Source organism: Streptomyces sp. NPDC005963 (genome assembly GCF_040638655.1).
Classification (GTDB): domain Bacteria; phylum Actinomycetota; class Actinomycetes; order Streptomycetales; family Streptomycetaceae; genus Streptomyces.
In genome coordinates, this window is the sequence record NZ_JBEXVD010000001.1 from 1 (window position 1) to 230,686 (window position 230,686).

Genomic DNA, 230,686 nt, shown 5'->3' on the forward strand with positions numbered 1-230,686 from the left:
CCGAAGGGCTCCAACATCCTGCCGACGCGTGTGGGCGCGTACGGCAACACCGTCTCCCCACGGGCCGCGCCCTCCCGTAGGAAGGCGTCCTGACTTCCGACCACTCCCCTGTGTTGTGACACTCCCCCGCTCATGGCCGTCCGGCTGCGCGAGCGGTCGCCCGGGCAGGCGGTGCGCGACAGGGATCCCTCGGTGGTGGTGTGTTCCCGGCGGTACGGCTCACTGCTCGTAGGGGTGGAAGCCACGGCCGGTCTTCTTGCCGAGCGCCCCTTCCTCGACCAGGCGCAGCAGCATCGGCGGAGGTGCGTACTGCGGCTCGTCGAACTCCCGGTGCAACGCTTCGGCCACCGCCTTGACGACGTCGAGTCCGATCAGATCGGCGAGCCGCAGCGGTCCCACCGGATGGGCGCACCCGAGGGTCATCCCCTGGTCGACCACATCGGCCGTCACCCGGCCCGACTCGACCAGGCGCATGGCGCTGAGCAGATAGGGGACCAGTAGTCCGTTGACGACGAATCCCGCTCGGTCGGGGGCGTCGATGGGGGTCTTGCCGAGGGTGTCCGTCAACAGCGCGGCGGTCCGGCACCGGGTCGACTCGCTGGTGTGGCGGGCGCTGATCAACTCGACGAGGGGCATGGCGGGCACCGGGCTGAAGAAGTGCACGCCGATGAACCGGTCCGGGTGGTGGGTCGCCCGGGCGAGGCGACCGATGGGGATGGAGGAGGTGTTGGTGGCGAGGACGGCGGTGTCGTCCTTGAGGAGCCCGTCGATCCGGGTGAGCAGGGCCATCTTGCGGTCCTCGTCCTCGGGTATCGCCTCGATCACGAATGCACGGTCGGCGAGCCGTTCGACGTCCGCGGTGACCTCGATGCGCTCCAGTGCGGCGTCCCGGTCCGCCTCGCCGAGCCTGCCCCTGCGGACGTCCTGCTCCAGGGAGCGGCGGATGCGGTCGAAGCCGCTCGGTATTCCGGTGGGGTTGGACACCACCACGCGGACGTCGAGACCGGCTGCTGCGGCGATGTGGGCGATGCCCGCCCCCATCACTCCGCAGCCGACCACGCCCAGGCGGGTCATCGGTTCTTGGTTCATGAAGACTCCTGCCAGCGCATCAGTGTCGCTCCGACCGACATGCCGCCGCCGAATCCGGCCAGGAGCGTCAGGTCTCCGTCGTGGATCCGCCCGGTTCGGCAGGCGTCGTCCAGTGCCACCGGCACGGATGCGCTGCCGACGTTTCCGTACCGTTCGAGGGTTCGATGGGTGTGGGCGCGGGTGATTCCGGTGCGCTCGACCAGGCGGCGCAGCAGTACCCCGTTGGGTTGGTGCGGGACGAGGTGGTCGATGTCGTCGGCCCGAACCCCGGCACGCTGCATCAGTCGGTCGAGGACCGGAGGGACGTTGTCCATCACGAAGTCCCGGACCGCACGGCCGTCCATGCGGAAGAAGTGGCCGCCGTCGGCGAGGGTCCGCGCGGTGCTGGGGTTGCGGCTGCCTCCGGCCTCGACACGAATGAGGTGGTGTGCGGCACCGTCGCTGGACAGTTCGGTGCCGAGGAAGCCGTAGCCCTCGGCGACGGGGCCGACCACGGCTGCGCCGGCGCCGTCGCCGAGGAGGGCCGCGGTGCGGTGGTCGCCGTGGTCGAGGATGCGGGAGTAGATGTCGGCGCCGATGACCAGCGCATGGCCGCGGGGGCGTCCGGCGAGGAGGCTCCGGGCCACTTCGAGGCCGTACACGAAGCCGCTGCACACCACGTTGATGTCGAAGCAGGCCGCGCGGGAGGCACCGATGGCGTTCTGGACCAGATAGGCGGTAGGGGGTTGGGGTGCGTCACCGGTGGAGGTGGAGACGATCAGGTAGTCGAGTTGGTCCGCCGTGATGTCGGCCGCTCGCAGGGCCCGGGTGGCGGCGCGCGCGGCGAGGTCGGATGTGGCTTCGTCGGGCGCGGCGTACCGCCGGGTGAGGATCTCGGTGCGTTCCTCGATCCATTCGGCGGTCACACCGCACCATTCGGCGACCTCCTTGTTGCTGACCTCCCGGTCCGGCAGATGGGAACCGGTGCCGACGATGCCCAGGCCACTCATCGTCCCGCCCCGGCGGGACCGGTCGCGTACTGCCGCCAGGCGGTCAGCCGGTCTTCGCCGATGTGTGCGCGCGCTGCCGGATCGGTGATGCCCAGACCGTCGGACGGCGCCAGGCACAGCACGCCGACCTTGCCGATGTGCTGGTTCTCCTGGACGAGGCGTGCGGCGTCCGCGACCCTCTCCAGCGGGAATGTCCTGCTGAGGATCGGCACGATCCTGCCCTGGTCGAAGAGGCGCATGCACGCGGTCTGTTCCTGGAGGTTGGCGATGTGACTGCCGACGACCCGCTTCAGGTTCATCCATAGGTAGCGGTTGTCGTAGGTGTGTTGGTATCCGGTGCTGGATCCGCAGGTGACCACGGTGCCACCGCGTCTCACGACGTGCACCGAGGTGCCGAAGGTGGCTCGGCCGACGTAGTCGAAGGCGATGCTCGGGTCCTCGCCGATTTCGGCACGGATGCGTCGGCCCAGGCGTCGGCCCAGTTCGATGGCGTCCGCCTCGGGATCCAGGACGTCTCCCATGCCGATCTCCCGGCGGTCGATCACCACGTCGCATCCCTGTTGCCGCAGGATCTCTGCCTTGGCCGTGGAGCTCACCACTCCGACGGCCACACCGCCCCCGTTGCGGACCATCTGCACCGCGTTCGCCCCCAGCCCACCGGTAGCGCCCCAGATCAGGACGACGTCGCCCTGTTTCATCCGGGCGCCCCGGTCACTGACCAACATGCGGTACGCCGTACCCGCGCACAGGGGGATCGTGGCCGCTTCCTCCCAGCTCAGATGGGCTGGTTTGGGCAGCAGTTGGCTGGCTCGGACCACGGTGTAGTGGGCCAGTCCGCCGAAGTTCGTCTCATAGCCCCAGGCGCGCATGTGCTCGCCCATCACTCCGTCGTCGTGGGAACCCGGGTCCTGGTCGTCGACGTAGGCGGGGCTCACCACCACGTGGTCGCCGACCCGCCAGTGCCGCACTCCTGCACCGGCACGCACCACGACGCCGGAGGCGTCCGAGCCGATGACCTGGTACGGGAGGTCGTGCCGGGTGGTGTATCCGCCCTGTCGGGCGAAGCGGCGCAGGGCGGAGAAGGTGGAGATCGGCTCGAACATGGCCGACCAGACCGTGTTGTAGTTGATCGAGCTGGCCATGACGGCGACGACGACCTCGTCGGGGGCCAGCTCGGGCATCGGCACCGTACCCACGCGGATGGTCCGTCGTACGTCCTTGTCGACCGCGTCGGTGAAGGATGCGGCGTCGGCGGCCCGCAGATGACCGGCGAGGAACTCATCGGGCAGGGGCAGGCGTTCCAGTTCCTCGGGAGGCGCGCCGTTGATGGCCGCTTTGCTGAGCAGGTCCATGGTCTTCCTCGCGATCGACGTCGAGATGCTGCCGGCTGGCGCCGACGGGCGGTGCTGGGGGCGGGGTGCGCCGGCGCGGTCGGTGTCCACCGGGCCCCTCCTCGCTGCCGACGACAGCCGAGTCAGCCCGGTCGGCGCGCCGGGGGATCCAGGTGGATCGCCGAGCCGGGGCAGTAGTCGGCGGCCTCTTCCGCTGCTTCCCGCAGATGGGCGGGCGGCCGGGCGTTCTTGAGCACCACCTTGCCGTCGTCGCCCTGGTCGAAGAGGTCGGGTGCGACCAGGGAGCAGGCGCCGGAGCGGTAGCAGGACGCGTGGTCCACCTGGAGGAGCAGCGGTTCCGGACCTTCGGACGCGCTCACGCGGGTGCCCCCGGGCGCGGCTCACCCCAGGTGACCGGTAGGTCGATGGTGCCGAAGACCAGGGTCTCGTAGCGGAAGGGCACTTCGGACTCGGGCACGGCGAGGCGCAGATCGGGCAGGCGGGTGAGCAGGCGCTCGAAGGCGATCTGGAGTTCGATGCGGGCCAGGCTGTGGCCCACGCACAGGTGCGGACCGTGACCGAAGCTCAGATGGGGGCGGCTACGACGGCGTACGTCGAGGACGTGCGGGTCCTCGTAGACGCCTTCGTCCCGGTTGCCCAGCAGCGGTGAGACGACGATGCCCTCGCCCGCGGCCACGGTCTGGTCCCCGACCCTGATGTCTTCGGTGGCGATGCGGGTGATGCCGAACTGGAAGATGCTCAGGTAGCGCAGGAGTTCCTCCACTGCGCCCCGCAGCAGGTGTGGTTCGTCGCGCACGGCCGCGAACTGTTCCGGATGCATCAGCAGGGCCGCGGTGCCGGTGGTGATCATGCTGGCGGTGGTCTCGTGTCCCGCCGCGAGCAGCAGATAGCAGGTGAGGAGCAATTCCGGCCGGTCCACCTTGCCGGGTACCAGGTAGTCGGCGACGAGCCGGCTGATCATGTCGTCGCCGGGCTCCTTCTGTTTGCGTGTGAAGAGTTCGTCGAGGTAGCCGCTGAGTGCGACCTTGCTGCTGGCGATGCGTTCCGGTGCGCCGGCCCGGTGCGGGTCGAACAGCGCTTCCAGATGGGTGGTGAAGAAGTCGGCGTCCTCGTAGGGCACGCCGAGCAGTCGGCAGATCGAACTGGATGACACCGGAACGCCGTACGCCTCGTGCAGATTGGTCGGCGGCCCCTGGCGCACCATCTCGTCCAGGAGGTGGTCACACGCCTGCTCGATCTCCGGGCGCATCGCGGCGACCCGTTTGACCGAGAACTCCCCGGCGAGCATGGTCCGGTAGAAGGCGTGGTCGTCGCCGTCCATCCGCATGAACGAGCCCTTGAGCACGGGGCGCATCTTCTGCCGGTATAGCGTGGGGAAGCCCTCCCTGCCCATGTCCGAACTGGTCCGCGGGTCGTCGAGCAGGGCCCGGGCCGCGTCGTAGCTCGTCACCAACCATGCTGGTCCGGTGGGTAGTTGGACGCGAACCAGGGGTGCCTGCTGCTGGAGCGCCAACAGTCCGGCGGGTGGTTCATAGGGACAGGTGCGGTCGGTCATCGGGTACGTGGGCAGTTGGTCAACCACTGCGATCCTCTTTCCTGCTCGGACGGCAAGATCCGGAACCCCCGCGGGCACGGACCGAGGTTGGCACAGTGCTCCACCCCCGAGACGCTCAATCGTGAGCGGGCGGTGTGGATCGGTGCGCCTATCGTCGCCGTGGACTCCCCTGTGGCGCCAACGACCCTGGAGGTCGCGGTGACGATGTACGACCACGTCGGTGGCGAGGGCCCGCTGCGGCGCCTGGCCGAGGCGTTCCACCGAACCGCGGTGGCCGACCCGTTGATCGGGCGCATGTTCCGCTACACCGGTGATGCGCACGTGCACCGTCTGACCGCCTATCTCGTCGAGGTCTTCGGGCACGGCAGTGCCTTCACCGATGAGACCGGCGGCTTCGAACACGTCAAGAAGATGCATGCCGATCTACAGATCACCGATGAGCAACAGGACCGGTTCGTGGAACTGATGCTGGCCGCCGCGGACGAGGCGGGGTTGCCCGAGGACGAGAGGTTCCGCACCCGGTTCGAGCAGGAGGTGCGCCGGGCGGCTGCGATCACCACCCGGGCGTCCCGGCTGAGTCGGGACGAGCTCGCCACCCGGCACGGCCGACTCGGAAGGTGGACCTGGTGATGCGGATGCATCCGAGTCCTGTCGACGCGGTGATCGCCGCGGTCCGTGACGTGTGCGACGGGCGGGCGCCGGCGGTGGACGATCCGGTGTTGCCTTCCGGTGCGGATTCGATGACGGCGGTACGCCTGGCACTGGCCCTGGAGGACCGGCTCGGAGTGCCGGTCCCGCTGAGTTGGCTGCGCGCGGGACACAACGCGAAGGCACTGGCTGCGCTGGCCGCCGGGGCCCGGGGTGCGACCTCGTCCGGACTGCGGCTGACGGCCCGATCCGGGCCCGCAGGCGATGACGGGCCTTTCTCTCCGACGGCGTTGCAGCAGGCGTATCTGGTCGGGAAGGAGGACGACCTGGTCCCGGACGCGGTCGGCTGCCACCATTACCGGGAGTTCGTCCTGACCGGGCTGGACGTGGAGCGGCTGCGGCGGGCGTGGGATGCGGTGCAGGTGCGGCACGCGATGTTGCGTTGTGCGCTCACGGCTGGCGGCAAGCTCCGGATCCGTCCCGCACAGGGACGGCCGCTGCCCGTGCACCCTGTGGGCCATGACCCGGGCGCAGTGCGCGAACGGCTCTCGCGACTCCGGTACTCCACGGACGACTGGCCCCTGCACGACCTGGAAGTCACCCCGCTCGGACGCGACGAGTGGGTGGTGCACCTCGCCGTTGACGGTCTGATCTGCGACGGCAGGAGCCTGCGGATCGTGTTGCGGGACCTGTGGTACGCGTACGAGGGGTTCGCCGCGGCAGAACCGTCCGGCTCCGATGCGGCCTCTTTCCGGGACTTCGCGCTCGCCGTGGCCGAGGAGGCCACGTCGGATCGGTACGCCGATGACCTGCGGTACTGGCGGGAGCGGCTGGCAGAGCTGCCGGCGGGGCCCGACGTCGTGCGCGCTCCCGCCCGGGAGCCCTTCGATGTCGGCGGCGGACCGGACAGACAGCCGCTGACCGGATCGCTCGACGCGGTCGAGTGGGCCCGGCTGCGCGAGGTGGCGGTTCAGCGGGGGGTGACCGCGACCGCGTTGCTCCTGGGCGCCTTCTCGGACACGCTCGTTGCGTCCGGAGCGACCCTGCCCTTCAGCATCGTCCTGACCACCGGCGACCGGGCCCGGATGCGGAACACCGACGACACCGTGGGCACCTTCACTTCGACGATGGTGCTGCCGGTGTGCGATACGGATGCCGCGGTGTTGCACCGTCATCTCGCGGAGGGTCTGGAGCACGGGACGGTGCCCGGGGTCGCCGCGCTCAGACAGCTCCGCGGGCGGGTGCCGGAGCTGCCCGTCGTGTTCACCAGCATGCTCGACGAGCCGGAGCCGACGGGTGGCTTCGCCGCGGCCGAGCGCCATGCCGTGGGCCGTACCGCCGGGGTCTCCCTCGACCATCAGGTGTGGGAGGCGGACGGCGGGCTGCGCGTTCGGTGGGACGTGGTTGAGCGCGCCTTTGCCGCACCGGGCGCGCGGACCCTGTTCGACGCCTACCTCGATCGGCTGCGGACGCTCGCCCGGGGTGCGGAGCCTGCGGTGCGTCCGCTCAACGACCTCCAGCAGTCGTATCTGGTGGCCCGGGAGTTGGGTCCGGCCGATGCGGGTGGCTGTCGGCTCCAGGTCGGCTATGCGGTGGCGGACGTGGACCACGACCGGTTGACGCGGGCTGTGGAGCGCCTGGTGGCCCGGCATCCGGTGCTGGCGGCGGAGGTCGACGCCGGGCATGGTCTGCGGCTACCGCACAGGGCATCGGCACCTCCCGTACCCGATGTCCCCCTGACACCCGAGATCGGCCGGGAGGTACTGCGCCGCCCGTTCCCGTTGGGCGAAGGGCATCTGGACATCCGGGTGGGCCGCGGTGCGGGCGGCAGTGACCTGGTGTTGCTCACGGTCGATCTCGCCCTGATCGACGCGCGCAGCATCCATCTGGTCGGGCGGGAGTTGATGGACCTCTATGCGGCCGACGGCGAGGACGCCGATGTACGCCCGTTCCCCTGGCTGAAGCCGCGCCCGGCGGCGCTGGACGAGTCGGCGGCCCGCGAGCACTGGCGGCAGCGGGTGGCGGCGCTGCCACGGGGCCCTCGGCTGCCGGTGGTGCCCGACGACGGCGTACGCAGACGGATGTGCGGCAGCCTGCCGCAGTGGCATGTGGTGGCGGCTGCCGCCGAGGAGCACGGTGTGTCGCCCGACGGGCTGCTGCTTGCGGCGTTCACCCGGGCGGTCTCCCCCGGGCTCGGCGATGTGTTCGCGCTCCCGGTGGTGCGCTGGTCGACTGACAGCGACGCGGCACGACCGGCCGAAATGACCGCGTTGAGTTGGGTGACGGTGACGGCTGACGGATGTCCGTTGCTCGATCTGGCCCGGCGCTATGACGCCGTACTGGGCGAAGACCGGGAGGCCGACGCGGTGCGCGGCCTGGCGGAGCTCCGCCGTTCCCGTCGCAGTGAATCCGCCATGCCCGTCGTCTACACCAGCATTTTCGACCTGACGGAGCATCCGCTCCCCGACGGCATCACCGCCGGCGCCTGGGCGACGAGCACACCGGGGGTGGCACTGGACTGCGTGGCCACCCTGGACGGGGACGTGTTGGAGTTCGCGTGGGACGCGTCGGAGGACCAGTTGCCCGGCGGGTGGCTCGACGAGGCGTTCCGGCGCTTCACCGCCGAGGTGGAGGGCCTGGCAACCCTCGCGAAGGAGCCGCTCGACGAACCCGGTTCGCCTCCGCAGCGATGGAACGACACCGCCCGGCCGTTCCCCGCTGATCTCCCGGTCCAGTGTCTGATCGAAGACCAGGCGCGGATCAGACCGTCCGACGTGGCGGTGCGTTGGGCCGGGGGCACACTGACCTACGCGGAATTGGAGCGGCGGGCCAACCGGTTGGCCTGGACCCTGCGCGAGGCCGGTGTGGGCCGGGGCGACGTGGTCGGGGTGTCGGTGCATCGGGGGCCGGACATGGTGGTTGCGGTCCTCGGCATCCTCAAGGCGGGCGGCGCCTATCTGCCGGTCCTGCCGTCACTGCCGCGCGATCGTGCCGCGGTGATGCTCGGGGACGCAGCGGCCGGCGTTCTGCTGCGGGATTCGGCGTGTGCCTGGGCGACGGAACTACCGGGCGTACGGCCCATCGATCTGGACGCGGTGCTCGCCCGGCCCCACGAGCGGGAGGAGACCGCGCCGGAGCCGGTCAACGACGTGGACGACCTGGCGTACGTGATCTTCACTTCGGGCAGCACGGGCCGGCCCAAGGGGGTCGCGGTCACCCATCGTCCGATGCTCAACCTGTTCGAGTGGTGTCAGCGCACCTTCGGCTTCGGGCCCGGGGACCTCGGTCTCAGCGTCACCTCGCTCGGCTTCGACCTGTCGGTCTTCGACATCTTCGGACTGCTCAGCATGGGCGCGGCGCTCTACGTCGCCGACGAGGAGGAGCAGCGCGATCCACAGTTGCTGCTGCGGGTGCTGCTGACCGAGCCGGTGACCTTCTGGAACTCCGCGCCGACGACCCTCGCGCATCTGGCGCCGGAGTTCGCGGCGGTCACCGACCGGCACACCGAGGACACCCTGCGTCTGGTGTTCCTCAGCGGCGACTACACCCCGTTGTGGTTGCCGGACCAGCTTCGGGCGGCCTTCCCCCGTGCAACGCTGATCAGTCTGGGCGGGGCGACCGAGGCCACCGTGTGGTCCAACTACTTCGTCGTGGACCGGGTGGATCCCGAGTGGCGCAGCATCCCGTACGGGCGGCCCATCGACAACTCCCGCTACCACGTGCTGGACGATGTGCGCAGACCGGTACCGATCGGGGTCGAGGGCGATCTGTACATCGCGGGGGCATGTCTGGCCAGCGGCTACTACCTCCAGCCGGCACTGACCGCGGAGCGCTTCGTCACCGGCGAGTTCCCGGGTGTGCCCGAGACACGGATGTACGCCACCGGGGACCGGGCCCGCTACGGCCCGGACGGTGTGCTGCACTTCTTGGGCCGTCGCGACGGCCAGGTCAAGGTGCGTGGTTTCCGGGTGGAGTTGCCGGAGATCGAACACCGGCTGCGGACACATCCCGGTGTGGAGGACGCGGTGGTGTTGTTGCGGACGAGCAGGTCGGGCGAGGAGCGGTTGGTGGCGTACGTGCTGCCGGACGGTCCGCCACCGGGTGCGGAGGAGGTGCGTGCCCACGCCGCTGCGGCGCTGCCCGACTACATGGTGCCGGGTGTGGTGGCCTTCGTCGCCGCCTGGCCGGCGACCGCCAACGGCAAGTTGGACCGGGACGCCCTGCCCTGGCCGATCACCGCCGCGGAGCCCCTCGGCGACGGTGGCGACCATATCGCTGTCCCCACGGCCGTTGCCGCCCCTGCCGTCGAGGTCACGGAACCGATCGCGGCGATGTTCGGCGAACTGCTCGACCTGCCGCCGGTCGACCCTGCGGCCGACCTCTGGGACCTGGGCGCGACCTCGTTCACCATGGTCAGGGCCAGTCGCATGTTGCGTGACCGGTACGGGCGTGAGGTGCCGGTGGCCGTGCTGCTGGCCGAACCGACGGTCGCGGCCATCGCCCGGCACATGTCCGGCACGCCGAAGGCCGCTGTCGTCCCGAGCACCTCGGCCGCCCCGCCTCCCGGGGAGCCCGGGCAGGTCAACTTCTTCGCGGAGGACGAACGCCGCCGTTTCAAGGAGGGCGACTTCGGTCGGCGGCGGGGGTCCGGGCGGGCGCGTCCACTGGCCCTGGCCGGCGATCGGCCGACGGAGGCGCAACGGCGCTGGCGTTCCAGCCGCCGTCCGATCGACGAACGGGCCCTGGACGCGACGCAGCTGGGCCATCTGCTGAAGGTGCTGGCCCGTACGGGCGCGGAGACCGGCGCTGGCTCGCTCTACCCGTCCGCGGGTGAAACCTGCTCGGTGCAGGTGTACGTGCTGGTCCGCAAGGGTGCGGTGAACGGGTTGGAGGAGGGCTCCTACTACTACTGTCCGCGCGAGCACGCGCTCGAACCGCTCGATACGGGCGTCGACGTGCCGGTGAACGCGCACGTCTTCTACAACAGGCCCTTCGCGGCCCTGGCCGGAGCCGAAATCTACCTGGTGGGCGAGTTGCAGGGCATCGAGCCCCTGTACGGTGCCCAGGCGCCGCGCTATCTGGCGCTGGAAGCCGGACACATGGCCCAGTTGTTGATGCAACAGCAGGTGCCGTCCGGTGTCGCCCTGTGCCCCGTCGGCGATCTACGGCAGAGCGATCTGGCCGACGCGTTGGGGCTCGGGGAGTCCCAGGTGTTCCAGCTGGGACTCCTGTGCGCGCCTCTGGACGCGACGGGTGACGAGGACCCCGGTGAACCGCTGTGGACCACGGCGAGCTCCCCCCGGCGGCAGGGCTCAGCCGACATCGCCGTCGTCGGCATGGCGGGCCGGTTCCCCGGCGCCGCGAGCCCGGACGCACTGTGGCGGCTGCTCCACGAGGGCCGCAGTGCCATCGGGCCGATGGCACCCGAGCGGGTGGCGGCGCTGGGTTGGACCGGGCCGCCTCCGGTCGGTGGGTTCCTGGAGGCACCGGGAGCTGTGGACCTACGCCCCTTCCGTATCTCCCCGGCCGAGACCGACGCCCTCGACCCCCAACTGCGGCTGCTCTTGCCGGCCGTCTGGGAGTGTCTGGAGCGTGCGGGCCACACGCCACGTTCCCTCACCGAAGACGGCTCCCGCGTCGGGGTGTTCGTGGCGTCCATGTGGGACGATCACCTCGCCGCCGCCGGGGACGGGTGGGAGCGCAACGGCGCGGTGGACGTCGTCACCACCCGGGCCACGGTGCCGAACCGACTCTCACACGCCTTCGGTTGGCGGGGGCCGAGCCTGGCGGTGGACACCTCGTGTTCGTCGTCGTTGACGGCGCTGCACCTCGCGATCAACGCGCTGCGCGCCGGTGACTGCGACAGCGCCGTCGTCGCGGGCGTCAATCTGGTGACCCACCGCCGTCATGTGGGGCTGCTGTCCGCGCTGGGGCTGCTCGCCGACCGGGAGACCCATCGGGAGACCGACCGACCCGGCCTCGCCTATGACGGCGGGACACCCGGTTGGTGCCTCGGTGAGGCGGTGGGGGTGCTGCTGTTGCGTCGCGCGGACACCGCGGCTCGGGATGGCGACCAGGTGCTCGGTGTGCTGGAGGGCTCGTGGTGCGGCCACGCCGGCGGCGACGGCAGGTTCGGAGCCCCGGGCCCGGCGCCGCTCACAACCTCACTGGGTCAGTTGTTGCGGTCGACAGGGGTGGACCCGGCGGACGTGTCCTACGTGGAGAGTGCTGCGGCCGGCGCCAGCCTCACCGATGCCGCCGAGGTCGCCGCCTTCCGTGACCTGTTCGGCGACGGCTCGCACCCGGTCCCGATGGGCACGGTGAAGCCGAACATCGGCCACGCCGAGGCGGCGGCCGGCATTGCACAGTTGATGAAGGTGATGTTGCAACTGCGGCACGGGCGCATCGCGCCCACCCTGGTCTCCGACCGACCGAACCCACTGGTCGAATGGGACGGTGGGGCGGTGTACGCACCACGACAGGCACTGGATTGGGATGCGGGAGCAGGGCCGCGCCGGGCGATCGTCAATGCCGTCGGCTCCGGTGGCTCGTACGGACACGTCGTGGTGCGTGAGGCCGGAGGTTCGCGATGAGTTCCCTGTGGACCGTCGGAACGCGCGAACCGGCCGCATCCGTGCGCATGATCTGCTTTGCGCACGCCGGTGGCGGCAGCGCCCTGTTCCTCCCCTGGCGCCGGATGTTGGCACCGCACGTCGACGTCTGCCCAATCGTGCTGCCCGGGCGGGAGCGACGTATCCACGAGCCGCCGCACACCCGGATGGACGACCTGGTCGAGGAGCTCGTACCCGCCGTCGAACCGCTGTTGGACAGGCCGTACGTCCTGTTCGGCCACAGCATGGGTGCGATGGTGGCGTACGAGGTGGCGAGGCGGTTGCGGCCGGCGCCGGCGATGGTGTTCGTCTCCGGCAGACGTGTCCCGGGCGTGACCGGCGTACGCCATCTGCTCGACGACGACGCCTTCCTCAAGGTGTTGAAGGGGCTCGGCGGCACTCCTTCGACGGTGCTCGACTCCCAGGATCTGGCCAAGCTGTTCCTGCCTGCCCTGCGGGCCGACTACCGCTTGGTGGAGACCTATCGTCCGGCGGTCACCCCGCCGTTGTCGTGCCCGTTGGTCGCCCTCACCGGCGATGCGGACCCCGAGGTCACCCCGGCTCAGATGGCGCGCTGGGGCGACCTGACCACCGATGGTTTTGGTCTCCACGTCTTTCCGGGTGACCACTTCTACCTCAAGGGGCTGCCCGAGGTGCTGCGGCGCACCCTGTTGGACGCGATGGGCCCGCTCACGGGCAGGACCGCCATACGAGGGCGGAGTTGAATCCGCCGAATCCGAAGGCGTTGGACACCGCGCAGCGCAGCGGCGCATCGACGGCGGCGGCTCCCACCAGTCGGGGCGCGCCGTCGATCGGGTCGCGAACCCACGGGTTGGGGTGCACGAAGCCGTCACGCAGTTGTACGGCGACGGCGGCCGCGGTCAGTGTGCCCGCCGCGGTGAGCGCGTGTCCGGCCAATCCCTTGGGCGCGTTGACCCACGGCTGGGTGTCGCCGAACACCCGGGCGATGGCCGCCGCCTCCACGCGGTCGCCCAGGGGCGAGCCCGTACCGTGGGCGCTGATCAGATCCACCTCTCCCGGTGACACACCGGCGTCAGCCAATGCCCTGGACAGGACGTCGGCTTCCCCGTCCACCGTTGGATCGGGTTGGCTGTTGGCGTCCAACCCGGCTGCGTAGCCCGCCAGTTCGGCGATGGGTCGCACATCGCGGCGGCGGGCCGAACCAGCGGATTCCAGCACCATGGCAACGGCTGCGGGCCCATGGACGAAACCTCGGTGGGAGCGGTCGAAGGGGCCCCCGGGGCCATCGCCCGCGGTAGGGACCATGGCGCCCAGATTGAGGAAGCTGCGCAACTCGGCCGGTGCCGGTTCGGCCAGCGCACCCACCACCAGACAGACGTCGGCCACGCCCCAGGACACCAGTCGGGCGCCTTGGATCAGCGCCAGCTGGCCGCTGGCCGACGCACCTCCCACGGTCATCCCCTCACCGCGGATGGAGAACGTCTCGCTCAGCGTCCCCACCTGGTCGGTGTCCTGGAACTGTAGGGCGAGCCTGGGCGGCACCAGCATCGGATCGCGTTGGAGGCGCCCGGTGGCGGCTGCGCTCTGGGCACCGTTGAGGTTGTGTCCCCCGACGACCACGCTGAGCCGTCGGGGGTCGAGGTCCGCATGGTGCAGTCGGGCCGCCCGCCATGCCTGACCGGCGACGGCCAGCGATGCCCGCACCGGCCGGGATGCACGGCGAAACGCCGTGGGTGGAAGATCGGATACGGCAGCCCCCTCGGCGACTGCCGCGTCCGACAGTTCGGCCCGATAGGGCACGGTGTCTTCGGGTCCGGTGCGGGCGATCGCGGTGCGACCCGCCCGTAGGGCCGCGGTGAAGCGGGACACGTCCGGCCCGAGCGGCGAGAGGACGCCGATCCCGGTGGTCACCACCCGTACGCGGGAGGCTGTCACCGGTAGCGCTCGAACAGGTGGACGAGATCGGCGACGGGCATGGCCTGGCGGAACTCGGTGATGGGCACGAGGACGTCCAGGTCGTCCATCACATTGGTGACGACCTCGCTGCGGTCCACGCTGTTGAGGCCGAGTTCGGCGAGGGTGACGCCGGGCAGGAAGTCTCCGGGCCCCAACTCGGGCAGGATCGCGATGGCATGACGGCGGATGGCGGCCAGCACGGCCCCGTCGAGGTGATGCAAGGTGTCCTCGCGGTTCATGGTGTTCCCTTCGGTGTCAGATCCACTCGTAGCGGCGGTGGTAGTTCTCGATGCCTTGCAGTGCGAGCAGCGGCGTCCCGGTGGTGTCGGGCCGCCATGCGGCGTGGGACTCGACCTTCAGGTGCTGCCGGGGCACGAGACAGTCCCGGCCCAGCGGCAGGAGATCGCGGTACTCCGCGAAGGTGAGCCGACGACGGGCGGCCAGTCGCGCTTCGATCCCCCGGGCGGACACCACCCGTTGGGCGTCCTCGCCCACCGTGCCGCTGAGGAACTCCGACGAACAGCCCGAGCCGTAGGAGAAGAGGCCGACGCGAGCCCCATCGGTCCCCGCAGGGAGCCGGTCGACGAGGCTGCTCAACGCCAGGTAGAGCGAGCCGGAGAAGAGATTGCCGACCTGCGCCGGGTAGTGGAGGCTCGGCTCCACGCGCCGGCTGAAGTCGGCTGCGACGGCTGCCGGATCCAGTCCGGTGAATTCGCGCATCGCCCGTCGGTGTGCGGCCCTCACCATGCCGGCGAACGGCGTGTGGAAGGCCAGGAAGTCAAAGGTCTCCACCAAGGACACATCGGCCACCCGCCGGCAGTAGTCGGCGAAGCTGCGGACCGTGCACTCCAGATAGGCGACCAGCGACAGGTCGGCGTCGGCGAGTTCGATCTCAGGGCCGGGTCGCGCCGTGTCCATGGTTTCGAAGCTGTGCAGACCGAACGCGCCCAGATCCAGTTCCAGCACACGCGGGTGCTCGCTCAGCAGCAGGGCGACCGCACCGCTGCCGGTGGCCAGTTCGGCGTACTCGGCGCGCTCGTCGACCAGCCCGACATCGGTCGCGATCAGCAGCACCCGGGCATCGGGCGAGGCACCCGACGCCAGGTAGCCTGCCGCCAGTTGCAGGGCGCCCGTCGCCGCGTAACAAGCCTGTTTGACCTCCAGCAGTCGGCATTCGGGGCCGAGGTCGAGATGGCGGTGGACGTACGAGGAGATCGACTTGCTGTAGTCCACACCGGACTCGGTCGCCACGAGGACGAGTTCGATCCGGGCGCGGACCGCGGGTTCCAGATCGTCGAGCAGACCCTTGGCGGCGTTCACCGCATGGGTGACGGGGTCTTCGAAGGGCAGGGCGACGGATCGTCCTGCCAGCATCAGATTGGTGACCCTGGCCGGATCCAGCTGACGGCCGGCGGCAAGATCGGCGGCGCTGATCCAGGCGCTGCCGGCGTAGACGTCGAGCGCCTCGATGCCCACCGTCACCCGCGGTGACTCGGTCATGATGTCTCCTCGGTGGTCCGGGGGTCGGCGAACTGGGGGCCGGTGGACTGAAGGGCGGTGGGCCGGGGGGCGGTGGCGGCCGTCGCGATGACCTCGCGCAGCAGTCGGGTGATCTCGTCGGCGTGCGTCACGCAGGGGAAGTGGCCGGCGTCGGGCAGTTCCTCGTAACGGGCGTCGGGAATCGCTCCGGCGAGGCGCCGCGCGGTCTCCAGCGGCACCACGGTGTCCAGTCGGCCCTGGATCACCAGGGCCGGCAGCCGCAGCTCCGGCAGCCGGCGCAGCAGATCGGGTTCGCCGACGAACAGGTCCAGATAGGACAGTCCGACGTAGGCGTCCATGCTTTCGCAGCACAGCAGGTCGGCAGCCAACGCCGGCCTCGGTCCGTCGTCACCGGTGGCCGCCGCCACGGCGGCCAGGTCCTCCGCCACGACGACCTCCAGCCGGTTCACCTCCCCCACCCGATTGGCGTACCGGTAGGAGCCGCCGATGGTGGTCAGCGAGGCCGCGCGTTCGGGGTGGCGCAGGGCGAACGTCTGGGCCACCAGCGAGCCCCAGGACGCACCGACCAGATGGAAGGGGCCTTCGATGCCGAGTTCGGCGAGGGCGGCGGTGTGGAGGTCGACGATGTGGTCCAGGGACATGGTCCCCCGGGTGCGGGTGGCGCCGACCCCGGGGTGGTGGAGGACCACGAGGCGGTGGTCGGCTCCGAGGGCGGCGAACTGGTCGGCGAACATTCCCGCCCCGATGTTGAAGGGGTGCATGAGCAGCAGGGTCGGGCCCGTGTCCCCGTGGACGAACGCCTCGACCGTGGCGGTCCCCAACTCGACGAGGTGACGGCGGACGGTCGGTGCGCGTCGGGTGAGGACCGCCAGGTTGTCACCCGTCCGCTCGTACCCGGCGGCAACCGCGGCCCGTACATCGTCGGGAACCCGGTCCACCGGTTCGAACCGGGCCCTGGCCAGGGCCATCGGCGAATCCGCCGGTTGCATCGGCATCAGGTCCACCACGTCGGTGCGGTCGCCGAAGCGGTCGGCCAACCGGTCGGCGAGTGCTTCGGCCTCGGTGTCGGACAGTCCCAGCGGTAGTGCCAGCCGGATCAGTCCGGCCGGGTCGTCGCCGACGTGCGGGCCGCCGCGGACCCCGGTGCCGCGGTAGAGCCAGGCGAGCAGGGCGGGTCCGGGTTGCGTCAGATCGCCGAACGCGGGATCGCGCCCCGGGTCGAGGAGCAGACAGTGGGTTCCGGGTGCGCCGTGCAGGGGAGCTCCGGCCTTCGTGAGGCGCCCGTGCAGCAGTCGGACCTGTTGGGCCCGGCGGTGGATCAGTGCACCGACGAATGTCGTGTCCCCGAGTGCGGCGGTGAGGAGCGCCTGCTGCTGGAGCCCGAGTTGTCTGCCGTAGGCGTCCTCGTCCTCGGCCAAGCGCTCGGCCAGGTCGGCGCGGCGCGTGGCGACCATGCCGCCCGTGGCGAGGGCGAAGTTCTTCGACAGGCTCAGTGTCACCGCGTCGGCGCTCTCCAGCAGGTCCCGGACGGTCTGCCACACATCGGCACCCGGTTCGGTGATCGCCCATGCGTTGTCCACCACGCGGGTGGCGTCCAGGACCAGCGGCACCCCGCGGGTGCGCAGGAGAGCGGCCGTCTCCCGGAGGGCCTCCAGGGACAGGGGGAGACCTCCGGCGGCGTTGGTGCTCAGTTCCAGACAGACGAACGACACGTCGGAGCCGTGTTCGTCGAGCAGGGCGGCGAGCCCGGCGAGCCGGTCGTCACCACCCGGTGCGGCTCCCTCGGAACGCGGCAGTCGCACCGCCCGCAGCCCGGCTTCGGCCAGCGCGAACTGCCAGGTCGGGAAGAGGTCGTTGTGGAGCACCACTCCGCGACGCCCGGGCCATGAACGGCAGAGCCGGAGCTCGGCCGCCCGTCCGGACGTCGTCCAGGACACCTGTCGCTGCGGCAGCCAGGCGGGCAGTTCCTGCGCGGTGTGGCCCGTGTCGGCGACCCGGGTGGCCAGGGCCGCCATCCGGTCGGTGACGAAGGGGTCGAAGCGCTCGAACCACGAGTCGGTGAGGAGGTCGGTCTCCACGTCCGTGTGGTCGAGCAGGATCGGATTGTGTCCGGCGCGGGTCAGGAAGGCGTCCCGGCCGGGTGCGGCCGCTTCGAGTTCGTCTGCTTCGGGTTCGTCTGCTTCGGGTTCGACCTGCGGCGGGTCGGTCTGACCGCCGGTCTCCGCGGCGTTGGCGATCATCATGATGAGGTCGATGGCGTCGGTCCGGCCGGAGACCGGCTGACACACGTAGAGCGGCACCTCGGCCGGTCGGAACTTCTTCTTGAACCGGTAGTTGCCCTCATCGAAGATGCCGACGGAACGCAGTTCGGCCAGTGCCTGCCGGACGTCCTCGGCCGGATTGGGCGTGGCGGCCACTTCGACCCCGAAGCTACCGCCGAAGCTGAGCACTTCGGCGCCTTCTGCGGCGAGCCGGCCGATGATCTCGACCAGGGAGTATTCGAGGCCGCCCAACGGCATGTCGCGCGGATAGAACTCCACGTCCAGCAGCTGGCCGTTCTCGGCCGGCAGCGCGGTCAGCACGATGGCGCTCAGGAGCCTGTCGTCCCGGTGGGTCAGGAAGATCCGGTGTCGATCGGTCAGCCGGCCGGCCCGGATCTGCTCGCGGACCTCGGCGACGTACGCGTTCACCATCTGCTTGCCCTCGGACCAGCGGTCGACCAGATCGGCGATCGCCGCGTCGGTGGCCGGGTGGGAGCCGCTGGTGTACTCCTCGACTCGGTTGTCGCCCTCACGACCGAACCTGCGCACCAGATAGCGCAGTTTGCTGCGATGGCCGCCGTCGAGCGAGAAGGAACCGAGGTCATCGAGCCGCTGGACGACGCCGAAGGCGGTCGCCAGCATCGGGGTGCCGCCCAGTTCGGTGAGCGGTTCGGTGGACAGGAGGTTGAGCCGCAGTCCGTTGCGGGTGCAGTGGACCAGCAGTTCGCCGGCCGCGGCCCGGAATCGTTCGGGCGCCCCTGTGTACCGCCACACCAGTACGGAGTCCTCGCGGCGGCCGATCGCCAGATAGCCGTCGCGGGTGGACGGGAAGAACAGCAGCGGGGCGATGCTCAGCCCGGCGAGACCGGATTCCAGGCCGTAGCGGCGTTCGACATCCTGCACCAGGTGGAGCAGCTCGGGGTGGTCGGGAAGGTCGGCCCGCGGGACGACGAGGGCGCTCGGTCCGGAAGGGGGAGCCTCGTGACCGGTGTCGGTGGTCCGTTCCCGCGTGATGGCAGGTACGGACGTGCCGTCGGCGAGCCGAGCCACGGCGGGTTCGCCGAAGCGTTCCACCAGATGAGCGGTCAGGGCGGGGCAGTCGGGGTGGTCGAACAACAGGGTCTTGGGCAGGGTGCCGAGCGTGGTTTCCAGGGAGCGCACCGCACGCAGCATGTCGAGGGAGCTGAGACCGCCCTCGGTGAACCGGCCTTCGGGGCCGAGTTCGGCTTGGGCGGAGCGTTCGACGGCCGCGCGCACCACGGCGACGAGGTCCGGACGGCGGCTCTGCTCAGGCTCCCGATCCAGTTCCAGTTCCAGTTCCGGTTCCGGTTCCGGTTTCAGTTCCGGTTCGGCGGCAGGAGCGGCGGCAGGAGCAGGGGCACTCGGCTGTGGCTCGGGGGCCGTGGCGGTGACCGTGTGGACATGGCCGGCGAGTTCGGCGAGCGTGTCGTGCTCATAGAGCTCGCTCGCCGGCACGGTGAGACCGTACGACGCCTGCAACCAGCGGACCAGTTCCACCCGCATGATCGAATCGAGGCCGAGCCGGGTCAGCGAATCCCGGTCGCCGATCACATCGGCGGGCAGGCCGAGCGCGATCGCCACCCGGTCACGGAGCACCTCGGCGCTGATCCCACCGACGACCTTGGGGACGTCGGACACCACCGCAACCGGGGGTGTCGATGGGACCGCGTGCTCCGGCGCGGTCGTGGACGACTCCCCCACGGGAGGGGCCGGGAGGACCATCGGTGTGGATTCCACCGGCGGCCGTGGGGTGGACTGCGCAGGGGTGCGTCGACGTACGGGGGCCAATCGGACCGGTTCGCGGGTCGTTGGCCGGTCCGTCTCCACCTGGGTGGACGCGGGCCCTGCTTGGTCAGTGGGGGGAGCGGGGCGCGGGAACCAGTGGGCCGTCCCGGTGAACCCGGGCCCGGGCAGCGGCACCCGACCGGGGGCCGTGGGCCAGAGGCACGACCAGTCGACGGCACGGCCGGCACACCAGGCGGCGGCGATCTCCTGGGCGGTGTACCGCTCGGTGCCGAGGGGGGTGCGGGCGACTGAGTCCGGGACGACACCGCGCTGCACCTCGCCGCTCCCACCGCGCAGCAGTGCGATGAGCTCCGTGCGGTCGGTGACGACCAGGGCCAGCCGGTGCGGTAGTTCGTCCCTGCCCGACTGAAGTGTGTGGGCGACGCGCTCCACATCGAGCTCCGGAGTGCGGTCGAGTGCGTCGGCGAGCTGTTCGCAGTAGTCGGCGAGCCCTCGTTCGTCGCGCGCCGACACCGGTACCACCATCGGAACGCCCCTGGTGAGCCGTGCGGCCGGTGGCGTACCAGCGCTCTGCAACACCACGTGTGCGTTGGTTCCGCCGAAGCCGAACGAACTGACGCCCGCCCGTCGCACCGGCTGCCCGGCCTCGTCCAGGACCGGTTCCCACTCCCGGGCCCGGTCCGCGAGGTACAGGGGGGTGCCGGACAGACGGAGATAGCGGTTGGGTTCGCGCAGACGCGGGTGGGGCGGGATCGCTCCGTTCTGCATCGCCAGTACGGTGGCCAACAGACCGGCGATCCCGGCCGCCGCCTCCAGATGGCCGATGTTGGTCTTCACCGATCCCACGGCGATATGCGGTTCGACGGCGTCGGGAAGATCCCAGTCCTCGTACAACCGGGCGTACGCCTGCTTGAGTCCTTCGATCTCGACCGGGTCACCCAGTGCGGTGCCGGTGCCGTGGGCCTGGACGAAGCCGATGGTCCGCGGGTCCACGCCCGCCTTGCGTACCGCATCGACGATCACCTGCGCCTGGGCCTGTGGATTGGGCGCGGTGAGCGACGGTGAACGACCGCTGTGGTTGACCGCCGTGCCGAGCACCACGGCATGGACGTGGTCGCCGTCGGCCAGCGCACGGTCCAGCGGCTTGAGCACGACGACTCCCGTGCCTTCGCCGCGCACATAGCCGTCGGCGGAGTCGTCGAAGCTGGCACAACGGCCGCGGGGGCTGAGCATTCCGGCCCGCTCGAAGGTGGCGAAGAGGGCCGGGCTCAAGGTCAGGTTGACGCCGCCTGCAATGGCCAGGTCGCAGTCACCGTGTTGGAGCGCACGGACGGCGTGGTGGACGGCCACCAGCGAGCTGGAGCACGCGGTGTCCAACGCCTCGCTGGGGCCGTGGAGATCGAGCAGGTGCGAGACCCGGTTGGCCAGGACGGCATGGGCGACCCCGGTCGCCATATGGGCTTCGGGGGTGCCTCCGTGCGCCGCCATCAGTTCGTTGTAGTCGCCCGTTGCCACACCGACGAACACACCGGTCGCGGAGCCGGCGAGTTCGCTCGGGCGGCGGCCCGCGTCGTACAGGGCCTGCCAGGTCACTTCCAGCAGATGTCGTTGTTGTGGGTCCATGAAGCCGGCCTCTCGCGGGGAGATGCCGAAGGCCGCTGCGTCGAAGTCGGCGACCCGCTGCACGAAGCCGGCCCGCACCCGGTCCATCCGGGGGTCGGCGGCCAGATCGGTTCGATCCGCGGGGACGGGGCCGACCTGATCGGCTCCGGTCGACACGATCCGCCAGAGCGCGGTCAGATCGTCGGCGCCGGGGAACCGGCCGGCCATGCCCACGACGGCGACGGGCATCCCGGTTCGGTCAGCGGGCCCGGAATCCGCGACGCCAGGGAACTGCACAACGGCCGCGGTCTCCCGTACCGTCACCGGCGGCGCCTGCTGAACACCCCGGGGTCCGCTGTCAGGGGCCGCGGCCAGCGACAGCGGTCGGTTGACCAGCGTCTCCGCTGCCGGGTGGAGTGGGGTGCACTCCACCGCCGGCGGTGGTTCGACTGTGGCCCGGTGTCCGAGCTGTGGATGGTCGCGGACCAGGCGTTCGGCCAGGGCCCGCAGGGTGGGCGTCTCGAACAGCACCGTGGGCAGCAGGTCGAGCCCGTGGCGGGTGTTGACCTGGGTGATCAGCTCGGTCAGGGAGATCGAGTCGAAACCCAGCTCCATCAGGTCCGTTTCGGTGTCCACGTCCTCATCGGCCACCATCAGGAATCCGGCCGCGATGGTGCGCAGCCCCCGTTCGACGGTGTCCGGGTGAACGGTCGGTGGCTGCGCATACTGGGGGGTGCCCGCCGATTGGCGCGATGCGGTCGTGTACGCGATCAGCCCCGGTCGTGTCTCCGTACCGTTCATGACGGCGTCGAAGGCGCGGAGTGCGTGCGGCGTGGACAGTGGGACCATTCCGCCGTACTGCTCCATCAGCGTGCGGCTGGCCTCGTGGACCGGCATTCCGCCGTCCTCCCACAGCGGCCAGCCGATCGAGATCGTGCGCCCCTGGCGCAGTCCGGCGGTGTGCAGGGCGGCCCGTTCCTCGGCGAAGGAGTCGAGGAAGGCATTCGCGAAGGTGTAGTCGGCCTGGCCGAGGTTGCCCGTCGTGGCCGCGACGGACGAGAACAGCGCCAGGAACTCGAGTGGCTCGTCGCGCGTGGCCTCGTCCAGGTGGACAACGCCCCACACCTTGGGCGCGAGCACATCGGCGATCTCGTCCGCGCTCTTGTGCACCGCGCGGGAGTCACGGGTGACACCGGCGGAGTGCACGATCCCGTGGAGTGTGCCGAACCGTCGTCGGACCGCCCGGAGCAGTTCGTCGACCTGCTGGCGGTCGCTGACGTCGGCCGGGTGGTACATCACCTCCGCACCGGTCGCGGACAGTTTCGTCAGGGCAGCCGCAACCGTGGCATCGAGCTGTCTCCGCCCGGACAGCACGAGGTTGACCGGGCCGTTCGCGGCCAGGTGGCCGGCGATGTTCACACCGATGCGGCCCGCGCCGCCCGTGATCAGATAGGTGCGCCCGGGGCCGCCGACCGGGCCGGGTCCTGCCGACGGTTCGTACTCCTCGTACGTCAGTGTGTGCCGCTCGTCCGCGGCGGTCAGCCGGACGTCCCCTTCGGTGCTGCCGAGCAGTTCGTCGACCAGCAGTCGGGCGATGGGGACGGTGGGTGCGTCGATGTGCACATGGACGCCGGAGTAGTCGGTGTGCTCCAGTGAGAGCGTGCGCAGCAGGGAACCGAGGGCAGCGTATGCGGGTCGTGGCCGCCCGGTGTGTTGGTCGCTGTGGTGGGCGACCAGCATCCGCAGGGGTCCGCCGGTGGTGAGCGTGTCCGTGGCGAGCCGTAGTGCGGTCGAGAACCCCTCCCGGAGTTGGGTGTTGAGGTCTCCTTCGTCCGGGGGGCATACCTGGAGGACCGCGTCCAACGGAGCACCGGCGGTGGTGGTGTCCCAGTCGATGCCGCGGCGGGCGAGTTCGCCGGCCAACTCGGCACGCAGAGCGGGGTCCGAGCAGTGCACCAGGACGCGCTTCGGTTCGCGCTGGGGTTGCGCGGGGCCGGCCGGTTGCCAGCGGGGGCGCCGGTGTCGTACCTCGACCTCGGCGGCCTGCGGTGCGGGCGCGGGCATTGCGGTGGGCATTGCGGCGGGTGTTGCAGCGGGTGTTGTTGCGTCCGATGCAGCAGGTGTCGTGGTCCGGGTGTGGACGGCGGTCAGCCGTAGTCCCTTGAGGGCGAGGACCCGTTCGTCACCGTCGTAGACGTCCACGTCGACCGTGCGGACATCGGATGCGGTGGCAGATGTGACGTCGCGGGCGTGGACGCGGCAGCGGGCGGGGAGCGGACGGCTGCTGATCAACTCGGCTAGGGAGGTGGGGAGGTATCCGGTGGTGTCGTCGAGCACAGCGAGTGCTTGGAGGGCCCCGTCGAGCACGGTGGGATCGATCCGGTGGCCGGATGCGGGCGATGCCGCCAGGTCGGCCAGGCACTCTCCCGGTCCTGCCCACAGTGCTTGGAGCACTTGGAGGCCGCTGCCGTGGTGGACGCCGCCCGCGGTGAGGCGGGCGTAAACCACGGCGGGCGCAACGGGTGGGCCCACCTGCTCGGGGGTGGGCGCGGTGGCAGTCGAGAGGTCCGCGCTGCGCAGGGATTCGACCGCTCCCTGCGCATGGACGACACCGCTGGTGGAGGTGAGGGTGAAGGGGATCGACCGTCCCGGGCCGTGTTCGCCAGGGACCACCCGTGCCTCGTCGGAGGCGTCGAGGTCGAGGGGCCGCAGCCAGGTGAGATCGGTGAAGCGCAGGGGCCCGGACGGATCGGGAAGTGCGGATGCCAGGGCGGTGTGGACCAGTTCGGGCACGGCGGCACCGGGCAGGATGCGGCGCCCTCCGACGTGGTGCTGTCGTACGGCCTCGCCGAGTGCCCGTACGGTCACGGCGACCGGTTCGTGCGATGTCGAGGCAGCCGGTGCAGGTGTGGGAAGTGCCGCAGCCGGCTGCCACCAGGTCCTGCGTCGCTGCTGCGGGTGCCCGGGGAAGGCGGCCACCCGTGGCGGACTGGGCCAGCGAGCCGCCCAGTCGACGTTCGCCCCACCGACCCACTGACGGGCCGCCTCTGCCCACTCCCCCGCCTGTGTGGGTACGGAGGTGGCGCGGCCGGGACCGGCGGTGTCGCGCCACACTCCCGGAGCATCGTCTCCCCTGGCGGCGCCCGTCAGCCGGGTGACCAGTTCCGGCACGCTGCCGCAGAGCACGGCGAGCCGTTCGCGGAACGCGGGCCGTCCCCGCTGACTGGTGTGGGCGAGTTCACGCAGCCCGGTCCCCGGGGGCAGTGGCTCGGCGAGGGCGGTGGCGACGTCGGACGCGTACTGGGTGAGCAGTTGCGGGGAGCGGGCCGAGAGCACGAACAGGTGGTCCTCGCCGACCGGGGAAGGTTGTTGGGCGAGGGGCGAGCGGTACTCCTCGATCACCACATGGGCGTTGGCACCGCCCGCGCCGAACGAGCTGACACCGGCCCGCCGCAGCGTCGGGCCCGCCTCCCAACGCCGCAGTTCGCGTGGCAGGTCGAGCCGTGCGCCGAGGTCGATGCGGGGGTTGACCTCGTTCAGATGTGCGCACGGGACGATCGCCCCGTGGCGGAGTTGGAGCAGTACCTTGGTGAGCCCGGCGATGCCCGCAGCCGCCTCCAGATGGCCGACGTTCGCTTTGACGGAACCGACCGCCACTCGTCCCGTAGCTGGGTCGACCTGGTCGAAGACCTGTCGAAGCCCTGCGATTTCGATCGGATCGCCGAGTGCGGTACCGGTGCCGTGGGCTTCCACATAGCCGATCGTGCCCGGCTCGACGCCGGCCCGGTCGAGGGCCTGACGCATCACGGCGGCCTGTGCGTTCGGATTGGGCACGGTGTAGCCGGAGGTCCGTCCGCCCGCGTTGACCGCGCTGCCCTTGACCACGGCCCAGATGTCGTCGCCGTCCTCGATCGCACGGCCCAGCGGTTTCAGCAGGACCGCACCGACTCCTTCGCCGGGGACGAATCCATCGGCTTCGGCGTCGAACACCTTGCACAGACCGTGCGGTGACAACATGGTCAGCGAACACAACGCGACGAAGTGCGCGGGATGGATGATCACATTCACCCCACCGGCGATGGCGGTGTCACACTCTCCGCGCCGCAGGCTCTCGCAGGCCAGGTGCAGCGCCGTCAGCGAGGACGAGCAGGCGGAGTCCACGGCGTAGCTGGGCCCCGACAGGTCCAGCAGGTACGAGACCCGGTTGGCGATGGACCAGTAGGACGAGTGCGCGCCCGTGAGCTCGCCCTGTGGCCAGGCGGTCGCCCCGAGTTGACCGTACGTTCCGTACATGGCGCCGGCGAAGACCCCGGTCCGGGCGACGGCTCGGTCGCCGAGGTTGCCGGTCTGTTCCAGCAGGTCCCAGCAGGTTTCCAGGAACAGCCGCTCCTGCGGGTCGATGGTGACGGCATCGCGGGCGAGGATGCCGAAGAAGGCGGGGTCGAACCGGTCGACACCGTCGATGAAGCCGCCGTCCGCGGTGTAGAGCCGGTTCGCGGTGCCCGGGCGCGGATCGTAGTGTTCGCGCCAGGAGAACCGGTCGTCGGGGACCTCGGAAATGGCGTCCTTGCCGGAGGCGAGGAGGTGCCAGAACGCTTCGAGGTCCGGCGCGCCCGGATAGCGACCGCTGACGCCGATGATGGCGATGTCGTCCGGGGCTGCCGACTGCGGGCGTGGGGGCGTTGGGACGGCTGCTGCCACCGGGTCGGCTGTTTCGGTGCCGAGTGGTGTGGGTTCGTCCGCGCCCTCGTGGATCGCCGCGGTCAGCCGGGGCTCCTGGTGGCGGTGCAGATGGTCCGCGAGTGCGGCGATGGTGAGGTGTTCGAACAGCAGCGTCGAGGGCAAGGGGCCGAGGTCCGCTTCGAATCGGGCGATGATGCTGAGGCTGACCAGCGAATCGATGCCGAACTCGTCGAACGCGGCACCGTCGGCGAGGTCGTCGGGGTGGTGCTTGAGCACCTCGGCGAAGACCGTCCTGACGTAGTGGCGGACGGCCTCCGGTGTGACCGTGCCGGCCGGCTCCTGGGCGGGGGCCCGGCCGACGATCGCACAGGGGCCGGCGTGCCCGCCGACCGAACCGTCGTGCACCTCGACCTCGGTGAGCCCTGCCCGTTCGGCGACCGTTCGCCAGGAGTCGGCCGACAGCAGTGGTGAGTTCGGTAGGCGGAGGGAGTGGTCCTGATGGCGCCACCACCCCTCGGTCAGTCCGAAGGTGAGCGTCAGGAAGTCGGAGTGGCCCGTGGTCTCCTGGACGAGTAGCAGCCCGCCAGGGCGCAGCAGTCGGGCCGCGTTGCGCAGTGCCGCGGTGGCGTCGGACGTGGCGTGCAGTACGCCGGCGACGACCACGGCGTCGTGGTCGGCGCTCCGGCCCTGCGCAGCGGGATCGACCTCGGCGTCGAACCTCTCGTACCGCAGGGTGACGCCGTCGGGCACGAGGGCCCGTAGCGATTCCTCGCCCTGGCGCAGGAAGGCCGGCGACAGGTCGGTGAAGCAGTATTCGACCGCGCGCGCACCGGACAGTGCGTTGAGCATCACACGGGTGGTGGCGCCGGTGCCGGCGCCGATCTCCAGCACCCGTGCGCCCGGCCCGCGCGCATCAATGTGGCGGCGCAGTCGGTCGGCGAGGTCGGTTGCGGTGGCGCGTTCGGCCGTGCCACCGCCGTAGAACCGGGCCACCATGGCGGTGGAGCCGCCGGGGAAGAGGACCTCCAGCGGGTTGCGGCGTCCGGCGAGCACCTCGGGGAGCGCTTGGACACAACGCCGGAGAAGGCTCTCCTGCTCCGGTGGTACGACACGGTTCGGGGCGTCGACCGGGCGGGCGAGGCCGATGAGGTGGTCCTCGTCGCGGCGTACGGCACCGGCTCGTTCCAGGATCGGGGGCAGGGCGTCGAACAGCCTGCGATGTGTGGGTGTCACTCCGAGCCGGTCGGCCATGGCATCGACTGAGCGTCGCTCACCGGGCCGGGGCAGCACCTCCGCGGCGGCCAGTTCGGCGACCAGTAGGGCGCCGGCCAGCGCTTCGAGGGCGTCATCGACGGAATCCGTCATGGTCACTCCGAGTCTGTGCAGCGCCTCGGGCGCGGCACGGGAGACGAGGGCCTGCGGTACGCGGGCCGCCAGGAGCCGCCCGAGTGCGGCGAATCCGTCGGTCGGTTCGATGGAACCCACCCCGGCATCGGCCATGGCCCGGGCCCGCTCGGGATCGGCGACCGCGCCCACGGTGCCCCAGTACCCCCAGTTGACGACGGTCACCGGGAACGGCCCTGCCGTGTGCAGTGCCTGGCCCAGGGCGTCCTCAGCGGCGCTGGCAGCCGCATAGGCGGCCTGGCCGGGCGAGTCGATGAAGGACGCGGCCGACGAGAAGAGGACGAAGTGGTCGAGGCGTTCGTTGCGCACCGCCTCGTGGAGCACCCGGACACCGCGAGCCTTGGGGCGCAGAGCGATGGACAGATCGTCTGCGTCGGCGAACGCCAACGCCCGGTCGCGCAGCTCCATGGCTGCGTGGATGACGCAGGTGACCGGTCCGAACTCGGTACGGGCGACGGTGAGGGCGGCCTTGACGTCGCCCGGTTCGGCGACATCGCCCCGTACGTACCGAGCCCGTCCGCCGGCTGCTTCGACCGCGGCCAGCCGGGCCGTGACGGTGGCGTCCGCCGGGCGGCGGCCGAGCCAGACCAGATCGGCGGAAGTGTGGCGGGCGAGATGGAGGCTCAGGGCGAAGCCGATGCCGCCTGCGCCGCCCGGGACCAGATACACACCGCGGTCCCGCCATGGTGTCGGGAGTTGCTCGGCGCCGAACGGAGCGAAGGGTTGAAATGCCCGGGTGAGCCACTGTCCGTGCCGCCGGGCGAGTAGCGGGTGGCCCGCGGGTGCGCTCAGCACCGGTTCCACCCCGGCGTCACCGATATCGAGGCCGCTGACCTGCCAGTGGGGGTGCTCGGCGCCCGCAGCGCGCAGGATGCCGAGCACCGCGGCCCGGGCCGGGCACACGACGTCACCGTCGACCGCGGGCACCACCGTGTCCAAAACGGCGGTCAGGTTCACCCTCCGGCGGGCCAAGGGCCCCCGCGCCAGGGCGCGAACGCAGTCGAACACCCCGGCGACAGCGGTGTCCGTGTCCGCATCGTTGACCGTGGTGCCCGTCGCCACGAGGAAGACGGTGTCGACGTCGCCCGCTGTCAGCCGCCCGGGGCCGCCGGCCAGGGGAAGCACCTCGCCGGCGCACCGCGAGGCGAGGTCGTGTGCCAGCGGCTCGGCCCCGACGGCGTACAGCACCACGGTCCGTCCGGGTGCGGTGGGCGTGGCGCGCTCCCCGTCGACCGGCGTCCAGTGGGGCGTCAGGACGGAGAGTTCCGGTTCCTGCTGCGCGGCGGCGCGGGCCGGGCGTGCCACCAGGCCCTCGATACGGGCGTACTCACGCCCGTCCGCATCCGCCAACCGCACGGTGATGCCGGTGTGGGAGCGGCTGACGTGCGCCCAGGTCGGTGCTTGAGCGCCGGGTCGGACCACGATCCGGGCCGCTGCGAACGGCAGGAGCAACTCGCCCTCACCGGCCAGGACGGATGCCACCTGGATTGCGCCGTCCAGTGCGGTCACATCGACGAGGGCGCTCCAGGTGCCTGCGGGTCGCTCGGTGGTGGTCAGCTTTCCGAGCGCCTCGCCATCGCCCACCCATACCTCGCCGACCACCCGGAAGGCGGGACCGTAGTGGAGTCCTGCCGAGGCGAACCGGGCGTAGAGGTCGGTGCCCGATCGGTGGTCGGGGCAGCGCCGGCTGATCTCGTCGACGGGCAGTGGTACGGGTACTTCCCCCGTCGGCCGGACCGTGCCGGTGGCGATCTCCTCCTCGGCGCAGTGGAGCGTGAAGCGAGGACCGTTCCGTTCGACCCGGACTTCCTTCGTATCGTCGGCGTGCAGCGGCCGGAGCCAGCGCACGCCCGTGAACTCCAGCGGGCCTTCGTCCCCCGCCGCGGCTGCGACCAGGGCCAGGGCGCCGGTGCCCGGAAGCACCGGGGTGCCGGCCACCCGATGGTCCGCGACCTGCCAGACGTCAGGGCCGATCCACCAGGTGACAGCAGGCGCGGACCCCCGTCCGGTGGTCGGCTCCGACCAGTGCCGCACGCCACGGAGCGGGTGCGGCGGCAGCGGGGTGCGCCGGGGTTCGACCCCGTGGAACTGGGCGGAGAAGTCGGGGCGAGCGCCGGCCGTGTACTCCTCGACGAGGTGGAGTTGGGCGGGCGTGGCGCCCGCGAGGGACGGCCCGGTGTCCGCACGGACGGCCCTCAGCCGGGCGGCGAGGTCGTCGACGGAGTGGGCGACGACCGCTGTGCGCACCTGGTGGTGGCGACGGCCTGCGCACAGCGTGTACGCGACATCGGCGAGTTGCCGCTCCCCCGTCCCCACCGCGTCGGCCAGGGCGTCGAGGTGGGTGTTGAGGTCCTCGGGAGTGCGGGCGGATACCGGGACGACGAAGGCCCTCGCGTCGATGTGTCTCGGTCGGTCCGGTGCCTCGGAGACGACCAGATGACAGTTGGTACCACTGACTCCGAAGCTGCTCACCGTGGCGATCCGCGACCCGTCGGGGCCAACGGGCCAGGGCGCGGCCTCGGTGACGACATGGAACGGGCTGGCGTCGAGGTCGAGCCGTGGATTGGGCGCGCTGAAGCCCGCGGTCGGCGGCAACTCACGGTGCTTGAGCGCCAGCAGCACCTTGAGGAAGCTGGCTACGCCGGCGGCCATGGTGGTGTGGCCGATGTTGCCCTTCACCGAGCCGATCGCGCAGGAGGCGGACCCCGCACCGCCACGGGCGAACGCTTCGGTGAGCGCCTTGGCTTCGATCGGGTCGCCGAGGGGGGTGCCGGTGCCGTGCGCCTCCACCAGCCCGATCTGACCCGGGGTGATACCGGCACGCGCCCAGACGCGGGTGAGCAGATCGGTCTGCGCCCGACCGTTGGGAGCGGCGATGCCGTTGCTGCGGCCGTCGCCGTTGGTGCCGCTGGCACGGATGACTCCGTGGATGTGGTCGCCGTCGGCGAGGGCCTTCGCCAGGGGCTTCAACACCACGGCGCCCACGCCCTCGCCGAGCACGATGCCATCCGCGGTCGCGTCGAAGGGAGCGCTGCGCCCGGTCGGCGACAGGATGCCAGCGGCGCTGGTCTGGACGTGGATGTCGGGGCCGAGCATCAGCGCGACCCCACCGGCGACGGCCAGGTCGCAGTCGCCGCCGAGGATGCTCTGACAGGCCAGGTGCACCGCCAGCAGGGACGAGGAACAGGCACTGTCCACGGCGGCGGTGGGGCCGGTCAGATTGAGGAAGTAGGAGATGCGCGCGGCGAGCACCGAGGGGGCGCCGCCGAGGAAGCTGTGTGCGGTGTCGTGCCGGCCGGCGTCATGACGGATGCGCCGGTAGTCGCTTTGGGTGCAGCCCACGAAGACGCCGCAGGCCAGTGCCTCATCGGGACCCACCGCATAGCCTGCGTCCTCCAGCGCACGCCAGGACTCGGTGAGGAACAGCCGCTGCTCGGGGTCCATGTCCTCGGCTTCGAGCGGGGACACCCGGAAGAACGGCGCATCGAACCGGTCGATGTCGGAGAGGGAGGACGCCCATTTGCTCACGGTCGTGCCGGGGCGTCCCGACGGGTCATAGGAGGCGTCGACGTCCCAACGGTCCGGTCGGACCTCCTCGGTGTGTTGGGTGCCCGCCGCGAGATTGCGCCAGAAGTCATCGAGGGTGGGCGCATCCGGGAACTGACCGGACATGCCGATGACCGCGATCGCGTGCGTGTTCGCATCGTTGGCGTTGCTTGCGCTCTTGGGGTTGTGCGCGGTCTCGGGGGCGCTCGCCCGGTTTGCGGCGGGCTCGGTGTGCTCGATGGGCATTGCAGGCTGATGCAGTTCGGGGGCGGCCAAGAGGGGTGCGGGAGTGGTGAGGGTCAGCGGGGTCGTACCGCTCCCCTTCTCACGCGTGGTCGCACCGCGCAGTACGAGCGGCGGCACCCCAGGTGACTGCGCTGCGGCCTGGTCGGGTGATGTGTCAGGACGTACGCCGGAAGCAGCCGACGGCACTGACAGCAGTCCTGACCCCGGCAGCGCCACCGACACCTCTGCTGGCCCCGGGGGCGGATCGGATGCTTCCAGGGCTGGCGCGGTGGCCGTGGCGGCCTCGGCCACCCGGTGCTTATGCCGTACGGCCGCGGCCACGGCATCGGCGAGTTCGGGTACGGTCGGCCGGTCGTACACCAACACCGATTCCAACGGGACGCCGAACCGGGTGCCCAGGAGGTTGGTCACCTCGACGGCCCCGATCGAGTCGAGCCCCATGTCCGAGAACGTCTGGCGCAGATCGACTTCGTGCGGCTTCAGATACAGCTGCCCGGCCACCACCTCGACGACCGCGTCCCGCAGCTCCTCACCCGTCGGTCCGGCAGGCGGGGGCGGCAGCGGCCGTACGGGGGCGACCGAGGACGGCATCGTCGCAGGAGGTACGGGAGGCGGCGGCGAAGGTACCGGAGGTGGGACCGGTGCCGGGGTTTCGGCCGCCGGAGTCGCATCACGGATCAACCGGCTCTGCACCCGTTCAACCGCTTCGCCGCCCAGCACGCGATCGTGCATGTGCAGTTCCCGTTCGATCACATCGGCCAGCGCGGTGAGCGTACGGCCCGCCAGTTCCCGCTTGAGTTCGGCCGTCGCGGTGCGGGACTGCCGGGTGACCGACTGGGCGTGGCCCAGTGCGGCGTCCAGCACTTCCACCCGCGGTCTGATGTCGACCGACGCCCCGCGCTCGCGCAGTTCCGCACCTGTCAGCGTGCCCCCGGTGTAGAAGAGCTGTTCGGCGACCGCCGTGCCCAGCTTGCGCTCCAGGAAGAAGGTGGACCCGGCGCCAGGAGTGAACCCGTAGGTGAGGAAAGGTGCGCCGTAGCTCGCCTCCTGAGCCATCACGACCACATCGGCGTAGAGCCCGAACACCAGACCACCGCCGCGGGCATGGCCCTGAATCGCACTGATCACCGGTTTGTCGCAGCGGAGGATCAGTTCATGGAGGAAGGACACCTGAGCGAACGTGCCCTCTTTCGCGGCGAGTTGGGCCATCGCCTCCGGCGTGGCACCCATGCTGAACACTTCACCACTGCCGGTGATCACCACACAGCTCACCGAGTCGTCCTCGGTGGCTGACGTCAGGGCGTCGTGGAACCCGGCCAACAGCTCATCGGTGAACGTGTGGCGGCCGAGGGTGATCAAGAGGATGCCGTCCGGCAGTCGGCGCACCTCGCAGGCCGGCCGATCCATCTCCGCCACCGGGTCCGGGCTCAGCGCGGGCACGAGCACCTCCTTGGTGAGGGTGGTGGTGTCGGTCGTGTTGTTCGTCTCGTGCCACAGTCCCGGCCAACAGCGTTCCCCGCGGAAGGGGTACGGCGGCAGCGAGACCCTTCGCCCGCCCTGGGGGTGGCACAGGTCCCAGGGCACGTCCGCCCCGGCCGCCCAGGCTGCGGCAAGGTGTTCCCAGCGCCGTTCACGGGCAGCCTCGACCAGATCCCCGTACTCGGTCGGTTCCGTCGTCCGTCCCCAGTGGGCTCCGGGTGGTGGGGCCTGCCTGTCGAGGTACGCGCCCAGGGCACGGCGGGCGGCATCGACGTCCGCACAGACGACGGCCAGCCTGTGTTCGCGCGGGGCCCGGCCGACCTGCAAGGTGTACGCGATGTCGGCGAGGAGCTCGGGGCGACCGCCCGGAGCCAGTTCATCGAGGGTGCGGTGGGCGAGCCCGTCGGTGCGCAGTCCGACCGCGGTCGCGAGCAGATCGAGGTCCACCCGTCCCAAGCCCAGTTCGTTCAGCGGCACGGTGGTGGGCACGTCGTCGGGCTGCACCCCCAGCAGCCGGGCCACCTCGCAACGCGCCACGTCCCCGCCACGGTCGAGCAGGGCCAGCAGTTCGGCGGCGAGACGGGCCAGTTGTCCCTCGTCTTCAGCTGACAACACCACAACGGTGGGACCCTCCACCGCGGGCACCGCGGCAGGCGGTGGGGCTTCCTCCAGTACGAGATGGGCGTTGGAGCCACCCGCGCCGAACGAGCTGACACCGGCCCGCAGTACTCCGGCGGACCCCGGCTCCCACGGCTCGACGGTCCGCTGGAGCCGGAAGGGGCCGTCGTCGATGGACAGTGCCGGATTCGGCTCGTCGCAGTGCAGGGTCGGGACGAGTGTCCTGTGCCGCATCTGCAACAGGACCTTGGTCACCGCGGCCACCCCGGCAGCGCTCTCCAAGTGGCCGATGACGGACTTGACCGAACCGAGCGCGCACGTGGTTTCCACTCCTGCGTACGCTTCGCGCAGCCCTCGTACCTCGATCGGATCCCCGAGGGAGGTGCCGGTGCCGTGCGCCTCGATGTAGGTGACGGTGTCCGGGGCGATGCCGGCCGCGGCCATCGCGCCGGCCACCACCTCCGTCTGCGCACCCGGGCTCGGCACGGTGAAACCGCTGGCCCGACCGCCGTGGTTGAGGCAGGAGCCGCGGATCACACCATGGATGTGATCGCCGTCGGCCAGCGCGCGGGCGAGCGGTTTAAGCAGCAGTGCCCCCACGCCTTCGCCGGGTACATATCCGCTGCCGCCCGCACCGAAGCTGCGACATCGACCGTCGTTCGACAACCACTGTCCAGCGGCGAGTTGCAGATACTTCTGCGGGTGCGGCATCAGATTGACACCGCCGGCCAGCGCCCAGGTGCACTCGCCGGCCCTGATGGACTGCACGGCGAGGTGGATTGCGGTCAGCGACGACGAGCAGGCGGTGTCGACCGCCATGCTGGGCCCGCGCAGATCCATCCGGTACGAAACCCGGTTGGCCACGGAGGAGTGAAGAGCCAGGGGCAGTGTGTCGTCGGGTGCGCCTTCCACAAGTTGGAAGTGGGAGGACATCACACCGACGAACACCCCGAGCCGGCGGTCGGCGAGTCGGTCGGGGCGGTAGCCCGCGTCCTCCAACGTCTGCCAGGCGGTGGTCAGGAACAGCCGTTCCTGTGGATCCATGCGTTCGGCCTCCCGGCGGGAGATGCCGAAGAAGGCGCGGTCGAACCGGTCGATCCCGTCGAGGAAGCCACCCCATTTGCCGTAGGTGCGCCCCGGGGTGCCGGGCTGGGGGTCGAAGAGCTCTTCGTGGGGCCACCGTTCGGGCGGGACCTCGGTGATCGCATCGCGCCCGGCCCGTAGATTGCGCCAGAACGCATCGAGGTCGTCGGCCTGTGGGTAGCGTCCGGCGACGCCGACGACCGCGATCGCATCCGGGTCGCAGTGCGCGCCCGCGTCCGGCTCGGCGCCAGGAGCGGCGGCGCACGGCTGTTCCGCGTCGGGTGCGGGGCGAAGTGCGGTCCGCAGTCGATCCGGTGCGCCGTAGCCGATGAGGAGGTGGGATTCCCCGGAGGTCCTGGCGTGGGCGAGCGCGCTGCGGAGGGCCTCGATGCCAGCGGTGGTGGGCATCGGTTCCAGTCCGTGCGACTCCCGGTCGTACCGGACGGATGCGGGCGGCGCGCTCATGCCGCCGTCCGCCCAGAACGGCCACTCCAACGCGAGACCGACGCCCGGCCCGGTGCGTCGGCGCAGCAGTTCGGGCAGTGCCGCGTTGGCGTAGGCGTAGTCGCACTGACCGGGGCTCGGCAAGGTGGCGGCGAGCGAGGAGAACGCAACGAAGAGATCGAGGTCGTCGTCGGCGGTGGCCCGATCGAGGAGGGTGACCGCATCGATCTTCGCGGACAGGACGGCGGCCGACTGCTCGGGCCGCTTGCGGAAGAACACGGCGTCGTCGACCACACCGGCACAGTGGAACACACCGTTCAAGCGTCCGTGTTCGCGCCGGACGGCATCGGTCAGACGGGTCACGTCGGCGGGCAGGGAGAGGTCGGCGGCCACGTACCGGGCGCGCACTCCGAGCCGGCGCCACTCGGCGAGGCACCGGATTACCTCGGGGGGTTCGGTGCGGCGACCGGTGAGCGTGAGATCGGCCCGGTGGTGGCGCACCAGCCAGTCGGCGATGTGCAGTCCGATCCGACCAGCTCCCGCGATGAGGTACGAGCCTCCGGTGCGCAAGAGGGAGTCGTCCGCAGGGGGCAGGGGTACGGACCGGTGGCGGCGCACCAGCCGCTCGCCCGCCTTCAGACGTACTTCCGGTTCGCTGCGGGGATCCTCGGCTTCGGCGAGTACGGCCACGGGATCCGGGGGTCCGGCCGGCAGGGTCAGCATCCGGCAGCGCAGTGCGGGCAGTTCCGCGCTGATGGTGCGCAGCAGTGCGCCCAGTGCGTGGTGCTCGGCATCGGCTTCGGGTCCGTGCGCGACGAGCAGGCTGTGCGGTCCGGGTCTGCGGCTGTCGACGATCGCGCAGGCGAGCGCCCACAGCCGTGCGTAGGGCGCGGGTGCCGGCCACAGGGCGTCGATGTACACGGCCGGCGCGATCCCGTCGGCTGTCATCCGGTGCAGCAGATCGGTGAGGGCGGTCCGGTCGTACCGGTCGACGCGGTATCCGCCGAGGGGTACGGGGCCGTCGTGGACCACGGGGACGATGCGGCGGCCGGGTCGGGCGGCGCGCAGGGCTTCGGCGAACGTGGCGCCGAACACCACGATGTCGCCTTCGTCCCCTCCGCGTGCGGGTGGTCCGGCCGCTGTCCAGACCGGTGTGAAGGCGCTGAGCTCGCCCGTCGGAAGTGTCTCGGCGGGTATGGCACTGCCGTCGGCAACGGTGCCGGCAGCGGGGTGATGGCACGCGGTGTCTTGGGACACGGTTCCTGGGGGCGCGGCTTCGTGGCTCGCGGCTTCGCGGCTCGCGGTTTCCCGGGGGGCGGCTTCGCGGGGCGCGGCGGCCTCGGTCCGGGCGGCTTCGGGATCGACGCCGTCCGGCTCGGTGGCAGGGCCGGTGCTGCCGGGTGCGTCGCTGTGTTGTGTGGCGAGGAAGGTGACCACGGAGTCCACCGTCGTGTGCTCGAAGAGGAGCGTGGGGTAGAGGGTCGAGCCGACCAGCTGTTCCAGTTGTTCGGTGATCCGCAGTACGTCGACCGAGTTGAGGCCGAGTTCGTAGAACCCCACGGCGGTGGGCACTTCGGCGGCCGGTCGGCCCAGGTGTTCGGCGATCAGCGCGCGCACGCGGTCCCTCAGTCCACCGTTTACCGGTGCCGTACGGCTGATGTCCTGTGGGCGGATGCGTGGCGCGGTCGGAGGCGTCCGGTCCGACGGGGCGGCCGGAGCGGAGACCTGGGCGCCGGGCCGCAGTCGCTTGGACGCGAACCCGACGATTTCCGCGATGGGCTCGCCACCGCGTCCGTAGACGCGCACATCGTTGGTGAGGAGCTCACCCGACTCGGTGAGCCGTTCCGCTGTCGGCACGTGCACCAGGGCGGGCCCGCGCAGGGGCCGTACCGCACGGAAGCGGCTGACGAACATGGGGACGAACGGATCCGCCAACGGTGGTACTTGGCAGAAGCCCAGCAGGGTGGCGGCATCCAGTCGGGCGGGGTGGAGGTGGAAGTCCTGCGTTGCGTCGCCGGCGTCGAGGTCGATGTCGGCGAGCAGACCATGGGCCCCGCGCCGCACGGTGCCGACACAGCTCATCCGGGGCCCGTGGTGAACGTCCTGGGCGCGAGCCCTCCCGTACACGGCGTCCATGTTCCCAGCGTTCCCAGCGTTATCGGCGTGATCGCTGTTGCCGATGACGGCTGCGATGCCGGTCGCCAACGGGGGTAGTTCGTCGTCGGTCCAACTGAGTTCGGCGCGGAGGTTCTCCTCCCAGCCCGCGTCCGGGACCTGCGCGCCGACCGGGCGACTGGTGGCGCGGACGTGTACCGCACCCGTGTCGTCCGCCGCGACGACGACGCGGATCTCACGGCCGATCCCCGGGGCCGTGGTGACCGGCTCCGAGAACAGCACGTCCGTGAGCACCGCCCGGGTCGGATCGAGATCGCGGGCGTGCAGGAGCCGCCAGATCACATCGAAGAACGCACTGCCCGGCAGCAGGCACACATCGCGCAACCGGTGTTCGTGGACGACGAAATCGGTCGGCTCCAGTGCTATTTCTGCCTCGACGCGGGAACCCGGACTGAGCATGACTACCTCCCGTGCGCGATCCGGTGTGGCCCGGACCGGCTCAGCATGATCGGCGGCTGCGCTGGTGCCCGCTCAGTTCTGAGCGGCTCGGTGTCACGAAGACTGCATGGACGCCAGCCGTCGTTCGGCGACTCGGCACAGGTACGGTCGGTCGACCTTGCCGTTGGCGTTGAGGATCGGCTGTGGCACCCACCAGAGCAGGCGCGGCAGCATGTACGCGGGGAGGTGGCGGGCGGCCCTGCGCAGGACTTCGGCCTGTGAAACGGGAGGCCCGCCCATGAGGCAGGCGACCAGGTGCGGACCGTTGTCGCCGGGGACCGCGAGGACGGCGACCTCCGCGCCGGGTGCCGCCGCGCGCAGGGCGTTGCCCACCTCCGCCGTCTCGACCCGGTAACCCTGGATCTTGAGCTGGGTGTCGGTACGGCCGAGGTGGATCAGCCCCCGCGGTCCCCTGCGTACCAGGTCTCCGGTGCGGTACCAACGGTGTCCGCCGTGGTCGAGGAAGCGACCCTCGTCCTCGATGGCGTCCAGATATCCGCTGAACACCTGCTCACCGCTGACGCAGAGTTCACCGGTGCCGGCCGGTGCGCCGGCGTCGTCGACGACGAGGGTGCGGACGCCCGGCAGCGGCTCTCCGATCGGGACGACGGTGTCATCGGGCTCGTCGTCATCACCGTCCCAGATGTGCCCGGTGCACGCCACGCTCGCTTCGGTCGGGCCGTACAGATTGTCCACGAGGGAGTGGGGGGCGGCTCGCTGCCAAGCGCGGGCTGTGCCGGTGGTGAGGGGTTCGCCGCAGAAGATCGTCGTTCGGACGTCGGGGAGGCAGCCGGGGAGCAGCCGGCCGGCGATGCGCAGTGAGGCGGCGAGGCTCGGGGTGGCGTGCCAGACGGTGATCCGCTGGCCCGCCAGCCGGGCGGGGGCGAGTGCCTGCAACCGGTTGAGTGCGCACAGACAGCCGCCGGAGCCCCAGGCGAGGAAGAGTTCGCTCATCGACAGGTCGAAGGTGAGTTCGTAGATCTGGCTGAACCGGTTGCCGGGCCGTAGGGGGTGGCGTGCGAGTGCGGCGCCGACGTAGGCGCTGATGTTGCGGTGGCGGATCGGCACCCCCTTGGGGACTCCGGTGCTGCCCGAGGTGAACATCAGATACGCCAGGTCGTCCGCGCTGCGCAGGGGGGTGCTCAGTGGGTCGGGCGGTCCGGGCCTGCGGACGGGCACCCCCGGGGGCAGGTCGGTGAGGTCGGTGGCGACGATCGCATCGGGAGGGAGCGTCGGCAGCAGTGCGGCCAGGGCGGTGCTGCCCGTGGCGTCGACCACGAGTGCATCGAGACGTGCGGCTTCCGCCACGGCCCTGAGCCGGTCGGGTGGTGCGTCGGGGGCAAGGGGTACGGCGCAGGCACCGGCCCGCAGGGCGGCGAGGAATCCGGCGTACGCCGTCACGCTCTTGGCGGCCAGGACGCCAACCCTGCGTCGCCCCTCGGCGAGGAGCGGCCCCGCCAGAGCCGTTGTCTCATGGTCCAGTTCGCGATAGGTGAGGGTCCGCCCTCCCACGCTGAGTGCCGGCCCGTCGGGAACCAACGCGCGCCCCCGGTCGAACCACTGGTCGAGCAGTGTCGGGTCGGCGGGCACCGGGTCAGCCACGGGACAACCGGCCGAGGACCGCCCAGAGCGCGCCCGGGGTGTCGAAGGTGGTGGGGGCGATGTCCTCGTCGGGAAAGGTCACACCGAGGATGTCCTCCAGGGTGTCCATGAGGACGACCGACCCGACCGAGTCCAATCCCACGGTGGCCAGCGGCAGGTCTTTGGGGACCACCTCTTCGTGTTCCAGCGCCGGGAGTTGGGCGCGCAGGATCTGTTCCAGGGTCTCGTACGTGATCATTCTTACGACGCCCTTCCACTCGATGACACGCCCAGCGAAGCGGCGCGCGCCGACCGGCGCCGCTCACTACTGAGCAGCAGGGGTGCGGCGGCCGGATCATGCTCGTGACCGACCGTTGGAGGAACATGCCCGAGAGCATCGAGTCGTTCCTGTCCGCCGTGCACCGAACGTTCGCGGAGGTGACGCGCCGGGCGCCCGACTACTTCACCACGCGTCCGCTGCGGGCGAGTGCACCCCCGGTGGGCGCGGAGACAGCTGTGGCCACGGCGTTCGGGGTGCGGTTGTCGACCACGGGGGCCGATGAGTTCACCGCGGTCGACGACCTGTTGGACCGCAGGCGGTGTGCCCTGCCCGGGTCGGTTGCCGTCGGTGAACCGGCCGTTGGTTGGTCCCGTTGGCGGCTCGCGCAGGACCGGCGCGCCGCGCTGCGCACCGCGCGGGCCGCGCATCTGGCCCGGTCGTTGGGCCGCCGTACCGCCCGGCACGCGGGGCGCAGTGTGCACTACCGGGTCGGCGGGCAGGGTCCGCTGTTGGTGCTGCTGACCGCGTTGGGACACACCGATGAGGTGTGGTACCCACTTGTGGAGCGGATGCTTCGGGGTCGACGGGTGGTGATGTGGGACGCCGGGCAGCTCGACCCGTACGGACGGCCCTGGACGCTGGCGGGCCAGCTGTCCGACATCGACGCCGTCGTAGGGGCCGAAGGGGCGCCCGCGTGCGATGTCATCGGGTGGTGTTCGGGTGCTCAGCTGGCGTGGGAGTACGCGTACGGGCGGCCCGGTCTCGTTCGTGCGGCGGTGTTGTTGAACGGGTCGTACCCGCGGTCGGATTCGGATGTGGCCTCCCGCTACGAAAGGGATCTGGCCGCGGTGTGCGCGTCCGTCGTCGCCCGGCCGGAGCGCGCGTCCCGGGCGCTGCGGATGCTCACCGGTGAGGCGGTGGTCGCCGCGCTCCCCGCCGACGAGCAGTTGGCGGCCGTCGAAGTGTTGGCCCGGACGCCGCCGGGTCTGGCGCACGAGTTGCGACGCCCCTTCCGGGACCCGAATGCACTGGTCAACTACAGCCGTCAGTTGTCCGAGTTGTGGCAACGCCCACTGCCGACGCCCGGGGCGGGTGCACCACCGCTGTTGTCGCTGGTGGCTCAGCTGGACCGGGTCGCCGCCCCCGAGCCGCCGCGGGCTCTGCTGCCGTTGCTGTGCGGGCGGCACGGCGAACTCGTCGGCGCGACGCACTACAGCATGGTCGATCGTCCGGAGGTGGTCGCGTCGGTGTGTGCGGCCTTCTTCGGCGATCCGACCGGTGGCCTGCCCACCGGTCCGCAGGAGATCGTCTGGGGAGCTCCGGCCCTGGCCGTCTCCCCCGCAGTCGTCCAGGAACCCGTCCACGAGGGAGTGACTCCATGACCCAGTCGGTGAAGTTCGACAAGCTCGCCGCGACCTATGACGCGGCCCGCGGGGGTGAGGGGCGCGGCCATATGACCGCCGCCACGATCTCGCCGCACCTCGCTCCCGGCTCGGTGCTCGAAGTGGGGGTGGGCACCGGTGTGGTGGCAGCCGGGCTGGCCGCCATCGGACACACCGTGCGGGGTGTGGACGTCTCCGAGCCGATGTTGGAGGTCGCGGCCACGCGCTTCGACGGCGAACTTCTGCTGGGCGATGGGATGGCGCTTCCGTTCGAGGACGCATCGCAGGACAACGTCGTGTACGTGCACGCGTTGCATCTGATGCCTGACATGTCCGCCGCCCTGGCCGAGGCGGCTCGGGTGCTGCGGCCCGGGGGGCGCGTGGTGGTGCGGCACGGAGATCCGGTGGCCGAGGCCGATGATCTGGTGTTGATTCTGCGTCAGGTGCAGGGGATGCAGCCGGCCCGCCCAGACGAGCCGGCCGCGGTGCGGGCCGCGGCCGAGGCGGCGGGGCTACTGATGCGCCAACAGGGTCTGGAGCCCGAGTACGAGAGTGGAATGAGCCCCGAGACCTTCATCGCACTGATCGCCAACCGTCAGGTGCCCTTCCTTCAGCGCCTCGCACCGGACCGTGCGGCGGCGGTCGTCGAACCGATCCTGAAGCAGCTGCACGCCTTGCCGGAGCCGGGGCGGGTGCGCCGGCAGGCGTGGTCGTGCTGGTTGACGGTGGCACAGAAGCAGGCGTGAGGCCACCGTGCGGGCGGTGGCCCCGAGCGGGTCCGATCAGCAGGGGATCATCTCGAAGGCCACCGCCGGCACACCGCCGAAGCGGGCACCGATCGCCTGTGCCTGTCCGCTGACCGCGGGTCGCACGGCTTCCTGGCTGTAACCCAGCGCCTGGAGATAGGTCTTGTGCGCCTCCAGCGAGGCGACCGCGGCGTCCAGACCGGTGGAGATGTCCACGGCATGGGTGGGCTGGGGGGCGTTCGCTACGGCGATGTACTGCACCGACCAGGGCTCACCCGCCGACGGCAGGATCCATCGGTTCCCGGCGTCCATCACCGCGTCCAGTGCGCATTGGCCGAACTCCCGGTGGTCGGGGGCGTTCCAGCGCCCGGTGCCGGTGCGTTGGTGGTGGTTGAAGACGACGACCAGTTGTGGACGGCGGCGGCGGATCGCGGCCACGAGATCGCTTCGCAGCGCTTCGCCGGCGCGCACGGCGCCGTCCGGGTGGTCGAGGAACTCGACGTCGCTGACGCCCACCCGGGCAGCTGCCTCCCGTTGTTCGGCCTCCCGAACCTCCGCCGCCTGCGCGGGCGGCAGGGTGTCGATCCCGGCCTCACCGCGGGTGGCCAGCAGATAGGAGACGGTGTGGCCCTTGCGGGTCCACACCGCGACCGCTCCGGCGGAACCGAACTCGACGTCGTCCGGGTGGGCTGCGAGGACGAGCGCGCTGGTCCAGTCCTCGGGCATCCGTTCCAAATTCTCACTCATGATCCGACGGTACGGCCGGGAATTGGTGACGGCCGCTCAATAGTGCGCTGCCGTGGCGGCGATGCGGAGCAAATCGTGGAGCTGCCCACTCCATATCGTCACCTGTGAAAGACTGTGCGTGGGCCTAACCGCCCAGAAATCCCTTTCCTGAAAGGTGGATCATGGCAGCGATTGCCGAGCCCGGGGCCGTGACGTTAAATTGCCCCGACCCAGAATCACTGGCGGAGTTCTATGCCCGGGCGACCGGGTGGCAGAAGATCTTCAGCAGCGAGTCTGCGGCCTATCTGGCCGGCCAGAACGGCATGCGTCTCGGATTCGTCAAGAGTGACGGATTCGAGGCCCCGACATGGCCGAACGCGACGAGCCGCGTGCACATCGACTTCAGCGTCGCGGACCTCGACAAGGCCGAGGCCGAACTGGTGGCGCTCGGCGCCAGCAAGCCGGAGGTCCAGCCCGGCGCGGGAAAGTGGACGGTCCTCCTCGACCCGTCCGGCTATCCGTTCTGCATCACCACGATGGGCTGACCCACGTCTGACGACCGCGTCCCCCGTTCACCGCAGGTGCGGCCGGGGGGCGCGGTCGTCGTGTGACGGTCGGTCAGACGAACAGTCGGGGCACCAGGAGGCTGTCGACCGTGCTGTCCTGGACGACGATCTTGTCCCAGGTCCCGCCGCCGCGCTCGGGTGAGATCCACTCCTGGATGTAGGACGCCCGGGGCGCACTCGGGTCCGGGCTGGCGTCCAGGGCCATCAACTCCTGGTACGCCGTGATGTCGGCCATGTGGATGAAGAAGTGGAGCCGGTCCATCTGACCGAACGCCTCCTCGAACAGCAGGACCGTTGTCCTGCCCTTCGCATTGAGGTTGTACGTCTCGGCGAGGGTGCGCGCGAGCACCCGGGCCTCCGCGCGATAGGCGTAGTTCAGCCGGGTGGTGCGGTGCATGAGCAGTCCCGCCGAGCCGCTGGTGATGAGGTCGGCGGCCGGTAGTGACGTCTGCTGGGCGGCCGGCAGCAACTGGAACCGGGCCCGGCCGTCGACCCTCTCGACCGGGCTCAGCTCCGGCTTCGCCATCGCCTCGGTCGCGGTGCCGAAGATGCCCCATCGGTGGGGCAGCAGCACCGTCTCGCGCACGCTGCCCGCCTCGAACAGCTCCTCCCAACCGTCGTCCTCGCCGGCAGCACGTCCGAAGACGCCGCTGCCGCGGTCGGCGCCGCGCTGCGTCAGCGCGGTGTAGTCCTGGAAGGAGCGCAGGTGGATCAGCCAGTGCAGCTGACCCCGGGTGCCGAATCCGTCCTCGTAGCTGAACGCGGTGGCGACCCCCTCGTACCGCTCGTTGAAGTCGTCCGCGAGGGCCCGGGTCTGTGCTCGGGCGCGGGGGCCGTGGCCGGCCCGGATCTGGGCGGTGCGCCACAGGACGACCTCGGCGGACGCCGTGTCGAGGGTCTTGTCCGAGGGAGTGCGCACCTGGTGCTGGGCTGTGGTCGCAGTGGGCAGGGAGTCGTCCATGGTCTTCTTCCCTTGGTCCGGTGGTGTGTCGGTCAGCGGGTGCCGGCCGCAGCGAGGACTTCGGCGGCGCCGGTCATCAACAGGTCCGCGATGGCGTCGACGTCACGCCGCCGCCAGGACTCCAGTGCGGTTCCCTCCACCAGTCGGTTGAAGGCTCCCATCGCGGGCCCGCAGTGGATCTGTGCGTTGGCGGCGTTCTCCTTGACGCCCTCCCGGGCCGACCGGGTCGATTCGGCGAAGTACCACTTGAAGACGAGCGCCATCTTCCGTTTCGGCTCGCGCTCGGCGTCGCGGACGGTCTCCGGTCGACCGGTGTCGCGGTAGTGCCGCGCCACCTGCTCCCACACCCGCGGCAACGGCTGGCGGAAGCAGGTGCGTTCGATCGTGGCGAGGGTCTTGCGGTCGATGTGCTCCAGGCCGGGGTGACGTCGGTACAGATCGTGGAGCTGGTTGGCGCGGGCGGCGAACATCGTGCCCCGTCGTACGACCTGGACGCGGGAGCCGATCTCGAACAGATCGCCGGCCGGTGCGTAGGTGACGTCCTGGACGTCGAGGTCCGCGAGCAGGTCCTTGACCTGATCGGACGTGCCCGCCTGTGGGCTGCACTGGTTGATGCTGCCGGTCAGCACGAAGTCGGCGCCGAGCAGGACACAGGCGGCGACCGCCTCCGGGGTGCCGATGCCGCCGGCGGCACCGACCCGTACCGGTTCTCCGCGCAGAAGGGGGGACATCCGCTCCCGCAACCGGAGCATCGTCGGCAGCAGTGCGAGTGCGACCCCTCCGTCAGTGTGGCCGCCCGAGTCGGACTCCACACAGAGGTCCGACGCGACGGACAGTTCCGCCGCGATGGCCGCCTCCTCGGCGGTCAACGCGCCCTCGGCGACCAGTTGGGCGAGGAGTTCCGGGGGCGGCGGGGCGAGGAACTGCCGCGCCACCTCCGGCCGGGACACCTTGGCGAGCACCTGGTGCGCCGCCATCGGTCGGCCGTCCGCACCGCGGTGAGCACCCTTGGCCCGGAACAGCACCAGCGGCGCGGTGACCCGGGTGAAGGCTGCGGCCTCCACGAACTGCACCCCGCGCTGGAGATAGAGCTCGACGGTGGCCCGTTCCAGCGCTCCGTCACTCATGTCGTGGAGGAGGTTCATCCCGTACGCGGCACCGGTCGGCAGCCGTGCTTCGATGTCGTCGAGCGCGGCGCGCACCTCGGTGAGGGAGAGTCCACCGGTGCCGAAGAAGCCGAAGAGGCCCGCTCCGGCCAGTTGGAGCACCATGTCGGTGGAGGCGATGCCCTGGTACATGGACCCGGCCACATAGGCGTGGCGGGTGCGGTAGACCTGCCGGAACCGGGCCGAGCCGAGGTCGGTACCGGACCGCCCGGCCGGAGGCGGCACCGGGGCCGCCCCCACCGGGACGGCCGGTGGTCGACGCGTTGCCGTGGGTTCCGCGCGGGCGGCGACCGCCTCGCGCCAGAACCCGGTCAGCGTTCGCCCCCGTCCGATCTCCCAGATCTCGTCCACGCCGGACTCCAGCAGATGGTCCATGGACTCGGCCCAGCGCACCCGGGAGCGGATCTGGCGGCCCAGGAGCGCCGCCATCGGCTCCCCTGCGGGATAGGGCCGGGCCGTCACGTTCGCGATCACCGGGAGCCGTGGTGGAGCCAGCGGCACTCGGGCGAGCAGCGCCGCGAACCGCTCCGCGGCCGGCGCCATGTCCGGGGAGTGGAACGCGGCGCTGACCGGGAGTGGCACACATCTGATCGTGGGGTCGCCCGCGGTCAACAGGCCGGTGATCGTCGACACGCCGACGGGCGTGCCGGAGATCACCACCTGGGTCGGCGAGTTGTCGTTGGCGATCTCCACGTCGTCTCGACCGGCTGCGGCGAGGACGCGTGCCACGTCGGTGACGCCGAGGCCGATGACCGCGGCCATGGCCCCGCCGTCGGCTTCGCCCATGAGGCGTGCCCGTTCGGCGACCAGGCGCAGTCCGGTGGCGAAGTCCAGTACGCCGGCGACCACCAGCGCGTTGAGTTCGCCCAGGCTGTGCCCGGCGACCACATCGGGCTCCGGGCGGTCGGCGCGCTGTGCCAGATGGGTGAGGGCGTGGACGGTGAACAGGGCGGGCTGTGCGTACCGGGTCTGTCGAAGTCGACCTCCCTCGTCGTGGAGGCACAGGTCCCTGATCGAGTAGCCGAGGATGTCGTCGGCGAGGGCGCAGTGCTCGGGGAAGGCGTCGAAGACTTCGGCTCCCATGCCCCGGCGCTGACTGCCCTGCCCGGCGAAGAGCAGCGCGCGCACGACGTCAGAGCTGGCGCGGGACGAGGAGGGTGTCGGTAACTCCGCCGGGCACGAAGGCCGCCGCCCCGGTGCCGCCGCCCTTCTCCGGGGCGATCATCTCGCGCTCCAGGAGCTTGCGGAACTGCGGGTCGCGGTGCGGCAGATTGCGCAGTTCCTCCCATGCCTCGTACGAGGCGAGGTGGATCAGCATGTGCAGCCGGTCCATGGCGCCGAAGGTCTCCTCGTACAGGTACGCGGTGACCTTGCCCTTCAGGTTCTCGTTGACGTAGTTCTGCCAGGCGAAGGCGTAGTACCGGGCTTCCTTGCGGGTGGGGTACCGGGCCTGAGCGACGCGGTGGACCATCAGCGGGGCGTTGGCGGAGTTGAGCTGTTCCTCCGGGGCGACCGAGGTCTGGCGCCACGCCTCGGGAACCCATGCCTCGTGGGTGTGGTCCTCGCCGTAGTCCAACCCGTGCTGGGGCACCAGGATGTGTTCGGTGATGCTGCCCTGGACGACTGCTTTGCCCCAGCTGCCGAAGCCGCGGTCGTCGGCGACGACGTCGTCCTCCAGCAGGATCTTGGTGGTCTCGTCGTGGTCGACCATCTCCAGGCTGGCGGCGTAGTCGGCCGGGCTCTTCATGTTGATGAACCAGTGGTGCTTGGCCTGGTCGCCGAACGCCTTTTGGAAGAAGAAGAACGTCATTCCGTTGAGGTCGGCCTTGTTCATATGCTTGAGGACCTCGGAAACGAAATTCAGACCCTCTTGTTCATGCCCGGGCTTGAAATGTGCGTAACGCGAGATGATGAAACCGGCATTGCCCGAGTGCAGTAGTTCACTTTCGGGCCTGTCGACCTGGTGGCTGGCCGGTTGCATAATGTCGTTCACCGCGACCTCCGCTCCTCATGGGCTGTGATGAGCCGACACTAGGAGGAGCGGGGATCGCGGCGACGCACAGTTTTGCGCAGTTGCCCGAATTACTCTTCTTCGGAAACCTTTTCCTTGTCGTCGGGGCTCTCTTCGGCGCTTTCTTCCGCCGTCTCGGGCGGCGATGTCTCCGGCATGAGCAGGCCGAGCACGAGCGCGATGACGGCGAAGACCACGACGGTGAGGAACACCGCGGCGAGGGCCTCTCCGTACGCGCCCACGACGACGTCCCGCTGCGCGGTGGGAAGGTCACGGATGGCGTCGATGCTGCCCAGTGACTTCTCGTCCAGACCGCTGCCGGTGGCGCCCTTCTCGCTCAGCAGATCGCTGAACCGACTGTTGAGGATGGCCCCCAGCAGGGCCACGCCGATCGCCGAACCGAGCCGTTGGAAGAAGCTGACGGCTGCGGTGGCGGCTCCGATGTCCGTCTGCGGCACGACGCCCTGTACGGCGGTGATGACCGGCTGGAGGCTGAAGCCCGCGCCGATGCCGAAGACGACGCCCAACAGGATGACCAGCCAACTGGGCGTGTCCGCGCTGATGAAGCCGAGCGGCAGCAGTGTCAACCCCAGCAGGGCTGCGCCGAGGATGGGGAAGATACGGAAGCGGCCGGTGGCGCTCATCCGGTTGCCGGCGTAGATCGAGGCGAAGCCGACACCGACCATGGTGGGCACCATGGCCAGGCCGGCGGTGAACGCCGACATGCCCTTGACCGCCTGGAAGAACACCGGAAGGAAGACGATCCCGGTGAATAGCGCCATGCCGGCCACGAGGCTGTAGACGGACCCGAGGGCGAACAGTCTGAGCCGGAACAGGGGGATCGGCATGACCGGTTCGGCGGCGCGCCGCTCCACCAGGACCAGGGCGACGGACAGCACGAGGGAGGCGGCGAGGAGTCCGAGCGACAGGGGGTCGGTCCAACCGCGCTCGCTGCCCGCCCAGCTCAAGTACAACAACAGCGGGGTGGTGGCGGCGATGACGAGGGTGGCGCCCAGATAGTCCACCGAGTGGCTGCGGCGTTCCGTGGGGATGTTGAGCGCGGAGACCGTGACGAGCAGCGAGAGCAGTCCCAGCGGCACGTTGATCAGGAAGATCCACCGCCAGCCGATCGCGTCCACGAGACCGCCGCCGACGAGGGGGCCGGCCAGGGTGGCGATGCCGAAGACCCCCGCCACCATGCCTTGGTAGCGGCCCCGGTCGCGGACGGGCACGACATCCGCGATCACGGCCAGTGCGAGGGCGTAGAGCGCACCGGCGCCCAAACCCTGCACCGCGCGGGCGGCGATCAACTGGGTGATCTCCTGGGCGATGCCGCACAGCGCGGATCCCACGATGAAGACGCTCGTGGCGACGATGAACACGCTGCGGCGCCCGAACTGGTCGGAGACCTTGCCCCAGACGGGGGTGCTCGCCATCGACGTCAACAGATACGCCGTGATCACCCAGGCGAGGTTCTCCAGACCGCCCACGTCGCTGACGATGCTGGGCAGTGCCGTGCTGACGACCGTCTGGTCCAGCGCGGAGAGCAGCAGGCCCGTCATCACACCGATGATGGCGCGGTTGATCTGCCGCTGGCTCAATTCGGGTTTGGCTAAGTCCTGCGGTTGCGACGTTGCCATGGGTAGTCAGGGCCCGGTTCCCGAAGGCCCGGAACCCATCCCCCTTTCCATTCCGCGCCTACGGATTCTCCGCATGCGGCATACCGATGATCTTCTGGACGTGGTTGCGGACACGGATGCTCCGCCGTCCCCGGTGACTGACTGACCGTGCAGTCCCGGGATCCCGCGCCGGCGCGGGATACTACCGGCCCTGAGGGGGGTTCGGCAGGATCTCGCCGGCATCCGGCCACGTCCGCGAGTCGGAACACGGGGCGATCATCGGAAGACCAGGCGCAAGGCAGATGACTGAGCGGGGGCGGGCGCTGCCCCACCCGGACGCTCCAGCCACAGGCGTCGGCGCTCGAAGGCGATGGGGGGCCGACTCGCCCGACGCGCCCGGTCAGCGGGAGGCGCCTGCGCCACCACCACATGGGCGTTGGTACCGCCGAAGCCGAACGAGCTCACCCCGGCGGTTCGGCACCCGGCCAGGGGCCACTGCTGCGCCGCGGTGGCCAGGGCGAACGGTGAGTCGTCGAGTTGCAGCCGGGGGTTGGGGGTTTCGCAGTTGAGGGTCGGCGGGACGATGCCGTGCTCGACGGCCAGGAGTGCTTTGAGGAGGCCGACCGCTCCTGCCGCGTGCAGGAGGTGGCCCACGTTGGTCTTGGCCGAGCCGATCAGGCACCGTTCGACTCGCAGGGACCCGTCCTCGTCGAACACGGTCCGCAGGGCCCGGAATTCCAGCGGGTCACCGATCGCGGTGCCGGTGCCATGTGTCTCGATCATGCCGATCTCGGCGGGTGTGCGTCGGGCCGCACGGAGGGCGCGGCGCACCGCGGCGGCCTGTGCGGTGGGATTCGGGGTGGTCAGGCCCATGGTCCGGCCGTCGTTGGTCACGGCTGACCCTTCGATGACGCCGCGGACCGGGTCGCCGTCGCGCAAGGCTGCGTGGAGCGGCTTGAGCAGCAGCACGACACTCCCTTCCCCCGGCACGAATCCATCGGCGCGGCGGTCGAACGCGGCACAGCGGCCGGTCGGCGACAGGGCGCCGGCGGCCGAGAACTCCAGGAAGGGCGCCTCGTCGAGCAGTACGCTGCTGCCGCCTGCGACGGCCAGGTCGATCTCCCCGCTGCGCAGGCTCTGACAGGCCAGGTGGACGGCCACCAGGGACGATGAGCAGGCACTGTCCACGACGAGGTGCGGGCCTCGGAGGTCGAAGTGCTGTCCGACGTGGGAGGCGACGAAGTTGGGGTCCGACTCGGGGACTTCGGCGCGGATGCCGCCACGGGAGGCGTAGCCGCTGCCGCGGGCGCCCGCGAAGACCCCGACGTCCCGTCCCGCGAGTTCGGGTCCCTCCAGACCGGCGTCGCGGAAGCAGTCGGCCGTGGTCTCCAGGAAGAGCCGGATGGTCGGGTCGAGATGGCGGGCCTGGTCGTCCGTCAGACCGAAGTGTCCGGGGTCGAACTCCTCGATCCCTCGGACGAAGCCGCCCCACTTGCCGACCGTGTGGCCCGGCCCGGGGGTGGACCGGTGGAATCGGGAGGCCTCCCAGCGCTCCGGCGGCACTTCCTCGATGGCGAGGTGTCCCGCCAGGAGATTGCGCCAGAAGGTTGCCACGTCGGGCGCGCCGGGGAGTCGGCAGGCCATGCCGATCACCGCGATGGCGTCGCGTTCCCGTTCTGCTCCCGGTCCCGGTCCCGGTTCCGGTTCTCTTCTGGGTTCTGGTCCCGGTTCCGGTGAGCTGGTTGTCCGTGCATGGCTCGGCTGCGGCTCCGCTGCCGGCCGGGGCCGGGGAGCAGCCGGTGCGGGCGGTCGCTGGTCCGTCTCGGTCCGGGACTCGGCAGCCGGTGCGGGTTCCGATGGCAGGTCGGTCGACGGCACGATGTCGTGCAATCGGTCCGCGAGGGCTCGCAGGGTGCTGTGCTCCAGCAGGAGCACCGGATCGAGGGGCGTGCCGACCTGTTGTTCGATCGCATCCAGCAGTTCGCCGAGCATCACCGATTCGACGCCCAGTTCGGCGAACTCGGCGGTCGCGTCGAAGTCGGTGGCGGGGATGCCGACCACCCGGGCGAAGATGTCGTACAGCCAGTCCGGCACGGGACGGCGGCCGTTCGCACGGGGTGCGGACCGGACGGCGGGGAGTGCGGCAGGGGGTGCGTCGGCGGCAACGCCTGGCAGCTTCAGGAGGTCGCTGGGGTCTGCGTCGCCCAGGGTGCGCAAGGCCACCACCGGACCGCCGCTCCCCGAGGAGATGATCCGGTCGAGTGCGTGCAGTGCCTCCGCGTCCCCGGCCGAGTCGAGACCGAACCGGGCTCCCGGGTTGCCCGAACCCGACCGTGCCCCGCTGTCGCGCCACATGGGCCAGGCGACCGAGTGCACCCACGGGGTGACGGTCGCCAACTGTTCGGTCAGATCGTCGACGAACGCATTGGCCGCCGCGTACTCCAGTACCCCGGAAGCCACCGGTGGTACCACCGCGGCCAGCGAGGAGAAGGCCACCAGGAAGTCGGGACGGTCCGGTAGGCACACCTGGTAGAGGACTTCCAGCGCGTCCGCCTTGGGTTCGAGCACGCGTTGCAGTTCGAGCCCGGTACGCCCGGCGAACGGGCCCACGGGAGGGGTCACCGCCGCGCAGTGGACGGCTCCGCGCACCGGTCCGCCGACCTCGCGGACCTGGTGGAGGAACTCCTCAAGCCCTCCCCGGTCCAGCAGGGGCCCGCGGTGGACGTGCACCCGTGCGCCGGCGGCTTCCAACGCCCGTACGGTGTCCACCGCGGCGCGTGACTCGATGCTCAGGTCCGGATCGTCGAACCGTGCCGGCTCGGGGAGCGAGCGGGCACCCAGCAGGGCCAGATGACGGGCGCCGCGTGCCACGAGGTGCCGGGCGACACGGGCTCCGATGCCCCGGGTGGCCCCGGTGAGCAGATAGACGCCGTAGTGGTCCAGGCGGGTAGCGGACGGGTGGGCGTCGGTGATCGGGACCAGAGCGGGTGCGTACGTGCGTCCGCCCCGGTGGACGGACTCGCCGTACGCATTCCCCGGCAGCGCGGCCAGCAGTTCACCGGCTTGTTCGTCGAGCGTCCGGCCGGTCTCGTCCAGGTCGACCGTGACACCGGTGAGATGGCCGGTCTCGGCACCGAGGAGGCGTATGAATCCGGCCATGCGCGCTCCGGTGTTCCGTACCTCGTCATTGACGATCGCGCGACGACCGCGGGTGGCGTGGAGGACATTGACCGGCCGGGTGCGACCGGCAGCTCGGCGGGCGGGTCCGGTGGCGATCAGCCGTTGCAGCAGGGCGATGCGCGTGAGCCACGGCCCGGCGTCGTCGGTGGGGCGGTCGACGTCGGTGAGGTCGATGACGGCGGCCAGATCGGGATGTGCGGCGAGGGCGTGATCCACGATGTCCGCTCCGTGCGCACCGGTGAGGGATGCGTGCGCATCGCCGTCGTGGGAGCCCTCCTGCACCAGATGGACCCGTTCGCTGCCGACCCGCGCCACGAGGGCACGGGCCAGGGCACGGCTGCCCGGACCGTAGAGGCACAGCAGACTTCCGCGCGGGGCCATCGGTGTGCCCACCGGTCCGGTCGGCTGCCAGGTCTTGCGGTACAGGGGCAGTTCGTCGACCCCGCCCCCACCACGGGACGCGGCAGGTGCAGCGGTGGGAGTCGGCTCGGGCAGCCAGCACCGCATTCGGGCGAACGGGTAAGCGGGCAGTGTCACGACGGTCGGCCGGTGTCCTGCCGGCCATGCGATGCGGACCGGCCGTCCGGCGACCCACTGTTGTGCGAGCACCTCCGGTCCACCGGCGCTCACCGGTTCGCCGGGCTGTCGGTTCGACGGTGCCCGGCCGCGGAGGAGCGCGGTCGCGTCCCCGTCCAGGTGGCGGCGGAGTCGGTGGGCCAGTTCGTCGATGTCGGCCACCACCACGGCGGCCCGCTCCCGTAGGTGATGGCGGCCCTCGGCGAGGGTGAAGGCCAGATCGGTGAGGTCGATGGTCGGGTGGTCGCGCAGATGCTCCAGCAGTCGGGTGATCACCTCGCGCAGACGGTCTTCGTCGTAGCCCGACAGCATGATCGGTGTGGGTGCAGGTGCGGACGGGGCGGGTGGCTGTGCGGGCACGATCGGGTGAGCGGGCGGCTCCGCAAGGATGACGTGGGCCAGGGTGCCCCCGGCGCCGAACGAGCTGATCCCCGCCCGGCGCGGCGTCCCCTCGGGTGCAGTCCACGGTTGCAGGGTGCGTTGGACCCGCAGGGGGGAGGTGTTCCAGTCGATGTCGGGATTGAGTTCCTCGGCGTGCAGGGACGGCACCAGCGTCCGATGGGTGAGCTGGAGCACGGTTTTGGCGATCCCGGCCAGGCCCGCGGATGCCTCGGCGTGTCCGATGTTGGACTTCACCGATCCGATCGGCAGGGTGGCGCGGCCCATCGCCTCCGGTGCGAAGACCCGGTGCAGCCCCTCGACTTCGATCGGGTCCCCGAGTGCGGTACCGGCGCCGTGCGCCTCCAGGTATCCGATGTCCAGGGGGTCCAGCCCGGCATCGGACAGTGCCTGTCGGACCACCTCGGCCTGGGCGGTGGGGCTCGGTACGATCCACCCGTTGGTGCGTCCCGCATTGACCACGGCGGTGCCGGCCACGACGGCGTGCACCCGGTCGCCTGCCGCCCGGGCGGCCGACAGCGGTTTGACGATCAGTGCGCAGACCGTCTCGGCGGGGACCATTCCGTCGCCGCCGCGCCCGAAGCTGCGGCACAGACCGTCGCTGGAAGCGCCGCCCAGCCGCTCGATCTGGCGGAACTTGTTCGGGTGGAGCGACAGATTGGTGGCAGCGACGACGGCGGCCTCGCAGTCTCCTGCGCGCAGGGCACGGGCTGCCAGGTGCAGGGCGACGAGGGAGGCGGAGCACATGGTGTCGACGGTCATGCTGGGGCCGTGCAGATCGAAGGCGTACGAGATGCGGTTGGCGATCCCCGCCACCGTGGACCCGCTGTCGGCGACCGTGCCGCGCAGGCTGTGCTCCACTCCGAAGTACGGGTACTCGTTGTACATGGATCCGACGTAGACCCCGACCTTGGAGCGGTGTGCGGCGCGGAGCCGGGGAGCGGGATAGCCGGCGTCGTCGAGGGCTTCCCAGACGGTTTGTAGACAGAGCCGTTCCTGTGGGTCCATCAGCTCCGCGTGCCGCGGGGAGATGCCGAACAGCAGCGGGTCGAACCGGTCGACGTCACCGAGGTAGCCGCCGTGCATCAGGGAGGCGGGCCAGCCCGGTTGCACCCGGTCCGCGGGCATCGGACCCACCGTGCAGGTCCCCGCGCGCAGCAGCTCCCAGAACTCCGCGAGCGAGTCGGCACCGGGGAACCGGCCGGCGATGCCCACGATGGCCAGGGGGTCGGGCCCGATCGGTGTGCCGAGGGGTTCGCCTACCGGGGTGCTGGGGGTGGGGGCCGCGGGTGCGTCGTGTCGGGTGGCCAGCACGGCGGCGATGTCGGCGAGGGTGCCGTGCTGGAAGAACAGTGTCTTGTTCCGCTCCCCCAGGTCGTGTTCGAGACGGGAGTTGAGTCGGGTGATCAGAAAGGAACTGAGACCCAACTCCTCCAGGGAGGTGTGCGGATGGACTTCATCGACGGGCAGACCGGCAACGTCCGCGAAGAGTCGGCACAGGTAGTCGAGAGCCCAACCGCTGTCGGTGGAATCGGCCGGTTCGGGGGTCGACGGCTCGGGTGACGGGTCGCGTGATGGGTCGCGTGATGGGTCGGGGATGTCGAAGGGGTAGGACGGCAGCGGAATACGTCGGGCGGGCACCGTCCACAGGGGGCGCCAGTCCACGTCCTGTCCGGCCAGCCACGCCGCCACCGCCTCCTGCCGGTCGGCAGCCACCGTCGGTTTCCCCCCGGGGGAAGGTGGTACGTGCACCACGGAGCGCCGCACCGCCGACGACGAGCGGGCCCGCACCACGTCGTCGAGCGCCGTCCGCAACTGCTGGACCGTGTCACACCGCACGGCGAGCCGGTGGCCGAGCGGCACCCGACCGTTCTGACTGGTGAACGCGATGTCAGCCAGTTCAGGCGGCTCCGCGGTGTCGGCCGCGGCATCGAGGAAGTCCCGGTAGAGCCGGGCCAGGTGCACCAGCCGCTCCTCGTCGGCCGCCGAGAGGAGAACCCATTGTTCCTGCTCGCTGTACACCACGCTCACCCCTGTCATCCAGCGTTCGGTGTTCCGCACTGCACGCTAGAGGCGTACGGGCTCTCGCCCCGCTCACTCCTGAGCGTTGTGACGGGTCCGCCGGTCTCGGCCTCCGCGGTGCAGGCCGTCCACAGGCGCGGCAGCAGACTGCCGGTGCCGGCCTGGTGAAGCCGGCTGACTCCGACGCTCCGGAGGTAGACCATGCTCTCCGACCAGCGCACCGGCCGGTACAGGTGTTGGGCGAGCAGTTCGGGCAGCCGGTCGAGGCGGTGGGGTTGGGCCGTCACATTGGAGATCACCGGAATGCGGGGTGGGGCGAAGGTGACGGTGGCGAGCACTTCGGCGAAGCCGGCGGCTGCATCGGCCATGTACCGGGAGTGGCCGGGGTTGGGGGCGTCGATCAGGGTCGCCTTGGCGACGCCCTCCGCGCGAATCACCGCGCCGAGTGCACGGAGCGACCCGGTGGGACCGGCCAGTACCGTCTGGTCCGGTGCGTTGAGGTTGGCGATGTCGATGTCGGCGAACCCCTCGGTCGCCATCACCGCCGTCAACTCCTCGACCCCGATACCGGTGACCGCCATCATCCCGCCGGGCACCGGACAGGTGGAGATCAGCCGGGCCCGGGTGTGCACCAGCCGCAGTGCAGTGGGGAAGTCGATGCAGCCGGCGTGACACAACGCGGTGAGCTCGCCCATGCTGTGTCCGGCCAGGTAGGACGGGTCGGGTGCGGTGAGCGCGGCCAGTCGGGTGATGACGAACAGCGTCGGTTGCACCCGGGAGAGTTCACGCCAGGTGCTGCCGGACTCGGCCGTGAGCACCGGCCGTAGCGGATGGCCGAGGACGTCTTCGGCCTGTGCGGTCAGCTCGGGATGCCGGTCGAGCAGATCGGCGCCGTTCTGCCCGCGCAGGGCGCCTTGGCCGGCGAAGGCGAGGACGGTCAGCACGGGCCTATCCCTCCCACGGCATCCGCTGGTGGTGGACGTAGTTGCCGATCCGGGTGCGCACGGCCGGTGTGGCGAGCAGTTGTGCGAACACCTCTCCCGCGTGGGCACGCGCCGTGGCGGGGATCGGTGCGAGGCCGGCGCAGTACGCCTTCGCCGCGGCGGTGGTCGCCCGGTCTATCTTGGTGACGCGGCCCAGCAGTCTGCGCAGTTGCTGCCCGTGTTCGCCTTCCACCTCGTCGACCAGCCCGAAGGCCCGGGCGTCGGACGCGGTGATCGGTGCGGTCGACAGGGTCATGGCGTACGCCCGTTGGAAGCCGACCCTGCGCATCAGAAACGGCAGGATGTTGCAGGGCAGCAGGCCCCAGAGGGCTTCGGGCAGGGCGAAGGAGCTGCGGTCGGTGGCGATCACGAGATCGCAGGCCGCCGCCAGTCCCACGCCGCCGCCCGCTGCCTGGCCGTCGACCTTCGCCAGCACGGTCACCGGGACCTCGGTGAGGCGGCGGAGCAGGTCGAAGAAGTCACCGCCTCCGGTGTCGCCCTCGTCGGTGGAGAGCTCGGCGAGGTCCATGCCCGTGCACAGAGTGCCACCGCTGCCTTCGAGGACCACGGCACGGGTCTGCGGATCTGCGGCGGCCGACTCCAGTGCGTCGCGCAGCAGGGCGACGTCGTCGGGCGTCAGACTATTGCGCCGGTGCGGTCGGTTGATCGTGAGGCGGGTGACCGGGCCGTCCCGATCGGCGAGCACGGCCGGCCCGGTGGTGTGCGTGGTCATCAGGTCCACCTGTAGGTGCGGTGGTACGCCTCGATGCGGTCCAGTACGAGCAGTCCCCGTCCGGTGAACTCCTTGCCGAGGTCACCGTGCTCGTCGAGGTCGAAGTGTGCGTCGCGCACTCCGAACTGCGCACGGTCGCCCTGCGCTGCGACCTCGTCGTACTCGGCGATGGTCAGGGGTCTGCGGGACGCCAGCGCCTCTTCGACACCGAGCGCGGCCAGGTCGTCGACCGCCCGGGGGTGGACGACTCCGCTGAAGAACTCCGATGCGCAGCCGGACCCGTACGAGAACAGTCCGATCCTTCGGGGTTGCGGAAAGCTGCCGTGCCGGATCAGTGAACACAACGCCAGATAGAGCGAGGCGGAGAAGATGTTGCCGACCTCCGCACCGTACGTCTGGGACTGGCTCACGCGCTGCCCGTAGTCGGTGTCCACCCCCTGTTGGTCGAAGTGGCGCTGCTGACGCAGGAGCCTTCGGTGTGCGCCGCGCACCATGCCCACGAAGGGTGTGTGAAAGCCCAGGTAGGTGAAGCTGTCGACGATGTCGGCGCCTTCGACCCGGGCGCGGTAGGCGTCGAAGCTCTGTTGTGCGCATTCGAGGTAGGCCAGCATAGAGACGTCCTGGTTGACCACGTCGATGCCGGGGCCGGGGCGGAACGTGTCCATCACTTCGAAGGTGTGGCAACCGCTGGCGCCGAGGTCGATCTCCAGGGCGGTGGCATCACGGCCGATGAGCATGGCGACCGCTCCGGCGCCTTCGGCGCCCTCCCATTGTTCGCCGAGCGCCGGCACTCCGGCTGCGTCGGCGGCGATGACCAGGGCGAGCGCGTCGTCGTAGGGGCTCGCGTGCACCATGCCCACGGCGGAGTGCAGTGCGGCGGTGCCTCCGTAGCAGGCCTGTTTGACCTCGAAGGAGCGGCAGCGGGGGCCGAGTTCGAGGTAGTGGTGGACGTAGGTGCTGATGGACTTGCCGAGGTCGACACCGGACTCGGTGGCCACCACGACGGCCTCGATCCGCTCGCGTTCGGCCGGGGTGAGCCCCCGCACCAGCGGTAGTGCGGCGTTGACCGCATTGGTCACCGCGTCCTCGAACGGCAGGTTGACCGACTTGCGACGCATCATCAGATTGCCGAAGCGGCTCATATCGTGGCCCCGTGTCTCGTACAGGGTCCTGATGTCGACGCAGGTCCGTCCCACGTACGGATGGATGGCTCTGATCCCGACGCCCATGCGGCTCTCCCGTCTGCCGGAGCGCGCCGGCGTCCGTCTGACCGGCGCCGAGCATGACGCGGACGAGGGATCGGTGACTGCACACTATTGCGCAGTCCGGGGATCCTCTTGCGTACCACGCTAACCTCACACAGCTGTGTCAGGAACATGAACATTCGCCCCGGTCGCCCGAAGGGAGCCGGACGCCTTCACCCAGACGGCAAGCGGGCCTGATCAACGACGGTGCGGAGGGAAGGAGGTCGAGCGTCGATCACTCGGACGCCACCAAAGGGCTCCTTAAGGCGGAGCTGCTAGAAGTGCCCCAGTGCAAAATCAGTCCCAAATGCTCCGACGTGGCCACGAGGAGGCGCAGGGCCGATGCAATACTCCGGAACGGTGGCGCACGTGTGGTGCCGGGAGGTCGTCGACGAGACGACAACCAGCTCCGACTTGGGCGTTGCCGACGTCGAGTGGGCACTGTCCGACACCGAACGGACCAGCCGGGACGCGTTGCGCCGCGCACAGGATCGCGCTGTGTACGGTGCGGCATGGGGTCTCGTCCGGCACGCCCTGAGCACCGTTGAACCCCGGGTGTGCCCGGACGAGTGGCGCTTTCTCCGTTCCAGCCTCGGCCGTCCCGAGGTGCACCAGCCGACCTGGGCTCGCGCCCTGCGGTTCAATCTGTCCCACACGGACGGCATGGTGGCCTGTGTGACAACCCATGGTGCGCGTTGTGGTGTTGATGTGGAGCGCCCGGTTCGGGTGTTGCCGTTGCACCGGCTCACCAAGGTCGTGCTCTCGGAACGCGAGCAGCGCGAGTTCGATCTGGCCCCGCCGGGCCGGCGCCAGGAACTGTTCTTTCGCTACTGGACGGTGAAGGAGGCATACCTCAAGGCGATCGGCTCGGGCATGAGGTTTCCCATGACCGCGTGCGAGTTCGAGGTCGGCACCGCTCGGCCTGCACTGCGGTCCCTCGCCGCAGGTCCGGAGCACGCCCGGTACACCTTCAGGCAGTGGCCGGTACAGCGCGGTGGACTGCTCGCCGTAGCGGTGCAGGGCAACGCCACCATCGAGCAGGAGAGCGAAGTCACGGTCAGGTTTCACCTGTCCGGCACCGACGACGAACGCCCGCGGACCGCACGGTTCTGATTGGATCGAAGGATGAGCGAATCGATCATCTTTTTCGAGGAACAACGACGGTGGGAGCAGTGGCTGGAGGAGAACCACAACACTGTTCCCGGTGTGTGGGTGAAGATCGCGAAGAAGGCCAGCGGATTGCAGAGCATCACCTATGCGGAGGCACTCGACAGCGCCATCTGCTTCGGGTGGATCGACAGCCAGCGCGACAAGGTCGACGACCTCTACTGGCGGCAGCGCTTCACCCCGCGGACCAAGAAGAGCCCCTGGTCCCAGGCCAACCGGGAGCGGGTGGAGCGACTGACCGGGGCTGGCAGCATCCGCCCGGCGGGCCAACGCGAGATCGATGCGGCGAAGGCCGATGGGCGTTGGGAGGCCGCCTACGCCTCCCAGAGCAAGATGACCGTGCCGGACGACTGGCAGTCCGCACTCGTCGAGGACCCCGAAGCGGCGGACTTCTTCGCCACGCTGGACAGCAAGAACCGGTACGCCATTCTGTATCGCATCCAGAGCGCCAAGAAGCCTGAGACCCGCGCCCAACGCATCGAGAAGTTCATCGCGATGATGTCGAACAAAGAGAAGCTATATCCGTAATGATTCGATGGTTCGAGGTCCGGCCAGCCCGGACCTCGAACACGAATCCTCCAGGGCGGCATATAAACAATGGGGAGGCATTTCGGTGCAGCACGCTCGATTCGGCAAGTCTGCCTTCTATTTACATCTGCTGCAGAACATGGACGAGTACAAGATCTCACTGACCCCCATCAACTTGGAGCGTGGCTACAACCTCTACACCTGCGGCGACAGCATTGATAACCTCTTCCTCGTCATCCATGGCGGAATCAAACTCACCACCAGTGCCCACAGCGGAAAGGAGTGTATTCTCGACATCTGTCGACGCGGCGACATCCTGGGTGCTCTTTCACTGAGACCTTCCGTGCACGAAGAATCCGCCACCGCAATGTTGGACAGTCATGTACTGCGCATCAACCGCCGAGACTTCGTCCGCATGTTGCGCAGTGATCCTGATCTGTTCCAGAAGTGGAGCCAGCACCTGGCCCAGCGCATTCGTGAGCGTGAGAGCACGATCAAGCATCTGGTCACCATGAAGTGCGAGTACCGACTCGCGGCGATCCTGTTGCACCTGTCCCACAGATTCGCGGGCCGGGGCTCGCAGTGGCAACACATCGACGCCCGCATCACCCACGACGAACTCGCCGCCATGGTGGGAACGACCCGGTCGCGCATCGGGTTCTTCCTCAAGAACTTCACCTGCCGAGGACTGGTGAAGCGGCTGCCGGACGGCACCCTGCTCGTCAACTGCGACACGGTCTCGGACTACCTCGCATCGGATCCCAACGAGGAGGCGCCCGAGCTGCAACACACGGCGTAGCAGACGCCATGGGCTCGCCGGCAGGGGAGGCCGGCGAGCCGGAACGTCCACGGACGGCATGCAACCGAAGGCGATGCCGTTCGGGCCGCCGACCTCCTTCAGCGCACGGGCCCGGCGCGGACCCCGGCGCGTCCCGGTCGCTGGGGCCGCCTACGATCAGCCGGTCCGAGCTGCCAGAAGGAGCCCCGCCCGTGACCGCCCTCGTTCCACCGCCCCACACCCGTGCCCGTCCGTTGCCCGTGCAGTGTCTGGCACGCACCGAGGACGGCGAACGGCTGCACGCCCTGCTGTGGTCCCCCGGCCCCGGCTGGCGGATGATCAGCAGCACGGTCCTCGGCGGCGGCATCGCCGAGCGCGCATGGGTCCTCAATGCGCAGGTGTCCCACGGCTACCGACGCACCGATCCCGCACAACACCTCACCGAATTGGCCCGGGCTGCCCGTGCCAGGGGCGATGGAGTGGGCATGTTGACGGCCGCCGACGTCTCCGCCCACGCCCACGGGCACGACGCGGGTGCGGCAGCCGTGGTGACCGCGGGCATCGGTGTACGGGGCTGGGCCGCCTCCTGGCCGGAGAGCGCCCCTCGTGAGGCGCTGCCCGGGACGATCAACATCATCGCTGCCCTCCCGGTGCCGATGACCGACGCCGCTCTCGTCAACGCGGTGTCCACCGCCACCGAGGCCAAGGTCCAGGCGCTGTTGGACGCCGGATACGACTGCTCGGGCACCCCCACCGACGCCGTGTGCATCGCCGCCCGCCGTCCGCACCCGGGCGCCGAGACCCATGCCTTCGCCGGCCCACGGTCGCTGTGGGGGGGCGCGCCTGGCCCGTGCCGTGCACCAGGCGGTATGCGCCGCGTTGCCCAGCGGGCGCAGTCGTTGACGACCGGAGAGTGCAGCGTTCGCCCTCGGGTCAGTGCTTCGCGGCCGACGCGTGCGCATCGCGCTGGTTGAGCACCCGGGCCAGCGCACCCCCGGGCCGCGCCACGAGGGCGTTCCACGGGCCCTCCTCCACGACGCGGCCGTTCGCGAGGACCGCGATCCGGTCGGCGCGCCGAAGGGTGGCCGGTCGGTGGGCGATCACGATCGTGGTCCTACCTGCGCCCGAAGAGAGAAGCGCGTTCGCGATGTGCTCATCGCCCTCCGCATCGAGGTGGGCGGTGGTCTCGTCCAGAACCAGGAGCCGGGGATTCGCCAACAGGGCACGGGCCAGCGCGATACGGGCCCGCTGACCGCCCGAGAGGGTGGCACCCCGCTCCCCCACCGCACTCCGGTATCCGTGCGGCAACCCCGCAGCGATGCGGTCCACCCCGCACAGGGCCGCCACTTCCCTCAGCTGTCCGTCCGACGCGTCCGGCTCGGCCAATCGGAGGTTCTCGGCCAAGCTGCCGCGGAACAGCGGAGCGTCCTGACCCACGACGGCCACCGAACGGCGCACGTCTGCTTCCGTGAGGTCGCGCAGATCCACCGGTTCCCCGTCGAGGGGCAGCAGTTCCACCGCACCCTCGGACGGGTCCCAGAACCGGGCGAGCAGATGCGCACAGGTCGACTTGCCGGCTCCGGACACTCCGGCCAGGGCGAGCGTCTCGCCGGCGCGCACGGTCAGCTCGATGCCATCGAGCACCCGGGCACCTCCGTAGTCGAAGCGAACGCCCCGCAGCCGCACCCCCAGGGGTCCGAGGGGCAGGGCCATCGGGCTGGCGGGCTCGGGAGCGCCGGCGGGAGCGTGTACCGCGGCGCCGACGCGAGCGGCGGCGGCACGCAGTCCCCCCGCCTGTCCGAGCGCGGCGGCCGAGTCGGCCACGGGCGCCAACACGCCGAGGGCGAGCGCCATGGCCGCCGGTGCCCAGGCGCCGTCCAGTCGACCGGCGGAGACCGCCAGCCCGACGACGGCCACCACGGCCACCACCGCCCCCACGACCAGGAGGTCCCGCATCGCGCCCGCACCCGCCTCCCAGAGGTGTTCGGCGCGCTGGGCGTCACCGAGCCGCCGGCCGCGCAGACGCAGTCGCTCCCTGCGCTCGTCCAACGCGCCGAAGGCGAGCAGTTCGGGCAGCCCGTCCACGGTCTCCACGGCGTCGGCGGAGAGTTCGGCGGATGCCGTCCTCGTCCTGGTGCCGCGCTCGGTGCGACCCCGTCCGTCCAGGAGAGGGGTGAGGGCGAGCAGCGCGGCCAGTGGCAGGACCACGACCAGGAGCCAGGGTTCCACTGCGGTGAGCACGGCGGCTCCGCTGCCGAAAACCACTACGGAGGAGGCCAGTTGGGCGACGGCGTGGGCGTAGAAGAACTCCAGGGCTTCGACGTCCGAGAGCGCGGCGGCGGCGAGGTCCCCGCTGCGGCGCCCGTCGATCCGGGCCGGGGCGCTGCGGGCCAGCCCGTCGAAGACGCGTACCCGCAGTTCGGCCAGCACCCGGTAGGCGAGGTCGTGGGAGAGGTCCATCTCCCGCCAGGTGGCCAGTGCTCGCACCACGACGAGAACGACCAGCGCTCCGATGGTGGAGGGGCCCGGGAGGGTGTCGGCCACGACGGCGGTGCCGAGCGTGTGCGCGGCGAGCGCGACCAGGGTGACCAGGGCGGCCTGGTCGACGAGGGCGGCGGCGAACGTGCGCACGGTCATGGCCCGGTGGGCGGCGAGGACCGGCAACAGCGCCCGCAGGGCGCCCGGCCGGGGATGGTCAAGGGTGGACGGGGTCATGCGGCGTCTCCCTGGTGGACGGGCTGGGGGACGGAAGCGGGGCACAGGGACTCGACGCCGTGGGCGTCATCGGCGGTGACCAGCCGTGCGTACAGCCCGCTGGCAGCCAGGAGTTCTTCGTGCGTGCCGATCGCCTCCACCCGGCCTTCGTGGAGGAGCACGATGCGATCGGCGTGCCGTACGGTCGCGAGGCGGTGGGCGACGACCAGGCAGGTGCGCCCCCGTGCGGCGTTGCGCAGAGCGTGTCCGATCCGTGCTTGCCGGTTCTCGTCGACGGCGCTGGTGGCTTCGTCCAGAACGAGCACGGACGTGTCGGCGAGGAGTGCCCGGGCCAGTGCAAGGCGTTGGCGTTGACCGCCGGAGAGGGTGTCGCCGCGCTCACCGACGACGGTGTCGTATCCGTGGGGCAACCGTCGTATCTCGTCGTGGATGCCGGCTGCGCGTGCCGCTTGGTGGAGATCCTGATCGAGGGCGTCGGGGCGGGCGACCCTGAGGTTCTCCGCGACCGTGCCGTGGAAGAGATAGGTCTCCTGCGCGACAACGGCGATGCCGCGGCGCAGCGAGACGAGCGTGAGCTCGCGGGTGTCGACGTCGTTGACGAGGACCGCGCCGCTGTCGGGGTCGTGGTGGCGCAGGAGCGCACCGAGCAGGGTGGACTTGCCGGCGCCCGACGGACCGACGATCGCGGTGGTGCGACCGGCTTCGGCGGTGAAGGTGACGGCGGTCAGCGCCGGTTGCGCGGCACCGGGGTGGCGGTAGGAGACGTTGTGGAAGGCGATCTCGGGTGCGATCGGCCAGTCGGGGCTTCTGGTGCCGGTGTCGGGGACCCCTGCGGTGGCGGTGCGCAGCCGGGCGATGCCGTCTGCGGCGGACACGCCCAGGTAGCCGGCGTGCCATTCGCGGGAGAGGTCGCGCACGGGCCGGAAGCACTCGGACGCCAGCATCAGCAGGAGGTAGGTGCCGGTGGCGGTGGCCCGACCGGTGCCGGCGGACCAACAGGCGACCAGGACGGCGGCGACGGTGCCGCCCTGGACGGCGAGGTCGGTGATCCCGGTGTCCACCAGGGACACGCGCAGTTTGGCGACGGTGGCCCGGTGCAGTGCCGCCGATCGTCGCACGAGGGTGGCGCGGGTGCGTCCGACGGCACCGGCGGCCCGGAGCACGTGCATGGACTGGAGGGCTTCGAGGTAGTCGGCGGCGAGGTCTTCGTACGCTCCCCAGTGCTGCTCGCCGCGCCGCTTCAACAATCGGTCCCACCAGCGGGGCACCAGGACGGCGAGGAGCAGCGCGGGCACCAGTGCGAGGGCGGCGCGTGGTTCCCGGGCGGTGATGAAGACGAGGAGTACGGGAGGAATGCAGCAGGTCACCAGAGCTTGGGGCAGATAGCGCGACACATAGGCGTCGACGCCCTCGACGCCGTCGACAAGGGTGGCCCGCAGGGCTCCGGCGCGGGCTGGTTCCCCGGGCGCTCCGGTTCCTGCGATGCCGCCGAGACGCCCGAGGCGTTCCAGGAGGGCGTCTCTCAGATGCACGCGGACCCGTGTTCCCGCGCGTACGGCGAGGTCCCGCTGCACCAGGACGAGGACGGCTCGTAGGGCGACCACGGCGAGGATCACGCCGAGGAGCACCACGAGTCGGTGCGTGTGTCCGTGGGCGATGTCGGCGAGGGCGAGGGCGAGCAGGACCGCCTGTGCCACCTGGGTGAGGGTGACCGCGATCAGGAGGCCGGTCGCGGCGAGGAGCGGCCCGCGTGCGACGCGGGCCGCGCGCAGCAGTTCGGGGTGGAGCATCATGAGGGGTCGTCGTCTCCTTCGTGGCGTTCGTCGGGTCGGCGGCCGATGGCGAGGCCGTGCAGCACCCAGTCGCGGCCGGGCTCCCGGCCGATGGCCGCCCCGAGGTCGGCGCGCTGCCAGGAGCCGATCGGTCGGGACGGCAGGCCGAGCGTGGCAGCGGTCAGTTGGGCGAATCCCACGGCGTAGCCGGCGGTGTGGTGGAGGGCGCGCACCCGTTCGGGTGGTGCGTCGTCGGGGCAGCCGTGGGCAAGCAGTACGGCGCCGGTCGTGGCGATCCACTCCTGATGGGCGGCCCAGATGGCAAGGGTGGGGCGGGCGTCACCGCTGGCGAGGAGGTCGAGGCGACCGTGGTCGCCGAGGCGCAGGAGTGCGGGTCGGGTGCCGCCCGTGGCGACGCACCAGGACGGACCGCGGGGATGACCTGCTGCCGCCGCGGTGAGCAGCGCGATCAACTGCCGTTCGTCGGGGGTGCCGAGGAGGAGGTCCGGACGTGCGCTGCGTCGGGTGAGCAGCACGGTGTCGGGGGCGTCGACGGGTGGGGTCGGATGCCAGTGGTGTCGGGTGCCGGCCGCAGGGCCGAGCGCGGCCAGCAGCCGTCGGGTGGTCGCGGATTCGGCTGTGTCGGGGGTTCCCGAATCGAGGGTCGAAGGTCCGGTGGGACCGGTCGGGGGCGCACCGTGGGCTGGGTCGGGGGCTGCCCACTGCGTCAGGGCGTCGGGTGGACAGTCGGCCGTCATACGTACGGCGGCCAGCGGGAGTCCGTCGGCTCCGTCCAGTCGTGCGGCGGCGGCGAGCAGGTCGCCGGGGGCGTCCAGACATGCGGCCGGGCTGCCGGCGAGCGCGAGCGCAGCCGCCGCGTGTCCGATGTCGAGGAGCAGCAGCGGCCAAGCGCGGTGCCCGTAGTGCGCGACGGTCGGCCCGACGGTGGCGGTGAGGACGGCGAGCGTGCCGGCCGGTACGGGGGAAGGTGCAGGGCCGCGTCGATGGATGCGGTGGGTGAGCGGGTGGTACGCGTATCTGCCGGCCGGTAGGGCGCTGCCCGGTCCGACGAGGAGGTGTGCGTCGACGGGGTGCAGTGCCCCGGCGGACGGTACGGGTCGCAGTCGTCCGTCGGGGCGGTCGGGGCCGGCGGCGAGGGAGAGTCGCAGGATGCGGTCGAGGTCGGGTGGAAGCGGGGCGCTCGGGCCGGGCGGCCGGGGTCGCTGACTGAGCTGGCTGGCCTGGCTGCATGGTGGCCCCGCGGTGGGTTGCTCGGCGGAGCGCGCCCGGGCGAGGGCTGCGGTGACGGGATGGGTGGGGTCGGTGTGGGGCACGGCGGTCACATGTGCGGGGGCGGCGCGAGGGTGAAGTCGTCCGGACCGGTCGGGGCCGCGGTGCGCCAGCCCCGGGTGAGCGCGACGTCGGCGAAGCGGTCGCAGCCCAGATAGGCGAAGGCCGCGGGGGCGTTGGGAACGAGCCCGGAGACCAGCACGCGGGCCACGCGCAGGGAGGTTTCGGCGATGTCCTCCGTGGTGAGGTCGACGGTGACGACGCGGTGGCCGCGTTCGGCGATTCGGGTGTCGAGTGCGGTACGCGTACCGCGTGGGACGTCTCCGACGTCGACCGTGCCCAGGGCTGGGGCGGTGAACCGGCTGGCCAACGGGGCCATCCGAGGGTCGAGCCACACCTGGACATGGGCGCCCAGATCACGTATCCGCTCGAACTGCGCCCCGCAGTCGTCGAGGTAGAGGCGGTCCGCGCGGTGGTCGAGGTAAAGGCCGCGGGCGAGCATTCCGGCGTCGATGGCGCGGAACACCCAGCCGTCCGCTTCCCTGGCGCCTTGGGTGAAGACCCAGGTGTGTACGGCTTCCAGGACGGCTTTGACGGCGGCTTCCGCCGGGTCGTAACGGCAGGCGAAGCCCGCTGCGTGGATGCCGCGTCGGCGGTCGTGGACGAGGGCGGCCATGCAGGGCGCGAACTCGGAGGGCATCTCCACGATCCATACGTCCAGCGGGCAGCCGGCCAGGGCTCGGTCGAGACCGGGGACGCTCGCGGGGTCGATCCCGCGCACGGGTCCGTCGAGGTGCCACCACAGTTCGAGGGCGTCGCGTTCGACGACCTCAAGCAGTCCGCGTTCGGCCGCGTCGTCGAGTCCCTGACCGGTGGCGATGCCCGCGTAGTTCAGATGGTGGGTGCGCGGCAGGGAGCGCAGTGCGCCCTGCCGCCAGTTGAGGTGGGTGAGGGCGACGGGCGCCCAGCACTCCCGTCCCCCTTCGTCGCCGCGGACCCAGAGCGCCGGGGTGTGGGTGTCGAACCGCTGGTAGGGGAAGCCGGGGCGGTCGTACTGCCAGGCGGCGTAGGTGGGCAGGTCACCGGGTCCGTACAGGTTCAGTCCTTCGGCGGCCAGTTCGGCGGCGGTGGCCCGGCGGGGGGCGTCGGGATGGCCGGTGGGCGGCAGCCGGTTGCCGCAGTAGCGTTCGACCGCCTCGGCGACGGCGGCGAGTTCGGCACCGGCCCGGTCGCCGAAGGTGGTGCCGAGCGACACCCGGTCGGCGGGCCAGGCGCCGAGACGGCGGGCGTCGCTGATGTCGGCGGTGACGGCGGTGTAGAGGAGGGGCGCGCCAGCGGGGTGTTCGACGGGTGCGACGGCTCGCACGATTCCGCACACGGGGTCGACGAGTGCGTCCAGTGGTAGCGGCGGGGTGTTCAACGACAGATCTCCTGTACGGGGTCGACGCCTCGGCCGCGGCCCGCGGTGAGCACGAGGGCGCTCCCGTCGGGTCGTACGGTCCGGTGCGAGGCGAGCAGACGGGTGGCGGTCACCGGGTCCTCACCGGTGTGGGGCTGGCGAACGTGGGCGGGGAAGTGGTGGCCCGCGATCTCGATGCGCAGTCGGGTACGGGTGGGAAGCCGACGGGCCAGATTCCCGAGGGGCACGGTGAACTCGGCCGCGGTGCCTGCCGGGTCGGTGCGGCGGACGACGGCCGTGGCGAGCCGGTCGGCGGTGCCCTCGGGGTCCAGGGTGACGATCCGCACCGCCCAGTCCGCCGGTGATGCGTCGGCGGTGGCGGTCAGTCGCAGCTCAGCCGGCCCGAGGAGGTCGAGCGGGCGGGAGAGGGGCGCGGTCAGGAGCAGACAGCGGTCCGGGGTGCCTGTGTCCGGCACGTCCAGCCGGTCCGAACGCACGGGGCGCACGGGATCGGCGACGAACGACGTCCCCCGCAGGGGTCTCGGCCCGTCGTGGCTGCCGAAGTCCCGGATGAGGGTCGCGTGAGGGGCGTCGGTGGCCGGGCACCAGAGTGCGCTCCCGCCGAGGGCGAGGGCACCTCTTCGTCCCTGCCCCAGTGTTCCTGCGAGGGCGGCGCGCGCCCACTGCACGTACAGCCGGCCGAGGTTGAGTCGGTGACCTCGGTGCGCCTCGGGGCCGGGGTCGGCTGTGAGGCCGTGGCCCCAGGGGCCGATCAGGAGGCGCACGGGCCCGCCCCACTGTGCCCAGAGTCGGTGGGTGTCCCGGACGAACGGATCCCTGGTGCCGCCGACGGCGAGCAGGGGCACCCGGGCCGTGCGGAGGTCTTCGGGGGTGAGCGGGTCGGGGTGTTCGTCGCTCCACACACCGCGCCAGGACGGCAGGGGACGCCCGAGGTGTTCGGGGAGCGCGGAGACGGGGAGGTGCTCCAGCAGTCGGGGTTCGGCGGCGAGTGCACGGTCGAGGGCGTCGGGGTCGGAGTCGGGGCGGTCGCCGTGGGCGGCCCACCAACCGGCGCGGGAGAACAGCCTTTCCGGGCCGAGGGGTTCGCGAGCGGTTGCGGTGGCCCCGAGCGCGGGCACGGCGGCGATGACGGCATCGGCGCGTCCGGTCGGGTCGCCGTCGAGCGCGGCGGTGAGGGCGCAGTGAGCGGCGTACGAACTGCCGACGGCGACGACGGGGCCGCTGCTCCAGCTCTGTGAGCGGAGCCAGCGCAGGGTCGCGGCGCCGTCGGCGGACTCGTGGTGGTAGGGGCGCCAGTCACCGTCGGATTCATGTCGGCCGCGGACGTCCTGGGCGACGGCGGCGAAGCCGTGAGCGGTCCACGCCCGCAACTCCGCGTGGTGGTGGTGTCGTCCGTAGGGAGTGCGCAGGACGACGGCGGGGCGAGGTCCTGCGCCGGCATTCGGTAGGCAGACATCGGTCGCGAGGGCGGCGCCGTCGTCCATCGGGATCCGGACGGTCGTGATCACGGCCCGGTCCTCGCCGGGAGGGATGCCACGTCGGGGACCGGGAGGACGGGGTGTTGGGTCACGGTGAGGTCGCGCAGGTCGAGCCGGCGTAGTCGGCGCCGTACGGGCAGTGGACCGGCTCCGGGGTCGCCGGCGGCCCAGGCGATGAGGTCGCCGGTCAGCAGTGCGGCGATCAGGGCTGCGGAGGTGGCCGTGCTCGGAGAACCGCTCTCGGGGGTCCGCAGCCCTCGCCAGTAGGCGTCCAGTTCGCGGTGGGCGGGCGTCGCGGCGAGACGACGCAGTCTGACGTGGGCCGCGGTGACATCGCCCGGACGGTCGGCCAGCGGCTCCAACCAGACCTGGGCGCCCTCACGGTGACAGCGCAGCCAGGCGGTTCCTCGGCCGGGCAGGCGGTCGGCCTCGTCCCACAATCCGGGCGGCACGGGAGCGTCGAGACACCAGACGACGGCGGTTCGAGGACGCCGGGGGCCGTGGCACAGTGCCGCGAGTTCGGCGGGGGCCGCGGATCGGGGTCGGCCGCCTTCGGCCCGGACGAACCGGTCGAGCGGGGCGAGGAGTTGGGGATCCCCCAGAAGGAGGACGGTACGGTCGGCAAGCCTTCCGGTGGGTTCCGCTTCGGGCCGCCGGAGGTATCCGGCCTGGTCGAAAGCGCCGATGAGCCGGGCGAGTTCGGGATCGGGATCGGACGCGCCGCAGGTGAGCGCCTCCGTCAACGTCTGCGGGTCGACGCTTGCGGTGTCGACCTGAAGGAACTCGCCATCGGGGGTGCGGACGACCAGACCCCGTCCGGGGACCGTGACGAGGGTGGCTCCGGGGGTGAGTCGTGGTGCAGTGGCCACGGTGTGTCTCCTGTGTGGAACCTGTGTGGAAGGGGACGGAACGGGCCCGCCCGGTCTGTGTTCCGGACGGGCCCGCTCACGGGACCTACTGGTCGGCGTCGGCCTGGACGGCGTCCATGGCCATCTCGTCGAACGGGTTCTCCACGAGGGCGTTGGAGTGGGTGGCCGACTGGTGGGCCAGCTGGCCCGGCTCTGCGATCGGGGTGAACACCTGGTACTGCTCCATGGTTTGAGCCTCCGATTCATCGGTGTTGGCGGCAACGTTCGTTGCCATGTCGAACACCCTAGTGAAAATGATTGTCATTTTGCAAGACTGAATGCTCGGACCGGAGTGGGTGATCCGGGTAACACACCGGCCAACCCCCCACGGGGTCGGTTCCCACGCGCCCCGCCACACCCAGCGCATCGGCCAACAGCCCCGGTGTCACCACGGACCGCGGGGGACCGTCCGCCACCACGAGCCCCTCCCGCAACGCAACGATCCGGTCGGCGTAGCGGGCCGCATGGCCGAGGTCGTGCAGGACCATGACCACGGTCAGACCGCGCTCCTCGCGAAGCCGGACCACCATGTCCATCACCTCCAACTGGTGCCGGAGGTCGAGATACGTCGTCGGCTCGTCGAGCAGCAACACCCCGGTGTCCTGCGCCAGCGCCATCGCCAACCGCACCCGTTGCCGCTCACCGCCGGACAGGGCATCCACCGGCCGATCGGCCCAGGAGGTCACCCCCATGTCGGCCATGGCGCGCACGCACACCGCGTCGTCCGCATCGCGCAACATGCCGAGCGGACCACGGGCCGCATATCGCCCCTGGCTCACGAGCTGACGCACCGTCATGCCGGGGACCGACGGTGCGGACTGGTGCAGCAGGGCCACCCGGCGCGCCGTGGCCCGACGGGAGAGCCGACCCACGTCCGCGCCATCGATCAGCACCGACCCCGACCGGGGACGCAACAGCCCTGCACACAACCGCAGCAGCGTGCTCTTGCCACAGCCGTTGAGGCCGATCAGGGCCACCAGTTCGCCGGCCGTGACATCGAGGTCGACGCCGCGCAACACATCCCGGCCGGGGAACCCGAAGTGCAGACCTTCGACCAGCACCCGGCCCGCATCGATCACCTCCGGTGCACCGTCCCGTACCGCATCCATGTCCTTCGTCGTCATGACGTCCTCCTCACCCGGCTGCCGGGTCGCTGTCTTCGGCTCGCTCGTGTTCCCCTGCGCCCGTCGGCGCTCCGGTGGTGGGATCACTCCTGCACACCTCCGGTGCGACGGGCGACGGCGAGGAGCAGAGCCGCTCCGACGGCCGTGGTCAGGGCACCCACGGGAATGGTCAGACGGTCCGAACCCAGCACCTCGGCCAGAGCACGGGAGAGCCATTGGGCTCCCGCGTCCGCACCCCCGACCACCAGCGCGCCCAGCAGTGCCGCGCCGGGGAGTGCGATGCGCAGATCGGCTCCGAACAGGGCGAACGCAAGGTGAGGGACGAGGAGTCCGACGAATCCGAGCGCGCCCACGGCAGGCACCGCGCCGGCGGTCAACGCCACCGCCACCACCAGGGCGGCGGCCCGGGCCCCGGTGGTGGCGAGTCCCGCCGCCGCGGCCTGTTCCTCACCGCAGCGCAGCAGGGTGAGTGGGGCCGCGAGCGCCAGGGCGCACGCGCCCCACAGGAGGGTCCAGGGCCACAACAGGTGCCAGTGTTCCCACACCCGCCCTTCGGTCGATCCGACCAGCCACTGCACGATGCTGCCCAACTCGCCGGGTGCCACCAGCAGGACCATCGCCGTGAGCCCGGAGAGCACCGCCGAGGCCAGGACGCCGTACACCGCCGTACGGACCGGGTCGCCCTGTTCCCGACCTGCGAGCAGCCAGAGCAACCCGGCGCCGGCGAAGCCGCCGATGCAAGCGGCGACCACCACCCCGGCCGGATCCTCCCAGCCGGCGAGCCCGAGGCCGGTGGCAGCGACCGCACCGAGCACCGCGCCCGGGGTGACACCGGTGACCTCAGGACCGGCCAGTGGGTTGCGCAACGCGGACTGGAGCACGGCGCCCGCCAGCCCGAGCGCCGCACCGGCGCCCAGGGCCACGAGTGCGCGCGGCAGCCTGAGTTGGAGGACGACGTGTCGGGCGGTGGCATCTCCACCGCCCGTCAGCACCTCCCCCACCGCGGGGAGGCCGACGGCCCGGCCGGAGACCAGGCCGGCCAATCCGGCGGCGACGACGAGCAGGCCGAGGACCGACAGCACGATGAAGGCCGGAGGCCGGCCGGCGAGGACGGGGCGTATCGAAGGCGGCATCGGCTTCATCGGCCGGCCTCCGCGATCCTGTGCCCCTTGCGCAGCAGCACCACTCCCAGCGGCACGCCCAGCAGTGCGGTCCAGGCACCCACCGGGGTCTCCACGGGGGCGAGGGCGAGCCGTGCCGGCAGATCGGCGAGCACCACGGTGACCGCGCCGAGCAGCGCGGACCACGGCAACCAACCGACGGACGTGGTGTGCGGCGACAGCCGGCGGGCGAGGTGGGGGGCGAGGAAGCCCACCCAGGCGACGGGCCCGCAGACGGCGACCACGGGTGCGATGAGGAGGATGGAGATGGCGAGGGCCGCGAGCCGCGCCCGTCGTACGCGTACGCCGAGGGCACGCGCCTCGTCGTCGCCGAGGCGCAGGACGGACAGCACGGGCGCACACAGGACGAGGGCGGGTACCGCCACGACCAGCCAGGGCCACAGCCCGACGACGTCGTCCCAGGTGCGCGACGCCAGACTGCCCAGCAGATAGCGGTAGATGAGTTGGAGGTCGAGTTGGTCGGCGAGCACCATCAGGACGAGCAGTCCGGCCTGGAGTGCGGCGGTCACGGCTGCGCCGGTCAGCAACACCGCCGAGGGACTGCGACCGAATCCGCCGGCCACCAACGTCAGCACCCCGCCCACCACCGCGCCGGCCAGTGCGAGGAGCGGCTCGACGGCGACCGGTACCGCCACGGCGAGGACCAGCGGAGCAGCCACGCCGAGGGCCGCCCCGGAGGACACACCCAACATCTCCGGTACAGCGAGCGGATTGCGCAACGCCTCCTGGAGCACCAGCCCGGCCACCCCGAGGCAGGCTCCGGCGGCGACGGCCAGGACCAGCCGGGGCAGCCTGAGTTCGGTGAGGACCACTCCCGCGAGATCGTCTCCGCCGAACGCAGTGGGAAGTGCGACGGGCGACACGCGGGGGGTGCCCAGGGACAGGGAGCCCAGCGCCGCTGCCAGGAGCAACCCGACCAGGAGCAGGGGGCGGAGGACGCCCCGGGGCGAGGACCGTCGCGCCGTCACCGCAGTGCGGCCGTGGCCTCGTCGAGGACAATGCCCAACGACCGCGTGCCACGGCCCTTGGCCCACACCTCGGGGTCGACCTCGATGACCTTGCCGTTCTTCACCGCGGGGATCCGCGACCAGAGGGGGTTCTGTGCCAGCTTGTCGGACAGTCGTTCCCCGGCTTTGGCGGGGCCGCCGAAGGACAGGGTTTCGACGAACAGGACGTCGACGTCCTTGGCGAGGATCTCCTCCAGGCTGTAGGTCCCTTCGACGCCGCGGCTCTGCCACGGGTATCGGGCGATCTTCGGGAAGAGCCCTGCGGTGACGTCGGTGCCGGCCGTGGCGACGCCGAAGTTCTCGTCGTTGCCGTACATCACGAGGGCGGTCTTCTCACTGGGTTCGGCCTCCGCGGTGGCGAGCCGCTGCCGGAAGATGCCCTCGGCCTTCTCCCCTTGGGCGGTACGTCCCGTGAGTGCGGCCAGATCGCGCAGATAGCCCACGCTGTGCTGCCAGGTCTCGGGCTGCACCGGCCAGAACACGGTGGCGCCCTTGAGCGCGGGGGCGAGTTTGCCGTGGGTGTCCTTCAAGCCAATGACGAGGTCTGGCTTGAAGGAGAGGATCGCCTCCACCTCGGGGCTGAGGAATCCGCCGGGCACCACGGGTACGCGGGCGGCTTCGGCGGGGCCGAGGAAGGCGTCGTGTGCGAGGAGTTGGGAGTTGGTGGCGGTGGGCGTCATGCCCAACTCGGTCAGCATGTCATCACAGAGTGCGACGAGGCAGACGATGCGTCGGGGTGGCTCGGGCGTGGCCACGGTGACGCCACGCGCGTCGGTCACGCTCCGGGCGGCTTCGATGGGTTGGACGGTGACATCGGTCGTGGGACCGCCACCGGCCTTGCCCTCGGCGGCACTGTCGGTGGTGCTGTCGGTGGTGGTGCAGCCCGCGAGTGCGATGGCCGCGACAGCAGCCAGTGCGATTCGGCGCACGGTGAGTGAAGTTCTACGAAGCATGGGTCCCCCCGGATCTTCTTGTCGATGGGTGCGATAGTGCCACATGATAATCATTACCAAAAAGCCATCATGGAGGTTTTGCCGTGCCCCTGTCGCCGCTTCTGGTCGTCGCCGACCAGATCGCCGGATCGTTGAGAGTTCTCAACCTGCCCTCAGGGCAGGTGAGTTCGACCATCGAACGACGTCACATCGCCGAACACGCGGGATTCCTCGCCCTGCCTCGAAGCCGTACGGCGTTCGTCGACGACCGGGCGGGCGAACTGGTCGTCCTGGACCCGTACGGGCCGGCCAACGGCCGCCCGCTGATCGAGATGACGGCACCGGTCGCCGTGCCCGCCGAGCATCTCGCCGCGGATCCCACCGGCACGCGCCTCGCCGTCACCACCGGGCTCGGTCACCACGAGGAGGCATGGTCGGACCTGGTGACAGCGATCGACCTGGAGGCACCGGACTCACCGGACACCGTGCGCTTTCGCGCCCGCACGGGCGAGCCCGGTGTCACCCTCACCGGCTCCGAAGACCCGCTCGTCGTGTTGCGCCATCGAGAGCCGGGACTCCTGGCCGCATACCGTCACACCGATCTGCTGAGCACCGCGCCGGGGTGCCCACGCCCCCGGCCCCGATCCACACTGCCGTTGCCGGACGACGGGCACGGCGACGCCCACGACCCGCACACCCGACGCCTGTTCGCGGCAACGGGCTCCGGAGTGCACCGGGCCCGCTACGAGGGAGCGGACCTGGTGCCGGAAGCCGCGATCCCTTGGATCGGCCCCGGGCGCGGGTACTATCTGCGGCTCGATCCCGTCAGACGACTGCTCTGGTCAGGCGTCCGCAGCGGCCCGCCCGAGCCGGACCAATGGCACCGATGGAACAACGACGCCTGGTGGCACCACCTCGACTCGGGCCGCACGGGTCGACTGCCGCTCGGCCCCGGACTGGTCTTCCGCCTGGCGGTCGCAGCACGGCACATCGCGTACGCCCGCGTCCACCCCGACGGCGACGACGTGGTCCTGGTCGAACCGGGGCCGTCCCCGCGGATCGCGGCACGCATACCCCTACCACCGATGACGGGCGCCCCACAACGGGGCGCAACCCCCTGGGACGGGGTCCAGCGCCGGGCCATCGCCGCCTCCCCCGCCGGTCCGCTCGTCGCCGTCACCCGAGGGGGTCATGGCGAGATCGAACTCCTGGACGCGGACCGCCCCGACCGACGCACCACCCTGACGGTCCCGACACCGCTGGACGAGGGCGGTCGCATCACCCTGCTCTACCCGGACGACCCGGCCCACGCGGATGCAGTGGGGCGCTGACCGAGGGAGGTACCGATTCGGTGTGCCGTGATGTCGGACCCTCGTGGCGCGCACCGAGCACACCGAACGGCAGCGCCCGGGCACGAGCCGTGGAACCATCGGAACCGTCCGACACACGTCTCAACGGACGGCGGTCCATGCACGACGACGGGCTATCGCGCGTCATTGCGCATCCCGAGGACATAGGTCGCCGTGAGGGCAACAACACGGTCCTCGTCGCGCGACAGTTCCGTGAGGGCGCGTGCCGCCTCGCTTCCTGGGATGTCTGCGAGGGCCTGCGTCAGTCGTCGGCGCTCAGCCGCACCGGCAGTGTCGTGGGCGAGGCGGTCAACGAGCGCGGTGGTGATCTGATCCGCCAAGGCGGGGCGACTCGCCAGCGCGCTCAGCGCATCGGCCGCATCGACGTCGTTCGCCTCGTTGACGACCATGTCGATGAGGGTCGGGACCGCTTCGGCCACACCACGTGCGCCGAGCGCCAGGGCCGCACATCTGCGGACCACGACGTCGGAGTGTACGAGGGCGTCCTGCAAGACGGCCGTCGCCTCACCGCCCGTCATCTCGGCGATGGAGTGGACGGCCCGCTTGCGCACCTCGGCCACCGGGGATTCGAGGCCCTCGGCCAGCAGCGCCACCCCGCTGTCGCCCGCTTGCGCCAGGGCCCAGCGCAAGGCTCCGGCAACATGGGGGTCGGACTCGCCGAGCACGGCTTCGACCAGCGCTTCCACCGGCAACACCAACTCGTCGACCGAGGACAAGGCCGCACGCTGGCGTTTCCCGGCGCTCTTGGACGCCAAGGCCTGGAGGAGTCCGACGACCTGGAGGACGTCCTCCCAGCGGGCGGGCTCCACGGCGTCGATCCGGCTCAGCCGGGTGAGTAGCTCCGTCTCACGTGCAATGCGTTCGCGCGTCTGGCGGATGAGGTCGTCGACGAGCTCCGAGGGCGTGAAGGCGGGATCGTCGAGCGCCCGCTTGACGTCACGCAGCGACAACCCCAGCGACCGCAGGCTCTCGATGTGGAAGATCCGTCGGATGTCGTCGCTGGAGTACTCGCGATATCCACCGTCGGTGCGCCCCGTGGGCTGCACCAGCCCCAGCGACTCATAGTGTCTGAGCATCCGAGCGCTGACCCCGGACCGTCGTGCCACATCGCCGATCAACACCGTCCGTCATCCCTCCTGGCCCGGGGTTCCCCCGAGGGCCACGATCCGCTTCGCCTCCTCGACGGCGAACTCGAATCCGGTGTCCGGGTCGCGCAACAGCCGTTCCGTGGCCAGTGCGTGCGCCCGTACCTGTGGATCGAGATCGTTCATCGCCACCCGGAGAGCCGGCATGATCACCTCACCGAGTGTGATCAGCGCCCTGCTGAGGCTCAGCTGCATCTCACGCGCGCCCCGCCCGAGCCGTGTCGACAACACGGCGGCCAACTCGGGCTCCTCACCGTCCGGCACCACGACGACCGCTGCCCGCCAAGCGCTCCGTGCCACTTCGTCATCGGCATCGGTGAGCAGCGCCGGTGTGATCGCCGACCAGGCCCGCCGGTCGCCGATCTTGGAGAGCGTGTGCAGGGCCTGGCTCCGTGCCTGCGCACCTCCCGAGCGGACTTCCCGGAGCAGTTCGGGGACCGTGAGCGACGGCGAGTGACGGGTGAGTGCCCAGGTGAGCATCTCACGCACGGAGAAGTCCGGTTCGATCGCACACCGTTCGACGAGTCCCCCAATGAATCGCTCGTCGGGGCTGGTACCGATGGCCAACGCCGCGCGCAGCCGTACCGACGGATGGTCATCCGCCAATCCCTGGAGCGCTCGAACGGCGTCCGTGTCCCGTACTGACCTGGTGATCGCCACCACCTCCTGCACACAGTGAAGACGTTGTCATCGTGTCAAGGTCAAGCGGGGTCACCCGATGGAATCAGCGGACACCGTCGCTTCACCTCCGTGGGTGCCCGTCGCTTCGGTCGCGACGGTGGACGACGCGCGGCCGCGGGGGCACCGGATATGTCGGACGCACAAGGGCGATCCCCGACCATTGACACCGCTGGGGGCGGTCACTACCGTCTGCCGGAACGTTCCGGCACAGCAGAGAGGGACCATCCCATGAGCGCATCCGCTGCCGACTGGTGCGTAGGGCCGACGCCCGAGTTCACCGACGAAGCCGTAGAGGACGTGTTGGCGAAGCGGTTCGGCATCATCGGGACGGTCCGGGACCTGGGCAGCCAGCAGGACCGCAACTTCCGGGTGCGGACGGACTCCGGTGCGAGCCGCGTGCTGAAGGTGTCGAATCCCGCCACCGGTCCCGACGCCTTGCGGGCCCAATGCCGGGCCGTCCACCACCTGGCGTCGACCGCCCCGGACCTGCGGTTGCCCCGCGCTCGGCGCGGCACGGACGGGGAGTACCTCCAGCCGCTGCGGACGCGGAACGGCACGTTGAACTGTCGGCTGTTCGACTATGTCGATGGCGAGCCGATCATGGACAGCCGCTATCTCGCACCCCACGTCATCGCACGGTTGGGCGAGTTGTCCGGACGAATCGCAGCCGGACTGGCCGACTTCAGCCCCCAGGGGCCCCTTCCCGCGACGATGTGGGACCTGCGCAACGCCCTCGACGTGGTGGAGTCACTGGCACCGCACATGAGCGAGGCGAAGGACGCCGAACGGGTGCTCCTGGCCGCCCGCGCGGCTCATCGAGCGGTCATGGCGGTGGCGGACCGCCTGCCCGAGCAGGTGATCCACGGCGATGTCACCGACAACAACGTGGTGTGTGACCGCCAGACGGACGGTCGACCACTCCCCCAGGGAGTGATCGACTTCGGTGATCTCTCGCACGGTTGGACCGTGGCCGAACTCGCCGTCACCTGCACCTCGATCCTCCACCACCACGGCGCATCCCCGGCATCCGTGCTCCCCGCCGTACGGGCCTTCCACGCCGTCCGACCGCTCGGCCCCGACGAGGCGGCGGCATTGTGGCCCCTGATCGTCCTGCGGGCGGGTGTGCTCGTGGTGAGCGGTCGGTACGACGTACAGCACGACCCGGGCAATGCGTACGCCGCTGCCGCGCTGGAACGCGAGTGGGCGATGTTCGAGATGGCCACCTCCCAACCGGTCGAGGTGATGACCGCGCAGGTGCGTCATGCGCTCGGACGGACCGCGGCAGAGCAGTGCCCGAGCAATCTGCACCCGTTGCTGACCGGGTCGGACGACCGCTCCCCGGGTCACGAAGCCACCTCGGCCCGTATCCCGGTGGTGAATCTGTCGGTGCACAACGACGCGCTCCACTCCGGCCGGTGGCTCGTGGACGGCATCGAGTCCAGGCTCGTGGCACACGCGCTGGTCGAACACCCTACGGCCGGCGCCGTTCGCACGGTCCACGGTGAGCACCGGCTCACCCGGGCCCGCACCGACCTCACCAGCAGCGCGGCCACCCTCGCACTCGGCATCGAGGTGCACCCCCGGTCGACCACGACCGTGCACGCTCCCTGGGCGGGTACGGTCACACCGGGTGCCGGGCGTGGTCTGACACTCACGCGGGACGACGGCCAGGTGCTGTTCCTATACGGGTTGGAATTCGTCGCCGAAGGCGGTCCTGTCATCGCGGGCCAGCCGTTGGGGACGGTCCCCGGTGCAGATGAGGGAGACGGCCTCTGGATCCAGCTGTCGCGACTGACGGCCGACGTCGAACCCCCGCGGTTCGTCGATGCGGACCTTGCTGCGGGGTGGCTGGCCGTGTGCCCCGACCCGACGCCCCTGCTCACAGCGGACCCGGCCCCGGAACCGGTTCAAGCAGGGGCGCCCGCGACGGCGGTACCGGGCGAATCCGCTGCGGAGCTACTGGCCCGCCGGGACGTTGCGTTCGCCAGGGTTCAGGAGCACTACTACCTCGAACCGCCCCGGATCGAGCGCGGTTGGCGGCACCACCTGGTGGACACCGAGGCCCGCACCTATCTGGACATGCTCAACAACGTCACGGTGCTCGGCCACGGCCATCCCGCCCTCAGTGACGCGGTGCACCGACAGTGGCAGCGGCTGAACACCAACTCCCGCTTCCACTACGCGTCCGTCGTGGAACTGTCCGAACGCCTCACCGAGTTGCTGCCGCCCGGGTTGGACACGGTGTTCCTGGTCAACAGCGGCTCCGAGGCCGTCGATCTCGCACTGCGGCTCGCCTGGGCCGCCACCGGGCGCCAGGACGTCGTCGCGGTCGGCGAGGCGTACCACGGCTGGACCTACGCCAGTGATGCCGTCTCCACGTCCATCGCGGACAATCCCAACGCCCTCACCTCGCGGCCCTCCTGGGTGCACACGGTGCCGGCTCCCAACTCCTACCGCGGCCGGTACCGAGGAGTGGAGGCTCCTCGCTACGGACCGGAGGCAGCCGCGGCCATCGCCGAACTCGCGCGCTCCGGACGGGCTCCGGCCGCGTTCCTGGCCGAGGCGTACTACGGCAACGCCGGGGGCATGGCACTCCCGGACGGCTATCTGGAGCAGGTGTACGCGGCGACACGTGCCGCCGGCGGCCTGTGCATAGCGGACGAGGTGCAGGTCGGCTACGGACGGCTCGGCAGGTGGTTCTGGGGGTTCGAGCAGCAGGGCGTGGTTCCCGACATCGTGACGATCGCCAAGTCGATGGGCAACGGGCATCCGCTCGGTGCGGTGATCACCCGGCGCGAGATCGCGGACGCCTATCGTTCGCAGGGCTACTTCTTCGCCTCGGCGGGCGGGAGCCCGGTCAGTTCCACGGTCGGCCTGACCGTGTTGGACATCCTGCGCGACGAGGGGCTCCGGGAGAACGCCGGCGCGGTGGGCGCTCACCTCAAAGCCGGCATGGAGGCGCTCGCCGAACGGCATCGGCTGATCGGTGCCGTCCACGGCAGTGGTCTGTATCTGGGACTGGAGTTCGTCCGCGACCGCGACACCCTGGAACCGGCGACCGAGGAGACCGCGGCCATCTGCGAACGGCTGCGCGAGCTGGGAGTGATCGTGCAACCGACCTCGGACCGCCAGTGCGTCCTGAAGATCAAACCACCGATGTGTCTGACCACCCGGAGCGCGGATGTGTTCCTGTCCGCACTCGACGACGTACTGTCCCATGGCTGGTGACCCCGACGGTCCGACGGCCGTGCAGATCCCCTCGACAGCGCGGGCCCGGGGCCGGGGCCGTACGCCGTGCTCCGATGTGTGGAGGGCGGTCGCTCATGGCCTCTAGGATTCCGCTCATGCCGAGCGCAGAAGACTCCCCAGCGGCCCCGACGATCGCCGATGTCGCGCGGGCGGCGTCCGTGTCCAAGACGACCGCGTCCGATGCGCTGCGCGGGCACGGCAGGGTGTCGGGCGCGACCCGGGAGGCGGTGTTGGCAGCCGCCCGGCGGCTCGGATACGCACCGAACCGCAATGCGCGCTCGCTGCGGACCTCGGTGACCGAGACCATCGCGCTGCACATCCCCGAGTTCCTGACGAGCGCCGAGTACTACATGGCCTTCGTCTTCGGAGTGGCCGAGCAGGCTGCACGGGCGGGGCTGAACGTCACCCTGATCTCTTCCGGCCATCTCCCCCAACACAGCACGATTCCGCAGGTGGACGGGCTGCTGTTGTGTGACCCCGTGGCGGGTGACCCCGTCGTCGACCAATTGATGAACGCGAATCTGCCCGTGGTGACGGCCGAGCGGTACGTGGGTGAGGTGCAACCGACCGGCGTCATCTGGTCCGACCACGAGCAGCTCATCACCCAACTGCTCGATCACCTCAGGGATGCGGGAGCGCGCCAGCCCGCCTTCCTCGCCTCCGATACGACGTCCGACTGGGCCACCACCCTGTTCGACACCCATGCCCGGTGGTGTGCGGCCAACGATGTGCCGGTCCTCGTGGGCAAGGCTCCCTTCGGTGCGTCCCCTGATGTGCTCCAGCGGACCGTGCGCGACATGTTGACCCGCTTTCCCGAGATCGATGCCCTGGTCTGCGGCGCCGACGGGGCCGCGGCAGCGGTGCTCCCGGAGATCCGTGCGGCTGGTCGGACGGTGGGACAGGACATTCTGCTCGCCTCGTGCGTCGATAGTTCTGCCATGCGCATGGCAGAGCCACCGATTACGTCCATTGATCTTCGACCGCGGGTGATGGGCGCCGAATGCGCGCGTCTGCTCGTTGAAATCCTGACTGGGGAAGCGAAACCGGGTACCACGCGTTCCCTGCCGATCGAGATGAACATCAGGGACTCCACCCGCTGGTAGAGACTTCCTATCAACCGGGCGGGCCAGCAGGCCCGTCCGGCCCTTTCGCATGTCCGAATTCCGGGCCCCTTATTTCCTTCGCATTACCCCTCGATTTTCCTTGCACAACCCGTTGACACGCCATTTCGGGGGGACTAATTTTCCCCCATGCCGGAACGATCCGGCTCTTCCTTTTCGGAAAGGAGGCGGCCCTATGCGGAGAACACTCGTCACCCTAGGATGCACCGCCGCCCTGTCGGCCCTCATCACCTCTTGCTCTGCGCCCGCCGCAACCGAGGCCAAGAAGTCCCCGAAGAAGGCAGGATTCCTCGCCGTGGCGGACAAGTCCGCCACCGGGCGCGGCCCGCTCACCGTCCAACTCGACTACGACTCGGTGGAGGCGGGTGGTCTGGACCCCCAGACCGCCGAGACCGCCCGCTCCTGGTCACTCGGCTCCCTGGTCTACGAACCCCTGGTGACCGTCGGCCCCGACTTCGCCATCAAGCCGCTCCTCGCCAGCTCTTGGACCCAGCCCGACGCGACGACCTACGTCTTCACCCTGCGCAAGGGCGTCACCTTCTCCAATGGGCGCGCCCTCACCACGGCCGACGTGGTCGGCAGTCTCCAGCGCCTGCTGAAGTCGACCACTCCGTACGGCCGTCAGCTCGGCCCCGTCACCTCGGTGACCGCGACCGGCCCCGCCCAGGTGACGGTGAAGCTCAGCAGCGCGTACACCCCCTTCCTCGCCGCCCTCGCGAACACGCCGGCCGCCATCCTCCCCATGAAGGAGGTGAACGACGGTTCGGTGGACCTGAAGAAGGAAATGCTGGGCACGGGTCCATTCACCGTGAAGGAACACAAGCAGGACCAGCACTGGGTCTTCGCGCCGAGCACCAGCTACCGCGAAGCGGCACGACTGAAGATCTCCGAACTCAAAGTCAAAATCGTCCCCCAGGAGACCACACGACTCGCCGCCCTCCGAAACGGCAGTGCCGACTTCGTGTTCTTCAACAACATCGACACCCTTGACCAGTTGAGCGGAACACGGAATGCGAAAGCCGTCAGCCAGCGCAATAGCGACTTCTACTATCTGATCCAGAACGAGAAGGACAAGAGCTCGCCCCTGGCACACCCGAAAGTGCGATTCGCCCTGAACAGCGCGCTGGACCGGGAACAGATCGCGACCGTCGCCTTCGGCGGCAAGACCCAACCCACCGGAGTGACTCCCACCGTGCTGCCGGGCGCGTGCGACCCGGCGGAGCTCCCCGGTGCGAAGGCCGGCACCTCATCCGCCAAACAAGCCCTGCAAGCCGCCCTCAAGGAAGCGGGCTTCAAGGACCTCACGCTCCGACTCGCGGTGTACAACTCGGAACCCGCCAACGGCCAGATCGCCCAGGTGATCCAGCAGCAGTACGCCAAGGCCGGTGTGACAGTGAAGATCCTCAAGTACGACACCAGCACGTTCGTCTCCAAGGTCTACGGCGCGAAGCCCGACTTCGACCTCGCCATCAGCTGGTTCGCCGGCTATGTGGACCCGGCGATGGTCACCCGCTGGTGGAACCCCGAGGTCGCCGGTTTCTCGGCCACGTTCCTCAACAACGACGTCGAGCTGAACAAACTGATCGACAAGGCCGGCGGAGAGCCCGCGGGCAGCACCCGCAACACCACCCTCACCCAGCTGTGCGAACGTGTCGACACCAACGCGGCCATGCTTCCCCTGGTCACCCGTCCGGCAGTCATCGGCTATCGCACCGACAAGGTGAGTCCGACCCTCCACAGCAACGAGGGATACGGAAACATCCTCCGGAACATCGTCGAATTCACCCTCCCGTCGGCGAAGTAGCCAGCGATGCCGAACCTCACCCTCACAGCGGGCGCATCGCCCGCCGCACCCTGGGACGGCGTCCGCAGGGCGCTGCGCCCACTCCAACGGTTCGTCCAACGCGTCGGGGTGGCGGCCCTCACCATGCTCGGCGTCTCAGTGTTGATCTTCGCAGCCGTCCGGGCCATGCCAGGCAGCTATGCCGACCTCGTGCTCGGCCCCCTCGCCACCCCCGAGGCGAAGGAGGCCGCCACGGAGAAGTTCGGGCTCGACGGTCCCATCGTGGAACAGTACGGACACTGGCTGCTGAACTCCGTCCAGGGCGACTTCGGTACATCATTGGCCAGTGGCACGCCGGTCGGCGACGAACTCGCCGTCCGCCTTCCGGTGACGGTCCTCCTCACCGCACTGGCCCTGGTGCTCATCCTCCTCATTGGCATCCCCCTCGGTGTGATCACCGGAATCCGGGGTGCCGGCAGCGGTGGCGGCGCGATCGTGGGACGGTTGGTCAGCAGCCTGGGCATGAGCGTGCCCGAGTTCGTCCTCGGCACCCTGGTGCTGTTCCTCTTCACCCGGTACAGCCTCGGACTCACCGTCGGCGAGCACGTCCCCTGGTCCCAGGATCCTGCCGGCTCGATCACCTCGATGCTCCTGCCGGCAGCCGTCCTCTCGGTGTTCTGCGTCGCCGTGACCGCCCGCACCGCACGGGACGCGGTCATGGGCGTCCTGGTGGAACCCCATGTCGCCGCTGCGGTCGCCCGAGGCGAGTCGAAGGGGTTCATCGTGCGCCACCACATCCTCCGCAACGCCGCCATCCCCGTACTGACCCTCGTCGGCACGCTGACCGCATATCTGTTGGGCGGCACGGTGATCGTGGAGCGCCTCTTCAACCTGCCCGGTCTCGGCTCCTACCTCGTGGACGGACTCGACCGCCGCGACTACGCGATCGTGCAGGCCGGAGTGCTCCTCGCCGCTGCCGTCTTCATCGTTATGAACCTCCTGGTCGACCTGGTCAGCGGATGGATCGATCCCCGCATCGACACCACGGCCGGAAGGGACGGAGCATGAGTACCGAAACCCAACGCCCATCCCAACCCCGAGGCGCGGTACGCCGACTGCTGGCCATGGGCGGATTCGATCCGCTGTTCCGCGGGGCGGTGTGGCTGCTGGTCCTGCTGATCGGTGTGACCCTGGCCGGCCAACTCGCCGGAGTGGGCGGCGCACCCGATGCCACCGTGGGGCAACGGCTGTCACCTCCGAGCGGCGAACTCCCGCTGGGCACCGACAACCTCGGACGGTCCGTACTGCCCCGGCTGCTCCAGGGCGTGGGAACCACCCTGTTGCTGTCGTCCGCGGCGGTCCTGTGCACCGCGCTCATCAGTACGGCCCTGGGCATCGTGGCCGGCTACCGCGGCGGACGCACGGCCGGGCTCATCATGAGGCTGGGCGAAGTGCTCTACTCCTTCCCGGCGATCGTGCTGGCCGTCCTGGTCGCGGCGGTGATCGGCCCCGGGAGGATCGCCGCCCTCGCCAGCATCGTCCTGGTGACCGTGCCGCTGATGACGCGCATGGTCGGAACGGCGGCCCGCTCGGTCGCCCAACGCGACTTCGTGGTCGCGGCCAGGATCAGCGGCGTACCGACGACAACGATCATGCGACGGCACGTCCTCTCCAATGTGTCCGGCACCATCGCCGTCCACGGGACCTACGCCCTGTCGGTGGGAATCCTCGTCGAGGGCGGACTGAGCTTCCTCGGCTACGGAGTCCAACTCCCCGACGCTTCCCTCGGCCTCCTGATCCAGGAAGGCAGTCTGTACATGGTCAACGCACCCTGGCTGATCGTGGCGCCCGGTGTCGTACTGGTCGCGGCGATCGTCTCGATCAACCTCATCGGTGACAGCCTGCGTGACCGATTCGAACCGCGAGAGACGAGGTCGCTGACATGACCGCCGGTACACCACCTCCCGACGCTCCGGCGGAGACCGGCACGAATGCGTCCCAGACCGGAACGGGCGTACCCCTGCTGGCCGTTGAGGACCTCGTCGCCGAGTACCGCACCCCACAACGCACCGTGCGGGCCCTCGACGGTGTCGACCTGGTGGTCGACCGCGGCGAACGCGTCGGCGTCGTCGGCGAGAGCGGTTCGGGCAAGTCCACCCTGGGACTCGTGGTCGGTCGGCTGCTGCCCGCCGCCACCCGGTATCCACGGGGTCGAGTGCTCGTGGAGGGCGAATCCGTACTGGAACTGCCACCCGAACGCATCGCGCTGTTGCGCCGCGAAAGGCTGGGGCTGATCGCCCAGGATCCCGTCGGCGCGCTCAACCCCACGCTCCGCATCGGCCGTCAGCTGCGGCTCGCGCTGCGCTCCGGCCGCAGAACCGCCCGCAAGCCGGGCGACGGCGAACTGAGCGCCATGCTCGACAGGGTGCTGATCCGCGACCCGGAACGGGTGCTGCGGCTCTACCCGCACGAGATCTCCGGCGGCATGGCGCAACGTGTGGCCGTCGCCATGGTCATGGCCCGCGAACCCGATCTGCTGATCGCCGACGAACCGACCGCCGCCCTCGACAGTCAGGTGCGGACGGAGGTGTTGCGGCTGATCTTCTCCCTCGCCTCCGAACACCGCACCACCGTGCTGTGGCTCAGCCACGACCTGGCCGGCGTGACCCGCTGGTGCGAACGGACCGTGGTCATGTACGGCGGTCGCGTGGTCGAGGACGGTCCGGCCGGTGATGTGCTCACCGCACCCCAACACCCCTACACCGCGGCCCTGTCGGACACCGATCCGGCCAGGGCGACCTCGGGCGAGCGGCTGCGTACCATCAGGGGCGGACCGCCGGCGCCCGACGCCCACACCGACGGCTGTGTCTTCGCCCCGAGGTGTGAGCGCGTCACGGAACTGTGCCGGACCGACCGCCCCGAACCCCGGGTCGTCACCGGTCGTACGGTCGCATGCCACCATCCCGGCGCACTACCGCCCGGGGTCACCGACCCCCTCGTGGCCGGATCGGTCCAGCAGGCGGAGGCCACGCGATGAGCACTCCACGAACCACACCTCGGCCGGTGCTCGAACTCGACGGGGTCAGTGTGGTGTTCTCCTCGGGGCGGGGCCGCTCCAGGTGCTCCGTGACCGCGATGGACTCGGTCACCTTCTCCATCCACGCAGGTGAGACGCTCGGCCTCGTCGGCGAGTCCGGTTCGGGCAAGACCACCACCGGCTCGATCGCGCTCGGCCTGCGACGGCCCGACTCGGGCACGGTCCGATTCCTCGGTGGCGCGTTCGGCTCTCCCCGGTCCCGCGCCGGTGCGATCCAAGCAGTGCTCCAGAACCCCCAGTGGTCCCTCAACCCCCGTTTGACGGTCGGTGACTCGGTGGCCGAGCCGCTGACCGCCACCGAGGGGGGACGGCTGCGCTCCCACCGGGCCGCGGTCCTCCAGATGCTGGAAGACGTCGGCCTCGGCGGCGGGTTCGCCGAGCGACTGCCGCACGAACTCAGCGGTGGGCAACGCCAACGGGTCGCCATCGCCCGTTCGCTCGTCACCCGCCCCCGGTTCATCGTCTTCGACGAGGCCGTCAGCGCCCTGGACGTGTCCGTCCAGGCACAGATCCTCAATCTGATCCACGACCTCCAGGCCGAACACGGTTTCGGTGCGCTGTTCATCTCGCACGACCTCGCGGCGGTCCGCTATCTGGCCCACCGCATCGCGGTCATGCAGCACGGCCGGGTGGTCGAACTCGCCGACACCGAACGGTTCTACGACACACCCCAACACCCCTACTCACAACAACTCTTGGAGACGCTGTGACCACGGATCCCACCACCACCGCCGCATCGCTGCACCCGATCGGCCCCCGTCTGGTGCCCGCCGACACCCGCGACCGCGCACAGCGGGGCAACGGGGACTTCGGCGCACCCCTGGTCCCCCAGCCCAGCCCGGGGCGCGACACCGTGAAGTTCGACTTCCCAGGGGTCGAGGTCGGCACCGCCGAGTACGCCGAGGGCCCCACAGGCGCCACCGTCATCCATGTGCCCGCAGGGGCCCGGATGCACATCGACGAGCGCGGCGGCGCCATCGGTCTGCTCTCCAGCGACAAGCAGTACACCCATGCCGTGTGCCTGGCCGGCGGTTCCCTCTACGGACTGGCCGCCACCGCAGGTGTCAACGAGGAGTTGCTCCGGCGCAACGAGAACCGTGTCGGCTGGAACGACCTCAAACTCGCCAGCGGCGCGATCGTCTACGACTTCGCCGCCCGTGACAACTCCGTCCACCCCGATGCGGCCCTCGGCGCCGCGGCACTGCGCAACGCCGTCCACGGCGCGTTCCCCGTCGGCCGTTGCGGCGGTGGGGCCACCGCGTCCGTCGGCAAGATCGAGCACGGCCGATGTGAGTTCGCCGGGCAGGGCGCCGCCTTCCGCCAGGTCGGTGACGTCAAGATCCTCGCTGCGACCGTCGTCAATGCCGTCGGTGTCATCGTGGACCGGGACGGCACGGTCGTCCGGGGCAACTACGACAGCGCCACCGGCACCCGTCGACTGCCCTCGATCGACTACGAGGCCGCCTTCGCCGAGTCCGGAGCTGCCCCCGCCACCCTGTCCGGAAACACCACCATCTCCATCGTCATCACCAATGTCCGGCTCGGCGACAAGGAGCTGCGGATGTTCGGCCGTCAGGTACACAGCTCCATGCACCGCGGCATCCAGCCCTTCCACACCAATCTCGACGGTGACACCCTCTTCACCCTCACCACCGACGAGATCGACCTTCCCAGCACTCCGTCGCGGCTGGGGGAACACGCCCTCACCTCCGTCGGGCTCGGTGCGGTGGCCTCCGAGGTCATGTGGGACGCGATCTTGAGCAGCGCCCTGTGATCCCTGCCGGAACCGAGTGCCCCGAGCTCCCGCTGTCCATCGCCCACGTCCGCATCGACGACGTCGACCGGGAGCGCCGGGGGCTCGCGGTGGGTGCAGCCGTGCGCAGGGGCGTCCACACGGCCGTCGCCGGATACGACGCGTTGTTCGCCGCGGTCGGGGTGGAGCCTTCCGATCTGCGCGCGCACGGCGAACGGGCACTGGCGGCGATCGAGGGCTGGGCCCCTGGGCTGCATCGCGAGCTCATGGCGGTGGCGGCAGGATCGGAGGTCCCGCCGTGGCGGATCGGGATGCTCAACGCCCGTACGGAGATCCTCGCCACGGTGGGCGCGACCGCCGAGGGCGAGTGCTCGACCGCCGTGTACGTGGGCGACCCGGGGGCGCCGCACACCATACAGACGTGGGACTGGCACCGTGAGTTCGCCGCGTCCAGGACGCTCGTCCACTTCCCGTCGGCCGGGGGCGGACGTACGGTGAGCACCTTCACCGAAGCGGGCATCCTCGCCAAGATCGGTGTCAATTCCAGTGGGCTGGGGGTCCACTTCAACATCCTCAGCCATCGCACCGACGGCACCGGGATCGGGGTTCCCGTCCATGCCGTGGCCCGTCGGGTCCTGGAGGAGGCGACCAGCATCGCGGAGGCACGGGACATCGCGGCATCGGCCCCCGTCTCCGCATCGACCGTGCTGACCGTGGTCACCCATGGCGGTCGGGAGAGCGATGCGGCCTGTATCGAGCTCTGTCCGGCGGGAACAGCGGTCGTCCGGCCGGACCGCGACGGAGTGCTGCTGCACACCAACCACTTCCTCGATCCGGGTCTGGCCGAGGGGGACCAGGCAGCGCCCCAGGCCAGTACCCACCCCCGTCTCGCCCACCTCAGCGCCCATCGCGAACTGCTCATGTCCAGCGACAGGGCGCACTGGACGCAGCTGCTGTGTGCGCACGAGGTGGACGGGGCGCCGATCTGCTGTCATCCACAGCCGGACCTACCCTCCCACCAGCAGTGGAGCACCTTGCTCACCGTCAGTTTGGACCTGGCCGCGGGTAACCTGCGGTATCACGACGGTGGTCCTTGCACGGCGGGCGCATCGGCCTGGCAGCATTTCTGACCATGACCACCTCGTGATCGCGAAAGGACGTCCCCTCATGGCCCCGGCCCGGCTCACGGAGATCGCCCGCTATCCGGTGAAAGGATTCCCCGGGCATTCCCTGTCCGCGGTGACCCTGACCCCCGGCAGCGGGCTACCCATGGACCGTGTCTGCGGTCTGCTCAACGGTGAGGTCGCGGCCACGGTCGAGGACGGCTGGATCGCGAGCTCGGCGTTCCTGCGTCTCGTACGGAACGCGGAGCTCGCCCGCTACCGGGTCGCGCTGGTGGAGGAGGGCCCCGCGGGAGCCGGCTCGCTGTGCATCAGCGCGCCGGACGGCCGGTCGGTGGAGATCCGCACCGGGCTGGACGGCAGCCCCGACGCCACCGAACTCAAGAAGGCCAATGCCGAGCTGGCCGAGTGGTTCTCCGCCGGCCAGCTCGGCCCCGTGCAGCTCACCCGGCCCAAGGCACCCGTGTGGGACTGGCCGTACGCGGCGCTGTCCCTCATCAATCTGGACAGCCTGGATGACATGGCGACCGTTTCGGGGGTCGCCGTCGATCCGCGCAGGTTCCGTGCCAACCTCTATGTCTCCGGGCTCGGGGCCTGGCGGGAGTTCGCGCTCGTCGGGCATCGGATTCGGATCGGCGAAGCGGAGTTGGAGGTCGTCCAGACCACCGATCGTTGTCGGGCCACCACCGTGGACCCGAACACCGGGCGCAGAAACCTCAATGTGCCGGTGTTGCTCGCCTCCCGCTACGGCCACATGTGCTGTGGTGTGTATGCGCGGGTCGTGCGCGGCGGCACGATCGCCCCTGGTGACGCGCTGACCGATCTGGGCCCGCTCGTCGACCCGGCCACACTGCCGGCGCCTGATCCGAGTTGGCCCCGCAACGCCACGTTGGTCGCCCGCACCCCGCAGAGCCCCACCGTCACGAGTCTGACCTTCAGCGACCCCGCGGGCGCCGGCTGCCGCCCCGGCCAGCATCTACGGGTCCACCTCAGAGACGGGCGAGGTGCGCCGCTGTGGCGCTCCTACACCATCACCGACGCCACACCGACCACCATCCGGATCAGCGTCAAGCGGGTCGACGACGGCCGGGGGTCACCCCTGTTGCACTCCCTCGCCACGGATTCCCAGGTGATGATTTCCGGCCCGCACGGGGACGAGCTCATCACCTCCGGCCATCGACGCCCCCTGCTGCTGGCCTGTGCGGGAATCGGCATCACACCGGTACTGCCGGTACTGCGCCAGCTGATCGACGAGAACCCGACACGGGCGGTGACCGTCCTCAATGTCGTCCGCACCCTCGACGAGGTGCCCCTCTGGGAGGAGGCGCTGGCACTGATGGCCCGGCTGCCTCACGCCTCCCACCGTCTCTTCGTGACCGCACACGGCGCCGGTGACGCCCTGCCCGATGGCGCCACCGCCGGTCGCCCGTCCGAAGAGGACCTCCGGGAACTGGCGGCCGACGGCGACGTCGAGGCCTACCTCTGCGGCCCTGACGGCTTCGTGCGGAGCGTACGCAACGCGCTGGTGCGCGCCGGGGTGTCCGACGACGCCATCGCGGACGAGTTGTTCCACTCCCCCGGGGACGTACCCCTGGAGGAGCGGCCACCGCCCGCACCCGGTCCTTTCGACGTCCACTTCGCCGGGTCGGACATCCGTACCCGCTGGTCAGAGGATGACGGCACCCTCCTTGACGTCGCCGAGGCCGCAGGGCTCACCCCTCCATCGGCCTGCCGGTCGGGGGGCTGCGGAACCTGCCGCCAACGCGTCACCGGCGCCGTACACCACCTCATCACCCCGTCCGTACCGCTGGACCCGGGTCAGGTGCTCCTGTGCTGTGCGGTGCCGACGGGCAGTGTGACGGTGCAGATCTAGGGAGCTTCCTGTGCGGGGTACCACTCCTCGGGAGCGGTCACTTTCGCCAGAACAAGTGGTGCCTCACCCCGCTCGGGCTGGGGACGACCTCCAGGTGGAACCGGTCGAGCAGTTCGTCCGGGGACTCCCAGAGGCGAACCCCGGACCCGAGATCCATAGGCGACACAGCGACGTGCAGGGTGTCGACGAGGTCGGCATCGAGGAACTGTCGAATGGTGGTGGCCCCGCCGCCGAGTCGGACGTCCTTGCCCTGGGCGGCTTCCCGGGCCTGTGCAAGGACCGTGGCAGGGTCACCGTCGACGAAGTGGAACGTGGTGTCGGAGAGCGTGAACGAAGGACGCTCGTAGTGGGTCATGACGAACACGGGCGTGTGGAAGGGGGGCTCGTCGCCCCACCAGCCGCGCCACTCGTCGTCGTGCCAGGGCCCGCGCTGGGGACCGAACTTGTTTCGGCCCATGATCTCGGCACCGATGTTGCGGGCGTAATCCCGGGTGAAGTAGTCGTCGAGGCCCCGGCTGCCCCCGGGGTCGGTACGCCGGGGCCAACTCGCCGTGGCACCTGCCCAGGCGAACAGGCGCTCGGGGTCGACATGGCCGAACGGTCGCTCAAGGGTCTGGTCCTCACCGGCCCCGATGCCGTCGTTCGAAACGTTGAAGTTCTGGACTCTCAGCAGCTGAGCCACGTGCTCCTCCTGTGATGGCGATGACGGTGGTGAGACTCTCCCGGACGGGCGAACTCATCGCCCGCCCGCGATCGGCCGGAGGCAAGGCCGCTCCCAGCCCAGTCCAGCCAGTTCCAGCCAGTTCCGGCCCTTCGCCGGTCGACGCCCGAACACTGCCGTTCGACATGGGCGAAGTCCATCACCGCCCGCGGCGAATCCTGGCCGCGCCGCGCTACACGCCCCGCTCCGACGCGTCTTCGGCGAACAGATCGAGCTCGCGCCAGATGCCGGACACATGCCGCACCGCGGTACGGCTCCCCGGCGCATCGGACGCCATCAGCTCGGCGAGGAGGCCGTACGCAACACTGGTCGCGGCCGTCATCGACTGGATGCTCGCCACTCCCTCGGTGGGAACGACCAGGACGTGTTCGGCCTCGCGGGCCGGAGGAGAGTACAGGGTGTCCGTGATGACGCAGGTCACCGCGCCTGCGGCACGCGCGATCCGGACCGCGGCGACCGTCTGCCGATAGTGCTGCCAGAAGCTCCACGCCACCAGGCAGTCGCCCTCACCCAGTCGTCCCAGTGCATTGGCGAGTTGAGGTCCGCCCCGATCCTCGTAACTGACCGGGAAGCCCCGGCTGGCAGCGACCATGGCCAGGGCGCTCGCCGGGATGGCGTGGGTGCCCGAAGCGACGACGACCGTGCGCCGTGCCGCTCGGACCGCGCTCACCACAAGCCGGGCGGTCTCGTAGTCGAAGGACCGCTCCAATGCCTTCAGGTTCTGTGCGTCCCGGGCGAACGCGGTCGCCAGTAGTCCTCCGTCGCTGCCGGCCGGGTGCCCGCTGTCGAACCGCTGGTCGAGGTAGACGGCCCGCAACCCGGCCTGGAGCTGGGGCCAGCCCGGATAGCCGAGGAGCTGCGCGAACCGCACCACGGTCGCCGGATTGACGTCGGCGCGGGCGGCCACCTCGGCAGCCGTGGCGTACGAGCAGTAGGTGGGCTGTGTCGTCAGCACGTCGCGGACGTGCGCGGCCTTGGGGCCCAAGGAGACCTCGGTCAGTAACCCTTCGAGCCACTCCGCGACCGTGCCCCCGCCTTCGTGGGGGTGTGCCCCCGGATCCATGTCGTCAGCAAAGCTGTCATCGGTCACGGAACCATTCTCTCTGTGCCGGCTCCGGATGTGAGTCGGCTGGCCGGGGCGCGATATGGGCGGGGGCAGGAACACCTCACCCGTAGGAACCGCCGGTCGTGACTCAGGGGTGGAGGGTGCCCGCAGGTGGTGCCGGAACGGGTGTGGACCGGATGAACTCGCCGATCAGCGTGGCGGTGAGCTCGGGTTGGTCGCGCATGACCCAGGTACGGCTGTTCGGGACGGTCTCCAGTCGAGCGCGGGGCATCAACTCCGCTATGCGCTCGCCGTGCTCGAACGGGAAGAGCCGGTCGTCGGGGGCGAACGCGATCAGGGTAGGTCGGTCGAAGGTGCCGAGCCTGTCAACGGCGTCCAGCAGCACGGTCGGGCCGAATCCCCGAGTGACCTTGGCACAGTCTCGACGGACTCCGGCTGCGCCGAAGAACGCCTGGATCCAGTCGTCGATGAGGTCGTGGGGCAAGGGGCGCTCGGTCAGCAGACCGTACGCAGACGGCAGCCGGCGAGCGGCTCGCAGTCGTAGGGGCTGGAGAGTCAAGTGGAGCAGTCCGGGCACCTTGGAGATCGGAACGAGCGGTTTGAACCAGTTCGGCGGGCAGTTGTCGAAGCACTCGCCGTCGGTGAGGACCAGTCGGCCTATCCGCTCGGGATGGTCGGCTGCCACGAGTTGGGCGATGGCGGTGCCGAGGTCGTTGCCGACCAGCGTCACCTGGCGCAGGTCCAGGGCGACGAGGAGGTCGGCGACCAGTCGGGCGATCCCGGGGAGGCTGAGATCCGCGTCGGGATCCATGGGGGTTCGATGGGCGCCGAGGGGCAGGTCGGGGGTGATGCACCGGAAGTCCGGAGCCAGCCGGTCGACGACCGGTGCCCAGAGGCGACCGTCCATCAGGTAGCCGTGGAGGAAGACCGTCGGCTCTCCGTTTCCGATGTCCTGGTAGTGCACGGTCCCCTGGTCGAGCGTGATCTGCGGCATGGCGTGGCCTCTCGTCGAATTACATACAGACTGTATGTACGTAGAGTGCATGCAGACTGTATGAAACTCAAGGGGGCAGAATGGAATCGGCCAGCAGCAAGCACGCCCAGCGTTCGCAGGCCACGCGCGCCAAACTGGTGGGCGCCGCCCGGCAACTGTTCGCCGAGCGCGGTTACGCGGGGGTGGGGACCGAGGAGATCGTCAAGGCCGCGGGCGTGACCCGGGGAGCGCTCTACCACCAGTTCCGTGACAAGACCGACCTGTTCGACGCCACGGTGCAGGCGGTCGAGGCCGACATCACCCGACACATCACCACCGAGGTCCTGGCGACCGCCTCCGACCCGGTCCAAGCCCTCAAGGACGGGGCGCGCGCCTTCCTCGACGCCTTCACCGAACCGGACGCGGAACGGATCCTCCTCCTGGACGCTCCCGGAGTCCTCGGCTGGCGACGCTGGCGCGAGATCGGCCAGGACCACGGTCTGGGGGCGATCACCGCGGCCCTGGAGGCGGCGATGGCGGCCGGAGCGTTCACGCCCCGACCCGTTCCCCCGCTGGCCCACGTCCTCCTCGGCGCGCTGAACGAGGCAGCGCTCACCGTGGCCCACGCCGACGATCCCCGTGCTACCCGCACCGAGATGGCGGAGGCCCTGGAACACCTACTGGACGGGCTGCTCGACCAGAAACGGCCTTGATCCGGCGCCGGCCCCGGCCACCGTTCCCGACGGTCTGCTCGGTGATTCAGGCTCCCCCAGGACGAACGGCAGGAGGGGGCACGGTCAGACGAGATCCCACAGACGGGCCGACCGGTCGTGACCGCCACTGGCCAAGATGGTGCCATCGGGACTGAACGCCAGGGCGATCACCGAATCCTTGTGCCCGGTGATGGTGGCGCTGTGGGCGTGCGTGGCCGTGTCCCAGAGCCGGACCGACTTGTCCTCACTCGCCGTGGCCAGGGTCTTGCCGTCCGGACTGAAGGCCACGGCGTTGACCTCGGACGTGTGGGCGACGTCCAGTTCGACGATCAGTTTGCGGGTGGCGACGTCCCACAAGGAGGCGGTGGCGTAGTCAGCTCCGGGGATGGTCATCGTCTTCCCGTCCGGGCTGAACGCCAACGACTTCGTGGTGCCCGCATTCGTCGCGAGGTCCCGGGACTTCTTGGACGCCACGTCCCACAGGCGCACCGCGGGCCCGAACCCGGCGGTGGCGGCCAGGGTCTTCCCGTCCGGGCTGAAGGACAGCGCGTGCACGGCCTCCCCCGGAATCGGGAGCACCGCGGTACGGCGTCGATCCGCCACGTTCCACAGCCGGACCGTGTTGTCCTGCCCACCCGTGGCGAGCGTCTTGCCCGAGGGCGTGAACGCCACCGAACGGATCCGCCCCTTGTGACCGTTGAGGACGGCGATGCGTCGACGGGTGCGGAGGTCCCAGAGCAACACCGAGGAGTCGGCACTCGCGGTGGCCAGGGTCTTGCCGTCCGGACTGAACGTCACGGAGAACACCATGTCCGTGTGGGCGGTGAGCGTGTCCAGGAGTTCCCTCTTCGGCACGTCCCAGAGCCGTACGGTGCTGTCGTCGCTCGCGGTCGCCAGCATCCTGCCGTCCGGACTGAAGGCGAGTGCGTTGACCATGTAGTCATGGCCGGTGAGGGTGGCGATGCCGGGTCGGTCCGATGCGTCGGCGGAGTCGGGCTTCCAGAACCACACCGCACCGGCGGTGGCCGCGGCTGCGGCGGTACCGGCGAACAGGACCTTGCGGCGACTGACCCTGTGGGGCACTGCTGTGGTGGACCCGGTCGTGTTGGACCCCGTCGTGGTGGAGCCGGCCGCCGGGGGCCTCGGCGCCGTCGCAGGTGTGGTTGCAGGTGCCGTCGCGGCGCGGGGCGGTGTGGACGCGTGGGCCGTCGGCGGATGGGGCGTGCTGGGGCGCGGACGGACCGGTGCGGTCACGGTCGGCTGGTGTTGCGGGGGCGGCGGCTGATTGTCGAGTTGGGTGCGGGGGTGCGCCAGCGCGGCGAGGCGGTTGGTCACCGTGGCGGCGGCCGGGCGTTGGTCAGGGCTCTTGGCGAGAAGGTCGCGCAGGACGGGGGCGAGCGGTCCCGCGTGCGAGGGCGGAGGCATGGGCTGCGAGAGGATCGCGTGGAAGAGCGCCATGAGGGTGGGCGCGTCAAAGGGTGCGTCCCCCTCCACGGCCGCGTAGAGGGTGGCACCGAGTGACCAGAGATCCCCGGCGGCGGTGGCGTCCGCACCTTCCAACTGTTCCGGAGGCATGTAGTGCGGAGTGCCGACCACGGTTCCCGTGCGGGTCAGTCGGGTGCCCGCCGAGCCGTCGAGGACACGGGCGATGCCGAAGTCCGTGAGGATCGTACGTCGGCCGTGGATCAGGACGTTGTCAGGCTTGAGATCGCGGTGGACCACTCCGGCCGCATGGGCGTGGGCCAGTGCATCGGCCACCTCCGCGCCGATCACGGCCACCCGGTCCCAGGGGAGTCTGCCGCTCTGCGTGATCAGATCGCCGAGGGAGCGTCCGGGTATGAACTCCATGACGATCCAGGGAGCGTCGTCGTCCTCGACCACGTCATGGACGGTGATGATCCCCGGGTGGCTGAGTTTGGCGGCCACCTGGGCTTCTCGCAGGGTCCGTTGGAGCAACTGTTCGCGCTCGTCGGACGGAAGACCCGCGGGCAACACGACCTCCTTGACCGCGACGCTGCGGTCGAGGGTCTCATCGTGACCCCGCCAAACCCGGCCCATACCGCCCTGGCCCACGAGTTCGGCCAAACGGTACCGTCCGCCTACGAGACGTCCTGCTGCCCCCACCATGGCGGTCACTGTAGGGCAAGCCGCCAACTCCGCGCCAAACCAACCCGTCTTGCCCTACTCGAAGGCTCAGCGAGGCCCCGGCAGGCAAGGTCGGAGCACATGGCCGTCGACGTTGTGCCCGGTCCGACAGCGGCTGGAGACACTGCGCAGAGGGCCAGCGGGGACGTCGACCTCGACGGCGCCGAGCGGGGAGGAGCGGCCATCGATGTCGCGCCCTGAACCGAACCGACCTGACCCGAACCGATCCGAACCGATCTCATTCGTCGCAATGCTCCCGGTACCGGACTAGGCTGGAGGGCAGACTCGGGGCCTTCCCGCCGGGAGGCGGTTGATCATGGCTGGACTGGAGATCCGGGGTTTCGACTCCGCTGATGAGACAAGACCCTTCCCCGACGGCAAGGGCAGGCTGGACCTCATCGAAACGGCCGGCGGACCGGTCGGTCGAGCGGTCTTCGAACCCGGTTGGCGCTGGTCGGAACACATCAAACCGTTGGCGGGCACCGATACCTGCCAGGAGGCCCACACCGGGTACGTGGTGAGCGGGCGCATCAAGGTCGTCATGGACAACGGCGAAAGCGCCGAAGCCGGTCCCGGTGACTTCCTCCAGATCGCGCCCGGGCATGACGCCTGGGTGGTGGGCGATGAACCCTGCGTAGCCGTGGACTGGACCGGGTACGGCAACTACGCCAAGCCCGCATCCGCGTAGGCGCCGCTGACGTAGGCCTCAGAGCGACTACGAGCATGGAGATCGGCACCCAGCGCACCCACCGCCGCACCGGGGCCCGGTAGCGCAGCACCTCGCCCCACCAACCGAGCCAGGGCGATCAGGCCCGCGACGAACACAATGGACGCACCGACCGGTATGAGTGCGTTCCGAACCAGCGACTCGGTGGTCGGGAACTGGCTTTCCGAACTGCTGGTGTCGACGCCGGTCAAAAGTCCGACGCCCTGAATGATCGCCGCGTACACGACGACTGCCACCAGGAATCACGGCCACGAGAACTCCCGGCCCGTCGCGCCGTCCCGGGGTGGCTCTTCCACGTGTTCGTGCACTGCGCCGTCCTTCGTCGGGTGGCGACGGTTCCACCACCCCGTGGGGACACTGGATGTGGCCTCATGCCACCGGGGCCTGCTGCCAGCGAGGAATTCTCCCACCCCACTTCAGACAAAAGACATGGCCCCCCAGCAATCGGGCGCCATGGCAGTTTCGTCCCGGACCAGGACCGGTTGTGATCCCGCTTGGGAGCCGTCCCCACGAGGGCGTGAGAGCTCTCTCATCGTGATCTCACGGCTGACTCATGGCACGGGCGCATGCTTCCGGGCGCAGGACATCCCCCGGGTGTGTCTCCCGTTCCGGCCTGCCGAGCTGGCTCTTGGAGGAGTGTGACCGTGCAGCGGCTGCTGGGCAACGCGCGCGACTTCTGGCATCGCGCGGCGCCCTGAGGCAGTTCGCTCCGTCGGTTCGTGTCGACGCCGGCGCCGGAGCCCCAACGCTCACCGGTGCCGGCTGCCGTACGTGCCCCGTGAGGGGTCTCCCGTGCCCCGTCCGCGGAGACGTACTTTCCGCGCGCAGCGCTCCCGGCGATGTGACACCCGGATTCATCTCCCCCCTACGTGCCCGTCGGCCGGTGTGAGCTCCTTCTTGCCCGTCGACCGATGGACGCGGTGAAAGGATCACTGTGTCGTCTCAACGAACACGTCCCGGTACGGGCCGACATGCGAAGAGGAGCGCTGGCGGCCCGGCGAAGAAGTCCCCGCCCTCCCCCGCTCTCACCAGTTCCATCGGTACCGATCTCGTCGCCTCCGTCGTCGTCTTCCTGGTGGCCCTGCCCCTCTGCATCGGCGTGGCGGCTGCATCGGGCGTCTCGGTGTCCCTGGGGATCATCTCCGGCATCGTCGGCGGCCTGATCGTCGGGTTCCTTCCCGGGAGTACGTTCCAGGTCTCCGGGCCGGCCGCCGGACTCGCCGTCCTCGTGCTGGAGTTCACCACCGAACACGGCGTCGAACTGCTCGGCCCGGTCGTCCTGATCTCCGGTCTGCTCCAAATGGTCCTGGGAATGCTGAAGATGGGCAGGCTCTTCCAGTCCATCTCCCTCGCAGTGGTACAGGGAATGCTCGCCGGGATCGGTCTGCCACTGATCCTCAGCCAGACCTACGCACTCGTGGACTCCAAGCAACTCGGCGCCGCTCTGAAGAACCTCGCGGGTCTACCGAACCTGGCGAACGATGTCCTCTCCGACGGGCAGAAGGGGGGCGCACTGCTCCTCGGCGGACTGACCGTGGCGCTCTGCTTCCTGTGGAAGAAGGTCCCCGCTCCCCTGGGTCGGGTGCCCGCCCCGCTGGTCGCCGTGGTGTTGGGGTCCCTCGCCGCTTCCCTGCCCGTGTTCGATGTGAAGAAGGTCGTCGTCGACGACATGCTGGATGCGATCGACGTCGTCGGCCCGACCGATCTCGGTGGTCTCCTCGACCCGGCCGTACTGATGATGGTCGTCACCTTCACCATCATCGCCTCGGCCGAGAGCCTGTTCAGTGCCGCGGCAGTCGACCGGATGCACACCGGAGCCCGCACCCAGTACAACAAGGAACTGTTCTCACAAGGGGTCGGCAACACGGTGTGCGGGCTCCTGGGTGCACTGCCGATGACCGCCGTCATCGTCCGCAGCGCCGTCAACGTCCAGGCGGGCGGCAAGACGAAGACCTCACGCGTGCTGCACGGGGCCTGGCTGCTCGGCTTCGGTCTGCTGCTCCCCGGCCTGCTCGGCCTCATCCCCGTCACGGTCCTCGCCGGCATCCTGCTGCACGCCGGCTGGAAGTTGTTCAATCCGCCCGCGTTCGTCGACATGTGGAAGGCCGACCGCGGTGAAGGCATCGTCATGTTCATCACCACCCTCGCGATCGTGGTCGCCAATCTGCTCGAAGGCGTGCTCGCCGGGCTGGCGGTCGCGATCGTCCTGACCGTGCTGCGCATGTCGACCATGACGATCCGCAAGAGCACCGAAGGTGACTTCGCCCGGCTCGAACTGCGCGGCAACGCCACATTCCTCCGACTGACCCGTCTCATCGACGCGTTGGAGTCCGTGTCCGGTGCCTCCCGGGTCGAGATCGACGCCCGCGGCATCGTCCATCTGGACATGGCCTGCCTCAGCGAGATCGAAGGATGGGCCGAGCAGCGCCGCAAGGCAGGCGCCGAACACGTCGCCGTCATGCTGCGGGGCGATCAGTCGGCCAGAGAGGCTGCCGAGGCCGCGGCGGAAGAGTCGCAGCTCGATGCCGACCCGTCGCTGACTGCACCGTCCGAGTCGGCCATCGCGCACCCGTACGGTACGGAGCCGACCCCGCACCTGACAGCCTCGGGGCATGGCCACGGCGCTGCGCATCAGAGTTCTCCCGTGCGGCGGCACGATCAGCACGGAAACCATCCGCACGCGCAGTGGGGATACGACGTCCAGGGCGAGTCCACCGAGATCGGCGACGAGTACGCCGGCGAACTGTCCCCGTCACCACCGATGTTCGACCAACCCGCCCACTACCAACCCTGGTACCCGCAGCCGGCTGTCGACCCCCGGCGCTGGGAGACGAGCGGCGACGCCTCCCTCCACCCCTACGACGAGGGGCATTTCCGCTAGCCCTTCGCTCCTTTTCGCATGGGCATGAATTGCAGAAATATGCAATTGGCCAGATGCGATGATGTCGCTCTTTGCAGTTGCCGGGGATGCTCGGGCGCCCCGGCAACTGCGTCGGATGAAGGGTGGATCAGAGCGCTGCGACGGTGGGAAGCCGCCGGGTGGTGGAATCGGTCCTCCACCACGGCCGCCGTCGGGCATGACACGGCGACTTCAGCGAGCGGAAGCGCCTCACGTGTTGGTGGCAATGGGGTCGATCGCTTCCGTCGCCGGTCCGGCAGACGGCGCCGGAGGGGCGGGAGGCGCCGGACGACGAGTGAGGCGACGGGCCACGGGCTCGGTCCAGCGAGCGGCGAGGGGACCGAGGATGACCAGGATCAAGACGTAGGCGGTGGCGAGTGGGCCGATGCGCGGGTCGAGGCCGACCGCCAGGCCCGCGATGACGATGGAGAACTCGCCCCGTGCGACGAGGGTGCCTCCGGCCCGCCAACGACCCGCCGTCCTGATGCCGGCTCGGCGGGCGGCATACCAGCCCGTCGCGATCTTCGTGAGGGTGGTGATCGCGGCGAGAATCAGTGCGGGAACCAGCACCGGCGGGATGTCCGCGGGGTCGGTTGAGAGCCCGAAGAAGACGAAGAACACCGCGGCGAACAGGTCGCGCAGAGGGGTGAGCAGGCTACGGGCCCCTTCGGCGACCTCCCCGGACAGGGCGATCCCGACGAGGAACGCGCCGACGGCCGCGGACACCTGGAGTTCCTGCGCGATTCCGGCGACGAGGAGCGTCAGACCCAGAACGACCAGCAGCAGCATCTCGGCACTGTCGGAGGAGACGGCCTTGCTGATCAGCCGACCGTGCCGGAGGGCGAGGTAGAGCACTGCTCCCACGGTGCCGAGGGAGATCAGCAGCGTGGTCGCGCCACCCGCCAGGCTCACCCCGGCGAGCAGGGCCGTGAGGATCGGTAGGTACACGGCCATGGCCAGGTCCTCGATCACCAACACCCCCAGGATCACCGGTGTCTCCCGGTTCCCGAGACGGCCGAGGTCGCCGAGGACCTTGGCGATGACTCCGGAAGAGGAGATCCACGTGACGCCGGCGAGGACGACCGCGGCCACCGGACCCCACCCGAGGATCAGCGCTGCCGCGGCCCCCGGAGCGGCATTCAGGACGAAGTCGACGATGCCGGAGGGGTACTGGGATTTGAGATTGGTGACGAGTTCGGAGGCGCTGTACTCCAGGCCGAGGAGGAGCAGGAGGAGAATGACACCGATCTCGGCGCCCGTTGCGGTGAACTCCTCGCTGGCCTGGAGCGGCAGGATGCCTCCGTGACCGAAGGCGAGCCCGGCAAGGAGGTAGAGGGGAATGGGGGAGAACCCCACCCGCCCGGCGAGGCGCCCCAGCAAGCCGAGGACAAGGATGATCGCCCCGAGTTCGATGAGCAGTTCAGTGGTGTTGTGCACGGGCCTCTATCCTCCGGAGTTCAGTTCGACCACGGCGTCCCTGCCTCCGCCGTCGCCGCCCACCAGGAGATCGGCGACGACACGGCGGTACGAGGGGCGAGGCGAGGGAACGCCCGTGGTGCGGTGCAGTGCTGCGACGGGCGATGGTGAGCGGCCCGCCTCGGTTTCGAGGTGGTGGCGGATGCCGACTCCTGTCAGTGCGGAGGGTCGGCGGGCGTGCGACTCCATGGCGTTCTCCCGGGCGCGACAGCGGACGTGCGGACATCACCTGCCGGCACGGGAGACCTGGGGTCCGGGCGCTACCGGTGGTGAGGGGCTCTGCATCAGCCGCGACGATCGACCAGGGGTGCCAACGGCCGGGGCGAACCCCCGTTCCACGGCTGGCGAACGAGGCGATGGACCTCAGACGGCGAGAAGGGTCAACCGGGCTGGTGACGGAGAGTGGCGGCCAACTCGGCTGATATCCGGCACGCTGTCGCGAGCGGGAGTCTCGACGCGCACGGCCCAAGGAGTGGGCGGGAACGGAAAGCGACAGCGCGCGAGGCCGGTCACGGAGAGGCGCAGGGCACATGTGCGTCGAGCCATGTCGTCCCCTCCCCCGATGGTCCGGTATGCCTGGCCGAAAGCCCCAACGCTTGGATGAACACCCACCCGTTGTATGGAGCATGTGCTTCGGTGAGGAATTCTAGCGCAGGGCAAAGTGCAGCAAATTAACCTAACATCACCATAGGGTGAGAAAAGTGAGTGAGCCTTGCTGCGCAGAGGGTGAAATCGGGTGAAGGTTCGGGACACCCCGGCCCCAACCGATCGGACACCGGCACCAGCTGAGGTGACATCCGACACTCGGCGCCGCATCGGAGGGCAACTCCACCGATTTACAGGCCAGTTGACGACCTATGGCTCGATGAGTCCGGCGCGAATGGCGTAGCGGGCTAGCTCCAACCGGTCCTTGAGACCGAGCTTGTGCAACAGATTGGCCCGATGCCGCTCGACCGTCTTCACACTGATGACGAGGATGCCGGCGATCTCCTTGGAAGTGTGTCCCTCCGCGACAAGCTTGAGGATCTCCTCCTCGCGGTCGGTGATGGCCTTCGCCGGGAGTGCACCGCCTTCCCTGGCGTGGTTGAGGTAGCTGCGGATCAGGGTGTTGATGGCACCGGGGTAGAGGAACGGCTCGTCGCGCATGGCTGCGCGGCAGGCTTCGACGAGGTCCCGATCGGCGACGGACTTCAACACATAACCCGCCGCGCCGGCCTTGAGCGCCTCGAAGAGGTACTGCTCGTTGTCGTACATGGTCAAGATGAGAATGCGCAGCTCCGGTTGGAGGCGGGAGAGTTCACGTGCGGTCTGGAGGCCGGTCAGACGCGGCATGGCGATGTCGAGGATGGCGAGGTCGGGGCGGTGTTCGCGCGCCATGACGATGGCTTCGGCGCCATCGCTCGCCTCGGCGACGACGGTCAGATCGGGTTCGTTGTCGAGGATGAGGCGTACACCACGGCGTACGAGCGCGTGATCGTCGGCGAGCAGGATGCGGGTTCTGGACTCGCCGGCTGTGGTGGCTTCGGGCCTGATGTCCTTGGGCTCTGTGTTCTCGGGCGTTGTGTCCTCGGGCATGGTCAGTCGCTTCCGTTTCCTCCGTCGACGACGGGCACGACGAGGCGCACGTCCGTCCCCCCGCCGGGGCCGGCGTCAAGGTGCAACTCCGCCCCGATGAGCAGGGCCCGCTCGCGCATCCCGCGGATGCCCGCGCCTTCCGGAGCGCCCTGGAGCCCACGTCCGTCATCGCGGATCCGTAGTTCCACTCCGGCTCGGATCCGACGGAGGGCGAGCTCGACCTGGGAGGCGTGCGCATGACGGACCGTATTGGTGAGGCTCTCCTGGGCAACCCGGTACAGCACCAGTTCGACGTCCCTCTCCAGCTCAGGCAGGTCCGTCCCAAGCCGGCGCCGCACCGTGAGGCCGCCATGGGACGGAACCTCATTGACCAGCGATCTGAGTGCGCTGACCAGGCCGAGCTCATCGAGGACACCGGGGCGCAGCCTGCGGGCGATCCGCCGGATCTCGTCCAGGCTGCCCCGCGTTGTCTCCTGGACGTGGAGCAGTTCGGTCCGCACGCCGTCCGGGGCCTGGTCGGCGACCCTCTTCAGTTCGAGCAGTACTGCGGTGAGCGTCTGACCCACCTCGTCGTGCAGTTCCTGAGCAATGCGTCGACGCTCCGCTTCCTGTGCGGACAGGGCACGGGCGCTGCTGGTGGCCCGTTCCGCTTCCAGCCGGTCGAGCATGCTGTTGAAGGTGGTGATCAGATCGGCGATCTCCCCGTGCCCGACGGCGGCCGGCCGGGGGCCGGGTCGCAGCAGATCGAGCGTGGCCATGGTCCGGGCGAGGCGCTGGAGCGGGGAGAGCCCGAGCCGCAACAGCGCTGCGTTGGCGATGAGCATGATGGCCAGACCGGCACTTAGGATCACTGCTTCCGCGAGGACGACCGGTGTGGAGACGGTGACGGGTCCCAGCAGCAGGAGTGCCGTGGCCAGGGTGAGCACTGCGGCGTTCAACAGGAAGATCCGCCAGAACAAGGACACGGCTGTGCCCCCTCCTCTCCATCTCGTTGTCTCCACTATGGCCCCTACCTGCGGCGACGGCTCCCCCGCCCCCTGGTGTGACCTCCTTGGGCCACCCGCCCAGCCTGGTGGCGGGCGTGTTCTTCGTCCATCCGTGCCACCACCCATCCCGCCCGCCGTCCGGTGTGCCTTCTACATGGTTGCCGCCGCGAAGATGGGTGGTGGCACGGATGGTGTCGAGAGCCGGCCTCGGAGATCGTGGGAGCCAGCGGACGACCGACACCCAGCGGGTGCGGCCCCGTGGGCAGCACAGACGGTGCCCGGTGTCGTGGCCGGGGGCGCAGGACGCTGCCCGCAGGTGTAGGTACCGCCGACGTCCCAGGGAGGAGGCGCCATGGCCAGGAGCGGGAACGACCCCCTCCATGACCTCGCACATCGCATGAGGACCGAGGACCCGCGGTTCGCCCGTGCAATGGAACGCGGAGAGCCCTGCCGTCCGAGGGAGTACCGGCGCCGGTCGGCGTGGTTGCTGCTGGCTGCAGCGATCGCACTGTTCGGAGTCGGAGTGGTTATCGCAGACGGGCTGCTGATCGCCTCGGGTCTGGTGGTGGCGGGGGCCGCCGGCCATCTCTTCGACCCCCAGCGCGATCGTCCCGGTCGGCGATGACGCTTCCGGTCCGCGCCACCGTACTGAGGGTCTCGTGCGGCACAGGATGAGAGCGCCGGCGGCTTTGCCTCAACACACTCAGGGGCGGTGTTCGTGGTGCAGGACGGCGAACGGTCCGTGAGCACGGGTGCCGTCCGGCAGTTGCCAGGGGCCCGTGACACTGCCGTTCGCCTCGTGCGTCGGCGACGACGGGCCGTCGGTGACGGGTCGTAGGATCCGGTGCAGGCGGAGGGTCCTGCCCGACTGCCAGGACAGCTCGGTCCCGGCGTCGTCGTCGGAAACCGTGGCGTTGGGGCCCTCGGAGACGGGGTTCTCAGAGACAAGGTCTTGGGAGGCGGGGTCTTGGGAGACGGGGTCTTCGGCCGTACAGGAGTGGACGACGAGTTCACGGTCGAGGGTGTCGCTGATGTTCTGGTCCTGCGCCTGGACGCTGCCCTCGATCAGGGCGAGCAGTTGGGTCACGGCCACCGGGTCGTGACAGCCGTCGTAGGCCCAGCGCCGTCCCAGGACCCCGTGCTCCATGGTCCCGACGAGCGCATCCTCCGCCCCTTCGAGTGGCGCTCCGCGGTAGGTGAGCGGGACCAGATAGCTGGTCGGCTGGAGGCCTGATGTGTCAGTGACCACCATGAACTCGATGCCGACCTCACCCTTCGGGTCGTCCAATCGGAAGCCACCGGCTTTGGCCAGCTTCATTTCATCGGAGTTGCCTCGGTACCACGGGCGGGAGGGCAGCCAGTGGGCGAGCAGTTCCAACTTGGTCGGCTCAAGGACGGTGTGGTGAATGACGGCCATGAGGGCTCTCTCTTCCGTCGAGCGGATGGGGTGCTCGTACACCCTCCCATCCGGGTGACGGATTCCGGCGGACGCCCCCGTCAGCAGGGAGGCGCAGTGCGGGTGGGCCATCGGTCACGCTCCCTGGGGTACGACGGCGGCCCGCCGAAGACCCGAGAGCCGGGTTCCAGCGGGCCGCCACTGTGCCGTGGAGTGGTGCGGTGGGAACTACTTGCCGAAGAAGGCGTCGTGGACGGTCACCTGGTGGGAGCCGCCCTGCTTGTCGGTGACCTTGGCCCGCAGGGTGACCGACTTGCCCTTGGCCGGGTTCGTCACCTTCGCCTTGTTGTTGGTCACCGTGAGCTTCCGCCAGGTCTTGCCGCCGTCGTACGACGCGTGCGCGGTGAGGGACTTGACGTTGCCGTTCGCCGCCGCGCCCTGGATCTGGAGCGGAATGCTCTGGGTGGCACCCGCCGGGGCAGTGCTGTCCAGGCCGACCCGGGCGTCGGTGAAGCGAACGGTCGAGACCGGGAGGGCCACCTCCTGGTCCGTGGGCGATGCGTCCGCGTGGAACGTCCATTCGGCATCGACCCGACTGCTCGCCCGGGCAATCGTGGCATTGCGCAGGGCGGATGTGGTGAGCTTGAACTCACCGGCCTCCCGGCCGATGGGGAGGACCGTTCCGCTGGTCAGTTCATCGGCGCTCTCGCCGATCTTCACACCGTTGCGGTACAACGTGGTCCGGGCGGACTCGATCGCGGAGGAGCCGGTGTTGCCCTGACCGTCCGCGAACTGGGGCATGGCGGCGAACAACTGACCGCCGAAGCGCCAGAAGCCCGACCGCGTGTCCATCTTCGGTCCGAGTACCGCGGTGTTGAAGTTCTCCCGGTGGGTCTTGCCCACGGCATAGGTCTTGGGCTGGGAGCTCAGCATGACGTCGATCTGGTACGAGCCGTTCGGATCAACTTCGGAGTTCTGGCCGACGTAGAAGTTCCACTTCGCCTTGTCACCGGTGGAGACGTACATCGTGCGAGTGTCGGGCAGGGGCCGCGGAATGCTGAAGCCGGCCATTCCCCAGTGGCTGCCCGGGAAGTCTGCGGTCGGCTCGACGGTGCCCGTCTTACCCTTGGCCGAAGCGCCGATGCCGACCTTCACCGTGGCGAACTCCGCAGCCTTGAAGTCGCGCTGATAGCCGGTGGCCATCTCCTTCACCACACCGCCGGAAGCGGCGTTGTACTCGGTGACGGAGTTCTTGCGCCAGTTGCCGGCCCATACCTGGTGCAGCGACCCGTCCGTGATCTGCGGGCCGATGTGGGCGACGCGCAACGTGTCGAACGAGTCGACGAGGTAGTACCCGCCGACGCCTCCGACCGGGCTGGTCCGCGTGTACTCCATCATGCCGGCTCCCAGAGGTGCCTTCTTGTCCGGCACGGTGAGCTTCACGGGCTTGGTGCGACGGGCGTCGAGCGTGACCGTCAGCGCCTTGGCGACCATCAGCTTGGGTTGAAGCAACACATCGAGCCCCTTGAGGGGGTTCGTGGCGTCGATCGGAGTCCGCGTGTCCACCACGTACTCGCCCTTGGGCAGCCGGACGGTGACGTCCCCGGACGAGGAGTCGAAGAAGTGCGGTGCCGCGTAGGTGGTTGTCAACGAATGGACTCCGGACACGAAGGTCCTGCTGGGCTTTCCGTCCCGTCCGATGTGCTTGAAGGTGACGTCGTACGATTCGACCTCACGTTCGACGGCCGCGGTGGACCGAACCGTCTGGCCGCCCCCGGACGCCACGATCACGGCTGCGTAGTGACCGTCAACGCTGCCCTGCCGGGTGTCGGCGGTGAGATCGACCGAGGCCCTGCCCCCGGCCGGTACCGTGACACGGCTTGTGCCGAGGGTGAAGAGACCGGCGGGTACGGGCTGGTTCTGGGGACCGTGGGCGGTGACCGCCAAGTCGAGGGAGACGTCCGTCGTACCGTCGTTGCGATAGGTGATCTTCTTGGTGACGGGGACGTCGTCGGTGTGCGGCCACAACTGCTTGCCGAGGTTGAGGGAGACCTCCTCGGAGACCACGGTCTGGGCGACCGCGCGGTCCACGGCGATCCGACCGGTGCCCTGCTCGTGCGGAACGTGTCCGACATCCTTGGCGGAGGAGGAGAGCGCGCTCTTCAACTCCTTCGCCTTCCACCCCGGATGCTGCTGCTTGAGCAGGGCCGCTGCGCCGGCGACGTGTGGGGTCGCCATCGACGTACCGGAACTGGTTGCATACCCGGTGCCGTCCGCGGTGGTCCCGGAAGCAGCGGCTGCCGAGATGTCCACTCCCGGGGCTGTCACATCGGGTTTGATCGTGCCACCACCGACCCGTGGGCCGACGCTGGAGAAGGAGGCGAGTGTGTCGTTGCGGTCCACTGCACCGACGGTGAAGGCCTCGTCGGCGCTGCCCGGCGAATCGATGCCGAGCCTGCCCGTGTTGCCTGCCGCCACAGCGAAAAGCACACCCGTCTCGGCCGAGACCTTGTTGATGTGGGCTTCCAGCGGGTCGATGTCCGAGGTGTCCCGCCCGCCGAGGCTGAGGTTGACGATGTCCGCGCCCTGCGCCACCGCCCACTCCATGCCCGCGAGGACGCCGGAGTCACTGCCACCGCCGTGGTCGCTGAGCACCTTGCCGTTGAGGATCTCAGCCTCGGGTGCGACACCGCGGTGGGTTCCGTTCGACCGGGCTCCACTGCCCGCGGCCGTGGAGGCGACGTGAGTGCCGTGGCCGACGCGGTCCTTGGTGTCCGGGGACTCGCTGAAGTTCTGGGCGGCCACCACCCGGCCCTTGAGATCGGGATGGTCCGCATCGACACCGGTGTCGAGGACGGCGATCTTCACGCCCTTGCCCCGGAGCCCGGACTGCCACGCCTTCGGTGCGCCGATCTGCCCGGTGCTCTTCTCCAACGTGGCCTTGCGCACACCATCGAGCCAGATCCGGCTGATCCCGGATGCAGCGGTGCGCGCCTTGCCCTCCGTGTCCTTCGTGAGGGTGTCCCAGAGCTCGGGCGTGCTGGTCACCGCATCCGCGTTGAGGGTCTTCAGCGAACGGTTGAGCTCAGTGCCGTCGACAGCCCGGACGGCCTTGCGGGCGCTGGAGCCGACGGATCCGCCGTACGCCACGATCAGTCGCAGCCCGTCCCGATGTGCCGTGCGGCTCTCCGGCCGGCTCAGTTCGGTCACGTCGAAGAGCCGTCGGTCCAGCTTGCCTTCGGCGACCAGTCGACGGGCGTCATGGGGCACCACATAGGTGTGACCGCGGTCGGTGTACCTCTGCACCGGTATGCCGGCCCGGCCTTCGGCGTGCTGGAAGCCGGTGACCTTGCCCTTGGCGTCGACCCGGACACGGTCGCCCGTGATCAGCGTGACCCAGCCCGATCCGCCGGCAGCCGGCCGCGCCTCTGTTGCACTTCCGCCCGGTGGCGGGGAAGCAGTGGCAGCGCCGGCCCCGGTCATCCCGGCCACCAACGCCAGGGCGACCGCGGCGGTGAGCGCCGCGCCAGCGGCGCGTTGCTGTCTGTTGAACACATGCCCTCCAGTGGGGAGTTGAGCGTGCCGATGCGGCCTCGCTCACCCAGGGAGAAGCGGGATTCACGTGATTCGGGTTGGCCGAGTGTTCGTCAATGTCCGAAAGGGATCGGCCAAGGATCGCATTCGGGCCGAAGTCCTCAACCCGATGAACGAACTGAGTTCCCTTGTTGTCTCTGTCCAACGGGGACCTATGGAATCTATGAGATGGCAGTGTGCAACCTGAGACCCCCGAATTTCGTACTCCGGAGGTGACCGGCACCGGGTACCGCATCGCCAGGGAGGCGTCGACGAACGTCAGGGCAGGGCCGCGCTCCGGGTCCGCGAGCCGCCTGCCCCACCCGGCGGCGCCCGCACCGCGTCCGCCCGCTGGCGGATCCGGCACCCGCTGAGTCGAGCCCGCATCCACCGGTACGGGTGTACCCATTCGGGGGCTCCGAGGCGCGGCATCCGCGGCCGAGTGGCATGGCTCGGTCATGCTGGGGCGCCCGGGATGCCGTGCCCATGTGATCGAAGGAGAACAGGATGCCCAATGACTCCGTCACGCGATTCCTCGCCGCCCTGAGCCCGGAGGACCGGGAAGCGGTCGGCAAGCGGCCGGACGCCGAGCGGGAGAAGCTGGCCGCCGCCTGGGAGGCCGAGTTGGCCAGGGATGACCTCGACACCTTGGACGAGTTGTCGCCTCCGGCCGCCGAGAGCGAGGCAGCGCGGCGGGTGGTGGCCGGAACGACACCGGAAGCCGAGGGGGGCGGCGGTTGAGCGGGGCCGGTCACCGTCCGTCCTTCCGGTTTCCGCGCGCGTCAGGCGTCAGACACCGCAAGGCTCCGGCCGGTGCGGTGCCGCTCACCCGTGCGTACACCCGATGAGCACACCGCGTGCGTACACCGATGCCCCGGAGGGGGTGGGTCGCACCATCGTGGGGAAGCAGTCGCGGGCGGGCGGCTGATGCCCGCCCGGCAAGGCGCGCGAGAACGACGGGTCAACTCGGCTTGGGCGCGGCGGTGTCGAACAGCTCGGGGTGTTGTGCGAGGGCCAGCCGGGTCCTGCGGATGTGCCCCCGCATGACGAGGCCGGCCTGGTCGTCATCACCTTCCCTCAGGGCACGCACCAACATGCGGTGTTCGTCGTGGACGATCGCGCTGCCGTGCTCCTCGAACAGGCGCACGAAGGCCAGTCGGTACTGCTGGGTCATGTTCCACAGCCGACAGACGAAGTCGGCCAGCACGACCGTCTCGGCACCGGAGTACGACAGGTCGTGGAACTCCCGGTCCAGGTGCAAGAACTCCTCGGGAGTCGCCGCCCGTTCCATCTGGGACGCGAGGGCGTCCATCCGGTCGAGCTTGTCGGCCGTCAGACCGGGCCTGCTGGCCCGGAGCAAGAGCGGTTCGATCTGCTCCCTCAATTGGTACGCCTCTTCGCACTCGGCGAGGTTCAGCTGTGCGACCCAGGCCCCGGCGTTCGCCACGAGGGTCACCAGGCCGTCGGACTGCAGGATGTTCAGGGCGCCACGCACCGGAATGCGGCTGGCTCCGTAGTTCGCGGCGACTTCCTCCTGGCGGATCCGGGTTCCGGGAGGCAGCTCCCCGGACAGGATCGCAGCGCGCAGGCCGTCGGCGATGCGGCGGCTGGCGTTGCCGTGCCGGCCTGTGCCCGCCCCGCTCTCCCCAGGGAGGGCGAGGCGGGCGTCCTCGGGCGTGCTCGGGGTGGACGTGGCGTTGTCGCTCACGGTGCGGGGCCTCCTCAGTCTGCCGGGCGCGTCGGGTTCCACAATGTCACTGGTGCCCCCGCTTCATATGCCTTGCCCTGGGGAAAGCTGACCAGCTCCAGCTGCATGCCCCAGGGAGCGAGGAAGTAGACCCAGCGCTGCCCCGCGCTGGCGTTGGAGCTCGCGACCGGTTCACCGAGCACCCTGACGTTCCGCGACTTCAAGTACGCAACGGCGGCATCGAGGTCGTCGACGTAGAACGCGAGATGGTGTCCGCCGATGTCGCTGTTGCGGGGCTGGGGAAGCTGGCCGTCGGCGGCCTCCCACTGGAAGACCTCGAAGTTCGGTCCGGTGCCACAGCGGTAGAAGTACAGCTTGCGCATGATCGACCGCGGGTGCACGTTCAGCTGCTCGCTCATCCATTCCCCCTGTTCGTGCACGAATGGGCCGAGTTCGTAAATGCGCTCGCAGCCGATCACATCGGTGAAGAAGGCATCGGCCTCCTCCAGGTCAGGAACCGTGAATCCGATGTGCTCGGTACCTCTGAAGCCGGGCAGGGCCATATGTCTTCCTCTCTCAAGCCTACGAAGCCCCACCGTAACATTGGATACAATGAGCGACCAGACTCCGGCAAATTCCGACACTTAACCCAGCACGCTATTGCGATTGGATCCTATTAGGTCTACTTTTGCCGCAGCTTCGATGGCGCGACGACGCGCCGTCGCGCTCGATCGCCACGGAGGAGCCTTGCCGCGCCAACGACGTTTGGAACCGATTCGTCCCTGGGTGGAGTTCACCGCCACACAGGCCGACTGGGGGAAAGCCGACCCCGACCTGCTGCGCGGCATGTTCGCCCAGCTACACCTCATCCGAGCCTTCGAGGAGACGGTGCTCGATCTCGCCGGTGAGGGGCTGGTGCACGGCCCCGCGCACTCCAGCATCGGCCAGGAAGGCGGCGCCGTCGGCTCGGCGATCGGACTGCGCACGTCCGACGGCATCAACGGCTCGCACCGCAGCCACCACCAGTTCCTCTCCAAGGCCCTCACGCATGTGACCAAGGGCTCGGTCGACCTCGGGAACCTCGTGGACGACGGGGTGCGCACGGTGCTGCGCCGGACGCTTGCGGAGATCCTCGGACTCGCCCAGGGGTTCACCAAGGGACGCGGCGGTTCGATCCACCTCCAGTGGCTCGAAGCCGGCGCCCTGGGCAGCAATGCGATCGTCGGAGGCGGGGTTCCGCTTGCCGCCGGCAACGCCTGGGCACAGCGCCACTCGAACACCGATGACGTGACCGTCACCTACTTCGGCGACGGCGCGGTCAACATCGGATCCGTCCTGGAGACGCTGAACCTCGCGGCGGCCTGGGACCTGCCCCTGTGCTTCTTCATCGAGAACAACCTCTACGCCGTCTCGACCCGGGTCGGCGAGGTCACCCGCGAGGAACGGCTCTCGGGGCGCGGGCTCGGATTCGGCATCCCCTCCTGGCGCGTGGACGGGATGGACCCCCTCGCCGTACACCTCGCCATGGTCCAGGCCGAGGAGGTCATGCGCAGCGGTGGAGGCCCGTGCATCATCGAGGCCGACGTGTACCGCTACTTCCACCAGAACGGCGGGTACACGGGCAGCGCCTTCGGCTACCGCAGCAAGGAGGAAGAGGCCGCCTGGCGCGAGCGCGACCCCCTGCTGAAGACCGAGCGCGAGATGTCCCGGCTGGGGCTGCTCGACGAGGCCACGGCTGCCGGGGTCCGCGAGCAGGCGCGGGAAGCGATGCGGCAGCTCACGGAGGAGCTCGTCGAAGCCGATCCCGACGCCCGGGGCAAGCGGCGGATCGTGCCCGCGCTCTGGCCAGACCCCGCGACGGCCGACGACGGTCTGCGCGGCGACGCCAGCGAGTTGGCGGGCGCCCGCACCCTGGACCCGGCGCAGTACGAGGGACCTGCCGAGCAGAAACGATTCGTTACGGCGGCTTCCGATGTTCTCGGCCGCCGGATGGCCGAGGACCCGCGGGTCGTCGTCCTCGGCGAGGACGTGCACCGCCTCGGCGGCGGGACCAACGGCGTGACCAAGCGGGCGCTCCAGGTCGCACCCGATCGCGTCCTGGGTACTCCCATCAGCGAGAACGCCTTCGCCGGTCTGGGCGCGGGAATGGCACTGGACGGCCGGTTCCGGCCCGTCATCGAGTTCATGTACCCCGACTTCCTCTGGGTCGCGGCCGACCAGGTGTTCAACCAGATCGGCAAGGCCCGCCACATGTTCGGCGGCGACAGCGCCGTCCCCCTCGTCCTGCGCACCAAGGTGGCGATGGGGTCCGGTTACGGCTCGCAACACCTCATGGACCCGGCCGGAATCTTCGCGACCAGCCCGGGTTGGCGCATCGTGGCCCCGTCCACCGCGGCCGACTACATCGGTCTCTTCAACACCGCCATGGCCCTCTCGGACCCGGTCCTCGTGATCGAGCACGTCGACCTGTACGGGGTGTCACAGGACGTGCCCGAGGGCGATCTCGACTACCAGCTCCCCCTCGGGGTGGCGGCCCTGCGCCGTACCGGCTCGGACATCACCGTCATCAGCTATCTGTCGATGGTGCACAAGGCGCTCGAAGCGATCGAGCAGACCGGCGCGGACGCGGACCTGATCGACCTGCGCTGGCTGGATCGGGCGTCGATCGACTGGGACACGATCGGTGCGAGCATCCGCAAGACGAATGCGGTGCTCATCGTCGAGCAGGGCGCACAGGGGACCTCCTACGGCGGCTGGCTCGCCGACGAGATCCAGCGCCGCTACTTCGACTGGCTCGACCAGCCGATCGAGCGGGTGACCGGCGGCGAGGCGAGCCCCAGCATCTCCCGGGTGCTCGAAGCCGCGTCCATCGCCCAGGTCGATGACATCGCCGCCGCGCTCCGGCGCAGCCTGGCCGCCATGGGAGGCAACTGATGGCCGTTGTCATTCGGATGCCGGAAGTGCTGACCGGGATGGCCGAGGCCATCGTGCTCGCCTGGCACGTCTCACCGGGCCAGGAAGTGTCGGTCGGACAGGCGATCGCGGAGATCGAGACCGAGAAGGCCGCGGTCGACTACGAGGCCGAGCAGGCCGGTACGGTCGCGGGATTCCTCGTCGAGCTCGGCTCCCCCGTCACGGTCGGTACCCCGATGCTCGTGTTGGCGGAAGCCGGTGAAACGGCCGAGCAGGCGATGGCCGAGGCATCCGGCGCGCCAGGTGCCGCATCCGATGGCGAGGGCGACGTCACCGCCCCGGCCGAGAGCCCCACGGCTCCCGACACGGCACCCGCTGCCCGCCAGGAGGGCCAGTCACAGGAGCCCGCCGAGAACCCGGTGCCGGTGGCGGAGCTGCCGTCCCGGGAGCGTCTGTTCGCCAGCCCGCTCGTACGGCGGCTCGCCCGCGATCGGAACGTTGACCTCACCACGGTGGTCGGCACGGGACCCGGCGGACGCATCGTCCGTCGCGACCTCGACCGCTTCAAGGCCGACGAGGCACAACAACACGTCGCATCGACCCCGGCCCAGCCGGCTGCACCGGCGGTCCGGACCGAGGCCGTACCGTCACCGGCGGCCGGCGAGGCGAGCCGACCCGTTCCGCGCGTCGACGACGGCGAGTTCACGGATGTACCGCACACCGGTATGCGCCGTGCGATCGCCCGGCGGCTCACCGAGAGCAAGAGCACCGTTCCTCACTTCTACATGGACATCGACTGCCGCGTCGACGCACTGTTGGAGCTGCGTCGGACGATGAAGGCCGACAACGCCGCGGACACGCCGACCCCGTCCGTCAACGACTTCGTCGTGAAGGCGGTCGCCGGGGCGCTGAGGGACGTGCCCGAGGCCAATGCGATCTGGACCCCGGATGCGATCCGCAGGTTCTCGTCGGTCTCGATCGCGGTCGCGGTCGCCATCGAAGGCGGCCTGGTGACCCCGGTCGTACGCAACGTCGACACCCGATCGATCGGCGACATCGGCCGCACCGTCGCCGATCTGGCTGGACGGGCCAGGGAGGGCAGGCTGAACCAGTCCGAACTCGAAGGAGGCTCGTTCACCGTGTCGAACCTCGGGATGTACGGGATCGAACGGTTCGGGGCGATCATCAATCCGCCCCATGCGGGAATCCTCGCGGTGGGCGCCGCCCGACGTCGCGCGGTCGTCGACGACGACGGTGGCATCACGTCCGCCACGATGATGACCGTCACCCTGTCCGGCGATCATCGGGTGCTGGACGGAGCGCTGGCAGCGCAATGGCTGGGCGCGTTCAAGGCACGCATCGAACACCCGATGCGCATCCTGCTCTGAGCCTGTTCGGAGCGCGCGGCACCACTGAGGGAGCCGACGCGGTGCCGCCTCGCACGGGAGATCCCCGTGGAAGGCGCCCGCGTCGGCTCCCTCAGTACCAGGCGGCATGTCGAGTCGCCCGACCCCCGTGCACCCCGCCCGTCCGCTGCTCGTCGGCGGGCGGGCGCACACGGTTCACCCCAACGCGGGCTCCCCGACTCCCCCGCCGCGTGTGAAACGGCCTCCCCCGAGCAATGGATGTGTCGGAGTGCGATGAGTTCCGAACGGCCGGACGGTCCACAGAGAGAAAGCCGAAAGAACCGCACCACGACGACAAGGGGAATGCGATGCCCGTCCTGACGCCCAATCTCTGGTTCGACACCCAAGGTGAGGAGGCGGCGCAGTTCTACGTCTCGGTCTTCCCGAACTCGAAGATCACGAACGTCTCGCACTACGGCGAGGCCGGCCCGCGCCCCGCCGGCACCGTGCTGACGGTCGACTTCGTCCTCGACGGCCAGCCGTACACGGCGATCAACGGCGGCCCGGAGTTCACCTTCAGCGAGGCGATCTCGCTCCTGATCAACTGCGCCGATCAGGAAGAGGTCGACCACTACTGGACGAAACTCTCCGACGGCGGCCAGGAAGGGCCCTGCGGCTGGCTCAAGGACAAGTACGGACTGTCCTGGCAGGTCGTCCCGGCCGCACTCGGTGAGCTGATCAGCGACCCCGACCAGGACCGGGCCCAGCGCGCCATGAAGGCGATGCTCGGCATGAAGAAGATCGATGTGGCGGAGCTCCACAGGGCGGCGGACGCGACGGTGTAGTGGGCCCGCGGACCGCCACGGCACCGAACGGTCGCGGGACCCGCCTCCGGGCGATGCCTCACTGAGTGGAGCGCCTCGCCCGGCGCCACTCCCGCAGCACCTCGTTCACGTCGAGGCGCTTGATCCCCAGCGGCGGCCCGGGAGGAGGCATCAGCAGAAGGTCCATGATCTTCTTGTTGAGATCGGCCACCCGCTGCCGCACCTCGGACTCGCTCGTGACCTTCGCGAGGGATGCGGGTAGGTCCTCGGCTTGCTTGCGGCACTCGATGACCGGGGAGAGGTAGGAAACGCCTTCCCGTGCCATCTTGGCCTTGATCCACCACATCTCGTCGTAGGGAGCGTTGTCATTCGGCAAGGGCTTTCCGAAGCCGGGAAGGCTCGCGAACTCGCCGCGCTTCTCCGCCTCGTGGATCTGGTGGTCGACCCAGCCCTCGAAAGAGACACCGGGCGGCTTCCGTTGCGTCATGACACCCATGATGGCAAACCGCAACGGCCTTCGGTACGGCGGTTCCTCCGGGGCGGTGCGGACCCACGCCGACAAGACCCGGTGTGAGGACTGTTGGTCCCTCACGTACGCCGAAGGGTGACGGCCGTGGTCCGCCCGTCCGGTCGAACGACTCCGACTGAGCACCCCGAACAGATGGGCGGTCGCCACCTGCTCGGCCGAGGTTCGTTAGGGATGGTGTACCCCGTCCTTGTCCCTGCCAGCGCCTCTCGTGGCGGACCCTGTGAGAAGCGGCGGGCAGGTCGATGTCGGGATGCGATGGTCGCCGACCGCGGACCGTCCGTTGAACCGTTGAACCGCTGGGGAGGAAAGCGTGGTCGTGTCGAAGACCGTGAAGGTAGCGATCATGGCGTGCGCGGGGGCGGCGATCGCCTCGACGCCCCTGTACTGGCTCCTCGACGGCCCAGGCAGCGGCCGTCTGGTCGCCGCTTCCGTTCAGGGCGCCACAGGAGTCGTCACCCTGGCATGGAGCCTGCTCACCACTCCCGGCACTGCCGAGCCCCCTCCCGTAACGAAGGTCGTCGATGTGGTGACCGACACGGGTAGTGCGAGCGCGAGCGCCGGTGGTACGGCGGTCAGCGGCGGGCTAAAGGGGAGCGGCGCCGGAAGCGTGTCGATCCGGGTACGGAACTCCGGGGACGCCACGGCGGAAGGTCCCGGCAGCCTCGCCTGCTCGGGTGTGTACACCGCCGACGGGCGAACGACCTGACGAGGGGTTACGCGGGAAGGTCCCGGATGGTCGCGCAGGAGGACCAGCCCGACGAATGTCGTCCCGTACCCCTGGGTCGCGATGCGGCCCGGTCGGGTGATGTGTCTGCGGACCCCTCAGGGATTCAGCCGCTGAACGGGACAGCGGCGCTCCACGCCACGGATACGGGGAGCGCGTACGCGGGCCCCGGGGGCTTCGCCAACACCGGCATCGTCCAACTGGTGATGGACGCCAACGCGGCCGAGCACTTCAGTACGGCCTTGGTGTGGAGGCTGCTGAAGGCCATCGATTCGCTGGAGTCCCATCTCCGACGACTCGATGACGGGCCCCTGGCGCCCACACGGGACATACGGACGGTCCAAGCCGAGCGGACCCGGCTCCGAAAGCGGCTAAGACTGGCGGAAGCGCAGCTCAGGCGGGCGAAAGCCGACAAGAAGCGGGCCAACCAGTTGCGGAAATCCGCCGAGCAGCGGGCCGAGAAGTGGGCTCTTCGGCACGCCCGGACGGGGCAGGTTCCTCAAGCCCCGGCCCACCGGCAGCGACTCATCGAGCCGGCGCCATCACCCCGTGTCCAAGGGGATGACCACGGAGAGTTGTTGCGGGACATCGCCCACGACCTCGACCGCAACGCACGGGAACTCGGCCGTCTGCGCGGACTCCTACGGGCAGGCCGACGCAATCGTCCTGTCACAGTCTTGATCGCAGTAGTGGTCGTGCTGCTGGTCGCCGTCGTCCTGAAGACGTCCTCCACTCCGGGGTCGGGCGCGCCGGAAGTGCACGACTCCAAGAGGAGGGCGGCGGACGGGCTCACTGCGTCGCCGTTCCACTCGGTGCCACCGGCGCCTTCACGAGAGGCGCGGATGTCGCCCTCCGCCACCCCGGACGCCCCGGACGCCCCGGACGCTCAGGTGAGAAGGACCAGCCCCGCGCCGAGACCATCGTCGTCACCGGTCGCGTCGTCGAACAAGTCCGCTCCCCGGCCGTCGACACCGCGGAAGGCCGCCCCTCCGCCGGCGCCGGCGAGCCGGGCAACCGGCCAGATCTTCATCGTCCGGGGACACCGCAACGAGATGAACGTGAATCTGACCGGTTTCGAGCCGGACGAAGACGTCATGATCTACGCGTACACGGATGCGGACTCCACCGACGGTCCGTTCGACCAGAGGATCCACACCGTCGATGCCGACGGCAACCGTGAGTTCGGCGCCTTCCCCATGGAGGCACCCGGCCGCTATTGGGTCGTCGCGTCGGGCGTCAAGTCGAATGTCATCACCTGGTCCGGGTGACAACGGCCGGCACCTGCTCGGGGCCCGGGCTATAGCCCGGGCCCTGGGGCATGTCGTCGACCGCTCGTCTCGGATGCACGACCAGGCTGTCGACGGCCCGTCCCGAGGCGTTCCGGGGCGTTCCGTCGGGCGCACGACCGGGCCTCGACGACACTCCCTCGCGCTGTTCCGCTACTCGGCGTTGCCGACGGTGGCGTGGGCCGCCTTGCGGATCTGGTCGGCGACAAGGTCCGGGTGGGACATCATCGCCACGTGGGAGGAGTCGACCTCCACGGTGTGGGAGTTGGCCCTCTTGGCCTCGAAGCGCTCCAGGTCGGGGGCGATGGCCTTGTCGTTCTTCGCGACGATGAACCACGACGGGATCGTCCGCCACGCGGCGGCGGTCGCGTTCTGTGCGAAGCCGGCCTGGGCGACCGGGCGCTGCTCCACCGCCATGACGCGCGTCTGCGCCTCGGGGAGGTCGGCGGCGAACACGGCGTGGAACTTCTCGTTCTGGATGTACAGGTCGGTGCCGCTGTTGGTGCCGTCGGTATAGGGAACCGGGCGCAGTGCGGTACCGAGGTCGCTGCCGGCGAACTTCGTGGACAGTGCGGCCGGGTTCTCGCCCACGTCCGGCATGAAGGCCGATACGTACACCAGGGCCTTCACGTTCTCGTTTCCGGCCGCTGCCTGGCTGATGACCGCCCCACCGTACGAGTGCCCGGCGAGCACGATCGGGCCCTTGATGCTCTTGAGGACGGAAGCGACGTAGGCGGAGTCGCTGAGGACGCCGCGGAGCTGGTTCGGTGGGGCCACCACCGGATATCCGCGGTGCTGTAGCCGCTCGACCACCTCGTTCCATCCGGACGCGTCCGCGAACGCACCGTGGACCAGGACCACGGTCGGCTTGACTCCCTGTCCCGTGGGCTCCGGGTTGCCGGCGCCGGAGGGGTCACCGCCGGCCATCGCGGGGCCGGTCGCGAAGACCGCCGCCGTCAGCGCGGCCGACAGGGCGGTCACGCGGACTATGCGCCGCCGCGCACGGGAGGAGGAGGGTGGTACAGCCATGGGAGGTCTCTCTTCTGCTAGGGGAAGGGCTGTCGCCCCACCCTTCAGTCGCTGCCGCCCTTCCCGCTCTCCCAGACAGGCGGGAGAGTGAAGCCCCCGGCCGTCCGGGTGACGCCCCTTCGGCGCAGTCGCCTCCGACGTCGGGTCGGGGGCCGTCGGGGTGACCGCACGGCGGCCCGACCCGTATCTGGCCGGTGGCGGACCTGTCCCGGCGGCGAGGCGTTCCGGCGGCTGGGGGCCGGCGAGAACGGGAGGCGCCGCGGGCGATATCCGTCTCTCAGTACGACACCGAGCGAGATACGCAACTGATTTCGTATCAGAAGCCCTATGGAACAACGAATTTAGTTATTACAAAGCGGGTTATGTGCGGTATAGCATCCGCAACTAGCAATCCAGGTCCGGAATCCGCACATCTCTCATAGGGGTTGGGTATGCCCAGATTCAGCGATCGCGAGCTAGGAATGTCCCGGAAAATCACCCGCAGGGACTTCCTGGACGGTGTGGCCGTCACCACCGCCGGTGTGGCAGCCGCGGTGGCACTGCCCGGCGTCGCCCAAGCAGCCCCGGGCCCTCGCCCTGACAAGGGCCACGGTCATGGACACGGGCACGGGCACGGGCACGGTGGACACGCCCCGTACCCGCCCACCGAGACGGGTCTCAAGGGCCAGGGCGCCGGTTCTTTCGAGGTGGCTCACGCGGTACGGGACGGCAAGTTCACCCCCGGCTCCGTCAAGGACACGCGCGAGTCCTACGACCTCGTCGTCGTCGGCGCAGGACTCAGCGGACTGGCAGCGGCTCACTTCTACCGCAAGGCCGTCGGATCGCGCGCCCGCATCCTCATCGTCGACGCCCTCGACGACTTCGGCGGACACGCTCGGCGCAACGAGTTCCGCGTGGGCCGCCACACGCTGCTCTCCCACGGCGGAACCGTGAACATGGACACCCCCAGCACCTGGTCCCGCGAGGCGTACAGGCTGGTGACCAGGGATCTCGGTGTCGATCTGAAGGCACTCGAAGCCACGGTGAAGTCCGATGCGTACCAGCAGTACGGACTGCGCAGCGGGACGCTCTTCAACTCGGAGCGTTGGGGCAAGGACCGACTGGTGATCCGGGAGTCCGGCGAGTCCTGGGCGTCGTACGTCACCAAGCTCCCGATGAGCGATGCGAGCAGAGCGGCTCTCGTCCGGCTCTACACCACCACCGAGGACTTCTTTCCGGGCCTGACGGACGCCCAGAAGAAGGCGGCGCTGGCTCGTACCCCGTATGAAACCTATCTGCGCGAGAAGATCGGGATGGACACCGACGCTCTGGCGATCATGAGACGCGGTACCAACGGGCTGTGGGGCGTCGATGTCGACCGTGTGGCCGCGGCCGACGCATGGGCGACCGGGCAGCCCGGCTTCAACGGTCTCAACCTGGCGAACACGCCCTGGCCGGGTGCCGGATTCACACCCCTGATGCAGCTCGCGGCGACCGAGGGCGACGGTAACTACTACTTCCCCGAAGGCAACGCCACCCTGGCACGGCTGCTCGTCAGCAAGTTGGTGCCGGACGCGTTCAAGGACCGCCGCCTCGACTGGACCGAGGCGCCCACGGCGACCGCCCGCTACGGCAACCTCGACGACTCCGACTCTCCCGTCCGCATCCGGCTCTCCAGTACGGTCTTCCAGGTGCGCAACGAGGGCCGCCACGGTGCGACCGTCAGCTACTCGAAGAACGGACGCAGCTACCGGGTGCGCACCAAGGGCGTGGTGATGGCCTGCTGGAACTCGGTGGCTTCCTACATCGTTCCCGAGCTGCCCGCCGAGCAGGTCCAGGCGATGCGCTACGGCGTGAAGGTGCCGCTCGTGTACGCACGAGTGGCCCTGCGGGACTGGCGGGCCTTCGCCAACGCGCGAGTATCGCGGGTGAGTACCCCGTCGATGTACTTCAGCAGTTTCGGGCTTCCGACGGTGACCGAGATCGGCGACTTCACGATGCCGCACCGCCCCGAACTGCCGACGGTCATCGCCCTGTCCGCAACCCCGAACCAGCCCGGCCTCGGCGCCTGCCGCGAACAGCACAAGGCGGGTCGGCGCGCCCTGACCAGGATGCAGTTCGAGCACTTCGAGCGGGAGATCCGGGACTCCATGGCCCGCTCCCTGAGCGACCACGGGTTCGATCCGGGCAAGGACATCACCGCCATCACCGTGAACCGCTGGGCACACGGCTACTCCTACGAGTACAACTCGCTCGACGACCCCGCGCTGTTCGGGCCCGAGAGGCAGCGGCCGTACGTCTTGGCTCGCCGTCCCGTCGGCCGGATAGCCATCGCCAACTCCGACGCCGAAGCCTTCGGCTACACCCACGCGGCCTTCGATGCCGCCTACCGTGCCGTGTCACACCTGGTGTGAGGAGAGCAGGACCGTACGGCGAGTGTTGGGCCCGGACATGGGGAGCGGAGTCGATGACCGTATCCCCGGCTGGGCCTTCCACAACACGGTGACCGACGCGGGTCACGTCCCGTGTGCTGCTTCGCCTCCGCAGCCCGCCCCGGCCCGTCGACACGGGCCGGGGCCCACTCACCCGAGGGTCCGATCTTCCGTCGCCTGCCAGGTCATGGCCCGGCACGGTAGCGGCAGGGCAGATCGAGCGGTGGCGCGGCCGAGTCAGCGACCGTGGCGGCGGCGTGCCCTCCGCCTCAGGACGAGGAAGACACACGCCAGAACGAACACCGTGAGCAGAGTCGGCAGCCACCGAACCGCCCCGGACACGACTTCACCGGGGAATTCATCCCCACCGTCCGACGCATCAGGCCCCCTGCCCACTGCACCGCTGGGCGCGCCCCCGCCCAGCCACACCTGCCCCTGTCGGGCGTCCGTGACGGGCCGTGCCAACGACTGGGCCACATCCCGGGCCAGCGTGGGCCAGCGTTCCTCCAAGCGGTCGGCCGACAAGGAGGTGTAGCGGACGTTGGTGAAGTCGACACCGCCGTAGATATACGTCCTGGTGTACTCGGTGTTGCCCTCACGGGTGCGGTGCGTCACCTTGAACTCGCCCTTGGTGTACGAGCGTACGTACCGGTCGAAGGTGTCGCGCGGCTTCCAGCTCTTCGTGGTGGTGTACGCACTGATGTCACCCTTGTCGATCATCCCGGCGTACGTCGTCTCGGTGCGGGCGCTCAGTTGGCGGTACCACTCGGCCGCGACCCGGCTGAGGTACACGCGCCGCAACTCGGCGTACTCCGGTGCCTTGTTCACGGCGTCGACCACCTTGGGCAGGATCATCCGCCGAAACACGGTCTCATTGTGTTCCTGCACCGAGGTCGACTGCTCCGGGCAGGACATCGCCGCCCTGGCGCCGCGGGACTTCAGGTACTGCGTTTCCATCTGCACGTCCAAGGGAGCATCGAGGATGTGCAGTTCGTCGCCCTTCTCGTGCACGGTGGCCGGCGAGGGCACGATCCAGGTGCGGAACGACATGCAGTTGCCGGAGAGTGCTTCCCAGTAGTCGGCGCCGAGTTCGGTGTCCGGATGGATAAAGGTACCGGTCGTCTTCTTCAGCAACAGATCCGCCTCCAACAGCACCCGCCCCGCATCGGTCCGCCCCAGTTGCGAGTCGACGATCCGATCGGGCTCGTTGGGGTTGAGGTTGACCCAGAACGTCGAAGGATCCAGCTCCAACCAGACGAAGAAGGCGTCGGACGAAGCCTCGGCGCCGGCCAGCCCCACGGATCCGCCTCCCCCGCCCGAAGCGGACAGGGGAGCCTTGAAGGCGTAACGCAGACCGCCCCGCCCCGCACCGGGATCACTGAGGTAGCGCAGTTCGAGACGGGAGAAGTCGATGCCGCCGGGCGCCTGGTGCGGCGCTGTCAGGCCCTGTACCAGACCGCCCCTGATCTGCTCGTCCACGGCGTCACAGCCGGCGATCCGCCGTGTCGAGTGGACCGCGAACCGGAAGGCGGAGGTGCCGGTGGCCGCGTGGCCCTGCGCCTGTGGCCTGGGACAGTTCGGAGGGACCGCGGCGAAGAGGGACCTGGCGGCGGTGTCGGCCTGGCGCGCAGCGCCGATGTCCTTGCGGAGGTTTCCGCGGGCCGTGGCGGCACGAACGGTCTCGATGTCCCTGTAACGTTCGGTGATCCGCTGCTTGGCGGCCTCCGCGGCCTCGCGGCGAACAGCCACCGCCTCCAGTTCCTTCTTGATCACCTTCCGTTCGTTCGCACGCTCTCCCGCAGGGAGCTTGGTCGCCTTCTGTGCCCGTGCGACGAGTTCCTTCTGACGGTTCGCGACCTTTCGAAGCTCGGCATCGGCCTTCTTCAGCTCGGCGTCGCGCTGCGCCCGCTCCTTCCGGCTCAGGCCGTACTCCTGGGCGTGGTAGGTGGGTGTTCCGTCCTCGATGACCTCCTCGTCGCAGTTCTCGCACGGGCCCCGATCCGTGTACCAGGACAGGGGTTTCAGAGCTGCCGCGCCCGTCCTGTTCTCTTGCAGCACGTTCTTGATCAGCTTTTCGGAGTGCAGGCCCGTCTTCTTCCGTCCTTCGCGTACACCGGGAAAACTCATCGCCCGCACCATCAGCAGGTTCTGCACGCCCTGCTCATGCAGTTCCCTGTGATCATCGGGGCGCAGATAGCGCTTCCACATGTCCAGGGGCACCAGCTTGAAGTCGTACGCGGGGGCCTCTTCGGGGCGCCCCGTACCCATCAGGGACTCAAGTTCCCCGGCGGTCCGTCCACGAGGATCGACGAGCGCAACGGCGACGTTGGCGAACTCGCTGTAGCCGTTGGCGTACTGACCCGACTCACTGATGTAAGCCCCTCTGTACTCGGTGCCCAGCCGGTCCCGGAAGTCGAATCCCTCCTGGCTGAACTGATCCTCGTAGTACGGGACGAGTCCCCCGGCGCCGTCCTCGACGGACCGGGTCGCCGCCCGTGCACTGGAGACGACATCGCCGTCTCCGGGGCCGAGCAGCGAAGCCGCCGCGAACCCCGCCAGACAGCAGACGGCCATCCACCGTCGCCAGCCCGGCGCACGTGCCCGGAGCCGTTTCCCCGTGTTCTCGCGCATGGTCGAGTGCACCCCCGCTTGTGCGCCTGTGAGTCACCGGAGAACGTAGCCCGAGGGCCGAGGATCCGGCGCTCGTACAGTGCCCGTTACCCCCGAAAGAGCTGCGTCCGGACGGTGGACGGGTGTCGACGCACCGCACGGAAGGGGCTGATGCAGATACCGGGGGAGAGCGTTCACTCGGCTGCGGGCGTCCGGGTTGCGGTCACAACCTGTCCGCAACTCCTGCGATGGTTGGACCGTGGCAGAGACGAGAGTCAGGGGGAACGTCCTGAGAGGGACCGTCCCTGCTCAGGCCGCCGTTGGCAGGGGGACAGCAGGTCCGGATCTGGAGACATGCGCACCATCGAGGGGAACGGCATCACCGTGACAGCACACCAGCAGGCACAGACCCACCGCCCGATCGGCCCGTGCCATCCGACCACGAGGGCCACCCGTCGGAGGAGGAACGGCTCCCCCATCACCGGGCCTCAGGCGCTGACCGCCGGTGGACCGGCGTTTCAGGACCCCATCCGATGAGCGTCCTCGACTCCCGGGCACTGAACCGTGCCACGCTCGCCCGACAGTTGTTGCTCGATCGCGCCGACCTCACCGTCGTCGACGCCGTCGCACACCTCGGCGGTCTGCAAGCGCAGGAACCACAGGAGCCGTTCGTCGGGCTCTGGTCCCGGCTGACGCCCTTCGACCCGGCCTCGCTCTCGAACCTGCTGGTCGAACGGCACGTGGTGCGGACTCACCTCATGCGCCGTACCGTCCATCTCGTCACCGCGGACGACGTCCTGGCCTGGCGGGCACGGCACGACGGCATGTTGCGCCAGCGGGTGCTCGGCACCTACCGACGCGAACTCGACGGGGTGGATCTCGAAGAACTCGCCGCGGCCGGTGCGGAGCTTATGTCCGACGGCGAGCCGCGCTCGATGTCCCAGCTCGCCCGGGCGCTCGCGGACCGCTGGCCGGATCCGGGACCGCGCCCTCTGGGAGAGGTCCTGATCGCCGCGCTCCTCCCGACGACGCAACTGCCGCCGCGCGGACTCTGGCGCACCAAGGCGGGAGCACGGTACGCGCTGCTCTCCTCCTGGCTGGGCCGTGACGTCGACCCACCCGCCCCCCAGGGCACCGATCCGGTCGGTGAAGCACTGGTACGGCGCTATCTGGCCGCGTTCGGCCCCGCAGCATCGGCCGATCTCCGCGCCTGGTGCGGCCTGGCGGGACTGCCGAAGGCGGTCGCAGCGGTGCGCGAAGAACTGGTGGCCTTCCGCGACGAGCGGGGTCGTGAACTGCTGGACCTCCCCGACGCCCCGCGCCCCGACCCCGACACCCCTGCCCCGGTCCGCTTTCTGCCCGCCTTCGACAATGTGATCCTCGGTTACCACGATCGCAGCCGCATCATCGACGACGCTCATCGCGGCCTGTCGGTCGCCGGCGAGCGCGTCGTCCTGCTCGACGGCAGGGTCGCCGCCACCTGGACCGTCGCTGCGGACACCGTGGTCGTCACCCCGTTGTGCCGCTTCTCACCGGCGGACCGGACCGCCGTCGCCGAACAGGGAAGCGCACTGGCGTCGTTCCTGTCGGACGGCGCCAGCCAACGCGTACAGATCGCCGCCGCTCCTCGGTGAGCCACGGCCGCGAGGTGGTTCGTCATGATCATGGGCAATGCCCGGTCCGTCCTTCCCCAGGTGCTCCGCGCATGGGCCGCCCCGCTGGGGTTGGCGGTTGCCTCCGTGGCGTACCGACTGGCCCCACGGGCGCAGTATCCCGAACCGATCGAGGACTGCTACGCCGGCTTCGACTGGGTGGCGGCCCACGCGGCTGAACCCGTCATCGTGGGCGGGACGAGTGCGGGCGGTGGGCTGGCCGCCGCACTCGCCTCCGCGATCACACCGCCAGATACCCTCCGTCGACGGGGATCGCCGCGCCGGTGACGAAGGACGAACTGTCCGACAGGAGCCAGGCCACTGCCTCGCCCACCTCGTGGGGCTTGGCGAACCGGCCGAGCAGGTGTCGCTGTCGGAGGGTGTCGAAGACGCCGGAGAAGGTGGGCTCCTCCGCGATCCGAGCGACCATCGCGGTCTCCACGATGCCGGGCAGTACGGCGTTGACCCGGATGCCGTGCTGTCCGTAGTCCGCCGCGGCGGCGCGGGTGAGTCCGATGACGCCGTGTTTGGCAGCCACGTACTCACTCGCGTTGGGGACGGCGACCTGGCCGAGGGCAGATGCGGTGTTGACGATTGACCCACGGGTGCCGGATTCCAGCATCGCCGTGATCTGGTACTTCAGGGAGTAGAAGACGCCGGTGAGATCGACCCGGATGGCCCGGTCCCACTGCGCCCCGGTGAGCTGGTGCAGGGGGGTGGCGGCCTGCTCCACACCGGCGTTGTTGAACGCGCCGTCGAGTCTGCCGTAGCGGTCGAGGGTCCTCGCCACCAGGGCCTCTGCCTCCTCCTCCACGGTGATGTCCGCCCGGAGGAATGCGGCGTCCCCGCCGGCCAGGCGGATGGCCTCGGCGACCTCCTCACCGCTCTCGCTGATGTCCGTAACCACGACCTTCGCACCTCGGCTACCTAGCAGCCGCGCTGTCTCCGCACCGATCCCGCCGCCCCCACCGGTCACGATGACCACCCGGTCCTTGATGTCCATGGCTCTGCGCTCCTCACACACTGTTAGAGATCTGTCTGTCGAACACCCTGCAGAAACGTTCACTACGAGGAATCGTTTCTGCGTTGGGCTGTCCTGCGCTGCCCTCCCCCGGGCGCCTCCCTGACCGGCGGCGCCCGGTGGCCCTGCTCCCGGTCCCCAAACGAGGGGCACGGGTTGATTTCACAGGCTCACTTGCGCAGCCCGAAGGTCTCGGCGAAGCGACCGACCATCAGATCCGCGCCCTTGTACTGAGCGGTCACCTCGGGGCCGAGCAGTTCGCCGCCGGGCAGTTCCGTGGCACCTCCGGCGGGGCCCAGCGGCAGGAGGATGGCCGCAGGACCGGGCTCGTACGAGGTCAGCTCCCTACCGCCCTGGATGAGGGAGGTGATGTTCCCCGCGATCACTTCGGCGTGCTGCATGGCTGCGCCCGCCCGCTTGGCTTCGGCCACGTCCGTGATGTCACCGAGGGCGAACACCGTGGTCTGGCCCTTCACCTGAAGACTGGGAAGCACCGCGACATGGCCGTTGCCCAACCGCGCCGGAGCGAGTGCGCCCGCGAGATAGTCACTGGCGGGTGTGACCCCGTAGGCCCGGAACCACACCTGGGCGCTCACTTCGGCGCCTGATCGAGTGCTGACGGTGAACGCCCCCGCGGTCCCGACCTCGGTCGGCGGGTCTTGGACGAGCGAGTCCCCGAGCAACAGTTCAACACCGAGGTCGTCGAGCTGACGCAGGATCTCCTCGCGGAACGGATCGGAGTAGTCGCTCAGGATGCTCGGGGCCGGGTCGATGATGACGACCTGCTTCTGCGGCCACTGCGCCTTGATCTCCCCCGCGAACTCCAGGCCGACCGGCCCCGCTCCGAGCAGGAGCACCCGGTCCGCGGCGGTGAGCTGCTTCTGCGTGGCGCCGAACTTCTCCAAGGAGGCCGAGGAGTCGTCGAGGTCGCTCTTGGCCGGGAAGGGGTAGCCGGAGCCGGTGGCCAGCACGATGTAGTCGGCTTTCAACACCGTGCCCGAGGCGAGCGCCACCGTGCCGGGCTCGACGCGGACGGCGCGATCGCGCACCACACGGCCCCGGCTGAGCAGATGGTCGTAGGGCAGGAAGATCTGTGGCGCGAAGTCCGCGTCGACGGCGGCACGCAGTGCGCCGACGTTGTGCAGGAAGGCGTCCTTGGGTTCGACGAGGGTCACATCGGCGATGGCGTCGAGGGCCTTGGCAGCGGCGCTACCGCCGTATCCGCCACCGACGATTACAACTGTGGGGTGCATGGTTTCTCCAGTACGAGCATGGGGAGCGGTGTGGAATCGGAGTGATCCACAGGCCCTATTGACCGGATGGCGCGAGGGCGCACACGCGTGTCACCGTGCGGCGTCGGCCGCGCTCGGACAGCGACCGGAGCAGGGTGGGAACGGGTGGGCAGCAGGCCGGGTCCGTGGCGGCCGGAGGGACCGGGGCTGTGGTACCGCATCAGGTGGCACAAGGACTCCAGGAGCAGGGGCCTGTCGTTACGACTCCTGGAAACTGTACAACCGTCTACTTTTATTCCCCGGGTGGAGCGGCCGACTGCGAACGCGCCCGATCCCGCTCGGGTGCCGGCGGACATGCGGGTCGGGGCAGATACCTGCGCCCGGACCGGTGCACACCATCGGTGCGCGGTGGGGGCTGCCGCAGGCATCGGAGTTCAGCAGGGCGTTCCGCGCCGCGTACGGCGTGTCCCCCCGGGACTACCGTCACCTCGCACTCGGCGCACCGGGTGTGCCCTCTCGGGGCGGGCGGCAAGGCGCGCTCCCACCGTTCGGCCGGGGTGCCGTCCCCCCGATCGATTCGGCTGACGGTGGGGCGTGTTAACGTCCGCCGATCGGTTGATTGATGGGGGTAGCTTTGCGAAAGCTTGTGGGAACCGGTGTGGTGGCTGCGCTGCTGGTCACCGGTGGTGTTGTGGGTGCGGGGACGGCCGTGGCGGCCGGGGATCCGACGTTCTACTTCGACCCGGTCCGGGACATGGCCTTGGAGCCCGGTGTGGGGTGGGAGGAGTTGTCGCCGCCGGCGACCGGGGGTCAGCACAGCGGTGAGGGGGACGGCACGTACGTCTACGCCCTGAGCAAGAAGCCGCTCACGGATGCGCGCTGGTCCAGCGGTGGGGCGCCGAGCGGGTTGAAGGTGGACCCGACGGGCGGCTGCAAGGCCAAGGCCGGGATCGCCGGCGTGTATCTGTGCGATGTGAAGGGCTGGAACAGCCCGGGGCCCGAGGTTTCGGCGACACGCACTGCGGCGAACGGTACGACCCTCTACTACGGTCTGGTCTACGTGCCGCGTGGGAAGAGTGTCGACGCGGGCATCAAGGAAGCGCAGACCGCGGGCTCGAAGGCCATCGGTCCGCGTCGGGCGCACGCGACGGTCACGGCGAAGACCAGGGCCCACGTCGCACGGAACACCATGACGCTGTCGACGCCGACGCTGCCGGCCGGCGGCTCGGTGCAGCACACGGTGAAGCTGCACGCGGTTGACAAGGGCGAACTCCAACTGAGCCTGTCCCAGGCACCGGGCTTTCGGAGTTGGGACGAGGGCGAGCTGAAGGTCAGCGTCGACGGTGTGGCCGCGGGCGGTGCCACCGGTGCCGAGTGCGATCACTCGCTCGGGGAGCTCGGTTGGGGCAACGACATTCGTTGCACCGTCAAGAAGTCAGGCGACTACACGATCACCTACCGGTTGAAGGCAGCGGCGACCGCTCCGGCGTGGCGACTGCGGAACACAGCGGTCTACGAGGTGTACACCTTCGGCACCGGAAACCCGCAGAAGACATCGGACTTCGCGGTCAGCAGCTCGATCCCGGTGATCGAACGCTTCCGGGTCGTGGGCCGCGCCGCTGACGGCGACCTCTACGACTACAGCGGCACGGGCAAGGGCTCGAAGCCCTTCGCTTCGGTCGAGTCGGTCGGGCGCAGCGTGAACTGGAACCAGTACTCGGCGCTGACCCGACTGGGTCCGTTGACCGTGCAGAGCTCCGGTCCGGGCGCGGTGGCACGGGACAAGAGCGGTGTGTTGTGGTTCTACCGGACGTCCGGTGACGGCGGCATCTTCAAGAGTCGGCTGAGGGTCGGCGGGGGTTGGAACACCTTCACCTCCCTGACCGGTGCATCGGATCTGACGGGCGACAGGAAGGCCGATCTGCTGGCGCGGGACAGCGCGGGCGCAATGTGGCTGTACCCGGGCACGGGCAGCACCACGGCCCCCCTCGGCGCCAGGACGAAGGTCGGTACCGGCTGGAACATCTACAACGCGCTCGTGGGCGGCACGGACGTGACCGGTGACGGCAAGGCCGATCTGCTCGCTCGGGATTCCGCGGGCAAGTTGTGGCTGTACCGGGGCACGGGTGCGGCGGCGAAGCCGCTCAGCGGTCGGGTGCAGGTCAGCGCCGGCTGGCAGGTCTACAACGCGTTGGTGGCACCGGGCGACCTGAACTCGGACCGCAAGGCGGACCTGATCGCCCGGGACGCCTCTGGTGCGATCTGGTACTACCAGGGCACGGGTGACGCGGCGAAGCCGTACGCGTCCCGAGTGAAGGTCGGCACCGGCTGGAAGAAGTACAACCTGCTGTTCTGACGTCCCGGAAGGGCCGTGACGGCCTCCGTCCCTCGTGGGCGGGGGCCGTTGCTCTGCCGGGACGCGCCGGTCCGTGGACCGTCCGGGACACGAGTTGGGCGCTCCGGCGGCACACCATCACCTCCTTCAGGTGAACCGGACGGCCTCCGGGCGTATCCGGCTGCTCAGGGACAAGGATCGTGTGGGCGGGTGATCCACTCTCCCTTCCGTACGTCGGGTTCCGAGGAGAGGGCTGCACCAATGTTCACGAGAAGAATCCATGTGCCCGCCTGGGCGGTCACGGCCGTGGTGCTGCTCGGTAGTGCGGGCGCGCCGACGGTGGTGTCGGCGCCTCCGGCCGCCGCTCAGACGCGGACCGTTTCCGCGGTGCCGCCGCAGCAGAACATTCCCGAGCTGGAGGCGGGCGGCCCGGCCAAGAGAGTGGTCATTCCGCCGGACCGTCAGGTACGCCGCGGCCCCGGCTATCTCGACGTCGAGGCGCCGCCGTACACCAGGATCGTCGCGCTGAACATCAACTGCGACGCCCCGGGATGCACTTCACGAGTCGCTCCCGACGGGTTGAGTGCGAGCGGCTACTTCCCGGGGAACCGGGTCACCTTCGCCCGTCCCGTGACCGTGGATCTCGCCGCCGACTACGACGCACCCTACGAAGGCGGCTACTTCTACGGCTCCTTCACGTTTCTCGGCGAGACCCAGACGTTGACGGTCAGGATCCTGCCGGAGCCCGAGGACTTCTGAGCGGGCTGATCCCCAACGGCAGGGAAGTTTGCCCTTCGAACCCCGGCCCGGTCGGGGTTGTATGGCGAGGAGCGCCACTCCGCAGCCACGACCCGCCCGGATGCCCAACGAAGCCCGACGCGGACGGACCACTCTTCCATCGGTGAAGCGGCACACGTCTCAGCGCGCCACGAGCATCACCCACACCGGCCCGTTCGCGACGTTCAATGCATCACCGTCAGGCGTGGTGAAGGTGGTTCCACCACGGGCCGATGCGCGCTTCCACTCCCCCGCATACGCCCGTCCGTCGCGCAGGACTTCGGCGCTGCCGGACCCGATGGTCACGGTCAGCGGGGAATTGTTGCCCATGAAGTCCTGGAACTGGGACTCCTTGATCTCCACCCGCTGGACGACGACGGTGGCAGCGGTCAGCGCCTTACCGTCCGGTTCGGCTGCCCGGCGGCCGTCCATCGCGATCTGCCAACGGTCCTGTTCGGAGGACCAGGTGAAGGTGAACCGGGCGCTGGGGAAACGGACGGTGCGTTCGGCGACCGGTTCGCCGCCGTCCGGCGGCGGACCCGTACGGAATCCGGCCCGCTCCAGGGCCTTCGCACCGGCCGTGTCGTCCTGCACCCGCTGCGGCCGTACGTACAGGTTGTACGGAGCAGTGCGTTCCGGCTCGCGGACGAAGGCGCCGGCCGGGGCACTACCCGGAGTCACGGGCCGCAAGGGCGCCGCTTCGATCAGCGGGAGGAGTTTCGACTGTGCGCCGGAGAACACCAGCGTCGGGTTGGGGAACTGGGCCAGGAGTTCAAGGTCGGACTCCCGGGCGCTGCGCACCGGTCCCACGGTGTCCGGGAGCCGGGTCGCATACAGGGCCATCAGCCGGCTCAACCCCGCCTCGACCTGCTCCGCGTACACGACGTCCGCCGCGTTCAGCCCGGTCTGCGGACGGGCCTGTGGAGCGTTGTCGATCTTCACCGCGAGCACCGGCCCCGGTCCCGTGGACAGGGTGGCCGATTCTTCGGGTGAGGTCCCCGAATCGTCGGAGCACCCGCTCAGCAGGGTGGCGAGCACCACGGCGAGTACGGAGCCGAGTGCCGCGTGCCGCGTTCTGGCCGACCGTTCCATCTGACTGCACCCCCGGAGACGAGCGTGGGTCCCACCGTACGTCCGCCGGGGAGGTCCGACCTCCCGGGTGGTTCCTTCGGGTCAGCCGGTGCGGCGGCGGGCGGCGTCTGTGGTCCGCACGGCCCGGATCCCGCCTGAGCCGTACCGTCCGTTCAGGCCGACTGTTCGAACACGCAATCGTGTGGTGACCGAGTTGGTCCGGTGGCCGATGGCCCCACACGGCCTGTCAGGACGACGGCAGGTGTCGGGAGAAGAACGTGAGCAGTTCGTGACGCACCGCCGGCACCGACCGCGCCGGATCGATCGGCCCGACCAGCTTGTTCCGATCGTCGGCGGTCATCAGTCCGGCCGCCTCCAACTGGGGCGCCATGGTGCCGTAGTCGGTGAACACCCAGTGCATGGCGTCGTTGAGCTCTCGCCTCCGCGTGCTGCGTCCGGAGCGCGCGAGCAAGGCCGACCAGGAGCGATCCAACCGTGGATCGCGGAAGCCGTCGGTCCCGAAGAGCAGCAAGGGCCGGTCCACACCGTGTCGGGCGACCGGGAGCAGTTCACCGTCCCGGCCGGGTCCGCGCGACGGATGGTCCAGATGCCCCTCAAGGTTGACCGCCGCGGTGATGCGACCGTCCTCGTACATCGTCTGGGCGGCTGTCGTCCCACCCGCCGAGTGGCCGTACATCCCCACACCTCGCAGATCCAGGGCACGGCCGAGGTGTTCGGGCAGCGGGCGGGCGTGCGCATCGGGGTTCCGGCCGGCCGCCAGAACCGTCAGCTGGTCCAGTACGAACCGTGCGTCCGCAACACGCGTTTCGATCATCGTGCGGAAGATCTGCGGGTCCTCGGGAGTTCCCGGCATTTCGTACGTCCGTACCCTCCCGTCGGGAAACTCGACCGCACCGGTTTCGCCGGGGTGATCGATGGTCACCACCATGTGTCCGCGGCTGGCCAGCTCTTCGGCCGTGCCCGTGCCGGTGGTACGCGGGTCACCGCCGCCGGGGGTGTACAGCAGAACCGGGCGACCGGCCGGGTGCGCCGCTGCTCCCTGGTGCGCGTGGGTAGGAGCACACCACCGGCGAACTCGCCCGACTCCTGGGCGTCAGCAACGCCACCGTCTCGGCCCATACCGGCGCGCTGCGCAGCGCCGGTCTGATCACCACGGTCCGCGCCGGGCGGGCGGTCCTGCACCGGCGAACTGCTCTGGGAGGTCTGTTGGTCCAAGGAGGGCCTAGGTAAGGATATGACTCCCGGCTGGACGCACCGGGGTTCGCCGATCGTTCTCACCCGAGAACCCTCCAGGAGTGAGCGAGTGGGACGGTGACGCTCTCTGCTACCCCGACAACGACCGCTACTCAGGGCTGATCCGGAAGGAGTCTTCATGACGACACCAGAGCAGATGGACGAAGAGGTGCTGGTCGGTGGCGGGGTGAACCACGTCGTGCGGGTCGGCTCGACGGTTCGACGGCCTGTGGGAGCGTGGACCGGAGCGGTCCACGCGCTGCTCGACCATCTGTGGGCAGCGGGCTTCACCGGTGCCCCACGAGCCCACGGCTACGATGCAGACGGCCGGGAAGTCCTCGACTTCATCCCGGGTGGTGTCGCCGACCACCCGCTGTCGGACCGTGTGCGATCGGACGCGACCTTGCATGCCGTGGCCGTGATGTTGCGCGAGTACCATGACGCCACCGTCTCCTTCACACCCGCGGCGGACGCCAGCTGGTACTTTCCGGTCCGCGAGCCGGCCGAGGTGATCTGCCACGGCGATGTCGCTCCCTACAACTGCGTCTTTCTCGACGGACGTCCGGTGGCGTTCATCGACTTCGACACCGCTCACCCCGGCCCGCGCATCTGGGACCTCGCCCATGCCGCCTATCGGTTCGTTCCCCTGACGGATCCGGCCAACGGCGACCTCACCCTGCCCGTCGAGGAACAGGCCCGTCGACTGGGACTCTTCGCGGACGCCTATCGGCTCGACGACGGGGGTCGCGTTGCGCTGACCGATGCGGTGCAGGAGCGTCTGGCACATCTGGTCCGCCATATGCACACACAGGCGGACGCCGGCTCCACCGCGTTCGCCGGACACATCGCTGCCGGGCACGACTCCCTTTACCGTACCGACGCGGCGCACATCGCCCGTCATGCGACGACCTTCACGGCGGTGTTGGTGCGAACCCCTCCGTCACAGTGATCCGGCGGTGTTCGGTCCGTGACCATTATGACCAGCAACGCCGGACACCGCCCCTCCGGAACGGTACGAACCACCAGGAGAGCGCTTCTCGTCGTTGGAGCACGCTCGTCCAGCTCAAAGAGCGTTGTCAGGGTTGCGTGAGTCAACACCCGTGCACCTACCGGGCGGGCGGCGCGGTTATGCGTCCCTCGTTCGCGCGGGTCGCCCCTTCTTGCCTTGCTCGGGGTGTAGCTGCACGTACAACGCTGAGGACTCGAAGGGAAACTCGACATAGGCGTCTCCGGCGAAACACTGGGTCGCATGTCGGCGCATCCGGGGCCCGTATGTCCCGTGGTCGATCAACTCCGTGTAGCTCTCCGTCTCGACCCGGTCCAGGAGACCAACCATGTCGGCGAGATGGACGTCGAGGCCCGGATACATCAGCCCCAGGTACGGCATGTCGTCGACATCGAGGGCCAACACGGGGTATTCGCCTTCCGTGTCCGGCTCGGTGACGGCCAGGATCCGTCTGGAGTCCGACCCGCCGGGCAGAAGAAAACACTCGGAGAGGTGCTCCGCCAACCACGCGAACTCCGCGCCCCACACCTCCCCCATCTCGTCCCCCACCAACTCATCGAGCGGCCGTGGCGCGAAATCGCCGTCCGGGGTGAACCACTCGTGGCGCTCCAACAGGCTGGTGTCGAAGGCCAGCCAGGCCCGCAGACTGGGCGGAAGCGGGCGCCCGGAGGGGAACACGGCCTTGGCGAGCGCGTCTTCCGCCATGGGTCTGGCGCGGGCGCCCTCCACCCAGGGGATATCCCGGTAGGACAGCACGGACGCACCAGGATCTCGCCGCACCATCTCGATGACTCGTTCCGTCAACGCCACTCCGTGCACGGAGCTTCCCGCCCCCTCGATCGTCATGGCCCGGACGTTAGCAATCCCCACTGACAGTCGATGGCCCCGGTTGCCGAAGGCGTGGACAGCACCGCGCCGTTGGGGAGGGCAGTTGCCCGGAACCGGGGTCGCCCCCACGGGCGCGCCTATCGATTTTCGGACAATCGCCGCCACCCGCCGAGGCATGCCTCCCTCCGCTCATTCCTCCTCCTATGCTTCTACAGTCGTGTAGAAATGAGCGAGGGCGGGTTGTTCGCAGCCGCCCCCGATGGTGTGACGCGCGCCCCGGGCCGCACCCTCTCCAGGGGGCGGCGGCGGGCATCAGTTGCACGCCTCCATCCGTCCGTGTGCCCTGGGAGGGCTTCGTGGCTTCGATCGATCTGGACAAAGTGCTGGACAAGGCGTGGGCGGACAAAGGTCTGCCAGAGATTCTCGGCGCCCCCGTCTCCGCCCTGCGAGGGGTCTCCGACCGGGACGGAGACCTACTCCTAGAGGCGTTCGGCGTGCGGACCGTCGCCGATCTGGCCGATCTGAAGTACGCGCGATGGGCGCAGGCCCTCGCCGCGCTCGACACAACCGTCAAGTAGCCACCGCGTCGGGACGGTGCCCGCGGGACAGCGGGCACCGTCCCGACGCGCGGACATCGCATCGCACAGTTGGATCGCACAGATAGGGAGTGGACTCCACAATGGTGTTCAAACGACTGCTCGGCTCGCTCGGCGTGGGCGGCCCCACCGTCGACACGGTGTTGGATTCCGGTACTCCGGTGCCCGGGGGCAGCCTGACCGGTCAGGTTCACCTCAAGGGTGGAAACGCCGACACCACGATCGAGAGGATCGCCCTGGAGTTGGTGGCCCAGGTCGAGGCCGAGGCGGACGGCGAAGAGCACGAAGGGGCGGTGACCTTCGAGCGGTTCCCCGTGAGTGGTGGCTTCCGCCTCACTGCGGGGCAGCAGCTCGACCTGCCCTTCCGGGTGGCGCTGCCGTGGGAGACCCCGGTCACCACGCTCCATGGTCAGAGCCTCGGCATCGTGCTCGGCGTGCGTACCGAGTTGGCCGTGTCGGGGGCCAAGGACAGGGGCGATCTGGATCCGCTGGCGGTGGGGCCCCTACCTGCGCAGCAGGCCATTCTGGAAGCGTTGGGACGGCTCGGATTCGGATTCGCGTCGGCGGACCTGGAGTACGGACGCATCGGCGGCACGGGGCAACGGCTGCCCTTCTACCAGGAGATCGAGTTGACCCCGGCTCCGCAGTACGCGTACGCCATGCAGGAGCTCGAAGTGACCTTCCTGGCCCATCCGGGCGGTATGGAGGTCGTCCTGGAGGCCGACAAACCGGCAGGGCTCTTCTCCTCGGGTCATGAGGCCCTCACCCGCTTCGAGGTCAGCCACAGGGAGAGCTCCGGACGGGACTTGACCGCCGAGGTCGACGGCTGGATCCGTCAGTTGGTCGCATCCCTCGGCACCAGAACCGGTCGCACGGCATACGCATCGGCGGACTCCGTGGACGGGCGCCCGCACGGGGTGGTTCACCAGGGATATGGGGAGCGCCGTACGGGGCCAGGAGCGGGAACCGCCGTCGCAGCGGGGGCCGCCGGACTGGCGGTCGGGGTCGCGGGCGGACTGGTGGCCGCCGAAGTCATCGACGAGGTGGGCGACTTCTTCGAGGGAGACGGAGAGAGCTCCGAGGAGGGCTGACCACGGCTCGGCAAGTCGCCTCCTCGGCATCACCCGCGGCAGGACACGTGCGCCTCAGCCCGGTCGAGCCGGCTCGGGCCCTCATCGTCGCGCTTCGACCGCTGTCGGTTCAGCGGGCGCATCGCGTAGCCCGAGTCTCAGGTGCTCCACGTGATAGAGGGCCTGGTCGAGGAGTTCGGCGACGTGGTGGTCGTAGAGGGCGTAGACGATCGAACGGCCGCGACGTTCGCCGGTGACCAGGCCGAGGTTGCGCAAGAGGCGGAGTTGGTGGGAGCAGGCGGAGTGTTCCATGCCGACCGCGTCGGCGAGATCACCGACCGAGCAGGGGCCTTCCTGGAGGCGAGCCAGGATGTAGAGGCGGGAGGGCGTCGCCAACGCCTGGAGCGTGGCGGCCACGTCCGACACGCCCGCTGCGTCGAGGCGCTCGCGGGCGGTGGCAGTGCTCTTGTCGGCGGCTCCATGACCCATGGTGTCCATCTTACCGACAACACATGAAGACATATTCATGTGTACATGTATTCTGAGTTGTGTCGCCGCCCTCCTGCCCCGAAGGGTTCCTCCGTCATGCCCTCTGCCGTGGCCCAACGCCCCGAAAACCCCGCACCAACCGCAGCACCGGGACCGTCCGTACGCCGTACGCGAGTGTTCGCACTGGCGGAGGCACGTTGGGCCGCAGCCGCTCTCGCCCTCTTCCTCCTCGCCCTGCCGTTGCAACTGACAGGAGCCCCGGCGTGGATCTGGGGGCCGCTGTACGGACTCGCGTACATCGCAGGCGGCTGGGAGCCCGCATGGTCGGGAGTGTGCGCGCTCAAACAGAAGACGCTCGATGTCGATCTGCTGATGATCGTGGCCGCCCTGGGTGCGGTCGCAATCGGACAGGTCATGGACGGCGCACTGCTCATCGTCATCTTCGCGACCTCCGGCGCACTGGAGGCGCTGGCCACCGCGCGCACCCAGGACTCGGTGCTCGGCCTGCTCGACCTCGCCCCCAGTAGCGCGACCCGGATCCTCGACGACGGCAGCGGCGAGGAGAGGGTGCCGACCACGGACTTGAGGGTCGGGGACCGCGTTCTGGTCCGGCCCGGAGAGCGGGTCGGCGCGGACGGCCGGGTGGTTGCGGGGACCAGCGAGGTGAACCAGGCGACCATCACCGGAGAGCCGCTCCCCGCGCCGAAGCAGGCGGGTGACGAGGTCTTCGCCGGCACGTTGAACGGTACGGGCTCCTTGCGGGTGAGGGTTGAACGCAGCGCCGGCGAGTTCGTCATCGCCCGGATCGTGGCCATGGTCGCGGAGGCTTCCCGGACAAAGGCACCCACCCAGTTGTTCATCGAGAAGGTCGAACAGCGTTACTCGATGGGCATCGTGGTGGCGACACTGGCCGTGTTCGGGATTCCGCTGGCGTTCGGCGAGGATCCCGCGGACTCCCTGTTGCGGGCCATGACCTTCATGATCGTCGCTTCGCCCTGCGCGGTGGTGTTGGCCACGATGCCGCCGCTCCTGTCGGCCATCGCCACTGCGGGGAGGCACGGAGTGCTGGTGAAGTCGGCCGTCGTGATGGAGCGCCTCGGCCAGGTGGACACGGTTGCACTCGACAAGACCGGCACCCTGACCGAAGGCACTCCGCGCGTGGCCGTGGTCCATGCCCTGGAGGGCAGCGGTCTCGATGAGGACGGGCTGCTGGCTCTGGCTGCCGCCGTCGAACACCCCAGCGAGCATCCCTTGGCGCGGGCCGTCGTCGACGCCGCGCGCGAACGTCGTCTTGCCATCGCCGACGTGGACCGCTTCGCGTCGGCCCCCGGTGTGGGCGTGCGCGGATTCGTCGACGGCCTTCCGATCTCCGTCGGAACCCCTGCCCGGTTGCTGGGCTCGTCGACGCCGGCCCACGCCGCCGCGCTGGGCGTGGCCGAGGCGTGGGAGGACGAAGGCCGGACCGCGGTCGTCGTTCTGCGGGACGGAATCCCGATCGGGGTGTTGGGTGTCTCCGACCGATTGCGCCCGGACGCGGCTGCCACGGTCGCTTCCCTGACCGCGCTGACCGGCACCGCGCCGATCCTGTTGACCGGTGACAATCCACGAGCCGCTGCGCGGCTGGCCAAGGAGGCCGGCATCCACGACGTTCGTGCCGGTCTGCTGCCCGAGGACAAGGTCGCCGTCGTCCGGGAGCGGGAAGCAGCCGGCGGGCGGGTGTTGATCGTCGGCGACGGCGTCAACGACGCCCCCGCGCTGGCTGCTGCCCATACCGGCATCGCCATGGGTCGCGCCGGATCGGATCTCGCGCTGGAGACGGCCGACGCGGTCATCGTCCGCGATGAACTCGCCACGGTCCCGGCCGTGATCGCACTGTCCCGCGCCGCGCACAGACTGGTCGTGCAGAATCTGGTGATCGCGGGGGCGTTCATCTCGGTCCTGGTCCTCTGGGACCTCATCGGTCATCTGCCCTTGCCGCTGGGAGTGCTCGGGCACGAGGGCTCGACCGTCGTCGTCGGCCTCAACGGCCTGCGGTTGCTCCGGGATTCGGCCTGGCGCCGAGCCCTCTCGTCCGCGTGAGCACTGGGGGCGACCCAGCTTCGAGGTGCCGCGGGCACAACCCGTACGGGCTGCCCCTGCGCGGGTGTGGGCTCCGGTCACCGGCCGGGCACGACGACGGACGAGTCGCCCCTCCCCCTCGCATCGGGCTAAGTACCCGTGCGCGTGGACGCACCCGTGACCGGCGAACCGCCTACGATGTGGGCATGAGCACAGGCATGCACCTAGCAGGTGCGCATCATTCGCAGCAGCCGGACGAACGGCTTGACGTCGCCGCTTCCGTCCTGGCCCTGCTTGCCGACCGCACCCGGCTGGCCCTGCTGGAACGGCTCGGCCGGGGCGAAGCGGACGTCACCACGCTCACCCAGACCTGCGGTGCGGCGCGGCCGTCCGTGAGCCAGCACTTGGCCAAACTGCGTCTCGCCGGCCTGGTCACCGCACGCAAGGACGGACGCCATGTCGTCTACGCCCTGCGGCACGGGCATCTGCGCCGACTCGTGGACGAAGCGCTGAACGTCGCCGAACACCAGATCAGCGCCCTACCACCGCACGACTGACGGCCCAGGCGCAGCGTGGTGCCCGTAGCCCGCCCTTCTCCAATAGGTGCATAGGTGCGCACGCATTGGCTACGATAAGAGCGTCGCGCACCACACCGCCTCAGGGGACGGAAACGGAATCGATGCTGTCCGTGCTGCGCAATCGCACCTACCGCCATCTGTTCACCGCCCAGGTCATCGCCCTGGCGGGCACGGGTCTCGCCACCGTCGCCCTGGCACTGTTGGCGTACGACATCGCCGGGGCCGACGCCTCGGCGGTCCTCGGCACCGCGTTGGCGATCAAGATGGTCGCGTACGTGACGATCGCGCCTGTGGCGGGCGCTTTTGCCGACCGGGTGCCGCGGCGGGCCCTGTTGGTCTCGATGGACCTCGCTCGCGCCGGTGTAGCGTTGGTGCTGCCGTTCGTCATCGAGGTCTGGCAGATCCATCTGCTGGTGTTCCTTCTCCAATCGGCCTCGGCCGTCTTCACCCCGACCTTCCAGGCCACCATCCCCGAAGTGCTGCCCGACGAAGGCGACTACACCCGGGCCCTGTCGATGTCCCGGCTCGCCTATGACCTGGAGAGCCTGTTCAGCCCGGCGCTGGCCGCGGCCCTGCTGACGCTCGTCTCGTACAACTGGCTGTTCGCCGGTACCGGTGTCGCTCTGGCCGCCTCCGCCGCCCTCGTCGTCTCCGTCGTGCTGCCCGGGCCGCGTACCGTCGAGCGGACGGGCAAGGTCCATGCGAAGGCGGCCTTCGGGACCCGGTTGTTCCGGGCAACTCCCCGTCTGCGGGCGCTCCTCGCCCTCGATCTCGCGGTCGCCGCCGCCGGAGCCATCGTCTTCATCAACACCGTCGTCCTGGTGCGCGACCACTTCCAGCGCCCCGCCACCGCGGTCTCCCTCACCCTGGGCGCCTACGGCACGGGCTCCGTCCTGGCCGCCCTGGTCCTGCCACGGGTCCTGGGGCGCTTCAGCGACCGTACGGTGATGGTCACAGCGGCCTTCGTCCTCCCCGCTGCCCTCACGGCCGTGGTACCGATCGTCGCCATGGCGCCCGGCGGCTGGTCCTGGCCCGCGCTGCTCGCCACCTGGGCCGCGATCGGCGCAGCCTGCTCGGCCGTGCTGACCCCCGCAGGCCGGGTGATCCGTCGCTCGACGGCAGCCGCGGACCTGCCCGCGGCCTTCGCCGCACAGTTCTCGCTCTCCCACGGCTGTTGGCTGCTGACCTATCCCCTCGCCGGTTGGCTCGCCGCACACGCCGGCCTCCCGGTCACCGCCCTGGTCCTCGGGGTCATCGCGCTGGGTGGCGCAGCCGCCGCCGCCTCGCTCTGGCCCGTCCGTGACCCCGCCGAGCTCGAACACGTCCATCCCGATCTACCGGAGGACCATCCGCATCTCGTCAACGCACGTCCGTGTGACGGTGGTTGGCGACACGACCACCCCTATGTGATCGACCAACACCACCACCGCTGGCCCGGCAGGAGGACGACCGGTACCGCCGGCCGCTGATCCCCAGACGGTCCGTACTGCTACATGGGGGTCGCGGCCTTCAGGATGAAGAAGAGCGTGAAGGCCGAGTTCGCGGAGGACAGGGCGGAGGCCGTGGTGCCCACCGCAGCCGCCCAGGCGGCCAGGCCCGCCAGGGTGAAGACGGGCGGCCAGAGGCGCACCGCGGGGGCCGGCCTCAGCAGGGCGGCCACCCGGCGCGGAACCGGCCCTGCGGTGGCGAACCCCGCGATCGTGGCGAAGGGGGCTTCGCGCGTGACGAGGGCCGCCTTGCCGACGGCCCGCGCCACCGTGCGGCGGCTCCCGACGGCTTCGGCGGCGCTCTCGTCCGCCCACCGCTCGGCGGTGTAGGCAACGGCGGTGCGCAGGGGCCTCAGAAACGGGTTGGCACGGGCGGCGAGCCACACGACGAGGAGAAACCGGTGGTGCCGAGCGGCCAGATGGGCGCCCTCGTGTGCCAGGAGCGCGCGGCGCTCGGCTGGGGTGAGTTCGGCCAGCATCCCCGAGCTCACCACGATCCGGCCGGGTCGGCCCGGTAGCGCGTACGCATAGGGGGCGTCGTCGGGGAGCACCACGACCGGGTCCGGGCCGGGGGGAAGTTCGGCCAGCACCCGCTCCGCACGACGGCGCACACGATGGTGACGCCACCCCGTCCTCGTACAGGCGATGATCAGGGCCAGGAGTGCGGGGATGGAAGCCTTCCCCGCCAACTCGTCGTAGGGCACCGCGGCGCGGACCTCGGGGTCGGACCAGCCGTCCGGCAGTGGGTTGCCGGGGAGTTGGGCGGTCCCCACGACGACGAGCAGTGCGAGGCACAGGGTGCTGCAGACTGCCAGGACGCCCGCCACACCGGTCAGCAACCGGGTCGCGACGCGCGGGTGGAGGTGCTGTTCGGCCAGGCGTGCGATGGGCCAGGCGGTGAGCGGCAGCACCAGCGGCAGGAAGACGAAGACCCCCATGGGTTCAGTCTTCCTCTTCCCCTGCGCTCTGTGCCAGCAGGTCCCGCAGCAACCGTTCGTCGCCGGGTGAGAGCGCGGTGACGAAACTCGCCAGGACCGCTTCGCGGTCTCCCTCTTCGTCCAGCACGCGACGCATCCGCAAGGCGGCGAGTCCGGCTTCGTCCGTCGCCGGTGTCCATTGGAACGAGCGTCCGGCCCGGGCCCGGTTGACCACGCCCTTCGCGTGCAGCCGCGTCAGGATGGTGATCACCGTCGTGTACGCGAGGTCCCCGCCGAGGCTCTCTTGGACCCAGGCACCGTTCACCGGTTCGGTGGCCCGCCGCAGTGCGGTGAGGACCTGGGCTTCCAACTCGCCCTGGCCGCGTCGACGGGGGTGCTGATCGGCACCGCCGTTGTTCTGGTCCGTCATGCCCGTCAACCTCCCGCCTTGGAAACCCGCCGTGCGTTCCGCCTTCGGAACCTGCTGTGCGTTGGGGTGGGGCCATCGTACTGACGCACGGCATGGGAGTGCGTCACCCGCTCGGCCCTCCTTCCGGACGTCTCCAGTCGGCACGGCCCCGGGACGCGCAGACGCCGAGCACGAGGCAGAGCGCCGCCGCTCCCCAGTAGATGCCCGAGTAGCGGCCCGCCTCGGCGAGTTCGCCGACCGACACCGTACCCACCGCGCTGCCGAGGAAGAGAGCGCCCGCGAACAGCGAAACCACCAGGGAACGGGCCTCCGGCAACACCTCGGTGGCCCACGTCTGCAACGACGAGTGCATCGCCGCCCATGCGACTCCGAGCAGTGCTGCACCGGCGACGGCCACCGCGGGGGTACGGGAAACGGCGACCAGCACGCAGGCCAGGGTCGCCGCGACGGCACCGAGCACGATGAGGTGCGAGGTGGGGGTGCGGCGGGACAGCCGACCCACCAGCGGAGCCGCCAGAAGCACCGCGACGCCGTAGGCCGCCGTCACCGCGCCGGCCACGGTGGTGCTCGCTCCGGCCGCCTCGACCGCCGGCGGAATCAGGGTGAAGGCGCCGAGCAGGGCCGCTCCCTCGACGAACACCAGGAGCAGAACGAGACGGGCCGGCCTCGACCGCCACACCCTGCCCCACGAGACGCTCACGGGCTGTCCGGCCCGTGAGCGGGGTGGTTCGGGCAACCGGCGGAGGGCGATGGCGAGGAGCACCGCCATGGCGCCCGTCACCAGGAACGGGACCTTCCACGAGGTGTACTGCGCCAAGACCCCTGCGGATGCCGAGGCGAGCGCGGTGCCCACGGCGACGCCCGTCATCAGCCCGGCGATCTCCCGTTGGCGCAGCGGGGCCGGCACGGTGTCACCGAGGTAGATCAGTGCCGCGGGAATGGCCGCGCTGAAGCAGGCACCCGTCAGTCCGCGGGCCACGCCCCACGACCACGGGGACGTTGCGAACGTCCCCGCGACCGTGGCGACCGCGGCCAGCAGCAGCGTCAACCGCATCGTCCGCACCAATCCGATGCGATCGGACGCCAGCCCCCACACCGGTTGCATCAGACCGTAGGCCAGGAAGTAGACGCCCGCGGCGTTGACCACGGACACCAGCGAGGCGTCGAACTCGACGGCGATGGCGACCAGCATCGGTGGCATCGCAAACCGGTCGAAGGTGCTGACGAAGGCGGCGCTCCGCAACAACGACCCCGCACGGGCCGAGCGCGGCACCCGGCCGGTCACCCGGGAACCGCAGTGCCGACCGGCGTGCCCGCGGTCATCGATGCGGACCGGACGTCGAAGCCCCCGACGGCGGGCGGGTGATGCACCCGAGGGCCCGGCACTCCCCGTGGAGAAGGGCTGTTCATCAGGGGTGTTCCGCAGCCGGGCTCCCGGGCCCCTGAGCGCCGGTGGTCTCCGTCGTGGTGCCGGTGCCCCCGAAGTACATCCGTGCGAGGTCGGCGTCGGCGAGCAGTTCCCGGGTGGGGCGTTGGGCGACGACACGGCCGCTCTCCATGACGATGCCGTCGGTCGCCATCCGCATCCCGAAGCGGACGTTCTGTTCGACGATCAGGATCGTCTTGCCGCTGTCCCGCAGCAGGGTCACGGAGTCGTGGATGATTTGCAGCGCCTTGGGGTCGAGCCCGACGGACGGTTCGTCGAGCAGCAGGAGCACCGGATCGAGCATCAGGGACCGCGCGAATTCCACCAGTCGGCGTTGACCGCCGGACAGGTTGCCCGCCTTGTCCCCCGCCCGGTCGGCGACGATCGGAAAGAGCTCGGCCACCTGCTGGTAGCGCTTGCGGACCAGTGTGCGGTCCCGGCGGATGATGTATCCGCCGAGGAGGACGTTCTCTCGTACGGTCAGGTTGGGGAAGAGCGCATTGGCCTGCGGGACCTGGGAGACCCCGCAGCGCAGGATCTCCCCGGGGGCCGACTGGTCGATGCGTTTGTCCTGGAGGGTGACCTCGCCGAGCCGTGGGGTGAGCAGTCCGCTGACCGTTCGCAGCACGGTCGACTTGCCCGCCCCGTTGGGCCCGACGATGCAGGCCACGGCTCCCTTCTCGACGACGATGTCCACGCCTTGCAACACATCGCCCCCGCCGTACCCGGCCACCACGCCGCGCAATCGCAACATCACCGCACTCCTTCGGGTTCGGGCTGGTAGTCGTCGCCGAGGTACGCCTCAAGGACGGCCGGGTCGCGTTGGATCTCGTCGGGCGTTCCGGTCGCCATGGTGGCACCGCGCGCCAGGACGTGGACGGGGTCGCACAGGCCCATGATGAAGGGCATGTTGTGCTCGACGATGAGGAACGTCTTCCCGTAGGAATTGAGTTCGCGGATCATCTCCCCGATGCGCTCGATGAGTACGGGGTTGATACCGCCCGCCGGTTCGTCGAGCATGATCAACTTAGGGTCGAGCATCAGGATCTGCGCGAGTTCGACGAGCTTCTGCTGACCGTACGAGAGGGCTGCGGCCGGTTGGTCCTTGAAGGCGCGCATGCCGACGAACTCCAGGAGTTCTTCCGCGGCCTTGGCTTCGGGGCCACTGACCGCGATGCGACCGAGACCCCTGAGCGAGTGCGACCGCTGGGGGGCGACCACGTTCTCCAACACGGTCATGGCGGGGAAGAGCCGGGTGATCTGGAAGGTGCGTCCCAGGCCGCGGTGGGCCCGCTCCCAGGAGGGGAGCCCCTCGATGGGTGCGCCGTCGAAGAGGATCTGTCCGGCGTCGGGCGGGATGGTGTTGTCGATGAGGTTGAAGACCGTGGTCTTGCCCGAGCCGTTGGGGCCGATGAGTGCGGTGATCGAGCCCTCGGGGACGGAGAACGAGCATCCGTCCACGGCCTTGACGCCGCCGAAGTGTTTGACGAGTCCGCGCACCTCCAGCAGGGGCCGGGGGGTCTGTGCTCGGACGGTGGGCGTCCGGCTCGCGGTCAGGGAGGCCGGCAGGGTGCCACCGGCGGCGATGCGCGCTCCGACCAGTCCCGCCGTGCCGGCCTTGCGTCGCTTGTCCAGCAGCGACTTGAGGGAGGGGAGGATGCCCTGGGGCAGGAACATGACGACGAGCACCAGCAGCCCTCCGAAGAGCAGGAGTCGACTGTTGCCGCCGCCGAAGTCGTTGTTGGCCATCTCGTTGAGGGGTTCGACGATGAAGGCGCCGAGCACCGGTCCCCACAGGGTCGCCTTGCCGCCGATCAGGAGCGAGAGGACGATCTGGACGCTGATCAGGATGTTGAACATGCCGAGGGGGTCGATGAAGGTCAGGTAGTAGCCGTACACGGCCCCGGCCATGCCGACGAGCACGCTGCTGGCGGCGAACGCCAGGACCTTCTGCACCGGCAGGTTGATCCCGATGGTGGCGGCCCTGGTCTCGTCCTCCCGGATCGCGATGAGTCCCATGCCGAGTTTGGTGCGCCTGATCCACCAGGTCATCAGCAGTTGTACGGCGAGGATCGCCAGGAGGGCGTAGTAGAAGGGCCAGTTGATCAGGTCGGGGTCCCAGTCGGGCAGGGGCAGGGTGAGTCCGGCGGTGCTGTTGGTGAGGCTGCCCCAGTTGATCGCGACCACTTGGACGAGCGAGAGGAAGGCGACGGTAATGATCACGAACGACGGCCCGCGGGAGCGGAGGGACACCAGCCCGAGGAGTACCGCGACGGCCGCGGCGACCAGACCGGCGACGGGCACCCAGACCCAGGGCGTCACCGATTCGACCCTGGTCGCCAACACGCCGATTGTGTATCCGCCGAGCCCGATGAACGCGCCCTGGCCGAGGGACACGTAGCCGGCGAATCCGGTGATGAGGTTGAGCCCGCTCGCACCGACGGCGAAGACCAGCGACAAGATGATCATGTTCTGGTAATAGGCGTCGTCGGACAGGACGGGGAACAGCAGCAGTGCCAGACCCGCGATCGCGGGCAGCAGCCGCGCGATCCACACGGTGTACGCGGGCGGGGAAGTCGGCGTGGTCATGCGGTGCTCACATCCTGACGGAGGCGGGAACCCAGAAGGCCCTGGGGCCTGACGAGCAAGATGGCGAAGACGACGGCGTAGGGCACGGCGGTGGCCCAGGAGGTGGAGACGTAGGACGCGGTGAAGGTTTCCGCGAGCCCGAAGAGCACCGCACCGATCATGGCTCCGTTGAGACTGCCCATCCCGCCCAGTACCACGATGGCCAGGAGCCGGGCGATCCACGCGTAGTGGGAGCCGGCAACGAAGGGGTACAGCACTCCGGTGATCGCACCGCCGGCGCCCGCGGCAGAGATGCCCAACGCGAAGACGAGTGCGGCGACCGAGGCCACCTTGATCCCCACCAGCTCCGCGCCCGATGGGTTGACCGCGGCTGCGCGGATCGCACGGCCGAGCCAGGTCTTGGTGAGGATCAGTCCGAGTGCGGTGAGGACACCGACCGCGACCAGCCCCCCGTACAGCAGGGTCTTGGGCAGGAAGACGGAGCCGACGGTGAAGGACTCATCGGCGTAGCCGGGCCTGATCGCCATCGAGTTGTTGCCCCACACCATGCCCATGACGGCTTCGATGACGAGGGCGAGGCCGAAGGTCAGCAGTACGGTGGACGCCATGGGGGCGGTGCGGATCGGCCGGACGGTGACGGTGTAGGTGACCCAGCCGATCGCGAAGATCACCGGGGTGGTGATCAGGATGCCCAGCAGCGGATCGATGCCCAGTTCCGACCAGAGGGTGTAGGTCAGGAAGCCCGCGAGCACCAGAAACGCGCCGTGGGCGATGTTGATGACCCGCATGACCCCGAAGATGAGCGTGAGACCACTGGCGGTGAGGGCGTAGACACCGCCGAGGAGGGTGCCGAGGGCCAGGTTCTGGAGGAGTTCCGTCATCGTCCTGCACCTCCCGGTCGCCAGCCTTCGACGATGCGGTCGCTGGTGGCGACCTCCTTGGGCAGCACGACCTCGGTCTTGCCGTTCTGCCACTGCCCCACCAGGAACTCGCCCTTGGGGCTGCCGTCGGCGTTCCAGGAGAGCTCGCCCAGGATCGTCTCGACGGTGTTCTTGCGCAGCCAGTCGGCCAGTGCCAGTTGGTCGTCCATGCTGCCCATGCCTTGGGCGGCGGCTTCGAGGACCTGGCCTGCGGCGAAGGCGTCCGCGGCGTCTTCGGTCGGCTCCTGGCCGAACATGTCCTGGTACTCGGCGACGAACTCCGCGTTGCCCGGGGTCTTCGCCGCGGGGACGTGGCTGATCGCGTAGAGGATGCCTTCGGTGTTCTCGGCGCCGATGCCCTCGGCGTACTGGTGGCCCATCGAGGGGGCGGTGGTCTGGTAGAACCAGGGCGTGGTGACGTTCGCCTTGCGCATCGAGCGCACCAGTCCGACACCGTCCTCGAAGACGGCCCCCTGCACCACGAGATCGGGTTCTGCGGCCTTGATCCGGGTGACGATCGTGTCGAAGTTCTTGGTGTCGGGCGCATAGGTGGTCGAGTACACGGTTTTGATGCCCGCCTTCTCCAGGATCTTCCGGATGCCCTGGACATTGGGTTTGGCGAAGGGGTCGTCCAACACCGGGTAGGCCGCCGTCTCGGGGCGCTTGCCCTCGGGAAGACCGGCGATCCACTCCGCGAACGCGACGCCTTGCCGGTCGGCGGTTCCCTGCTGGCTGTAGATCAGGTACTTGAATCCCCGGTCGAACATCTCGGGCGACCCGCCGGCCGGCTCGACGAAGAGCATCTTGTTCCGTTCGGCCACCACCGACGCGGGCAGGTTCAACAGCGAGGAGAAGCTGCCCAGCAGGAGATCGACCTTGTCCCGGCTGATGAGGGCGTTGTAGTCGGCGACCACGGTGTTCTGGTTGGAGGAGTCGTCCTTGACGACGAGCTTCACCTGGCGCCCCAAGAGGCCGCCCCGTTCGTTCACCGTTGCCTGCCAGACCTCGTACCCGCGCTTGGCTTCGGTACCGGGCTGGGAGAACTGGCCGGTCAGCGGCAGGGAGGTGCCCACCAGGAGCGGCGAGTCACCGTCCTGTGCGGAGGGGCCACCACCGCAAGCGCTGGCGACCAGTGTGACGGCGGCGGCGAGCGCGACCGTGGTCCATCGGATTCTTCGTGGGTTCCGCCTCATGGGGCCTCCCGGATCACCATGGTGTGCATCGGTGCGGTATGTCCTGTCACGGGGGTGGGAGGGGGGAAGGAGCGGCTCAATGCCCCACCACCGGTGGGTTTCGCTGGGTATCTGCGGCTCGAACAGCGAAGGGGGCTGCTGGGCTGGCAGGGCCCTGGCCGTATCGCCGGACTACGGACGGGCCGGGGCCTGCGAGCGCCTCCGCGGTGCGGGGCGGGACGTTCTGGCGCTTGGCTGCGGCAACGGCGGTCGGCGGCGTGCGCCGGCTCACCGACCTCGGGCGATGAGGCCGGTGGCATGCCCGTGGGAGGTGTGGCTCAACTCGTGCGGTACGTAGGGTACGTACGGTTCCTGTGGCTCGTGCGCGGGCGGTCAGTCGAAGGGGGTGCGGCGGCCCTCCCGTACGTAGTTGCCGGTGCCCGAGATGTGTTCGTTGCTGTGTACCGCCTTGCCCTTGGCGAGGTGGCCGAACATCTGGATGCCGAACCCGCCGTCGAGGTCGTCCAGGATGCGCTTCTTCCAGGGGCGGCGGACGATCTGGGTGGTCAGACGGCGAATGGTGCGCGGCTGGGTCATGATGTGGTCGGCGATGGTGTAGGCACGGTCGACGAGTTGGTCGGCCGGGAGGACCTCATTGACCATCCCGTACTCCAGTGCGGTGCGGGCGTCGAAGGATTCACCGGTGAGCAGGGCGTACGCCGCGCGTTTGACGCCGAGGAGTTCCTGGAAGGCGTTGTGGATCCCGTCGCCCGGTACCGAGCTGATGCCGTAGTGCAGATCGTAGATGTGCGCGTCCTCGGCCATCAGCGTCAGATCGCACATCAGGAGCACCTCGGAGTGGTACCCGTCGCCGTTGAACAGACCGATGGTGGGTATCTCAAGGTCGTTCACCATGGCGCTGACGTTGATGCGGCCGTCCTTGTAGGCGTACTCGTAGGCCCAGTACTCCAGGTCCTCCTCCTCCAACTCGAAGCCCGTGGGGTCCGAACCCATCATCCAGTCGCGGCCGGTCCCGGTCAGGATGAGCACTTCGTTCTGCGGGTCGGCGCCCACGGTCTTGAGGAACTGACCGAGGGCCCGATGGTTCTGTACGTTGAGTTGGACCGAGTCCCCCCGGGTGTGGGCTCGTGCCAGGAGCACGCCGTCCTCTCGACGGTCGAGGGTGAAGAAGTCCTTGAAGAAATCCTTGTACTCGTCGAACTGTGGCGTGGGCAGGAACTCCTGCAACGACATGTCGCTACCTCCGTTGCACATGCGGGTGGTGGTTCGGTACGTGGATTGGGAAACGGTCCGGGGTGGACCGGGCACGAGGAGGGTGTGGCCGGGCAGACGACTACCGAGCTCCGGGTTCTCAACCGAACTCGGTGGTGATCACGCACGACGCACGGCCGCTGCGGGCGGAATGGGGTGGGACGGCCACGGAGGAGAGCGGTGCACCGACTCCGCAGTGCGGAATCCGCGCGGACTCGGCGGGCCGGGCGTCGGGTTGCGATGCCGGTGCGGTCCGGGCAGCAGCCGCCAGTATGGAATCTGACCGGTGAACCATGAAGTGATCCCTCTCCGCTGCTTGAGCGGCACGTTCAGCGAACGCTAATCGTTGGATCCATTCGACGCAATACCCAGCGAAATTTCAGGATCAATGGCCTTATTTAAGCCACGATCGGATACAACTTAAAGATCTGATGCCCCAGCAACTCGACCGTCATGTACGCACGAGTGAGCCGTCCCACGCATTGAGACGACCAGGACCCATGGATCGGAGACCGAATGTGACTGCTCGCGAACGCCCGTCCCCACCGCTGCGGGAGCAACGAAACGGAACCCCGGGCCCGCCAGCTGACCGCCACCGTGCCGGGCGGACGAGTCGACCCCGAGGCGGACGGAGGCCGTCGCGAGCTTCGCGGCCGCTGTTCACGGGGATCACGGCGAGGGACCCGCGGCCCGCATCGAACACGGTCCGCCAGGACGTCGGACGTACAGGCCGAAGGGGTGCCCGGTGGAACCGCGGATGCTGATCGATCAGTTGGTGCACAACGTGCTGTTCACCGATGTGCCCAGGAGTGTCGCCGCCGACCTGACCGCCCGGGGAACCTTGCGGCGCAGTGCCCGCAGTGAGGTGATCTTCGAGGAGGGACAGCCGGGCGGCAGTGTGTTCTGCCTCGTCGAAGGCAAGGTCAAACTCACCCGGGCGGGCGTCACCGGCCAACAGGAGATCTACATCGTCGTGGGTCCCGGCGATGTGTTCGGCAACCTCAGCCCCTTCGGGGCGCAGGTCCGACTGGGCTCGGCGGTCGCGATGACGCCGTCACTCGCCGTGGAGTTCGACCGCGAATCCCTGCGGTGGTGGATCACCACCCACCACACGGCGGCGATAGGGGTGTTCCAAATCGCCGTGGACCGGGCCAACACCCTCCTGGAAGTCATGGAGGACCTACTGGCCCCCGAGATCAGCAATCGGGTCGCCCGGGTGCTCCTGCGCCACGCCGAGCGGTTCGGTCGGGTCACGAGCGAAGGGGTGCGCGTCACCCTCGACATGAGCCAGCACGAACTGGCCCAGCACGTCGGCGCTTCCCGCGAGCGCGTAAACCGTGCACTCAGCGGCTTCGCACGGCGGGGCTGGGTCACCCGGGACGGCTCCGACTACGTGATCTACGACATCGACAGCCTCAGCCGTCACACCCGCAGAGCCGATGCCTCCCGCACCCGTCATGGACCCCAGTGACCGGCCGACCGGTCACGACGGCGGACGGCGGGACGAAGCTGAACCGGACGGCGTGTCCGACCGGGCCCGTCGGCACCGCGACGCCCGGCAGCTGGTCCATGACACTCCCGTCGTCAGCCCGAACGGGTTCACCGGGCGCCCGGCGGATCATCCGGCTCCGGCCAACCCGCGTAACTGCGCCGGAAGTACAACAGCGGACGCATGGCCTCCGTGCTGACGGCGCCGTCGAGGACGAGTCCCACCACGATCACATGGTCGCCGGCCTCCATCAGGTCGTACAGCGTGCACTCGGCATGGGCCACGGTGTCCCGGTGCAGGACCGGCAGTCCGCGGGCCGTCGTCGTCCACTCCAACCCCTCGAACCGGTCGACCCCGGGGCGGGCGAACAGATCGGAGACCCCGGCGGACTCGGCGCGCAGGATGTTCACCGTGAACGCCCCCCGTTCCCGAAGGGCCGACAGGGTGGACGACTCGCGCTTGATGCAGCTCAACAGGAGCGGAGGCTCTGCCGAAACGCTGCACACGGCCCCCGACGTCATCCCCAACGGTTCGCCGTGCGCGCCGGTGGTGGCCACCACGGTGACCCCGGTGGGAAGCGCGCCGGCGATCTGCTTCAGCAGGTCAGCCGGGACTCCATACCCTGCCAACGCGATGTCGCCCAGCTTGCGCCCCTTCGGCGCCCCACGGACGTGATCAAGCGTGAACGATGCGTTCATGACGCCTCCTGGTGTCGGCACGAGTGAACAGACCATGACCCCGGCAGCGCATCGAAGTACACCGGTTGTGCCGTACGGCACCCCTCCGGGCCGATGGCTATGCCGTATGGCACAGGTCGTTGAGGAGCGGGACCTGGCCCTGCCACCGTCAAGCAACCCGCTGCTCGACCTCGTTGGAACCCGGAGACGCCCCATGCGCTTTTCGATCTACCTCAACGCCCAGTCGCCGAGCCCCGGCCACGACCGGGACGTCATCAAGGCGGTCACCGAACAAGCCGTCATCGCCGACCGGGCCGGCTTCTCGGGGATCTGTCTCACCGACCACCACTTCACCGGATACAACACCTACGGCAATCCGTTCACCTTCGGTGCCTATCTGTATCCCCAACTGTCCAACTCCACCATCGTGCTGTCCGTCGCGGTCCCCGCCCTGTCGAACCCGCTGAACTTCGCCGAACAGTGCAATCTGCTCGACATGCTCACCCAGGGCAACTGTGTGATCGGCATCGGGTCGGGAGGATCGCCCCTGGAGTACCTCGGTCTGGGGCGCGACGCACAGCGTCGGGGCGCCCTGACCGAGGAGGTGATGGCCGTGGTCGACGCCGCCTTGGACAAGAAGCTCGACGACCCGGACCTCCAGTACCGCACCGAGCACGCGCAGGGCACGCTGCGCCTGCGGATCATGCCGACCTCCTGGAACCGCCGTCCGCGGTTCGCCCGCGCAGCCCTGACCGAGGAGGGCGCCCTCCAAGCGGCCAAGCGCGGTTGGCCCCTGATGACCGGCCGGATGCTGCCCGACGAGATCGGCACGCGGTACGCGCTGTACCACTCCGCCCTCGACTCCGCCGGCCATGACGCCGCGACCCTCGCGTATGCACGGAAGTGGTCCTTCACCCAGAAGATGGTGTTCGTTGCGGACAGCGACGCAGCCGCCGCGGCGGCCGTCGAGGGGCCGCTGGACTATCTGACCACGATGACCCGCAATCTCTTCAGCAGTTCTCCGGGCACACCCGGCTTCAAGAACAGTGTGGTGGGCGTGTCTCCGGAAGACCGGGCGGGCTTCGTCGAGAAGTCAATGATCATCGGCAGCCCCGACACCGTCGCCAAGCAGATCAGCGAGTACGAGGCGGTGGGACTCGACCACATGAGTCTCGTCTTCCTGTACGGCCAGATGGACCCGGCCGTGGCCCGGCGGTCGCTGCGGCTGTTCATCGACGAGGTGATGCCCCGGTACGCATCGGCCACCACGGGCGAGCCGGCCGCACAGCGGTGACCCGCACCCGTACCGGCCCCCTGCCGACAGACACCGAAACGAGGCACCACCGATGACGTATGAGAACCAGACCGTGGCGACGCAGGCCACGGAGCTCCCCGTGCCGCCCGGGGTGTGGGAGGTGGACGCCGCGCACAGCCGGGTCGCCTTCTCCGTACGGCACATGACTATCGCCACCGTCTACGGTCGTTTCGGCGAGGTGACCGGTTGGGTGACCGTCCCGGCCGACCCGACGGTCGAGTCCACCGTCGAGGCGACCATCGCCGTGGCCAGTGTGTCCTCGGGGCACCCCAAGCGAGACGAACTGATCCGCTCGCCCGAGTTCCTCGATGTGCAGGCGTTCCCCCATATGACCTTCAGCGGGTCCTCGATCAGCGGGTCCACCCCGAACCGTCCGTACGCCGTGGACGGCGAGCTGACGATCAAGGGCACCTCCCGGCCGGTCCGTCTGGACATTGATTTCGGCGGGTTCGTCACCCACAGGGGCGCAACGCGCGCCGGTTTCCACGCCACGACCTCGATCAATCGCCGTGACTTCGGCCTCACGTTCGGAGCCTTGTTGGACGCCGGCGGCGCCGTGGTGTCGGACCGCGTCGACATCACCCTGGACATCGAACTCGTCCTCTCGGACGCCCGATGACGGGGCGACTCCCCCTACCGCAGGGTTCGGTCGCCACGCTCGTCACCGACCGCTCGGAACCGCGCCACACTCAGCAGGAACGCGACAACCTCGATCTCATCCGCCGCTACCGTTCCGCGGTCTTCGCCGAACGGGCCTCGTTTCTGAAGCCGGGCGCCACGGTGACGCGGATCGGCATGAAGACGCTCAGTGAGACGTCCGGACTGGGCAGACACGGCTATCTCGCCGATTCACTCTCCGACCGCCGGGACGAGATCACCGACATCATCGCCAAGGGTGACATGGTGTGGGCGGTGTGGACCCTTCGGGCCCGTCACACCGGTGTGCTGTTCGGAATGCCACCGACGGGCCGCAGCATCGCGATCGTGGAGATGGCGATGTGGCGCATCGAGGACCACCGCATCGCCGAGCACTGGTACTTCGCGGACGAACTCGATCTGCTGCGACAACTGGGCGCTCTTCCCCGTGGCGCCGCTCTGCTCCCACCGCCGGCCTCCCAGGAGAGATGACATGTCAAGGAAGTCCGTCAACCGTCGACGCGTGACTCCGATCATCACCGGCGTACTGATCCTCGCCGTCGCGGGGTGCGGTGGCAACGCCTCCGACAGCGGGGCCGACGGTCCGATCCGCGTGGGCTCCTCGCTCCCCCTGACGGGCACGCTCTCCCAGCCCGGCAAGGCGGCCAAGGAGGGGTACGAGGTCTGGCAGAAGATGGTCAACGACGCCGGCGGTCTGCTCGGTCGGAAGGTCGAGTTGGTCATCAAGGACGACGCCTCCAACCAGAACACCATCGTCTCCGACTACAACGCGCTGATCAGCAAGGACAAGGTGGATCTGCTGATCGGCAGCTACTCGTCCCTCCTGAACCTCCCGGCGTCCGCCGTGGCGGAACGCAACAAGAAACTCTTCGTCGAGCCCGCCGGCGGCTCGCCCGAGATGTTCAACCGCGGGTTCGAGTACCTGTTCTTCACCCAACAGGCCACCGCCGACAAGAGCGGACTGACCCTCGCGAAGTGGATGGCCGCCCTGCCCGAGGCCGAACGCCCCAAGACCGCCGCTTATCCCACGGTTGACGACCCGTTCGCCGCCCCCGCGGTGAAGACCATGAAGGAGGTCCTGGAGAAGGCCGGAGTCAAGACCGTCTACGAGACTTCCTACCCCGCGGACACCAAGAACTTCGACACGATCATCGCCCGGGTGAAAGCCGCCAAGCCGGAAGTGGTCATCAACGGTTCGGGGTTCGAGGACGGGGTGGGAATCGTCCGCTCCCTGCTGAAGGCGGACTTCACCCCGGGCTGGCTCTACCAGATCGTGGCACCGTCGCTCGGAGAGCAGTACGCGCAGGCCATCGGGGCGGAGAACACCGAGGGCGTGATGTTCAGCATCAGCCATGCGCCCCAGGCCAAGACACCGGGCAACGCCGAGTTCGTCGCCGCCTACCGGTCGATGTTCGGCGGGCTACCACCGGAGGACGCGGCCGACGCCTTCGCATCCGGTCAAGTGCTCCAAGCAGCAGTGGAGGGCGTGGGCGGCGTGGATGACCAGGAGGCCCTGGCCGACTGGTTGCGCAGCAACAGCGTCCAGACGGTCCTGGGTGATTTGAGCTGGAACAAGGACGGCAGCCCCCGCGGCGAGTACCTCATCGGGCAGTGGCAGAACGGCAAGATCGAATACGTCCTGCCCAACGAGATCGCGACCAGCGGTCACATCGTGAAGGGATGGAAGCCGGGTAGCAAGGGCTGACGCCGCACGGACGGTGCCGAAGCCGCCCGTGCCCATCCTCTCGACACACTCCGATCCCGGCCGGGGCCCATGGCTCCGGCCGGGATCGGTGCGCAGCAACCCCGCGACGGTCAGGGCAGTGTCGCCCTGGCGTGATTGACGAGACGGGTGAGGTTCGAACCACCCGCAACCCAGTTGTAGTCGGAGGTCTCCGCACTGACGACACCCACGACGTACGGGCCGTCGGACCAGAATCCGAAGACCGGACTTCCCGACATTCCCTTCACGAAGTCCCCCGTATTGGTTTCGAGCAGCCTTCCGCCTCCGAGGTCGAGTTCATCCTCGTCGAGGAAGAATCCCGTCTGGAAGTTGGCGGACGGCGGGAAGAACTGAGAGGTGTAGGCGATGTTCCACCAGCTGGAGATCTCGTCGTCCCAAGCGGCGTCGTAGGTCCGACATCCCAACATGCCCAGACCGTCGCCCAGCCTGGAGTTGAGCACGAGGATGGCGTAGTCGTCGTCCGCATTGGTGTAGGTGACGTTGACGACCTTGTCGAAGGCGATGAGGTGCGTTGCGGCGGCGCTTCCGATCACTCCGCCCTGGTTCAACGTCACGGACGCGGTGAGTGCGTTCCAGTCGATGACGTGACTGGCGGTCAGCACGTGTCGTCCACCGATCAGAACGCCACTTCCCACGTTCCTCGGCCCGGAAGACACCCTGCATGCGCATCTCCAAGGGAAAGTGCGGTCGTTGTAGGTCTTTCGGCCATCGGGATTGAAGACGCGCAGGGGGTCCGCCTCCTGTCCGGCGAAGACGACACGTGCAGGCTGGGCATCGGGGAGCGGCTGCGGTGCAAACCTGATCTCCGTGTCCTTGCTCGGTCTTGAGGGCGTGGCCGCAGCCATGGACAGGCTTGCTTCGGTGGACGAACTGTCGATCTCGACGATGGTGAACTTCGGCGGTTCTTCGGGTGCGAACGACACCGAGACTTCCGTCTCGTGCTGAGGTACGTGAAGTCCCGACTTGCGCAATTGCGGTGGGGTGAGCGGACCGGTTTGAGGATTCCCTGTCTGTGGCATGGCGATGCGCTCCACTGAGAATCGGATGGTGCGGTTGCGGAGCAAGGCGTAGCTCCGCTAGGAGGCCCGGAATTGGATCCGGACGGCCTCAACTATCGTGCTCCTGAACGGCGGCGGGTTGGATGCCGCTCCTCCTTTTATGAAACGCCACGGAGGCTGAGCCCGCAACCGCAGCCGTTCCACGAGCGGTTCAGTCGGTCGACGGTGATGACCATCGATTCGGGTTGGGCTCCAGTGCGGTGGATGGTGCCCGTTCCTCCTGCGCCATCCGCCCGTTGACCTGCCCCGGGGGCCCGCGCCGGATGGACCGGCGGTGTCAACGACGGGGCTGGCGGCTCGCATCGCGGAAGCCGGGTGGGGCCGTCAAGCAGCAGAGGGGTGTGGTTGCCTCAGTGCTGGATCAGGCCGCCGACCGGGACGGGAGCGACGTGGCCGGTGGCCGGAAGGGTTCGAGCCAGGGCGAGGCCGATGTCGACCAGCGACGATCGGCGCAGTGCGGAGACATCGGCCACCGGCGTCCAGATCGACTCGGTGATCTCGCCGTTGGGTTCAGGTCGGAGACGGCCACCGGTGATACGCATCTGATAGAAGATGCCGACGTTCTGGTGCTCCGATCCGCCGGGAACGGCGCGTTCGGCTGCGGGAATGATCCTTGAGTCCACACCGAGGAGGCGTTCGACCACCGTCTGCAAGCCGGTCTCCTCCGCGACTTCCCGGACGACCGCATCGAACGGGTCCTCCGCTTGTTCGACCCTGCCACCCGGAAGGGTCCAGTTGGCCCCGCCCTTCGGTGCCGTGTGACACGCGAGCAGTACTCGTCCGCCCTCGATGCACACTCCGTACGCCGCCAGCCGAAAACTCATCCACGACCTCCCACACCGGACGCTATCCCAACGACGTACGCACTCCGGTCGGGACCCCCTACAGGGTCGCGTCGATCGAACGGGCGGGCACTCCACAACCGACCACGGAGGCTGTTGCTGGCACTACCACAACCCTGGCGAGACGCAGTTGCCCGAGCCGCGGACGTTCTCGATGTTCAGCCCTCGTCGGGGTGCAGGGCGTCGAGGATGAGGGAGAGTCCGAATTCGAACTCCTCGGCGTAGTCGTACCCGGACCTGAGGGACTGTTCGGTGATGAGTTGCGCGAGGTGAGGATGGGTGTCGGTCGGCAGTTCGCGCAGGATGCCTCCTGCCACGTCGTCGAGCTCGTCGTCACCGGTGAAGGGCAGGCTCAGTTCCTGGAGGATGAAGCCGTAGACATAGCTGTCGATCACCGTGACGGCGCGCGCAGCCATCGTGATGGAGAAGCCTCCCGCGCGCAGGACGCCGAGGACGGCATCGTGGTGACGCAGGGTCGCAGGACCGGGCCGGCTGCGGGAATCCATCAGGCCGACGGCCCAGGAGTGGGCCCGGAGCACCGTCCGGGCTGATCGGGCACGGTCACGGACGGCCGTCTTCCAGTCCGTTGTGGTGGCCGGCAGATCGATCCGGCCGAACACCGCATCGACCATCCCGTCGAGGATGTCGTCCCGACTGCGCACGTGGTTGTAGAGCGACATCGCTTCGACGCCCAGTTGAGCGGCGAGGGCCCTCATCGTGACCCCGGCCTCGCCCTTCTCGTCGGCCAACGCGATCGCGGCGGTGACCACCCGTTCCCGACTGAGCCCCGCCCTCTTCGGTTTGGTGCGCCTACCGGTGCCGTGCTCGCTCATGGGCGTCCTCCGTTGCCACCTTGCTCAACGTACGGCGTAAGTGTACCGTCACTTACATCGTAAGTTTCACTGATCGGGCGAGGGTGGGAGCTGAGGGATGAGCAGGGAACAGATACGGAAGGTCTGCATCGTCGGCGCTTCGGGGAAGCTGGGGCAGTACATGGTTCGCCATGCGCTGGACCGCGGTTACGAGGTGGTCGGCGTGTGTCGCGAACGCAGTGTCAGCAAACTCGCGGCACTCGCGGACCGGATCACGATCGTCCCCGGGCCGACGAACGACCGCGAGGTGATCCGACGCGCCGTCGCCGGGTGCGACGGCGTGCTGACCGTGCTCGTCCCCTGGGGCACGGGGCACTACTCGTCGGGCACCGCGCAGGCGGTACTCGATCACGCGGACGCCGACGCACGCCTCGTCTTCTCCTGCGGTTGGCATGTCCCCCGGGACGATCGGGACCGGTACTCGCGGACGTTCACGGCCTCCGCCCGAATCGCCACGTGGCTGGGACGGACCCTTCGCATCATCGACATCGACGACCAGGTGGAGGCAGCGCGCCGGATCTTCGCCAGCGACCGGCGATGGACCCTGGCCCGCGGCAGCGACCTGGAGGAGGGCGAGAGCCAGGGGCTGCCCGTGTGGAGCCGGCACGTCGGTGCCCCGCTCCTCGCGAGCAACATGACGCGACGCGTGGACTTCGCACTCTTCATGGTCGCAGCACTCACCGACGACGCGCTCGTCCACGAGGCCCCGGCGATCGTCGGGCGCCTCACCCCCAGCGCGCTCGCCCACGCCAGCGACGGTTGACCCTCCTCGTCACCCCGCAAGAACCGCACGAACAGCACGAACAGCACGAACAGCACGACGAAAGGCAGGACCGCACATGACCGCGCCAATCACCACCACGCGTCTCGCAACGATCACCGAACTCGACGAGGTGGCGGCGTTGTGCACCGCCGCATTCGCCGACGAAGCCGTGATGGCCTGGGTCCTGCCGGACCCAGGCACCCGACTCCAGCACATGCGCAGCATGTTCGGCAGCTCCCTGGGTGCCGCGGTCGAAGCAGACGCGCTGCTCCTCGCGGTGGCCGCCGGCGAATCCGTCGGTGCCTCGATCTGGATGCCCCGATCGGGCCGGCCGCAACCGATGCGACTGCCGGCCGAAGACGATCCCGTATCGCGCCGTCTGCTGTCCGTTCAGACGGAGACCGACGCCCGATGCCCCGACGATCCCCACCTCTACCTCCAGTCCATGGCGGTCCGACCGGAACGCCGCGGCCAGGGTGCGGGGAGTGCGATGCTCACGTCCGGACTGACCCGGGCGAGGGAACTCGATCTACCTGTCTACTTGGAGGCATCCACACCCAACAACCGCCGGCTGTACGAACGCCACGGGTTCCGTGACCACGGTCGGCCGATCCACCTCTCGGATGACGGTCCCTCACTGCAACCGATGTGGCTGGACGTCTGACGCACGTCACCGCCCCGGGCGCCAGGGGCGCTGGTGTCGGCGGACGGGCCACCGCATGAACGCGTACGCCAGGCATCCAGCAGCCCGGACCGCTGCGCCTGCGAGGCGTGGCCTGCGCCCGCCGCTCGACTTTCTCAGGCGAACCCCGCCGCCTGCACGCCGTAGGCACTGTTCTCGATGAACGCACACCGTCCAGGAGTCCACTCCCATGGCGCGGGCGGCGTGCAGAAAGAGATCGGGTGCAGGCTTGCCACGAGTGACGTCGGCCGCACTGGAGATGCGGTCCTCGGAGTGGTCGATCAGATCAACGGTCTCCAGGCTCCGTCTGATCCCGGAATGGTCGCCGTTCGACACAACGCAGAACGCAGTCGCGAGTCGGTGCAGTACGTCCGCGTTGCCTTCGACAGCGGTGAGTTCGGCCTCGAACACAGGTCCCGTACAGATGCTCGTACTTACGAGTCCCACGGCGCACGGGTGCGTCGGTAGCCGGTCACACGGAAATCCTTGGCCTCATGAGTATCGGCATCGGCGATTCGGCCACTGCGTGCTCTGCTGCCGTCCCGGGCCTGGTGCGGGTCGGTGGCCCGTACAGACTCCCGTTTTCGCTCTTTCATGCGGTTCTCGCTCCGTCTCAAACACATGTGTTCGATCGGACGGGTCGGATCGTTGTCCTTGATACCAGCCAACCGCCCTGCCGACAGTGCCAGCTGTCGGCATCGAGCTCGGTCGTTGCCGACCCCGGTGGGCTGGTCGTCCCGCGCGCTGGGCGCGGTGACGGGAAAGGAGAACGCCCATGGATTGTGCGAGCTGTACCGGAGCTCCTCCGGTTGCCCGGGGCAGGCTTGCCCGGCCGTACCGCGCCCTCGAAACGGTGGCCTTGGTGGGGAGGCGCGGATGAGCGGGGCTGAGGGTCAGGCAGGACCCGCCGGGAGGAAGGTCCCGCCGCCACGGGACGCACGGGTACTGGGGTTGCCCCCGGCATCGGTGCCGGCCGGGCCCGCCGAAGGCGATGACATCACCGACACCCTGGAGGTGGCGTACTGGGCGGTCCATGACGGAGCGTCGGCGAAGGCGAGCGTGCGGGAGATCCTGGACGGTCTGCCCCGGATCGTTCGACAGATCGGTGCCCTCGCGTGGCAGGCAGACCGACGCAACACGATCGCGGTCGTGGTCCTCCAGCTCGCGTCGGCGGCGATGAGTGCGTTCGGCCTGGTGGCATCCGTCGCCGTTCTGCACGAGCTGTTCGGGTCCGGACCCACTCCGGACAAGGTCCGCGCCGCTCTTCCCCAACTGCTGTTGGTGGTCGTGCTGCTGTCACTGCGGGCGGTCCTCGAAGCCGCGGTGGAGTCGGCCCAGGCGAGACTGACGCCGAAGATCAGGACCGCTTTGGAGTCGGAGTTCTACCATCTGGCGGCGCACGTGCGCCTGGAAGCGGTCGACGACGCCGACTGGCACGACGACATCCACCGGGCCAGCGACCGGGGGCTGTTCTACGCCCGCCAGATCGTCGGACAGATCGTCGCGCTCGCCGCCGCGGCCCTGGACATCCTCGGCACCGTCGGAGTACTCGGCCTCCTGCATCCACTGCTGATCCTCATGCTGCCGCTGTCCGTCCTCCCGGTCGGCACCGCCGCCGTCCGCGCAGCCCGGGACCGCTTCCACTCCTACATGCGGTGGAACGCCCTCCAGCGTCGGGTGCGCGTCTTCTCCTGGCTGCTGCTCGACCAGGACTCAGCTGCCGAGATCCGCTCCAGTACCGCACAGAACGCACTGCTGTCCGAACACCGGAGGCTGGCCGCCCGGATCGCACAGGAAGACACCCGGCTCGGGGTGCGCGCGGCCAGGATCGCCCTCGCGGGGCGAGCCACGGGCGGGGCCGGCACCGGCATCACGTACGCCGCACTGTGCGCGATGTTGATCGGCGGTTGGATCCCACTCGCCGTCGGGGCTGGAGCGGTTCTCGCGATCCAGTCGAGTCACCGCTCCCTGACCACCTTCGTGAACGTGTCACACATGGTGTACGAGCACGCCCTGTGGGTGGGGGATCTGTTGTCGGTGCAGGCCCGCTGCAAGGGGTTGCTGCCCCGCGGGGGCGGGCAGCCCGCTCCGGAGGAGGTCGAGGAGATCCGTCTCACCGACGTTTCCTACACCTATCCGGACAAGGACACCCCGGCGCTCGACCGGATCAGTCTGACCCTGCGAGCCGGGGAGACCGTGGCGTTCGTCGGCGTCAACGGATCCGGAAAGTCGACCTGCTCCAAGCTGATCGCGGGTCTGTACGACGCGGCGTCCGGCACCGTTTCTTGGAACGGCACCGACGCTCGGCAGTTGGACGGTGTCTCACTTCAGCAGCGCGTCGCCATGGTGCTCCAGGACCCCGTCCACTACCCCTTCACGGCCCTGGCGAACATCGCCGTCTCCCGTGGGTCGATCACCGAAGCCGACCCCCAGGCCGCGCATGACGCGGCGGTCGCTGCCGGCGCTGACCAGGTCATCGGCGCACTCCCCGGTACCTGGGAAGCCTTGTTGTCGAAGCGGTTCCAAGGCGGGCAGGAACTCTCCGCGGGGCAATGGGCGAAGATCGCCGTCGCCCGCGGCCTCTACAAGAACGCGCCCGTGCTGCTGCTCGACGAGCCGACCGCCAGCATGGATCCGAGAGCCGAGCACGCCGTCTACCAGGCCGTCCTTCAAGGCCCTCGGCGCTCCGGGCAGATCACCGTCCTCATCTCCCACCGGCTAGCCTCGGTCATCGGATGCGACAGGATCTACGTCTTCGACGGCGGAAGGATCGTCGCGGCGGGATCCCACCAGGAACTGATGGACCAACAGGGCGATTACGCGCAGATGTTCATGCTCCAGGCCGCCGGCTACCAGAACACCCCCACTGTCGGGGCGGAGGGTCCGTGACCCCCGCCCTGGTAAGAAGGCGGCCCTCTCCAGGTGATCCACGTGACTCTCCAACACACCCCCTCGTCGCCGCTGAGCATCACCCCGTGGGGATTGTCATTCCGTCCCGGCGGGTGGATCGGCCAGGACGCCCCGCAGGAGGCCGGTGGCCTGGCCGACCTCGATGAGGTACCCGTCGGGATCCCGCAGGTAGCACCGCAGCTCGGCCTTACGGTCGATCGGCGGAGTGAGGAACTCTGCGCCCTTCTCACTCCACAGTCGGTAGTAGGCGTTGATGTCCGCTACCCGAATGTTGAGGAAGCTCGTGGCCGTGTGGGGATCGGTGGGCGGGTGGAGGGTGATGCCCGGTTTATCGGGCGTGGGGCCGCCACCTGGGTTCATGATGAGCCAACTGTTGGCCAGCTTGATGATGCACGGGTTCTCCGCGAGGACCACGTGCCCCCCGAGAACGTCCGCGTAGAACGCACGGGACCGCCCCACATCGGACACGGTGAGGAAGTGGGTGAGCAACAGCCCCGTGTCAGGGGCTGGGAGGTCTTGGTCAGGCATGTCAGTCGCCCATCATCTTGGTACCTGCGGCCAGTGTGAGGTACCAGCCCCAGGCGTCGTGGTGATCGATGGCGTTCTGTCGGAAGCCCTTGACGGTTTCCGACCGGTTCCAGTCGCGCTGGAGTTCGCAGGCCACCGAGTTCCAGCTCGTGGGACGCGCACCGGCCTGGATCACCCGGGCCATGGCGGCATCATGGGCCTCGCGCGTCGTGGCCCCCAGTGCATCGACGACCGGATACACCTCGTACCCTTCGGCCAGGGCGTCCAAGGTGGGAAAGAGCAGACATGCTTCGGTCCACAGCGCACCGATGATCAGCTTCCGGCGGCCGGTCGCCCGTATCGCGGTGAGGAAGTCATCGTCCTCCCAGGCATTGATCGACGTACGGTCGATGGACCGTACGCCGTCCAACACGGAGTGCAGTTGGGGGATCGTGTCCGCGTTGACTCCGGTGGAGACATTGACCGTGGACAGCACTATGGGGAGGCCAAACGTGCGGGCGGTCTTGGCCAGCGCAACGACGTTGTTCACCAGATCGCCGGTGTAGATGGATCGGACCGTGGAGATCTGCGGCGGTTGGTAGTCGATGAGGACCAGGGCGGCATTGCCTGGCGCCAGCAGATGGTCGGACTCGGCCTCGCGCGGTGGAGTGCTGCGCATCGGGGCGACCTCCTGAGAAACGTATCTGCCCCTCTTCATCATCGACCCACACCCGCAGGGACGAAAGTCGGGACCGTCGCCGTGCCGGCCTGCACCCGTGCTTGACGGGGATCACGGAACCTCATCGGGCGATGGAGGGAAGCAAGGGAGCTCTCCACCAGCACGGCCGCCTCCCGGCGGATCCCGGACCATTAGCGGTGGGCGTACACCCCCCGAAGCGCGGGATCGATTCTCACAGTGCTGTTATATTAGCGCTGTGAGAATCGATCCGACAGCGCTGCCCGACCCCTGGCATTCGCTGCACAAGCTGCTGGCCGACATGGACGCCGAGATCGAACAGGTCTATGTCGAGCGGGGCATCAAGGGCGTACGACCACGATTCGCCTATCCGCTGATCCGGCTCGCCCACACCGGTCCCCTGACCATCCGTGAGCTTGCGGAGTCCCTCGATCGCTCGCACTCGGCGATCAGCCAGACCATCGCCGCCATGCGCAAGGAAGGGCTGGTCACCTCCGAACCGGGACCCGACGCCCGCACCCGACAGATCGACCTCACCGAACGCGGCCGTTCGCTGGTGCCGTTCCTGGAGGCCGAGTGGCGTGCCACCCACGCGACTGTCGCCGAGTTGGACGGGGAGGTCCCCTACGCGATGACCACCGTCGTCGAGGAGTTGAGGCGAGCGCTGGAACGGCGCTCGATGCGACAGCGGGTCGTCGATCACCTCGTCGAGCCACCGCAGTGAAGGCGCGGATCCGGTTCCTCGACGCCCGTCCCCTCCGGAGCAGCCGGCCCTTCCGCGATCTCTGGATCGGCTCATCAGCCTCCCAACTCGGCGGCCAGATAGCCACCGTGGCCGTACTAGCCCAGGTCTGGGACCTGACCGGTAGCCCGGTGGCAACCGGCGCGATCGGGCTCGCAACCGGCCTGCCGATGGTGTTCTTCGGACTGCTCGGCGGCACGTTGGCCGACACCGTCGACCGACGCACGGTGGTGCGCGCAACCACCGTGGGCCAACTGCTGGCTGCGGCAGGGCTGTGCGCTCAGGCAGTGGCCGACAACCGAAACGTGCTGCTGCTCCTCGCACTGGTCGCTGCGGGGGCCGCCTGCGGCGCTCTCGGCGCGCCTGCACGACGTACGCTCCCGGTGCGGCTACTGCCTCCCGACCAGGTTGCTGCGGGTCTCGCACTGAACAACGTGTCCTTCCAGTCGGCCATGTTGGCAGGCCCCGCACTCGCCGGGCTGATCATCACCCGCTGGGGCTTCCCCGCCGCCTATGCAGCACAGGCCGTGACGATCGCCGTGTCCATGCTCGCGGTGCTACGCCTCCCTGCCGTCGAACCCGAAGGCGCCCTCACCACGGGCGGCCGACGTCGAGCGGAGCGTGGCGGCTGGGGGATCGTCCTGCGCCGCCCGACCCTCTGGGGAGTGATGGCCACCGACCTGTGCGCAACGCTGTTGGCCATGCCGATCGCGCTCTTCCCCCTGGTCAACGAGATCCGCTTCGACGGCGACCCCCAGACCCTCGGTCTGCTCCTGTCCGCCGTCGCGGTCGGAGGGATCACAGCCGGTCTGCTCTCCGGCACGGTGACACGCTGGCACCGCGCCGGCATGGTCCAACTGACCGCGGCGGGCGTCTGGGGCCTCGCGCTGGCCGGCTTCGGCCTACCGGGACCGCTCTGGCTGGCACTGGGCTGTCTGGCGATCGCCGGAGCCGCCGACACCGTATCGGTGATCACTCGCAGCACCCTGATCCAACGGGAGACTCCGGACGCCTACCGTGGCCGGGTCTCCTCCATGGAGCACGTCATCGGCGTCGCAGGCCCCGAACTGGGCAACTTCCGTGGCGGACTGCTGGCATCGACCACCTCCGCCTCCTTCTCCCTGATCACCGGCGGCCTCTCCGCCGCCTTGGCCGTCGCCGCCGTCGCCGCGCTCAACAGACCCCTCCGCTCCTACCGCACACCCCCTGCCGCCGCGGAGCCCACCGCCACCCGAGCCGCCGAGACGGCAACGACCGCCGGCTAGTCACCACGGGGACGGCCGTCGCTCCGTGAGCGAGCAGTCCAACCGCGCGCCTGAGACGACGGTTTGCCACACGGACAGCGCTGCCAGCGCGGCTGACGCCGACCCGACAGGCGGCGGAGTGGTCGCACCGTCGGTCGGCGTCCGTGTGGTCGGCTCAGCAGGTCCGGTCGTCGTCGCACACTTGTCGTCGGTCCGGTCGGCGTCAGCACACTTGTCGTCAGTCCGGTCGGCGTCTGCTCACTTGCCGCCAGTCCGGTCGGCATCGGACAGGTCGACGTCAGTCGGTTGCTTCGGAGTACGAGGCCAGGTTGGCGAGCGAAGACGCGATGCCGGCCTCGTGGTCCGCCTGGTCGATGCCGGGCGGCACGTCCGTGGCGGTGACGGTCACCTCCGTCCCGTCAGCGGTGGTGGCAAGGTCCCAGACCATCGTCATGGTTCCCGCGAACGACGGATCGTCGGCCTCGAACACCGCCCGCTGCACCACACGCTTGAGCGGGACCAGGTCGACGAACCCGACCTCGACGACATCCGTCGCTTCTGACGTCTTGCCGGGACTGTCGGAGTGGTCGAGATAGGTGAGAACCATCCGGAATCCGCCACCGGGGCGAGGGTCCCACCGCTCGATCCGACCGCACATGCCGTCCGGCGGCAGCCAGGCCTCAAGGGACGCCGGGTCGAGGAGGGCGTCGTACACAGTGGTCGGGGATGCCGCGATCATCCGACTGGCGCGATGGGGGCTGCTCACGGACCGACTCTAGGCCAAGGATGTCCCGGCTGCCCACCCCTCGTCACCGAGTCGCCGTCGAGTACCCCGGCGAGCCCGACTCGGTCACAATGCATCACCTACCTGATGCCTGAAAACACAACACGCCGGCTGCACCGTCGGGGCCGCCCGAGAGGCCGACGCACCGGCAACCGCGCATCGCACCGTTCATCGACTCAACGGAACCGTTCGCAGGACGGACCCGCCGCCGGATCACCAAGGAAATGGTGCGTCCGCGGAGAATCCACAAGGGTCTTCCACCCTCGCCGTCGCCGGCCTTCCGCATCTGCACACGGTCAGCCACGAGGCCCTGTCGACCACACGATTCCCGCGCTAAACATCCCGGCCACCTCCGGCATATCTCGTGATATCCAATCGATATCCAGCCACTGACTCGGACCGGATCCAATGAGGAACCCACCGCACCCGGCACCTTTCATCTAAGCAATGACCTGCCGAAACGTGGAGAGTGACGGCTGGATGCACAACATGCGTTTCAGAAAAGGAACGTGACAACACGCCAGTCAATTGATGTGGCCTGGATCACAATGCCGAACGCCCTCTAGTGGTGACCGTGAGTGAATGGTCTACTCCAAAACGCGTTCAGAACGGACGCGCCGTCCCGGTACCGAGAGCAGGGGGAGTTCTCTCAGGCCCTCGGAACCACCGCGGTGCACCGACCGATGAGAGAGGCGAACCCGTGACGTTCCTGACCCGACTCGGCGACACCCTACTGAGCAAACTGGCCCCCGAGACCGAAGCGTGGGCTGCCAACAATCCGTGCCTCGGCAGCTGCTCGTCCGGCAGTTGTCACACCGCCTACGTACAGACCGGCGCATGCGTAGCCACCCGACTGCAGAAGCGGTGTTGTGTCGTGGGCGGTAGCGCCTGCCCCTCCGTGTCCTGCGGTCCCTGGAAGAACTGCGGCGTCCTAACGTGTTGACCGGCCCTCCCGTCCCCTGATCACGCCTGACGAGGAGGGTCAGTGCTGCGCCTGTTGCGTCGCCATCCGGTGGGTCACCGGGCCAGGTCCGCTGCTCTCCTCGCCGGGACCCTGATAACGCTGTCGTCCCCCTGACGGCCGCCCGGGAGTCCAGCACGTTGGCCCTCCCCGGCACCGTCCGCCACAGGTGGGGATGTACATCGATCCGCGGGGCCCGGTGGCACGAACGCTACTCAGCAGGGCCGTCGGGCTGTTGCCGGCGCCCGGCGGCAGGGCGGGCGAACTGCTCGCACCTGTCGCCGGGCGTCGTCACGGTCGCAGGGCAGTCCGCGGCGGCCGGAGCGGTCGCCGTACTCATCCAGCAACGCGGCTCCAGGCCCGGTTGCCGGCGAAGGAGGGAGCATGACATACGCAGTGCTCATGGCACGGCTCGCGCTCGCCGGGGTGCTCCTGGTGTCCGCGATCGCCAAGGCACGGTCCTTCGGGGAGACCCGGGCGATGTTGGACGGCCTGCTACGGCGTGCCGGACCCGGTGCCCGGCGTCTGGCCCGGCCATCGGCCGTCGCCCTGATCGCTGCGGAGGCCGTCACCGCCGTAGCGCTGCTCGGCCCGGCGCAGACGGTACGGCCCGGGTTCATGGCCGCGGTCGTGCTCACCGCGGGGTTCACCGTCGTCGCCGTCGTGGTCACGGTCTCCCGTGCCGAGGTGTCGTGCGCCTGCTTCGGTCGACCCACTGCGCGTCTGGGCCCGCGACACATCGTGCGCAACGCCCCGCTGCTGGGTCTGGCGGCCGTGGGACTGGCGGGAGCCGGAGCCGCCTCGTGGACCTCACCAGCACTGCCGGCCGTGCTCCTCTGCGCTACCGCGGCAGCGGTGATCACCGCAGTGGCCGCCTTCTTCGACGACATCGCCGACCTGCTGACCGTGTCCTGACGCAGTGACCTGACGCAGTGACCCGGGGAGGCACCCCGCGTCCCACACGCGATGCCCCGAACCACCCATACCCCACCGACCCAATGCGACCCACCAGACTCACCTGACCCACCCGACTCGCCGGACGAAAGGGAATTGGCATGGTCTACGTGTCCATCGGACTGCTGCTCGTGGGAGCCGTCACCGCACTGAACCTGGTGCTGGTCCTCGCGGTCATCAGGCGGCTGCGCCGCCACGAGGAGGAGCGCAAGAAGCTGTTCGGGGTCGAGATTCCGGAATCCGGCCCTTCGGTGGGTGAGCCGCTGCCCGCCTTCACCGCGGTCGCCACCGACGGGACACTGGTGGACTCGGAAGCCCTCCGGGGTCGGGAAGCGTCTCTGACGTTCCTGTCCACTGAATGTTCCGTCTGTGAGGTGGCCGTGGAGCACCTGCCGGAGGCCGCCAGGCTGGCCGGCATGGACGCCACCCAGATGGTGGTGGTGATCGCCGGGGAGGAGACGAAGGCCCGGGAGATGACCGCCCCGTTGGATGGGGTGGCAAAGGTGGTGCTGGAGGAAGCCGCAGGCCCGCTCTCCACCCTGTACGCGATCAAGGCCACGCCGACCACGGTGATGGTCGACCCGGACGGCACGGTCACCCACGCCAGCGCCGGCACCAATCCGGTGCTGGACCGCCTGCCGGCGTGAGCGCGGGCCGGGGGGAGCCGGGGGCGCACCGGCTCGGCGGGCCGCGCGGCTTCATCACCGGTGCGGGCGCCGCACTGGAGTTGACCTGGCGGGCCGGGCCGGTCGCCTTCGTCTGCCACCTCGTGCTGACCGTGGCACAGGGGTTGCTGCCCGCCGCTCTCACCCTCCTGACGAAGTGGCTCTTCGACGCACTCCAGTACGGTCGGGACGCGTCCGGCCCCTCCCCCCTGGCGCTCGCAACGGGACTCGGCGTGGTCACCGCGTTGATGGCCGTCCTGCCGCTCGCAGCCGACTACACCCGGGCCCGACTCCAACGCGGCATCGCCCATCTGGCGCAGCAGCGCCTGTACGGAAAGGTGAACCGCTTCATCGGTCTGTCGCGGTTCGAGGACCCGCAGTTCCTGGATCGGCTGCGGCTGGCCCAGGACTCGGCGATCAGCGCGCCCGCCGAGATCACCACCGCGATGTCCGGTCTCATCCAGCAGGTCATCGCGATCCTGGGGATGGTCGTGATCCTGTCCTCGATCTCTTTGTGGTTGACGCTGGTGACCGTCGCCGCGGCGGTGCCCGTACTGCTGGTCCAGATCTCACTGACCCGGCGACAGGCAGCGCTGACGTGGAACATCAGCCCCCGCAACCGGCGTCAGCTCTTCTACCAGGGGCTGATGTTGGACGTTTCCGCGGTGAAGGAGGTGCGGTTGTTCGGCGCCGGGGACTTTCTGCTCGGGCGGATGGACTCCGAGACCAGGGACATCAACGCCGCGGAGGAGGAGTACGAGCGTCGGGTGTTCTCTTCCCAGTCGCCGCTCGTGCTGCTCGGTGTGCTCATCGCTGCGGGCGGACTGGCGTGGACGGTCCACGGCGCGTTGTCGGGGCGGTTCGGCGTCGGTGACGTATCGGCGTTCCTGACTGCGTCGGCCGGTGTGCAGGGGGCGTTGTCTGCGATGATCAGCCACATCACCGGTGGCTATCAAGGTTTGCTGACGTTCCGTCACTACGTGGAGGTAAACCGGCTCCCCGCCGATCTGCCGGTGCGCCCCGATCCGGTGCCCGTGGTACCGCTCGCGGACCGCATCGAGTTCGACGACGTCTGGTTCCGCTACCGGGACGACGGGCCCTGGGTGCTGCGCGGAGTGAGCCTGACCATCGAGCGGGGCGAGTCCGTCGCTCTCGTCGGCCTCAACGGTGCCGGTAAGTCCACGCTGGTCAAGCTGGTCTGTCGACTGTACGACCCGACGCGGGGCACCGTGCGCTGGAACGGTACGGACATCCGGGAGCTGGATCCGACGCAGTTGCGCGACCGGATCAGCGCGGTGTTCCAGGACCGGGTGGCCTATGACCTATCGGCGACGGACAACATCGGCATCGGGGATCTGCGCCATCTCGGCGACCCCGAGCGGATCGCCGACGCTGCCCGCCGTGCCGACGCCCACGGATTCATCGGCGAACTTCCACGAGGCTACGCCACGCTGTTGTCGCGCACCTTCCCCGAGGCTGACAACGAGGAGACGGGCGAGCCGTCCGCAGGGGTGGCCCTGTCCGGTGGCCAGTGGCAACGCCTGGCGCTGGCCCGCGCGATGCTGCGCGTGGATCGCGATCTCGTCATCCTGGACGAGCCCACCGCGGGCCTCGACGCCGCCGCGGAGCACAGTCTCCACGAGCGGATACGGGCCCACCGCGCGGGTACGACCAGCCTGCTGATCTCCCACCGCCTGGGCACCGTGCGTCGTGCCGATCGCATTGTGGTCCTGGCGGAGGGCAGGATCAGCGAGTGCGGTAGTCACGCCGAACTCGTCGCCCTGCGCGGTGAGTACGCACGGCTCTTCGCACTCCAGGCGTCGGGGTACACCGACGGCGAAGTCGAAGTCTCAGTCACAGTCGAAGTCTCAGAAGAAGAACAAGAAGAGAAGGATGAGGAGGTGGCGGTGTGAGGGACCCCGCGGACGGGGCGGCGCAGCAGTACCGTCGGGGCCCGGCGGGCCAGCAGGAGCCGCCGGTCGAGGTCAGCGGCCCGTACCAGCCGTACGGCAACCGTACGGGCAGCCCGCTTCGAGCCCGCGATGTGGGCTTCGACCGGCGGTCCGAAGCACGGGAGCGGTCGGCGTCGGTGGGTGTGGACGGTGGGAACCCATGACGTGGTCCCTCGTGCTGCCCGCTGCACTGCTGTCCGCGGGTGCCGTCCTGGCCGCGTGGTGGGTACGGCACCGCTATGTGGCCGTCACCGTGCGCGGGGAGAGCATGTCGCCCACCCTGTCCGACGGAGACCGGGTTCTGATCCGGCGCGGTCGGCGCGGACTGCGACGCAATGACATCGTGGTGGTCGCCTGCCCCAATCCGATGACCTCATGGCGCAACAGGCCACCGGTCTCGGGGGACTTGACGGCCACCCAGTGGTTCATCAAGCGGGCGGTGGCGCTGGCGGGTGACCCCTTCGGCGCGGAAGCAGTGCCGGCAGACCATCTCGCGGTAGTCGGCGACGGTGTGAACAGCGACGACTCCCGCTGCTACGGTCCCTGCCCGATGGATCAGGTCCTGGGCGTGGTGGTACGCGTCCTGAGCCGAGCCGCCCCGGTGGGGACGGCTGCCGGGGACGTGCGCCCGAGCCCTCACGGTGGGTGAGGTCGTGAGGGCACACAGACTCCGGAGCCGGCCGAGCAAAAGCGTCGCGGTTCCGATCGCCGCCGCGGTTCCCACCGTGGCGACCCGTCGGACCAGCGCTGCGACCACTCCCCCGAGTCAAGGATCCTGTTGGATCAGCACGTCCGGGGAGCCGTCGCGGCGAGCTCAACGGCCATCCGCCTCCAGCTTGAAGTTGAAGACATCGGAGTCGAACCGGTTGTAGCTCTCGTAGTCCACGAGGTCGTACAGGTCACGACGGTGCTGCATCCCATCGAGTTCGTTCGTCAGGGAACCCTGCTCCAGCAGTGTGCTCAGGCCACGGTCCGCAGCGCCCATGGCCATCCGCAGCAGTGAGACGGGCCAGATCACGAGGTTGAGCCCGACGTCCCGCAACTGGTCGATGGTGAAGAGTTCGCTCTTGCCGAACTCGGTCATGTTCGCGAGGAGGGGTACGTCGAGGGCGGCGCGCACCTGGGCGAACTCGTCCAAGGTCCCGAGCGCCTCCGGGAAGATCGCGTCCGCCCCTGCGTCCACCAGCCGCCGCGCCCGCTCGATCGTCGCTTCCAGTCCGTCGACAGCGCGCACGTCCGTGCGCGCCACGATGAGGAAGTTGGGATCGCGCCGGGCATCGACGGCTGCCCGGATCCGTCGCTCCGCCGTCCCGGTGTCGACGACCTGCTTGCCGTCGAGGTGCCCACAACGCTTCGGATTCACCTGGTCTTCGATGTGCAGACCCGCGAGACCGGCGTCCTCCAGCTCCTGAACGGTGCGCGCGACGTTCATCGGCTCACCGAATCCCGTGTCGGCGTCGGCGAGCGTGGGAAGGTCGGTGACGCGTGTGATCTGGCGTGTGCGAGTGGCCACCTCGGTGAGTGTCGTCAGCCCGATGTCCGGTAGGCCGAGATCCGCACTCAGCACCGCCCCCGACACATAGACGCCGTCGAAACCCCGGCGTTCGATGAGTCGCGCTGAGAGTGGGTTGAAGGCCCCTGGCAGTCGCAGCAGTTCACCGGAGGCCAACCGCTCGCGGAAGGACTGGCGCTTCTCCGCGTCGGTTCGGGTCGAGTAGAGCATCGTCGGCTCCTCAGAAGATTCCGGGTCGGCCTGCGGACGGCAGCTGTCCCGCCTGGGCGACGAAGGTCAGGTCACGCACTTCGTCCGCTCCGAGCTCCGGAAGTCGCAGCGCCAGGTCGAGGAACCGCTTCACCTCGGACTCCCCCAGTACGGGGGTCGCGAGCGTGCGGAACTTCTCGATGTAGTTCTCGCGGGCGAAGGGACGGGCGCCGGCCGGGTGGGCGTCCGCGACGGCGATCTCGTCCTCGACGGTCCGACCGCCGACGAGCTTCACCTCGATGCGACCACCGTAGGACTGGCTGTCGCCGCCCGCGTGGTACCGCTTCGTCCACACCGGGTCCTCGACGGTGGTGATCTTCTGCCACAACGCAACGGTGTCGGGGCGCGTGGCCCGCTCGGTGGCGTACGAGTCGACGTGGTGCCAACTCCCGTCCTGGAGTGCGACGGCGAGGATGTAGGGAAGGGAGTGGTCGAGCGTCTCGCGCGAGGCGTTCGGGTCGTACTTCTGCGGGTCGTTGGCACCCGAGCCGATGACGTAGTGCGTGTGGTGTGACGTGTGGACCACGATGCTCTCGACCTTGGCCGGGTCCGCCACCTCCGGGTGCTCACGGAGGAGTTTGCGCGCCAGGTCGATCCACGCCTGCGCCTGGTACTCCGCCGAGTGCTCCTTGGTGTAGCTGAGCAGGATCGCTTCCTTGGGCTCCCCCGCGCCGGGGAGCGGCACCTCGTAACGCCCGTCCGGACCGTCGAGGAGCCAGGCGATGACCCCGTCCTCGCCCTCGTAGATCGGGGCGGGGCTCGTCTCGCCGCGCATCGCCCGGTCCACGGCCTCGACTGCGAGCTTGCCGGCGAACCCGGGTGCGTACGCCTTCCAGGACGAGATCTCGCCCTTGCGCGACTGCCGGGTCGTCGTGGTGGTGTGGAGGGCCTGGCCGATGGCCTGGTAGATCACGTCGGTGGGCAGGTCGAGCAGGGTTCCGATGCCTGCTGCGGCCGACGGGCCGAGGTGCGCGATGTGGTCGATCTTGTGCTTGTGCAGGCTGATGGCGCGTACGAGGTCGATCTGCAGCTCGTAGCCCGTTGCGATGCCGCGTACGAGTGCGTGCCCGTCCTTGCCCACGTGTTGTGCGACGGCGAGGATCGGCGGGATGTTGTCACCGGGGTGGGAGTAGTCCGCGGCGAGGAAGGTGTCGTGGTAGTCGAGCTCGCGAACGGCGACTCCGTTGGCGTACGCCGCCCACTCGGGGCTCGTGCGCTCGTCCGGACCCAACCCGAACACCGTCGAACCGCCGCCACTGCGGCTCGGGGAGTGTGACAACGCCTGTGCACGGGCTGACGAGGGTGCCGAGCGGCCTATGGACGCGGCGGCGACTGCGGCGTTGTCGATGACGCGGTTGACGATCATCTCGACGACGGAGTCGGTGACCTCGACGGGATCTGTCGCCGTCTGCGCCATCTTCCAGGCCAGCTGCTCCTCGCGGGGAAGGTTCTCCTCACTGCGGTGGGATCGAACGAGATGGTTCGCCATCGGGTGTCTCCGTTGCTCTGGTCGGGCTGTGTCCTTCGACGGCGTCCCCTTCTGCGGGACGCCAGGACTGGCGGAAGTGTTCAAAGCTGTTGTGCAGGTGAATGTGTGTGGCGTGGAGTGCCAACGCAGCGTCGCCCCGGGAGATGGCCCGCGCGATGAGCGAGTGTTCCGAGGCGGACGCTTCGAGCCTGGCCTGGGAGTGGCCGGCCATACGGCGTACGCGAGCGATGTGGGTCCTCAGTCCCTCGATCGCGTCGACGAGGAAGGAGTTCTCCGTCGCCTTGGCGATGGACTCGTCGAAGCGACCGATGAGCGCGAAGTAGTCCCTCACCTGCTCGTCGGCGACCGCGGGTCCCCGGAAGTGGTCGTGCCACTGCGTGAACTGGAACTCGAAGGCTGCGAAGAGTGCGGGTTTGCCGCGCACGGCGGCGAGTTGGGCGGCTTGGGCCTCAAGGCAAGCACGTAGTTCGAAGAGGCTTCGCACGTCGTGTTCGGCGACCTGCGTGACGACGAGGCCCCGCTTTCCCGACGGCTCCACGAGACTCTCGGCGGCCAGGCGGCGCAGGGCTTCCCGAACCGGTGTGCGCGAGACCCCGAGGCGCGCGGACTGTTCCACCTCTAAGAGGGGGGCGCCCGGTGGTAGATCGCCGTCGAGGATCTCCGAGCGCAGCTGAGTATAAGCACGTCCTGCGGCAGTGGAGGAAGTGGTCAACATAATCGGAGTGTATACACGAGTTGATTGTGGGTCACGAGGCGAGCACAAAGTGCCGGCAAACTCTTGTGGGCACCCCTCAGTCTGTATACATTCCGTTTCTCCAGACGCTCCCGTCACAGAGACAAGGATGTCTCCATGAAGATCACCCGTATCGCCGCTGTCGCGACGGTCGCTGTCCTTGCCCTCACCGCATGTGGCAGCAACGACAGCTCGTCGGGCACCAAGACCCAGGCCGGCAAGAAGCCTCAGGCCCTCAACCGGCTTGAGATAATCGCGCCGGCGGCTCCCGGCAGTGGATGGGACCAGGCCGCCCGCGCGGTCCAGGACTCACTGAGAGCCGCAAAGCTTGCGAAGTCGCCGGAAGTCAAGAACGTCCCCGGCGCCTCAGGCACCGTCGCCCTTGCGCAGGTCGCGCCGCAGAAGGGCAAGGAAGACCTCTGGATCGCCTCCGGACTGGCCATGATGAGCGGTGTCATCAGCAACGGCACCAACGTCACGCTCGACGACCTCACCCCCCTCGCCCGTCTCATGGGCGAGTACGAGGTGATCGTCACGCCCAAGGGCTCGCCCTACAAGACGGTCGATGACCTCTTCGCGGCGATCAAGAAGAACCCCAAGGCGGTCTCCATCGCCGGCGGCTCTGCCGGAAGCGCCGACCACATCTTCATCGGCCTGCTCGCCAAGCACTACGGCGTCAAGCCTGCCGACGTGAACTACGTGCCCTACAGCGGCGGCGGCGAGGCGACCACGGCGATCCTCGGCGGCAAGGTCCAGGCCGGTGTCTCGGGTCTGAGTGAGTTCTCCGCCCAGATCAAGGAGGGCAAGATGAGCGGTCTCCTCATCTCGTCCGCCCAGCAGGTCGAGGGGGTCGAGTTCGCGCAGACCGCTGCCGACGTCGACAAGAGCCTGGAGTTCCAGAACTGGCGCTCGATGATGGCCCCGAGCGGTGTGAGTGACGCGCTCAAGACCCAGCACATCGAGGCGCTGAAGCAGATGCACGCCTCGCAGGGCTGGAAGGACACCCTCACGAAGAACGCCTGGAACGACAACTTCATCGCCGGCGACGAGTTCGCGACCTGGCTGAAGGAGGAGAACACCCGTGTGAAGGGCGTTCTCGACGACCTCGGCCTGTCCAAGAAGTGAACTGATTCTCGTTGTGGGTGCCCGCCTGGCGCGGGCACCCACCACCCCGGCGTGAGAAAGGCACACCCATGAGCACCCCACCGACAACGCCCGAGCCCTCCTCGGCCCAGCCCCACGACCACCGAGGTGTGGCACTGGGCGAGTGGGCCGTGACAGCCGGGCTCCTCACCATCGGGGTTGTCACGTTGCTCGACGGCCTCGGGCAGGCGACCTCGACGTCCGCGTCGGGGGTCGGGGCCGGCTTCATGCCCAAAGTGGTCGGCACACTGCTCATCGCGCTCTCCGTGGCGCTCGGCGTCCAGGTGGCGCGGGGCAAGCGCGGTGAGGCGGATGCGGCCGAAGGCGACGTCGACGTCCGCAACACCAGGTGGGTTCCCCTCGCCGTCTGTGTGGGCGCCGTGTTGATCTTCATAGCCGGCGTCGACACGCTCGGCTACATCATCGTCTCCGCGCTGGCGTTCTGGCTCACGGCCTGGGCCCTGGGGGCCCGCAACCACCTCAAGTCGGCGGGCATCGCGGTCGTGCTGTCCGTCGTGGTGTATCTCGTCTTCACGCGTGCCCTCGGCATCTCGCTGGCCGCAGGTGTTCTGGAAGGGGTCCTCTGATGTCGGGCTGGGAAGGACTTCTGCACGGGCTGTCGCTCGCCGTCACCCCCGAGAACCTGCTCTTCGCGCTGATCGGCACCATCGTCGGAACGCTGATCGGCGTCCTGCCGGGCATCGGCCCGGCGCTCACCATCGCCCTGCTCCTGCCGATGACCTACGGGCTTGAGCCCGCGAGCGCGTTCATCATGTTCGCCGGCATCTACTACGGCGCCATGTACGGCGGATCGACCACGGCGATCCTGCTCAAGACCCCCGGCGAGTCCGGTTCGGTCATCACCGCGATCGACGGCAACAAGATGGCCCGCAAGGGTCGCGGTGCCGCCGCCCTGGCCACCGCCGCCATCGGGTCGTTCATCGCGGGCACCATCGCCACCCTCCTGCTCGCGTTCTTCGCGCCGTGGATGGTCGAGGTGGCGATCAAACTGGGCGCCCAGGACTACTTCGCGCTCATGGTGGTCGCCTTCCTCACGGTCAGCGCGCTCGTCGGCAGCTCACCGCTGCGCGGACTCATCTCCATGGCGCTCGGCCTGACCGTCGGGCTCGTCGGACTCGACTTCCAGAGCGGTCAGCAGCGCCTCACCTTCGAACAGGTCTCCCTGCTCGACGGCATCGACACGGTCGTGCTCATCGTCGCGCTCTTCGCCCTGGGCGAGGTGCTGTACGTGGCGGCACACCAGGTGTCCAGCCGCTTCGACATCATGCAGGTCAAGAAGGGCAAGCACTGGATGTCCCGGGACGACTGGCGCCGCGCCTGGCGGCCCTGGTTGCGCGGAACGTCCATCGGTTTCCCGCTCGGGGTCATCCCCGCAGGAGGCTCCGAGATCCCGACCTTCCTCTCGTACACCCTCGAACGCAAGCTGTCGAAGCGTCCGAAGGAGTTCGGACAGGGCGCGATCGAAGGGGTGGCCGGACCTGAGGCCGCGAACAACGCCAACGCCGCCGGTACCCTCGTCCCCCTGCTGACCCTCGGCATCCCGACGTCCGCAACGGCGGCCGTCATCCTCGTCGCCTTCCAGCAGTACGGCATCCAGCCCGGTCCCCAGCTCCTGGACACCCAGTCGGCGCTGGTCTGGGGTCTCATCGCCAGCCTGCTCATCGCGAACGTCATCCTGCTCGGGCTGAACCTGCCGCTCATCGGGCTCTGGGTGAAGATCCTCAAGATCCCCAAGCCCTACCTGTTCGCCGGCATCATGGTCTTCGCCCTGCTGGGCACGTACGCCGTGAACGGCAGTGCGTTCGACGTGGGAGTGCTCCTCTTCTTCGGTCTCGCCGGCTATCTGATGCGCCGGTTCGGCTTCCCCGTCTCGCCGATGATCGTCGGTGCGATCCTCGGCCCCCTTGCGGAGGTCCAGCTTCGCCGGGCACTCGACATCGCAGGCGGTGACATCTCGACCCTCGTGTCGACGCCGTTCACGATCGTCGTGTACCTCACGCTGGCCGCCGTGCTGGTCGGGGGCTTCCTCCTCCGCAGGCCGAGGAAAAACGTCACTGCCGTTGCCGTTGAAGCCGCCCACGACGATGAGGTTCCCGACGTCCGGGAGTCCTCGGACCGTTGAGAGCCCCTGCCGCCCTGCTGTGCCATGCGTTCCTGCTCCAGCTGGCTGCGTACATCGTTCGGCCGACATCCGCTTACCGTGCGATCGAACTGGGCGTCAACCCGCAGTTGGTGGGTCTCATCGCGGCGAGCTTCGCCCTCATACCGCTCGTCGTGGCGGTGTCCATCGGGCGCTGGAACGACCGCGGTCACGTCAAACTGAGCCTCGTCATCGGCGGTGTGCTGATGACGGGAGCAGGGCTGGGAGTCCACTTCTGGTCGGACAATCTGACGAGTCTGCTGATATGGAACGCCGTCATCGGTCTCGGGCACCTCCTCGCGATCGTGGGCCAGCAAACACTCGTGGCCCAGCTCGGGCGGGAAAAGCTGGACTCAGCCTTCGGCACGTACACGTTCGTGGGCTCCCTCGGGCAGGCGGCGGCCCCGCTGGTTCTCGCGGCTGTCGGAGGGAGCGCAGTGCTCCCCGACACCGGTCTCCTCTTCGCCATCTACACATCCACCTGCGCGATCCTCCTCTGTGTGACCGGTCTGCTGCCGTCGACCCGGCAGGCGGACCGGCACCTGGGCCATGAACACTCCCTGCGGTCCGCGCTCCACGTTCCGAAGACCACCCGTCGCACCATGACGGGTGCGATGTTGCTCAGCATGCTCGTGCTCGCGGCGGTCGACCTCATCCAGGTCTACCTCCCCGCACTCGGGGTGGAACGTGAGATCCCGTCGGCGACCATCGGCGTACTGCTCGCCGTGCGTGCGGCGGCGACGATGGCATCGCGGCTGGGGCTCGCACGGCTGGCCACCCGGGTCGGGCGCACCAGGCTCGCGTACGGCTCCACCCTCGTGGCGGGAGCTGCCGTTGCTGCCCTCGCGGCTCCGGTGCCGATCGTGGTCGCGGGGGTCCTCCTCGCCGTGGCCGGATTCGCCCTCGGCATCGGACAACCGCTCTCGATGTCGATCGTGACGGCGGCTGCACCTGCCGGTACGACGTCGACGTGGCTCGCCCTGCGTCTGAGCGGCAACCGCGTCGGCCAATCGGTGATCCCTGTCGTGCTGAGCGCGTTCACGGGGAGCATCGGGACGGGTGGCATCTTCGTGATCACCGGAATCGGGCTGCTCGGTACGGCAGCCGCGGCCCGGATTCTCATCGCCGACGACCTCTGACCGACTCGGGCGCGTCAGTGCACCCGTCGTCGGCGGGCGGGATTGCGGCGGGGTGCCTTCCCCCAGCGCGCCAGGCGTTCTTCGAGTCGAAAGGGACAGTGACGGACCACCTCGGGTCGGCTCCTCGCGAACTGTGTGCGCGGGAAGCCGACCCGAGGTGCTCCCCCGTCCTGCCTGGCGGTTCAGCCCGCGGCGTCGGATGCGGTGCGGTGCACGTTTCCACCCGGCATCGGGAGCCAAGAATGCACTCCGGGGATGGAAGAAGACCGAGGGGGGACCATGACGGCCAATGCCCAAGACGGTGTCACGGTGGGCGGACTGCTGATGGCGGAGTACGAGCGGATCAAGGCGGAGCAGCAGGCCAGGATCGGCTTCCGGGACAACCTGCTGTACGCCACGCTCGCCTCGGTGGCCGCGGTCGTCGCCGCTCTCCTCCAGACGAACGGACGGACCGCGCTCCTGCTGCTCCTGCCACCCGTCTCCGTTCTGTTGGGGTGGACCTACCTGGTCAATGACGAGAAGATTTCGGCCATTGGACGCTATGTCCGTACCGAACTCTCCCCTCGTCTCCTGGCCATAGCCCAGGCGAACGAGCCGGCCGGGCAGCACACGGCCGTCTTCGGCTGGGAGTGGGCTCACCGCGACGACCAGCGGCGGGGGACGCGCAAGCGCCTCCAACTGGGCGTGGATCTGACCACCTTCTGTGTCTGCCCATTGGCCGCACTCGTCCTGTACGTGGTCCAGGGACCGTTCACGGTGCCGCTGGTCGGCGTGGCGGTGGTCGAGACCGCTGCGGTGGTCACGCTCGCTGCCCAGTTGGTGATCTATGCGGATCTGCGGCGCGGAACAAGCTGACGGTGTGCCGGTGTGTCGGTGTGTCGGGTGCGCCCGATCGGGACGTACGGTCCGTTCACCCGCCACGGCGTTCGGCCGGGGTCCGAGCGAGGGCCCCGGACAGGATGAGGTGAAGGACCAGATCGGCGGCGTTGCGTGCCGCTGACTCCTGGTGTTCATCCGTTTTGTTCGCACCCCAGTCGCAGATGCTCTTGATGAGGATGCTCTCGACTCCGGCCGAGCGGGCGGCGGCGTAGAAGGCGGCTCCTTCCATGTCCCCTCCGATGGCATCGGGGTGCCGCGCGACGAGTTCCTTCACCATCTGGGGAGAATCCAGGAGCTTGCCCCAGGAGAGCATGAGGCCCGTCGCCACCCGCACCCCCGACCTTCTGCTCCAGCCGCGCTGGACCGCACGCACGGCGGAGAGGAGCATCGGTGAGGTGACCACGTGTTCTCCGCGGAGGCGTTCGTGGACCCCGCCGTCCGTCTCGACGAGCTTTCCGTGGTCGAGGTCGTGGATCTTCTCGGAGACCAGTACGTCACCCGGCAGTTGGGGACCGGGCCGCAGGCCGTAGCAGATGCCGGCGATCACGGCGTAGTGCGGTGCGAGGTGCCGGATGGCGTCTCCCACCACCGCGGGCACGCCTGCGGCGTTGGTGCTCCCTTGGGCCGCCTGGACGATGAAGAGGCGACTGCCACCCACCAGGCCGGCGTCGAAGACGGGGATCGAGGCGGTGAAGTCCGGTTCGATCTCCCTGCCGATGTGGCTCTCGACGGCGTCGAGCATCGCGTCGCTCTCCACCTTCGCGACCGTCACCACGAGGACCCGGCTCGTTCCCATGATCTGCCTCTGTCCCTCGGTCCGATGCCGTCGTTGTTGCGCAAGGGCGCGTGTGTGGAAGCCGAAGGCGGCGAGCACGACCAGCGCCACCGTGGGGAGCAGTGCCGAGGTCGTCCACCCGAGGACGAGGGCTGCGTCGCTGACCGGTTCGACCCCCGGTGCGGTGCGCCACACCAGTTGGTACGCGGTCCACATCAGCGCCCGCCCGTAGGAATCGGCCGCCCCTGCGCAGTCGTCGGGAGCGCACTCATCGCGTTCCGCTCCCATCAGGAGGTGTGCGAGGAGGAGCACCACCCCGATGACCGAGACGAGGGAGAAGCGTACGAACGGCACGGGGCGCTCGGGGAATCGCGGCAGGTCCTCGGGACGCTCGCCGCCCAAGCTCCACAGGACGTGGCCGCCGTCGGGCCCGGGAACCACCCGGCCGGTCCGCTCCCACCACGCCAACGTTTCGGCGTCGGTCACTGCGGCGCGGGACACCGCGAGCGTGGTGGCGAGCCTGACGGAACCCACTTGCGCACCGCGGTCCGCAACCGGTTGCCGCACGCCGGCGGTGATGAGGCGTTGCAGTCGGACGCGGGTTTCCTTGGCCAACTCCTCGGCGCGGTGCGGCTGTTCCTGGTGGAAGAGCCGAACGGACCACAGTTCGGCGAGGTCAGCCGAGTCGGCGCGCTCCCCGATGCTCCGGGTGCGACCGAAGAAGACCTGCCAGACGACCAGTACCAGCAGCACACCGACGGTGTACACCAAGGCGATCAGCACGATCACGAGGACGAGGGCGTGGAGCGCCGGAAATGGCAGCAGGAGGATGGCTAACAGCAGTGCCAGCGAGGGAGGCAAACCGAAGACGACGACGCTCCATCTCGTGTCCAACCAGCGCAGCAGTCCCGACCACGGTCCTCCGAAGCGGGGTCCACGCCATATCTCGGTGCGCGCGGTCGGGGGCTCCAACAGGGCGAATCCGCCGGGCCCCTGCCACACCAACCGACCCTCGCGGCCCGCCGTGTACAGCAACAGGGCCAAGGGGGCCCGGTCGCGGATCACCCAAGCAACGCCCCGGGGTCTCAGGGCACCGACCGCCCGTCGTCCCCGCGGGGTCGTCCGCACGCGACGCGCGGCCGAACGGCACGCGGCGAATCCGGGGTGGGCGAGCTCCCGACCGGGGAGGTCGTCGGTGGTTCCGGCCGGTGTGCTGCTCGCGGTGCTCTCGGTCATGGGCCGCCCTCGGTCGTCACTGTTACGGGGCGGCCCCATGGCTGACCGCCCGTCACCCTGCCCGTTCTTCCAGGGTGCCATGCCGAGGGTGCGCGGGAGCATGGGTTCCCCTGCCGTCACACGTCGGCGGCACGGTACTGGGTCACCGGGTGAGGAGCCCTCGGGTGCGGGGGCGTTGACCGCGCTCTGCCTTCAGCGGTCGTCGAGCGGGCCGACGCCGAGTGCTTCCAGGGCGTCGAGGACGAGGTCGATGCTGACGGCTGCGAGGAGGAGTCCCAACAGACGTCCGAGCAGTTCGACGGTGGCGTGGTGGGTGGCGCGGAGCACGCGTTCCAGGAGCAGGATGCAGACGAGGTCCAGCACGATCACGGCGATGTACGCGCCGGCGACGGTGGAGCGCCAACTCCAGGTGGAGCGTGCTGTGGCCTCGATGAGCAGTGCGGTGATGGCCAGGGGGCTGACGACGAAGGGTACGAGGAGTTCCCGCATCGCGCCGGTGGTGTCGGGTCTGTCCTCGTGCGGTGTGTCCGCTCCGGTTCGCAGCCCCAGAACGAGACCGACGGCGTAGAGGAAGAAGATGATGCCCCCTGCCAGGAGGAGTGCGGGGGTGCTGATGTGGAACAGGTCGAGGAGCCAGGGCGCCGTGAAGCTGGTTGCCAGGCCGATGAGGATCGCGGCGCCGCACGCGAGGAAGGCGATGGTGCGGAGTTGGTGGGTGGGGTGCGTCTGCGCCAGATGGGCGAAGGAGAGCAGGACCTTCGGTGGACCGACGACGGATACGAAAGTGATCAGGGCGGCGGAGAAGCTGAGCGCGTTCACCCTGGGGAATCTAGGGCGGTGGCACGGGTGTGGCCGGGCACGGCACGGGGTGTCGGCGGAACTGCGACATCATCGGTTCGGCTGGGCCGAAGCCCTGCACGGGTCGGGGTGCTCCGGGCGGGCCGGCTTGGCAGCCACGTCACCGGTGGCGAGGCCGCAGCCGGCCACACCGCTCCCTACTTCGTCGGGGCGCGGCGAGCGGCCCATACGGTGCGTTCCGTACGGACGGCTAGGTCGCTGCGACGCAGGATGCTCCGCGGGCTGTTCGTGTCGAGCAGCTGGTCGAGGGCGCTGAGGTCGTTGGCGGCGAGGGTGTCGGCGACGCCGCTGCGCAGGCGTTTCAGGCTGCTCAGTGCGTACTGGCCGACCGACTCGGTCTGGGAACCGTCGATGTTCACGGTGATCGAGCGCTCGCCCTCCACCGTGAATCCGGCCGCAGTCAACTTGGGGCCCCAGTCGGCACCGCGATGGGGCAGGTGCTCGGTGTGGTGGTGCGCGAGGGCGGCATGACAGCGATCTTCGAGTCCGGGACGCTCCTCGGGAGCGTTGTCGGGCAGGAAGCGCGGGAAGCCCGCCAGTTCGACGACGGCGAACAGTCCGCCAGGAGAGAGCAGGTCGTAGACCCGGCTCAGGGCGCGGTCGGGGTCGGCCATGTGGTGGAGCGATGCGGATCCCCAGACCAGATCGGGCCGGCCGAGCACGGGCCAGTCGGCATCGAGATCGGCCAACACCGTGCGCACCCGGCCGGTCACACCGAGCGCCTCAGCCTTTTCCCGTAGGCGGTGCAGATGACCGGGCGACACGTCGACTGCGGTCACCTCCGCTTCGGGGAAACGAGCGAGGAGGGCGAAGGTGCCGGCTCCGGTTCCGCATCCCAGGTCCACGATGTGGCGCGGCTCGCTCTTCACGGGCAGCCATGCGGTGATGGAGTCGGTGTGCTGGGCGAGCACCTCGGCGTCCAGGTCGAGCATCTCCGCCTGGTCATGGGCGTCGGGGGTGTGATGGGGAGCGCTGTGTCCGCCGCCGTGGGCCGTGTGCCGGGATGCATGAGTCATGACCGCCACGCTAGAAGGGTCATGCCGTTTTGGCAGCACGGTTCCCGGTTTGCGCAAGACGATGCCCTGGTGGGATGCCGGATGCGCAAGTCGCTGCCCGAGGGAGGCCGGCGGGTACGTCCGCCGCCTTGCGAAGTGTGTGCGGAGTCGAGCCGCCGGGTTCTTGACCGGGTGGGACGTGCAGCGGCTCGGCAGGGGCCGGCCGGCTCAGTCGTCCTCACCGCGTTGGTGGCCCCGGCGGGCGTCGCGGTCGAAGATGCCCAGGATCTCGCAGGGTCCGCCCTCGGCACCGATGGCGTGCGGCAGCATCGTGGGGAACTCCGCTGCCTGATTGGTTTCCACGCGGATGCGCCGGTCACCCAGGAGGAGGACGGCGGTGCCGGACAGGACGACGAGCCACTCACGGCCGGGGTGGGCCCGCAGACGGGCGGGACTGTCGGGCGGCGGGTTCGTCATCCGCTGCCGGACGACGCTCATCCCGGGTTCCGCTTTGATGGGCCAGCGCATGAGGCCATGGGTCGCGTCGATCATCGGATTGCTGATGATGTCGTCGGTGGCCGTCTCGACGAGCTGATCGAGGGATGTGTCCAGGGCTCGGGCGAGGGTCACGAGTTGGTCCAGGGCCAGCCTGCGCTGGCCGTTCTCGATGCGGCTGAGGGTGGACTGGCTGATGTTCGCGCGAGCTGCCAGGTCGGCCAGGGACCAGCCCTGCGCGACGCGCAGTGCGCGGATCCGTTTGCGTACCAGGCTCTCCAGCTCGCCACTGCCTTCCGTCATGGGCAACACCTTATGTCGCGAACGTCAGCCCGGTTTCGTGGTGAACGCAGCCCCCTGGGGGACCGGGGCACACGGTGGAGATGGGCGGGCCCGGGATGCGGGTTTGACTTCGGTACGGTCCGGACAACGGCTGCCCATGGAGCGGGTGTTAGCTTCTCTCCGTGGCAAAACACCAAGAGATCAGCGCGGCCTATGACGGGGTCGTCGAGCTCTATGCGTCGCTGTTCGCCAATCGGCTGGAGACCCAGCCGCTCACGCGGGCCATGATCAGCACCTTCGCCGAGCTGGTGCGCGGCGCGGGGAACCTACGGACGGCCGATGTCGGGTGCGGGCCCGGACACCTCACGGCCATGCTGCACGAACTGGGGCTGGACGCCTTCGGGCTCGACCTCTCCCCTGCCATGGTCGACCACGCCCGACGGGCCCACCCGGCGCTACGGTTCGACGAGGCACGCATGGAGGCCCTGCCGATCGAGGACAGGGCGCTCGGCGGAGTGCTGGCCCACTACTCGATGATCCACACCCCGCCCGAGGACCTGCCCGCGCTCCTCGACGAGCAGGTACGTGTCCTGGCACCGGGGGGCGTGCTCCTGGCCTCGTTCTTCGGGACCGAGGGACCGGAGCCGATCCGCTTCGATCACAAGGTGACGCCCGCCTACAGCTGGCCGGTGGACCGGTTCACCGAGTTGCTGACGGGGGCCGGCCTCACCACCGTCGCTCGGCTGCTCCATGACCCGGCCTCCGAGCGTGGCTTCCTCGACACCCATGTACTGGCCCGCCTCCCCTGAAGCACGCCCGGGCGAACGAGGTGCTGACGCTTGGCGCCGCCGCAAAACCCGTTGGCGGACCGGGGCGGCCACTGCTACCTTCCCGGAGGCCGTGCGAGATGACGAGGAGGTGGTACCCGTGAAAGCAGTATCGACATGGGTGCTCCCCTCCGGGGTCACGGTCGGGCGGTAGATCGTCCGGGAGCACCGTTTCCGAGCCCTCCCGAAAGGCACGACCGTGCAGTTCACTTCCGAACGACGCTTCGACGACGGTGTCATCGAACGCGAATTCACCCTCGGCGAGATCCCCGGCACCCTGTGGACGCCCCCATCCCCCGCACCGGCTCCGCTGGTCCTGATGGCCCACAACAACGGCCTGCCCAAGGGGGAACCGCGATTGGTGGCCCGGGCCCGGCGCTCCGTGGCGTACGGCTATGCGGTGGCCTCGATCGACGCCCCCGGGTGCGGTGACCGTCCCCGTTCCACCGCCGACGAACAGGCCCGCGCCGATCTCGGCCGGGCGCTGGGGGCCGGTGAGCCGATCGACGAGATCCTTGAGTCCCTGGTCGGCTCGCTGGTCGAAAGGGCGGTCCCGGAGTGGCGGACCACCTTGGACGCTCTCCTGACCCTGCCCGAGATCAGCGGCCCGGTCGGGTACTCGGGGTGGACCGCCGTGGGCATCCGATTGGCGGCGATCGAGCCGCGCATCTCGGCCGTCGGCTTCTTCGCCGGGGGGTACGTGCCCCGCGCCCAGCGCGAGGAGGCCCGACAGATCACCATCCCGCTGCTGTTCCTGCTCCAGTGGGACGACGAAGGGAACCCACGGCAACGCGCCCTGGACCTGTTCGACGCCTTCGGCACCCAAGAGAAGACGTTGCACGCCAATACGGGCGGACACACCGGCACCCCGTGGTTCGAGGTGGAGGACGGGAACCGGTTCTTCGACCGGCACCTGAAGTGAGGTCGGGCGGTCAGGCCGACACCGGACGGTAGGCGGTTCCGACCGGAACGCTGCGTGTCGGAGGAGGGCCCCGGCCGTCCTCGATGAGGGCTGCTCGTCGATATAGGAACGCCCCGATCGCGACATTACCGGCCAGTTGCGTACCGGTCGATCGGGGGCAGCTCTGGGCAGTCAACAGGCCGGTCTCCAGCGGCGAATCCCGCTGGAGACCGGGCCCGGAGTGCCTCGCTACACAGCCCTGGGCAACGATGCCAGGGCTTGATCAGAGACCGAACTCCTGGGGGGACACCCCGAGCGCAGCGCACGCTTCCCGCAGGACCTGCGCCTCAGCCGGAGCGATGTACCCGTCGGCCCCTGCGACCACGAAGCCGGTCTGCACGACCGCCCGCGCCTCCACAGGCTTCTTCGCCGCCTTGGCGATCTCCTGCATGACCTGGGTCTTGCCCTGGAGGAAGTTGTACGCCAACTGGTCGACGTGCTTGTTGAACAGCTGACGCAGCTGTTCCGGCGGGAAGTTCTGCAGAACGTCGTTCTGCAGGATCAGCGACTCCACGTGCTGCCGCTCGGCCGGGTCAACCGACCCGTCGGCAGCCGCGACCAGAGCGCACATGGCCATGCTCGCGTCGCGGTACGAGCCGCTCTTGAGCTCGGTCTTGAGGGAGCCGAGCTGGGACTTCAGCAGACCCACGAGCTGAGCCTTCGATCCCCCGCCGGCCCCCGAACCCGGCCGTCCGTGGCCGCCGGAGCTCCGCGCCCCCTGCGCCTGCTGCAGGCCCTTGGCCTGGTCCTTGATCCGGTCCCACATCGCCATCCGTGCCACCTCGGCTACCTATTGACTCGTCCGCGTGGTTCCGCGCGTCTTCCTGACAACGCCCACCGACCGTGCGAAGTTCCCTGACCAGCCCGGCTGCTGCGACGATCCGGACCACCCGGCAGAGCGCCCCACCGGGCGGACCGCCACGCTCCGCAGCCGGATCCACGCGTCAGGGCGTACCAGGTGCGCAGGCTGCCACGGGTGCGCGTGTTCCAGAGGGCTGTACGGGGTGGGCGGGTGGAGGCTAGTGGGGTGGATGTGGAGGAGATTGCTACCGAGCTGTACGGGTTGAATCCGTCGGAGTTCATCGCCGCCCGCGATGCGTACGCCGCCCGGGCGCGCCGCGCGGGCGAGAAGCAGACGGCCGGACGGATCACCGAACTGCGGAGGCCGACACGGGCTGCCTGGGCGGCGAACCTCCTCGCCCGCCATGACCCGGACGAGACCGAACGGTTCCTCCGGCTCGGGCAGGGCCTGCGGGAGGCGCACCTCACCCTGGATCCGGCTCGACTGCGCGAGTTGAGCCATCAGCAGCACCGGGTCATCACCACGCTCGCCCGGCAGGCGGTTGCTCTGGCGGAGGAGGCGGGTCAACCGCTCACGCAGTCCGTGCACCAGGAGGTGGAACGTACCCTGCGTGCCGTGCTCTCCGATCCCGAGACAGCCGAGGTCTGGGCAGCGGGTCGCCTGGTGAAGGCGGCTGACGCATCCGTCGGTTTCGGCGGGCTGGAGCCCGAGGCACTGCCGCCGCGGTCGGCTGAGGTCCGGGACACCACCGCCGACAGGACCACGAGCGGTTCGAGGAGTTCATCCGCGACAACTGCCGCAGGCCGTACGAAGGGGGCGAAGGAATCACGGCGGGCGACCCGGCTGGAGGTCGCGAGGGAAGCCGCCCGCGCTGCCGTCGCGGAGGCCGGCCACCGGGAGGACTCCCTCCACTCGGTCGAGCAGGAGCACGACCGGGCCACCGCCCTGCTCGCCGACGCAGAAGAACTGGTCACGGACCTCACCATGCGGTTGCGTCAGGCCAGGGCGGACCGCAATGGAATGAGGTCCACGGTGGACGAGACCGCGAAACGCCTTCGGGAAGCGGAGAAGGAGGCCAAGGCAGCCCGCCATGCCTCGGCCGTCGCCGCCCGCGCGGTCGACAGGCTCACGGACAGCGGCTGACGGCGAAGGGGGAGCTCCGCGCCCGCTGCTCGTGTCTGGGCCTCGACCTGTCTCTACGACGGCGACACCGGCAGGCACTCCGACTGCAACCTGTTGGGCTCCCGGTTCCGCGTCAGCGACGGCAGGACCGTCTGACGCTCCGCACCCACATCGGACGGTTCGCCGCACCACCGGCGAACCGTCCTCGAACGTCCGGGTATCGGGGAGTCAGGGAGTCAGGGAGTCATTGGTCCGGGTCTCCTTCGTCGACCGGCCCCCTCGGTGGGCACGGAACGAGCCCTTGCCAGCGGGCCGGACCGCATCCCGTGCAGCGCGTGTACCGGGCACGAGGTGGTCCGATTTCCGGCCATGCTCAATTCGTGGCCCCACCACGGAATGGGCTGAGAGGCCCCGAAGGATCTTCACCCACAGGTCGTGCTGCCAGCGGAATCTACGCTTTCGCGATCTTCACGGCGTCGCCAGAAGTGGGACCGAAGTCCAGGACGCCCGCATGACCTGCGAAGACGTGTCCATATGACAGCCAACCAAAACTCATCTACTTCTGCGAATCACTGCTCCCGATGTAGGCATGTCGCGGCGGCCCCACAACGACCCGGGGCCGCCTCACTCGTGCTCCTGGGGGTTACTCACTATGTCCAGACTCACCCGTCGCCAGGCCCTCGGGGCCGTCACCGGCGCAGCCGCGGGCATGGCGCTCGTCGGTGTGGCGACCGCTTCGGCGAACTCCGCACCGGAGAAGGACCGGGCCGCCGCGCCCGCAGGCGTCAAGGGGCCCGCGCCCTTCGACGAGGTGTTCCAAGGCCGTCACATCCAGGGACTGCCCGATCACGCCCATGCCGCCCACGCCGGTCACAGCACGGGCTTCCGCGTCCTGGTCGACGGTCGTGAACTCCATGTGATGCAGCACGGAAAGAGCGGTTGGAGCAGCGCGATCAACCACTACGAGAGGTTCGCATCACCGCGCGACGCCGCTCGCACCGCGGTCACCACCCTCAAGGGCGCCGCCGTCGTCCCCTTCGACCCCACCGCCTGAGCCGGAAGCAGCTGCCATGACCGTACGCAAGAACCAAGCGAACCTGACGGCCGCCGAGAAGCAGGCGTTCGTCGACGCCGTGCTGGAGGTCAAACGCATCGGTGTGTATGACGAGTTCGTCGCCGCCCACCGTCTTCGTTTCGCCCTGGACATGAACACCGGGGTCTACGTGGGGCACTTCGGCCCGTCGTTCCTGCCCTGGCACCGCAAGTTCCTGATCGACTTCGAGGACGAGCTCCAGAAGATCGATGCGTCGGTGTCGATCCCCTACTGGGACTGGACGGCCGACAACACCGTCGGATCCTCGCTCTGGGCGCCGAACTTCCTCGGCGGCACCGGACGCCCCCTGGACGACCAGGTGATGGACGGCCCCTTCGCCTACTCGGCGGGCAACTGGCCCATCACCATCCAGGTCGACAGCCGGCCGTTCCTCGCGCGCAACCTCGCCTACCGCGTCCCCACGCTGCCGACCAGGGCCGAGGTCGATGCAGCCCTCGCGATTCCCACCTATGACTCCCCGCCCTGGCGTGACGGTTCGTCCGGCTTCCGTTCCACGCTCGAAGGCTCGGCGGGTTACATGAGCATGCACAACCGGGTGCACACCTGGGTCTGGGGTCAGATGGAGTCGAGCGTTTCCCCGAACGACCCGGTGTTCTGGCTGCACCACTCGTTCGTCGACAAGCTCTGGGCCGACTGGCACGCGCTCCACCCGAGCAGCGCCGAGTACCTCCCCGCCGGTGGCACGGTCGATGTGATCGATCTGAACGAGACCATGCCGCCCTGGACCAACACGACCCCGCAGAGCATGTTGGACCACACCCCGTTCTACACGTACGTGTGATGCGGGAGTCGAACCGGTGCCCCGGCACGCAGGGGCACCGGTTCGACGCTTCCTACCGTCCGCTTTCCGTGTTCGATGTGTTCGGCCCGGTGGGGTGGGCGAAGCTGGGGTAGTCGGTGTAGCCGTGGGCTCCTCCGCCGTAGAAGCCCGTCCGGCGCGCTTCGTTGAGGGGCGCGCCGATGCGGCAGCGGGTGACGAGGTCGGGGTTGGCGAGGAAGTCCCGGCCGAAGGAGACGAGGTCAGCGCCGCGTTGCAGGGAATGGGCGGCGGCTTCGGGTTTGTCGCGGTCGGCTGGGAGCGGGGTGACCATGAGCGCGGTGGGCCACAGTTCCCGTATCGCGGTGTCGAGTTCCGTGCCCGTCTCGCCGTGGTGGAGATAGGCGATCCCGAGCGGGGCGAGCGCGTGGACGAGTGCGGTGTACGTGCCGTACGGGTCGGTCTCGTCGAGGTCGCCGAAGGGGTTGGAGGGTGAGATGCGCACACCGACCCGGTGCGGGCCGATGGTGTCGGCGACGGCTCGGGCAATTGCCACGGTGAGTCGGATGCGGCCTTCGACGTCCCCACCCCAACGGTCGGTGCGGAGGTTGGTGTTGTCCGCGAGGAACTGGTGGAGCAGATAGCCGTTGGCCGCGTGGATCTCCACCCCGTCCAGCCCTGCGACGACGGCGCGGCGGGCGGAGCGGACGAAGTCCTCGATCAGCTCCTGGATCGCGCCGTCGGTGAGGACCCTCGGGGTGACGGCCGGCACCCGGCCGCCCGAGGTGTGGACGAGGGCGTCGGCGGCCACCGCCGATGGACCCACCGGAATCGACCCCTGGGGCAGGAAGTCCGGGTGCGCCAGCCGCCCGGCGTGCATGAGCTGGAGGAAGAGGTGTCCTTCCGCCGCGTGCACCCCGTCCGCGATCCGCGCCCAGCCGTCCTGGTGCGCGTCCGTGAACAGGCCGGGAGCGTCGGGGCCAATGGCCCCGGCGGCAACCGGGTGAGTGCCCTCGGCCACGATCAACCCCGCCGAGGCGCGCTGGGTGTAGTAGTGCGCCATCAGACTGCCGGGAGTGCCGTCGGCGTTGGCACGGGCGCGGCTCATCGGTGCCATGACCATGCGGTTGGGCAGGGTGAGGTCCCCGAGCCGGGTGGGCTCGAAGAGGGCGGCGGGCGCGGGCACGGCGGGTCCTTTCCGTCTTTCGTCGTGAGGCCGTGGGGTGGGGGGGTTGGGGTTGGGGTTGGAGGATCGTGGGGTCAGAGGTTCCAGCTCTTGGCGAGCAGTTCGTAGGAGCGCAGGCGGGCGTCGAAGTCCCATGCCTCGCTGACGATCATCAGTTCGTCGGCTTCCGTGCGGTCGACGAGGTCTTCGAGGCCGCGGCGGACGGTGTCCGGTGTGCCGGTGAAGGACTCGGCGAGCATGGCGTTCACCATCTGTGCCTCCTGCTGGGTCCATGCTGCGTCGATGTCCTCGATCGGCGGCAGGAACTCCATGCCGCCCCGGAAGTGGGTGAGGAACTTCTGCTGGAGCGAGCTGAAGATCCGTACGGCTTCGGCGTCGGTGTCTGCGGCGACCGCGTTGGCCGCGACGACGGCGTAGGGCTTCGCCAGGGTCGCCGAGGGGCGGAAGGCGGTCCGGTAGAGCGCCAGTGCGGTGCCGAGTTGGTCGGGTGAGAAGTGGGAGGCGAAGACGAAGGGCAGGCCCTCGCGGGCGGCGAGGGCCGCGCCGAAGGTGCTGGAGCCCAGGATGTAGACGGGCAGGTCGACGCCCTCGCCGGGGATCGCGCGGACCTTGCGCTCGGCGCTGCCGGGCGCAAGGTAGCCGCGGAGTTCGGCTGTCTGCTCGGGGAAGTCGGCGCCGCTCTGGTGCTCGCGCCGCAGGGCGCGCGTGGTCCAGGGGTCGGTTCCGGGTGCCCTGCCGAGGCCGAGGTCGATCCGGCCCGGGTGGTAGGTGGCGAGGGTGCCGAACTGTTCGGCGACGACGTACGGGGCGTGGTTGGGCAGCATGACACCGCCCGCTCCGACCCTGATCCGCTCGGTGGCTGCGGCGACCTGGCCGATGATGATCGAAGTCGCGGAGCTGGCCATCGCCGGGGTGTTGTGGTGCTCGGAGATCCAGAAGCGGCGGTAGCCGTACGCCTCGGTGGCGCGGGCCAGCGCGACGGTGTTCTCCAGTGCCTCGGCGGCGGGCCGGCCCTTGCGGATCGGGGAGAGGTCGAGGACGGAGAGCGGGATGTCGGAGTAGCGGGGCATAACGGTTCTTTCGGGGTGGGTGGGGCCGGGGTCGGTCCCGTACGAAATGGTGGGTCGGGGCCCGGTTCCGGTGGGGGAACCGGGCCGTGGTCGGCACGGCGGCTGGGGCGGGCGTCAGGACAGGTCCAGGACGGCCTTTCCCGCCAGACGGCTCTCGCGTACGGCGTCGAGGGTGTCGGCGGCGTCGGTCCAGTGGCCGCGCCACACGGTGTGCGTACGCAGCCTCCCGGCGGCCACCTCGGCGGCGAGCCAGGTCAGGTCTCTGTCGATGCCGCCGTCGGCCATCTCGAAGAAGGTGACGATCGAGCGGTTCTGGCGCATCGGGTCGGCGAGGAGACTGCCCGGTGGGAAGCCCGTGGTGTCGCCGGAGGCGGCGCCGGTCAGTACGAGCGTGCCGCCCTCGCCGAGCGCGTCGAAGTACGCGGCGAGGTCGGCGCCCCCGACCTGGTCGAGCACGCCGTCGACGGGCGCGGTGATCCCGCCGGGTCCGGTGACGACCTCGTGGGCACCGAGGGCACGCAGTTCATCGGCCGGTCCGGGCTTCCGGGCGACGGCGATCACGTGAGCCCCGCCCCTGGCCGCGAGTTGGACCGCGAACCGGCCGACAGCGCCCGTGGCGCCGGTGATCAGCACCCGCCGACCCAGGATCGGGCCCAGTTTGCGCAGGGCGCGCAGCGCACTCCCGGCGGAGACGGGCAGGGTGCTCATCTCGCCGAGGTCGGCGTGGTCGGGGACGGTACCGACCAGCGCGGTGTCGACGGCCCGTAGCTCCGCCCAGCCCCCGCCGAGGCCGAGCGTAGTCACCGAAGTGCCGACCGCGGGACCGGAACCATCCGCGGCGGCCCGCTCGACCACTCCGGCGGCGTCCCAGCCGAGCACCGTTCCGTCGGGCGCGCCCGGAAGTATGTAGCGGAACTCGGCCGGATTGGGCGAGATCGCCGCGACGCGGACGAGTGCCTGATGGGGTGCGGGAACGGGATCGGGCACTTCGGCGAGCCGCAACTGTCCGGGGGCGGAGCGGTCGACGATCAGGGCGCGCATGGGATTCCTCCGGTTGGTCTCTGGGATGGATCGCTAAATGTGTCGCTGAGTGGCACTTGCCTATGACCGGGCGTTCGCCGCCGTACCCGGCCGTCCGGACCTCATGGCCGGACCTGCGGGGGACCGCTGACGGAACGGCCCCGAGCCGCGGCGGGCGACCGGATGTCCCCGCCGGCCATCGACGCGGACGCCCGGCCGGAACAGTGAGAGTGTTCCGGCCGGGCGCCCGTTCACACCGCTCCCCCGGTCGACGGCGATGCCGCGATCAGATCTGCGGCTTCGGGTGCGGCGGGGACACGTCGAAGGACGAGTGCGCCCCGCCCAGGGCCCGGGACTCCGGCAGCCAGGACGAGATGATCAGGCTGGTCCGGTCCATGAGTTGCTCGGCACCGAGTTGCACGGGCAGGAAGCGGCCGAAGGGCTCGACCCCCTCCAGGCGCTCCAGGCCCTGGGAAATGGCGACGGACCGGTCCGCGTCGTCGCTCTTCTCGGCGACCGTCAGGATGCCGATCTGCTTCTCCTCGGGCTGGAACATCAGCCAGATGCTGGACTGGCCCTGCTTCTCGGCCTCGTCGCGGACGGTCGGCCAGATCTCCGCCAACAGCTGCTCGACGTTCTCGTTCGTGTAGGAGTAGCGCTCGAACCGGTTGACGTGGTGCGAGGTGGCCATCGGCTTGAAGTCGTGTGCGCCGGTGACCTTCCAGTAGTGCTTGTCCACGCCGGGGAAGCGTGACCAGAACTTCACGCCGGGCTCGGGGAAGAGCTCCTCGTTGGTGAAGTGGTTGTAGTCGAGGACGTTCTCCCAGGTGTCGAAGAGGTAGCGACCGCCGATGTACTTCACGCCGGTGGCCGGGTCGAAGCGCAACGGGGTGTACTTGTGCCGCATCCCCGGGCGGATGTCCATGTTGGGGCGCTCGCGCTCCAACATGTCGACCAGGTCCTGGGTGGAGTAGCGGTCGTCCAGGGGGAAGTCGGAGGTGAAGGCCGCCTCCGCCTTGATCGGGCCGGTCTCGTAACCGCGGACGTCCATGACGTTTCCTCTCTCACTGCCTGTTGCTGGTCCCCGGATCCGGTCGATCCCGCTCGCGGCGGCCCGGCCGTGTCGAAGGCCGGGCGGGGAGGTCTGATAGGGCGCGGCCCCTTGCCGGGGCCGCGCCGAGACCTGTGGCACTCGGCTCTGAGGCGCCTCGTGCCGTGGGACCGGTGAGGGGCACACGGTCCACCGCAGGCTCCCCCGCAGCACGGTGCAACAGCTGCACCGGCCAGGGGTCGCCCGGGTGTCCTCGTGCGTCCCGATGCACTAACCGGACCGCTCGGTCATGTTTGAACCGTAGCACAACATGACCGCACGGTCCGATTAGGTAGGATGGGGAACATGATGAGAGCTGACGCCGTGCGCAACCGACGCCTGCTGATGGACGCCGCCGCTGCGGAGTTCGCCGAGAACGGCATGGACGTGTCGATCACCCGCATCGCCACGCGCGCCGGCATCGGCAAGGGCACGGTCTTCCGGCACTTCGACACCAAGGAACAACTGCTCGCCGAGATCTTCAGCGACCGTCTGGAAGAACTGGTCACGGCCGGGCTCCAGCTCGCCGAGTCCGACGACCCGGCCGGTGCGCTCTTCGAGTTCATGACCATCGGTACGGAGATCCAGGCCCGCGACCGCTCCTTCTGCCAGGCCGCCGCCGCGCTCTCCCGCAGCGAGCCCGCCGTCCACGCCTCCCGCGAACGCCTCGCGGACGTGGCGGAGACCCTCGTCGCCAGGGCACAGCAGACGGGGACGATCCGCGACGACGTCACGGGGCTGGACATCGTGCTCCTGCTGAGCGCCGCGTCACAAGCGGTGCTCAGCATCAGCGAGGACGCTCCCGGCCTCTGGCAGCGCTATCTGTCCATGATCTTCGACGCCCTGCGCCCCGAGAGCGCCCACCCGCTACCCGCCCCCGCGCCGACCCGGGCCCAGTTCACGGGCTAGCCAAGCCACCCTGCCCAACCCTCCCGCACCACCTCGCCGGAGGGTGCTTTCGCATGCCCCGAGCGGACGGGTGACAGTCGCGCCTTCCCGCCGAGAACGCGAGCGGGGTACCTGGCCCGTGCGCGCATCGGCGACTGTCCGTGCGCCCAGTGGCGAGCAGCGGCAAACCCGCCGGTCTAGCTTTCCGTCACGGCGACGACGAGGTTGTCGGAGCACGGGGCGCCGGCACGGCCGACTCACGTCGGGCGTGATCGTCCTGTCGTGGACATCGCTCCGGGCTCCGGGTCGTCGACACCCCATCGAGAACCTCGGCGAACAAGCGTCCGCTCCGTCCGTCGACGTGCTCACCTTCGAGGGAGAAACACCACATGCGCACCGACATGCTCATAGGCGGCGAGTGGACCGCGGGAAGCGGTACCACCTTCCCCACCCTGAACCCGGCGACGGCGGAGGTCATCGCCGAGGTGCCCGAGGCGACCGAGGCGGAGGTGGATGCGGCCGTACGGGCGGCTGCCGCGGCCTTCGAGTCCCGTGAGTGGGGCGGATTGCTGCCCGCCGCCCGGGCGAAGCTGCTGCTGCGGGTCGCGGACCTGCTGGAGGAGAACGCCGATGAAATGGCCCGGTTGGAGACCCTGGACCAGGGACAACCGCTCAATGTGAGCGCCGGGTTCTCGGTGCCGAACGCGGTCGAGCACTTCCGCTACTACGCGGGTTGGGTCACCAAGATCACCGGTGTGACGACCCCTCTGTCGATCCCCGACGTCGACTACCGGTCGGTCCGGGAACCGCTCGGCGTCTGCGGGCTGATCACCCCCTGGAACTTCCCGCTGATGATCCTGGTGTGGAAGCTCGCCCCGGCCCTCGCCACCGGCAACACGGTGGTGATCAAGCCGGCCGAGCAGACCCCTCTGTCCGCGCTGCGGCTGGCCGAGTTGATCGCGGAGGCGGGTGTCCCCGCCGGAGTGGTCAATGTGGTCACGGGCGGCCCGGAGACCGGCCGGGCGCTGGTGCGCCATCCCCTGGTCAAGAAGATCTCCTTCACCGGATCCACAGCCGCCGGGCGGGAGATCGGGGCGGAGTGCGGTCGGACGCTGAAGAAGGTGTCGTTGGAGTTGGGCGGAAAGGCTCCGAGCGTCATCACGGCCGACGCCGACATCGACGCCGCGGTGCAGGGCAATCTGATGGGCGGTCTGCTCAACTCGGGTCAGGTCTGCGCCGCGTACACCCGCTTCTACGTCGACGGCAAGCGCCACGACGAATTCGCCGAGAAGCTCGCCGGGGCCGCCGGTTCGCTGCGGCTCGGCAACGGACTCCACCCCGAAACCCATCTCGGACCGCTGGTCTCGGCCGAACAGGTCGAGCAGACGGCCCACTACGTCGACCTCGGCCGCCAGGAGGGCGCCGAACTGCTGACCGGCGGCAACCGCCCCGACGGCGCACTGGCGTCGGGCTTCTTCTACGAACCGACCGTCTTCGCCGGGGTGCGGCAGGACATGCGGATCGCCCGGGAGGAGATCTTCGGCCCGGTGCTCGCGGTGATGCCGTACGAGGATCCGGAGGAACTGGTGGGCCTTGCCAACGACTCCGCCTACGGGCTGGCCGCCGCCATCTGGTCCCGGGACATCGGCACCGCGGGCCGCCTGGCCCGACAGATCAAGGCCGGCACGGTGTGGATCAACATGATGCAGGGCCTGGACGCCGCTGCCGCCTGGGGCGGAATGAAGTCCTCCGGCCTGGGTCGGGAGATGGGCTGGGCGGCCATCGAGGCCTACACGGAGATCAAGAGCATCTGGACCAGCCACATCTGACGTTGCGCACGGTCCTGCCGGGTGCGCCGATCCGGCAGGACCGACACGCCGAGCCAGTCCGCGCCGGACGCCGGCCTCGACAGGGCCGCGGCCCAATGGAGTACCCGCGCCGCCCGGCGGCGCGCCGAACGAGGAGCACCCCGCATGGCCATCGACTTCACCCTCACCCCCGAACAGCGACAGCTGCGCCAGGAAGCAAGGGACTTCGCCCACAAGGTCCTCACCGAGGTGGGCCCCGCCACCCGGCATCTCGCCGATCCCGAGGAGCGCTGGAAGGCGACGCGCCCCATCTACGAACAGGTCATCGCCGACGGCTGGCTGCGCCGCATCCTGCCGGTGCCGCTCGGCGGGGACGGCCGGGGCATGGTCGACTTCGCGCTGGTGGCCGAGGAGTTCGTTGCCGTCGACGCGAACGTCTCGCTCACCCTGTTCGCGGTCACGCTCGGCCTCACTCCCCTGATGGCGGCCGGGAGCCCCGAGCAGATGCACGAGCACTTCGGGCGCTTTCTGGAGCCCTCGGGCGCCCCTCTCGCAGCCTTTGCGTTCAGCGAGCCGGGAGGGAGCGCCAACTATGACGCCCCGGCGCCCGCCGAAGGGGTCCGCACCACCGCGGTGCTCGACGCGGAGCGTGGTGAGTGGGTCATCAACGGCGCGAAGAAGTGGGTGTCGAGCGCGGGCGGCTGGGACGGCGAGGGACCCGATCTGCTGGCCGTGGTCTGCCGGACGAGCCCGGACGCATCGCCGGACGAGTCGCTGTCGGTGATCCTGGTGCCCGGACCCGTCCCCGGGCTCACTCTTGACACCAGCCTCGATCTACTCGGCCATCGAGCCCATCAGACACCGACGATCACCCTGCGCGATGTGCGCGTACCGCAGGGCAATGTCCTCGGAGCCCCGGGCGCCGGGCGCCAGATCATCGCGGGGAGCTTCGTGCCGACCGCCGCGCTGGTCGGGGTGTTCGCCCTGGCCAAGATGCGCGCGGCATTCGAGTTCGCGCTCGACTTCGCCAAGCGGGAGCGACGGGCGGGCGCGGTGCCGATCATCGACCACCAGGCCGTGGGGTACGCGCTCGCGGACGCCAAGGCGGCGATGGAAGCGGTCCGCTACCTGTCCTGGCGAGCGTGTCATGCCCTGGACACCCGGAGCCCGGCAGCGGCGGAACTCGCCCTGTACGCAAAGGTGTTCGGTTCGGAGACGGCGGTACGCGTCATCACCGATCTGATGCGCGTCGTCGGCATGGACAGCTACAGCCATGAGAACCCGCTCGCCGAGATACTTCAGGACGCCCTGGTGTATCCGCTGTTCGACGGGGGCAACCTCGGGGTCCGCCGGCGTCAACTGCACGCGATGCTGGCCGATCCGTCCTACGACCCGACCGCCACCTATCTCGGCACGGCACCGTGACGCATCGGCTCGCCACAGCCGTGCTGTGGCGAGCCGATCAATCGGACCCGCGCTCCGGACCCGTGCGTACCTACCGGGTCCCGAGCGCGGGTCCGAACGACATACCCCTCGATGAAGCCCCCGGGGAACACACCGTACGGACACGTCGTCAGCCCCCTCCGCGCTCTACCCGTCCGTGGTGGCGACTCCCTGACCCGCCGCGCGGCGGATCTCAGCCGCGCTCTGCCCGTACTCGGCGCGCAGGGCGCGGCTGAGGTGCGTGGCGTCGAGGAAGCCCCAGCCGGCGGCGATGGCGGAGACACTGCGGTCGGACAGGGCGGGGTCCGCCAGATCCCGGCGGATGCGCTCCAGCCGGCGGCCCCTGATCCAGGAGGCGAGGGTGACCCCACGCCGCTGGAGGACCTTGTGGAGGTAGCGCACGGAGACGTGGTGGGCGCGGGCGACCGATTCCGGGGAGAGGCGGGGGTCGGCCAGCCGGCCGAGGCAGTAAGTGAGGATGCGTTCGCCGAGGTCATCGGCGGGACGGAGGTCTACCGGCTGTTCTGCCAGCGCCGTCAGGACGACCGAGACGAGCGCGTCCGCCAGGTGCGGTCCTCCGCTGCCCGTACAGGCGTCGAGGTCGTCCGCCGCGTCGCGCAGGAGGGCTGCGGCGAGCCGTCTGCCGCCACCGCCGGTCGGTACTGCTGAGGCGGTGCGTGAGGTCAGCGGATCGACGTGGGGCCCCAGCAGGGTGCGCGGGATGCCGAGGACGACGAGGTCGAACGGGTCCCAGAAGCGCAGTCGGTACGGCCGTACGGTCTCGTAGAGGACGAGGTCACCCGGTGCCGGTAGACACTGGCGGCCGTCCTGCTCGACGCCCGCGCGCCCCCGTCCGTACAGCGCGACCTTCACCAGTTCCCGGTCGCCCGAGCCGATGAGCGAGGGCGTGCGCAGCACGGTGCACGGCCCGCCGGTGATCCGCGTGACCAGGATCTGCCCGGGCTTTGCGCTGCCGAGCGTGGGGACGGGACCGTCCGTTGCGGTGTTCTCGTCGGGGTGGACGCGCAGGGGTGCGAACGCGTCGGAGACGAGCGTCTGGAACCGCTCGCTGTGCTCACGGTTGTCAGGGGTGCCGGCCATGAGCTGCCTCCTTCGCCATCACGCCATTGTGCTCGTTCGCGCCTCCGGTCGAGAAGTGCGGTGCTCGGGACCGGCTCGGCCCCGGTGTCCGGGCGCGGCGGCGTCGACCGTGCCCGGACACGGGGGATCGTCGTCATGCCCGGCGGAGGTCCTTGACCCGGCGGAGCTTCCCGAGGGAGCGCTCCAGGGTCTCGGGGGCGACGATCCGCACCTCGACGGTGATGCCCACCCCGTCCTTGACGCTCTGGGCGATGGATCGGGCGGCTGCCTCTCGTTGTTCGGCGGCGGCTTGGGGCCGTGCCTCGACGAGGACGGTCATGTGGTCCATCCTTCCCCGCCGGGTCAGCTCGATCTGGAAGTGAGGGGCGACGCCGGGGGTCCGCAGCACGATCTCCTCGATCTGGCTGGGGAAGACGTTCACCCCACGCAGGATGATCATGTCGTCGCAACGACCGGTGATCTTCTGGATCCGGCGGAAGGCGGGCCGTGCGGTGCCGGGCAGCAGTCGGGTCAGATCGCGGGTGCGGTAGCGGATGATCGGCAGCGCCTCCTTGGTGAGCGAGGTGAAGACGAGCTCCCCCTCTTCGCCCTCGGGCAGCACGGCATCGCCGAGGGGGTCCACCACTTCGGGATAGAAGTGGTCCTCCCACACGTGCAGCCCGTCCTTGGTCTCCACGCACTCCTGGGCGACGCCGGGCCCGATCACTTCGGACAGACCGTAGATGTCGACTGCGTGGATGCCTGCGCGCTCCTCGATCTCGCGGCGCATCTCCTCGGTCCAGGGCTCGGCGCCGAAGATGCCCACCTTCAGGGAGGTGGTGCGCGGGTCGATCCCCTGCTTCTCGAACTCGTCGAGCAGGGTGAGCATGTAGGACGGGGTGATCATGATGATCTCGGGCTGGAAGTCCTGGATGATCTGGACCTGGCGTGCCGTCATGCCCCCGGAGGCCGGGATCACGGTGCATCCGGCCCGCTCGGCGCCGTAGTGCGCGCCGAGGCCCCCGGTGAACAGGCCGTAGCCGTAAGAAATGTGCACCTTGTGGCCCGGTCGGCCGCCCGCCGCCCGGATGGAGCGGGCTATCACGTCCGCCCACATGGAGAGGTCGTTGTCCGTGTAGCCGACGACGGTGGGCCGGCCGGTGGTGCCGCTGGAGGCGTGGACGCGCCGTACGTCCGCCATCGGGACGGCGAACATGCCGAAGGGGTAGGTGTCCCGGAGGTCGGCCTTGGTGGTGCAGGGGAATCGGGCCAGGTCCTGGAGCGAACGACAGTCGTCGGGGCTGACCCCCGCTGCGTCGAATCGCGTGCGGTAGAGCTCCACGTTGTCGTAGGCGTGCCGCAGTGTGGAGCGCAGGCGGTCGAGTTGGAGCTCCTCCAGTTGTACGCGGGTCAGTCGCTCGCCGTCGTCCAGCAGGTCGGGAGGGATCGCTTCCCCGTGGCCGCGGGGTCGGGTGCCGGCGGCCGGGGCGTCGGTCGGGGGGACCGCGGCCATCGGTTCGCTGCTCATCGCGACTCCTTCGTCGTCGTGCTCGGTGTCCTGGTCACCGTCGTGCCTTTCGCTGTGCTGTCGTCGTGTCCCGCCTCGCGCCCCGGCCGCGTGATGCGGGGTCAAGCCGGTGCCGGGGAGCCGGGACCGCGGCGACATCGGTGGGCGTCGTGTCCCTGGGCGTCGAACCAGTGGTCTGTGTCACCGTCCACACCGTCTTGCCTCCCGACCGAACATTCGGTTAGCTTGCGCCACGCCCAGTAATCCAGCCGCCCCGCTGCCTGTCAAGAGGTGGAACACATGCCCATGAAGCCCCCTGACCGTCCGGACTTCTTCGCACGCCACCGCGAACTGTTGGAGCGGGCCGTCGCCGCTACGGCGAGCCGCCGGCACTGGACGCCGTACCCCGAGTCGCCGAGCAGATCCGCCTACGGCGAGGATGCGGCCCGGGACGGAGAAGTCGCCTTCCAGAAACGGCTCGCCACCCACTTCGCGCTGCCGGGCCACCCCGGCGAAGGCGTCGTGGCGGCCACCGAGACCTCCCCCTACGGTTTTCCCCTCGACATCACCTACCCCCGCGTCACCCCCGACGAGGCGGTGGCCGCCGCGAAAGCGGCCACCGGACCCTGGCGGGACGCGGGCCCCGACACCCGGGCCGGCGTCGCCGCCGAGATCCTCGCCCGACTGAACGCGGCCAGCTTCGAGATCGCCCACGCGGTGCAACACACCACCGGACAGGCGTTCGTGATGGCCTTCCAGGCCGGCGGACCCCATGCCCAGGACCGCGGCCTGGAGGCGGTCGCATACGCGTGGGCGGAGCAGAAGCGCCACCCGGGCACGGCACGGTGGAGCAAGCCGCAGCGCAAGAGCGGGCCGCTGGTGATGGACAAGAAGTTCACCGCGGTCGGCCGGGGAGTGTCCCTGTTGGTCGCCTGCAACACCTTCCCGACCTGGAACGGCTATCCGGGCCTGTTCGCAAGCCTGGTCACCGGCAACCCGGTCGTCGTCAAGCCGCACCCGGGAGCCGTGCTGCCGCTCGCGATCACCGTTCACACCGCCCGCGAGGTACTGGTCGAGGCGGGCTTCGACGCCGATCTGGTGATCCTCGCCGCCGAGGCACCCGAGGACCGCAACGCCTCCGTGTTCGCCCTCCACCCCGATGTGCGGATCATCGACTTCACTGGCTCGACCGCCTTCGGCGACTGGCTGGAGGACAACGCACGGCAGGCCGTCGTCCACACCGAGAAGGCGGGCCTGAACACGGTCGTCCTCGACTCCACCGACGACTACCGGGGGCTGCTGGGCAATCTGGCCTTCTCGCTCTCCCTCTACAGCGGCCAGATGTGCACCGCACCGCAGAACCTCCTGATCCCGCGGGACGGCTTCGCCACCGACGAGGGGACGAAGTCCGCCGACGCGTTCGCCGACGACCTCTCCGTGGCGCTGGACCGGCTGCTCGCCGACCCGGCCAGGGCTGCCGGGACCCTGGGCGCGCTCGTCAACGACGGGGTCCTGGCACGTCTGGACGAAGCCGCCGGGCTCGGGCGTACGGTCCGTGCGTCGACCCCCGTACGGCACCCGGAACATCCGGACGCCGTCGTACGGACCCCCCTGGTGGCACGGTTGGAGGCGGAGAGCGATCGGGAGACCTACGCCCGTGAGTGGTTCGGTCCGGTCTCCTTCGTCATCGGCACCGAATCCACCGAGCACAGCCTGCGCCTCTTCCGCGAGACCGTGGGCGAACACGGCGCCCTGACCGCTGCCGTCCACTCCACCGACGAAGAGGTGTTGGAGGCCGCCGAGCGTGCCGCCCTGGACGCCGGAGTGCACCTCTCGGAGAACCTCACCGGCCAGGTCTACGTCAACCAGTCCGCCGCCTTCAGCGACTTCCACGGCAGCTCCGCCAACCCGGCCGCCAGCGCCACCCTGTCCGACCCCGCCTTCGTCACCGGCCGCTTCACCACCCTCCAGTCGCGACGGCCCGTACCCGCCGAGGAGTCCATCCGTGTCTGACGAGATCTTCCTGATCGACGGCGCCCGTACCCCCCAGGGCCGCTACGGCGGCGCGCTGGCCTCGGTGCGCCCCGACGACCTGGCGGCCCTGGTGGTCGGGGAGGCCGTGCGACGCGCGGGCATTCCGGGCGAAGCCGTGGACGAGGTCGTCCTCGGGGCCGCCAACCAGGCGGGCGAGGACAATCGGGACGTCGCACGGATGGCGGCGCTGCTCGCCGGACTCCCCCACACCGTGCCCGGGTACACCGTCAACCGGCTCTGCGCATCGGGCCTCACCGCCGTGGCCTCGGCCGCACAGGCGATCCGCTCCGGTGAGGCCGAGATCGTGGTGGCGGGCGGAGTCGAGTCGATGACCCGCGCGCCCTGGGTGATGGCCAAACCCGGCACCCCCTGGGCGAAACCGGGAGAGGTCCACGACACCTCGTTGGGCTGGCGGTTCACCAATCCGCGCTTCACTACGGCCGACCGGGCGGTGCCCACAGGTGCCGGGCCGGAGGCGGTCAAGATCACCCTGTCGATGGGTGAGACCGCCGAGGAGGTCGCCGCGCTCGACGGCATCAGCCGCGCCGAGTCCGACGCCTTCGCGCTCCGCAGCCACCAACGGGCCGTCGCCGCTCGAACAGCAGGGCACTTCGACCGCGAGCTCGTACCGGTGCCCGTGAAGGAGGGTCGGGTCACCGAGGACGAGGGCCCCCGTCCGGGTACCACCCTGGAGAAGTTGGGGAGCCTGCGAACGATCTTCCGGGAGAACGGAATCGTCACGGCCGGTTCCGCCTCGCCCCTGTCCGACGGAGCCGCAGCCCTGGTGGTCGCGAGCGCGACGGCCGTGCGGCGGTTCGGTCTGACGCCGAGGGCCCGGATCGTGACCTCGGCATCGGCCGGTGTGCAGCCGCACCTGATGGGCCTCGGTCCGGTTCCCGCCACCGAGAAGGTGCTCGCCCGGGCCGGCCTGGTGGCGGGCGACCTGGACGCGGTCGAGTTGAACGAGGCGTTCGCCGCTCAGGCACTGGCCGTGATCCGACGGCTGAAGTTGGACGAGGCACGGGTCAACGCGGACGGCGGTGCCATCGCGCTGGGACATCCGCTCGGCTGTTCCGGCGCCCGGATCCTGCTCACGCTGATCGGCCGGCTGGAGCGCGAGGACGCACGGCGCGGCCTGGCCACGCTGTGCGTGGGCGTGGGGCAGGGCGTTGCGATGCTGGTGGAGCGGGTGTGAACGACACGATGACGGACCGGGACTCACCGGGGTCGGCGACGTACGAAACCCTCCTGGTGGAGGAGCGCGCGGACCGGGTCGTGGTCACCCTGAACCGACCGCGGACTCGGAACGCCATCAGCGCCCGGATGGTCAGCGAACTGCACGCGATCTGCGAACTGCTGGACCGGGCCCATGCACTGCTGGACCGGATGGCCAGCTCTTCGTCCACAGCACTGCGTCTGACCAAGCTCGTGGTGGACGCACCCGGTGCCCATCCGGTCGCCGACGATCTGGCGCAGGCGGTCCTGTTCGAAGGGGCGGACAAGAGGGAGCGGATGACCCGTTTCCTGGAGCGGTCGACGGAACGAGAGGGCACGGCATGAATCCGAAGAAGCAACCACCGGTGGAAGAACGGTCGGGAGGGGAGCGGCCGGAGGACGCCGGTGCCCAGGGGCACGTGCCGTCCGCACCCGTGGTCGTCGGAGTGATCGGCGGCGGCAGGATGGGCGCCGGCATCGCGCAGTCGTTCGCCGCGGCGGGCTCGACGGTCACGGTGGCCGAGGGGAACGCATCGGCCGCGGCTGCCGCACGGGACCGGATCGGCGCCGGGCTCCAGCGGGCGGCGGAGCGGGGCAAGCTGATCGAGCCCATGGAGCGGATCCTCAGCCGGGTCACCACCGTGGAGTCGGTCGAAGCACTGCCTGCGACGGCCGATCTGGTGGTGGAGGCGGTCCCCGAGGACACGGCGCTGAAGGCGCGGCTGCTGTCGGCCGCCGAGCGGGCCGTGGGCGTTCGGACCGTGCTGGCCACCAACACCAGTTCCCTTTCGGTCTCCGAGCTGGCTTCGGCACTCGTCCACCCCGGGCGTTTCGTCGGGATGCACTTCTTCAACCCGGTGCCGGCCTCCGAGCTGGTCGAGATCGTGGTGGGGTCGCAGACGCTGCCCACGACCGTACGGGCGGCGCTGGAGTGGACCCACTCCCTCGGCAAGAAGGACGTGGTCGTCCGGGACTCCCCCGGGTTCGCCAGCAGCCGCCTCGGCGTGGCGCTGGGTCTTGAGGCGATCCGGATGGTGGAGGAGCAGGTGGCCGAGCCGGAGGCCATCGACGACGCCATGCGGTTGGGTTACAAGCATCCGATGGGGCCGCTGCGGCTGACCGATCTGGTCGGGCTCGATGTGCGCCTGGCCATCGCCGAGCATCTGCACGCCACGCTGGGCGAGCGTTTCGCCCCACCACGGCTGTTGCGTGAGAAGGTCGCCCGCGGTGAGTTGGGCCGCAAGAGCGGACAGGGGTTCTATCCGTGGCCGTGACCACCGATGCGACCACCGACGGCCGTCAGCCCGAGGCGGCGCAGCCCGGCAGCGGGCGGGATCGGGTCGGGTGCGCCCTCATCTCAGGCGTCGCTGTCATCACGCAATAGCCGGGGCCCTCGGCCAGGTCTTGCCCGGCCGTGGAAAACACGGCAGACTCAAGCCAACCGAACGATCGGTAGGGAGCTGTATCGATGACCACGCCATCCGTCGCGCAAGCGCCGCTCCAGGAGCACTTCGACGCGACGATCGCTCGCGACCAGCGCATAGAACCGCGTGACTGGATGCCGGACGGGTACCGCAGGACGCTCATCCGACAGATCGCGCAGCACGCCCACTCGGAGATCATCGGGATGCAGCCCGAAGGCGAATGGATCACCCGCGCGCCGTCGCTGCGCCGCAAGGCCATCCTGTTCGCGAAGGTCCAGGACGAGGCGGGGCACGGCCTCTACCTCTACTCGGCCGCCGAGACGCTCGGCGCCGACCGTGCGGACCTCACCGAGCGGCTGATCGAGGGGCGTCAGAAGTACTCCTCCATCTTCAACTACCCCACGCCCACCTTCGCCGACGTCGGCGTCATCGGCTGGTTCGTGGACGGTGCGGCGATCTGCAACCAGGTCCCCCTGTGCCGGAGTTCGTACGGGCCGTACGCCCGGGCGATGGTGCGGATCTGCAAGGAGGAGTCGTTCCACCAACGGCAGGGCTACGAAATGCTGATGACGATGATGCGCGGCACCGAGGCCCAGCGGGAGATGGTGCAGGGCGCGGTGGACCGCTGGTGGTGGCCGTCGCTGATGATGTTCGGCCCGCCCGACGGTGACTCGCCCAACTCGGCCGCCTCGATGGCCTGGAAGATCAAACGCCACAGCAACGACGAACTGCGCCAGCGGTTCGTCGACATGACCGTCCCGCAGGCCGAGAAGCTCGGTGTGACGCTCCCCGACCCCGAACTTCGGTGGAACGAGGGGCGCGGACGCCATGACTTCGGCACTCCCGACTGGTCCGAACTCCAGCGCGTCATCAGTGGCGGAGGACCGTGCAACACCGAGCGGGTGGCGCGGCGTCGATCCGCCCACGAAGAGGGCGCCTGGGTCCGCGAGGCGGCAGCCGCACACGCAGCCAAGCGGGCGGCCCGGGAGCAGCAAGGAGAGGCGGCATGAGCGGCACTTCGCAGGGGAACTGGCCGCTGTACGAGGTGTTCGTGCGCGGCAAGCGCGGACTGAACCACGTCCATGTGGGCTCGCTGCATGCGGCCGACGACGCCATGGCACTCACCCATGCACGGGACCTGTACACCCGGCGCAACGAGGGCGTGTCCCTCTGGGTGGTGCGCTCGGAGCACATCGCCGCCTCCACCCGCGACGAGAAGGACCCGTTCTTCACGCCGAGCGCGGACAAGGTCTATCGACACCCGACCTTCTATGACATACCCGACGACGTCCCGCACATCTGAGGAGCAGGGCATGAGCGACGACCATGTGTACCTCGCCCTCGCAGAGGAGCACGAGGACTCGGCCCGTTGGGCGTACGGCACCGGTTTCGAGGACCCCCTGCACGGTGTGGACACGGCCGTGCCGGCGGGCGTGGACACCGGGCGGCTGGCCGCCGAGTGCATCGCCCTCGGGGACGACGCGCTGATCTGCGCCCAGCGATTGGCCGAGTGGACCACCCGTGCGCCCGAGTTGGAGGAGGAGGTGGCACTGGCCAACATCGGGCTCGACCTGCTCGGTCAGGCCCGGCTGCTCTACGCACGCGCCGGCCAGGTCGACGGCAGCGGGCGCGGCGAGGACGCGTACGCCTACTTCCGGGACGCGCGGGACTTCCGCAACGTCCGGCTGGTCGAACTCCCCTGCGGGGACTTCGCGTTCTCCGTCACCCGGCTGCTGGTGCTCTCCAGTTGGCGGCTCGCCCACTTCCAGACGCTCGCCGCCCACCCGGACCCCGTCCTGTCGGCGATCGCGGCGAAGGGCGTGCAGGAACTCACCTATCACCGTCAGTACGCGGCCCAGTGGGTGGTGCGGCTGGGCGACGGCACCGAGGAGTCACAGCGCCGACTGCTCGCCGCTCTGGAGGAGACGGCCCCGCACCTCGACGAGTTGTTCGCGGCGCACGACGCACGGGACGAGGTCGTCGACGTGCTGCGCCAGGTGACCGAGGAGGCCGGGGTGCCCCTGCCGGGCGGCCGACCGTTGCCGGGTGCGGGACGGGACGGTGACCACACCGAACACCTCGCCCCGCTGTTGGTCGAGTTGCAGAGCGTGGCCCGCGCCCATCCGGACGCGACATGGTGACCGTACGGTCGGTGGCCCAGCACGCCCGACGGATCGCCGAGCAGGTGCCCGACCCCGAGTTGCCCATGCTGACGCTGGCGGACCTCGGTGTGCTGCGCGCTGTGGAGGTGACCGCGGACGGCACGGTCGTGGCGAGCCTGACCCCGACCTATTCGGGCTGTCCGGCCATCGCCGAGATGCGCGCGGACGTGGCGGCCCGACTGCGCGGCGCGGGATACGAGCGCGTGGAGATCCGCACCCTCCTCTCGCCGCCCTGGACCACCGACTGGATCACCCCGGCGGGCCGCCGCAAGCTCGCCGAACACGGCATCGCCCCGCCCGGCGCCGCACCCCGGCACCCGGCGGGCCCGGTGCCGCTGGTGCTGACGCCCCTGCGGCGCAGTGTGCCGTGCCCCCTGTGCGCATCGGCGGACACCGAGGAGACCTCACGGTTCGCCGCGACCGCCTGCAAGGCGCTGTGGCGCTGTCGCACCTGCGGCGAGCCGTTCGAGTACGTCAAGGAGATCTGATGGAGGACCTGTTGCATCCGGCCGACACCGCCACCGCGCCCCGGCGGACCCCCCGCCGCCGTCCGGTCTTCCACCCCCTGCGCGTCGCCACCGTCCAACCGCTGTGCGAGGACGCGGCCACGGTCGGCTTCCACATACCGGACGGACTGGCCCGGGAGTTCGCCTTCGCCCCCGGCCAGTCCCTGACCCTTCGGCGCGAGATCAACGGCCGGGACGAACGCCGTTCGTACTCCATCTGTTCGGCCGTCGGCGCGGCGCCGCGCATCGGCGTCCGGGTGGTGCCGGGCGGACTGTTCTCGTCCTGGTTGGTCCACGAGGTGCGCCCCGGCGACACCGTCGAGGTGATGGCTCCCACCGGCGCCTTCACCCCCGACCTCACCACCCCCGGCAACCATGTACTGATCGCGGCGGGTTCGGGCATCACGCCGATGCTCTCCATCGCCGAATCGGTCCTGGCCGCGGACTCGCGTTCGACCGTGACCCTCTTCTACGGCAACCGACGCACGGGAACGGTGATGTTCGCCGATGAACTGGCCGATGTGAAGGACCTGTACCCCGGCCGGTTCCACCTCGCGCACGTCCTCTCCCGGGAACCCCGCGAGGCCGAGGTGCTCTCCGGGCGTCTCGACGCCGACCGGCTGTCGGCGCTCATCGGCTCGCTGGTGGACATCGAATCCGCCGACCACTGGTGGCTCTGCGGCCCGCACGGCATGGTCCGCGACGCCCAGCAGGTCCTGGCCGGTCGCAAGGTCCCGGACGACCGTGTCCACCAGGAACTCTTCTACGCCGATGACGAGCCCATACGGCAGACGCACCACGAGGACGCCGTCGCTGCGGGACCCGTCAGCCAGGTCACCATCACCCTCGACGGCCGCTCCACCACCTCGCCGCTCCCACAGGGCAGGAGCATCCTCGACGGTGCGCAGCAGACCCGACCCGACCTGCCCTTCGCCTGCAAGGGCGGGGTCTGCGGCACCTGTCGCGCCCTGGTGACCGACGGCACGGCCGACATGCGCCGCAACTACGCCCTCGAACCCGCCGAGGTCGACGCCGGCTATGTCCTGACCTGCCAGTCCTATCCGGTCTCGGAGTCCCTGACCGTGGACTTCGACTCCTGACCGGTCCCGCCGCGGCGTCGATCGGACGACCGCCGTCCGTGCCGCAGGCGCTGAGGGTCACAGCACCTCGCCGGCATCGGCCGTGAGGGCGACCAGCGCCATGTCGTCGGCGACGGACCCGCCCGTATGTCGCATGACGTCGGCGACCACGAGTTCCAGCAGTTCGGCGGGGCCGGCGAAGGGTGCGCCCCGGAGTGCGGCAACCGTCTCGTAGAAGACCCCGTGGGCATCGCGGGCCTCCGTCAACCCGTCCGTGAAGAGGAGCAGGGTGGCATCCGGAGGGAAGGCGTACTCCTGGGGCCGTGGCGGGGCGGTACCCAGCGACGCCATGCCCAACGGGAGCGCTGCCCGGTCGGGTTCCAGCAGCCGTGTCCCCCGGTCGGGGTCGACGAGAAGCGGTGCGGGGTGGCCGCAGTTGACCAGCCGCACCAGCCCGCCGGCAGCCGGAACCTCCGCGAGGACGGCAGTGGCGAACAGCTCGTCGGCCTCCTCCCCGCCGCGTCTCTCCCGTTCCCGGGTCAGTGCGCTGTCCAACCATTCGGCGACGGTCGCCAACTCGGCCTCCCGCTCGACCGCCTCTCGGAACGCCCCGACCGTCACGGCCACAGCGCCCACGGCTTCGAGCCCTTTCCCGCGCACATCACCGACCACGGCCCGCACTCCGTACGGTGTCGTCTGCACGGCGAAGAAGTCGCCGCCGATCAGGGCGTCCGTCGCAGCCGCCTCGTAGCGTGCCGCGACCCGTAGGCCGTCGAAGCGGCGCGCCGGCATCGGCAGGACCGCGCGCTGCGCGGCTTCGGCGATTTCCCGGGCCGAGGCCAGCTTCACCCCTCCGCGACGAATCACCCCGTTAATCACCAGGGCCAGAGTGGAGACCATGACGAGCGTCAGCTGCTCCGTGTACGACTGGGGCTCGGTCAGCGTGCCGCCCTGGATGTGTTCGGCGGTCACGACGGCAATGGCCGTCAGCGCGGTCAGCAGCGTGCCGGCGAAGGAGGAGAAGGGCGCCGCGACCAGCGGAGCGGCGGCGAGCAGGGGTACGGCCGTGAATTGCCGAGGTGTGAGGAAGGCGTACGCAGCGCCCGCCACGATCAGCAGCACGGGCAGCAGTCGGATCAACCTGGCGAACCCCGTCACATGTCGCTGCCTGCCCTGGGCCGCTGCGGCGCTAACAGGAACGTACGCCATTTGGCCATGCGTCCCACCGGGACTGCGCCACGGGCCACCAGGGCCACGGTCCTCGTCGGGACCGCACACCGCCCGCGTCGGGGGCGGCCTCGCCGGGATCAAGGAGATACACAGCAAGGAAACGTACAGTTGACCTATGAGCGCGCGGCTGGCCCTGCTCGCCACCGTCGAAGAGGACGTCACGGAGAGTGAGGCGCTACAGCTGGCCGTCCAGCATGCGGTTGCGGAGCTTGGCGGCTGGGGCGGAGCCGTGCATCTGCGCGGCCATATGACCGCGCTGCGACTGGTCTCGGCAGCCGGACTAACTCCTTCGCTCACCCGGCTCTGGGACATGGTCGACCCCGACCGTGACACCGCTCCCGCCCGCGCGGTCCGGCTGCGCAGCGCTGTGTGGATGCCGGCCGAACCCGTCGGACCGTGGCCCGAGACCGGCATGGCCGCGGCACCGATCTTCAGTGGGGAACGTGCGGTCGGCGCCCTCACCGTGCTGCTGGGCGACGGCCGCAAGCCGGCTCCGGAGCAGTGGGACTTCCTACGGGGCGTGGCCGCCTGGGCGGAGGAACGGAGGGACGGAGCCCCACCGCCCAAGCGGCCCCCTCCGGCGGAAGGGAACGGCAGTCGGCTACAGGAGGCACTGGGCGAAGTCCGGATCGGTGCGTGGGAATGGGACATCGGAACCCATGAACTGGCGATGGACGAAGCCGCGTTGGCCCTGTTCGGAATCGAGGCGAGGGACGGTCCGGCGCTGGTGGAGCACTGGCTCCGCACCGTCCATCCGGACGATCTTCCGTGGACACTGGCGACGCTGGAGAAGACGATCCGGAATCAGGGTGTCTACGAGGTCGAGTACCGGGCACGGCGCCCCGACGGCTCCTACGGCTGGACGCAGTCACGGGCCAAGGTGGTGCTCGACGGCGAGGGCGAGCCGCTGCGGCTGGTCGGAACGGCGTGGGACAGCACGGAGTCCCGCTCCGCTCGGGACGCGCTGAGCCGCGCCCTCCGGCACATGAGTGACGGGTTCTTCGCGGTGGACGACGACTGGCGGATCGTCTTCGCCAACCGCGAGGCCGAACGCACGCTCGGTTCGTCCGAGCAGGAGTTGGTCGGCAGCGTCCTCTGGGACCTGCCCTCCGTACGCCACACCCCGGAACTGGAAGCGCACTGCCGGGATGCTGCTCGCACCGCCTCGGCGACGGGCTTCGACATCCAGTTCCCCGACACCGGCCACTGGTACCACCTGAGGTTGGTTCCGGGGCCCGACGGCATGACCTGCTACCTCACCGACGTGAGCGAGAAGCGGCAGCGCGACGCCCGGCAGCAGGCGGCCGGAAAGGCAGCGGCCGAGCGTGCCACCAGGATCACGGAACTGACGACGGCTCTGGCCAGGGCCACCACCTCGCGCGATGTGGTGGATGCGGTGGCACGTCGGGTGCTGCCGCCGTTCGGCGCCACCGGACTGATCGTCCAGATCATCGAAAACGACCGGGTGCACACCATCGGTGCGGTCGGGCACAGCCGGGAGTTCCTGGAACGGATGGACGGCCGGCCCGTCTCGCCCGGAGCACCCTTCACGGACCCGGTCCTCCTGGACGCTCCCGTCTTCCTCTCGTCGACGGACGAGCTCGTGGGCCTCTACCCCGATCTGGCCGAGGGCCCCGATCCGGACGGAGAGGCGTGGGCGTACCTGCCGCTGACCGCCTCCGGGCGCACGTTCGGCACCTGTGTGATCAGCTTCGACCACCCGAGACGATTGACCGGCGAGGAGCGCACACTGCTGACGGCGATCAGCGGCTTCGTCGCTCAGGCGCTGGAGCGGGCCCGTCTCTACGACGCCGAGCACATGCGGGCCCGGGAACTCCAGCGCAGCCTGCTTCCCCGTGAGCTTCCCGACCTGCCCGCCTGCACCACCGCTGCACGCTATCTGCCGGCCGGACACGGCATGGAGGTCGGTGGGGACTGGTACGACGTGATTCCGCTATCGGCAGGCAGGGTCGCCCTCGTGATCGGTGATGTGATGGGCCACGGGCTGTCCGAGGCGGCCACCATGGGACGGCTGCGCACCGCCGTGCGGACCCTCGCTGACCTCGAACTGCCGTCCGACGAGATCATGGCCCACCTCAACGACATCGTCGGCGGTCTGGGAGAGGAGTCGTACGCCACCTGCCTGTGCGCCCTGTACGACCCGACCACCCGGCTGTGCTCCATCACCAGCGCAGGCCACCCGCCACCGGCCGTGGTGCATCCCGACGGCACCGTCTCCTTGCTGGGCGGCGCTCCGAACCCGCCACTGGGCGCGGCGGATCCGCCCTTCGAAACGATCGCGCTGACATTGCCCGATGAGAGCCTTCTGGTGCTGTACACCGACGGCTTGGTCGAGTCGGCACAACGCGATATCGACACGGGGATAGCTGCCCTCAGCGAGTTCCTGGAGAACGCCGACACGGGGCAGTTGGAGCGCCTCTGCGATGGTCTGACGGCCGGGCTGTTGCCGCCCGAACAGGGGGCCACCGATGACGATGCTGCGCTGCTCGTCACCCGTCTCCACGCATTCGATGCCGAGCAGATGGCCTCCTGGGACCTCCCCGAGGATCTCCAGGCGGCCGGCGAGGCGCGCGAGCACGTTCGGGAGCAGTTGTCCGCCTGGGATCTGGACGAGCTGATCATGACCACGGAGCTCCTGGCGAGTGAGCTGGTGGGCAATGTCCTGCGCCACGCCAAGGGCGCGCCGCGGCTGCGGATGCTCCACAGCTCCACCTTGGTGTGCGAGGTGTACGACGACAGCCTGACCATGCCGCACATCCGCCGCGCTGCGGACACGGACGAGGGCGGCCGGGGCCTCCAGTTGGTCGCCGCGCTGTCCGGGCGGTGGGGCATCCGCAACACCGGGCACGGAAAGTGCATCTGGACTGAACAGGAGCTGCCCGGATCGGAGGGAAGCTCGCACTTCGTACCCCGTTTCTGATGAGTGGAGCCGCATCGTGGCACCGGCCGGCTTTCTGTCCGGACGAGGGGAGCAGCAGCTGGCTCGCCGATGGCCTGGCGAGACGGGCCCGGAAGGGCAGTCGGGTGCCGAGGGAAGGCGCCTGCCGGAACGCAGAATCGGATGATCAGCCGCAACACCCGGCGTGGTAGATTTTTTCGATGTTCGAAAGTGGCGATACCGCTCGCGCATCCACATCCAGTTCGATGCAGAGTATGCACCGGGCCATGCAGATGCTCGAATACCTCGCCGAGAAGCCGATGCGGGCAACCGAGCTCGCCGAACGCACCTCCTCGAAGTGGGCCACGGCCCATCGCACGCTTGCGTACCTCCGCGATCACGGATTCGTGCGACGGGACGAGGCGACGGGCCTGCACTATGTCGGTCGTCGACTGTTCGCGATCGGGTCGTCGTATCTGAGCGAGCATCCCCTCTTCCACACGGGTGAGCCGCTGATGCGCAACGCCGCCGATCGTGTGGGGGGATTCGTCCAGATCGCCGAGCGTGACGCGTACGCGTCCATTGCGATCGCGAGCGTCGAACCGCGCAATCCGGTGCCCAGCCTCTCCTACGCCAACACCTATCGCCCGTACCCCCTGCACTCCGGTGCTCGGGGATTGGTCCTCCTGGCGTTCGCCCCGGCCGAGTTCAGTGATGCCTACATCGGTCATTTCACCTCCGTGGAGGATGAGACCGCCATCGGCGACGGCGCCGCGCTGCACACCCTGCTGGAGGAGACGCGGGCCTCGGGAGTGGTGGCGACGGACCAGGACATCACAACGGCGACCACGGCGACTGCCGCTCCGGTGCGCAATGCCGAGGGTGTGGTCGTGGCGTCTGCGTCCGTGGTGAACGGGCGCAGGGACGGTCATGACCCCGTGGAGGTCCGGGAGGTCGTGCTGGGTCTGGCCACGTCCCTGTCCCAGCTCCTCGGCTGGCGGGGGAAGGTGGCGCCCCGCTAGGGGGCGCTCCGCCAGGGGATGCTCCGGGCGGCATGACCCTGCGGCGCCTGTTCAGGGAGGACTCGACATGCCGTTCGCGGCGTACGGGCGGTCCTTCCGCCTGTACGCCGCGAACGGTCTGTGCGGGCTGCACGATCAGTGGTCGGTGTCCCTGCGGGGCCAGGGGGCACCCTCGGCGACGAGCCCCTGATGGCGGACCAGGGCGCGAGGCGTGTCGACGGCCGCGGCGGCAGTGGCCCGTCCCTCCCGGCTGTAGACGGCGACCAGCCCGGACTCCCCTGGTGCGCCGGCGACGATGTCCACACTGTCCCCGGGGTGCGGCGCCCCCACCAACTGCATCCGCATGTCGAACTGGTCGGTCCAGAAGGACGGCAGTGCGTCGAGACGGGACACGGGTTCGCCGTCGGCGGCCACCGCACCGGCGACGATGTTCTCCGCAACGACGGTCGCCTGCAGGCTGACGTGGTTCCAGTGCTCCGACCGCATGTGGCGACCGTGCCGGGGGGAGTGCCAGGTGGCCGCGTCCCCGAGGGCCAGGACACCCGCGACGGATGTGCGGCCCGCGTCATCGCAGACCACACCGTGGTCCACTGCGACGCCCGAACCCAACAGCCACTGCGTCTCGGGGACTCCGCCGAACCCGATGACCACCAGATCCGCTTCGAGCACACGACCGTCGGCCAGTCCGACTCCGACGACATGGCCGTCGCCGTCGCCCACCAGTCCCGCCACACCCGTGCCGAGTTCGAGCACGGTGCCTCGGGCCCGGTGCAGTCGGGCGAAGTGGTCCCCGACGACGGGCCCCAGGGCAGTGAACATCGGTACGGGCTGGAGATCGACGACGGTGACATCGCGGCCGAGGGCCCGGGCGCTGGCAGCGACCTCACAGCCGATGAATCCCGCGCCCAGTACCACGACCTTCGTCGCTTTGGGCAGTTCGGCGCGGACCGCGAGTGCGTCCTCCATGGTGCGCAGGACGTGAACGCCGCGCAGATCCGCGGGGAACGGCGGCCGGCGGGCGGAGGAACCGGTGGCGATCACGACCACGTCGGCTGCGACGGACGATCCGTCGTCAACGGTCACGGTCTTCCCGTCGGTTGCGATGTGCAGCCCGGTGGCACGCCGTCCCGTCCGCAGGTCGATCGAGAGGTCGGCGACCTCGTCCTCGGTCATCAGATACAGCGAATCGGGTTCGGCGCGACCGGTGAGCAGGTCCTTGGAGAGTTGGGTGCGGTCGTAGTGTGCGCGGGCCTTCTCCGCACCGACGACCGTCACCCTTCCGCCGTAGCCGAGCCGGCGCAGCTCCTGGGCGAGGGACATTCCGCCGAGGGAGGCGCCGACGATCGTCACATGCTCGGGCGGGGCCATCAGCCGGTCACCTGGAGGGCTCGCGCCGGGCAGGACCGCACCGCACGCTCGGTCTTGGCGCGCAGTTCGTCGCCCGGTTCGTCGTCGAGCACGATGACCCGGTTCTCGTCCTCGTCCAGGTCGAACACGGCGGGCGCCTCCAACATGCAGCTGCCGTATCCGCGGCACTTGTCGAGATGGGCGATCACTTTCATGGCAGTACCTCTGAACTTTCGAATACGCCGGTGCACCGTCGGATGCGCCGGGCCACCGGTGGCGGCGGGGACGGCCTGGTCAGCCCAGGAGATAGCCGCCGTCGATCGGTAGGACGGTGCCGGTGATGTAGCGGGAGCGGTCGTCGGCGAGGAAGACGATCCCATCGGCGACCTCGTCGACCGTGCCGGGTCGCTGCAGGGGAATCGCTCCTTGGACCGGTGATGGTTCGTCGGGAACGTCGGCGGAGCGGGCGTCGGCGCGCAGCGCGGAGGCGCTGGTCTCGAAGAGCCTCGTGGGGATCCAGCCTGGGGCGACCGCGTTGACGCGGACTCCGTGGGCGGCGACTTCGGCGGCCACCTTCTGGGTCAGACCCACCACCGCGTGTTTGGAGGCGATGTATGCGGCGCCACCGCCGCGCGGGACGAGCCCGGCCGACGAGGCCACGGTGATGACACTGCCCCGACGCCGCTCGACCATGGTGGGCAGCGAGGCGCGCAGCACGTTGGCGGTCCCCTGCACATTCACGCGGAGCACCAACTCCCATGTTGATGAGGCGAGTTCGGCGAAGGTCTGGTTCTGGTCGAAGATGCCGGCCGCGTGAACCACCACGTCCAGGGGTCCCATGTCGCGCTCTGCCGTGTGGACCGCGTCGGCGACGGCGGCTTCGTCCGTGACGTCCACGCACTGCGCCATGGCCGTGGCGCCCGAGGACCGGATGCTGCGGGCGGTCTCCTGTGCACCGCGATCGGAGAGGTCCACGGCCACCACCTGGTAGCCGGCGCGGGCGAGTGCGTGCGCGGTTGCCGCTCCGATGCCGCTGGCCGCTCCGGTGACCAGCGCCGTGCGGAGGCCGGCGGAGGTGCTCATGATCCGGCCGGCTTTTTGATGTGCAACAGGTCGAACGTGGTTCCGACGCCGGTGGCGAGAGCACTCGCGTACACCACACGGGCGGCGACGAGGTCCTGGAGCGCGGTCCCGACGGACTTGTAGACCGCGATGTCGGAGGGGTTCTCCCGACGTGCGCCATCGGCTGCGGCCAGCTCCGCGAGCGACCTCAGCTTGCCGCCCAGTGCATCGGCCTCGTCCGCGGCGATCAGGTCTCCAGATTCGCCACGTGCCTGGTCGGGGGCGTCACTGACCACGACGGATGCGCGGGCGATCACGTCCACGTCGAGTTCGCGCAGGGCCGGCATGGTGGAGCCGATGGACAGGACCGTCGCCCCGGGGTTGAGCCATTCGCCCCGCAGGGCCACCCGCCCGGTGCCGATACCGGTGTTCGTCGCCACGACCACCACGGCGGCCGATGCGGCGTCCTCGGGCGCGTCCACCGGGACGACGTCGATGCCGAGCCGTTCGGCCATGCGTTCCGCGAACCGCTTGCGCCGCTCCGCGTTGGGGCTGAACACGGAGACCCTGGTGACATCGGCGGCGGCGCAGACGCCTTCGAGATTGGTCTCGGCCTCCAGACCGGAGCCGATGAGTCCCACCTCGACCGGCCCGCTCGGGCCGAGCAGTCCCGCCGCCACGCCCGTTGCGGCGCCCGTCCGGGCGGCGGTGAGATAGGCACCGTCGAGTTGGGCCAGCAGTTCACCGGATGCCTCGTCGTAGAGGCCGATCAGATACTGGACGCCACCGGCGGCGACCTCGTTGAACACCTTGAAGCCCATCACGCCGGCGCCGCCGACGATCCCCGGCATGAGGCGGAAGAATCCCGGTTGTGCGGACAGGTTGGTGCGGTCGGGGAGTTGCACACCGCCTCGGGCCTCGACCCGGTATCCGTCCCGCAACGCATCCACGAGCTGATCCATGCGGAAGCAGGCGCGGACCTGGTCGTCCGTCAGAAGAAGCATGTTCGTCAACTTTCTCGATCGCGGCGGTGCCGCGGTGGGGGTCACAGGGGTGATGGGCCGGATTCGGGTCCGAAGGGTTGGTCGAGGAACCGGGAGAACACTTCGGGGGTCTGCCAGCTGATGCTTTCGAGGGCGAGTGGGTCGAGGCGGATGCGGTGCCCGAGCCGTAGTGAACGGATCTCGACGCGGTGTCCGTTCGGGGTTCTGACCTTGCTGATCCGTACGGCCGTGAACTCGTTGATCACGGTGAACTCCGATTCGACGACGTTGTCTTCGGCGCCCTCGCCGACGGTCGCCCCGGTGATGGAGGCGTCGGCGCGCGGGGCGTCGTCCGGCACTCAGATCACCATCCGCAGATGGGGCAGCCGAATGGTGCTCTCGTCGAAGGCGGTGGTGCGCTGCACCAGGCCCCACCCGTCGGGACGGCGCCTCACCAGATCGCGTCGTCCGGCGGGGGCGATGACCGCGGGGTGCGATTGGTGGACGACACTGATCAGCACATTGCTCTCGACGACGTACTCGCCGTCCCGCTCACCGGGTTGCGCGACCACGTTGGTGACGAACCGACGAATGCGGTGCAGTGGCACCTCGCCCCAGGCGAAGTCGATGTGATCGGGTTCGAAGCGGCGCGCCCACAGCGAGGCCAGTGAGTCACGCGACTCGTCGACCAGATAGGCGCCGGGGAAGTTCGGCTCCAGCGAGGGATCGTCGCGCGTGACGGTGACGGGGACGCGGTAGACGAACTCGTCCTCCAGGAGAGGCAGCCAGTTCGGGTAGTCGTAGGCGTCGAGCAGTCGCGCTTCGACGTCGTAGAAGTGGCGCAGCGAACCCGAGGTCTCGGCGTCCACGGCCCGGAACCGCGGAACGCGGTCGGTAGGCGTGTTCATCGGGTCTTCCTCCGCCCCGCTCCGGTGGAGACGAACGATTCGTCGTTCATCAGCTCGGCCCAGCGGCGGTAGAGCTCGCGCTGGTTCGTCTCGGAGTGGTCGATGTCGTAGACGTCCCCGGGCCAGTCCTTCTCCTCGTCCTTCGCCGCGGACAGGCCGCCTTCGTAGACGAAGTCGGTGGCGCGGGCGATGGAACCGCGGCTCATGTCCGCGACGCTCGTCCAGTTCTGTAGGTCGTCGGTGTCGAAGATGCCGGCCAGGCCGACCATCCGCAGATTGGCCCGGAGCGAGTGTGCGCGCTGCTCGTCGTCATACCACTTCGGTACGAGCGACCAGAGCATGAGCTCGCTGTGCATGCTGTCGATCGGGTGCCACACGCGGAACTGGACGTAGGACACGGCGGGTGTGTCGTCACCGGAGTCGAGCGAGGCCGCATCGATGAAGGACAGGTTCGGGAAGATGTTCCCGTGGAAGACCGACAGTCGTGACATCAGGTCGATCTGGGCGGGTTCAAGTCCCTGTGCCATCTCCTGCCACTTGTCGGAGGGGTATCCGAAGAACATCGGCTCGGTGCCCGGCAGGTCGTAGTGCTGCACGCGGAACGCGTGGCCGTTGCCGGCGACGACGCACCGGCCCCGCATGTCGGCCATCGAGACGCCCTCCAGTTGGGGGAAGGCGTCGGTGTTGAGGTAGGTGCCCAGTTCGATCGGGCTCTGGTGGGTGGTCGCGAGGTGGTATCCGTCTCCGGCGAAGTTCTCCGAACCGAGTTTCCAGTTGGTGCGGACCCGGGCGCGGGCCGGGGGGCCGACCGCCACCAGGTCACCGGCCTTGTCGAGGACTCCCTTGAGGTACCACGCGGCCGGACCCAACTCCTCCATGAGGGGTGGTGCTTCGGGGTTCCAACTCGCGAACACGAGCCCGTGGAAGCTCTCCACATGGGGTACGCGCACCAGGCCGAAGGCCGACTTGTCGAACCCGGGGTCGAAGACCTGTTTGCGTTCCGGCACTCCCTTGAGGTCGCCGGAGTTGGAGAAGGTCCAGCCGTGGTAGCTGCATCGGAAGTGTGATGAGTTGCCGAGGTCGGCACGGCAGAGTTGGGTTCCTCGGTGTGTGCACGAGTTGAGGAAGGCTCGGATCTCCCCGCTCTCGTCGCGGGTCACGATGACGTCCTCGCCGCCCAGGTTCCGTGTGACGTAGTCACCGGGTTCGGAGATCTCGCTCTCATGTGCCACGAAGAGCCAACACCGCCGGAAGATGCGCTCCATCTCCAGCTGGAACTCCTCGTCACCCCAGTACGACTGCCGGCTCACACGGGTGTCGGTTGTTTCTGCCCTGATCATCTGCAGACTCCTGTCGTCCAGCGCAGCGTAGGCATTATTCACATAGTGGATACCTCATCCACTTAGTGGGTGCGGTGAAGCTACAACTGCGAATGCCGGGTGTCAACGCCTGGAGATGCAGAGGAAAGGCCCCGGTTTGCCCCGCAGGCCCTCCGGACCCCAGAGCCGTCGAAGGCGCGACCTTGGGCCACCCACACACGAACCCGAAGAGGCGACGACGACCCATTGACCCGCTCCGGCCCGATTGCTAGCCTCCGCAAACATCCACCAAGTGGTCATCACATCCACTATCTGGATAGCCAGGCGCCTCCAGCTGTGCGCCACCCCCATCGAACGGAGCATCCGTCCATGAGTTACTCGCGTCTCGAAGCCCGTGAGTGGGCCAAGCAGAACATGACGGGCATCTGCGGCTGCCTGATGCCGACCTTCACCAGCGATCTGACCAAGATCAACGAACGAGCGATCCGGCACGACGTCGACATGGAAAAGAAGATGGGCATGTCCAGCACGCTCATCGTGGCGGAGTGCGGCACCACCTTCGAGGAACTCATCCGGACCACCGAGATCGCGATCGACGAGGCCGGGGACGACCTACAGACCGTCGTCCATGCCGCCCTGCCCACCCTGGAGGACAACATCCGGCTGATCCAGGAGTCGGAGAAGCGGGGTGCGACCTACGTCCTCCTGTCGTACCCGCTGACCTTCTACCCGGCGACCGAACAGGAGGTCTTCGACTACACGAAGGCCGTGGCCGACAGCACGAACCTCGGCATCATCATCTTCGCCATGCACCTGTGGAACTTCCGCCGGCTGCACCCGAGCCACTTCTCACCGCAGTTGATCGGTCGGATGATCGACGAGATCCCGAACGTGGTCGCCGTGAAGAGCGAGGTCGGCGGACCCGGAGTGGGCGGCATCGCCGAGATCTTCCACAAGTACCGCGACCAGGTCATCGTCATGGACCCGATCGAGTCCAACTCCCCCGCGTGGCACTCGATGTACGGGATGCAGTGGATGGGCACGTCGAACTACGAGGCGTACGGGCCGTGGGTCGCGCGGTACTTCCAGCTGATGCGGGACGGGAAGTTCGACGAAGCGATGGAGATCTACTGGAAGATCCACCCGGTGCGCGAAGCGGACTCCGCCGCCGTCGGACAGGCGGTGGCCGGGACCGCCATGGTCCACCGCTATCTGTGGAAGTACCAGGGGTGGCTCAACGGCTTCAACGGTGGCCCCATGCGTGCACCGCTGTCACGCATCAACGACGGGCAGATGGCGCAGCTCCGCGCCGCGGCCGTGGCCGCCGGACTCGACGTCACGGACACCCCGGACAGCGAGTTCTTCGCCGGCCGCAACCCGGCCTGACTCCGCTCCCCCGTCTTTCGCAGCGAAGGATCCCCGATGACGACGCACCTCCCCTCGCCGTACTCCGATCTCATCATCGGCGCGGCGCCCCCGAATCGCCGACGCGGCACGATCGACGTGTTCGACCCCTCCTCCGGAAAGCTGCTGAGCAGCGTCCCCGACGCCACCGTCGGTGACGGGCTGGCCGCGGTCGACGCCGCGGCGGAGGCATTTGGTGCCTGGCGGGCGACCAGTCCGCGCAGCAGGGCCGAGATCCTGCGGCGCTGCTGGGAGTTGATGACCGAACGCCAGGAGGAGATAGCCGAGCTCATCGCGTTGGAGAACGGCAAGACCCGCACCGACGCCCTGGGCGAGGCCGCCTATGCGGCGGAGTTCTTCCGCTGGTACTCCGAGGAGGCAGTACGGGCGGTGGGCCAGCTCGGGACATCGCCGAGCGGGGCCAACCGGATCATGGTGTCCTACGAACCCATCGGCGTGGCCGTCCTGGTCACCCCGTGGAACTTCCCCGCGGCGATGGCCACCCGCAAGATCGCGCCGGCCCTGGCAGCCGGCTGCCCGGTGGTGCTGAAGCCCGCCTCGGAAACCCCGCTCACCAGCTATCTGATCGCACGGATCTGCTCGGAAGCAGGTGTGCCGGACGGTGTGATCAACGTCGTCACCACGAGCCGTTCCGGTGAGGTGGTGCGCGCGATGCTCCACGATCCGCGCGTCCGGGCCCTGTCGTTCACGGGCTCCACCGAGGTGGGGCGCGCCCTGCTGCACGAAGCCGCCGACACGGTACTCAAGTCCAGCATGGAGCTGGGGGGGAATGCGCCCTTCATCGTGCTCGACGACGCCGAGCCGGATGAGGTCGTCGACGGTCTGATGATCGCGAAGATGCGCAACGGGGGGCAGGCGTGCACCGCGGCCAACCGCATCTACGTACATCGCTCGCTGGTGGAGAAGGTCTCCCACCTGTTGGCCGAGCGGTTCGCCGACCTGGTCATGGGCCCGGGGACCGATCCCGCGACCGGGTGCGGGCCGCTGATCAACGGCCGTGCCGTCGACAAGGTCGCCGCGCTGGTGGAATCGGCGGTGGCCGCAGGCGCGCGGGTCCTCACCGGCGGCGAACGGCCCGTGCGCGAGGGGTCGTTCTACGCGCCGACCGTGCTGGTCGACGTTCCGCCGCAGGCGGACATCGTCCGTGAGGAGGTCTTCGGCCCGGTCGCGAGCATCGTCGCCTTCGACTCCGATGACGAGGTCGTCCGGGCCGCGAATGACACCCATCTCGGGCTGGCGGCCTACGTCTACACCGCCGATCTGCGCCGCGGACTGCGGATGGCCGGCGAACTCGAAGCCGGCATGGTCGCCGTCAACCGTGGGTTGCTGTCCGACCCCGCAGCGCCGTTCGGCGGGGTCAAGGAGAGCGGTCTCGGCCGTGAAGGCGGTTTCGAAGGAATGCTCGAGTTCATGGAGTCCAAGTACGTCGCCACCTCCTGGTGACCTCCCGTCGCCGTTCCAGGCGCCCACCGCCCGACTTCTGGGCGAGAAAGCGAGAACCACATGTCCATTCCCGTCCCCCATCCGATCACCGGTGTGCGATCGGTCTCGATAGCGGTCGAAGACCTGCCGGTCGCCCGGGGCTTCTACCGCGACCTCTGGCAACTGGACCTGGTCACGGAGGAACAGGGCAGGAGCTACTTCGGTTCCGGATGTCCCAGTAACTACATCGTCAAGCTGCGCCAGAACGACGTCGCGGGCATCGAACTCACCACGTTCGACGTCCGGGACCGAGCCGGGGTGGACCAACTCTTCGAGCGGGTCGCCCTCAGTGGTACGAAGGTCATCCGCGAGCCCGGTGATCGCGCCGACTTCGGCGGTGGCTACTCCTGCGCCTTCTTCGACTGCGACGGCAGGGCCATCGAACTCGCGACCGAGGTCGAGGACCGCGCCCACCGCCCGATCGAGCGCGGTGAGTCGAGGCCGAAGTTCATCAGCCACGTCGTCTTCAACACCACCGATGTGAACCGGGCGGTCGCCTGGTACGGCGAGGTGTTGGGCTTCAAGATCTCGGACTGGCTCCAGGACTTCTTCTGCTTCCTGCGCACCGGGAGCTGGCACCACATCCTGGCGTTCGCGAACTCGAAACACACGAGCCTGAACCATGTGTCCTTCGAGCTCAACGGGATCGACGAGTTCATGCGCGGGACCGGACGGCTGATGCGTGCCGGTGTGCAGCCGCTGTGGGGTCCGGGGCGGCACGGCGCGGGTGACAACACCTACTCGTACTTCCAGGAGCCGTCGAGCGGTTTCGTCATGGAGTACACGACGGAGTTGATCCAGATCGACGAAGAGCACGGCTGGACGCCCAAGGTGTGGGGCACGACCCCCGAGGAGCAGGACCAGTGGGGGACGGCCAACGCCTTCGACGAGTTGGTGCTCGCGAAGATGTCGCCGACCAACGACCCCGTCCTGTGGACCCCGCCGCGCGTCTGACGGCGCGTCCCCCTGCCTCGCTCGGCCCCGGTGGTGTTCCCGGGGCCGAGCGAGCCCGCGCATGTACGGGAGTGGGCTCGCCCCTCAGTCCAGGCGCCAGCCCAACGCGTGGGACAACGACCGGGCGAGCTCGACGATCGCGCGTGGAGCAGCCGCCGCGCGCTCCCCGTCCTCGTGGTAGTTGATGAGCGCGGCCGAGGCGACGACCTCTCCGTGTTGGTCACGGACGGGAGCCGCGGCGGAAACACTCCATGTCGTCACGTCCTGCGCGGTCGCCGCGAAGCCGTTCTTCCGTGTCTCGTCGAGTCGTTCGCGCAGTTCGTCCGGGTCGGTGATCGAGAACGCGGTGAGCGGTTCCATGGGTGATGCGAGGTACTCCTCGATGACCTCCCGGTCGGCGTGGGCGAGGAGCACATGGCTGCGTGCGCCGGTGTGCAACGGATAGCGCCGGCCCAGCATGGAGTACGCCGTGAGCGAGTCGGCCGGTGTGCTGGGCTCGACGCTGGCTATCGCCGTCGAGAACGTACCGTCGCGCTCGGCGATCTGTACGAAGCCTCCCAACTCGTCGGACAGGGCACGCATCGCCGGCAAGGCGTTGTTGAGGAGGGCATGGTGGTTGAGGTAGGCGGCACCGATCGAGAACATGCGCCGGCCCACGTAGTGGAGTCCGCTGTCCTCGTCCCGCCGGACGTACCCACTGCCCCGGAGGTAGGTCAAGGTGCGGTGCGTCGTCGCCCACTTGGAGCCCAGGGCATCGGCCAACTCCTTTGCTCGCATGGGTCGTTCGGCAAGCAGCTCAAGGATGCGCATTCCCCGGTCCATGCTCTGCAGGGTCGGCGCCGGCGTCGATTCCTTTGTCTGTGACATGCGCACACGTTAGCAAGATGGACAAGATATCCACTATGTGGGCGCGACGATGGAAGAGGCCCCTCTCGGGCGATCCCATTCAGAACCGTTGACGCACCACACATTGGATGGATAGCGTACCCGCAAAGAAGACATCATATCCACTATACGGATATCACTCAGAGGGATCCCTCCCCCATCACCGGCGCGTCCCCGCCTCGGGCCAACGTCGACGACGACGTCCATGGAGGCCGCCCGATGCGGCGCCATCAGTGGCGACCGCCCTCCGCCGCAGGTCGGCGATGGCCCGAGCGCTCCCGAATCCCGAACCGGCAGGAATGAGCAGCTATGAGTGACAGTGACGGCTGGGCGCTACTGGCCGACGCCCAAGCGGTGGCGACCAGGGTGCGGCGCGCGGGCGATGTGACGGACGCCGTCGGCCCCAGGAGCTTTCTCCACGCCGGCCCACCGATGGAAGGGGACGGACTCACCGGTCCGATGCGGGGCGCCGTCCTGGGTGCGCTCGTCCTCGAAGGTGAGGCCGAGGATCTGCGATCGGCGGCGGAACTCCTCGACTCCGGTGGGATATCCCTGACGCCGTGCCACTCCGCCGGTGCGGTGGGGGCGATGGCAGGCGTCATCTCCCCTTCCATCCCCGTCGTCGAGGTCCAGGGAGCGGACGGAAGGACGGCGTTCGCCCCGGTCAACGAAGGTCTCGGCGAGGCCCTGCGGTTCGGTGCCACGAGCGACCGGGTGGTGGCACGCCTCCGGTGGATGAGCGATGTCCTGGCTCCCGTGCTCGATGACGCACTGAGGTCCCTGGGAGGCATCGACATCGTCGGGTTGCAGGCGGAGGGGCTTCGCCGCGGCGACGAGTGCCACAACCGCAATGTCGCCAGCACTGCCGCCCTGTTGGCGGCCCTCGCACCGGCCGTCGTGCGCAGGGCCCCGGACTCAGGAACCGCGGCTGCCGTCCTGGAGTTCCTCTCGGGCAATCCGCACACCTTCCTGTCGTTCTCGATGGCCGCGGGCAAGGTGGCCGGGGACGCCGCACACGCCGCAGGGGGCACGCCCGGGCTGGTCACCGCGATCTGCGCGAACGGCCGACGGATGGGACTGCGCGTGAGCGGCCTGGACGAATGGATCACCGCGCCCGCGCCGATGGGGCGACCGAAGGTGTTCCCGGGCTTCGCCGTCGAGGACGCCTGCCCGGCGATGGGCGACTCCTTCATGACGGAGACCATCGGCCTCGGCGCGTTCGCCCTGACCGCGGCACCGGCGATCAGCTCCTTCATCGGAGGCACCCACCAGGAGGCCGTCGAACTCGTCGATTCGATGCGACGCATCTGTCGGGGCGACAGCAAGCGGTTCCTCGTCCCCTCCGAGGGCTTCACCGGCACGCCCGTCGGCATCGACGTCCGCCTCGTCTGCGAGAGCGGCATCACCCCGGTGCTCAACAACGGCTTCGCCCACCGTGACCCGGGAGTCGGTCAGGTCGGCGCGGGCCTCACCCGGCTGCCGATCGAGCCGTTCCTCCGGGCGCGTGCCGCGTTGGAGACGTCTTCGGCGAAGTCCGCGTGACACCGATCGACGCGACGGCGATCGCGGACGCCGTACGGGCAGGTGCCCTCTCGGCGGAGGAGTTGTGCCACAGTGCGCTCGCGTCCGCCACGAAGGCAGCCGGTGTGTTCTGGGCGGTGGACCCAACGGCGTTGGATACGGCCCGAGACATCGACCGCCGGGCAGCGCGCGGGGAACCGCTCGGGCCGTTGGCCGGCGTACCGGTCGCGGTGAAGGACAGCTTCGACGTCGCAGGGCTGGTCACCAGCCTGGGGCTGCACACCCCGGTGCACCGGGCCGAACGGGATGCGACCGTCGTTGCGAGGTTGCGCGCGGCCGACGCCGTGGTCATCGGCAAGACGGCGATGGACCAACTCGGCTGGAGCATGACCGGCCGGACCCCGGGCAGACCGCCCTGCCCCAACCCCCTCGTGCCGGGCGCCCTGCCGGGAGGCTCGTCCGGCGGGTCCGCCGCCGCCGTCGCGGCCGGGATCGTGCCCCTGGCGATCGGCGGCGACACGGCCGGGTCGGTACGGGTGCCGGCCGCCTGGTGCGGAGTGATCGGTATGAAGCTCTCCCACGGCAGCGTGGGACTGGAGGGCTGCGCCCCGCTGGCCCCCTCGATGGACTCCGTCGGCGTGTTCGCCACCTCGGTGCGCGACTGTCGAACGGTCGCCGAGGTGTTGGGGCTGATGAGCACCGGCCGTAGCGCAGCCCGTCCGCGCATCGGGGTTCCGTCCGACCTGGAAGCGCACGGTCCGATGGCTCATCGGATCACGGCGGCGTTCCGCACGGCCCTGGCCCGGCTGGCGGACCTCGGACACCCCGTCGTCGAGATCACCTTCGAGCTGCGACCGCGGGGGACGGGCCGGGTCCTCACCCATGAGGTGGCCGCGGGGTGGGCCGGTCGCATCGAGCCCGACGAACCGGACCTCCGGCTCGCGCTCGACACGCCGCGGGATGCCGCCGCCTATGCACGGGCCCGGGAGGGCGTAGCACGGACGGCGCGGGAGGCAGCCGCGGTGTTCACCCGGGTCGATGTGATCGCACTGCCGACCGCGCCGGTCCTGCCGCCTGTCGGCTCCGCGCCCGCGACGGTTCTGGACGCTTCACGGTTCACCCGGGCGGTCGGTGCCTACGGGTGGCCCGCGATCTCCGTACCGATGGGCCCCGAGCGGGTCCCCATCGGGCTCCAGCTGATCTCTCCTCAGGGAAAGGACCACCTGCTCATGGACTACTGCGAGCAACTGACGGAGGCCCTCGGATGGTGAAGTCGACGGCCGACGGCACACGGCCGGTGCTCTGGGCGCCCTCCGCGGAATGGACGGACTCCAGCGAACTCACCCGGTTTCGACGCTGGCTGGCGAGCGACCGCGAGATCGAACACGCGGACTACGACGCGCTCTGGCGCTGGTCGGTCGAGGACATCGAGGGCTTCTGGCGAGCGATCTGGGACTACTTCGAGGTACGTGCCGACGGTGACCCCACGCGTGTGCTCACCGACCGCGCCATGCCGGGTGCTCGATGGTTCCCCGATGTGGCGCTCAACTACGCCGAACAGATCCTCGCCGACCGCGACCCCGAGCGGGTGGCGGTCGTGTGCGCCTCCGAGTCGCAGCCGCACTCCGAGGTCACCTGGGGGGAGCTGATCGACCGGGTCGCTCGGGCCCGGGCCGGACTCGTGGCCGCCGGTGTGGGACGCGGGGATCGAGTCGCGGCCTATCTCCCCCCGACGATCGAGGCGGTCGTGGCACTCCTCGCGACGACGAGCCTCGGGGCCGTCTGGTCCGTCGTCGCCCCCGAGACGGGGACGACGAGCACCGTGGACCGCTTCCGGCAGATCGATCCCTCGGTGCTGATCACGGTGGACGGCTACCGCTACGCCGGACGCGAGTTCGACCGCAGGGACACCGTGCGCGAGATGGTCGAGTGCCTGCCGACGCTCCAACAGGTCGTCGTGGTCGACCACCTGCACCCAGGCAGGCCCCTCACGGGTCTCGACACCGCTGTCACCTGGGCTGCCTTCTGCGCCGAGGAAGGTCCGCTGGCGTTCGAACGGGTGCCGTTCGACCATCCGTTGTGGATCCTCTACTCATCGGGCACAACGGGTGCGCCCAAGCCGATCGTGCACGGGCACGGCGGCATCGTCCTCGAACACCTCAAGAAGCTCCACCTCCATGTCGACGCGCGCCCTGACGACCGGATCC

Annotated in this window: 179 protein-coding genes and 4 pseudogenes (1 of these 183 cut by a window edge); 88 read left to right on the forward strand and 95 right to left on the reverse strand. The window is 69.4% G+C overall.

What is annotated here, in order from left to right; all coding sequences use genetic code 11:
• The 6 genes from ABZ348_RS00005 to ABZ348_RS00030 all read right to left on the reverse strand — a co-directional run.
• On the reverse strand, positions 1-245 hold a 245-nt coding region (locus ABZ348_RS00005), incomplete at its 3' end, for a hypothetical protein (protein WP_358927623.1).
• Positions 220-1,089 carry a 3-hydroxybutyryl-CoA dehydrogenase gene (locus tag ABZ348_RS00010; protein ID WP_358927625.1) on the reverse strand — a complete coding sequence of 290 codons (870 nt, stop codon included), beginning with the start codon at positions 1,087-1,089 and terminating at the stop codon, positions 220-222. The genes ABZ348_RS00010 and ABZ348_RS00005, both read right to left, overlap by 26 nt.
• A complete protein-coding gene (locus ABZ348_RS00015) occupies positions 1,086-2,078 on the reverse strand; it encodes a ketoacyl-ACP synthase III (protein ID WP_358927627.1) in 993 nt (330 codons plus the stop codon). Before ABZ348_RS00015 ends, ABZ348_RS00010 begins: the two co-directional genes overlap by 4 nt.
• Positions 2,075-3,430, reverse strand: coding sequence for a crotonyl-CoA carboxylase/reductase (ccrA, locus tag ABZ348_RS00020; RefSeq protein WP_358928751.1), 1,356 nt, complete (start codon positions 3,428-3,430; stop codon positions 2,075-2,077). Before ccrA ends, ABZ348_RS00015 begins: the two co-directional genes overlap by 4 nt.
• Positions 3,431-3,552: 122 nt before the next feature.
• Positions 3,553-3,789, reverse strand: a complete 237-nt coding sequence (locus tag ABZ348_RS00025) for a ferredoxin (protein ID WP_358927629.1) — start codon at positions 3,787-3,789, stop codon at positions 3,553-3,555.
• Positions 3,786-5,012 (reverse strand): cytochrome P450, encoded by a 1,227-nt coding sequence (locus ABZ348_RS00030; RefSeq protein ID WP_358927631.1) that lies wholly within the window; start codon positions 5,010-5,012, stop codon positions 3,786-3,788. Before ABZ348_RS00030 ends, ABZ348_RS00025 begins: the two co-directional genes overlap by 4 nt.
• Positions 5,013-5,156: 144 nt before the next feature.
• Here ABZ348_RS00030 and ABZ348_RS00035 point away from each other — a divergent pair, with 144 nt between their 5' ends.
• Genes ABZ348_RS00035 through ABZ348_RS00045 form a run of 3 tightly spaced genes read left to right on the forward strand, consistent with a single transcriptional unit; the run spans position 5,157 to position 12,969 of the window.
• Positions 5,157-5,615, forward strand: coding sequence for a group II truncated hemoglobin (locus ABZ348_RS00035; protein ID WP_358927633.1), 459 nt, complete (start codon positions 5,157-5,159; stop codon positions 5,613-5,615).
• Complete coding sequence (locus tag ABZ348_RS00040) at positions 5,615-12,226, forward strand: amino acid adenylation domain-containing protein (protein WP_358927635.1); 6,612 nt, start codon at positions 5,615-5,617, stop codon at positions 12,224-12,226. Before ABZ348_RS00035 ends, ABZ348_RS00040 begins: the two co-directional genes overlap by 1 nt.
• Entirely contained in the window at positions 12,223-12,969 is a 747-nt protein-coding gene (locus tag ABZ348_RS00045; protein ID WP_358927637.1) for an alpha/beta fold hydrolase, read from the forward strand. Before ABZ348_RS00040 ends, ABZ348_RS00045 begins: the two co-directional genes overlap by 4 nt.
• On the opposite strand, the gene ABZ348_RS00050 is transcribed toward ABZ348_RS00045, so the two are convergent.
• The 6 genes from ABZ348_RS00050 to ABZ348_RS00075 form a co-directional block, all read right to left on the reverse strand.
• Positions 12,935-14,161, reverse strand: coding sequence for a beta-ketoacyl synthase N-terminal-like domain-containing protein (locus tag ABZ348_RS00050; protein WP_358927639.1), 1,227 nt, complete (start codon positions 14,159-14,161; stop codon positions 12,935-12,937). The two genes, ABZ348_RS00045 and ABZ348_RS00050, sit on opposite strands and share 35 nt — an antisense overlap.
• Positions 14,158-14,421, reverse strand: coding sequence for a phosphopantetheine-binding protein (locus ABZ348_RS00055; protein WP_358927640.1), 264 nt, complete (start codon positions 14,419-14,421; stop codon positions 14,158-14,160). The genes ABZ348_RS00050 and ABZ348_RS00055 overlap by 4 nt, the downstream gene beginning before the upstream one ends.
• Positions 14,422-14,437: 16 nt before the next feature.
• Complete coding sequence (locus ABZ348_RS00060) at positions 14,438-15,682, reverse strand: hydroxymethylglutaryl-CoA synthase (RefSeq protein WP_358927641.1); 1,245 nt, start codon at positions 15,680-15,682, stop codon at positions 14,438-14,440.
• On the reverse strand, positions 15,679-37,389 hold the full coding sequence (locus ABZ348_RS00065; protein WP_358927642.1) for an SDR family NAD(P)-dependent oxidoreductase: 21,711 nt from the start codon (positions 37,387-37,389) through the stop codon (positions 15,679-15,681). The genes ABZ348_RS00060 and ABZ348_RS00065 overlap by 4 nt, the downstream gene beginning before the upstream one ends.
• Before the next feature lie 93 nt (positions 37,390-37,482).
• On the reverse strand, positions 37,483-39,030 hold the full coding sequence (locus ABZ348_RS00070) for an AMP-binding protein (RefSeq protein ID WP_358927643.1): 1,548 nt from the start codon (positions 39,028-39,030) through the stop codon (positions 37,483-37,485).
• Entirely contained in the window at positions 39,023-39,268 is a 246-nt protein-coding gene (locus ABZ348_RS00075; protein WP_358927644.1) for an acyl carrier protein, read from the reverse strand. The genes ABZ348_RS00070 and ABZ348_RS00075 overlap by 8 nt, the downstream gene beginning before the upstream one ends.
• Positions 39,269-39,393: 125 nt before the next feature.
• Here ABZ348_RS00075 and ABZ348_RS00080 point away from each other — a divergent pair, with 125 nt between their 5' ends.
• Together ABZ348_RS00080 and ABZ348_RS00085 are read left to right on the forward strand one after the other, a co-directional pair.
• Positions 39,394-40,671 carry a hypothetical protein gene (locus tag ABZ348_RS00080; protein ID WP_358927645.1) on the forward strand — a complete coding sequence of 426 codons (1,278 nt, stop codon included), beginning with the start codon at positions 39,394-39,396 and terminating at the stop codon, positions 40,669-40,671.
• Positions 40,668-41,417: a methyltransferase domain-containing protein gene (locus ABZ348_RS00085; RefSeq protein WP_358927646.1), complete on the forward strand. Its 750-nt coding sequence runs from the start codon at positions 40,668-40,670 to the stop codon at positions 41,415-41,417. The genes ABZ348_RS00080 and ABZ348_RS00085 overlap by 4 nt, the downstream gene beginning before the upstream one ends.
• Positions 41,418-41,453: 36 nt before the next feature.
• Here ABZ348_RS00085 and ABZ348_RS00090 read toward each other — a convergent pair whose 3' ends face one another.
• Positions 41,454-42,164, reverse strand: coding sequence for a PIG-L deacetylase family protein (locus tag ABZ348_RS00090; protein WP_358927647.1), 711 nt, complete (start codon positions 42,162-42,164; stop codon positions 41,454-41,456).
• Between the two features lie 161 nt (positions 42,165-42,325).
• Between ABZ348_RS00090 and ABZ348_RS00095 the strand changes: the two genes are divergently transcribed.
• A complete protein-coding gene (locus tag ABZ348_RS00095) occupies positions 42,326-42,688 on the forward strand; it encodes a VOC family protein (protein WP_358927649.1) in 363 nt (120 codons plus the stop codon).
• Between the two features lie 73 nt (positions 42,689-42,761).
• On the opposite strand, the gene ABZ348_RS00100 is transcribed toward ABZ348_RS00095, so the two are convergent.
• The 8 genes from ABZ348_RS00100 to ABZ348_RS00135 form a co-directional block, all read right to left on the reverse strand.
• On the reverse strand, positions 42,762-43,670 hold the full coding sequence (locus tag ABZ348_RS00100) for a DUF6039 family protein (protein ID WP_358927651.1): 909 nt from the start codon (positions 43,668-43,670) through the stop codon (positions 42,762-42,764).
• Positions 43,671-43,702: 32 nt separating this feature from the next.
• On the reverse strand, positions 43,703-45,964 hold the full coding sequence (gene fabD, locus ABZ348_RS00105; RefSeq protein WP_358927653.1) for an ACP S-malonyltransferase: 2,262 nt from the start codon (positions 45,962-45,964) through the stop codon (positions 43,703-43,705).
• A gap of 4 nt (positions 45,965-45,968) precedes the next feature.
• On the reverse strand, positions 45,969-46,829 hold the full coding sequence (locus tag ABZ348_RS00110) for a DUF6039 family protein (RefSeq protein WP_358927655.1): 861 nt from the start codon (positions 46,827-46,829) through the stop codon (positions 45,969-45,971).
• An 89-nt stretch (positions 46,830-46,918) separates the two neighbouring features.
• Positions 46,919-48,448: an MDR family MFS transporter gene (locus ABZ348_RS00115; protein WP_358927657.1), complete on the reverse strand. Its 1,530-nt coding sequence runs from the start codon at positions 48,446-48,448 to the stop codon at positions 46,919-46,921.
• Between the two features lie 294 nt (positions 48,449-48,742).
• Positions 48,743-54,661 (reverse strand): beta-ketoacyl synthase N-terminal-like domain-containing protein, encoded by a 5,919-nt coding sequence (locus ABZ348_RS00120; protein ID WP_358927659.1) that lies wholly within the window; start codon positions 54,659-54,661, stop codon positions 48,743-48,745.
• Positions 54,658-55,587, reverse strand: a complete 930-nt coding sequence (locus tag ABZ348_RS00125; RefSeq protein ID WP_358927660.1) for an acyltransferase domain-containing protein — start codon at positions 55,585-55,587, stop codon at positions 54,658-54,660. Before ABZ348_RS00125 ends, ABZ348_RS00120 begins: the two co-directional genes overlap by 4 nt.
• A gap of 4 nt (positions 55,588-55,591) precedes the next feature.
• Positions 55,592-56,359 carry an enoyl-CoA hydratase-related protein gene (locus ABZ348_RS00130; protein WP_358927662.1) on the reverse strand — a complete coding sequence of 256 codons (768 nt, stop codon included), beginning with the start codon at positions 56,357-56,359 and terminating at the stop codon, positions 55,592-55,594.
• The gene (locus ABZ348_RS00135; protein ID WP_358927664.1) at positions 56,359-57,588 is read right to left on the reverse strand and encodes a hydroxymethylglutaryl-CoA synthase; all 1,230 of its coding nucleotides are present in this window, start codon (positions 57,586-57,588) and stop codon (positions 56,359-56,361) included. Before ABZ348_RS00135 ends, ABZ348_RS00130 begins: the two co-directional genes overlap by 1 nt.
• Positions 57,589-57,945: 357 nt before the next feature.
• Here ABZ348_RS00135 and ABZ348_RS00140 point away from each other — a divergent pair, with 357 nt between their 5' ends.
• The 4 genes and pseudogenes from ABZ348_RS00140 to ABZ348_RS00155 all read left to right on the forward strand — a co-directional run bounded on the left by ABZ348_RS00140 (position 57,946) and on the right by ABZ348_RS00155 (position 60,979).
• On the forward strand, positions 57,946-58,716 hold the full coding sequence (locus ABZ348_RS00140; RefSeq protein WP_358927666.1) for a 4'-phosphopantetheinyl transferase superfamily protein: 771 nt from the start codon (positions 57,946-57,948) through the stop codon (positions 58,714-58,716).
• 12 nt (positions 58,717-58,728) lie between these two features.
• Positions 58,729-59,298, forward strand: a complete 570-nt coding sequence (locus tag ABZ348_RS00145; RefSeq protein ID WP_358927668.1) for a YdeI/OmpD-associated family protein — start codon at positions 58,729-58,731, stop codon at positions 59,296-59,298.
• Positions 59,299-59,437: 139 nt separating this feature from the next.
• Positions 59,438-60,097 (forward strand): Crp/Fnr family transcriptional regulator, encoded by a 660-nt coding sequence (locus ABZ348_RS00150; RefSeq protein ID WP_358927670.1) that lies wholly within the window; start codon positions 59,438-59,440, stop codon positions 60,095-60,097.
• A gap of 191 nt (positions 60,098-60,288) precedes the next feature.
• Positions 60,289-60,979 (forward strand): annotated as a pseudogene (locus ABZ348_RS00155) (adenosylcobinamide amidohydrolase).
• Between the two features lie 30 nt (positions 60,980-61,009).
• On the opposite strand, the gene ABZ348_RS00160 reads toward ABZ348_RS00155, so the two are convergent.
• From ABZ348_RS00160 to ABZ348_RS00210, 11 genes are all read right to left on the reverse strand, one after another.
• Positions 61,010-62,791: an ABC transporter ATP-binding protein gene (locus ABZ348_RS00160; protein WP_358927672.1), complete on the reverse strand. Its 1,782-nt coding sequence runs from the start codon at positions 62,789-62,791 to the stop codon at positions 61,010-61,012.
• Positions 62,788-64,584: an ABC transporter ATP-binding protein gene (locus ABZ348_RS00165; RefSeq protein WP_358927674.1), complete on the reverse strand. Its 1,797-nt coding sequence runs from the start codon at positions 64,582-64,584 to the stop codon at positions 62,788-62,790. The genes ABZ348_RS00160 and ABZ348_RS00165 overlap by 4 nt, the downstream gene beginning before the upstream one ends.
• Entirely contained in the window at positions 64,581-65,897 is a 1,317-nt protein-coding gene (locus ABZ348_RS00170) for a nitroreductase (protein WP_358927676.1), read from the reverse strand. Before ABZ348_RS00170 ends, ABZ348_RS00165 begins: the two co-directional genes overlap by 4 nt.
• Before the next feature lie 5 nt (positions 65,898-65,902).
• A complete protein-coding gene (locus tag ABZ348_RS00175; RefSeq protein ID WP_358927678.1) occupies positions 65,903-67,273 on the reverse strand; it encodes a YcaO-like family protein in 1,371 nt (456 codons plus the stop codon).
• Positions 67,270-68,757 carry a CocE/NonD family hydrolase gene (locus ABZ348_RS00180; protein ID WP_358928753.1) on the reverse strand — a complete coding sequence of 496 codons (1,488 nt, stop codon included), beginning with the start codon at positions 68,755-68,757 and terminating at the stop codon, positions 67,270-67,272. Before ABZ348_RS00180 ends, ABZ348_RS00175 begins: the two co-directional genes overlap by 4 nt.
• A gap of 20 nt (positions 68,758-68,777) precedes the next feature.
• A complete protein-coding gene (locus ABZ348_RS00185) occupies positions 68,778-69,620 on the reverse strand; it encodes a hypothetical protein (protein ID WP_358927680.1) in 843 nt (280 codons plus the stop codon).
• A gap of 85 nt (positions 69,621-69,705) precedes the next feature.
• Complete coding sequence (gene amiA / locus ABZ348_RS00190; protein WP_358928755.1) at positions 69,706-69,846, reverse strand: streptamidine family RiPP; 141 nt, start codon at positions 69,844-69,846, stop codon at positions 69,706-69,708.
• 58 nt (positions 69,847-69,904) lie between these two features.
• Positions 69,905-70,768, reverse strand: a complete 864-nt coding sequence (locus tag ABZ348_RS00195; protein ID WP_358928757.1) for an ABC transporter ATP-binding protein — start codon at positions 70,766-70,768, stop codon at positions 69,905-69,907.
• A gap of 98 nt (positions 70,769-70,866) precedes the next feature.
• Positions 70,867-71,916 (reverse strand): iron chelate uptake ABC transporter family permease subunit, encoded by a 1,050-nt coding sequence (locus tag ABZ348_RS00200; RefSeq protein ID WP_358928759.1) that lies wholly within the window; start codon positions 71,914-71,916, stop codon positions 70,867-70,869.
• 5 nt (positions 71,917-71,921) lie between these two features.
• The gene (locus ABZ348_RS00205; protein WP_358928761.1) at positions 71,922-72,869 is read right to left on the reverse strand and encodes an iron ABC transporter permease; all 948 of its coding nucleotides are present in this window, start codon (positions 72,867-72,869) and stop codon (positions 71,922-71,924) included.
• A 59-nt stretch (positions 72,870-72,928) separates the two neighbouring features.
• Positions 72,929-73,924 (reverse strand): ABC transporter substrate-binding protein, encoded by a 996-nt coding sequence (locus tag ABZ348_RS00210; protein WP_358927682.1) that lies wholly within the window; start codon positions 73,922-73,924, stop codon positions 72,929-72,931.
• An 83-nt stretch (positions 73,925-74,007) separates the two neighbouring features.
• Between ABZ348_RS00210 and ABZ348_RS00215 the strand changes: the two genes are divergently transcribed.
• Complete coding sequence (locus ABZ348_RS00215) at positions 74,008-75,234, forward strand: hypothetical protein (RefSeq protein ID WP_358927684.1); 1,227 nt, start codon at positions 74,008-74,010, stop codon at positions 75,232-75,234.
• Between the two features lie 152 nt (positions 75,235-75,386).
• On the opposite strand, the gene ABZ348_RS00220 is transcribed toward ABZ348_RS00215, so the two are convergent.
• Together ABZ348_RS00220 and ABZ348_RS00225 are read right to left on the reverse strand one after the other, a co-directional pair.
• A complete protein-coding gene (locus tag ABZ348_RS00220) occupies positions 75,387-76,394 on the reverse strand; it encodes a MerR family transcriptional regulator (protein WP_358927686.1) in 1,008 nt (335 codons plus the stop codon).
• 6 nt (positions 76,395-76,400) lie between these two features.
• On the reverse strand, positions 76,401-77,072 hold the full coding sequence (locus ABZ348_RS00225; RefSeq protein ID WP_358928763.1) for a HEAT repeat domain-containing protein: 672 nt from the start codon (positions 77,070-77,072) through the stop codon (positions 76,401-76,403).
• Positions 77,073-77,327: 255 nt separating this feature from the next.
• Here ABZ348_RS00225 and ABZ348_RS00230 point away from each other — a divergent pair, with 255 nt between their 5' ends.
• The 10 genes from ABZ348_RS00230 (at position 77,328) to ABZ348_RS00275 (ending at position 91,096) form a co-directional block, all read left to right on the forward strand.
• Positions 77,328-80,327, forward strand: a complete 3,000-nt coding sequence (locus ABZ348_RS00230) for an aminotransferase (protein ID WP_358927688.1) — start codon at positions 77,328-77,330, stop codon at positions 80,325-80,327.
• Positions 80,328-80,443: 116 nt separating this feature from the next.
• The gene (locus ABZ348_RS00235) at positions 80,444-81,451 is read left to right on the forward strand and encodes a LacI family DNA-binding transcriptional regulator (protein ID WP_358927690.1); all 1,008 of its coding nucleotides are present in this window, start codon (positions 80,444-80,446) and stop codon (positions 81,449-81,451) included.
• A 193-nt stretch (positions 81,452-81,644) separates the two neighbouring features.
• The gene (locus ABZ348_RS00240; RefSeq protein WP_358927692.1) at positions 81,645-83,273 is read left to right on the forward strand and encodes an ABC transporter substrate-binding protein; all 1,629 of its coding nucleotides are present in this window, start codon (positions 81,645-81,647) and stop codon (positions 83,271-83,273) included.
• Between the two features lie 6 nt (positions 83,274-83,279).
• Positions 83,280-84,320: an ABC transporter permease gene (locus ABZ348_RS00245; protein ID WP_358927694.1), complete on the forward strand. Its 1,041-nt coding sequence runs from the start codon at positions 83,280-83,282 to the stop codon at positions 84,318-84,320.
• On the forward strand, positions 84,317-85,198 hold the full coding sequence (locus tag ABZ348_RS00250; RefSeq protein WP_358927696.1) for an ABC transporter permease: 882 nt from the start codon (positions 84,317-84,319) through the stop codon (positions 85,196-85,198). Before ABZ348_RS00245 ends, ABZ348_RS00250 begins: the two co-directional genes overlap by 4 nt.
• On the forward strand, positions 85,195-86,289 hold the full coding sequence (locus ABZ348_RS00255) for an ABC transporter ATP-binding protein (RefSeq protein ID WP_358927698.1): 1,095 nt from the start codon (positions 85,195-85,197) through the stop codon (positions 86,287-86,289). The genes ABZ348_RS00250 and ABZ348_RS00255 overlap by 4 nt, the downstream gene beginning before the upstream one ends.
• Positions 86,286-87,059, forward strand: coding sequence for an ATP-binding cassette domain-containing protein (locus ABZ348_RS00260; protein WP_358927700.1), 774 nt, complete (start codon positions 86,286-86,288; stop codon positions 87,057-87,059). Before ABZ348_RS00255 ends, ABZ348_RS00260 begins: the two co-directional genes overlap by 4 nt.
• The gene (locus tag ABZ348_RS00265) at positions 87,056-88,123 is read left to right on the forward strand and encodes a P1 family peptidase (protein WP_358927702.1); all 1,068 of its coding nucleotides are present in this window, start codon (positions 87,056-87,058) and stop codon (positions 88,121-88,123) included. Before ABZ348_RS00260 ends, ABZ348_RS00265 begins: the two co-directional genes overlap by 4 nt.
• Complete coding sequence (locus ABZ348_RS00270; protein WP_358927704.1) at positions 88,120-89,232, forward strand: C45 family peptidase; 1,113 nt, start codon at positions 88,120-88,122, stop codon at positions 89,230-89,232. Before ABZ348_RS00265 ends, ABZ348_RS00270 begins: the two co-directional genes overlap by 4 nt.
• 37 nt (positions 89,233-89,269) lie before the next feature.
• Complete coding sequence (locus ABZ348_RS00275; protein WP_358927706.1) at positions 89,270-91,096, forward strand: MOSC domain-containing protein; 1,827 nt, start codon at positions 89,270-89,272, stop codon at positions 91,094-91,096.
• A 37-nt stretch (positions 91,097-91,133) separates the two neighbouring features.
• On the opposite strand, the gene ABZ348_RS00280 is transcribed toward ABZ348_RS00275, so the two are convergent.
• The 3 genes from ABZ348_RS00280 to ABZ348_RS00290 all read right to left on the reverse strand — a co-directional run bounded on the left by ABZ348_RS00280 (position 91,134) and on the right by ABZ348_RS00290 (position 93,877).
• The gene (locus ABZ348_RS00280) at positions 91,134-91,778 is read right to left on the reverse strand and encodes a dihydrofolate reductase family protein (protein WP_358927708.1); all 645 of its coding nucleotides are present in this window, start codon (positions 91,776-91,778) and stop codon (positions 91,134-91,136) included.
• A 211-nt stretch (positions 91,779-91,989) separates the two neighbouring features.
• A complete protein-coding gene (locus tag ABZ348_RS00285; protein WP_358927710.1) occupies positions 91,990-92,907 on the reverse strand; it encodes an SIS domain-containing protein in 918 nt (305 codons plus the stop codon).
• A gap of 103 nt (positions 92,908-93,010) precedes the next feature.
• Positions 93,011-93,877, reverse strand: a complete 867-nt coding sequence (locus ABZ348_RS00290) for an alpha/beta hydrolase (RefSeq protein ID WP_358927712.1) — start codon at positions 93,875-93,877, stop codon at positions 93,011-93,013.
• A gap of 80 nt (positions 93,878-93,957) precedes the next feature.
• Between ABZ348_RS00290 and ABZ348_RS00295 the strand changes: the two genes are divergently transcribed.
• Entirely contained in the window at positions 93,958-94,569 is a 612-nt protein-coding gene (locus tag ABZ348_RS00295; protein WP_358927714.1) for a TetR/AcrR family transcriptional regulator, read from the forward strand.
• Positions 94,570-94,653: 84 nt separating this feature from the next.
• Here ABZ348_RS00295 and ABZ348_RS00300 read toward each other — a convergent pair whose 3' ends face one another.
• Positions 94,654-96,696 carry a serine/threonine-protein kinase gene (locus tag ABZ348_RS00300; protein WP_358927715.1) on the reverse strand — a complete coding sequence of 681 codons (2,043 nt, stop codon included), beginning with the start codon at positions 96,694-96,696 and terminating at the stop codon, positions 94,654-94,656.
• Between the two features lie 334 nt (positions 96,697-97,030).
• Between ABZ348_RS00300 and ABZ348_RS00305 the strand changes: the two genes are divergently transcribed.
• The gene (locus ABZ348_RS00305) at positions 97,031-97,402 is read left to right on the forward strand and encodes a cupin domain-containing protein (protein WP_358927717.1); all 372 of its coding nucleotides are present in this window, start codon (positions 97,031-97,033) and stop codon (positions 97,400-97,402) included.
• Here the strand turns inward: ABZ348_RS00305 and ABZ348_RS00310 are convergent.
• Positions 97,378-97,677: a hypothetical protein gene (locus tag ABZ348_RS00310; protein WP_358927719.1), complete on the reverse strand. Its 300-nt coding sequence runs from the start codon at positions 97,675-97,677 to the stop codon at positions 97,378-97,380. The two genes, ABZ348_RS00305 and ABZ348_RS00310, sit on opposite strands and share 25 nt — an antisense overlap.
• Before the next feature lie 698 nt (positions 97,678-98,375).
• Between ABZ348_RS00310 and ABZ348_RS00315 the strand changes: the two genes are divergently transcribed.
• Positions 98,376-100,322 carry a SulP family inorganic anion transporter gene (locus ABZ348_RS00315; protein ID WP_358927721.1) on the forward strand — a complete coding sequence of 649 codons (1,947 nt, stop codon included), beginning with the start codon at positions 98,376-98,378 and terminating at the stop codon, positions 100,320-100,322.
• 228 nt (positions 100,323-100,550) lie between these two features.
• Here the strand turns inward: ABZ348_RS00315 and ABZ348_RS00320 are convergent, their stop codons facing one another.
• From ABZ348_RS00320 to ABZ348_RS00335, 4 genes are all read right to left on the reverse strand, one after another.
• Positions 100,551-101,777 carry a cation:proton antiporter gene (locus ABZ348_RS00320; protein WP_358927722.1) on the reverse strand — a complete coding sequence of 409 codons (1,227 nt, stop codon included), beginning with the start codon at positions 101,775-101,777 and terminating at the stop codon, positions 100,551-100,553.
• Positions 101,778-101,783: 6 nt separating this feature from the next.
• On the reverse strand, positions 101,784-102,005 hold the full coding sequence (locus ABZ348_RS00325; protein ID WP_358927724.1) for a hypothetical protein: 222 nt from the start codon (positions 102,003-102,005) through the stop codon (positions 101,784-101,786).
• 666 nt (positions 102,006-102,671) lie between these two features.
• Positions 102,672-103,391 (reverse strand): response regulator transcription factor, encoded by a 720-nt coding sequence (locus tag ABZ348_RS00330; RefSeq protein ID WP_358927726.1) that lies wholly within the window; start codon positions 103,389-103,391, stop codon positions 102,672-102,674.
• A 2-nt stretch (positions 103,392-103,393) separates the two neighbouring features.
• Positions 103,394-104,356, reverse strand: a complete 963-nt coding sequence (locus tag ABZ348_RS00335) for a sensor histidine kinase (protein WP_358927728.1) — start codon at positions 104,354-104,356, stop codon at positions 103,394-103,396.
• A 373-nt stretch (positions 104,357-104,729) separates the two neighbouring features.
• Between ABZ348_RS00335 and ABZ348_RS00340 the strand changes: the two genes are divergently transcribed.
• Positions 104,730-105,002 carry a DUF3040 domain-containing protein gene (locus ABZ348_RS00340; protein WP_358927730.1) on the forward strand — a complete coding sequence of 91 codons (273 nt, stop codon included), beginning with the start codon at positions 104,730-104,732 and terminating at the stop codon, positions 105,000-105,002.
• Between the two features lie 78 nt (positions 105,003-105,080).
• On the opposite strand, the gene ABZ348_RS00345 is transcribed toward ABZ348_RS00340, so the two are convergent.
• Positions 105,081-105,794, reverse strand: coding sequence for a 1,4-alpha-glucan branching protein (locus tag ABZ348_RS00345; RefSeq protein ID WP_358928765.1), 714 nt, complete (start codon positions 105,792-105,794; stop codon positions 105,081-105,083).
• Positions 105,795-106,001: 207 nt separating this feature from the next.
• A complete protein-coding gene (locus tag ABZ348_RS00350) occupies positions 106,002-109,328 on the reverse strand; it encodes a S8 family serine peptidase (RefSeq protein WP_358927731.1) in 3,327 nt (1,108 codons plus the stop codon).
• A gap of 525 nt (positions 109,329-109,853) precedes the next feature.
• Between ABZ348_RS00350 and ABZ348_RS00355 the strand changes: the two genes are divergently transcribed.
• Entirely contained in the window at positions 109,854-110,087 is a 234-nt protein-coding gene (locus tag ABZ348_RS00355) for a hypothetical protein (RefSeq protein WP_358927733.1), read from the forward strand.
• A gap of 220 nt (positions 110,088-110,307) precedes the next feature.
• Here ABZ348_RS00355 and ABZ348_RS00360 read toward each other — a convergent pair whose 3' ends face one another.
• The gene (locus tag ABZ348_RS00360) at positions 110,308-111,054 is read right to left on the reverse strand and encodes a GntR family transcriptional regulator (RefSeq protein WP_358927735.1); all 747 of its coding nucleotides are present in this window, start codon (positions 111,052-111,054) and stop codon (positions 110,308-110,310) included.
• A gap of 14 nt (positions 111,055-111,068) precedes the next feature.
• Positions 111,069-111,596 (reverse strand): VOC family protein, encoded by a 528-nt coding sequence (locus ABZ348_RS00365; RefSeq protein WP_358927737.1) that lies wholly within the window; start codon positions 111,594-111,596, stop codon positions 111,069-111,071.
• A gap of 202 nt (positions 111,597-111,798) precedes the next feature.
• Between ABZ348_RS00365 and ABZ348_RS00370 the strand changes: the two genes are divergently transcribed.
• The 3 genes from ABZ348_RS00370 (at position 111,799) to ABZ348_RS00380 (ending at position 116,137) form a co-directional block, all read left to right on the forward strand.
• Positions 111,799-113,967, forward strand: coding sequence for a thiamine pyrophosphate-dependent enzyme (locus ABZ348_RS00370; protein WP_358927739.1), 2,169 nt, complete (start codon positions 111,799-111,801; stop codon positions 113,965-113,967).
• Positions 113,967-115,334 carry a 2-oxo acid dehydrogenase subunit E2 gene (locus tag ABZ348_RS00375; RefSeq protein WP_358927741.1) on the forward strand — a complete coding sequence of 456 codons (1,368 nt, stop codon included), beginning with the start codon at positions 113,967-113,969 and terminating at the stop codon, positions 115,332-115,334. Before ABZ348_RS00370 ends, ABZ348_RS00375 begins: the two co-directional genes overlap by 1 nt.
• Positions 115,335-115,660: 326 nt before the next feature.
• Complete coding sequence (locus ABZ348_RS00380) at positions 115,661-116,137, forward strand: VOC family protein (protein WP_358927743.1); 477 nt, start codon at positions 115,661-115,663, stop codon at positions 116,135-116,137.
• Positions 116,138-116,195: 58 nt separating this feature from the next.
• Here the strand turns inward: ABZ348_RS00380 and ABZ348_RS00385 are convergent, their stop codons facing one another.
• Positions 116,196-116,603 carry a DUF1992 domain-containing protein gene (locus ABZ348_RS00385; RefSeq protein ID WP_358927745.1) on the reverse strand — a complete coding sequence of 136 codons (408 nt, stop codon included), beginning with the start codon at positions 116,601-116,603 and terminating at the stop codon, positions 116,196-116,198.
• 358 nt (positions 116,604-116,961) lie between these two features.
• Here ABZ348_RS00385 and ABZ348_RS00390 point away from each other — a divergent pair, with 358 nt between their 5' ends.
• Positions 116,962-117,351 (forward strand): hypothetical protein, encoded by a 390-nt coding sequence (locus tag ABZ348_RS00390; RefSeq protein ID WP_358927749.1) that lies wholly within the window; start codon positions 116,962-116,964, stop codon positions 117,349-117,351.
• 26 nt (positions 117,352-117,377) lie between these two features.
• A complete protein-coding gene (locus ABZ348_RS00395) occupies positions 117,378-118,637 on the forward strand; it encodes a hypothetical protein (protein ID WP_358927751.1) in 1,260 nt (419 codons plus the stop codon).
• 171 nt (positions 118,638-118,808) lie between these two features.
• Here ABZ348_RS00395 and ABZ348_RS00400 read toward each other — a convergent pair whose 3' ends face one another.
• On the reverse strand, positions 118,809-119,684 hold the full coding sequence (locus tag ABZ348_RS00400) for an alpha/beta hydrolase (protein ID WP_358927753.1): 876 nt from the start codon (positions 119,682-119,684) through the stop codon (positions 118,809-118,811).
• Between the two features lie 431 nt (positions 119,685-120,115).
• Here ABZ348_RS00400 and ABZ348_RS00405 point away from each other — a divergent pair, with 431 nt between their 5' ends.
• On the forward strand, positions 120,116-122,077 hold the full coding sequence (locus tag ABZ348_RS00405; RefSeq protein ID WP_358927755.1) for an NAD(P)-binding protein: 1,962 nt from the start codon (positions 120,116-120,118) through the stop codon (positions 122,075-122,077).
• A gap of 255 nt (positions 122,078-122,332) precedes the next feature.
• On the opposite strand, the gene ABZ348_RS00410 is transcribed toward ABZ348_RS00405, so the two are convergent.
• Positions 122,333-124,726, reverse strand: a complete 2,394-nt coding sequence (locus ABZ348_RS00410) for a hypothetical protein (RefSeq protein WP_358927756.1) — start codon at positions 124,724-124,726, stop codon at positions 122,333-122,335.
• 512 nt (positions 124,727-125,238) lie between these two features.
• Here ABZ348_RS00410 and ABZ348_RS00415 point away from each other — a divergent pair.
• Positions 125,239-126,339, forward strand: a complete 1,101-nt coding sequence (locus ABZ348_RS00415; RefSeq protein WP_358927758.1) for a winged helix DNA-binding domain-containing protein — start codon at positions 125,239-125,241, stop codon at positions 126,337-126,339.
• A 24-nt stretch (positions 126,340-126,363) separates the two neighbouring features.
• Entirely contained in the window at positions 126,364-126,645 is a 282-nt protein-coding gene (locus ABZ348_RS00420; protein WP_358927760.1) for an alpha/beta hydrolase fold domain-containing protein, read from the forward strand.
• Here ABZ348_RS00420 and ABZ348_RS00425 read toward each other — a convergent pair.
• Positions 126,599-127,360, reverse strand: a complete 762-nt coding sequence (locus tag ABZ348_RS00425; RefSeq protein WP_358927761.1) for an SDR family oxidoreductase — start codon at positions 127,358-127,360, stop codon at positions 126,599-126,601. The genes ABZ348_RS00420 and ABZ348_RS00425 overlap by 47 nt on opposite strands.
• 188 nt (positions 127,361-127,548) lie before the next feature.
• Positions 127,549-128,631, reverse strand: coding sequence for an FAD-dependent oxidoreductase (locus ABZ348_RS00430; protein WP_358927763.1), 1,083 nt, complete (start codon positions 128,629-128,631; stop codon positions 127,549-127,551).
• A 613-nt stretch (positions 128,632-129,244) separates the two neighbouring features.
• Between ABZ348_RS00430 and ABZ348_RS00435 the strand changes: the two genes are divergently transcribed.
• Entirely contained in the window at positions 129,245-130,966 is a 1,722-nt protein-coding gene (locus ABZ348_RS00435) for a VCBS repeat-containing protein (protein ID WP_358927765.1), read from the forward strand.
• Positions 130,967-131,206: 240 nt separating this feature from the next.
• Positions 131,207-131,704, forward strand: a complete 498-nt coding sequence (locus tag ABZ348_RS00440) for a hypothetical protein (protein ID WP_358927767.1) — start codon at positions 131,207-131,209, stop codon at positions 131,702-131,704.
• Between the two features lie 159 nt (positions 131,705-131,863).
• Here the strand turns inward: ABZ348_RS00440 and ABZ348_RS00445 are convergent, their stop codons facing one another.
• Together ABZ348_RS00445 and ABZ348_RS00450 are read right to left on the reverse strand one after the other, a co-directional pair.
• Positions 131,864-132,814: a DUF3048 domain-containing protein gene (locus ABZ348_RS00445; protein ID WP_358927769.1), complete on the reverse strand. Its 951-nt coding sequence runs from the start codon at positions 132,812-132,814 to the stop codon at positions 131,864-131,866.
• Between the two features lie 226 nt (positions 132,815-133,040).
• Positions 133,041-133,838 (reverse strand): annotated as a pseudogene (locus ABZ348_RS00450) (alpha/beta hydrolase); the annotation flags it as partial.
• Between the two features lie 35 nt (positions 133,839-133,873).
• On the opposite strand from ABZ348_RS00450, the pseudogene ABZ348_RS00455 reads away from it, so the two are divergent.
• Positions 133,874-134,044: pseudogene (locus tag ABZ348_RS00455) on the forward strand (helix-turn-helix domain-containing protein); the annotation flags it as partial.
• A gap of 142 nt (positions 134,045-134,186) precedes the next feature.
• Entirely contained in the window at positions 134,187-134,996 is an 810-nt protein-coding gene (locus ABZ348_RS00460) for a phosphotransferase (protein ID WP_358927771.1), read from the forward strand.
• A gap of 177 nt (positions 134,997-135,173) precedes the next feature.
• Here ABZ348_RS00460 and ABZ348_RS00465 read toward each other — a convergent pair whose 3' ends face one another.
• A complete protein-coding gene (locus tag ABZ348_RS00465; RefSeq protein ID WP_358927773.1) occupies positions 135,174-135,899 on the reverse strand; it encodes a hypothetical protein in 726 nt (241 codons plus the stop codon).
• Positions 135,900-136,237: 338 nt separating this feature from the next.
• Here ABZ348_RS00465 and ABZ348_RS00470 point away from each other — a divergent pair, with 338 nt between their 5' ends.
• Both ABZ348_RS00470 and ABZ348_RS00475 read left to right on the forward strand, forming a co-directional pair.
• A complete protein-coding gene (locus tag ABZ348_RS00470) occupies positions 136,238-136,459 on the forward strand; it encodes a hypothetical protein (RefSeq protein WP_358927774.1) in 222 nt (73 codons plus the stop codon).
• Between the two features lie 101 nt (positions 136,460-136,560).
• Complete coding sequence (locus ABZ348_RS00475) at positions 136,561-137,568, forward strand: sporulation protein (protein ID WP_358928767.1); 1,008 nt, start codon at positions 136,561-136,563, stop codon at positions 137,566-137,568.
• Between the two features lie 81 nt (positions 137,569-137,649).
• Here the strand turns inward: ABZ348_RS00475 and ABZ348_RS00480 are convergent, their stop codons facing one another.
• Complete coding sequence (locus ABZ348_RS00480; protein ID WP_358927776.1) at positions 137,650-138,036, reverse strand: metalloregulator ArsR/SmtB family transcription factor; 387 nt, start codon at positions 138,034-138,036, stop codon at positions 137,650-137,652.
• 96 nt (positions 138,037-138,132) lie between these two features.
• Between ABZ348_RS00480 and ABZ348_RS00485 the strand changes: the two genes are divergently transcribed.
• From ABZ348_RS00485 to ABZ348_RS00495, 3 genes are all read left to right on the forward strand, one after another.
• The gene (locus tag ABZ348_RS00485) at positions 138,133-140,115 is read left to right on the forward strand and encodes a heavy metal translocating P-type ATPase (protein ID WP_358927778.1); all 1,983 of its coding nucleotides are present in this window, start codon (positions 138,133-138,135) and stop codon (positions 140,113-140,115) included.
• A 185-nt stretch (positions 140,116-140,300) separates the two neighbouring features.
• Positions 140,301-140,651, forward strand: coding sequence for a metalloregulator ArsR/SmtB family transcription factor (locus ABZ348_RS00490; RefSeq protein ID WP_358927780.1), 351 nt, complete (start codon positions 140,301-140,303; stop codon positions 140,649-140,651).
• A gap of 122 nt (positions 140,652-140,773) precedes the next feature.
• Complete coding sequence (locus ABZ348_RS00495; RefSeq protein WP_358927782.1) at positions 140,774-142,141, forward strand: MFS transporter; 1,368 nt, start codon at positions 140,774-140,776, stop codon at positions 142,139-142,141.
• Between the two features lie 20 nt (positions 142,142-142,161).
• Here ABZ348_RS00495 and ABZ348_RS00500 read toward each other — a convergent pair whose 3' ends face one another.
• The 8 genes from ABZ348_RS00500 to ABZ348_RS00535 all read right to left on the reverse strand — a co-directional run bounded on the left by ABZ348_RS00500 (position 142,162) and on the right by ABZ348_RS00535 (position 150,867).
• Positions 142,162-143,097, reverse strand: a complete 936-nt coding sequence (locus tag ABZ348_RS00500; RefSeq protein ID WP_358927784.1) for a M56 family metallopeptidase — start codon at positions 143,095-143,097, stop codon at positions 142,162-142,164.
• A gap of 4 nt (positions 143,098-143,101) precedes the next feature.
• Positions 143,102-143,506, reverse strand: coding sequence for a BlaI/MecI/CopY family transcriptional regulator (locus ABZ348_RS00505; RefSeq protein WP_358927786.1), 405 nt, complete (start codon positions 143,504-143,506; stop codon positions 143,102-143,104).
• Positions 143,507-143,609: 103 nt separating this feature from the next.
• Positions 143,610-144,791, reverse strand: coding sequence for an MFS transporter (locus ABZ348_RS00510; RefSeq protein ID WP_358927788.1), 1,182 nt, complete (start codon positions 144,789-144,791; stop codon positions 143,610-143,612).
• Positions 144,792-144,915: 124 nt separating this feature from the next.
• Positions 144,916-145,686: an ATP-binding cassette domain-containing protein gene (locus tag ABZ348_RS00515; RefSeq protein WP_358927790.1), complete on the reverse strand. Its 771-nt coding sequence runs from the start codon at positions 145,684-145,686 to the stop codon at positions 144,916-144,918.
• The gene (locus ABZ348_RS00520; RefSeq protein WP_358927792.1) at positions 145,686-147,521 is read right to left on the reverse strand and encodes a branched-chain amino acid ABC transporter ATP-binding protein/permease; all 1,836 of its coding nucleotides are present in this window, start codon (positions 147,519-147,521) and stop codon (positions 145,686-145,688) included. Before ABZ348_RS00520 ends, ABZ348_RS00515 begins: the two co-directional genes overlap by 1 nt.
• Positions 147,518-148,402: a branched-chain amino acid ABC transporter permease gene (locus tag ABZ348_RS00525; RefSeq protein ID WP_358927794.1), complete on the reverse strand. Its 885-nt coding sequence runs from the start codon at positions 148,400-148,402 to the stop codon at positions 147,518-147,520. The genes ABZ348_RS00520 and ABZ348_RS00525 overlap by 4 nt, the downstream gene beginning before the upstream one ends.
• Entirely contained in the window at positions 148,399-149,634 is a 1,236-nt protein-coding gene (locus ABZ348_RS00530; RefSeq protein ID WP_358927796.1) for an amino acid ABC transporter substrate-binding protein, read from the reverse strand. Before ABZ348_RS00530 ends, ABZ348_RS00525 begins: the two co-directional genes overlap by 4 nt.
• 372 nt (positions 149,635-150,006) lie before the next feature.
• Positions 150,007-150,867, reverse strand: a complete 861-nt coding sequence (locus ABZ348_RS00535) for an enoyl-CoA hydratase/isomerase family protein (RefSeq protein ID WP_358927798.1) — start codon at positions 150,865-150,867, stop codon at positions 150,007-150,009.
• A gap of 775 nt (positions 150,868-151,642) precedes the next feature.
• Between ABZ348_RS00535 and ABZ348_RS00540 the strand changes: the two genes are divergently transcribed.
• Positions 151,643-152,356 carry a Crp/Fnr family transcriptional regulator gene (locus tag ABZ348_RS00540; RefSeq protein ID WP_358927800.1) on the forward strand — a complete coding sequence of 238 codons (714 nt, stop codon included), beginning with the start codon at positions 151,643-151,645 and terminating at the stop codon, positions 152,354-152,356.
• 128 nt (positions 152,357-152,484) lie between these two features.
• On the opposite strand, the gene ABZ348_RS00545 is transcribed toward ABZ348_RS00540, so the two are convergent.
• Positions 152,485-153,072 carry a flavin reductase family protein gene (locus ABZ348_RS00545; RefSeq protein ID WP_358927802.1) on the reverse strand — a complete coding sequence of 196 codons (588 nt, stop codon included), beginning with the start codon at positions 153,070-153,072 and terminating at the stop codon, positions 152,485-152,487.
• 193 nt (positions 153,073-153,265) lie between these two features.
• On the opposite strand from ABZ348_RS00545, the gene ABZ348_RS00550 reads away from it, so the two are divergent.
• Genes ABZ348_RS00550 through ABZ348_RS00565 form a run of 4 tightly spaced genes read left to right on the forward strand, consistent with a single transcriptional unit; the run spans position 153,266 to position 156,728 of the window.
• On the forward strand, positions 153,266-154,345 hold the full coding sequence (locus ABZ348_RS00550) for an LLM class flavin-dependent oxidoreductase (RefSeq protein WP_358927804.1): 1,080 nt from the start codon (positions 153,266-153,268) through the stop codon (positions 154,343-154,345).
• A gap of 52 nt (positions 154,346-154,397) precedes the next feature.
• Positions 154,398-154,985: a YceI family protein gene (locus tag ABZ348_RS00555; RefSeq protein WP_358927806.1), complete on the forward strand. Its 588-nt coding sequence runs from the start codon at positions 154,398-154,400 to the stop codon at positions 154,983-154,985.
• A complete protein-coding gene (locus ABZ348_RS00560) occupies positions 154,982-155,494 on the forward strand; it encodes an ester cyclase (protein WP_358927808.1) in 513 nt (170 codons plus the stop codon). The genes ABZ348_RS00555 and ABZ348_RS00560 overlap by 4 nt, the downstream gene beginning before the upstream one ends.
• Position 155,495: 1 nt before the next feature.
• Complete coding sequence (locus ABZ348_RS00565; RefSeq protein WP_358927810.1) at positions 155,496-156,728, forward strand: amino acid ABC transporter substrate-binding protein; 1,233 nt, start codon at positions 155,496-155,498, stop codon at positions 156,726-156,728.
• 110 nt (positions 156,729-156,838) lie between these two features.
• On the opposite strand, the gene ABZ348_RS00570 is transcribed toward ABZ348_RS00565, so the two are convergent.
• From ABZ348_RS00570 to ABZ348_RS00580, 3 genes are all read right to left on the reverse strand, one after another.
• The gene (locus ABZ348_RS00570; protein WP_358927812.1) at positions 156,839-157,690 is read right to left on the reverse strand and encodes a trypsin-like peptidase domain-containing protein; all 852 of its coding nucleotides are present in this window, start codon (positions 157,688-157,690) and stop codon (positions 156,839-156,841) included.
• A 485-nt stretch (positions 157,691-158,175) separates the two neighbouring features.
• Entirely contained in the window at positions 158,176-158,649 is a 474-nt protein-coding gene (locus tag ABZ348_RS00575) for an NUDIX domain-containing protein (protein WP_358927814.1), read from the reverse strand.
• A gap of 176 nt (positions 158,650-158,825) precedes the next feature.
• The gene (locus tag ABZ348_RS00580) at positions 158,826-159,500 is read right to left on the reverse strand and encodes a TetR/AcrR family transcriptional regulator (protein WP_358927816.1); all 675 of its coding nucleotides are present in this window, start codon (positions 159,498-159,500) and stop codon (positions 158,826-158,828) included.
• Between the two features lie 97 nt (positions 159,501-159,597).
• Between ABZ348_RS00580 and ABZ348_RS00585 the strand changes: the two genes are divergently transcribed.
• Together ABZ348_RS00585 and ABZ348_RS00590 are read left to right on the forward strand one after the other, a co-directional pair.
• Positions 159,598-160,302 carry an NAD(P)H-binding protein gene (locus ABZ348_RS00585; RefSeq protein WP_358927818.1) on the forward strand — a complete coding sequence of 235 codons (705 nt, stop codon included), beginning with the start codon at positions 159,598-159,600 and terminating at the stop codon, positions 160,300-160,302.
• Between the two features lie 76 nt (positions 160,303-160,378).
• Positions 160,379-160,966 (forward strand): GNAT family N-acetyltransferase, encoded by a 588-nt coding sequence (locus ABZ348_RS00590; RefSeq protein ID WP_358927820.1) that lies wholly within the window; start codon positions 160,379-160,381, stop codon positions 160,964-160,966.
• Between the two features lie 6 nt (positions 160,967-160,972).
• Here ABZ348_RS00590 and ABZ348_RS00595 read toward each other — a convergent pair whose 3' ends face one another.
• Positions 160,973-161,431, reverse strand: coding sequence for an HAD family hydrolase (locus ABZ348_RS00595; protein ID WP_358927822.1), 459 nt, complete (start codon positions 161,429-161,431; stop codon positions 160,973-160,975).
• Positions 161,432-161,860: 429 nt separating this feature from the next.
• Between ABZ348_RS00595 and ABZ348_RS00600 the strand changes: the two genes are divergently transcribed.
• A complete protein-coding gene (locus tag ABZ348_RS00600; protein WP_358927824.1) occupies positions 161,861-163,873 on the forward strand; it encodes an ATP-binding cassette domain-containing protein in 2,013 nt (670 codons plus the stop codon).
• A gap of 96 nt (positions 163,874-163,969) precedes the next feature.
• On the opposite strand, the gene ABZ348_RS00605 is transcribed toward ABZ348_RS00600, so the two are convergent.
• Positions 163,970-164,422: a VOC family protein gene (locus tag ABZ348_RS00605; protein WP_358927826.1), complete on the reverse strand. Its 453-nt coding sequence runs from the start codon at positions 164,420-164,422 to the stop codon at positions 163,970-163,972.
• Position 164,423: 1 nt separating this feature from the next.
• Positions 164,424-165,080: a hydrolase gene (locus ABZ348_RS00610; RefSeq protein ID WP_358927827.1), complete on the reverse strand. Its 657-nt coding sequence runs from the start codon at positions 165,078-165,080 to the stop codon at positions 164,424-164,426.
• Positions 165,081-165,336: 256 nt separating this feature from the next.
• Here ABZ348_RS00610 and ABZ348_RS00615 point away from each other — a divergent pair, with 256 nt between their 5' ends.
• Both ABZ348_RS00615 and ABZ348_RS00620 read left to right on the forward strand, forming a co-directional pair.
• Positions 165,337-165,822 carry a MarR family transcriptional regulator gene (locus ABZ348_RS00615; protein ID WP_358927829.1) on the forward strand — a complete coding sequence of 162 codons (486 nt, stop codon included), beginning with the start codon at positions 165,337-165,339 and terminating at the stop codon, positions 165,820-165,822.
• Positions 165,819-167,105, forward strand: coding sequence for an MFS transporter (locus tag ABZ348_RS00620; protein WP_358927831.1), 1,287 nt, complete (start codon positions 165,819-165,821; stop codon positions 167,103-167,105). Before ABZ348_RS00615 ends, ABZ348_RS00620 begins: the two co-directional genes overlap by 4 nt.
• A 277-nt stretch (positions 167,106-167,382) precedes the next feature.
• Here ABZ348_RS00620 and ABZ348_RS00625 read toward each other — a convergent pair whose 3' ends face one another.
• A complete protein-coding gene (locus ABZ348_RS00625) occupies positions 167,383-167,850 on the reverse strand; it encodes an SRPBCC family protein (RefSeq protein WP_358927833.1) in 468 nt (155 codons plus the stop codon).
• Positions 167,851-169,213: 1,363 nt separating this feature from the next.
• Between ABZ348_RS00625 and ABZ348_RS00630 the strand changes: the two genes are divergently transcribed.
• The 5 genes from ABZ348_RS00630 (at position 169,214) to ABZ348_RS00650 (ending at position 173,049) form a co-directional block, all read left to right on the forward strand.
• Positions 169,214-169,744 (forward strand): MauE/DoxX family redox-associated membrane protein, encoded by a 531-nt coding sequence (locus ABZ348_RS00630; RefSeq protein ID WP_358927835.1) that lies wholly within the window; start codon positions 169,214-169,216, stop codon positions 169,742-169,744.
• Between the two features lie 140 nt (positions 169,745-169,884).
• A complete protein-coding gene (locus ABZ348_RS00635) occupies positions 169,885-170,430 on the forward strand; it encodes a redoxin family protein (protein WP_358927836.1) in 546 nt (181 codons plus the stop codon).
• Positions 170,427-172,361 (forward strand): ABC transporter ATP-binding protein, encoded by a 1,935-nt coding sequence (locus ABZ348_RS00640; protein ID WP_358927837.1) that lies wholly within the window; start codon positions 170,427-170,429, stop codon positions 172,359-172,361. The genes ABZ348_RS00635 and ABZ348_RS00640 overlap by 4 nt, the downstream gene beginning before the upstream one ends.
• Positions 172,358-172,564, forward strand: a complete 207-nt coding sequence (locus ABZ348_RS00645) for a hypothetical protein (protein WP_358927838.1) — start codon at positions 172,358-172,360, stop codon at positions 172,562-172,564. The genes ABZ348_RS00640 and ABZ348_RS00645 overlap by 4 nt, the downstream gene beginning before the upstream one ends.
• The gene (locus ABZ348_RS00650) at positions 172,561-173,049 is read left to right on the forward strand and encodes a S26 family signal peptidase (RefSeq protein WP_358927840.1); all 489 of its coding nucleotides are present in this window, start codon (positions 172,561-172,563) and stop codon (positions 173,047-173,049) included. The genes ABZ348_RS00645 and ABZ348_RS00650 overlap by 4 nt, the downstream gene beginning before the upstream one ends.
• A 165-nt stretch (positions 173,050-173,214) precedes the next feature.
• On the opposite strand, the gene prpB is transcribed toward ABZ348_RS00650, so the two are convergent.
• Genes prpB through ABZ348_RS00665 form a run of 3 tightly spaced genes read right to left on the reverse strand, consistent with a single transcriptional unit; the run spans position 173,215 to position 176,366 of the window.
• Positions 173,215-174,123 (reverse strand): methylisocitrate lyase, encoded by a 909-nt coding sequence (gene prpB / locus ABZ348_RS00655; RefSeq protein WP_358927842.1) that lies wholly within the window; start codon positions 174,121-174,123, stop codon positions 173,215-173,217.
• A 10-nt stretch (positions 174,124-174,133) separates the two neighbouring features.
• On the reverse strand, positions 174,134-175,651 hold the full coding sequence (locus tag ABZ348_RS00660; RefSeq protein ID WP_358927843.1) for an MmgE/PrpD family protein: 1,518 nt from the start codon (positions 175,649-175,651) through the stop codon (positions 174,134-174,136).
• Positions 175,617-176,366, reverse strand: coding sequence for a GntR family transcriptional regulator (locus ABZ348_RS00665; protein WP_358927845.1), 750 nt, complete (start codon positions 176,364-176,366; stop codon positions 175,617-175,619). Before ABZ348_RS00665 ends, ABZ348_RS00660 begins: the two co-directional genes overlap by 35 nt.
• Before the next feature lie 135 nt (positions 176,367-176,501).
• Between ABZ348_RS00665 and ABZ348_RS00670 the strand changes: the two genes are divergently transcribed.
• From ABZ348_RS00670 to ABZ348_RS00690, 5 genes are all read left to right on the forward strand, one after another.
• A complete protein-coding gene (locus ABZ348_RS00670; RefSeq protein ID WP_358927847.1) occupies positions 176,502-177,509 on the forward strand; it encodes a tripartite tricarboxylate transporter substrate-binding protein in 1,008 nt (335 codons plus the stop codon).
• 68 nt (positions 177,510-177,577) lie between these two features.
• Positions 177,578-178,114 carry a tripartite tricarboxylate transporter TctB family protein gene (locus tag ABZ348_RS00675; protein ID WP_358927849.1) on the forward strand — a complete coding sequence of 179 codons (537 nt, stop codon included), beginning with the start codon at positions 177,578-177,580 and terminating at the stop codon, positions 178,112-178,114.
• Entirely contained in the window at positions 178,114-179,670 is a 1,557-nt protein-coding gene (locus ABZ348_RS00680) for a tripartite tricarboxylate transporter permease (RefSeq protein WP_358927851.1), read from the forward strand. Before ABZ348_RS00675 ends, ABZ348_RS00680 begins: the two co-directional genes overlap by 1 nt.
• Positions 179,667-180,827 (forward strand): MFS transporter, encoded by a 1,161-nt coding sequence (locus ABZ348_RS00685; RefSeq protein WP_358927853.1) that lies wholly within the window; start codon positions 179,667-179,669, stop codon positions 180,825-180,827. The genes ABZ348_RS00680 and ABZ348_RS00685 overlap by 4 nt, the downstream gene beginning before the upstream one ends.
• A 279-nt stretch (positions 180,828-181,106) precedes the next feature.
• Entirely contained in the window at positions 181,107-181,682 is a 576-nt protein-coding gene (locus ABZ348_RS00690; RefSeq protein ID WP_358927855.1) for a hypothetical protein, read from the forward strand.
• A 55-nt stretch (positions 181,683-181,737) separates the two neighbouring features.
• Here the strand turns inward: ABZ348_RS00690 and ABZ348_RS00695 are convergent, their stop codons facing one another.
• The 4 genes from ABZ348_RS00695 to ABZ348_RS00710 all read right to left on the reverse strand — a co-directional run bounded on the left by ABZ348_RS00695 (position 181,738) and on the right by ABZ348_RS00710 (position 186,368).
• Positions 181,738-183,717 (reverse strand): hypothetical protein, encoded by a 1,980-nt coding sequence (locus tag ABZ348_RS00695; protein ID WP_358927857.1) that lies wholly within the window; start codon positions 183,715-183,717, stop codon positions 181,738-181,740.
• 192 nt (positions 183,718-183,909) lie between these two features.
• Positions 183,910-184,536 (reverse strand): MarC family protein, encoded by a 627-nt coding sequence (locus ABZ348_RS00700; RefSeq protein ID WP_358927859.1) that lies wholly within the window; start codon positions 184,534-184,536, stop codon positions 183,910-183,912.
• A 176-nt stretch (positions 184,537-184,712) separates the two neighbouring features.
• Complete coding sequence (locus tag ABZ348_RS00705) at positions 184,713-185,591, reverse strand: class I SAM-dependent methyltransferase (protein ID WP_358927861.1); 879 nt, start codon at positions 185,589-185,591, stop codon at positions 184,713-184,715.
• A gap of 207 nt (positions 185,592-185,798) precedes the next feature.
• Positions 185,799-186,368, reverse strand: coding sequence for an XRE family transcriptional regulator (locus ABZ348_RS00710; protein ID WP_358927863.1), 570 nt, complete (start codon positions 186,366-186,368; stop codon positions 185,799-185,801).
• 161 nt (positions 186,369-186,529) lie between these two features.
• On the opposite strand from ABZ348_RS00710, the gene ABZ348_RS00715 reads away from it, so the two are divergent.
• Positions 186,530-187,156: a class I SAM-dependent methyltransferase gene (locus ABZ348_RS00715; protein WP_358927865.1), complete on the forward strand. Its 627-nt coding sequence runs from the start codon at positions 186,530-186,532 to the stop codon at positions 187,154-187,156.
• 217 nt (positions 187,157-187,373) lie between these two features.
• Entirely contained in the window at positions 187,374-188,096 is a 723-nt protein-coding gene (locus ABZ348_RS00720; RefSeq protein ID WP_358927867.1) for an alpha/beta hydrolase, read from the forward strand.
• A 262-nt stretch (positions 188,097-188,358) separates the two neighbouring features.
• Here ABZ348_RS00720 and ABZ348_RS00725 read toward each other — a convergent pair whose 3' ends face one another.
• On the reverse strand, positions 188,359-188,907 hold the full coding sequence (locus ABZ348_RS00725; RefSeq protein ID WP_358927869.1) for a tellurite resistance TerB family protein: 549 nt from the start codon (positions 188,905-188,907) through the stop codon (positions 188,359-188,361).
• A 261-nt stretch (positions 188,908-189,168) separates the two neighbouring features.
• On the opposite strand from ABZ348_RS00725, the gene ABZ348_RS00730 reads away from it, so the two are divergent.
• The 3 genes from ABZ348_RS00730 to ABZ348_RS00740 all read left to right on the forward strand — a co-directional run bounded on the left by ABZ348_RS00730 (position 189,169) and on the right by ABZ348_RS00740 (position 191,954).
• Complete coding sequence (locus ABZ348_RS00730) at positions 189,169-190,080, forward strand: hypothetical protein (RefSeq protein WP_358927871.1); 912 nt, start codon at positions 189,169-189,171, stop codon at positions 190,078-190,080.
• A 631-nt stretch (positions 190,081-190,711) separates the two neighbouring features.
• A complete protein-coding gene (locus ABZ348_RS00735; protein WP_358927873.1) occupies positions 190,712-191,113 on the forward strand; it encodes a tyrosinase cofactor in 402 nt (133 codons plus the stop codon).
• A gap of 16 nt (positions 191,114-191,129) precedes the next feature.
• Positions 191,130-191,954 (forward strand): tyrosinase family protein, encoded by an 825-nt coding sequence (locus ABZ348_RS00740; protein ID WP_358927875.1) that lies wholly within the window; start codon positions 191,130-191,132, stop codon positions 191,952-191,954.
• Between the two features lie 52 nt (positions 191,955-192,006).
• On the opposite strand, the gene ABZ348_RS00745 is transcribed toward ABZ348_RS00740, so the two are convergent.
• From ABZ348_RS00745 to ABZ348_RS00760, 4 genes are all read right to left on the reverse strand, one after another.
• Positions 192,007-193,116, reverse strand: coding sequence for an alkene reductase (locus ABZ348_RS00745; protein ID WP_358927877.1), 1,110 nt, complete (start codon positions 193,114-193,116; stop codon positions 192,007-192,009).
• A 74-nt stretch (positions 193,117-193,190) separates the two neighbouring features.
• Positions 193,191-194,186: an LLM class flavin-dependent oxidoreductase gene (locus ABZ348_RS00750; protein WP_358927879.1), complete on the reverse strand. Its 996-nt coding sequence runs from the start codon at positions 194,184-194,186 to the stop codon at positions 193,191-193,193.
• A 114-nt stretch (positions 194,187-194,300) separates the two neighbouring features.
• Positions 194,301-195,227, reverse strand: a complete 927-nt coding sequence (locus ABZ348_RS00755; protein WP_358927881.1) for a zinc-binding dehydrogenase — start codon at positions 195,225-195,227, stop codon at positions 194,301-194,303.
• A 265-nt stretch (positions 195,228-195,492) separates the two neighbouring features.
• Positions 195,493-196,257 (reverse strand): hypothetical protein, encoded by a 765-nt coding sequence (locus tag ABZ348_RS00760; RefSeq protein WP_358927883.1) that lies wholly within the window; start codon positions 196,255-196,257, stop codon positions 195,493-195,495.
• Between the two features lie 345 nt (positions 196,258-196,602).
• Between ABZ348_RS00760 and ABZ348_RS00765 the strand changes: the two genes are divergently transcribed.
• From ABZ348_RS00765 to ABZ348_RS00775, 3 genes are all read left to right on the forward strand, one after another.
• On the forward strand, positions 196,603-197,205 hold the full coding sequence (locus ABZ348_RS00765; RefSeq protein WP_358927885.1) for a helix-turn-helix domain-containing protein: 603 nt from the start codon (positions 196,603-196,605) through the stop codon (positions 197,203-197,205).
• A 368-nt stretch (positions 197,206-197,573) separates the two neighbouring features.
• Positions 197,574-199,013 (forward strand): aldehyde dehydrogenase family protein, encoded by a 1,440-nt coding sequence (locus ABZ348_RS00770; protein ID WP_358927887.1) that lies wholly within the window; start codon positions 197,574-197,576, stop codon positions 199,011-199,013.
• Between the two features lie 144 nt (positions 199,014-199,157).
• Entirely contained in the window at positions 199,158-200,417 is a 1,260-nt protein-coding gene (locus tag ABZ348_RS00775; RefSeq protein WP_358927889.1) for an acyl-CoA dehydrogenase family protein, read from the forward strand.
• Between the two features lie 165 nt (positions 200,418-200,582).
• Here the strand turns inward: ABZ348_RS00775 and ABZ348_RS00780 are convergent, their stop codons facing one another.
• Positions 200,583-201,536, reverse strand: coding sequence for a helix-turn-helix domain-containing protein (locus ABZ348_RS00780; protein ID WP_358927891.1), 954 nt, complete (start codon positions 201,534-201,536; stop codon positions 200,583-200,585).
• A gap of 133 nt (positions 201,537-201,669) precedes the next feature.
• Complete coding sequence (gene paaK, locus ABZ348_RS00785) at positions 201,670-203,028, reverse strand: phenylacetate--CoA ligase PaaK (protein WP_358928769.1); 1,359 nt, start codon at positions 203,026-203,028, stop codon at positions 201,670-201,672.
• Positions 203,029-203,328: 300 nt separating this feature from the next.
• On the opposite strand from paaK, the gene paaN reads away from it, so the two are divergent.
• From paaN to paaE, 9 genes and pseudogenes are all read left to right on the forward strand, one after another.
• Positions 203,329-205,035 carry a phenylacetic acid degradation protein PaaN gene (paaN, locus tag ABZ348_RS00790; RefSeq protein WP_358928771.1) on the forward strand — a complete coding sequence of 569 codons (1,707 nt, stop codon included), beginning with the start codon at positions 203,329-203,331 and terminating at the stop codon, positions 205,033-205,035.
• A complete protein-coding gene (locus ABZ348_RS00795; RefSeq protein WP_358927893.1) occupies positions 205,028-206,251 on the forward strand; it encodes a thiolase family protein in 1,224 nt (407 codons plus the stop codon). Before paaN ends, ABZ348_RS00795 begins: the two co-directional genes overlap by 8 nt.
• A gap of 113 nt (positions 206,252-206,364) precedes the next feature.
• Positions 206,365-206,616, forward strand: a pseudogene (locus tag ABZ348_RS00800) (enoyl-CoA hydratase/isomerase family protein); the annotation flags it as partial.
• Between the two features lie 74 nt (positions 206,617-206,690).
• Positions 206,691-207,545 (forward strand): 3-hydroxyacyl-CoA dehydrogenase family protein, encoded by an 855-nt coding sequence (locus ABZ348_RS00805; RefSeq protein WP_358928773.1) that lies wholly within the window; start codon positions 206,691-206,693, stop codon positions 207,543-207,545.
• A 194-nt stretch (positions 207,546-207,739) separates the two neighbouring features.
• Positions 207,740-208,705: a 1,2-phenylacetyl-CoA epoxidase subunit PaaA gene (paaA, locus tag ABZ348_RS00810; protein WP_358927895.1), complete on the forward strand. Its 966-nt coding sequence runs from the start codon at positions 207,740-207,742 to the stop codon at positions 208,703-208,705.
• Positions 208,702-208,998: a 1,2-phenylacetyl-CoA epoxidase subunit PaaB gene (gene paaB / locus ABZ348_RS00815; RefSeq protein ID WP_358927897.1), complete on the forward strand. Its 297-nt coding sequence runs from the start codon at positions 208,702-208,704 to the stop codon at positions 208,996-208,998. The genes paaA and paaB overlap by 4 nt, the downstream gene beginning before the upstream one ends.
• Before the next feature lie 10 nt (positions 208,999-209,008).
• Positions 209,009-209,836, forward strand: coding sequence for a 1,2-phenylacetyl-CoA epoxidase subunit PaaC (paaC, locus tag ABZ348_RS00820; protein WP_358927899.1), 828 nt, complete (start codon positions 209,009-209,011; stop codon positions 209,834-209,836).
• On the forward strand, positions 209,830-210,345 hold the full coding sequence (gene paaD / locus ABZ348_RS00825) for a 1,2-phenylacetyl-CoA epoxidase subunit PaaD (protein ID WP_358927901.1): 516 nt from the start codon (positions 209,830-209,832) through the stop codon (positions 210,343-210,345). The genes paaC and paaD overlap by 7 nt, the downstream gene beginning before the upstream one ends.
• Positions 210,345-211,463 (forward strand): 1,2-phenylacetyl-CoA epoxidase subunit PaaE, encoded by a 1,119-nt coding sequence (gene paaE / locus ABZ348_RS00830; RefSeq protein ID WP_358927903.1) that lies wholly within the window; start codon positions 210,345-210,347, stop codon positions 211,461-211,463. The genes paaD and paaE overlap by 1 nt, the downstream gene beginning before the upstream one ends.
• A gap of 57 nt (positions 211,464-211,520) precedes the next feature.
• Here the strand turns inward: paaE and ABZ348_RS00835 are convergent, their stop codons facing one another.
• Complete coding sequence (locus ABZ348_RS00835) at positions 211,521-212,651, reverse strand: PP2C family protein-serine/threonine phosphatase (protein ID WP_358927905.1); 1,131 nt, start codon at positions 212,649-212,651, stop codon at positions 211,521-211,523.
• A 136-nt stretch (positions 212,652-212,787) separates the two neighbouring features.
• Here ABZ348_RS00835 and ABZ348_RS00840 point away from each other — a divergent pair, with 136 nt between their 5' ends.
• Both ABZ348_RS00840 and ABZ348_RS00845 read left to right on the forward strand, forming a co-directional pair.
• Positions 212,788-215,613, forward strand: coding sequence for a SpoIIE family protein phosphatase (locus ABZ348_RS00840; protein ID WP_358927907.1), 2,826 nt, complete (start codon positions 212,788-212,790; stop codon positions 215,611-215,613).
• A gap of 245 nt (positions 215,614-215,858) precedes the next feature.
• The gene (locus tag ABZ348_RS00845; RefSeq protein ID WP_358927909.1) at positions 215,859-216,593 is read left to right on the forward strand and encodes an IclR family transcriptional regulator C-terminal domain-containing protein; all 735 of its coding nucleotides are present in this window, start codon (positions 215,859-215,861) and stop codon (positions 216,591-216,593) included.
• A gap of 135 nt (positions 216,594-216,728) precedes the next feature.
• On the opposite strand, the gene ABZ348_RS00850 is transcribed toward ABZ348_RS00845, so the two are convergent.
• The 7 genes from ABZ348_RS00850 to ABZ348_RS00880 form a co-directional block, all read right to left on the reverse strand.
• The gene (locus ABZ348_RS00850; protein WP_358927911.1) at positions 216,729-217,961 is read right to left on the reverse strand and encodes an FAD/NAD(P)-binding oxidoreductase; all 1,233 of its coding nucleotides are present in this window, start codon (positions 217,959-217,961) and stop codon (positions 216,729-216,731) included.
• A complete protein-coding gene (locus ABZ348_RS00855) occupies positions 217,961-218,155 on the reverse strand; it encodes a ferredoxin (RefSeq protein WP_358927913.1) in 195 nt (64 codons plus the stop codon). The genes ABZ348_RS00850 and ABZ348_RS00855 overlap by 1 nt, the downstream gene beginning before the upstream one ends.
• 79 nt (positions 218,156-218,234) lie before the next feature.
• Positions 218,235-219,023: an SDR family NAD(P)-dependent oxidoreductase gene (locus tag ABZ348_RS00860; protein WP_358927914.1), complete on the reverse strand. Its 789-nt coding sequence runs from the start codon at positions 219,021-219,023 to the stop codon at positions 218,235-218,237.
• Positions 219,020-220,006, reverse strand: coding sequence for an ornithine cyclodeaminase family protein (locus tag ABZ348_RS00865; protein WP_358927916.1), 987 nt, complete (start codon positions 220,004-220,006; stop codon positions 219,020-219,022). Before ABZ348_RS00865 ends, ABZ348_RS00860 begins: the two co-directional genes overlap by 4 nt.
• Positions 220,007-220,047: 41 nt before the next feature.
• Entirely contained in the window at positions 220,048-220,344 is a 297-nt protein-coding gene (locus ABZ348_RS00870) for a hypothetical protein (RefSeq protein ID WP_358927918.1), read from the reverse strand.
• Positions 220,345-220,893 (reverse strand): aromatic-ring-hydroxylating dioxygenase subunit beta, encoded by a 549-nt coding sequence (locus ABZ348_RS00875; protein WP_358927920.1) that lies wholly within the window; start codon positions 220,891-220,893, stop codon positions 220,345-220,347.
• Entirely contained in the window at positions 220,890-222,233 is a 1,344-nt protein-coding gene (locus ABZ348_RS00880; RefSeq protein ID WP_358927922.1) for a Rieske 2Fe-2S domain-containing protein, read from the reverse strand. The genes ABZ348_RS00875 and ABZ348_RS00880 overlap by 4 nt, the downstream gene beginning before the upstream one ends.
• A gap of 348 nt (positions 222,234-222,581) precedes the next feature.
• Here ABZ348_RS00880 and ABZ348_RS00885 point away from each other — a divergent pair, with 348 nt between their 5' ends.
• From ABZ348_RS00885 to ABZ348_RS00895, 3 genes are read left to right on the forward strand one after another with little or no spacing between them, the layout of a single operon-like run.
• Positions 222,582-223,598, forward strand: a complete 1,017-nt coding sequence (locus ABZ348_RS00885; RefSeq protein ID WP_358927923.1) for a dihydrodipicolinate synthase family protein — start codon at positions 222,582-222,584, stop codon at positions 223,596-223,598.
• Between the two features lie 36 nt (positions 223,599-223,634).
• Positions 223,635-225,080, forward strand: a complete 1,446-nt coding sequence (locus ABZ348_RS00890; RefSeq protein WP_358927925.1) for an NAD-dependent succinate-semialdehyde dehydrogenase — start codon at positions 223,635-223,637, stop codon at positions 225,078-225,080.
• Positions 225,081-225,140: 60 nt separating this feature from the next.
• On the forward strand, positions 225,141-226,073 hold the full coding sequence (locus tag ABZ348_RS00895) for a VOC family protein (protein WP_358927927.1): 933 nt from the start codon (positions 225,141-225,143) through the stop codon (positions 226,071-226,073).
• Positions 226,074-226,157: 84 nt separating this feature from the next.
• On the opposite strand, the gene ABZ348_RS00900 is transcribed toward ABZ348_RS00895, so the two are convergent.
• On the reverse strand, positions 226,158-226,940 hold the full coding sequence (locus tag ABZ348_RS00900; protein WP_358927929.1) for an IclR family transcriptional regulator: 783 nt from the start codon (positions 226,938-226,940) through the stop codon (positions 226,158-226,160).
• 327 nt (positions 226,941-227,267) lie between these two features.
• On the opposite strand from ABZ348_RS00900, the gene ABZ348_RS00905 reads away from it, so the two are divergent.
• The 3 genes in view from ABZ348_RS00905 to ABZ348_RS00915 are tightly spaced (each overlapping or abutting the next) and all read left to right on the forward strand, a layout consistent with a single transcriptional unit that may run on beyond the window.
• Positions 227,268-228,500, forward strand: coding sequence for a DUF1116 domain-containing protein (locus ABZ348_RS00905; protein WP_358927931.1), 1,233 nt, complete (start codon positions 227,268-227,270; stop codon positions 228,498-228,500).
• On the forward strand, positions 228,497-229,750 hold the full coding sequence (locus tag ABZ348_RS00910; protein WP_358927934.1) for an amidase: 1,254 nt from the start codon (positions 228,497-228,499) through the stop codon (positions 229,748-229,750). The genes ABZ348_RS00905 and ABZ348_RS00910 overlap by 4 nt, the downstream gene beginning before the upstream one ends.
• Positions 229,744-230,686, forward strand: the 5' portion of a protein-coding gene (locus ABZ348_RS00915) for an acetoacetate--CoA ligase (protein ID WP_358927940.1). It continues 1,064 nt past the right edge of the window; only the first 943 of its 2,007 coding nucleotides appear in the window; the start codon lies at positions 229,744-229,746; the stop codon falls past the right edge of the window. Before ABZ348_RS00910 ends, ABZ348_RS00915 begins: the two co-directional genes overlap by 7 nt.

What these genes read in the sequence shown, in the direction of transcription:
- ABZ348_RS00355 (WP_358927733.1), top strand. Translation starts at nt 109,854, where the DNA reads ATGCCCAATGACTCCGTCACGCGATTCCTCGCCGCCCTGAGCCCGGAG.
- ABZ348_RS00240 (WP_358927692.1), top strand. Translation starts at nt 81,645, where the DNA reads ATGCGGAGAACACTCGTCACCCTAGGATGCACCGCCGCCCTGTCGGCC.
- ABZ348_RS00160 (WP_358927672.1), bottom strand. Translation starts at nt 62,791, where the DNA reads ATGACCCCGTCCACCCTTGACCATCCCCGGCCGGGCGCCCTGCGGGCG.
- amiA (WP_358928755.1), bottom strand. Translation starts at nt 69,846, where the DNA reads ATGGAGCAGTACCAGGTGTTCACCCCGATCGCAGAGCCGGGCCAGCTG.
- ABZ348_RS00245 (WP_358927694.1), top strand. Translation starts at nt 83,280, where the DNA reads ATGCCGAACCTCACCCTCACAGCGGGCGCATCGCCCGCCGCACCCTGG.
- ABZ348_RS00880 (WP_358927922.1), bottom strand. Translation starts at nt 222,233, where the DNA reads ATGATCAGGGCAGAAACAACCGACACCCGTGTGAGCCGGCAGTCGTAC.
- ABZ348_RS00095 (WP_358927649.1), top strand. Translation starts at nt 42,326, where the DNA reads ATGGCAGCGATTGCCGAGCCCGGGGCCGTGACGTTAAATTGCCCCGAC.
- ABZ348_RS00295 (WP_358927714.1), top strand. Translation starts at nt 93,958, where the DNA reads ATGGAATCGGCCAGCAGCAAGCACGCCCAGCGTTCGCAGGCCACGCGC.
- ABZ348_RS00200 (WP_358928759.1), bottom strand. Translation starts at nt 71,916, where the DNA reads ATGCCGCCTTCGATACGCCCCGTCCTCGCCGGCCGGCCTCCGGCCTTC.
- ABZ348_RS00775 (WP_358927889.1), top strand. Translation starts at nt 199,158, where the DNA reads ATGGCCATCGACTTCACCCTCACCCCCGAACAGCGACAGCTGCGCCAG.
- ABZ348_RS00090 (WP_358927647.1), bottom strand. Translation starts at nt 42,164, where the DNA reads ATGAGTGAGAATTTGGAACGGATGCCCGAGGACTGGACCAGCGCGCTC.
- ABZ348_RS00695 (WP_358927857.1), bottom strand. Translation starts at nt 183,717, where the DNA reads ATGACCGAGAGCACCGCGAGCAGCACACCGGCCGGAACCACCGACGAC.
- ABZ348_RS00425 (WP_358927761.1), bottom strand. Translation starts at nt 127,360, where the DNA reads ATGGACATCAAGGACCGGGTGGTCATCGTGACCGGTGGGGGCGGCGGG.
- ABZ348_RS00850 (WP_358927911.1), bottom strand. Translation starts at nt 217,961, where the DNA reads ATGGCCCCGCCCGAGCATGTGACGATCGTCGGCGCCTCCCTCGGCGGA.
- ABZ348_RS00180 (WP_358928753.1), bottom strand. Translation starts at nt 68,757, where the DNA reads ATGGACGACGGCGCCGCCCTCGCGACCGATGTCTGCCTACCGAATGCC.
- ABZ348_RS00545 (WP_358927802.1), bottom strand. Translation starts at nt 153,072, where the DNA reads ATGAACGCATCGTTCACGCTTGATCACGTCCGTGGGGCGCCGAAGGGG.
- ABZ348_RS00650 (WP_358927840.1), top strand. Translation starts at nt 172,561, where the DNA reads ATGACGTGGTCCCTCGTGCTGCCCGCTGCACTGCTGTCCGCGGGTGCC.
- ABZ348_RS00675 (WP_358927849.1), top strand. Translation starts at nt 177,578, where the DNA reads ATGAGCACCCCACCGACAACGCCCGAGCCCTCCTCGGCCCAGCCCCAC.
- ABZ348_RS00165 (WP_358927674.1), bottom strand. Translation starts at nt 64,584, where the DNA reads ATGATGCTCCACCCCGAACTGCTGCGCGCGGCCCGCGTCGCACGCGGG.
- ABZ348_RS00905 (WP_358927931.1), top strand. Translation starts at nt 227,268, where the DNA reads ATGAGTGACAGTGACGGCTGGGCGCTACTGGCCGACGCCCAAGCGGTG.
- ABZ348_RS00300 (WP_358927715.1), bottom strand. Translation starts at nt 96,696, where the DNA reads ATGGTGGGGGCAGCAGGACGTCTCGTAGGCGGACGGTACCGTTTGGCC.
- ABZ348_RS00505 (WP_358927786.1), bottom strand. Translation starts at nt 143,506, where the DNA reads ATGACGGACCAGAACAACGGCGGTGCCGATCAGCACCCCCGTCGACGC.
- paaE (WP_358927903.1), top strand. Translation starts at nt 210,345, where the DNA reads ATGGAGGACCTGTTGCATCCGGCCGACACCGCCACCGCGCCCCGGCGG.
- ABZ348_RS00305 (WP_358927717.1), top strand. Translation starts at nt 97,031, where the DNA reads ATGGCTGGACTGGAGATCCGGGGTTTCGACTCCGCTGATGAGACAAGA.
- ABZ348_RS00255 (WP_358927698.1), top strand. Translation starts at nt 85,195, where the DNA reads ATGACCGCCGGTACACCACCTCCCGACGCTCCGGCGGAGACCGGCACG.
- ABZ348_RS00420 (WP_358927760.1), top strand. Translation starts at nt 126,364, where the DNA reads ATGATCATGGGCAATGCCCGGTCCGTCCTTCCCCAGGTGCTCCGCGCA.
- ABZ348_RS00735 (WP_358927873.1), top strand. Translation starts at nt 190,712, where the DNA reads ATGTCCAGACTCACCCGTCGCCAGGCCCTCGGGGCCGTCACCGGCGCA.
- ABZ348_RS00405 (WP_358927755.1), top strand. Translation starts at nt 120,116, where the DNA reads ATGCCCAGATTCAGCGATCGCGAGCTAGGAATGTCCCGGAAAATCACC.
- ABZ348_RS00085 (WP_358927646.1), top strand. Translation starts at nt 40,668, where the DNA reads ATGACCCAGTCGGTGAAGTTCGACAAGCTCGCCGCGACCTATGACGCG.
- ABZ348_RS00325 (WP_358927724.1), bottom strand. Translation starts at nt 102,005, where the DNA reads ATGGAGTCGCACGCCCGCCGACCCTCCGCACTGACAGGAGTCGGCATC.
- ABZ348_RS00100 (WP_358927651.1), bottom strand. Translation starts at nt 43,670, where the DNA reads ATGGACGACTCCCTGCCCACTGCGACCACAGCCCAGCACCAGGTGCGC.
- ABZ348_RS00535 (WP_358927798.1), bottom strand. Translation starts at nt 150,867, where the DNA reads ATGTCGTTGCAGGAGTTCCTGCCCACGCCACAGTTCGACGAGTACAAG.
- paaK (WP_358928769.1), bottom strand. Translation starts at nt 203,028, where the DNA reads ATGGCCGCGGTCCCCCCGACCGACGCCCCGGCCGCCGGCACCCGACCC.
- ABZ348_RS00445 (WP_358927769.1), bottom strand. Translation starts at nt 132,814, where the DNA reads ATGGAACGGTCGGCCAGAACGCGGCACGCGGCACTCGGCTCCGTACTC.
- ABZ348_RS00150 (WP_358927670.1), top strand. Translation starts at nt 59,438, where the DNA reads ATGGACGAGTACAAGATCTCACTGACCCCCATCAACTTGGAGCGTGGC.
- ABZ348_RS00760 (WP_358927883.1), bottom strand. Translation starts at nt 196,257, where the DNA reads ATGGACGTCCGCGGTTACGAGACCGGCCCGATCAAGGCGGAGGCGGCC.
- prpB (WP_358927842.1), bottom strand. Translation starts at nt 174,123, where the DNA reads ATGCTCTACTCGACCCGAACCGACGCGGAGAAGCGCCAGTCCTTCCGC.
- ABZ348_RS00380 (WP_358927743.1), top strand. Translation starts at nt 115,661, where the DNA reads ATGCCCGTCCTGACGCCCAATCTCTGGTTCGACACCCAAGGTGAGGAG.
- ABZ348_RS00575 (WP_358927814.1), bottom strand. Translation starts at nt 158,649, where the DNA reads ATGAGTTTTCGGCTGGCGGCGTACGGAGTGTGCATCGAGGGCGGACGA.
- ABZ348_RS00855 (WP_358927913.1), bottom strand. Translation starts at nt 218,155, where the DNA reads ATGAAAGTGATCGCCCATCTCGACAAGTGCCGCGGATACGGCAGCTGC.
- ABZ348_RS00520 (WP_358927792.1), bottom strand. Translation starts at nt 147,521, where the DNA reads ATGACCACGCCGACTTCCCCGCCCGCGTACACCGTGTGGATCGCGCGG.
- ABZ348_RS00710 (WP_358927863.1), bottom strand. Translation starts at nt 186,368, where the DNA reads ATGACGGAAGGCAGTGGCGAGCTGGAGAGCCTGGTACGCAAACGGATC.
- ABZ348_RS00565 (WP_358927810.1), top strand. Translation starts at nt 155,496, where the DNA reads ATGTCAAGGAAGTCCGTCAACCGTCGACGCGTGACTCCGATCATCACC.
- ABZ348_RS00865 (WP_358927916.1), bottom strand. Translation starts at nt 220,006, where the DNA reads ATGCTTCTTCTGACGGACGACCAGGTCCGCGCCTGCTTCCGCATGGAT.
- ABZ348_RS00885 (WP_358927923.1), top strand. Translation starts at nt 222,582, where the DNA reads ATGAGTTACTCGCGTCTCGAAGCCCGTGAGTGGGCCAAGCAGAACATG.
- ABZ348_RS00045 (WP_358927637.1), top strand. Translation starts at nt 12,223, where the DNA reads ATGAGTTCCCTGTGGACCGTCGGAACGCGCGAACCGGCCGCATCCGTG.
- paaC (WP_358927899.1), top strand. Translation starts at nt 209,009, where the DNA reads ATGAGCGACGACCATGTGTACCTCGCCCTCGCAGAGGAGCACGAGGAC.
- ABZ348_RS00195 (WP_358928757.1), bottom strand. Translation starts at nt 70,768, where the DNA reads ATGGATGCGGTACGGGACGGTGCACCGGAGGTGATCGATGCGGGCCGG.
- ABZ348_RS00485 (WP_358927778.1), top strand. Translation starts at nt 138,133, where the DNA reads ATGCCCTCTGCCGTGGCCCAACGCCCCGAAAACCCCGCACCAACCGCA.
- ABZ348_RS00400 (WP_358927753.1), bottom strand. Translation starts at nt 119,684, where the DNA reads ATGGCTGTACCACCCTCCTCCTCCCGTGCGCGGCGGCGCATAGTCCGC.
- ABZ348_RS00605 (WP_358927826.1), bottom strand. Translation starts at nt 164,422, where the DNA reads ATGCCTGACCAAGACCTCCCAGCCCCTGACACGGGGCTGTTGCTCACC.
- ccrA (WP_358928751.1), bottom strand. Translation starts at nt 3,430, where the DNA reads ATGGACCTGCTCAGCAAAGCGGCCATCAACGGCGCGCCTCCCGAGGAA.
- ABZ348_RS00210 (WP_358927682.1), bottom strand. Translation starts at nt 73,924, where the DNA reads ATGCTTCGTAGAACTTCACTCACCGTGCGCCGAATCGCACTGGCTGCT.
- ABZ348_RS00080 (WP_358927645.1), top strand. Translation starts at nt 39,394, where the DNA reads ATGCCCGAGAGCATCGAGTCGTTCCTGTCCGCCGTGCACCGAACGTTC.
- ABZ348_RS00845 (WP_358927909.1), top strand. Translation starts at nt 215,859, where the DNA reads ATGCAGATGCTCGAATACCTCGCCGAGAAGCCGATGCGGGCAACCGAG.
- ABZ348_RS00580 (WP_358927816.1), bottom strand. Translation starts at nt 159,500, where the DNA reads ATGAGCGAGCACGGCACCGGTAGGCGCACCAAACCGAAGAGGGCGGGG.
- ABZ348_RS00235 (WP_358927690.1), top strand. Translation starts at nt 80,444, where the DNA reads ATGCCGAGCGCAGAAGACTCCCCAGCGGCCCCGACGATCGCCGATGTC.
- ABZ348_RS00755 (WP_358927881.1), bottom strand. Translation starts at nt 195,227, where the DNA reads ATGCGCGCCCTGATCGTCGACCGCTCCGCCCCCGGACAGTTGCGGCTC.
- ABZ348_RS00500 (WP_358927784.1), bottom strand. Translation starts at nt 143,097, where the DNA reads ATGGGGGTCTTCGTCTTCCTGCCGCTGGTGCTGCCGCTCACCGCCTGG.
- ABZ348_RS00140 (WP_358927666.1), top strand. Translation starts at nt 57,946, where the DNA reads ATGCAATACTCCGGAACGGTGGCGCACGTGTGGTGCCGGGAGGTCGTC.
- ABZ348_RS00705 (WP_358927861.1), bottom strand. Translation starts at nt 185,591, where the DNA reads ATGACTCATGCATCCCGGCACACGGCCCACGGCGGCGGACACAGCGCT.
- ABZ348_RS00495 (WP_358927782.1), top strand. Translation starts at nt 140,774, where the DNA reads ATGCTGTCCGTGCTGCGCAATCGCACCTACCGCCATCTGTTCACCGCC.
- ABZ348_RS00130 (WP_358927662.1), bottom strand. Translation starts at nt 56,359, where the DNA reads ATGACCACGCACACCACCGGGCCGGCCGTGCTCGCCGATCGGGACGGC.
- ABZ348_RS00065 (WP_358927642.1), bottom strand. Translation starts at nt 37,389, where the DNA reads ATGCTCAGTCCGGGTTCCCGCGTCGAGGCAGAAATAGCACTGGAGCCG.
- ABZ348_RS00835 (WP_358927905.1), bottom strand. Translation starts at nt 212,651, where the DNA reads ATGGCGTACGTTCCTGTTAGCGCCGCAGCGGCCCAGGGCAGGCAGCGA.
- ABZ348_RS00860 (WP_358927914.1), bottom strand. Translation starts at nt 219,023, where the DNA reads ATGAGCACCTCCGCCGGCCTCCGCACGGCGCTGGTCACCGGAGCGGCC.
- ABZ348_RS00610 (WP_358927827.1), bottom strand. Translation starts at nt 165,080, where the DNA reads ATGCGCAGCACTCCACCGCGCGAGGCCGAGTCCGACCATCTGCTGGCG.
- ABZ348_RS00060 (WP_358927641.1), bottom strand. Translation starts at nt 15,682, where the DNA reads ATGACCGAGTCACCGCGGGTGACGGTGGGCATCGAGGCGCTCGACGTC.
- ABZ348_RS00515 (WP_358927790.1), bottom strand. Translation starts at nt 145,686, where the DNA reads ATGTTGCGATTGCGCGGCGTGGTGGCCGGGTACGGCGGGGGCGATGTG.
- ABZ348_RS00875 (WP_358927920.1), bottom strand. Translation starts at nt 220,893, where the DNA reads ATGAACACGCCTACCGACCGCGTTCCGCGGTTCCGGGCCGTGGACGCC.
- paaD (WP_358927901.1), top strand. Translation starts at nt 209,830, where the DNA reads ATGGTGACCGTACGGTCGGTGGCCCAGCACGCCCGACGGATCGCCGAG.
- ABZ348_RS00075 (WP_358927644.1), bottom strand. Translation starts at nt 39,268, where the DNA reads ATGATCACGTACGAGACCCTGGAACAGATCCTGCGCGCCCAACTCCCG.
- ABZ348_RS00465 (WP_358927773.1), bottom strand. Translation starts at nt 135,899, where the DNA reads ATGACGATCGAGGGGGCGGGAAGCTCCGTGCACGGAGTGGCGTTGACG.
- ABZ348_RS00670 (WP_358927847.1), top strand. Translation starts at nt 176,502, where the DNA reads ATGAAGATCACCCGTATCGCCGCTGTCGCGACGGTCGCTGTCCTTGCC.
- ABZ348_RS00385 (WP_358927745.1), bottom strand. Translation starts at nt 116,603, where the DNA reads ATGACGCAACGGAAGCCGCCCGGTGTCTCTTTCGAGGGCTGGGTCGAC.
- ABZ348_RS00740 (WP_358927875.1), top strand. Translation starts at nt 191,130, where the DNA reads ATGACCGTACGCAAGAACCAAGCGAACCTGACGGCCGCCGAGAAGCAG.
- ABZ348_RS00475 (WP_358928767.1), top strand. Translation starts at nt 136,561, where the DNA reads ATGGTGTTCAAACGACTGCTCGGCTCGCTCGGCGTGGGCGGCCCCACC.
- paaN (WP_358928771.1), top strand. Translation starts at nt 203,329, where the DNA reads ATGAAGCCCCCTGACCGTCCGGACTTCTTCGCACGCCACCGCGAACTG.
- ABZ348_RS00010 (WP_358927625.1), bottom strand. Translation starts at nt 1,089, where the DNA reads ATGAACCAAGAACCGATGACCCGCCTGGGCGTGGTCGGCTGCGGAGTG.
- ABZ348_RS00890 (WP_358927925.1), top strand. Translation starts at nt 223,635, where the DNA reads ATGACGACGCACCTCCCCTCGCCGTACTCCGATCTCATCATCGGCGCG.
- ABZ348_RS00725 (WP_358927869.1), bottom strand. Translation starts at nt 188,907, where the DNA reads ATGGCGATGTGGGACCGGATCAAGGACCAGGCCAAGGGCCTGCAGCAG.
- ABZ348_RS00460 (WP_358927771.1), top strand. Translation starts at nt 134,187, where the DNA reads ATGACGACACCAGAGCAGATGGACGAAGAGGTGCTGGTCGGTGGCGGG.
- ABZ348_RS00415 (WP_358927758.1), top strand. Translation starts at nt 125,239, where the DNA reads ATGAGCGTCCTCGACTCCCGGGCACTGAACCGTGCCACGCTCGCCCGA.
- ABZ348_RS00750 (WP_358927879.1), bottom strand. Translation starts at nt 194,186, where the DNA reads ATGCCCCGCTACTCCGACATCCCGCTCTCCGTCCTCGACCTCTCCCCG.
- ABZ348_RS00290 (WP_358927712.1), bottom strand. Translation starts at nt 93,877, where the DNA reads ATGCCGCAGATCACGCTCGACCAGGGGACCGTGCACTACCAGGACATC.
- ABZ348_RS00840 (WP_358927907.1), top strand. Translation starts at nt 212,788, where the DNA reads ATGAGCGCGCGGCTGGCCCTGCTCGCCACCGTCGAAGAGGACGTCACG.
- ABZ348_RS00770 (WP_358927887.1), top strand. Translation starts at nt 197,574, where the DNA reads ATGCGCACCGACATGCTCATAGGCGGCGAGTGGACCGCGGGAAGCGGT.
- ABZ348_RS00680 (WP_358927851.1), top strand. Translation starts at nt 178,114, where the DNA reads ATGTCGGGCTGGGAAGGACTTCTGCACGGGCTGTCGCTCGCCGTCACC.
- ABZ348_RS00395 (WP_358927751.1), top strand. Translation starts at nt 117,378, where the DNA reads ATGGTCGCGCAGGAGGACCAGCCCGACGAATGTCGTCCCGTACCCCTG.
- ABZ348_RS00490 (WP_358927780.1), top strand. Translation starts at nt 140,301, where the DNA reads ATGAGCACAGGCATGCACCTAGCAGGTGCGCATCATTCGCAGCAGCCG.
- ABZ348_RS00585 (WP_358927818.1), top strand. Translation starts at nt 159,598, where the DNA reads ATGAGCAGGGAACAGATACGGAAGGTCTGCATCGTCGGCGCTTCGGGG.
- ABZ348_RS00630 (WP_358927835.1), top strand. Translation starts at nt 169,214, where the DNA reads ATGACATACGCAGTGCTCATGGCACGGCTCGCGCTCGCCGGGGTGCTC.
- ABZ348_RS00590 (WP_358927820.1), top strand. Translation starts at nt 160,379, where the DNA reads ATGACCGCGCCAATCACCACCACGCGTCTCGCAACGATCACCGAACTC.
- ABZ348_RS00120 (WP_358927659.1), bottom strand. Translation starts at nt 54,661, where the DNA reads ATGACAGGGGTGAGCGTGGTGTACAGCGAGCAGGAACAATGGGTTCTC.
- paaA (WP_358927895.1), top strand. Translation starts at nt 207,740, where the DNA reads ATGACCACGCCATCCGTCGCGCAAGCGCCGCTCCAGGAGCACTTCGAC.
- ABZ348_RS00230 (WP_358927688.1), top strand. Translation starts at nt 77,328, where the DNA reads ATGAGCGCATCCGCTGCCGACTGGTGCGTAGGGCCGACGCCCGAGTTC.
- ABZ348_RS00430 (WP_358927763.1), bottom strand. Translation starts at nt 128,631, where the DNA reads ATGCACCCCACAGTTGTAATCGTCGGTGGCGGATACGGCGGTAGCGCC.
- ABZ348_RS00895 (WP_358927927.1), top strand. Translation starts at nt 225,141, where the DNA reads ATGTCCATTCCCGTCCCCCATCCGATCACCGGTGTGCGATCGGTCTCG.
- ABZ348_RS00340 (WP_358927730.1), top strand. Translation starts at nt 104,730, where the DNA reads ATGGCCAGGAGCGGGAACGACCCCCTCCATGACCTCGCACATCGCATG.
- ABZ348_RS00145 (WP_358927668.1), top strand. Translation starts at nt 58,729, where the DNA reads ATGAGCGAATCGATCATCTTTTTCGAGGAACAACGACGGTGGGAGCAG.
- ABZ348_RS00345 (WP_358928765.1), bottom strand. Translation starts at nt 105,794, where the DNA reads ATGGCCGTCATTCACCACACCGTCCTTGAGCCGACCAAGTTGGAACTG.
- ABZ348_RS00540 (WP_358927800.1), top strand. Translation starts at nt 151,643, where the DNA reads ATGCTGATCGATCAGTTGGTGCACAACGTGCTGTTCACCGATGTGCCC.
- ABZ348_RS00525 (WP_358927794.1), bottom strand. Translation starts at nt 148,402, where the DNA reads ATGACGGAACTCCTCCAGAACCTGGCCCTCGGCACCCTCCTCGGCGGT.
- ABZ348_RS00365 (WP_358927737.1), bottom strand. Translation starts at nt 111,596, where the DNA reads ATGGCCCTGCCCGGCTTCAGAGGTACCGAGCACATCGGATTCACGGTT.
- ABZ348_RS00765 (WP_358927885.1), top strand. Translation starts at nt 196,603, where the DNA reads ATGATGAGAGCTGACGCCGTGCGCAACCGACGCCTGCTGATGGACGCC.
- ABZ348_RS00530 (WP_358927796.1), bottom strand. Translation starts at nt 149,634, where the DNA reads ATGAGGCGGAACCCACGAAGAATCCGATGGACCACGGTCGCGCTCGCC.
- ABZ348_RS00040 (WP_358927635.1), top strand. Translation starts at nt 5,615, where the DNA reads ATGCGGATGCATCCGAGTCCTGTCGACGCGGTGATCGCCGCGGTCCGT.
- ABZ348_RS00275 (WP_358927706.1), top strand. Translation starts at nt 89,270, where the DNA reads ATGGCCCCGGCCCGGCTCACGGAGATCGCCCGCTATCCGGTGAAAGGA.
- paaB (WP_358927897.1), top strand. Translation starts at nt 208,702, where the DNA reads ATGAGCGGCACTTCGCAGGGGAACTGGCCGCTGTACGAGGTGTTCGTG.
- ABZ348_RS00135 (WP_358927664.1), bottom strand. Translation starts at nt 57,588, where the DNA reads ATGGGCGTCGGGATCAGAGCCATCCATCCGTACGTGGGACGGACCTGC.
- ABZ348_RS00555 (WP_358927806.1), top strand. Translation starts at nt 154,398, where the DNA reads ATGACGTATGAGAACCAGACCGTGGCGACGCAGGCCACGGAGCTCCCC.
- ABZ348_RS00015 (WP_358927627.1), bottom strand. Translation starts at nt 2,078, where the DNA reads ATGAGTGGCCTGGGCATCGTCGGCACCGGTTCCCATCTGCCGGACCGG.
- ABZ348_RS00410 (WP_358927756.1), bottom strand. Translation starts at nt 124,726, where the DNA reads ATGCGCGAGAACACGGGGAAACGGCTCCGGGCACGTGCGCCGGGCTGG.
- ABZ348_RS00260 (WP_358927700.1), top strand. Translation starts at nt 86,286, where the DNA reads ATGAGCACTCCACGAACCACACCTCGGCCGGTGCTCGAACTCGACGGG.
- ABZ348_RS00250 (WP_358927696.1), top strand. Translation starts at nt 84,317, where the DNA reads ATGAGTACCGAAACCCAACGCCCATCCCAACCCCGAGGCGCGGTACGC.
- ABZ348_RS00635 (WP_358927836.1), top strand. Translation starts at nt 169,885, where the DNA reads ATGGTCTACGTGTCCATCGGACTGCTGCTCGTGGGAGCCGTCACCGCA.
- ABZ348_RS00665 (WP_358927845.1), bottom strand. Translation starts at nt 176,366, where the DNA reads ATGTTGACCACTTCCTCCACTGCCGCAGGACGTGCTTATACTCAGCTG.
- ABZ348_RS00560 (WP_358927808.1), top strand. Translation starts at nt 154,982, where the DNA reads ATGACGGGGCGACTCCCCCTACCGCAGGGTTCGGTCGCCACGCTCGTC.
- ABZ348_RS00055 (WP_358927640.1), bottom strand. Translation starts at nt 14,421, where the DNA reads ATGAACCGCGAGGACACCTTGCATCACCTCGACGGGGCCGTGCTGGCC.
- ABZ348_RS00375 (WP_358927741.1), top strand. Translation starts at nt 113,967, where the DNA reads ATGGCCGTTGTCATTCGGATGCCGGAAGTGCTGACCGGGATGGCCGAG.
- ABZ348_RS00480 (WP_358927776.1), bottom strand. Translation starts at nt 138,036, where the DNA reads ATGGGTCATGGAGCCGCCGACAAGAGCACTGCCACCGCCCGCGAGCGC.
- ABZ348_RS00660 (WP_358927843.1), bottom strand. Translation starts at nt 175,651, where the DNA reads ATGGCGAACCATCTCGTTCGATCCCACCGCAGTGAGGAGAACCTTCCC.
- ABZ348_RS00550 (WP_358927804.1), top strand. Translation starts at nt 153,266, where the DNA reads ATGCGCTTTTCGATCTACCTCAACGCCCAGTCGCCGAGCCCCGGCCAC.
- ABZ348_RS00330 (WP_358927726.1), bottom strand. Translation starts at nt 103,391, where the DNA reads ATGCCCGAGGACACAACGCCCGAGAACACAGAGCCCAAGGACATCAGG.
- ABZ348_RS00600 (WP_358927824.1), top strand. Translation starts at nt 161,861, where the DNA reads ATGAGCGGGGCTGAGGGTCAGGCAGGACCCGCCGGGAGGAAGGTCCCG.
- ABZ348_RS00690 (WP_358927855.1), top strand. Translation starts at nt 181,107, where the DNA reads ATGACGGCCAATGCCCAAGACGGTGTCACGGTGGGCGGACTGCTGATG.
- ABZ348_RS00440 (WP_358927767.1), top strand. Translation starts at nt 131,207, where the DNA reads ATGTTCACGAGAAGAATCCATGTGCCCGCCTGGGCGGTCACGGCCGTG.
- ABZ348_RS00780 (WP_358927891.1), bottom strand. Translation starts at nt 201,536, where the DNA reads ATGGCCGGCACCCCTGACAACCGTGAGCACAGCGAGCGGTTCCAGACG.
- ABZ348_RS00900 (WP_358927929.1), bottom strand. Translation starts at nt 226,940, where the DNA reads ATGTCACAGACAAAGGAATCGACGCCGGCGCCGACCCTGCAGAGCATG.